The sequence below is a fragment of the Paenalcaligenes sp. Me52 genome, assembly GCF_050487965.1.
Classification (GTDB): Bacteria; Pseudomonadota; Gammaproteobacteria; order Burkholderiales; family Burkholderiaceae_B; genus Paenalcaligenes.
Genome location: NZ_JBKQFO010000001.1, coordinates 57,672 through 288,357, shown reverse-complemented (window position 1 = coordinate 288,357; position 230,686 = coordinate 57,672). Strand labels below are relative to the sequence as shown.

Annotated in this window: 216 protein-coding genes, 1 tRNA gene and 1 riboswitch (2 of these 218 only partly in view); of the genes, 82 read left to right on the top strand and 135 right to left on the bottom strand. The window is 50.9% G+C overall.

Annotation, left to right across the window (positions count from 1 at the left end):
- The 5 genes in view from ACLO87_RS01345 to ACLO87_RS01325 are tightly spaced (at most 26 nt apart) and all read left to right on the top strand, a layout consistent with a single transcriptional unit that may run on beyond the window.
- Positions 1–998, top strand: partial view of an ABC transporter substrate-binding protein gene (locus ACLO87_RS01345; protein ID WP_430222576.1) — the 3' portion only. 226 nt of this gene lie to the left of the window's left edge; only the last 998 of its 1,224 coding nucleotides appear in the window; its start codon lies off the left edge, out of view; the stop codon is at positions 996–998.
- Positions 999–1,024: 26 nt separating this feature from the next.
- Positions 1,025–1,900: a branched-chain amino acid ABC transporter permease gene (locus ACLO87_RS01340; protein ID WP_135866276.1), complete on the top strand. Its 876-nt coding sequence runs from the start codon at positions 1,025–1,027 to the stop codon at positions 1,898–1,900.
- Positions 1,901–1,909: 9 nt separating this feature from the next.
- A complete protein-coding gene (locus ACLO87_RS01335) occupies positions 1,910–2,788 on the top strand; it encodes a branched-chain amino acid ABC transporter permease (RefSeq protein WP_135866278.1) in 879 nt (292 codons plus the stop codon).
- Between the two features lie 9 nt (positions 2,789–2,797).
- Positions 2,798–3,553 carry an ABC transporter ATP-binding protein gene (locus ACLO87_RS01330; RefSeq protein ID WP_430222575.1) on the top strand — a complete coding sequence of 252 codons (756 nt, stop codon included), beginning with the start codon at positions 2,798–2,800 and terminating at the stop codon, positions 3,551–3,553.
- Complete coding sequence (locus ACLO87_RS01325; protein WP_135866281.1) at positions 3,550–4,260, top strand: ABC transporter ATP-binding protein; 711 nt, start codon at positions 3,550–3,552, stop codon at positions 4,258–4,260. The genes ACLO87_RS01330 and ACLO87_RS01325 overlap by 4 nt, the downstream gene beginning before the upstream one ends.
- 209 nt (positions 4,261–4,469) lie before the next feature.
- Here ACLO87_RS01325 and thiC read toward each other — a convergent pair whose 3' ends face one another.
- From thiC to ACLO87_RS01280, 9 genes are all read right to left on the bottom strand, one after another.
- Positions 4,470–6,383 carry a phosphomethylpyrimidine synthase ThiC gene (gene thiC, locus ACLO87_RS01320; protein ID WP_135864527.1) on the bottom strand — a complete coding sequence of 638 codons (1,914 nt, stop codon included), beginning with the start codon at positions 6,381–6,383 and terminating at the stop codon, positions 4,470–4,472.
- Positions 6,384–6,803: 420 nt separating this feature from the next.
- On the bottom strand, positions 6,804–7,523 hold the full coding sequence (locus ACLO87_RS01315; RefSeq protein WP_430222574.1) for an SDR family NAD(P)-dependent oxidoreductase: 720 nt from the start codon (positions 7,521–7,523) through the stop codon (positions 6,804–6,806).
- A gap of 25 nt (positions 7,524–7,548) precedes the next feature.
- Positions 7,549–9,069 (bottom strand): tripartite tricarboxylate transporter permease, encoded by a 1,521-nt coding sequence (locus ACLO87_RS01310; RefSeq protein ID WP_430222573.1) that lies wholly within the window; start codon positions 9,067–9,069, stop codon positions 7,549–7,551.
- Positions 9,070–9,090: 21 nt separating this feature from the next.
- On the bottom strand, positions 9,091–9,549 hold the full coding sequence (locus tag ACLO87_RS01305) for a tripartite tricarboxylate transporter TctB family protein (RefSeq protein ID WP_135864531.1): 459 nt from the start codon (positions 9,547–9,549) through the stop codon (positions 9,091–9,093).
- A gap of 16 nt (positions 9,550–9,565) precedes the next feature.
- A complete protein-coding gene (locus ACLO87_RS01300; RefSeq protein ID WP_135864533.1) occupies positions 9,566–10,543 on the bottom strand; it encodes a tripartite tricarboxylate transporter substrate binding protein in 978 nt (325 codons plus the stop codon).
- 54 nt (positions 10,544–10,597) lie between these two features.
- Positions 10,598–11,329, bottom strand: a complete 732-nt coding sequence (locus ACLO87_RS01295; protein ID WP_430223707.1) for an SDR family NAD(P)-dependent oxidoreductase — start codon at positions 11,327–11,329, stop codon at positions 10,598–10,600.
- Positions 11,329–11,856: a 2,4'-dihydroxyacetophenone dioxygenase family protein gene (locus tag ACLO87_RS01290; protein WP_135864537.1), complete on the bottom strand. Its 528-nt coding sequence runs from the start codon at positions 11,854–11,856 to the stop codon at positions 11,329–11,331. The genes ACLO87_RS01295 and ACLO87_RS01290 overlap by 1 nt, the downstream gene beginning before the upstream one ends.
- A gap of 230 nt (positions 11,857–12,086) precedes the next feature.
- On the bottom strand, positions 12,087–12,902 hold the full coding sequence (locus ACLO87_RS01285) for an IclR family transcriptional regulator (RefSeq protein WP_135864539.1): 816 nt from the start codon (positions 12,900–12,902) through the stop codon (positions 12,087–12,089).
- A 154-nt stretch (positions 12,903–13,056) separates the two neighbouring features.
- Positions 13,057–15,177: an alpha/beta hydrolase domain-containing protein gene (locus ACLO87_RS01280; protein WP_430222572.1), complete on the bottom strand. Its 2,121-nt coding sequence runs from the start codon at positions 15,175–15,177 to the stop codon at positions 13,057–13,059.
- 301 nt (positions 15,178–15,478) lie between these two features.
- Between ACLO87_RS01280 and ACLO87_RS01275 the strand changes: the two genes are divergently transcribed.
- Entirely contained in the window at positions 15,479–16,021 is a 543-nt protein-coding gene (locus tag ACLO87_RS01275; protein WP_430222571.1) for an AAA family ATPase, read from the top strand.
- 15 nt (positions 16,022–16,036) lie between these two features.
- On the opposite strand, the gene ACLO87_RS01270 is transcribed toward ACLO87_RS01275, so the two are convergent.
- The 3 genes from ACLO87_RS01270 to ACLO87_RS01260 form a co-directional block, all read right to left on the bottom strand.
- Positions 16,037–16,918 carry a DMT family transporter gene (locus ACLO87_RS01270; RefSeq protein ID WP_135864545.1) on the bottom strand — a complete coding sequence of 294 codons (882 nt, stop codon included), beginning with the start codon at positions 16,916–16,918 and terminating at the stop codon, positions 16,037–16,039.
- Positions 16,919–16,950: 32 nt separating this feature from the next.
- Entirely contained in the window at positions 16,951–17,919 is a 969-nt protein-coding gene (locus ACLO87_RS01265; RefSeq protein WP_430222570.1) for a threo-3-hydroxy-L-aspartate ammonia-lyase, read from the bottom strand.
- A gap of 121 nt (positions 17,920–18,040) precedes the next feature.
- Positions 18,041–19,543, bottom strand: coding sequence for an MFS transporter (locus ACLO87_RS01260; RefSeq protein WP_430222569.1), 1,503 nt, complete (start codon positions 19,541–19,543; stop codon positions 18,041–18,043).
- 146 nt (positions 19,544–19,689) lie between these two features.
- On the opposite strand from ACLO87_RS01260, the gene ACLO87_RS01255 reads away from it, so the two are divergent.
- Both ACLO87_RS01255 and ACLO87_RS01250 read left to right on the top strand, forming a co-directional pair.
- Positions 19,690–20,313, top strand: a complete 624-nt coding sequence (locus ACLO87_RS01255) for a TetR/AcrR family transcriptional regulator (protein WP_430222568.1) — start codon at positions 19,690–19,692, stop codon at positions 20,311–20,313.
- Between the two features lie 130 nt (positions 20,314–20,443).
- Positions 20,444–21,814: an MmgE/PrpD family protein gene (locus ACLO87_RS01250; RefSeq protein ID WP_430222567.1), complete on the top strand. Its 1,371-nt coding sequence runs from the start codon at positions 20,444–20,446 to the stop codon at positions 21,812–21,814.
- Between the two features lie 10 nt (positions 21,815–21,824).
- On the opposite strand, the gene ACLO87_RS01245 is transcribed toward ACLO87_RS01250, so the two are convergent.
- The 6 genes from ACLO87_RS01245 to ACLO87_RS01220 all read right to left on the bottom strand — a co-directional run bounded on the left by ACLO87_RS01245 (position 21,825) and on the right by ACLO87_RS01220 (position 28,056).
- Positions 21,825–22,757 (bottom strand): LysR family transcriptional regulator, encoded by a 933-nt coding sequence (locus ACLO87_RS01245; protein WP_430222566.1) that lies wholly within the window; start codon positions 22,755–22,757, stop codon positions 21,825–21,827.
- A gap of 78 nt (positions 22,758–22,835) precedes the next feature.
- A complete protein-coding gene (gene lhpI / locus ACLO87_RS01240; protein WP_430222565.1) occupies positions 22,836–23,774 on the bottom strand; it encodes a bifunctional Delta(1)-pyrroline-2-carboxylate/Delta(1)-piperideine-2-carboxylate reductase in 939 nt (312 codons plus the stop codon).
- Between the two features lie 178 nt (positions 23,775–23,952).
- Entirely contained in the window at positions 23,953–24,795 is an 843-nt protein-coding gene (locus ACLO87_RS01235) for an HpcH/HpaI aldolase/citrate lyase family protein (protein ID WP_430222564.1), read from the bottom strand.
- Between the two features lie 39 nt (positions 24,796–24,834).
- Positions 24,835–26,016 (bottom strand): CaiB/BaiF CoA transferase family protein, encoded by a 1,182-nt coding sequence (locus ACLO87_RS01230; protein ID WP_430222563.1) that lies wholly within the window; start codon positions 26,014–26,016, stop codon positions 24,835–24,837.
- Positions 26,017–26,028: 12 nt separating this feature from the next.
- Positions 26,029–27,189, bottom strand: a complete 1,161-nt coding sequence (locus tag ACLO87_RS01225; protein ID WP_135865254.1) for an acyl-CoA dehydrogenase family protein — start codon at positions 27,187–27,189, stop codon at positions 26,029–26,031.
- A gap of 15 nt (positions 27,190–27,204) precedes the next feature.
- On the bottom strand, positions 27,205–28,056 hold the full coding sequence (locus tag ACLO87_RS01220; protein WP_430222562.1) for an HTD2 family dehydratase: 852 nt from the start codon (positions 28,054–28,056) through the stop codon (positions 27,205–27,207).
- A 121-nt stretch (positions 28,057–28,177) separates the two neighbouring features.
- On the opposite strand from ACLO87_RS01220, the gene ACLO87_RS01215 reads away from it, so the two are divergent.
- The 8 genes from ACLO87_RS01215 to ACLO87_RS01180 all read left to right on the top strand — a co-directional run bounded on the left by ACLO87_RS01215 (position 28,178) and on the right by ACLO87_RS01180 (position 35,661).
- A complete protein-coding gene (locus tag ACLO87_RS01215; protein WP_430222561.1) occupies positions 28,178–29,107 on the top strand; it encodes a LysR family transcriptional regulator in 930 nt (309 codons plus the stop codon).
- A gap of 171 nt (positions 29,108–29,278) precedes the next feature.
- Complete coding sequence (locus tag ACLO87_RS01210; RefSeq protein ID WP_430222560.1) at positions 29,279–30,175, top strand: ABC transporter substrate-binding protein; 897 nt, start codon at positions 29,279–29,281, stop codon at positions 30,173–30,175.
- Between the two features lie 18 nt (positions 30,176–30,193).
- On the top strand, positions 30,194–31,711 hold the full coding sequence (locus ACLO87_RS01205) for an amino acid ABC transporter permease/ATP-binding protein (RefSeq protein WP_430222559.1): 1,518 nt from the start codon (positions 30,194–30,196) through the stop codon (positions 31,709–31,711).
- Between the two features lie 7 nt (positions 31,712–31,718).
- Complete coding sequence (locus tag ACLO87_RS01200) at positions 31,719–32,996, top strand: amidase (RefSeq protein ID WP_430222558.1); 1,278 nt, start codon at positions 31,719–31,721, stop codon at positions 32,994–32,996.
- Positions 32,983–33,369, top strand: coding sequence for an ectoine synthase (locus tag ACLO87_RS01195; protein WP_430221139.1), 387 nt, complete (start codon positions 32,983–32,985; stop codon positions 33,367–33,369). Before ACLO87_RS01200 ends, ACLO87_RS01195 begins: the two co-directional genes overlap by 14 nt.
- 51 nt (positions 33,370–33,420) lie before the next feature.
- Positions 33,421–34,266: an urea carboxylase-associated family protein gene (locus ACLO87_RS01190; protein ID WP_430222557.1), complete on the top strand. Its 846-nt coding sequence runs from the start codon at positions 33,421–33,423 to the stop codon at positions 34,264–34,266.
- Between the two features lie 4 nt (positions 34,267–34,270).
- On the top strand, positions 34,271–34,951 hold the full coding sequence (locus ACLO87_RS01185) for a GntR family transcriptional regulator (protein ID WP_430222556.1): 681 nt from the start codon (positions 34,271–34,273) through the stop codon (positions 34,949–34,951).
- A gap of 269 nt (positions 34,952–35,220) precedes the next feature.
- On the top strand, positions 35,221–35,661 hold the full coding sequence (locus ACLO87_RS01180; protein ID WP_135862776.1) for a universal stress protein: 441 nt from the start codon (positions 35,221–35,223) through the stop codon (positions 35,659–35,661).
- A 65-nt stretch (positions 35,662–35,726) separates the two neighbouring features.
- Here ACLO87_RS01180 and ACLO87_RS01175 read toward each other — a convergent pair whose 3' ends face one another.
- The 3 genes from ACLO87_RS01175 to nadE are packed head-to-tail and all read right to left on the bottom strand — an operon-like array spanning position 35,727 to position 38,208.
- Positions 35,727–36,248 carry a cytochrome b gene (locus tag ACLO87_RS01175; protein ID WP_430222555.1) on the bottom strand — a complete coding sequence of 174 codons (522 nt, stop codon included), beginning with the start codon at positions 36,246–36,248 and terminating at the stop codon, positions 35,727–35,729.
- 22 nt (positions 36,249–36,270) lie between these two features.
- Positions 36,271–37,335: an AI-2E family transporter gene (locus tag ACLO87_RS01170; protein ID WP_430222554.1), complete on the bottom strand. Its 1,065-nt coding sequence runs from the start codon at positions 37,333–37,335 to the stop codon at positions 36,271–36,273.
- 24 nt (positions 37,336–37,359) lie between these two features.
- Positions 37,360–38,208, bottom strand: coding sequence for an ammonia-dependent NAD(+) synthetase (gene nadE, locus ACLO87_RS01165; protein WP_135862770.1), 849 nt, complete (start codon positions 38,206–38,208; stop codon positions 37,360–37,362).
- A 170-nt stretch (positions 38,209–38,378) separates the two neighbouring features.
- Here nadE and ACLO87_RS01160 point away from each other — a divergent pair, with 170 nt between their 5' ends.
- The gene (locus ACLO87_RS01160; protein ID WP_430222553.1) at positions 38,379–39,500 is read left to right on the top strand and encodes a GGDEF domain-containing protein; all 1,122 of its coding nucleotides are present in this window, start codon (positions 38,379–38,381) and stop codon (positions 39,498–39,500) included.
- Between the two features lie 509 nt (positions 39,501–40,009).
- On the opposite strand, the gene ilvD is transcribed toward ACLO87_RS01160, so the two are convergent.
- On the bottom strand, positions 40,010–41,875 hold the full coding sequence (gene ilvD, locus ACLO87_RS01155) for a dihydroxy-acid dehydratase (protein WP_135862766.1): 1,866 nt from the start codon (positions 41,873–41,875) through the stop codon (positions 40,010–40,012).
- Between the two features lie 148 nt (positions 41,876–42,023).
- Between ilvD and ppc the strand changes: the two genes are divergently transcribed.
- The 3 genes from ppc to ACLO87_RS01140 are packed head-to-tail and all read left to right on the top strand — an operon-like array spanning position 42,024 to position 46,332.
- Positions 42,024–44,846: a phosphoenolpyruvate carboxylase gene (gene ppc / locus ACLO87_RS01150; protein ID WP_430222552.1), complete on the top strand. Its 2,823-nt coding sequence runs from the start codon at positions 42,024–42,026 to the stop codon at positions 44,844–44,846.
- A 45-nt stretch (positions 44,847–44,891) separates the two neighbouring features.
- Complete coding sequence (locus ACLO87_RS01145; RefSeq protein ID WP_135862762.1) at positions 44,892–45,110, top strand: hypothetical protein; 219 nt, start codon at positions 44,892–44,894, stop codon at positions 45,108–45,110.
- A gap of 4 nt (positions 45,111–45,114) precedes the next feature.
- Positions 45,115–46,332, top strand: coding sequence for a class I SAM-dependent methyltransferase (locus ACLO87_RS01140; RefSeq protein WP_135862760.1), 1,218 nt, complete (start codon positions 45,115–45,117; stop codon positions 46,330–46,332).
- On the opposite strand, the gene ACLO87_RS01135 is transcribed toward ACLO87_RS01140, so the two are convergent.
- The gene (locus ACLO87_RS01135; RefSeq protein ID WP_430222551.1) at positions 46,329–47,477 is read right to left on the bottom strand and encodes a hypothetical protein; all 1,149 of its coding nucleotides are present in this window, start codon (positions 47,475–47,477) and stop codon (positions 46,329–46,331) included. The genes ACLO87_RS01140 and ACLO87_RS01135 overlap by 4 nt on opposite strands.
- A complete protein-coding gene (locus ACLO87_RS01130; protein ID WP_430222550.1) occupies positions 47,477–49,507 on the bottom strand; it encodes a lytic transglycosylase domain-containing protein in 2,031 nt (676 codons plus the stop codon). Before ACLO87_RS01130 ends, ACLO87_RS01135 begins: the two co-directional genes overlap by 1 nt.
- A 134-nt stretch (positions 49,508–49,641) precedes the next feature.
- Between ACLO87_RS01130 and ACLO87_RS01125 the strand changes: the two genes are divergently transcribed.
- The gene (locus ACLO87_RS01125; RefSeq protein WP_430222549.1) at positions 49,642–50,241 is read left to right on the top strand and encodes a 5-formyltetrahydrofolate cyclo-ligase; all 600 of its coding nucleotides are present in this window, start codon (positions 49,642–49,644) and stop codon (positions 50,239–50,241) included.
- A gap of 53 nt (positions 50,242–50,294) precedes the next feature.
- Here ACLO87_RS01125 and metF read toward each other — a convergent pair whose 3' ends face one another.
- The 4 genes from metF to metK all read right to left on the bottom strand — a co-directional run bounded on the left by metF (position 50,295) and on the right by metK (position 54,401).
- Entirely contained in the window at positions 50,295–51,134 is an 840-nt protein-coding gene (gene metF / locus ACLO87_RS01120) for a methylenetetrahydrofolate reductase [NAD(P)H] (RefSeq protein WP_430222548.1), read from the bottom strand.
- Positions 51,112–51,468: a phage holin family protein gene (locus tag ACLO87_RS01115; RefSeq protein WP_430223706.1), complete on the bottom strand. Its 357-nt coding sequence runs from the start codon at positions 51,466–51,468 to the stop codon at positions 51,112–51,114. The genes metF and ACLO87_RS01115 overlap by 23 nt, the downstream gene beginning before the upstream one ends.
- A gap of 56 nt (positions 51,469–51,524) precedes the next feature.
- Positions 51,525–52,928: an adenosylhomocysteinase gene (gene ahcY, locus ACLO87_RS01110; RefSeq protein WP_430222547.1), complete on the bottom strand. Its 1,404-nt coding sequence runs from the start codon at positions 52,926–52,928 to the stop codon at positions 51,525–51,527.
- A gap of 73 nt (positions 52,929–53,001) precedes the next feature.
- Positions 53,002–53,087, bottom strand: a riboswitch (S-adenosyl-L-homocysteine riboswitch).
- A gap of 141 nt (positions 53,088–53,228) precedes the next feature.
- The gene (gene metK, locus ACLO87_RS01105; protein WP_135865812.1) at positions 53,229–54,401 is read right to left on the bottom strand and encodes a methionine adenosyltransferase; all 1,173 of its coding nucleotides are present in this window, start codon (positions 54,399–54,401) and stop codon (positions 53,229–53,231) included.
- 214 nt (positions 54,402–54,615) lie between these two features.
- Between metK and ACLO87_RS01100 the strand changes: the two genes are divergently transcribed.
- The 3 genes from ACLO87_RS01100 to ACLO87_RS01090 are packed head-to-tail and all read left to right on the top strand — an operon-like array spanning position 54,616 to position 57,121.
- Entirely contained in the window at positions 54,616–55,476 is an 861-nt protein-coding gene (locus ACLO87_RS01100; RefSeq protein WP_430223705.1) for a lysophospholipid acyltransferase family protein, read from the top strand.
- Positions 55,477–55,514: 38 nt separating this feature from the next.
- Positions 55,515–56,156, top strand: a complete 642-nt coding sequence (locus ACLO87_RS01095) for a DUF484 family protein (protein ID WP_430222546.1) — start codon at positions 55,515–55,517, stop codon at positions 56,154–56,156.
- Between the two features lie 2 nt (positions 56,157–56,158).
- Positions 56,159–57,121 (top strand): tyrosine recombinase XerC, encoded by a 963-nt coding sequence (locus tag ACLO87_RS01090; RefSeq protein ID WP_135865818.1) that lies wholly within the window; start codon positions 56,159–56,161, stop codon positions 57,119–57,121.
- Here the strand turns inward: ACLO87_RS01090 and ACLO87_RS01085 are convergent, their stop codons facing one another.
- Genes ACLO87_RS01085 through ACLO87_RS01075 form a run of 3 tightly spaced genes read right to left on the bottom strand, consistent with a single transcriptional unit; the run spans position 57,122 to position 59,768 of the window.
- On the bottom strand, positions 57,122–58,162 hold the full coding sequence (locus tag ACLO87_RS01085) for a metal ABC transporter solute-binding protein, Zn/Mn family (RefSeq protein ID WP_430222545.1): 1,041 nt from the start codon (positions 58,160–58,162) through the stop codon (positions 57,122–57,124). It abuts the gene before it with no gap.
- A 38-nt stretch (positions 58,163–58,200) separates the two neighbouring features.
- Positions 58,201–59,052, bottom strand: a complete 852-nt coding sequence (locus ACLO87_RS01080; RefSeq protein ID WP_135865824.1) for a metal ABC transporter permease — start codon at positions 59,050–59,052, stop codon at positions 58,201–58,203.
- Positions 59,052–59,768: a metal ABC transporter ATP-binding protein gene (locus ACLO87_RS01075; protein ID WP_430222544.1), complete on the bottom strand. Its 717-nt coding sequence runs from the start codon at positions 59,766–59,768 to the stop codon at positions 59,052–59,054. The genes ACLO87_RS01080 and ACLO87_RS01075 overlap by 1 nt, the downstream gene beginning before the upstream one ends.
- A gap of 250 nt (positions 59,769–60,018) precedes the next feature.
- Between ACLO87_RS01075 and ACLO87_RS01070 the strand changes: the two genes are divergently transcribed.
- From ACLO87_RS01070 to hslU, 5 genes are all read left to right on the top strand, one after another.
- Entirely contained in the window at positions 60,019–60,489 is a 471-nt protein-coding gene (locus ACLO87_RS01070; RefSeq protein WP_135867083.1) for a Fur family transcriptional regulator, read from the top strand.
- 166 nt (positions 60,490–60,655) lie between these two features.
- On the top strand, positions 60,656–61,732 hold the full coding sequence (locus tag ACLO87_RS01065) for a CobW family GTP-binding protein (RefSeq protein ID WP_135867081.1): 1,077 nt from the start codon (positions 60,656–60,658) through the stop codon (positions 61,730–61,732).
- 46 nt (positions 61,733–61,778) lie between these two features.
- On the top strand, positions 61,779–62,222 hold the full coding sequence (gene dksA / locus ACLO87_RS01060; RefSeq protein ID WP_430221162.1) for an RNA polymerase-binding protein DksA: 444 nt from the start codon (positions 61,779–61,781) through the stop codon (positions 62,220–62,222).
- 154 nt (positions 62,223–62,376) lie between these two features.
- On the top strand, positions 62,377–62,910 hold the full coding sequence (gene hslV / locus ACLO87_RS01055) for an ATP-dependent protease subunit HslV (protein ID WP_430222543.1): 534 nt from the start codon (positions 62,377–62,379) through the stop codon (positions 62,908–62,910).
- Positions 62,911–62,930: 20 nt separating this feature from the next.
- Positions 62,931–64,265 carry an ATP-dependent protease ATPase subunit HslU gene (gene hslU / locus ACLO87_RS01050; protein WP_135866721.1) on the top strand — a complete coding sequence of 445 codons (1,335 nt, stop codon included), beginning with the start codon at positions 62,931–62,933 and terminating at the stop codon, positions 64,263–64,265.
- Between the two features lie 226 nt (positions 64,266–64,491).
- Here the strand turns inward: hslU and ACLO87_RS01045 are convergent, their stop codons facing one another.
- Positions 64,492–64,788 (bottom strand): copper-binding protein, encoded by a 297-nt coding sequence (locus ACLO87_RS01045; protein WP_135866718.1) that lies wholly within the window; start codon positions 64,786–64,788, stop codon positions 64,492–64,494.
- A gap of 95 nt (positions 64,789–64,883) precedes the next feature.
- On the opposite strand from ACLO87_RS01045, the gene ACLO87_RS01040 reads away from it, so the two are divergent.
- Complete coding sequence (locus tag ACLO87_RS01040) at positions 64,884–65,393, top strand: GNAT family N-acetyltransferase (protein WP_135866716.1); 510 nt, start codon at positions 64,884–64,886, stop codon at positions 65,391–65,393.
- Positions 65,394–65,398: 5 nt separating this feature from the next.
- Complete coding sequence (locus ACLO87_RS01035; protein WP_430222542.1) at positions 65,399–65,950, top strand: cob(I)yrinic acid a,c-diamide adenosyltransferase; 552 nt, start codon at positions 65,399–65,401, stop codon at positions 65,948–65,950.
- Here ACLO87_RS01035 and ACLO87_RS01030 read toward each other — a convergent pair.
- From ACLO87_RS01030 to ACLO87_RS01020, 3 genes are all read right to left on the bottom strand, one after another.
- Entirely contained in the window at positions 65,945–66,802 is an 858-nt protein-coding gene (locus ACLO87_RS01030; protein ID WP_430222541.1) for an N-formylglutamate amidohydrolase, read from the bottom strand. The genes ACLO87_RS01035 and ACLO87_RS01030 overlap by 6 nt on opposite strands.
- A gap of 138 nt (positions 66,803–66,940) precedes the next feature.
- Positions 66,941–67,066, bottom strand: a complete 126-nt coding sequence (locus ACLO87_RS01025) for a putative transporter small subunit (RefSeq protein ID WP_430221168.1) — start codon at positions 67,064–67,066, stop codon at positions 66,941–66,943.
- 16 nt (positions 67,067–67,082) lie between these two features.
- Positions 67,083–68,777, bottom strand: a complete 1,695-nt coding sequence (locus ACLO87_RS01020) for a sodium:solute symporter family protein (RefSeq protein WP_430222540.1) — start codon at positions 68,775–68,777, stop codon at positions 67,083–67,085.
- 671 nt (positions 68,778–69,448) lie between these two features.
- On the opposite strand from ACLO87_RS01020, the gene ACLO87_RS01015 reads away from it, so the two are divergent.
- From ACLO87_RS01015 to ACLO87_RS00995, 5 genes are all read left to right on the top strand, one after another.
- Positions 69,449–70,675 (top strand): O-antigen ligase family protein, encoded by a 1,227-nt coding sequence (locus tag ACLO87_RS01015; RefSeq protein ID WP_430222539.1) that lies wholly within the window; start codon positions 69,449–69,451, stop codon positions 70,673–70,675.
- A gap of 69 nt (positions 70,676–70,744) precedes the next feature.
- On the top strand, positions 70,745–73,300 hold the full coding sequence (locus tag ACLO87_RS01010) for a diguanylate cyclase domain-containing protein (protein ID WP_430222538.1): 2,556 nt from the start codon (positions 70,745–70,747) through the stop codon (positions 73,298–73,300).
- Between the two features lie 66 nt (positions 73,301–73,366).
- The gene (eco, locus tag ACLO87_RS01005; RefSeq protein ID WP_430222537.1) at positions 73,367–74,068 is read left to right on the top strand and encodes a serine protease inhibitor ecotin; all 702 of its coding nucleotides are present in this window, start codon (positions 73,367–73,369) and stop codon (positions 74,066–74,068) included.
- Between the two features lie 33 nt (positions 74,069–74,101).
- Entirely contained in the window at positions 74,102–74,458 is a 357-nt protein-coding gene (locus tag ACLO87_RS01000) for a CidA/LrgA family protein (protein WP_135864153.1), read from the top strand.
- Positions 74,455–75,189 carry an LrgB family protein gene (locus ACLO87_RS00995; RefSeq protein WP_430222536.1) on the top strand — a complete coding sequence of 245 codons (735 nt, stop codon included), beginning with the start codon at positions 74,455–74,457 and terminating at the stop codon, positions 75,187–75,189. Before ACLO87_RS01000 ends, ACLO87_RS00995 begins: the two co-directional genes overlap by 4 nt.
- Here ACLO87_RS00995 and ACLO87_RS00990 read toward each other — a convergent pair whose 3' ends face one another.
- Genes ACLO87_RS00990 through metX form a run of 3 tightly spaced genes read right to left on the bottom strand, consistent with a single transcriptional unit; the run spans position 75,190 to position 78,291 of the window.
- Entirely contained in the window at positions 75,190–76,422 is a 1,233-nt protein-coding gene (locus ACLO87_RS00990; RefSeq protein WP_430222535.1) for a muropeptide transporter, read from the bottom strand.
- Between the two features lie 16 nt (positions 76,423–76,438).
- Entirely contained in the window at positions 76,439–77,059 is a 621-nt protein-coding gene (metW, locus tag ACLO87_RS00985) for a methionine biosynthesis protein MetW (RefSeq protein ID WP_135864147.1), read from the bottom strand.
- Positions 77,056–78,291 carry a homoserine O-succinyltransferase MetX gene (metX, locus tag ACLO87_RS00980; protein ID WP_430222534.1) on the bottom strand — a complete coding sequence of 412 codons (1,236 nt, stop codon included), beginning with the start codon at positions 78,289–78,291 and terminating at the stop codon, positions 77,056–77,058. The genes metW and metX overlap by 4 nt, the downstream gene beginning before the upstream one ends.
- Positions 78,292–78,511: 220 nt before the next feature.
- On the opposite strand from metX, the gene gshA reads away from it, so the two are divergent.
- Positions 78,512–80,077 (top strand): glutamate--cysteine ligase, encoded by a 1,566-nt coding sequence (gene gshA, locus ACLO87_RS00975; RefSeq protein ID WP_430222533.1) that lies wholly within the window; start codon positions 78,512–78,514, stop codon positions 80,075–80,077.
- 129 nt (positions 80,078–80,206) lie between these two features.
- Here gshA and ACLO87_RS00970 read toward each other — a convergent pair whose 3' ends face one another.
- Positions 80,207–80,764: a c-type cytochrome gene (locus ACLO87_RS00970; protein WP_135864142.1), complete on the bottom strand. Its 558-nt coding sequence runs from the start codon at positions 80,762–80,764 to the stop codon at positions 80,207–80,209.
- A gap of 241 nt (positions 80,765–81,005) precedes the next feature.
- Between ACLO87_RS00970 and ACLO87_RS00965 the strand changes: the two genes are divergently transcribed.
- The 3 genes from ACLO87_RS00965 (at position 81,006) to ACLO87_RS00955 (ending at position 82,952) form a co-directional block, all read left to right on the top strand.
- Positions 81,006–81,080: transfer RNA gene (locus ACLO87_RS00965), tRNA-Arg, on the top strand.
- 268 nt (positions 81,081–81,348) lie between these two features.
- Entirely contained in the window at positions 81,349–81,984 is a 636-nt protein-coding gene (locus ACLO87_RS00960; RefSeq protein WP_430222532.1) for a DUF1007 family protein, read from the top strand.
- The gene (locus ACLO87_RS00955; RefSeq protein ID WP_430222531.1) at positions 81,972–82,952 is read left to right on the top strand and encodes a nickel/cobalt transporter; all 981 of its coding nucleotides are present in this window, start codon (positions 81,972–81,974) and stop codon (positions 82,950–82,952) included. The genes ACLO87_RS00960 and ACLO87_RS00955 overlap by 13 nt, the downstream gene beginning before the upstream one ends.
- A gap of 25 nt (positions 82,953–82,977) precedes the next feature.
- Here ACLO87_RS00955 and ACLO87_RS00950 read toward each other — a convergent pair whose 3' ends face one another.
- The 3 genes from ACLO87_RS00950 to ACLO87_RS00940 form a co-directional block, all read right to left on the bottom strand.
- Positions 82,978–83,589, bottom strand: coding sequence for a DUF1007 family protein (locus ACLO87_RS00950; protein ID WP_430222530.1), 612 nt, complete (start codon positions 83,587–83,589; stop codon positions 82,978–82,980).
- Between the two features lie 127 nt (positions 83,590–83,716).
- Positions 83,717–84,466 carry a class I SAM-dependent methyltransferase gene (locus tag ACLO87_RS00945; protein ID WP_135864134.1) on the bottom strand — a complete coding sequence of 250 codons (750 nt, stop codon included), beginning with the start codon at positions 84,464–84,466 and terminating at the stop codon, positions 83,717–83,719.
- Between the two features lie 104 nt (positions 84,467–84,570).
- A complete protein-coding gene (locus ACLO87_RS00940; RefSeq protein ID WP_430222529.1) occupies positions 84,571–85,134 on the bottom strand; it encodes a hypothetical protein in 564 nt (187 codons plus the stop codon).
- 547 nt (positions 85,135–85,681) lie between these two features.
- On the opposite strand from ACLO87_RS00940, the gene ACLO87_RS00935 reads away from it, so the two are divergent.
- Positions 85,682–88,507: an autotransporter outer membrane beta-barrel domain-containing protein gene (locus ACLO87_RS00935; protein WP_430222528.1), complete on the top strand. Its 2,826-nt coding sequence runs from the start codon at positions 85,682–85,684 to the stop codon at positions 88,505–88,507.
- A gap of 295 nt (positions 88,508–88,802) precedes the next feature.
- On the opposite strand, the gene ACLO87_RS00930 is transcribed toward ACLO87_RS00935, so the two are convergent.
- The 3 genes from ACLO87_RS00930 to ACLO87_RS00920 all read right to left on the bottom strand — a co-directional run bounded on the left by ACLO87_RS00930 (position 88,803) and on the right by ACLO87_RS00920 (position 92,525).
- Complete coding sequence (locus ACLO87_RS00930) at positions 88,803–89,570, bottom strand: class I SAM-dependent methyltransferase (RefSeq protein WP_430222527.1); 768 nt, start codon at positions 89,568–89,570, stop codon at positions 88,803–88,805.
- 2 nt (positions 89,571–89,572) lie between these two features.
- Positions 89,573–91,666, bottom strand: coding sequence for a TonB-dependent receptor domain-containing protein (locus tag ACLO87_RS00925; protein WP_430222526.1), 2,094 nt, complete (start codon positions 91,664–91,666; stop codon positions 89,573–89,575).
- Between the two features lie 154 nt (positions 91,667–91,820).
- Complete coding sequence (locus tag ACLO87_RS00920; RefSeq protein ID WP_430222525.1) at positions 91,821–92,525, bottom strand: SDR family oxidoreductase; 705 nt, start codon at positions 92,523–92,525, stop codon at positions 91,821–91,823.
- Between the two features lie 103 nt (positions 92,526–92,628).
- Between ACLO87_RS00920 and ACLO87_RS00915 the strand changes: the two genes are divergently transcribed.
- Both ACLO87_RS00915 and ACLO87_RS00910 read left to right on the top strand, forming a co-directional pair.
- Positions 92,629–93,501: a LysR substrate-binding domain-containing protein gene (locus ACLO87_RS00915; protein WP_430222524.1), complete on the top strand. Its 873-nt coding sequence runs from the start codon at positions 92,629–92,631 to the stop codon at positions 93,499–93,501.
- 231 nt (positions 93,502–93,732) lie between these two features.
- Positions 93,733–94,623, top strand: coding sequence for an AAA family ATPase (locus ACLO87_RS00910; protein WP_135866969.1), 891 nt, complete (start codon positions 93,733–93,735; stop codon positions 94,621–94,623).
- 14 nt (positions 94,624–94,637) lie between these two features.
- Here ACLO87_RS00910 and ACLO87_RS00905 read toward each other — a convergent pair whose 3' ends face one another.
- Both ACLO87_RS00905 and ACLO87_RS00900 read right to left on the bottom strand, forming a co-directional pair.
- On the bottom strand, positions 94,638–95,351 hold the full coding sequence (locus ACLO87_RS00905) for a FadR/GntR family transcriptional regulator (RefSeq protein WP_135863289.1): 714 nt from the start codon (positions 95,349–95,351) through the stop codon (positions 94,638–94,640).
- Positions 95,352–95,425: 74 nt separating this feature from the next.
- Positions 95,426–96,163: an SDR family NAD(P)-dependent oxidoreductase gene (locus tag ACLO87_RS00900; RefSeq protein WP_430222523.1), complete on the bottom strand. Its 738-nt coding sequence runs from the start codon at positions 96,161–96,163 to the stop codon at positions 95,426–95,428.
- Between the two features lie 269 nt (positions 96,164–96,432).
- Between ACLO87_RS00900 and ACLO87_RS00895 the strand changes: the two genes are divergently transcribed.
- The 9 genes from ACLO87_RS00895 to lpdA all read left to right on the top strand — a co-directional run bounded on the left by ACLO87_RS00895 (position 96,433) and on the right by lpdA (position 106,918).
- Entirely contained in the window at positions 96,433–97,674 is a 1,242-nt protein-coding gene (locus ACLO87_RS00895) for a branched-chain amino acid ABC transporter substrate-binding protein (protein WP_430222522.1), read from the top strand.
- A gap of 131 nt (positions 97,675–97,805) precedes the next feature.
- Positions 97,806–98,747 (top strand): branched-chain amino acid ABC transporter permease, encoded by a 942-nt coding sequence (locus ACLO87_RS00890; RefSeq protein ID WP_135863293.1) that lies wholly within the window; start codon positions 97,806–97,808, stop codon positions 98,745–98,747.
- A gap of 4 nt (positions 98,748–98,751) precedes the next feature.
- Complete coding sequence (locus ACLO87_RS00885; protein WP_430222521.1) at positions 98,752–99,969, top strand: branched-chain amino acid ABC transporter permease; 1,218 nt, start codon at positions 98,752–98,754, stop codon at positions 99,967–99,969.
- A gap of 2 nt (positions 99,970–99,971) precedes the next feature.
- Positions 99,972–100,739 (top strand): ABC transporter ATP-binding protein, encoded by a 768-nt coding sequence (locus tag ACLO87_RS00880; protein WP_135863296.1) that lies wholly within the window; start codon positions 99,972–99,974, stop codon positions 100,737–100,739.
- Positions 100,736–101,458 (top strand): ABC transporter ATP-binding protein, encoded by a 723-nt coding sequence (locus ACLO87_RS00875; protein ID WP_135863298.1) that lies wholly within the window; start codon positions 100,736–100,738, stop codon positions 101,456–101,458. Before ACLO87_RS00880 ends, ACLO87_RS00875 begins: the two co-directional genes overlap by 4 nt.
- A 91-nt stretch (positions 101,459–101,549) precedes the next feature.
- Complete coding sequence (locus ACLO87_RS00870) at positions 101,550–103,739, top strand: alpha-ketoacid dehydrogenase subunit alpha/beta (RefSeq protein ID WP_430222520.1); 2,190 nt, start codon at positions 101,550–101,552, stop codon at positions 103,737–103,739.
- A 9-nt stretch (positions 103,740–103,748) separates the two neighbouring features.
- Entirely contained in the window at positions 103,749–104,234 is a 486-nt protein-coding gene (locus ACLO87_RS00865; protein WP_430222519.1) for a VOC family protein, read from the top strand.
- 3 nt (positions 104,235–104,237) lie between these two features.
- Positions 104,238–105,500, top strand: coding sequence for a pyruvate dehydrogenase complex dihydrolipoamide acetyltransferase (locus ACLO87_RS00860; RefSeq protein ID WP_430222518.1), 1,263 nt, complete (start codon positions 104,238–104,240; stop codon positions 105,498–105,500).
- Between the two features lie 8 nt (positions 105,501–105,508).
- The gene (gene lpdA, locus ACLO87_RS00855) at positions 105,509–106,918 is read left to right on the top strand and encodes a dihydrolipoyl dehydrogenase (RefSeq protein ID WP_430222517.1); all 1,410 of its coding nucleotides are present in this window, start codon (positions 105,509–105,511) and stop codon (positions 106,916–106,918) included.
- Here lpdA and ACLO87_RS00850 read toward each other — a convergent pair.
- Both ACLO87_RS00850 and ACLO87_RS00845 read right to left on the bottom strand, forming a co-directional pair.
- The gene (locus ACLO87_RS00850; RefSeq protein WP_430222516.1) at positions 106,915–108,636 is read right to left on the bottom strand and encodes an FUSC family protein; all 1,722 of its coding nucleotides are present in this window, start codon (positions 108,634–108,636) and stop codon (positions 106,915–106,917) included. The genes lpdA and ACLO87_RS00850 overlap by 4 nt on opposite strands.
- Positions 108,633–109,097 carry a MarR family winged helix-turn-helix transcriptional regulator gene (locus ACLO87_RS00845; protein ID WP_430222515.1) on the bottom strand — a complete coding sequence of 155 codons (465 nt, stop codon included), beginning with the start codon at positions 109,095–109,097 and terminating at the stop codon, positions 108,633–108,635. Before ACLO87_RS00845 ends, ACLO87_RS00850 begins: the two co-directional genes overlap by 4 nt.
- Before the next feature lie 123 nt (positions 109,098–109,220).
- On the opposite strand from ACLO87_RS00845, the gene ACLO87_RS00840 reads away from it, so the two are divergent.
- Positions 109,221–109,565 carry a DMT family protein gene (locus ACLO87_RS00840; protein ID WP_430222514.1) on the top strand — a complete coding sequence of 115 codons (345 nt, stop codon included), beginning with the start codon at positions 109,221–109,223 and terminating at the stop codon, positions 109,563–109,565.
- A gap of 6 nt (positions 109,566–109,571) precedes the next feature.
- Here the strand turns inward: ACLO87_RS00840 and ACLO87_RS00835 are convergent, their stop codons facing one another.
- The 5 genes from ACLO87_RS00835 to ACLO87_RS00815 form a co-directional block, all read right to left on the bottom strand.
- Positions 109,572–110,102, bottom strand: coding sequence for a chromate transporter (locus ACLO87_RS00835; protein WP_135863310.1), 531 nt, complete (start codon positions 110,100–110,102; stop codon positions 109,572–109,574).
- A gap of 2 nt (positions 110,103–110,104) precedes the next feature.
- Positions 110,105–110,671 (bottom strand): chromate transporter, encoded by a 567-nt coding sequence (locus ACLO87_RS00830; RefSeq protein ID WP_430222513.1) that lies wholly within the window; start codon positions 110,669–110,671, stop codon positions 110,105–110,107.
- Positions 110,655–111,884 (bottom strand): MFS transporter, encoded by a 1,230-nt coding sequence (locus ACLO87_RS00825; protein ID WP_430222512.1) that lies wholly within the window; start codon positions 111,882–111,884, stop codon positions 110,655–110,657. The genes ACLO87_RS00830 and ACLO87_RS00825 overlap by 17 nt, the downstream gene beginning before the upstream one ends.
- A 25-nt stretch (positions 111,885–111,909) precedes the next feature.
- Positions 111,910–113,136: a TIGR03862 family flavoprotein gene (locus tag ACLO87_RS00820; protein ID WP_430222511.1), complete on the bottom strand. Its 1,227-nt coding sequence runs from the start codon at positions 113,134–113,136 to the stop codon at positions 111,910–111,912.
- Positions 113,137–113,219: 83 nt separating this feature from the next.
- A complete protein-coding gene (locus ACLO87_RS00815; protein WP_135863318.1) occupies positions 113,220–114,296 on the bottom strand; it encodes a saccharopine dehydrogenase family protein in 1,077 nt (358 codons plus the stop codon).
- Positions 114,297–114,424: 128 nt separating this feature from the next.
- Here ACLO87_RS00815 and ACLO87_RS00810 point away from each other — a divergent pair, with 128 nt between their 5' ends.
- On the top strand, positions 114,425–114,889 hold the full coding sequence (locus tag ACLO87_RS00810) for an Lrp/AsnC family transcriptional regulator (protein WP_135865833.1): 465 nt from the start codon (positions 114,425–114,427) through the stop codon (positions 114,887–114,889).
- A gap of 3 nt (positions 114,890–114,892) precedes the next feature.
- On the opposite strand, the gene ACLO87_RS00805 is transcribed toward ACLO87_RS00810, so the two are convergent.
- The 5 genes from ACLO87_RS00805 to pap form a co-directional block, all read right to left on the bottom strand.
- The gene (locus tag ACLO87_RS00805; protein WP_430222510.1) at positions 114,893–117,088 is read right to left on the bottom strand and encodes a DUF5710 domain-containing protein; all 2,196 of its coding nucleotides are present in this window, start codon (positions 117,086–117,088) and stop codon (positions 114,893–114,895) included.
- Positions 117,089–117,093: 5 nt separating this feature from the next.
- Positions 117,094–117,819, bottom strand: coding sequence for a SapC family protein (locus ACLO87_RS00800; RefSeq protein ID WP_430222509.1), 726 nt, complete (start codon positions 117,817–117,819; stop codon positions 117,094–117,096).
- 134 nt (positions 117,820–117,953) lie between these two features.
- On the bottom strand, positions 117,954–119,210 hold the full coding sequence (locus ACLO87_RS00795) for a Wzz/FepE/Etk N-terminal domain-containing protein (RefSeq protein ID WP_430222508.1): 1,257 nt from the start codon (positions 119,208–119,210) through the stop codon (positions 117,954–117,956).
- Between the two features lie 344 nt (positions 119,211–119,554).
- Entirely contained in the window at positions 119,555–120,832 is a 1,278-nt protein-coding gene (locus ACLO87_RS00790) for a Wzz/FepE/Etk N-terminal domain-containing protein (RefSeq protein WP_430222507.1), read from the bottom strand.
- 108 nt (positions 120,833–120,940) lie between these two features.
- Positions 120,941–122,464 (bottom strand): polyphosphate:AMP phosphotransferase, encoded by a 1,524-nt coding sequence (gene pap, locus ACLO87_RS00785; protein WP_135865704.1) that lies wholly within the window; start codon positions 122,462–122,464, stop codon positions 120,941–120,943.
- Positions 122,465–122,526: 62 nt separating this feature from the next.
- Here pap and epsC point away from each other — a divergent pair, with 62 nt between their 5' ends.
- Both epsC and ubiM read left to right on the top strand, forming a co-directional pair.
- Positions 122,527–123,456 (top strand): serine O-acetyltransferase EpsC, encoded by a 930-nt coding sequence (epsC, locus tag ACLO87_RS00780; RefSeq protein ID WP_135865705.1) that lies wholly within the window; start codon positions 122,527–122,529, stop codon positions 123,454–123,456.
- 224 nt (positions 123,457–123,680) lie between these two features.
- Complete coding sequence (gene ubiM, locus ACLO87_RS00775; protein ID WP_430222506.1) at positions 123,681–124,847, top strand: 5-demethoxyubiquinol-8 5-hydroxylase UbiM; 1,167 nt, start codon at positions 123,681–123,683, stop codon at positions 124,845–124,847.
- A gap of 108 nt (positions 124,848–124,955) precedes the next feature.
- Here the strand turns inward: ubiM and ACLO87_RS00770 are convergent, their stop codons facing one another.
- From ACLO87_RS00770 to ACLO87_RS00735, 8 genes are all read right to left on the bottom strand, one after another.
- A complete protein-coding gene (locus ACLO87_RS00770) occupies positions 124,956–126,329 on the bottom strand; it encodes a nucleobase:cation symporter-2 family protein (protein ID WP_430222505.1) in 1,374 nt (457 codons plus the stop codon).
- Between the two features lie 90 nt (positions 126,330–126,419).
- Complete coding sequence (locus ACLO87_RS00765; RefSeq protein ID WP_430223704.1) at positions 126,420–127,460, bottom strand: linear amide C-N hydrolase; 1,041 nt, start codon at positions 127,458–127,460, stop codon at positions 126,420–126,422.
- A gap of 121 nt (positions 127,461–127,581) precedes the next feature.
- Positions 127,582–128,346, bottom strand: a complete 765-nt coding sequence (locus ACLO87_RS00760) for an SDR family oxidoreductase (RefSeq protein WP_135865713.1) — start codon at positions 128,344–128,346, stop codon at positions 127,582–127,584.
- 590 nt (positions 128,347–128,936) lie between these two features.
- The gene (lipA, locus tag ACLO87_RS00755; protein WP_430222504.1) at positions 128,937–129,944 is read right to left on the bottom strand and encodes a lipoyl synthase; all 1,008 of its coding nucleotides are present in this window, start codon (positions 129,942–129,944) and stop codon (positions 128,937–128,939) included.
- A gap of 95 nt (positions 129,945–130,039) precedes the next feature.
- A complete protein-coding gene (lipB, locus tag ACLO87_RS00750) occupies positions 130,040–130,735 on the bottom strand; it encodes a lipoyl(octanoyl) transferase LipB (protein WP_430222503.1) in 696 nt (231 codons plus the stop codon).
- A complete protein-coding gene (locus tag ACLO87_RS00745; protein WP_135866118.1) occupies positions 130,735–131,013 on the bottom strand; it encodes a DUF493 family protein in 279 nt (92 codons plus the stop codon). The genes lipB and ACLO87_RS00745 overlap by 1 nt, the downstream gene beginning before the upstream one ends.
- 5 nt (positions 131,014–131,018) lie before the next feature.
- Positions 131,019–132,200, bottom strand: a complete 1,182-nt coding sequence (locus tag ACLO87_RS00740) for a D-alanyl-D-alanine carboxypeptidase family protein (protein ID WP_135866127.1) — start codon at positions 132,198–132,200, stop codon at positions 131,019–131,021.
- Between the two features lie 198 nt (positions 132,201–132,398).
- Positions 132,399–133,043: an alpha/beta hydrolase gene (locus ACLO87_RS00735; protein WP_430222502.1), complete on the bottom strand. Its 645-nt coding sequence runs from the start codon at positions 133,041–133,043 to the stop codon at positions 132,399–132,401.
- A gap of 75 nt (positions 133,044–133,118) precedes the next feature.
- Here ACLO87_RS00735 and ACLO87_RS00730 point away from each other — a divergent pair, with 75 nt between their 5' ends.
- The 5 genes from ACLO87_RS00730 to ACLO87_RS00710 all read left to right on the top strand — a co-directional run bounded on the left by ACLO87_RS00730 (position 133,119) and on the right by ACLO87_RS00710 (position 136,339).
- On the top strand, positions 133,119–133,985 hold the full coding sequence (locus tag ACLO87_RS00730) for a biotin--[acetyl-CoA-carboxylase] ligase (RefSeq protein WP_430222501.1): 867 nt from the start codon (positions 133,119–133,121) through the stop codon (positions 133,983–133,985).
- 13 nt (positions 133,986–133,998) lie between these two features.
- Complete coding sequence (locus ACLO87_RS00725; RefSeq protein WP_430222500.1) at positions 133,999–134,799, top strand: type III pantothenate kinase; 801 nt, start codon at positions 133,999–134,001, stop codon at positions 134,797–134,799.
- A 68-nt stretch (positions 134,800–134,867) separates the two neighbouring features.
- A complete protein-coding gene (locus ACLO87_RS00720) occupies positions 134,868–135,032 on the top strand; it encodes a hypothetical protein (protein ID WP_430222499.1) in 165 nt (54 codons plus the stop codon).
- A gap of 29 nt (positions 135,033–135,061) precedes the next feature.
- Complete coding sequence (galU, locus tag ACLO87_RS00715; protein ID WP_430222498.1) at positions 135,062–135,892, top strand: UTP--glucose-1-phosphate uridylyltransferase GalU; 831 nt, start codon at positions 135,062–135,064, stop codon at positions 135,890–135,892.
- 237 nt (positions 135,893–136,129) lie between these two features.
- On the top strand, positions 136,130–136,339 hold the full coding sequence (locus ACLO87_RS00710) for a cold-shock protein (RefSeq protein WP_135867225.1): 210 nt from the start codon (positions 136,130–136,132) through the stop codon (positions 136,337–136,339).
- Between the two features lie 103 nt (positions 136,340–136,442).
- On the opposite strand, the gene ACLO87_RS00705 is transcribed toward ACLO87_RS00710, so the two are convergent.
- The 5 genes from ACLO87_RS00705 to ACLO87_RS00685 all read right to left on the bottom strand — a co-directional run bounded on the left by ACLO87_RS00705 (position 136,443) and on the right by ACLO87_RS00685 (position 145,347).
- Positions 136,443–138,788 carry a DUF3141 domain-containing protein gene (locus ACLO87_RS00705; protein ID WP_430222497.1) on the bottom strand — a complete coding sequence of 782 codons (2,346 nt, stop codon included), beginning with the start codon at positions 138,786–138,788 and terminating at the stop codon, positions 136,443–136,445.
- Between the two features lie 99 nt (positions 138,789–138,887).
- Positions 138,888–140,012 (bottom strand): ABC-2 transporter permease, encoded by a 1,125-nt coding sequence (locus ACLO87_RS00700; RefSeq protein ID WP_135863985.1) that lies wholly within the window; start codon positions 140,010–140,012, stop codon positions 138,888–138,890.
- Position 140,013: 1 nt separating this feature from the next.
- Positions 140,014–142,764, bottom strand: a complete 2,751-nt coding sequence (rbbA, locus tag ACLO87_RS00695; RefSeq protein ID WP_135863983.1) for a ribosome-associated ATPase/putative transporter RbbA — start codon at positions 142,762–142,764, stop codon at positions 140,014–140,016.
- 3 nt (positions 142,765–142,767) lie between these two features.
- Complete coding sequence (locus tag ACLO87_RS00690; protein ID WP_135863981.1) at positions 142,768–143,835, bottom strand: HlyD family secretion protein; 1,068 nt, start codon at positions 143,833–143,835, stop codon at positions 142,768–142,770.
- A gap of 6 nt (positions 143,836–143,841) precedes the next feature.
- Positions 143,842–145,347: an efflux transporter outer membrane subunit gene (locus tag ACLO87_RS00685; protein WP_135863979.1), complete on the bottom strand. Its 1,506-nt coding sequence runs from the start codon at positions 145,345–145,347 to the stop codon at positions 143,842–143,844.
- Between the two features lie 83 nt (positions 145,348–145,430).
- Here ACLO87_RS00685 and ACLO87_RS00680 point away from each other — a divergent pair, with 83 nt between their 5' ends.
- Positions 145,431–146,135, top strand: a complete 705-nt coding sequence (locus ACLO87_RS00680; protein WP_135863977.1) for a TetR/AcrR family transcriptional regulator — start codon at positions 145,431–145,433, stop codon at positions 146,133–146,135.
- Here ACLO87_RS00680 and ACLO87_RS00675 read toward each other — a convergent pair.
- Complete coding sequence (locus tag ACLO87_RS00675) at positions 146,132–147,466, bottom strand: 3-deoxy-D-manno-octulosonic acid transferase (protein ID WP_135863975.1); 1,335 nt, start codon at positions 147,464–147,466, stop codon at positions 146,132–146,134. The genes ACLO87_RS00680 and ACLO87_RS00675 overlap by 4 nt on opposite strands.
- Positions 147,467–147,480: 14 nt before the next feature.
- Positions 147,481–148,485 (bottom strand): lipopolysaccharide heptosyltransferase I, encoded by a 1,005-nt coding sequence (gene waaC, locus ACLO87_RS00670; RefSeq protein WP_135863972.1) that lies wholly within the window; start codon positions 148,483–148,485, stop codon positions 147,481–147,483.
- Between the two features lie 187 nt (positions 148,486–148,672).
- Here waaC and ACLO87_RS00665 point away from each other — a divergent pair, with 187 nt between their 5' ends.
- Complete coding sequence (locus tag ACLO87_RS00665; protein ID WP_135863971.1) at positions 148,673–149,563, top strand: DMT family transporter; 891 nt, start codon at positions 148,673–148,675, stop codon at positions 149,561–149,563.
- A gap of 16 nt (positions 149,564–149,579) precedes the next feature.
- Here ACLO87_RS00665 and ACLO87_RS00660 read toward each other — a convergent pair whose 3' ends face one another.
- Positions 149,580–150,206 (bottom strand): DMP19 family protein, encoded by a 627-nt coding sequence (locus tag ACLO87_RS00660; RefSeq protein WP_135863969.1) that lies wholly within the window; start codon positions 150,204–150,206, stop codon positions 149,580–149,582.
- A gap of 116 nt (positions 150,207–150,322) precedes the next feature.
- On the opposite strand from ACLO87_RS00660, the gene ACLO87_RS00655 reads away from it, so the two are divergent.
- Positions 150,323–150,475 carry a VOC family protein gene (locus tag ACLO87_RS00655; protein WP_430222496.1) on the top strand — a complete coding sequence of 51 codons (153 nt, stop codon included), beginning with the start codon at positions 150,323–150,325 and terminating at the stop codon, positions 150,473–150,475.
- 46 nt (positions 150,476–150,521) lie between these two features.
- On the opposite strand, the gene fmt is transcribed toward ACLO87_RS00655, so the two are convergent.
- Together fmt and def are read right to left on the bottom strand one after the other, a co-directional pair.
- Positions 150,522–151,469: a methionyl-tRNA formyltransferase gene (gene fmt, locus ACLO87_RS00650; RefSeq protein ID WP_135863967.1), complete on the bottom strand. Its 948-nt coding sequence runs from the start codon at positions 151,467–151,469 to the stop codon at positions 150,522–150,524.
- A 6-nt stretch (positions 151,470–151,475) separates the two neighbouring features.
- A complete protein-coding gene (gene def, locus ACLO87_RS00645) occupies positions 151,476–151,988 on the bottom strand; it encodes a peptide deformylase (RefSeq protein ID WP_135863966.1) in 513 nt (170 codons plus the stop codon).
- Positions 151,989–152,149: 161 nt separating this feature from the next.
- Here def and dprA point away from each other — a divergent pair, with 161 nt between their 5' ends.
- Positions 152,150–153,295 carry a DNA-processing protein DprA gene (gene dprA, locus ACLO87_RS00640; RefSeq protein WP_430222495.1) on the top strand — a complete coding sequence of 382 codons (1,146 nt, stop codon included), beginning with the start codon at positions 152,150–152,152 and terminating at the stop codon, positions 153,293–153,295.
- Positions 153,296–153,333: 38 nt separating this feature from the next.
- A complete protein-coding gene (locus ACLO87_RS00635) occupies positions 153,334–153,789 on the top strand; it encodes a hypothetical protein (protein WP_135864747.1) in 456 nt (151 codons plus the stop codon).
- Here the strand turns inward: ACLO87_RS00635 and ACLO87_RS00630 are convergent.
- Together ACLO87_RS00630 and ACLO87_RS00625 are read right to left on the bottom strand one after the other, a co-directional pair.
- The gene (locus ACLO87_RS00630; RefSeq protein ID WP_135864749.1) at positions 153,786–154,802 is read right to left on the bottom strand and encodes an amino acid ABC transporter substrate-binding protein; all 1,017 of its coding nucleotides are present in this window, start codon (positions 154,800–154,802) and stop codon (positions 153,786–153,788) included. The genes ACLO87_RS00635 and ACLO87_RS00630 overlap by 4 nt on opposite strands.
- A gap of 95 nt (positions 154,803–154,897) precedes the next feature.
- Entirely contained in the window at positions 154,898–155,581 is a 684-nt protein-coding gene (locus tag ACLO87_RS00625) for a YggS family pyridoxal phosphate-dependent enzyme (RefSeq protein WP_135864751.1), read from the bottom strand.
- Positions 155,582–155,760: 179 nt separating this feature from the next.
- On the opposite strand from ACLO87_RS00625, the gene ACLO87_RS00620 reads away from it, so the two are divergent.
- From ACLO87_RS00620 to ACLO87_RS00600, 5 genes are all read left to right on the top strand, one after another.
- On the top strand, positions 155,761–157,035 hold the full coding sequence (locus ACLO87_RS00620; RefSeq protein WP_430222494.1) for a Glu/Leu/Phe/Val family dehydrogenase: 1,275 nt from the start codon (positions 155,761–155,763) through the stop codon (positions 157,033–157,035).
- Positions 157,036–157,159: 124 nt separating this feature from the next.
- Positions 157,160–157,939 carry an ABC transporter ATP-binding protein gene (locus tag ACLO87_RS00615; protein WP_135864755.1) on the top strand — a complete coding sequence of 260 codons (780 nt, stop codon included), beginning with the start codon at positions 157,160–157,162 and terminating at the stop codon, positions 157,937–157,939.
- 83 nt (positions 157,940–158,022) lie between these two features.
- Positions 158,023–158,832: a transporter substrate-binding domain-containing protein gene (locus tag ACLO87_RS00610; RefSeq protein ID WP_135864757.1), complete on the top strand. Its 810-nt coding sequence runs from the start codon at positions 158,023–158,025 to the stop codon at positions 158,830–158,832.
- Positions 158,833–158,844: 12 nt separating this feature from the next.
- Positions 158,845–159,558, top strand: coding sequence for an ABC transporter permease (locus tag ACLO87_RS00605; protein ID WP_135864759.1), 714 nt, complete (start codon positions 158,845–158,847; stop codon positions 159,556–159,558).
- Positions 159,555–160,241, top strand: coding sequence for an ABC transporter permease (locus tag ACLO87_RS00600; RefSeq protein WP_135864761.1), 687 nt, complete (start codon positions 159,555–159,557; stop codon positions 160,239–160,241). Before ACLO87_RS00605 ends, ACLO87_RS00600 begins: the two co-directional genes overlap by 4 nt.
- Before the next feature lie 6 nt (positions 160,242–160,247).
- Here the strand turns inward: ACLO87_RS00600 and ACLO87_RS00595 are convergent, their stop codons facing one another.
- Genes ACLO87_RS00595 through ACLO87_RS00585 form a run of 3 tightly spaced genes read right to left on the bottom strand, consistent with a single transcriptional unit; the run spans position 160,248 to position 162,514 of the window.
- Positions 160,248–161,216, bottom strand: coding sequence for a pseudouridine synthase (locus tag ACLO87_RS00595; RefSeq protein ID WP_430222493.1), 969 nt, complete (start codon positions 161,214–161,216; stop codon positions 160,248–160,250).
- Positions 161,217–161,219: 3 nt separating this feature from the next.
- Positions 161,220–162,218: a TAXI family TRAP transporter solute-binding subunit gene (locus ACLO87_RS00590; protein WP_430222492.1), complete on the bottom strand. Its 999-nt coding sequence runs from the start codon at positions 162,216–162,218 to the stop codon at positions 161,220–161,222.
- Positions 162,219–162,223: 5 nt separating this feature from the next.
- Positions 162,224–162,514 (bottom strand): acylphosphatase, encoded by a 291-nt coding sequence (locus ACLO87_RS00585; protein WP_135864768.1) that lies wholly within the window; start codon positions 162,512–162,514, stop codon positions 162,224–162,226.
- 171 nt (positions 162,515–162,685) lie between these two features.
- Here ACLO87_RS00585 and ACLO87_RS00580 point away from each other — a divergent pair, with 171 nt between their 5' ends.
- Positions 162,686–164,431, top strand: coding sequence for a sensor domain-containing protein (locus ACLO87_RS00580; RefSeq protein WP_430222491.1), 1,746 nt, complete (start codon positions 162,686–162,688; stop codon positions 164,429–164,431).
- A gap of 11 nt (positions 164,432–164,442) precedes the next feature.
- Here the strand turns inward: ACLO87_RS00580 and rmuC are convergent, their stop codons facing one another.
- From rmuC to ACLO87_RS00520, 12 genes are all read right to left on the bottom strand, one after another.
- Positions 164,443–165,819, bottom strand: a complete 1,377-nt coding sequence (gene rmuC / locus ACLO87_RS00575; protein ID WP_135865464.1) for a DNA recombination protein RmuC — start codon at positions 165,817–165,819, stop codon at positions 164,443–164,445.
- 2 nt (positions 165,820–165,821) lie between these two features.
- A complete protein-coding gene (locus ACLO87_RS00570) occupies positions 165,822–166,796 on the bottom strand; it encodes a LysR family transcriptional regulator (RefSeq protein ID WP_135865462.1) in 975 nt (324 codons plus the stop codon).
- Positions 166,797–166,830: 34 nt separating this feature from the next.
- A complete protein-coding gene (panB, locus tag ACLO87_RS00565) occupies positions 166,831–167,661 on the bottom strand; it encodes a 3-methyl-2-oxobutanoate hydroxymethyltransferase (protein WP_135865460.1) in 831 nt (276 codons plus the stop codon).
- Between the two features lie 195 nt (positions 167,662–167,856).
- Entirely contained in the window at positions 167,857–170,541 is a 2,685-nt protein-coding gene (gene acnA / locus ACLO87_RS00560; RefSeq protein ID WP_135865458.1) for an aconitate hydratase AcnA, read from the bottom strand.
- A gap of 523 nt (positions 170,542–171,064) precedes the next feature.
- Complete coding sequence (locus ACLO87_RS00555; RefSeq protein WP_430222490.1) at positions 171,065–172,135, bottom strand: YncE family protein; 1,071 nt, start codon at positions 172,133–172,135, stop codon at positions 171,065–171,067.
- Positions 172,136–172,269: 134 nt separating this feature from the next.
- Positions 172,270–172,569 carry a DUF3325 domain-containing protein gene (locus tag ACLO87_RS00550; protein ID WP_135865468.1) on the bottom strand — a complete coding sequence of 100 codons (300 nt, stop codon included), beginning with the start codon at positions 172,567–172,569 and terminating at the stop codon, positions 172,270–172,272.
- Complete coding sequence (locus tag ACLO87_RS00545; RefSeq protein WP_430222489.1) at positions 172,569–174,194, bottom strand: PepSY-associated TM helix domain-containing protein; 1,626 nt, start codon at positions 174,192–174,194, stop codon at positions 172,569–172,571. Before ACLO87_RS00545 ends, ACLO87_RS00550 begins: the two co-directional genes overlap by 1 nt.
- Positions 174,191–174,472 (bottom strand): DUF3649 domain-containing protein, encoded by a 282-nt coding sequence (locus ACLO87_RS00540; protein WP_430222488.1) that lies wholly within the window; start codon positions 174,470–174,472, stop codon positions 174,191–174,193. Before ACLO87_RS00540 ends, ACLO87_RS00545 begins: the two co-directional genes overlap by 4 nt.
- Before the next feature lie 5 nt (positions 174,473–174,477).
- Positions 174,478–176,910: a TonB-dependent siderophore receptor gene (locus ACLO87_RS00535; protein WP_430222487.1), complete on the bottom strand. Its 2,433-nt coding sequence runs from the start codon at positions 176,908–176,910 to the stop codon at positions 174,478–174,480.
- A 147-nt stretch (positions 176,911–177,057) separates the two neighbouring features.
- Complete coding sequence (locus ACLO87_RS00530) at positions 177,058–178,062, bottom strand: FecR family protein (RefSeq protein ID WP_430222486.1); 1,005 nt, start codon at positions 178,060–178,062, stop codon at positions 177,058–177,060.
- A gap of 39 nt (positions 178,063–178,101) precedes the next feature.
- A complete protein-coding gene (locus tag ACLO87_RS00525; RefSeq protein WP_430222485.1) occupies positions 178,102–178,590 on the bottom strand; it encodes an RNA polymerase sigma factor in 489 nt (162 codons plus the stop codon).
- A gap of 163 nt (positions 178,591–178,753) precedes the next feature.
- Positions 178,754–179,467 (bottom strand): TerC family protein, encoded by a 714-nt coding sequence (locus tag ACLO87_RS00520; RefSeq protein ID WP_430222484.1) that lies wholly within the window; start codon positions 179,465–179,467, stop codon positions 178,754–178,756.
- A gap of 616 nt (positions 179,468–180,083) precedes the next feature.
- Here ACLO87_RS00520 and ACLO87_RS00515 point away from each other — a divergent pair.
- From ACLO87_RS00515 to ACLO87_RS00485, 7 genes are read left to right on the top strand one after another with little or no spacing between them, the layout of a single operon-like run.
- Entirely contained in the window at positions 180,084–181,178 is a 1,095-nt protein-coding gene (locus ACLO87_RS00515; RefSeq protein ID WP_430222483.1) for an ABC transporter substrate-binding protein, read from the top strand.
- Positions 181,175–182,026, top strand: coding sequence for an ABC transporter permease (locus ACLO87_RS00510; protein ID WP_430222482.1), 852 nt, complete (start codon positions 181,175–181,177; stop codon positions 182,024–182,026). The genes ACLO87_RS00515 and ACLO87_RS00510 overlap by 4 nt, the downstream gene beginning before the upstream one ends.
- On the top strand, positions 182,026–182,805 hold the full coding sequence (locus ACLO87_RS00505) for an ABC transporter permease (protein WP_430222481.1): 780 nt from the start codon (positions 182,026–182,028) through the stop codon (positions 182,803–182,805). The genes ACLO87_RS00510 and ACLO87_RS00505 overlap by 1 nt, the downstream gene beginning before the upstream one ends.
- Before the next feature lie 22 nt (positions 182,806–182,827).
- Entirely contained in the window at positions 182,828–183,673 is an 846-nt protein-coding gene (locus tag ACLO87_RS00500; RefSeq protein ID WP_430222480.1) for an ABC transporter ATP-binding protein, read from the top strand.
- 11 nt (positions 183,674–183,684) lie between these two features.
- Complete coding sequence (locus ACLO87_RS00495) at positions 183,685–185,046, top strand: LLM class flavin-dependent oxidoreductase (protein WP_430222479.1); 1,362 nt, start codon at positions 183,685–183,687, stop codon at positions 185,044–185,046.
- On the top strand, positions 185,043–185,636 hold the full coding sequence (gene ssuE / locus ACLO87_RS00490; protein ID WP_430222478.1) for an NADPH-dependent FMN reductase: 594 nt from the start codon (positions 185,043–185,045) through the stop codon (positions 185,634–185,636). Before ACLO87_RS00495 ends, ssuE begins: the two co-directional genes overlap by 4 nt.
- A gap of 17 nt (positions 185,637–185,653) precedes the next feature.
- Positions 185,654–185,872 carry a TOBE domain-containing protein gene (locus ACLO87_RS00485; RefSeq protein ID WP_135866710.1) on the top strand — a complete coding sequence of 73 codons (219 nt, stop codon included), beginning with the start codon at positions 185,654–185,656 and terminating at the stop codon, positions 185,870–185,872.
- A 60-nt stretch (positions 185,873–185,932) separates the two neighbouring features.
- Here the strand turns inward: ACLO87_RS00485 and glmS are convergent, their stop codons facing one another.
- The 7 genes from glmS to ACLO87_RS00450 all read right to left on the bottom strand — a co-directional run bounded on the left by glmS (position 185,933) and on the right by ACLO87_RS00450 (position 194,331).
- Positions 185,933–187,762, bottom strand: coding sequence for a glutamine--fructose-6-phosphate transaminase (isomerizing) (gene glmS / locus ACLO87_RS00480; RefSeq protein WP_135866711.1), 1,830 nt, complete (start codon positions 187,760–187,762; stop codon positions 185,933–185,935).
- A gap of 109 nt (positions 187,763–187,871) precedes the next feature.
- Positions 187,872–188,822, bottom strand: a complete 951-nt coding sequence (locus ACLO87_RS00475; RefSeq protein ID WP_430222477.1) for a glycosyltransferase family 9 protein — start codon at positions 188,820–188,822, stop codon at positions 187,872–187,874.
- Between the two features lie 60 nt (positions 188,823–188,882).
- Complete coding sequence (locus tag ACLO87_RS00470) at positions 188,883–189,941, bottom strand: glycosyltransferase family 4 protein (RefSeq protein WP_430222476.1); 1,059 nt, start codon at positions 189,939–189,941, stop codon at positions 188,883–188,885.
- Positions 189,942–189,953: 12 nt separating this feature from the next.
- Positions 189,954–191,372 (bottom strand): MFS transporter, encoded by a 1,419-nt coding sequence (locus ACLO87_RS00465; protein WP_430222475.1) that lies wholly within the window; start codon positions 191,370–191,372, stop codon positions 189,954–189,956.
- 5 nt (positions 191,373–191,377) lie between these two features.
- Positions 191,378–192,745, bottom strand: coding sequence for a bifunctional UDP-N-acetylglucosamine diphosphorylase/glucosamine-1-phosphate N-acetyltransferase GlmU (glmU, locus tag ACLO87_RS00460; RefSeq protein WP_430223703.1), 1,368 nt, complete (start codon positions 192,743–192,745; stop codon positions 191,378–191,380).
- A 28-nt stretch (positions 192,746–192,773) separates the two neighbouring features.
- A complete protein-coding gene (locus ACLO87_RS00455) occupies positions 192,774–193,415 on the bottom strand; it encodes a PhaM family polyhydroxyalkanoate granule multifunctional regulatory protein (protein ID WP_430222474.1) in 642 nt (213 codons plus the stop codon).
- 79 nt (positions 193,416–193,494) lie between these two features.
- The gene (locus ACLO87_RS00450) at positions 193,495–194,331 is read right to left on the bottom strand and encodes an NUDIX hydrolase (protein WP_135863355.1); all 837 of its coding nucleotides are present in this window, start codon (positions 194,329–194,331) and stop codon (positions 193,495–193,497) included.
- A gap of 145 nt (positions 194,332–194,476) precedes the next feature.
- Here ACLO87_RS00450 and ACLO87_RS00445 point away from each other — a divergent pair, with 145 nt between their 5' ends.
- Entirely contained in the window at positions 194,477–195,091 is a 615-nt protein-coding gene (locus ACLO87_RS00445; protein ID WP_430222473.1) for an SCO family protein, read from the top strand.
- Between the two features lie 190 nt (positions 195,092–195,281).
- Here the strand turns inward: ACLO87_RS00445 and rpoH are convergent, their stop codons facing one another.
- From rpoH to ACLO87_RS00335, 22 genes are all read right to left on the bottom strand, one after another.
- A complete protein-coding gene (rpoH, locus tag ACLO87_RS00440) occupies positions 195,282–196,181 on the bottom strand; it encodes an RNA polymerase sigma factor RpoH (protein WP_430222472.1) in 900 nt (299 codons plus the stop codon).
- Positions 196,182–196,338: 157 nt separating this feature from the next.
- The gene (locus ACLO87_RS00435) at positions 196,339–197,124 is read right to left on the bottom strand and encodes a glycosyltransferase family 2 protein (RefSeq protein WP_135863361.1); all 786 of its coding nucleotides are present in this window, start codon (positions 197,122–197,124) and stop codon (positions 196,339–196,341) included.
- Positions 197,125–197,979, bottom strand: coding sequence for an endonuclease/exonuclease/phosphatase family protein (locus ACLO87_RS00430; protein WP_135863362.1), 855 nt, complete (start codon positions 197,977–197,979; stop codon positions 197,125–197,127).
- A gap of 4 nt (positions 197,980–197,983) precedes the next feature.
- Entirely contained in the window at positions 197,984–199,780 is a 1,797-nt protein-coding gene (gene aspS / locus ACLO87_RS00425) for an aspartate--tRNA ligase (protein ID WP_430222471.1), read from the bottom strand.
- 26 nt (positions 199,781–199,806) lie between these two features.
- On the bottom strand, positions 199,807–200,409 hold the full coding sequence (locus ACLO87_RS00420) for a DUF502 domain-containing protein (protein ID WP_135863367.1): 603 nt from the start codon (positions 200,407–200,409) through the stop codon (positions 199,807–199,809).
- 5 nt (positions 200,410–200,414) lie between these two features.
- Positions 200,415–200,663: an FmdB family zinc ribbon protein gene (locus tag ACLO87_RS00415; protein ID WP_135863369.1), complete on the bottom strand. Its 249-nt coding sequence runs from the start codon at positions 200,661–200,663 to the stop codon at positions 200,415–200,417.
- A gap of 145 nt (positions 200,664–200,808) precedes the next feature.
- Positions 200,809–202,080 (bottom strand): putative Na+/H+ antiporter, encoded by a 1,272-nt coding sequence (locus ACLO87_RS00410; protein ID WP_135863371.1) that lies wholly within the window; start codon positions 202,078–202,080, stop codon positions 200,809–200,811.
- Between the two features lie 138 nt (positions 202,081–202,218).
- A complete protein-coding gene (ubiA, locus tag ACLO87_RS00405; protein WP_430222470.1) occupies positions 202,219–203,142 on the bottom strand; it encodes a 4-hydroxybenzoate octaprenyltransferase in 924 nt (307 codons plus the stop codon).
- Between the two features lie 79 nt (positions 203,143–203,221).
- Positions 203,222–204,427 carry an aminotransferase-like domain-containing protein gene (locus ACLO87_RS00400; RefSeq protein ID WP_430222469.1) on the bottom strand — a complete coding sequence of 402 codons (1,206 nt, stop codon included), beginning with the start codon at positions 204,425–204,427 and terminating at the stop codon, positions 203,222–203,224.
- A 112-nt stretch (positions 204,428–204,539) separates the two neighbouring features.
- A complete protein-coding gene (locus ACLO87_RS00395) occupies positions 204,540–205,505 on the bottom strand; it encodes an AraC-like ligand-binding domain-containing protein (RefSeq protein ID WP_430222468.1) in 966 nt (321 codons plus the stop codon).
- Positions 205,506–205,611: 106 nt separating this feature from the next.
- Positions 205,612–206,127, bottom strand: a complete 516-nt coding sequence (locus tag ACLO87_RS00390; protein ID WP_430222467.1) for a c-type cytochrome — start codon at positions 206,125–206,127, stop codon at positions 205,612–205,614.
- Between the two features lie 56 nt (positions 206,128–206,183).
- Positions 206,184–206,717: a methylamine dehydrogenase light chain gene (locus ACLO87_RS00385; protein WP_135863377.1), complete on the bottom strand. Its 534-nt coding sequence runs from the start codon at positions 206,715–206,717 to the stop codon at positions 206,184–206,186.
- On the bottom strand, positions 206,701–207,339 hold the full coding sequence (gene mauD, locus ACLO87_RS00380; protein WP_135863379.1) for a methylamine dehydrogenase accessory protein MauD: 639 nt from the start codon (positions 207,337–207,339) through the stop codon (positions 206,701–206,703). The genes ACLO87_RS00385 and mauD overlap by 17 nt, the downstream gene beginning before the upstream one ends.
- The gene (locus ACLO87_RS00375) at positions 207,340–207,882 is read right to left on the bottom strand and encodes a MauE/DoxX family redox-associated membrane protein (protein WP_430222466.1); all 543 of its coding nucleotides are present in this window, start codon (positions 207,880–207,882) and stop codon (positions 207,340–207,342) included.
- Between the two features lies 1 nt (position 207,883).
- Entirely contained in the window at positions 207,884–209,077 is a 1,194-nt protein-coding gene (locus tag ACLO87_RS00370) for an amine dehydrogenase large subunit (RefSeq protein WP_430222465.1), read from the bottom strand.
- Positions 209,078–209,099: 22 nt separating this feature from the next.
- Positions 209,100–209,966, bottom strand: coding sequence for a transporter (locus tag ACLO87_RS00365; RefSeq protein ID WP_430222464.1), 867 nt, complete (start codon positions 209,964–209,966; stop codon positions 209,100–209,102).
- A 46-nt stretch (positions 209,967–210,012) separates the two neighbouring features.
- Positions 210,013–211,488: an aldehyde dehydrogenase family protein gene (locus ACLO87_RS00360; protein ID WP_430222463.1), complete on the bottom strand. Its 1,476-nt coding sequence runs from the start codon at positions 211,486–211,488 to the stop codon at positions 210,013–210,015.
- 352 nt (positions 211,489–211,840) lie between these two features.
- Positions 211,841–212,971, bottom strand: a complete 1,131-nt coding sequence (locus ACLO87_RS00355) for a 2Fe-2S iron-sulfur cluster-binding protein (protein WP_430222462.1) — start codon at positions 212,969–212,971, stop codon at positions 211,841–211,843.
- A gap of 1 nt (position 212,972) precedes the next feature.
- A complete protein-coding gene (locus ACLO87_RS00350; RefSeq protein ID WP_135862535.1) occupies positions 212,973–214,001 on the bottom strand; it encodes an aromatic ring-hydroxylating dioxygenase subunit alpha in 1,029 nt (342 codons plus the stop codon).
- A gap of 60 nt (positions 214,002–214,061) precedes the next feature.
- Positions 214,062–215,444 carry an FAD-binding oxidoreductase gene (locus ACLO87_RS00345; protein ID WP_430222461.1) on the bottom strand — a complete coding sequence of 461 codons (1,383 nt, stop codon included), beginning with the start codon at positions 215,442–215,444 and terminating at the stop codon, positions 214,062–214,064.
- Between the two features lie 262 nt (positions 215,445–215,706).
- Positions 215,707–216,933: an MFS transporter gene (locus ACLO87_RS00340; RefSeq protein ID WP_430222460.1), complete on the bottom strand. Its 1,227-nt coding sequence runs from the start codon at positions 216,931–216,933 to the stop codon at positions 215,707–215,709.
- 25 nt (positions 216,934–216,958) lie between these two features.
- Positions 216,959–217,441, bottom strand: coding sequence for a DUF2938 domain-containing protein (locus ACLO87_RS00335; protein WP_430222459.1), 483 nt, complete (start codon positions 217,439–217,441; stop codon positions 216,959–216,961).
- Between the two features lie 84 nt (positions 217,442–217,525).
- Between ACLO87_RS00335 and ACLO87_RS00330 the strand changes: the two genes are divergently transcribed.
- Positions 217,526–217,945, top strand: coding sequence for a helix-turn-helix domain-containing protein (locus ACLO87_RS00330; RefSeq protein ID WP_430222458.1), 420 nt, complete (start codon positions 217,526–217,528; stop codon positions 217,943–217,945).
- A gap of 85 nt (positions 217,946–218,030) precedes the next feature.
- On the opposite strand, the gene ACLO87_RS00325 is transcribed toward ACLO87_RS00330, so the two are convergent.
- The 3 genes from ACLO87_RS00325 to ACLO87_RS00315 form a co-directional block, all read right to left on the bottom strand.
- Positions 218,031–219,446 (bottom strand): DEAD/DEAH box helicase, encoded by a 1,416-nt coding sequence (locus ACLO87_RS00325; RefSeq protein WP_135862528.1) that lies wholly within the window; start codon positions 219,444–219,446, stop codon positions 218,031–218,033.
- A 276-nt stretch (positions 219,447–219,722) separates the two neighbouring features.
- On the bottom strand, positions 219,723–220,697 hold the full coding sequence (gene rocF / locus ACLO87_RS00320; RefSeq protein WP_430222457.1) for an arginase: 975 nt from the start codon (positions 220,695–220,697) through the stop codon (positions 219,723–219,725).
- A 120-nt stretch (positions 220,698–220,817) separates the two neighbouring features.
- Positions 220,818–221,243 (bottom strand): Lrp/AsnC family transcriptional regulator, encoded by a 426-nt coding sequence (locus tag ACLO87_RS00315; protein ID WP_430222456.1) that lies wholly within the window; start codon positions 221,241–221,243, stop codon positions 220,818–220,820.
- 130 nt (positions 221,244–221,373) lie between these two features.
- On the opposite strand from ACLO87_RS00315, the gene ACLO87_RS00310 reads away from it, so the two are divergent.
- Positions 221,374–222,411 carry an ornithine cyclodeaminase gene (locus ACLO87_RS00310; protein ID WP_430222455.1) on the top strand — a complete coding sequence of 346 codons (1,038 nt, stop codon included), beginning with the start codon at positions 221,374–221,376 and terminating at the stop codon, positions 222,409–222,411.
- 65 nt (positions 222,412–222,476) lie between these two features.
- Here ACLO87_RS00310 and ACLO87_RS00305 read toward each other — a convergent pair whose 3' ends face one another.
- The 9 genes in view from ACLO87_RS00305 to ACLO87_RS00265 are tightly spaced (at most 28 nt apart) and all read right to left on the bottom strand, a layout consistent with a single transcriptional unit that may run on beyond the window.
- Complete coding sequence (locus ACLO87_RS00305) at positions 222,477–224,132, bottom strand: thiamine pyrophosphate-binding protein (protein ID WP_430222454.1); 1,656 nt, start codon at positions 224,130–224,132, stop codon at positions 222,477–222,479.
- Entirely contained in the window at positions 224,129–225,595 is a 1,467-nt protein-coding gene (locus ACLO87_RS00300) for an aldehyde dehydrogenase (RefSeq protein ID WP_430222453.1), read from the bottom strand. The genes ACLO87_RS00305 and ACLO87_RS00300 overlap by 4 nt, the downstream gene beginning before the upstream one ends.
- A 13-nt stretch (positions 225,596–225,608) precedes the next feature.
- Positions 225,609–226,400, bottom strand: coding sequence for an aspartate dehydrogenase (locus ACLO87_RS00295; protein WP_430222452.1), 792 nt, complete (start codon positions 226,398–226,400; stop codon positions 225,609–225,611).
- Positions 226,401–226,409: 9 nt separating this feature from the next.
- Positions 226,410–227,204, bottom strand: a complete 795-nt coding sequence (locus ACLO87_RS00290) for an SDR family oxidoreductase (RefSeq protein ID WP_430222451.1) — start codon at positions 227,202–227,204, stop codon at positions 226,410–226,412.
- Positions 227,201–228,019, bottom strand: coding sequence for an alpha/beta fold hydrolase (locus ACLO87_RS00285; protein WP_430222450.1), 819 nt, complete (start codon positions 228,017–228,019; stop codon positions 227,201–227,203). Before ACLO87_RS00285 ends, ACLO87_RS00290 begins: the two co-directional genes overlap by 4 nt.
- 28 nt (positions 228,020–228,047) lie before the next feature.
- A complete protein-coding gene (locus tag ACLO87_RS00280) occupies positions 228,048–228,812 on the bottom strand; it encodes an ABC transporter permease (protein ID WP_135862514.1) in 765 nt (254 codons plus the stop codon).
- Positions 228,813–229,598: an ABC transporter ATP-binding protein gene (locus tag ACLO87_RS00275; RefSeq protein ID WP_430222449.1), complete on the bottom strand. Its 786-nt coding sequence runs from the start codon at positions 229,596–229,598 to the stop codon at positions 228,813–228,815.
- Positions 229,591–230,601: an ABC transporter substrate-binding protein gene (locus ACLO87_RS00270; protein ID WP_135862511.1), complete on the bottom strand. Its 1,011-nt coding sequence runs from the start codon at positions 230,599–230,601 to the stop codon at positions 229,591–229,593. Before ACLO87_RS00270 ends, ACLO87_RS00275 begins: the two co-directional genes overlap by 8 nt.
- 23 nt (positions 230,602–230,624) lie before the next feature.
- Positions 230,625–230,686 carry the 3' portion of a cupin domain-containing protein gene (locus ACLO87_RS00265; protein WP_430223702.1) on the bottom strand. The gene runs 541 nt beyond the window's last position, so the window shows 62 of its 603 coding nt (coding positions 542–603); its start codon lies off the right edge, out of view — the gene reads right to left on this strand; its stop codon occupies positions 230,625–230,627.

The window sequence follows — 230,686 nt, the reverse complement described above, 5'->3', positions numbered from 1 at the left end:
TGATTTCCGAGGACTCACAAACACAGCCTCAAGCCGCCGTACTGGCCGCTAAAAAACTGATTGAAATTAATCACGTACAAGCCATCTTGGGTACGTGGGCTTCGGGTGTCACACTGGCCGTGCTGCCCTTAACAGATGCTGCCAACATTATTGAAATGAACGTATCCGGCGCACCAGCTATTTCTGAGTTGGATAAAAAAGATCTAGTGTGGCGCTATCAAGCTACCAACGACCGCTTTGGCCGTGCGTTTGCGGAGATCGCCGAGAAAAACGGCTACAAACGCCCTGCCACAATGGCATTTAATAATGCATCAGGTCGCGGCAACACCGATGGCTTCATCAAAGCCTGGAAAGAAAAAGGCGGTGAAGTCCTGGCCAACGTAGTCTACGAACCAAACCGTAGTAGCTACCGCTCTGAACTGCAACAAGTCCTTGCCACAAACCCCGATGTCATTGTCATGGGATCGTACCTACCCGACACCACCATCATCCTACGTGAATGGTTCCAATCTGGCGCCGAAAACGCCTGGATTATTCCCGGTTGGGCTGCCAACCCAGAACTGGTACAAGCGCTAGGGGAAGCCGCTACCGAAGGTATTATTTCCGTTGATACGGTTTCCAATACCAACGCTGACAGCTACAAAGACCTAAGCGAACGCTACCGTAAAGCCACCAACTCCGAGCTGGCCGATAACGTGTATGCCGCCATGACCTACGACATGGTGATCAGCTTGGCTCTAGCCGCCCAAAAAGCAGGCCCAGACGCCACGCCACAGCAAATCAGCGATCAGATCCGTGCCGTATCCAACCCCGAAGGCACCAAGGTGTACTCCTTTGCTGAAGGCAAGGCCTTACTAGACCAAGGCCAAGACATTGACTACGAAGGCGCATCCAGCCGACTGAACTTCGACGAGTACGGTGATTCCAACCCCGACTTTGGCGTATACGTCATCAAAAAGGGTCAGTTTGACCGTGTAGACACCGTATCCCTTGACTGATAGATCGCCTCGGAGCGCTGTTATACATGTCCAGTATTTTGTTAATTAATCTGGTCATCAACGGGTTGATTGAAGGCATGATCATTGCCTTGCCAGCACTAGCGTTAACGCTGGTGCTGGATATCTCTAAGTTCCCTAACGTTGCGGTGGGTGACACCATGACGGTAGGGGCTTATGCGGCTTTGGCCTTTCAATCCATTGGTGTGCCCTACTTCTTCTTGTCCGTTGGCGGCGCCATGCTGCTGTGCATGCTGATTAGCTTGGCCAGCTACCAACTGATCTTCCGTAAACTGACCCGCGCACCCATGGTGGTGAACCTGTTGGCTGCCGTAGGTTTAGCGTTTTTCATGCGCAGCATTTTGCAGCTTAGCGTGAGCAGCCAACCGCAGGTGTATGACTTCCCCTTAGTGCGTGCGTGGAACTTCAATGGCGTACGTATTTTGCCGTCCGACCTCTGGATAGTCTTTACCAGTGCCGTCACCTTGGCGATTGTGTTTGCTATTTTCCGCTACACCAACTTGGGTCGCCGTTTACGTGCCATCGCAGATAATCCAGAACTCGCACGTGCCAGTGCTATTCGCCCCAAATACCTAATCTGGTTCTTGTGGTGTTTGTTTGGCGTGCTGTCTGCCCTAGGTGGTGTGCTGATTGCCTCTAAGAGCGTGCTGCTGCCGGAGTTCGGCTGGGAATTCATTATTCCTGCGTTTTCAGCGGTGATTCTGGGTGGTATTGGTAACCCCGTAGGCGCGGTATTGGGCGCTGTCATCATGGGCGTAGTCCAAGAGCTGTCCGTTGCCTTTGTAGGCCCCAGCTACAAGATTGTTGCGGCTTTTTCCATCCTGATTCTGGTGCTCCTGATTCGCCCTGCTGGCTTATTAGGTTCCGCAGAAAAAACCCGCTAGAGGACTCGCATGGAAGCCTATTTATTATCCATTGGCATCATTGGTGCCATTTACGCCCTGCTTTCCATAGGTTTAAACATCCAATATGGTGAAACAGGCCTGATCAACTTTGGTCACGTTGCCTACTTCGCTATTGGTGCTTATGCCTCGGCAATTTTGTCGCTCGCTGGTATGTCGGTGGGTTTATCCATGGTGTTGGCTGGCTTGATTGCCGCCTTAGCCGCCATTCCCATTGGCTTTGCCGCCCTGCGTTTAAAAGAAGACTATTTCGCCATTGTCACGCTGGGTTTCGCCGAAACTGTACGCTTGGTGATTCAACAAGAAGACTGGCTCACTAACGGCGTGCAAGGCTTAGCCTCTATCCCGCCGTTGTTCTCGTTGTCATCCAGCTTGGCGCAAAACCGGCTGTTTGCCGTGGTGATTGCAGCAACCGTGCTGCTTGCGATGGTGGCCGTTTATCTGCTGCAACACAGTAGCTTTGGCCGTATTTTGCGTGCTATTCGCGACAACGAAGTGGCTGTTACTGCCCTAGGCAAAAAAACCTCTACCTTCAAAATCAAAGTGCTGATGTTTGGGTCGTTCTTAGCTGGCTTGGCAGGTGCGTTTTATGCGCATTTCATCAGCTACATTTCGCCCGAGCAATTCATCGCCCTGATTACTTTCTATGTCTGGATGTCCATTATTTTAGGTGGCGTAGGCAGCATGCGTGGTGCTTTATTCGGCAGCTTAGTGCTTGTGATGATCCTAGAAGGCTCGCGCTTTATAGGTGACTTCCTGCCCGGTGTGTCCGACGTACAAATTGCACACATACGTTTGGGTGCTATTGGTTTGATTCTGATGGGCTTTAGCCTGTTCCGCCCGCAAGGCCTATTTGGGCGTAAAGACTAGGAGAGCCTCATGCTAAAAGTAGAAAACGTCAGTGTGAGCTATGGCCCTTTTCTGGCGGTCAACAATGCCAGCATGCACGTTAATGCCGGTGAAACCATTGGTTTAGCAGGTACAAATGGCGCGGGCAAAACCACGCTGTTCGCCGCCATTGCCGGCCAGCTTACTGCCACCTCTGGCAGCATCAGTTTTAATGGGCAAGACATACTGCATCAGCCCACCTATAAACGTGCTGGCATAGGCTTATGCCGTACCTTCCAAATTCCGCGTGAATTTGGGAAGCTATCAGTACTAGAAAATCTGTTAGTGGCCGCGCAAGACCGCTCACAAGAAAATATGCTCACGGCGTGGCTACGTCGCGGCACCATGAAAGACACCACCACACAGCGTACCGCCCAAGCAGATCAAATTTTAGACACGCTGGGCATTACCCATGTGCGCGACCTACCTGCCTCACAGCTATCCGGTGGCCAGAAGAAACTGCTGGAATTGGCTCGCGTACTCATGCAGCAACCCACGCTAATCTTGCTGGACGAGCCCTTTGCGGGCGTGAACCCCGTTCGTATCGGTGAGATGATGGATATTTTTCGCCGCCTTAAAGAACAAGGCATTGCCCTACTCATCGTAGAGCATCACCTACAAGCCCTCAAAAGCTTATGTTCGCGTCTCTACGTGATGGACCAAGGTGTGGTGATTGCCGAAGGTGACCCAGACAATGTACTGAACTCTACAATTGTGCAGGAAGCCTACATGGGAGGTGTGATATGAACGAAGTTCTTACCATTGATGGGCTGGCTGGCGGCTACACCGATGTGGATATTATTCACGGCATAGATCTGTCGGTGAACCCTCAAGAAATCGTCACCATTGCAGGCACCAACGGTGCTGGTAAATCGACATTTCTAAAAGCACTGCTAGGGTTGCTACCCCGTACTAAAGGATCGGTAAAACTATACGGGCAAGACATCAGCCATTTAGGCACCGAAGCCCGCATAGAACAAGGCTTAGCCTACGTACCACAAGTGACCAACGTCTTTCGCACGCTTAGCGTCTACGAAAACCTGTTGGTGGCGGATAAACGGGTCACGCGCAGCCAAATCGATGAAATGTTGCAGGTATTCCCCGCTCTGAAGACACGCCTCTCTCAACAAGCAGGCACCTTATCTGGCGGGGAGCGCCAACAACTAGCCTTCGCTCGTGCTCTAATACGTTCACCCAAACTCATCATTCTGGATGAACCCACAGCCGCTTTGGCGCCTAAGCTCATTCAGTCTATTTTCGATGTGATTGTGCAGCTTAAGCAGTTAAATGTGGCGGTGTTAATGGTAGAACAACGTGCTCGCCAAGCGCTGGACATCAGTGACCGGGCTTACATTCTGGATCAGGGAAAAGTGGTACTGGCGGGGGCGGCGCATGAACTGCTGAATAATCCGGAGATGGTGGAGCTGTATTTAGGGACGCAGACGCATACCTAAATGGTGCAATTCTGACGTCAGTATTCATTGCAGACGCTGGGGGACTGCGGAAATACTTTTTGTGATTTGGTGTCTCAAATAAAAAAATACTTTCGCAGCCTAAGACTACGGCAGACAGTAGCTGCTAGGCGGGCTTTTAACCCCCTTACAGCAGCAACAAAAACACATCATGGCCAGCAAACCCTCGCTAGCCATGATGCCCCCATCACTTACTCCACGTGATACAGCAACGCACCTTTTTGCACAAACTCTATGGCTTTTTCTTCCATACCTTTTTGCAAAGCAGCTTCGTCTTCTACGCCTTTCTGAGCCGCATACTCCCGCACATCTTGGGTAATTTTCATGCTGCAGAAGTGTGGGCCGCACATGGAGCAGAAGTGCGCCACTTTCATGGAGTCTTTAGGCAAGGTTTCGTCGTGGAATTCACGCGCTGTGTCTGGGTCTAAACCTAGGTTGAACTGGTCTTCCCAACGGAATTCGAAACGTGCTTTAGACAAGGCATTGTCACGTACTGCCGCGCCGGGATGGCCTTTTGCCAAGTCTGCTGAGTGCGCCGCAATTTTGTAGGTGATGATGCCGTCTTTAACGTCTTTTTTGTTGGGTAATCCCAAGTGTTCTTTAGGGGTTACGTAGCACAACATGGCCGTGCCATACCACGCTATCAGGGCTGCTCCAATGCCTGAGGTAATGTGGTCGTAGCCCGGTGCAATGTCGGTTGCCAATGGTCCCAAGGTGTAGAACGGTGCTTCTTTGCAGTGTTCAAGCTGCAAGTCCATGTTCTCTTTGATCTTCTGCATGGGCACGTGACCAGGGCCTTCGATGATCACCTGCACGTCATGTTTCCACGCGATTTGTGTCAGTTCACCCAAGGTTTTTAGCTCTGCAAACTGGGCTTCATCGTTAGCATCGTAGGTTGAACCTGGGCGTAAGCCATCGCCTAGCGAGAAGCTCACGTCGTAGGCTTTCATGATTTCACAGATGTCTTCAAAGTGTTCGTAGATGAAGCTTTCTCGGTGATGCGCTAAGCACCATTTCGCCATGATGGAACCACCGCGCGACACGATACCTGTCATGCGGTTAGCCGTCATAGGCACAAAGGGCAAACGTACGCCAGCATGAATGGTGAAATAGTCCACACCCTGCTCGGCCTGCTCTATCAGGGTGTCGCGGAAGATTTCCCATGTCAGGTCTTCGGCTTTGCCATTCACTTTTTCCAGTGCTTGGTAAATAGGCACCGTACCTATAGGCACAGGCGAGTTACGAATAATCCATTCACGGGTTTCGTGGATGTGCTTGCCTGTGGACAAATCCATCACCGTATCACCACCCCAACGTATGGCCCACGTCATTTTCTCTACTTCTTCAGAGATTCCTGAGCTCACCGCCGAGTTACCAATATTGGCGTTAATTTTCACCAAGAAGTTACGCCCAATAATCATGGGTTCACATTCTGGGTGGTTAATGTTGGCAGGGATAATGGCTCTGCCACGTGCAATTTCATCGCGCACAAATTCTGGCGTAATGATGGACGGGATAGAGGCACCAAAGCTCTCGCCGGGATGCTGGAAGGTCATGCGTTGAGCCAGCTTTTCGCCCTCTGGGCCGCTGTTGCGCAAGGACTCCAAATACTCTTCACGGCGTAGGTTTTCGCGTATTGCCACAAACTCCATTTCTGGCGTGATAATGCCACGACGCGCATAGTGCATTTGCGTGACGTTAGCACCCTCTTTGGCTTTGCGAGGTTGGCGTGTCAGGTTAAAGCGCATGTCTGCCAAGCTAGGGTCGGCCTGACGTTGGCGACCATAATCACTGCTTACGCCGGGCAACACAATGGTATCGCCACGCTCTTCAATCCATGCATGGCGCACAGAAGGCAAACCATCACGCAGATCAATGCGCACGGATGGGTCGGTGTATGGCCCACTGGTGTCGTAAATGGTGAGTGGTGGGTTCTTCTCGCCGCCCAACATGGTGGGAGTATCGGCTTGGGTGATTTCCCTAAACGGTACGCGTATATCGGGGCGGGAACCCACTTGGTAGATTTTGCGTGAACACGGTAAAGGCTGAATGGCGGCTTCGTCTACTGTTGCCGTGTTAGCCAAGAAGGGGGTAGTGGTTTTCATTGAAGCTCCGTAAGTAAAAAACCGGAGCCGAGTGGAGGAGTTCTGCCTGAGTAAGGCATCAACAGGCACGAAACCGTACACCATGAGACCCTACATATTGCATGCTACTTCAGCAGAACGCGCTTCCAGCGTCGGCATTATCCGTACTGGTGCGAAGGGACTCTCTCAACCCAATAAAGCTAAAAAAGCTTATTGAGTACCCCTGCGTCTGTTGGCGAGTATAGCAACAGCTTTTGTGCAATGACCAGAGCAGTTTGCTACTACCTAGTACAAACCCTCATATTTTTCCGTTGTAGCGATCATGCCAGCATTTGACATTTTTCTGCCTATATTTGCCCACAAAAAACGCCTACAAACAAAGTCTGTAGGCGTCTTCTACTTTCTTACTACCCCTTCATAGAGGGCCGGAAATTTGGCACATTATGCAACCAAATAACCACCATCCACAGGCAAAATTACGCCTGTCATGAAAGCTGCCGCATCAGAGCACAAAAAGGCCACCGCTTTAGCCACATCCTCAGGCGTTCCCCAGCGGTTAAGCGGAGTACGACCCAAAATAGCCGAAGATCGAACAGGATCGTTCTGCAAATCTAGGGTTAACGGTGTTGCAATCCAACCAGGAGCCACCGCGTTCACACGAATGCCATCCACAGCATAAGCAATTGCCAATGATTTGGTTAATTGCGCTACACCTCCTTTACTGGCAGCATAAGCAGGCACCAAACCACCGCCAAAAAAGCTCAACATAGAGGCCATGTTCACAATAGAACCTTTGGTCTCACTCAGCTTGGCTCGAGCATCACTGCTGATGCGCATGGTGCCAGTCAGGTTCACATCCAACACTTGCTCAAACACATCCAGTTGATGCTCAGCTTGGCGTTTGATAATGCCGGCGCAGTTCACCACATGGTGCAGAGGCTCATTGTTGTCGAACAACGCGTGTACAGACGCCTCATCGCTCACGTTAACCAGCTTTACTTGAATATCGGGATGCAACACGTTTTCGGTACTACCCAAACCCGCCGCCGTTACCGTCGCACCCAAACTGTGCAGGTAGTTCGCAATACCCGCACCAATACCCTGTGTAGCACCAGTCACCAAGATATGCTGCCCTTGGAAGAGCTGTTCTTTGAAACTCATAATTACTATTTCTCGTAAAGTCGTTTTAGTGAGTGGCAGCGCCAGACATGGCTGGTTTTCTAAAGATCAACTTGCGCAAAACGCCACCAAAGATCAGGAAGAACCAGATCAACAACGTGATCCCACCCAGCCACATGGCCAATGGGCGGTCATAGAACATGGACAGATCACCTTCAGCTTTGATCAAGGACTTCATCAAGTTTTCTTCGATCAGCGGGCCCAAGATCAATGCCAAAATTAGTGGCGCAGTGGGGAAGTCATTTTCTTCTAAGAAATACGCCACCAGCCCCATCACCAGCATGATGCCCACATCAAAAATAGAGTTGTTTGCCGAGTACGCGCCCACAATACAGAACATCAAAATGATGGGGTACAAGATGCTGCTAGGCACGGACAACACGCGACCCGCACTACGAATGGCCAGCCAACCCAGAGGAATCATCAATAAACTGGCGACGATAAAGGTGATGTAAACGGAGTACACCAGTGGCGCTTCGGTGATGAACACCATAGGGCCGGGGGTGATGCCTTTCATCAGCAATACGCCAATCACAATAGCGGTGACTGTATCGCCCGGAATACCAAACACCAATGCAGGCACATACGTACCGGTTAAGGAGGTGTTATTCGCCGATGCCGCCGCGATCAAGCCTTCAGGGTGTCCGGTACCGAACTTCTCGGGTGTTTTAGAGAAGCGCTTGGAAATGGCGTAGGCCACCCAAGCAGCAATATCGGCCCCCGCACCAGGCAAGATGCCCACAATGGTGCCTACTGCCGTACCACCCGCCGCTTGCCCTTTGTACTTGTACAGTAGCTTGCCTGTGCCTTTGAACACCTGATCGGTTTTCAATGGTTTAGGTGCTTCTTGGGCAAAACGCATACTAGGCAATTTACGCAGCAACTCTGTCACCGCAAAAATACCAATCATGGTGGGCAGCACAGAAATACCCGCGCTAAGTTCAATACTGTCAAAGGTTAATCGCGGCATACCCACTACCGCATCAATACCAACGGTGGACAGCAACAAACCCAGACCCAAGGAGATACAGCCTTTCAGCGGTTGGCCCTGAGACACCAACACAGCACTGGACAAGCCCAGCAGTGCTAACCAGAAGTACTCGTAGCTAGTGAAATTCAGCGATACGCGAGCCAACGACGGCGCGAATTGCGAGATCACCATAATGGCCAGAATGCCCCCAATAGAGGAACACAGCAGCATTACACCCAGAACCTGACCGGGGCGGCCTTTCTGCCCCATCAAATAGGCATCATTGGTGTACGCGGCCGACGCTGGTGTACCCGGAATACGCAACAAAGCAGAGGGAATATCCCCCGCAAACAAGGTCATCACAGTAGCGGACACAATGGCCGCAATCGCCTGTATAGGACCCATAAAAAATGTCACAGGCACCAGCAGTGCCGTTGCCATGGTGGCCGTTAATCCGGGGATAGCCCCCATGAACAAACCAAAAATGGCCGAACCTACGATCGTCAAAAAGACGTGCAGGCTGAATACCTGATCTAAGGCTTCAAGAAATGCAGACACAATTATTCCTTTGTAGTGATATCAGAACGGCATGGTTGGCAAAGGAACCTGCAAGACTTCGGAAAACACCAGCCACATCACTACCGTGGTACTGAGTGCCACGAGTGCCGCCATTTTCCAGCGTTGTGTTAACCAGCCAATCATGGAAAACACAATCACAAAACACAGTGGCGCAAAGCCCAACCACGACTCAAACACCATGTACACCACAATGGCCGCTGGCACGCTCATGGCATAGAGAAAAGCCGCCAGCCGTGGCTGGCGTACTTTTTTAGCCTGCCCTTTAGTGGCCAGGTATTGGCGCAGACCTGAATACATCAGCCCCACACTACCCAGCAGCAGACCGCATGCGATCACTGATGGAAACGTGCCAAGCCCATACGGCAACCCTGATAATTTGGGCAATGTCTGTGCATACATCAGTAGCAACACACTGCCTACCGCCAAAATCAGTCCAGTTAATGCATCATTGATTCGCATGCTACGTTCCTAAGTATTACTGCTGTACCAACTCAAGATCTGCAATCAGCTGACCGCTCACTTCGTCGGATTGCTGCATGAATACGCCGAACTCTTCAGGGTTGCTCCACTTCACACCAAAACCAGCACGGTTCATGGCTTCCAGAAACTCGGGGGATTGCGCCACTTTTTCTGCGGCGGCAGCAATAGCTTGTACTGCTTCATCCGGCATACCGTTAGGGCCTACCAGACCACGCCATGTACCGGCTGCCAATGGGCGACCTGTAGCCTCACCTATAGTTGGGATATCGGCAAAAGAAGGCAAACGCTCGTCAGCCATCACAGCCAATGTGCGCACCAAACCCGCATCACGCATGGTTTTACCTTCAGGCAACGCAGACGCTACGATCTGCACACCACCTGCTGCCAACTCTTGGAAACCGGGTGCTGCACCTTGGCTAGGCACTACAGTGACTTTCTTAGGATCAATGTCGGCTTGTTTCAATGCTTGTGCCAACGCCAAGTGGTAGGCGGCACCAGCCGGAATACCGGACAATTTGTATTTGCCCACAGGCTCGGAACGGATGGCTTCAAACGCCGCATCCATGTTGTCCCATTCACTATCTACATTGACGCTAAATGCCGCCGCATCAAAGTTCATTTGCGAGATAGGCTGCACATCGCTGTACGCCAGCGGGGACGTTTTCATCCAACGGTATGTCACCAGTTCAGCGGTTGCCAAACCGATGGTGTAGCCATCAGATTTCGCGTTGCTAATCGCTGTGTGACCAATCACGCCACCTGCACCGGGACGGTTAATCACGTTGATTGGCTTACCCAATTCACGTTCCAAACCCGCCGCAACCAAACGCGCTACGGTATCGGTACCGCCGCCGGCTGACCAGGGCACAATCATCTGAATGGGGCGCTCTGGATACGCGGCTAAAGCTGGGCTTGCAGCCAAGCCGCTAAGAACCGTCAAAGAGAAAGCAGCAAAAATTTTGTGTTTGAACATACTTGTGTCTCGCATTTGTGGGGTAGTTATTGTTGGAAAAACGATGCGGGCTGATTAGTAGGTAGCCCGGCCTCCGGACAGATCAAACACTGCACCGGTACTGAACGAACACGCGGACGAACACAACCACGCTGTCAATTCAGCGACTTCGTCTACGGTTCCTAAACGTTGCATAGGGCTTTTGTTGATCATGGTCTGAACGTGTTCGGCAGACATTTGCGCCAACAACGTGGTATTCACGGCAGCAGGGGCAATCGCATTCACCAGTACGTTGCTGGTGGCCAGCTCTTTACCTAGTGATTTGGTCAACGCCAACACACCGGCTTTGGCGGCACTATAGGCAGACGCATTCGGCGTACCTTCTTTACCGGCTAGCGACGCGATGTTCACGATACGGCCAGACTGCTGTTGCAGCAGGTAGGGCACAATCGCTCTACAGGTGTTAAACACCCCTACCAGATTGATATCGATGATCTTTTGCCAGACGTCAGCCGGGTATTCCCACAAGGTGGTGGTTGGGCCTGCATAACCAGCATTGTTCACCAGCATATCAATGCGTCCGGCATCAGCATGCAGACGTGCAGCGGCTTGCTGCAACGTTTCTGCATTACTGATGTCAACGCGATAGTGCAAAGGCAAGGACTCATCCGCTTCCAAATCCCAGATGGAAACGGTGGCGCCAGCGCTGGCCAATTTGTCAGCGATGGCTTTACCTATGCCAGCCCGGCCACCGGTAACGATGGCAACTTGGCCGCTAAAATCGTATTGAACGGAATTTTGCATGATCAACGAATGAATTGATCAACGAAATCCTCACCCAGACCTACTTCGGTATAGTGCTTGCGGCACATATCGATTTTGGTGAATACGTCTTCAAAGCCTACGCCTTTGCCCCATGGATCGGTGTAGTACATCAAGCCGTTCACCGTGAAGTAGGTGATCATTTCTTCTACGTCTTCGGGCACGTACAGCGTGTGTGTCTCACCGGGTGGTTCGTACACGTAGCTGCCTTCTGTGGCTTCCCAATCGTGCTCTAGGTAGCGCCAGCGACCTTTCAACACAAAACCATGCACAGCTTGTGGGTGGCGGTGACGACTCAACACGCCAGATTTACGCACGCGCAGCAAGTTAGTCCAGTAGCCCTGGCTGGCGTTCAAACAGAGTGGGCGGAACCACACGTTTTCTGCCTGGGGCACCCAAACGCGCTCATCTTCAGGAATCGCGTGAGGAACCACGATTTCTGGCGAAGCTTCTTTAGGGTTGGGATATTGGTAAGGGGTCAGCTCACCGAACTCTTTTGTATCTGTAGTCATAGTCTTGTCCATATTGTGGGCAATTAGTCCATATAGTGGATAGAATTTTATTGACTAGCTCTCCATCACAACTATTAGGGATAACCCTAAAATGTTGAAACTTGAAGTATTTTTACGAGATTTGCACTACAAAGCGTCGCTGGGTAGACCACAAAAACGAAAAAATTAGCGCAGGTTCATCACCTGCGCCGATTTACCCAGGAAAGATAACGGCACAATGCCGCCCAGCATTACCAGATATGTGCGCTGTCCGCCAAAGCCGGGCTTTGCGCAATACGTTGAGAGATTTTTTTGCAGGTTTCCAGCAGCGGTTTCACATAGGCCTGCATAGGGTCTTCGGCCTGACGGAAACGCAGTGTACTCACACTAATGGCAGCAACAGGTTGCTGTTTAGCACCCAAGATCACAGCACCGAAACAGTAAATACCGGCTTCGTTTTCTTCGTCGTCTACCGACCAACCACGCTGCTGCACGGTATTCACCTGTTCAGCCAATTGCGTAGGATTAACCACGGTATTTTCGGTATAACGCTCGTAAGACAGGCTGTTAATCAGTGCCTGACGCTCAGGCTCACCCAACGCCGCCAGATACGCTTTGCCCACCGACGACGAATGCATAGAAACACTGGAACCTATGTAGGACGCCATACGCACCGCACTGGTGCTTTCCAATTTTTCTATGTACACCATGCGATCGCCACTGGGCACAGCCAAGTGCACCGTTTCATTGGTTTGATCACGCAGCGCTTGCAAGGCCTGCACCGAGACCAAACGCAATTCTGATCGGTCCCAACTGCGACTGGCCAACTGCACCAAACGAGGCCCCAACTGGTAGGCCTCGCCATTCAGTGACTCCACCAGCAAACCTTCGGACACCAGTCCACCCACGCTACGGTACACCGTGGAACGTGGGTATCCGCTCAACTGTGCCAGTTGCGGGATGGTTAAGGGCTCGGCACTATCTGCCACCAGTTGCAGCAGATGAATAAATTTGGAAAACGCGGCGGTTCCCGTCGCTTTGGCCGTACCAGAGTGAGGCTGAGTCATATGTCACTGTAAACCAATGTATGAGCCGACCTGCTGGTCATGGCCAGAGGTCGGCTTACGATGTCTCCTTGCTGGTTGAGGTACTACAACCCCAACCACATTGGTACGTAGTATATAACGCCACTGCAAGAGACTGCAGCGCTCTTTTATTCGCTTACGACTTCGCTGCTTGCTGGTACTCACACTGCAGGTTGTCCACAGGCTTAGCCACGACACGGTCATACAACCCTGCCGCTTGGTTGACGACGGCCTGCACATCTTGCTCTAACAGCACACGTTCTTGCACCTGTTCACGAGCCACTTTCTCTACCTGCTGAACATAGGCTTCACGCGATTCATAGCGCTGTGCCAATTGCTCGGCAGACCATGGCAAGAACGAACCATACAACCGCGCCAAGGCATCTGGTGCACCGGCTTCTGCATTACGCAAATTCCAGCCCAAATAAGCACCTACAGGTACAGCGACTTGAGGGGTTTGCAAACCCGCCAACTCATTACCTTCCGCATTCACCTGAGGCACCAAGGTGTTGTAGGCTTTGCCGAAAACAGGAGGTTGTACATCCGAAATACCTTGGGCATCGAAACGCTCACCCAACTGCAAACGTGGTGGCTGCAAATAACGGGTAGGTTGTCGCAAACCTTCAGGTACGTCGGTTAACGCCACCTTATAATCTGCCAACGACACCAAAGTACCGTCTTGGATGCTAGGAATCTTAGAGGCTGGCGGCGCTTTATCGTCTACCACCCACTCGTCTAAAGCCACCAACAGTGCACGCAGTTGCGGACGATAGTCGGTAGGCAACAAGCAGTTCTCGTAAATGCCGCGAGCTGGCGGCGTGGCAATCACGTGTTGAGCACCACTTAGCAAATAGGCTCTGGCGTGATCGTCTAGTGGTAGGTCGGTTTTGCCTTCGGTATCCGTGTGCAGCAACGATGCCGCACGTGCCCAGTAATCGGTAGAACTGGCGGTGTACACCAGCTTAGGCACTACGCCTACTTTCTTGGCCTCATCCAATACACTGGCCTCTTTACCCGATACCTCATCACGCTGGGTGACCGTAGCAAATGGGAAGTAGTCAGTAGGGTAAATGGATTCTTCGTGTGGGCTGAAATGACGCGTAGTTTGCGCAAAACGGTGATTAAAACTACCTTTACCGCCACCAGCTACGTGCAAGAAACCACCATCAAAGGTAGGACGCTGTTTCTCGTCCACATGCAAACCATCTAGCAACATGGTTTGCAGCACACGACCAGACTGCGAAATACCAAATGCTAAAACATGCTCAGGCAACGTACCCTGCTGATCTAGCAAGGGGTTAGTCTGGCCAGTTTTATCTTGCTCTTCATAACGGAAGAAAGACAACGCATCGCGTACCGCAGCCAAGCCTAGACCTGTCACCACAGGGTCTTGAGCGGTATAGCGCAATTCATAAATGCGGCCCGGCTCAAAGCCTGCAGGCAAGTACACGCTGGTGTCATCGGCCACCACTTTGCCATCGTCCAGTTTCGCCAACTGCCATTGGTCACGTGGAATAACAGTGCGCTCACCTTCAGGCGTATCGCGTACCGTCAGCTCGGCTTTTTCTTGGGCGCCCGGTGCGAACGGGTAACCTCTGGCCAAAATCCCCAAATGTGATGAGGCTTTGGTAGGAGCATTCACGACAATTTCATTCACCACAATGCCTTGAATGGCATCGCCATTGGCTTCACGTGCGATAGGCAACGTCAGTTGTTGACGCTGACCACCTTCTACTACATCCCAGTTCCAACCCGTCCACAACAAGCTATAACCTTGGTTGAGCAACCAGTTATCACCTTGTGCTTCGACGCTATTCAGATCATTACTGAACACACCGTTCTGGAACAGATTAAATAGCCAGTAGTTGCCTCGGTTATTCACTTCGTACAGCAATTTACCGTTAGCCGCTTTGCCATCCACGGGGCGAATCAGCGTGAAATCACCGCTGAATTCCACCAAACCCTGTGCATTACGTGGTGCCAGCCTCACATCCACAATAGGAGCATTGGCCGCATCTTCAGGGTCTACTGCATAGTGCAAACGCCCTTCTATGCGTTCAAATTTATTGTCGCCCTGCTGTGTCGCAAAGGGTGTGCGCGACACGATCTCTACACGCTCTACCGCCGCTTGTGCCAGCATAGGCATGCTCAACGCCCCCGCTACGGCTAACGAACGAGCCAAGACAGTGGGTGAGAAGAACGAAGCAGCTTTTTTTGCTGGTGCCTGATACAAGGGGAAAGACGTGTGATTCAACATGAGCCTACAACTTTTAAAAAGTAACAATATTCAACGTACTGCTAGTATCTCTCCCACTACATATAACCATCAAAGCCAATTTATTAATTTCCATATAACAAAAAGCTATTACTTATACCCCGCTTTATTCGTTATCCTTACCCAGTGCACCGCACTGCGGTCACCTTCTACGCTTCAGCCATTCCGGCACTTTTTCCCATACCTTTTCTCTACTAGGTCAGTGACCACGCGTTGCCGTGCTCATTTGCTGCGCCTAGTGGTTGTAGACACGACTGTACCTTCCCTTTATTTTGGAATTTTTATGCATAGATTCGTGGTGATTTCTGGCTGTTCTGGCGGTGGAAAATCCACCTTACTCACTGCCTTGCAGCAGCATGGCCATCGCGTTGTAGCGGAGCCTGGTTTGCGGGTAGTTCAACAGGCGCAAGAAAGCGGCAGCCTTGCTCTGCCGTGGGCTGACATGGGCTTGTTCATCGAGCACGCCATCGCCCTAGCAATGGCCGATCTCGTTGCCGCAAAAAAATCACCCTCTGGCATTATCTTCTTTGATAGAGGATTAATTGATGCGCTAGCCGCCCAGCAACGACTGCATCCAGAATCACAAAGCCTAAGCACTACGCAGCTATCAGATTGCTATGATCGCTGCGTATTTCTGACCCCACCGTGGCCCGAGATTTACGAGGAAAATGACGATCGCCAACACAGCCTAGAAGCGGCCACGGCAGAGTATGAGCACTTGCTACAGGTGTATGCACAACTGGGTTATCACATACACCTGCTACCCAAAACCAGCGTACATAAACGCGTGGATTTCGTGTTGCACCATCTAGCGCTTACGGCGTAGGCCTCGTGCCTGTACTTAGTTATAACTGCTTAACAGCAGCACCCCTACAATCAACACTCCACAGCCTACCAAGCGCCAGACGCCTACCGCTTCACGCAGCACCACCATACCTAGCAATGCCCCCACCATCATGGACATTTCTCTGGCGGGTGCAACGAAGCTCACTTCCGCCCCCATTTTCAACGCCAGCAACACCAGAATGTAGGACAGCGGCGATAGCATACCCACGGCAATCGCTAATACCCACTTGCCACGCATACGCTCTCGCACTTTATGGCGTGCGCCCCACTGCCATGGGGCCATAAATAACAAACGTGCCGAGTTAGAAAACCAATCTAGCACCACCGGGTGTATAAGCAGAGCTTTCACCCCAAAGGCATCCACCAACGTGTAACTAGCGATAATCATGCCGGTTAGCCCACCCCACTGCACCCCACGATACGCACCAGGCTCTTTAAAGCTCGCCAGATTGCCCTGCGTCGAAATCAAGGCAATACCCAACACCACGGCAATCAGGCCCATCACCCCGTATAGCGATGGCTGTTCACCCAACAAGATGAATGCCCCCACAGAAGACATCAGCGGCGCGCTCCCCCGCGCAACGGGATACACCACCGAGAAGTCCGCTACCTGATAGCCCCGCTGCAAGCAGAGGTTATAAATCAAATGCAGGAATCCACTCAGGGCAATACACAGTAGAGCCTCCCAGCCCCAGAAGCTCTCGCCATGAAACAGTAGCCACATCGTCCATGGCAAATACACCACCATCGCCACGAAGGTGAACACAAACACAAACGTAGGCCCGGCATCTGCCGCTCGTTTGGCCAATAAATTCCATGTTGCATGAATCAGCGCAGCCGATACCACCAACACCAACGGCAACCACGTAGCGCCCATTTGAGACGTCCTTAAACAGACAAAGTGGTTAACTACTGACCCAGCAATTTACAAAACTGCTGTATATCTACGTTGCCGCCACTCAGCACAATACCCACGCGTTTGCCACGCAACTGCTCTTTCATGTTGCTGGCTGCGGCAAAGCCCAAACACCCCGTGGGTTCTACCACCAGTTTCATGCGTTGCGCCATAAAACGCATGCACTCCACTAGCTCGGCATCGGTCGCCGTCAAAATCGCATTCACATCGCGCTGAATAATGGCAAAGGTCAATTTGCCTAAGGCTTGGGTTTGTGCACCGTCCGCAATGGTTTTAGGGGTAGGAATAGAGACTATTTTGCCTTGCTCAAACGATTGCTGGCCATCGTTGCCCGCTTCTGGTTCTACACCATACAAGGCACAGTTAGGTGATAGTGCACGCGTGGATAACGCCGTACCTGATAGCAAACCACCGCCACCCAATGGGGTAAACAAGGCATCCAGCTCACCTACTTCTTCAAACAGTTCTTTGGCTGCTGTACCTTGGCCGGTGATCACATCAGGGTGATCAAAAGGTGGAATCATGGTGTAGCCATAACGCTCTACCAAATCGCGACCAATTTGCTCACGGTCTTCAGAGTAACGGTCGTAGCGGACAATCTTGCCGCCATAGCCTTCCGTAGCATTTGCCTTAGCTTCTGGCGCATCATGCGGCATGATAATGGTGGCAGGTATACCCAAAATACGTGCCGACAAGGCAATCGCTTGGGCATGGTTACCCGATGAAAACGTTACTACACCGGCCTTACGCTGCTCAGGGCTAAATTTGGCCAACGCATTAAACCCACCTCTGAACTTAAAGGCCCCCATACGCTGCAAGTTTTCACATTTAAAAAAGACCTCAGCGCCCCATAAGTCGTTAAGGGTTCTAGAGGTCATTACTGGTGTGCGATGCGCGTAACCTTCTAAACGCTGTGCGGCAGCTTGAACATCATCATAAGTGGGTAAAGAAAGAGTAGTCATAGCGCCGCCTGATACGTATAAAGAAAGAGAAAAGCTAAAGAATCACCTTAACAAATCTGCCTCTGTTCTGACATCAAGCCCACATTGGCTATGTTCTATCGTTACACCTGAGCAACACTGTTTAGGCTTGTGCGGTTTGCAGCCCTACACTTTTCATCCAACGTCGGCTTAGCCACAGCAACAGAGCGCTGACGCCACTCAGTAAACCAGCCGCCAACATCGCCACCTGAAAGCCACTGGCCATGGATAGCGAATAACTAGATGCAATCTCTGGCACTGCCGTTACCCCCTCGTGATACAGCACTGCCTGTTGTGCCACCTGCGCAGCGTTGTCTACACCGTCTACCAACAAGCGCCGTGTGAGATCGGCTATAGCTTGGGCACTCAACATTACCCCTAACAATGAAATACCCATGGTCATCCCTGCTTGGCGCAACGCATTCATGGTGCCCGATACTGAACCTGTCAGCTCAGCCGGCGCCATACCCATGATGGTTAAGCTAGTTCCTGGCACGGCCAACCCTGCCCCCACCCCCATGATCAGCAGCAATGAGCCCATCACCCAATACGGTGTCTCTACCGAGCACCACACCATGGCCATCATAGACACCGCAATTAGCACATAGCCCGTGGTCATCAAGGTAGGTACCGAGCTTTTAGCACTTAAGCGTCCAAACAAGAGTGATACACAACCCGTAGCCATAAACAACGGCATCATGCGCCAACCTGCTTCAGCCGGAGACCAGTCCTGTACTTGCTGAAAATACAGCGAGAAGAAAAACAAACTGCTGTAGTACGAAAAGCCCAAAAAGAACGAGGCAATATTCGCCACCGCAAACACAGGCTGTTGAAACAGCGTTAGCGGCACTAATGGTCGTGCCACACGGCGCTCCACGACAATAAACATCAGCCCACCGACTAACGCAATCGCCCAGCACCACATGGGCACTGTGGCAGTCACACCATCTTTCCCTGCAGCGATCGTGCCGTACGCCAACGCCCCTAACACCACTAGGCTCAAAAACTGTCCTACAGGATCTTTAGCGGCCTGAGCGGTGTAGCGACGCTCTGGAATCGCCCAAGCCCCCAAGACGATAGCGCATGCACCTAATGGCAGGTTGATCAGGAAAATACTCTGCCAACCCCATTGCTCTAACAGCACACCACCCAACAGTGGCCCTACGATCAAAGCCAATGCCGTAAAAGCAGACCAACCACCTATGCAATGTGCTCGTTCAGTGGGGTCCGTGTATAAATGCGTCAAAATAGGCAGCGCCCCAATAATCAAAAAAGCTGCTGACAACCCTTGTAAAGCTCGCCCCCACAGCAACCACGACACATTAGGCGCTGTGCCACATAGCCACGACGCCAAGGTAAACACCAACGCACCTACCAGCCAGCACCGCTTATGGCCTACTTTATCGGCCACTGAACCGGCCGACAGCATGATGGCTGACAAGCCTATGGCATACACACTTACTACCCATTGCATACCGGCAATATCGGTTTGCAAGGCGATTTGCATGGAGGGTAATGCCACGTTCACGATACTGATGTCCAACGTAGCCAAGAACGTACCCAAATACGCCGCTAAGACGGCTGCTCTACGTTTAGATGCTTGCATAAATCAGGTTTTCCTTAGGTCATTGGTTTTTATACTAGCAATTGACTGACCGACGGTCAATGAAAAACTCAAAGAGCAAAGACTTTGTGGCTGGCTTGTTTTACACTGCCGGGAAATGGACCCTTTTGTTTTGGTAAGATTACCGTATGTCTACATCACAGCCTCCCTCTGCCCCTTCCGCATCACCCCGCACTAAACCCGCCGAAGTGCGTCTGGATGAGCTGATGACAGCCGCTGAAACCCTCTTTATGGAAAACGGCTTTGAAGCCACTACCATTGCCGACATCACCCGTGTCGCTAATGTGGCTAAAGGCACCTTCTACCATTACTTTGCGTCCAAGAATGAAATGCTGGCGGCCTTGGCTAACCGCTACACGCAGCAGTATTTAGCAGAACTGGAAAAAGCCGTGGCGTCCTGCCCTCAGCAAGACTGGCCTGCTCGCCTGCGTACATGGATAAAAGCCAGCGTACACACCTATGCCCGCACCTTCCGTACCCACGACATGGTATATGGCGGCCATCACCATCATGAGCGCGATAATGCCGAGAAAAGCGCCATCTTGGCGCAGCTAGAACACATACTGCTGCAGGGCCAGCAACAAAACGCGTGGTATTGCCCCAACCCGTCTATGGTGGCCTTGCTGCTGTACTCTGGCGTGCATGGTGCTACTGATGCGCTAATTGCCTCCCCTCAGTTAGATGCTGAGAGCTACGCTCACGAATTAGCTGACACCTGTTTGCGCCTACTGCCGCCCCCACCACGCAAATAAGGCTGGCTTTGTCAGCACTAAAGCCGGTCTTCACGAAACAGCAATAGCCAAAGCCAGAAACATACGGCACAGTTTGCCAGGTCAGCCGTCCGTTGTAGAGACGGCTTTATCCTGCTTTATGCCTATACCCATGACGACTATGCATTACTCACGTCAGTTGGCTGAATTTGCGGCCAACCTGCGTTATGAAGACATTCCTGCTGCGGTTATTGAGCGCACTCAAGCCCTGTTTTTAGATACCTTGGCATCCATCATTGCCGGTGCCTCTACGCGCCCTGTGCAGATCATTGATCGCGTATCTACACACATGCGCCCTGATCATGGGCCATCGGAAATTTTAGTTTCCGCTGCACACAGCTCGCCGTTCTTTGCCGCCATGATTAATGCAGCAGCAGCGCACGTGGTAGAGCAAGATGACTTGCACAACAGTTCTGTACTGCACCCTGCCGCCGTGGTGTTCCCCCCCGCATTAGCCGTTACCCAAGATCTAAAAAAATCCGGCAAGGACTTACTAACAGCCGCCGTCGCTGGTTACGAAGTAGGCATACGCGTGGGTGAATTCTTGGGGCGTTCGCACTATCAAATCTTCCACACCACAGCTACCGTTGGCACCTTAGCTGCCGCCGCTACTGCGGGCAATTTACTGCGTCTGGATCATGAGCAAATGCTGCATGCCTTTGGCTCAGCAGGTACCCAAGCTGCCGGCCTATGGGAGTTTCTGCGGGATGCTGCCGACTCCAAACAGCTACATACCGCCCATGCGGCCAGTAGCGGGTTGTGGTCAGCGTACCTAGCCCAAGCTGGGTTCACAGGTGCCTCGCAGATTCTGGAAGGCAAAAAAGGTATGGCAGCAGGCATGTCCAGCGACTCGGACGTCACCCGCTTGGTTGATGGCTTAGGCACACGGTGGGCGTTGAGCGAAACCTCGTTCAAATTCCACGCCTCTTGCCGTCACACGCACCCGTCTGCCGATGCTCTGCTGCAAGTAATGCGCGAGCATAATCTTGCTGTCAGCGATATTGAGCAAGTCACGACGCATGTGCATCAAGGTGCTATTGATGTGTTGGGCGCAGTCACCAACCCTCAAACCGTGCATCAGTCTAAATTCTCGATGGGAACTGTGTTGGCACTGGTCGCGTTGTTTGGCAAAGCGGATCTCACCACCTTTGATCAACAAGCCCTGCAAAACCCTGCTGTAGCCGATTTCCGCGACCGCGTACACATGGTGCTAGACGAGGAAGTAGACAGCGCTTACCCACGCCGCTGGATTGGTAAAGTCAGTGTGCGCACCACGGATGGCCGTACCCTACAGACGCGTGTAGATGAACCCAAAGGCGACCCAGGCAACACGCTGACTCGCGAAGAACTAGAAGACAAAGTACGTCGTCTGATTGAGTACGGTAACCCTACCCAGTCCACCGAAGGCAATATGGCCTTGGCTACCAAGTTGATTGATCTGGTATGGCGTTTACCTGAGTTGGATCAGGTCAGCCTGCTATAGCCCTATCCTTCTATTCCGGTGTGGGCTCAATAGCTGACACCGGAATAGCATCGGCATCCGCCAATAACAATTGGATTAGCTCGTGAGTGAATGAGGGCAAAGACTCTACATCGCGCACACAAATAAGCAGATCGCGTATCGCCCATTCGTTGGTCAGCCCCACGATGCGTATGGGCAGCACCGTGGCATGCCGTTTCGCGACAGATTCGGGAATTAACGAAATACCGGCATTTGCTGCCACCATTCTGCACGCTGCCTCAAAACTACCCACTTGAATGCGGGTTTGCAGCGGCCTGCTCATGCTGTCAGTCACCCGTTTTAAAAACGAATAGATGGCGGTGCCTTCGTGCAGCATGATGTACGAGCTGTCTATGGTGTCCTCAAAGGCCACCACGTCATGCTCTGCCAAGGGGTGCTCCGGTGCTACCACCAACACCAGTTTGTCTTGCCTATACGGCAGCACCTGCAAGCCTTCAGTGCTCACAGAGCCTGCCACAATGCCCACATCGGTAGCCCCTGACAACACAGCGCGCACGATGTCATCGCTGGGGCGCTCGCGTAAATCCACATTAATGTCGGGCCACTGCGCCAAATACTGACTGAGCACATGCGGCAGGAACTCCGTCATGGCGGTAGTGTTCGCTTGTAGGCTTACGCTGCCTTTGATGCCTTGCGCATACTCTTGCAAATCTGAACGTAGCAGCTCAACTTGCTGCAGTACTTGCCTTGCATGCGCCAAAAAGGTTTCCCCAGCTGGACGCAACGTAATACCTTGCGCACTACGGTTCAGCAACGGCACACCTATGGATTGCTCCAAATTTTTGATGCGCATGCTAGCGGCAGGCAAGGAGATAAAAACGCGCGCCGCAGCACGCGTTAGACTTTTCTCTTCGGCCACATAACTGAACAAGCGTAGATCAACAAAATCAAATTGCATGGCCATGTTCGTGCCTCCAAGAAGGGCTACTGCATTGCGGGTGACCGCGAAACACCGTCACCCTTTTCTATACATCACCACCTATTAGGCTTTCTGGCTACCTTCGTACACCAAAATGGCTGCAGTCAAATCTTCCAGCGCATTACCTACAGATTTGAATACAGTGATGTCATCGTCATTCGTTCTACCCGCGTGTTGCCCACGGCACAGGTCAAACAATGTTGCTTTGATATCTTCGGGTTTGAGGGTACCAGCTTCAAAGGCTTGCAACAAATCACCGGCTTTTTTCGCTGCTTCATCGGTATCCACAAACACCGAACCACGCGCAAAACACTGTGCATCGGTTTCAATCATGTGGCGCGCAAAGCTGCCTATTAAATCTAAGTGTTGGCCGGGTTTTAGCCAATCGCCATGCACCAATGGTGCTTCAGACAAGGTAGCGCAACTGATGATGTCCGCTTGTGCCACGCCCTCTTCTACCGTGCTGACTACATGGGCGTTATAGCCTTTTTCACGCAGTTCTTCTGCCAAGCGCTCTGCACCTTCAGGGCGGCGGTTCCAGATAAACACATCTTTAATAGGACGCACCACGCTGTAAGCATCTGGCAAGAAGCTGGCCACACGCCCTGTACCCAACACAAACAAACGGCTAGCGTCTTTCTTCGCCAAGTAACCACCGGCTAAAGCCGACGCCGCAGCGGTTCTGCGTGACGTCACGGCATCACCATCCACATGCGCCAACGGTTTACCCGTGCAACCGTCGTACAGCAAGTACGTGGAGTGCAAACCAGGTAGATCCAGCTCGTGGTTAGCCGAGAAAATATTCACGGTTTTTAGGCCAAAGTATTTCTTGTTATCCCATGCCGGCATAATCAAGGTAATACCTTTGCGACCATCACACTCAATAGTGTGGGTGTGTCGTAGCGGTACGGTGATATCCGCTTGAAAAGCCTGGCGTAGCGCAGGTACCAGTTTGTCAAAGCCCAACAACGCATTAGACACATCAGCATCAATCAGCTGCATAGTTTTTTCCCTTACTCGTATTCTTTCTTGTCTGTACACGACCAAACCGGTGTCGCCGCCCTACGCCACAACCCACATGCACAGAATCACACAACCCTACAGAGTATTTTGGTTGCACCTTTATTTTTATTATGGTTAACCCTTGATTATGAAAATAAATCAGGGGCAAATACGCTGTTTAGCGTGCTCGAGCCAGGAAACGTCGTGCTTGCAGCACCACAGGCTGGTCTACCATTTTGCCGTCCACTTGTACGGCAGAACCACCCGCTGACGCGTCAGCCGCCACCACACGCGTTGCCCAATCTAATTCCTCGGCAGACGGCAGCATCGCTTGATGCACACCTTCCACTTGCTTGGGATGAATACACAACTTGCCGCCAAAGCCAAAACGTAGCGCACGCTGCACATCTATACGCAATTGCTCGCCATCTTGTAGCGCGGTAGTCACCCCATCAATCGCTGGCGCTAAATTACCCAAACGCGTCGCCATGGCCATCGCAAAACGTACAGGGGATAGCTCTGGCTCACCTTCCGAACACTGTATGCCAGTATCTGCCATAAAATCCAAATGCCCCAACGCCAATCGGCATACACCGGGCGCTGCCGCCAACTGCTGCACCTCTACATAGCCACGCGCCGATTCAATAATGGGGATCAGTTGCACCTGCGGCAACTGCGCATGTACTTCCGCCAATGCGTCTGCTGACTCTGCTTTAGGCAACAACAGACTAAATTCGCCCGGCAGTGTTTTTGCCCATGCAATGTCTTGCTGCCCAAGTTCAGTGGTCACGCTATTGGTACGCACCACCAGAGGCACCCCATGCTGCTGCAAGGTAGGCCATGCCGTAGCAATTTCTACTCTAGCCTGTGCTTTATCCGCCAAACCCACGGCGTCTTCCAGGTCAAAGACCACCGCATCAGCCCCTGTTTGTAAGGCTTTCACAAACCGGTCTGGTCTATTACCCGGTACAAACAAAAACGTACGTGCTTGCGCAATGCTGGTTTGACTGATACTGCTCATGCTTTCCCCTGCTCTACAAAAAACGGTGGTCTGACGATGTTATACCGCACCCGCTGCACGCAGCGCCTCAATTTGTGCAGGTGTTTTGCCTAACTCCCGCAAAATAGCCTCCACATGTTCACCCAAGCCGGGCACCGCATCCATACGCGGCGTGTAGGCATTGGTGCGACCTGGTGGCAACAGCGCTGGAAGCTCACCCACCGGACTAGGCACTGACGTCCATCGCTGTCTGGCTTGCAACTGCGGATGCTGCCACACATCGGCCATGGTGTTGACCCGTGCATTCGCAATGTGGGCATTTTCCAAACGCTCCACCACCTGATCTGCCGTTAAGCTGGCAAAGCGCTCTAGTATCAATACTTGCAAGGCTGCACGGTTTTCAGAGCGCTTAGAGTTAGACACAAAGCGTTCATCCGTCGCCAATGCGGGTTGTTCCATGATCTGCTCACAAAACACTGTCCATTCACGCTCGTTTTGTAAACCCAACATCACCGTATTACCATCGCCTGCTTGGAAAGGGCCATAGGGGTAAATGGTGGCATGAGCGGCAGCAGAACGCCCGGGCGGTGGTGCGCCATCAAAGGCGTAATACAAGGGGTAGCCCATCCACTCCACCATGCTTTCCAGCATGGACACGTCAATGTTGCTGCCCTTTCCTGTTTTACCCCGCTGCAATAAGGCCGCCAGAATATTGGTGTAGGCGTACATGCCCGTCGCAATATCCGCGATAGAACAACCCGCTTTTGCAGGGTGTTCAGGCGTACCGGTGACCGACAAAAAGCCAGACTCACTTTGAATCAACAGGTCGTAGGCTTTTTTATCGCGGTAAGGACCGTCTTCACCATAGCCCGAGATATTGCAAACGATAAGCTGTGGAAAACGTTCGTGCAGCGCATCAAACGATAAGCCCAAACGCGCAGCAGCACCCGGTGCCAAGTTTTGCACCAACACATCGGCTTTGGCCAACAACTGCTCTAATACTGCTTGTGCTTCGGGCTGCTTCACATCCAACGTCAAGCTTTCTTTGGAACGGTTCGCCCACACAAAGTGCGAGGCCATTCCTTCTACGCGTTCATCATAAGCACGTGCAAAGTCACCCGTACCCGGGCGTTCCACTTTGATTACCCGTGCGCCTAAATCTGCCAATTGCCGCGTACAAAACGGGGCAGCAATCGCATGCTCTAACGTCACAACGGTCACACCATCAAGAGGACGGGACATCTTTACCTCGGCTTAGAAAGAACGTGGCAAGCCCAGCACATGCTCGGCCACGTAAGAGAAAATCAGGTTTGTAGAAATAGGCGCGACTTGGTACAAGCGCGTTTCACGGAATTTACGCTCAATGTCGTACTCTTTGGCAAAACCAAAACCACCGTAGGTTTGCAGGCAGACGTTGGCTGCTTCCCAACTGGCTTTAGCCGCTAAGTATTTGGCCATATTGGCCTGAGCACCACACGCTTGGCGAGCATCAAACCTACGCGCTGCGTCAAAGCGCATCAGGTTAGCCGCTTCAATTTCAATGAACGACTCGGCAATAGGAAACTGCACACCTTGGTTCTTGCCAATAGGTCTATCAAACACCACACGGTCATTAGCGTAGCGACACGCCCTATCTATAAACCAGTAGCCATCCCCAATACACTCGGCGGCAATTAAGGTACGCTCGGCATTTAAGCCTTCCAAAATGTACTTAAAGCCTTTGCCCTCTTCACCAATTAGGTTCTCTTCGGGGATTTCCAAATTATCGAAGAACAGCTCATTGGTTTCGTGATTCACCAAGTTAGGAATAGGCCGTACATCCAAGCCTTTACCGATGGCGTCACGCAAATCCACCATAAAAATGGACATCCCTTCCGACTTCTTACGGACTTCAGAAAGCGGTGTAGTACGCGCCAACAAAATCATCAAATCTGAATGCTGTACGCGTGAAATCCACACTTTCTGGCCATTCACTACCCAGCGACCGTCTTTCTTCACAGCGGTAGTTTTGATCTTGGTGGTGTCGGTGCCCGTGGTGGGTTCCGTTACCGCCATAGACTGTATGCGTAATTTGCCTGCGGCGATCTCTGGCAGGTATTTTTCTTTTTGTGCCGTACTGCCACTGCGCAGCAATGTACCCATGTTGTACATCTGGCCGTGCACCGCACCCGCATTACCGCCACAACGGTTGATCTCTTCCATAATCACCGATGCAGCCGTTAGCCCCAAACCTGTGCCACCGTACTCTTCGGGAATCATCGCGGCCAACCACCCCGCTTCAATCAACGCATCTACAAAGGTTTCTGGATAGGCTTCCTTGGCATCAATTTCACGGAAATACTCATCCGGAAACTGTTTACACAATTGGCGTATACCATCGCGGATTTCTTCAAATTCATCGTGTTCTATGTGCATGCTTATTCTCCGTTTTTAGTAGAGCTCTACCTGTGCCTGCATGGCCAGGTGCCCCGTTTCTGTGCAGGCCCACAAGGAAACCTGATGCGCGTTGTCTTGGCGTCCACATACCGTGAACGAATGAATATCAAAAATAGGGCTCACCGCTTTGAACGAGAAATTCCGTACGCGAGCATCTGGCAGCTCTCTACGCAATAAATCCAACAGCAGCGTAGCAATCAACGGGCCATGCACGATCAACCCTGGGTAGCCTTCTTCTTGTGTGACGTAACTGCGGTCATAGTGAATACGGTGGCCGTTAAACGTCAGTGCCGAATAGCGGAACAACAGCACTGGGTCAGGGGTAATACGGCGTGTCCATTGCGCGGATTCTGGCGCTGGAATAGGCGTGGGAGCAGGCGCATCCGCCGCAGGTAAATCACGGTACACAATGTCGTGATATTCCACGATGGCCAGTTTGTCATCCGCATAAATATCGTGCTTTACCTTCACAAACACCAATACACCACTGCGGCCTTCTTTTACTGTCAAATCAGCAATACGCGATACCCGCCTGATCTGTTGCCCTTCACGCAGAGGTGCCACAAACTCTAGTTGGCTACCTGCCCACATACGGCGTGGTAGCGGCACTGGCGGCAAGAAACCACCACGTTGCGCGTGTCCGTCATGACCCAACTCAGACTGTCTATGCACAGGCAAGAAATACAACCAGTGCCAGCACGGCGGCACATCCAGCATGGCCACATCGGGGTCATCTCTGTCCAACGTCGCGGTTAAGGCTTTCAATGGCGCAGCAGTAATGCTGTCCGTTACCGTTTCTGTACGCCCTATCCACTCGCGTAAATGTTCCATGTCTACCGCTGCCATCGCCCCATCCTTTGCTCTGTAAGTCTATGTTCTGCTATAGATTGATTTTAGGTATCACTCAAATATCTGTAAAATAGTTATTAAGTCTATTTGCTATACCTTTTTCATATACCAGAAAGCCATGGAATTACGTCAGTTACGCTACTTCATCAGTGTGTGCGAAACCGGCAGTCTGCTGCGTGCCTCTGCGCGTTTACACATTGCCCAACCAGCGTTGGGACAACAAATTTCAGCACTGGAAAATGAACTGGGGGTGAAACTATTTGAACGCTCTAATCGGGGCATGATTCAAACAGAGGCCGGACGCACCTTCCTTGAACATGCTCGTGTGGTACTGGCTGATGCCGAACGCGCCAAACAAGCCGTGCGTTTTTCCAGCACTACCCCTAGCGGTGAAGTCGCTATAGGCTTGCCCACCAGCATTGCCCTCAGCACCACGCTTCCCATACTCAGCGCGTGCCGCCAACAGTTTCCCAATGTGCGGCTCAAAATTGTGGAAGCGTATAGCGGTTTTATTCAAGAATGGCTGCATTCAGGTCGCTTAGATATTGCTCTACTTTTTGGCGCTGAACCCGAACCCGGACTCAACAAACGTGCCCTGCTGGACGACAGCCTAGTCTTTGTATCCAGCACTCAACAGCCTTTGGCGGACAACCTCAGTTTGGCCGATATCAGCAGCCTCCCGCTCGTATTGCCGGGCCAAGAGCATGGTTTGCGGCGCATTATTGACGACGCCTGCGCGACCCAAAAACTCACGCTAGATGTAGTGGCCGAAATCGAATCCTTGGGCAGCGTGAAACGTGCCACTCAAGCTGGGCTAGGCAGCACCATTTTGCCGCAAGTCTGTATTTTGGAAGAGGTTGCCAACGGCACCTTGCATAGCGCCCACATAGATGGGGGCAATTTATCCAGACGCGTGGTGTGTGCCACCAGTTTGACGCGTCCAGGTTCTACCGCCATTGCTGCCGTAGAAGCTTTAATTTTAGATGTCATCTCTCAGATGGTTAGCAGCGGCATCTGGCCCGCTCGCTGGATTGGCGAAGCGCTCTAAACCTAGCCTCCAGCCCTTTTTCTCCTTGTTTTTGTACTGTATCTGATCATGCGGCGGTGTACGCATGTTTCGTGATAACCCTTATTGCCGGGCAAAACATTGTTGAACAATAATTAAATTGTTCAACAATTATTAGCAGCACAAAAGCCACCAAACCCACAAGGAGACTCCATGAAAAAGCCACATCAGCGCACGCCTTTACGCGCACTCAAACACGCTCTAACCAACCCACTAACGTGGTTAGGTTGCAGCGCCATCTTGGCATTTAGCCCACTCGCCTCTGCCTCTGCCTCTGCCTCTACCGCCACACCTCCTACCGTGCAATCGGGTGTGCTGACTATTGCTTCTGATTTAACCTACCCACCCTACGCTTACTTCCAAGACAAAGTACCTTCCGGTTTTGATGCGGACTTCAGCCGCTTAATGGCCAAACACCTGAGCTTGGATGCCAACATCGTAGACACCCGTTTCGCTGATTTGGTGGTGGGGCTACGCGCTAACCGTGTTGATGTGGTGGCCTCGGCGTTGTACATGACACCCGAACGCGCCAAGCTAATCAGCTATGTGCCGTATCTGAAAACAGGTTCGTCACTCATCGCCTTGAGCAAAAGCACTCAGCGCCCCCAAAACCCTGAAATGCTATGCGGCCTCAAAGTCAGCACCATCAAAGCGGCATCGTGGACACCTAAGCTAGAGCGTGTATCGCAATCCTATTGCCAAGCACAAGGCAAGCCCGCCATCACCGTATTGGAATTCCCTACTTCGCCTGAAGCCTTGATGGCTCTGCGTTCCAGCGCGGCAGACGTGATGATGGAAGACTCCGCCGTGGCTCACCAGTTGGTGCAAACAATGAAAGGCGAGTTGGAAGTCACATCCCCCGAGCTGCTCTACACCATCGTGATTGCCCTAGGCGTTAACCAACGCAACCCTGAGCTTTCCGAAGCCTTAACACAAGCCCTACAACGCGCCACAGAAAGTGGTGAGTACGCCCAACTGCTGGAGCAATACGGTCTCGCCGCCCCCACACAGGCCGACATAGAAAGCTCTCTAGCTACACAGCCACAATAAGAATCGGAGTATCAGGTAATGGAATTTGATTGGTCGTATGCGTATAGCCTACTTTTTGATCATGACTTTTGGCTCGCCTGCTGGACAGTCGCCAAACTGGGATTTTTGTCCTGGTTACTGGCGGGCGGCTTAGGCTTCTTTCTGGCTCTGGCAAAACAGTCCAGCATTCGGCCCATCAATTGGCTATCTAGACTCTACATCTGGTTCTTCCGCAGTTTGCCGCTGTTGGTACTGCTGATGTTCATCTACAACCTGCCGCAGGTGTTCCCCGCCTCGGCCAGCGTGCTCACCGAGGCTTTTTATGCTGGTTTGATTTCGCTGGTGTTAAGTGAAGCCGCCTACATGGCCGAAATTCACCGAGGCGGCATTCTGGCGGTACCCCGTGGTCAATACGAGGCTGGTAAAGCCTTGGGACTACGTTATGCAGGTATTCAGCGCTTGATCATCATCCCTCAAGCTATTCGTATTGCCTTGCCTACGCTGAGCAACGAGTTCATCACCATCGTGAAACTGACCTCGCTGGTATCGGTGATTTCATTAACGGAAATCTTGTTGGTAGGCCAGCGCCTGTACACACACAACTTCCTAATCTTTGAAACCATGCTAGCCGTTGCCTTCTATTACGTGCTGATGGTGACGATTTTCGATAAAGCGTTGGGCTGGTTAGAACAATACTTGGACGTCAGCACACGCAAACCCACGGCCTACCGTTTGAGCAGTACCGAGCAAGCGGCTATTCAACAGGCTCCCGCTGCCACCGAGAAAACGGTTTCTACTACAGCTGATTCCGCACCTGCTCTGGAAGTTCGCCACCTGAACAAGTTCTATGGCGATCATCATGCGCTGAAAGACATCAATCTGAGTGTGCGTAGCGGTGATGTGATTTCTATCATCGGCCCGTCTGGCTCCGGTAAAACCTCGCTAATACGTACGTTAAATGGCTTAGAAGCTTTTTCAGACGGTAGCGTGTGGATTCACGGCCAGCACTTCTTAGGCACACAAAACGGCCAAAGCTTAACGGCACTCCATCCTGAGCTTATTCTGGATATAGGCATGGTGTTCCAAAGCTTTAACCTGTTCCCACACCGCACCGTGCTGGACAACGTCACGCTAGCCCTGAGCTATCACAACCGTGGCACCGCCTCGTCACGACGTATTGAAGCGCTCACCCAGCTGTCCCGCGTGGGCATGGTAGAACATGCCAACAAATACCCGCATCAGCTTTCCGGTGGACAACAACAGCGTGTCGCCATTGCCCGTGCCTTGGCCATGCACCCTTCCATCATGCTGTTTGATGAGCCTACTTCAGCGTTGGACCCTGAGTTGGTCAACGAAGTACTGCGTGTCTTGGAATCCTTAGCTGCCGAAGGCATGACCATGCTGATTGTGACCCACGAAATGCGCTTTGCCTTCAACGTCTCTAATCGCGTCGTTTTCATGGAAAACGGAGCCATCTTGCACGATGAATCCCCCACCGATTTGCGCCAATCCAGTGATACGCGCGTCAGTGAATTTCTGAGCCAACTGAATCACTAATCGCATCATGAGTACCGAAACCGTTTCTACCGCTTCGTGCTTGCATCGTATTGACGCTGCGTCTAGTGAGGCCGCTCTCGCCCTAACAGTCATAGACAGGCAAGCCAGCACCCGCACCGCTGGCCCGCTAGCAGGCTGGAACTTGAGCATCAAAGCCAATATAGATGTGGCGGGCTGGGTGAGTCATGCTGGTTCTGCCGCCTTCTTACAGCGCCCTGCTGCCACACACGATGCAGCCCTTGTGCAGCAGTTGCGGCAACAAGGCGCCACGATTCTGGCACAAAGTAACATGACGGAATTTGCCTATGGAGCATTGGGCTTAAACCACCACTTTGGCACACCACGTAATCCGCGTTACCCCCATGAAGAACGTGTGCCCGGCGGCTCCAGCTCAGGAGCTGCGGTGTCTGTGGCCTTAGGCTTTAGCGATGCCGCCTTGTGTACAGACACCAGTGGCTCGGCCCGTATCCCTGCTGCATTTTGTGGCGTGGTAGGGTTCATTCCCACCAAAGGCTTGCTGCCCGAAGACGGAATCTTCCCGCTTTCGCCCAGCTTTGATGTACCGGGCTTCATCGCTCCTAACGTCACACGCTGTGCTCAACTTTTCAATGCCTTACACCCCACCACGCAATCTGCCATCCCGTCCTCTCAGCCTTGGACGCTGTTAGTTCCCACTGAGTTAGATAGCTTGAATCTGGATGACGATGTAGTTCAGCAATTTCATGCTGCCTGCAATGCGTTAGAACAAGCCGGTGCCACGTTGGTGAAAGCAAGTTTTCCAGCATTGATCACGGCCGGTGCAACGGCGGCAGAAGGCGGCATGATTAGCGCCGAAGCCTACAGCATTCACCAGCGCTGGCTTGAAAACTATGGTGAGCAATACGACCCACTTATACGTCAGCGTATTACCGCTGGCGCCACGTTGCCTGCGTGGCGCTACGCGCACGCACGTCAACAACTACACGAGCAAACACGCGCAGCGCTACATCAGCTCGCACACGTAGATGCTGTGCTGACGCCTACCTGCCCCATGTTGGCTCCCGCACTCGCCCCACTACATGACAGCGAGCACTATCTGGCCACCAACCGTCGCTCGTTCTTGCTCACTGAATTTGCTAATCGCTTGAATCTACCCAGCCTTAGCCTGCCTTATACCCCCGTCAATACGCATAGCATTGGCTTATTACTGACTGCCAAACCCCACAACGAGCCTAGGCTTCTTGCTCTAGCCCAGTGGATAGAAACCCTTTTACTTGCCAAGGAGCAACACCATGATTGTGATTAATGCCAAACAACTGCGCGGTACCCCTAGAGACGCAAGCGGCCCAGGCTGGGAAAGCGTGCGCATGATTGTCAAAGACGATGGCATGGGCTATTCCGTACACGAAACGCGCATCACAGAAGGTGCCGAGCTAGAGCTGGAATACAAAAACCACTTCGAGACCAACTACTGCGTATCCGGCGAAGGTGAAGTCAAAGACCTGAACACCGGCAAAACCTACCCCATCAAAGCAGGCGATATTTATGCCCTAAACCTGAATGACCCGCACATTCTGCGCGCCATTAAAGGTGACCTGCATTTGCTGTGTGTGTTTAATCCACCGCTCAATGGTGATGAAACCCATAACGCTGATGGCAGCTACGACGTGCGCGACTAATCGCTCCCACGTTTTCTGCTGTTTTTTACACATCATCTTTAGAGGTATCACATGGGAAATTATCCTGCCGCCTACCAGTCTACTCAGGGCTCCGCCCTCTCCGTGGACAAAGCGTTCTACAGTCGTCTTATAGAACGCCCAGAAACGCGCACCTTAGTGGACAAATTTGTAGTGCCCATCCGCAGCGGTAAAGCATGGGAAGTACCAGCAGGCCACGTCTGCCGCATTGTCACCATTGAAGGCCCTCAAGTAGCCGATTTGAACATGTGGAATAGACACGACCCGCGTGAACGCATGTGGGCATCCCGTACACGTCAGCTACAAGCAGCGCACGTTAGCGTCCATGATCGTCTGTGGTCTACGCTGCCCTTCCTACGCCCTATGGCCACTATTACTGACGACACCCTTGCCGACTACGGTATTGATGGTGATGGTGGTCGCGTGCATGATTTACTGGGCACACGTTGCGATCCTTACGTCAATCATCTGCTCACAGGTGAAGATTTCCATTTCCACTGTCACTCTAATCTGACACGCGCAGTTGCTCCCTACGGCTTAACGGAATTCGACGTACACGACGTCTTAAATGTGTTTCAATGCACAGGCTTAAATGATGACGATCAGTATTTCATGAAGGCTTGCCCAGCTCAAAAAGGTGACTACTTCGAGTATTTTGCCGAAATAGACTTGCTGTGTGCATTGTCTACCTGCCCTGGCGGTGATTTATCCGTACCATTATGGGGGCCAGATGCTCGTGACCCTATTGATGTTTGTCGTCCATTAGGTGTAGAAGTATATGCGTTGGCACCCGAATTACTGGAAGGTTGGTCACAACCAGAACGCGCCCGTTACCACGGCCACCACGGCATGAACCCTGAACTCGTTCAATGGAGATGAGTCATTGAAAACCAAAATCGATGTGGAAAATCTATCTATTGTTGATGTCATTGGCCACAAGCTACGCAATGCCATTATCGAAGGTAAGTTAGCCCCCGGAGAGCAACTGATAGAAGTGGATCTCGCACAAACCTACGATGCTTCACGCAATAGCATCCGCGAGGTGCTGCATCTGCTAGTACGCGATGGCTTGGCCACATCGATTCGTCACCGTGGCGTCTTTGTACGCAAGTTTCACGTTGATGATCTGCAAGACTTATACACTGCACGCCGTACCTTGGAGCTGCACGCCGTGCACTCCTCTCCGCCACCTTCCCGCTCCTTGCTCAACAAGATGGCCAGAAACAATAAGCAAGCCGAACGCGCCTTGGCTAAAGAGCAATGGCAAGAAGTAGGATCGCTCAGTTTGATGTTTCACCAACTGGTGGTGTCTATGTTGGGCAGCAAACTACTAGATGAATTTTTTCTGACCCTCTGTGCGCAGTTGCGTTTGGTATTCTTTGCTGGTCCAGATGAAAAGATCGTTCAAGCCCCGCTGTGGATAGATTGGGAACGCCGTATACATCAACACTTATGCGACGGTGACATCGCCCAAGCCGAATACGAATTAGCACAGTACTTAGATGCCTCTGAAACAGCACTCAGCAAAGTCGTCAGTACATACCAAAACTCTGGTCTGAAATAAGTGTGGCATTTACCTGTTATTACAGCCTTTTGCCGTGTATGACAGACTTTACTGATATAGTTTTCAACAGGACTAACCCACGCAAATGTAAAACGAGGGGAAAACCATACGAAGCAGCTAATTTGGCCGCGATTTAACGAAAAAAACAGTCTATTTTCGTCTATATCCCCGTGCTAACTAGCCTGCTTGACCCGTATCAATCTCTTTTTTACCTATAGTGGCAAAATGTGTTTTAAGCCCATTGTTTTTTCATCAAGGTATTTCAACATATGAAAACTGTACTATTACCCTACGACGGTTCCGACACCGCCAAACGTGCTCTGCAATATCTGATTGATCTGTCCAAGGATTATTCTGGCTTCTCAGTGCATGTACTGAATGTGCAGTTTGATCCGCAAATTTATGGCCGCAGCTACACAGCCTTCATTGGCGACGCGCTGAAGCAACTGCGTGAAGACACACACAAATACGCTATTGATATGGCCGAGCAAGCCGCTGCACTGCTGCGCGAAGCTGGCATCAACACTACCGCTCACGCTTCTGTAGATACCGATATCGCATTTGCTGTGAACGAACTGATCAAATCCCAGAAATGTGACTCCATCGTCATGGGCACACGCGGTATGAGCGGCTTGGGTAATCTGTTCTTGGGCTCGGTAGCCACTCGCATCATTCATCAAGTAGACATCCCTGTCACTCTGATCAAGTAAGCGGGTACTCACCTAAAAAAACAGGCGCTTTACGCGCCTGTTTTTTATTGCCTATTACCTACGTATTACATACGCCCCATCACATCTGTTGCAGGGTTACGTTTGTGCCAGTAGGCCAAAAAGATATGCGCGAAGATCGCGATGAACAACACAATGCCCAGATTACCGTGCCAGTTGTTCCCTAGCGCCACCATCCACTCTACTTTTTGCTCGCTGGCTTGTGTGATAGGAATACCGAAGTAGTTGAAGGCACGTCCCGACCCATATTGGCGGAACAAAGCCATACAGGGTACTGCCAACATAAACACGTACAGCACTCGATGCCCCCACAAAGCGAAGGTGCTAATTGCTGCTGGCGATTCTTCACGCATCTTCCACGCCCAGATCACACGTATCCACCACAACAGGAACAGCGTAAAACCTATTAAACGATGCCAAGGCCATAAAGCATCTGACAACGGGGTTTCATCTGCAAATCGTCGTGTCAGAATCGTCACCAGCATGACACCAAAACCTATCGCCATTAACCAATGCAAAAACCGGCTTACTCCATCGTACCGTGCTTGCGAATTGGAAAAAGAACGCATGACCGCCTCCTTTATCTAAACGTCAGGGAACAGGATGAGTGGGAGCCTGATGCGTCCACTCTCGCCACATGGCTACCAACAATGCCATTAAAACCGGGCCTATAAACAACCCTACAAAGCCCATAGTCTGTACACCACCTACCAATCCGAAGAAAGTAGGCAAAAACGGAAGTTTCACCGGACCACCCACCAAACGTGGGCGCAGCGTTTTGTCTACGATGAAGAGCTCTATTGCTCCCCACAAAAACAACCCTACACCAGCACCTACGCTACCTGACCCTACTAGGTACAGCGAGATCAGCGTAAAGGACAAAGGTGCACCACCCGGTATCAATGCCATGAAGCCTGTTACCACCCCCAGCAATGCGGGAGACGGCACACCAGCTATCCAATAGGCAATACCCAGCACAATCCCCTCGCCCAGTGCGATTAAGCCCATACCGGTTACGGTGGAGTTCACCGTTGCTGGTACAACGCGAGAAAATCGCTGCCACCGCTCAGGTAAAATGCGCTCGCCGATGACATCCAGTTGAGACAATATATGATCACCGTCTTTATAGATGAAAAATAAGGTAATCAGCAGAAACAGCAGCGTTAGCATCAGGTGGAAAACGTTACCTGTTGCCGACAGCACCATACGGTAAATATTGCCTAAATGCTGGCCACTGACCATTTCCACCATGGCGCCTAAAGCATGTGGCTCGCCTAGGTACAAAGTCCAATACTCTGACAAGCGCTGGCCCACCATCGGCAATGCACGAATCCAATCGGGTACCGGCATCCCATCTCGGTTAGCCTCTAATACCCACGCAATAAAACTGCTGGCTTCTTTAATGGCAAAGGACAACGCCAGCGATATGGGTACAACCACCACCACAATCACGACTAATAGCGCCAAAGTGGCCGCCAAGGTATTGCGGTTATTACAGTACGCCAATAAGCGTCTATACAGAGGCCAACTTGCCAAGCCTATGATCAGCGCCGCCAATACGGGCACCAAAAAGCCATGCAAGAAATACAAACCGGCCAAGACAATAAGTAGCAATAACCAACGGGCAATCAGGTGAGCCGGTAAAACAGGTTGCATAGGAAGCGCTTCCGTTAGTAAGAATCAAGCAGTAAAGATAGGCGTAGCAGGCAACGCACGCTTATGCGCTGACGCCGCAAAGTAACGCAGCATGATTTGCGCTGCATCATCACTTACTGCCTTCCCTTCCAGAAAATCATCGATTTGCTCATAACTTACACCAAAAGCTTCCTCATCTGGACGCAACGGTGACAAATCTTCCAAATCGGCCGTAGGCACTTTATACACTAGTTGTTCAGGCGCACCCATCAACGCCCCCAAACCCCGTACTTGGCGTTTAGTCAGCCCAGCTAATGGCATAACGTCGGCAGCACCATCACCAAACTTGGTGAAAAAGCCCATCAATGCTTCAGCGGCGTGATCACTACCCAACACCAATCCTGAAGCGGCAGCCGCAGCAGCGTATTGCGCCACCATGCGCTGTCTGGCTTTGATATTACCTACGATGAAATCTTGTTGTGCTGCACTTTTGAAAGTTTGCCCAGCTTGCAGCATTTGTGCCAATAACGCGTCTGTTGCTGGCTTGATATCTACCGTTAGACGCTCATCGGGTTGAATCACCTCCATGCAGGCCTCGGCATCGGCCGCATCAGCTTGCTGACCGTAAGGCAAACGCATAGCGATAAAGCGCACGTTATCACCCTCTTTGCGTAGACGTTCTGCGGTGCGTTGTGCCAAACATGCAGCGACCAAGGAATCCACCCCGCCACTGATACCCAACACCATCGCCTGCACACGACTGCGCTTCACATACTGCATTAGAAAAACGATACGACGTTCTAGCTCGTGCTCTAGATTCAGCCCGGCTTTCACACCCAGTTCTTCAATAATTCTTTGTTGTGCTTCGCGCAATCTTGCATCCTGCATAGTCATTTCCTACTTGGGTTCCAACTACAGTGAAGCACTTATTGTAATGCCATGCTGTCAGAGCCACTGTTAAAAATCCGTGTCTATACCCCACACATCCTGACAGTCTGGCATAACATTACCCGCTATACTGATAAAACTTTACCAATTGCGTCATTTAGTTACTGTCCATCAGGATGAAAACCTCTTCCTTGCAAGACTTAAAAACACTGAGCATCGCGTCACTACAAGATACGTTTTCCACACGTTATCACTCCAAGGACTTCAGCTTCGCTCGCAGTGAATACTTACGCGTACGGATACAGATTATTGCGCTGCTTTTTGCCTTACTCACCCCACTGTGGGCGGTAATGGATAATCTAGCCCTACCGGAACACACGCTTAACCACGTGTTGCTCTTACGTGTGGTGATGTTTATTGGTTTAGTCGCCATTTTGCTGGCATCTAGGTTCAAACGCTCTAACCGTAGCAGCCTGCTATTAAGCACATCCATCTTCGTGCTGCCAGCTCTGTTCTATGCTGCTGTATTGGTTTATCTACCCAACGATGGTAACTATTCGTTAGTAGGCTATAGCTTCATCCCGTATTTGCTGACAGCTACCTTGGGGATATTCCCCTTCACATTGCTAGAATCGTTCGGCATAGGACTAGGCCTACTCCTGCTACAGTTTTGCTCTGGCTTTGTAGACGGGACAGCTTTTAGCCCGCGTGCCTTACAAGATTTATGGTTGCTGGCCGCACTCTTGGCCATTGCCATGACTACCAACCACTTTCAACTAGGCTTATTGCTGCGCTTGTACCGTCAAGCCACCCACGACCCGCTAACAGGCTTACTAAACCGCACCGCACTCACCCGTCATATAGAACACCAAACACCACAAGAGCTGATGCCGCCCGTGGCTGTGATGCTGCTGGATCTAGATTTCTTCAAACAGATTAATGACCAGCACGGACACTCGGTGGGCGATCAAGTGCTTAAACGCTTTGCACTGCTACTCAAGAAAGAGGCTAAACAGCAAGACGTTATTTGTAGATACGGTGGCGAAGAGTTCTTATTATTAAGCGGCCCCTGCACAGTAGAAACCGCCACAGCACAAGCTGAACGCATACGCGAAGCCTGCCATCAACTGCGACTGGCCAATATGGATGGTGACGCCGTGAGCCTAACCGTCAGCATAGGTATTAGCATGTTGCGTCATGGCGAGCACCTAAACGATGCCATACAGCGCGCGGATCAACGCCTATACCAAGCCAAACGCGCTGGCAGAAACTGCATCATGGCTGGTACAGCAACCTAAGCGTGTAATGAGCGTAAAGCCCACTTACTCACGACTGGGCTGCATGAGCCTAAGGCTGCGAAAGTATTTTTTAATTTGTAAACCAAATAAAAAAACACTTTCATCCGCCTTTCCTTCATCGCTTGCCACGAATGTTAAATAGGCCGTCGTTGAAGATAATGGGTATGTTGGTAGCAAATAAAAGATTGCTCTTCTCACAAGCTACCAAGCACTAAGCTGGGCGCGAGAAACCTGAAGCCGCTATTATTCAAGAAAGGACTGTCAACCTATCCTCATCAGAATCATCGAGGGACGGAGAGGAAACTTTTTTGATTTGGTGTCTCAAATCACAAAAAGTATTCCTGCAGTCCCTAGCGTGTGCGATGAACACTAGCCGCCAGACTTCAACAAGTTGCCCTACTGTGTAGCCCATAAACAGTAGCCGTAAACGAAACAAAGCTCTGGCAACACACCAGAGCTTTGTCAGTAATCTACAGGTAGCCTCAATACTACCTGCTCACGGCAACAGCCTACTTACGGTACAACTGACTTACGTCACGTACTGCACCACGGTCAGCCGAGGTCGCCAATGCAGCATAAGCACGCAGAGCCTGCGACACCACACGTTTACGATCTTCTACTGGCTGCCATGCATCTGCACCACGAGCTTCCATCGCTGCACGACGTGTTGCCAACTCTTCATCGCTAACAGCCAAGTGGATACGGCGGTTAGGAATGTCGATTTCAATCACATCGTTTTCTTCTACCAAGCCAATGGTGCCGCCCTCAGCTGCTTCTGGGGAAGCATGACCAATCACCAAGCCTGAAGAACCACCCGAGAAACGACCATCGGTAAACAACGCTGCTTTAGCACCCAAACCTTTGGATTTCAGGTAGGAAGTTGGGTACAGCATTTCTTGCATGCCAGGACCGCCTTTAGGCCCTTCGTAGCGAATGATGACCACATCGCCTTCGCCTACTTTGCCATTCAAAATGCCATCAACGGCACTTTCTTGGCTTTCGTAGATACGGGCACGACCAGTAAAGGTCAGAATGCTTTCATCCACACCCGCTGTTTTCACGATACAACCGTTCACGGCCAAGTTACCGTACAACACGGCCAAACCGCCGTCTTGCGAGTAGGCAAACTCTTTGCTGCGAATACAACCGCCTTCACGGTCTAAGTCTAGGTCTTCGTAGTAGCGATCTTGACTGAATGCTACTTGGGTAGGAATGCCGCCCGGCGCAGACAGGTAGAATTTTTCTACTGCTTTCAGGTTTTCACCCTTCACATCCCAACGACGAATAGCTTCGCCCAAGGTGCCACTGTGAACGTTATTCACATCTAGGTTCAGCAAATCAGCGCGCGCCAATTCAGCCAAAATACCCAGAATACCGCCAGCGCGGTGTACGTCTTCAATATGGTATTGCTGTGTAGCAGGTGCCACTTTGCTCAGGCACGGAACACGACGCGAAATACGGTCGATGTCGCTCATGGTGAAGTTCACTTCAGCCTCTTGAGCCGCTGCCAGCAAGTGCAATACGGTGTTAGTAGAACCGCCCATGGCCACGTCTAGTGTCATAGCGTTCTCAAAGGCTTCAAACGTCGCCACATTACGTGGCAATACGGAAGCGTCTTCTTGTTCGTAGTAACGTTTGCACAGTTCAACGATCAGGCCACCCGCCATTTCAAACAAGCCTTTACGGCGTGCGTGCGTAGCAACGATAGTACCGTTACCTGGCAAGGACAGACCCAGCGCTTCGGTCAGACAGTTCATGGAGTTAGCCGTGAACATACCGGAACAGGAACCGCATGTAGGACAGGCGCTGCGTTCAGTTTCGGCAACTTCTTCGTCAGATACGCCGTCTTCGGCTGCTTGAATCATGGCATCTACCAGATCCAGCTTGCGCACTACGGTTTTGCCATCTTTGGACATCACTTTACCGGCTTCCATTGGGCCGCCGGATACAAAGATGGTGGGAATGTTCAAGCGCAAAGACGCCATCAACATCCCGGGAGTAATTTTGTCGCAGTTAGAGATACACACCATGGCATCAGCACAGTGCGCGTTCACCATGTACTCGACGGAATCCGCAATCAGCTCACGCGAAGGCAGTGAATACAGCATGCCATCGTGACCCATGGCAATACCGTCATCCACCGCAATGGTGTTGAATTCTTTGGCTACGCCGCCTGCTGCCTCGATATGACGTGCCACTAGTTGGCCCATATCCTTGAGGTGCACGTGACCCGGCACGAACTGTGTGAACGAGTTCACAACGGCAATAATAGGTTTGCTGAAGTCGCCATCTTTCATGCCCGTCGCGCGCCACAATGCGCGCGCGCCGGCCATGTTGCGGCCATGAGTAGATGTACGTGAACGATAGTGTGGCATGTGTGCTGCTCTAGTCAAAAAGCATGGAAAAGAAGACTATGATAAACGTGCAGGCAACATAAAGCGACCAGACTGCTAAAAAAACACAGCTAAAGCCCGCACCGTGCTACAGGATTGCACCGACCACCCCACTTCTAGAGGAGACATCATGCCCCAACCGCAATCACTTCCTAACCAGCTTCCTTTATTACGCCAAGACATACGTTTGTTAGGCAAAGCACTGGGAGACGTGATTTACGATACCGATGGGGCTGATATTTTCAACATTATTGAGCGATTGCGACGCAGCGCCGTAGGCTACCGACGCACGGGTGATCAAAACGAATTACAAGCACTCACGGCTGACATTCCACAGCTCAGTTTGGTGGATGCACACACCGTATCACGGGCCTTTGCATACTTTCTGCACTTATCCAACATTGCCGAAGACCGCGAGCAAACCCGCCAACGCCGCCAGCATAGTCCAGATCAAACACCCGGTTCGCTGGAATACGCGTTGGCATTGTTTGCCAAGCAGCCTGAACCCGAGCAACTGCTGTCCTTTTTAGAACAAGCCTGCATTGTGCCTGTGCTGACTGCCCACCCTACTGAGGTACAACGTCAAAGTACGCTGGCACTACACCAAGCGATTGCTGCACTGCTACCGCTGCTGGATCAACAAGCTGCTGGCCACCAACCGCAGTTGCGTCATCGCTTAACAGCACTCATCACTACCATGTGGAAAACACGCATGCTGCGTCAGCACAAGCTGACGGTGATGGACGAAATCGATAACGCACTGGCCTATTATCCGCACACCTTCTTCCAGGCTATTCCGCAGCTGTATCACGACTTGGATCTGTTGCTGCACCCAGCCCTGTCCAACGCTCGTACCACGTTAAGCCAACCACCTCTGCGCCCCCTGCCTACTTTCTTACGTATGGGCAGTTGGATTGGTGGCGACCGTGATGGCAATCCCAACGTAGATGCCCACACACTGGAACAAGCCTTGCTGCACCAAAGCAGCACCGCTCTGCGTCACTATTTAAGTGAGATCAAAGCCCTAGGTACTGAGCTGTCACTGTCAGAATCCTTGGCTCCGGCTAGCGACGCCCTGATGGCGCTTTCTGCCGCCAGCCAAGACCAATCTCCACACCGTGTAGACGAACCTTACCGACGTGCCTGCATTCATCTTTATGCACGCGTCGCAGCTACTAGCCAACATCTCACAGGCAAAAGTTTGGCGATGCACCACACCTATGCCGCGCCAGCCTATGAATCACCTGCTGCCTTGTTGGCTGATCTGCAATGCATTGCTGACTCGCTACAAGCTAGCCACGCAGGTGCCGTAGCCGATCTGCGCTTACGCAATTTGATGCAAGCCGTCAGTATCTTTGGCTTCCACTTGGCCACGCTGGACTTGCGCCAAAGCTCTGACGTACACGAACGCGTGTTACACGAATTGTTCCAAGCGGCGGGCGTTCAATTCCAAGGCAAACCGGTGCAGTACAGTCAGTTGAGCGAAACAGAGCGCGTCAGCCTGCTGCGCCAAGAATTGGCAGAAACTCGTCCACTGGTATCGCCGTGGCTCACCTACACAGACGAAACAGAAAAAGAACTGGCTATATTGCGCTATGCCGCAACCGCGCGTAAACAATATGGCCACCGCGCTATTGAGCAAAGCATCGTGTCGCATACCGAAACGTTAAGCGACTTGCTGGAAGTACTAGTACTACAACAAGAAACCGGGCTGATCATTCCTGGCCTGCATGATCGTCAATCGTCAGGCTTGATGGTGGTTCCCCTGTTTGAAACCATTCCCGATTTGCAATGTGGTGCCGCCATCATGGCAGCCTACTTGGCCTTGCCTGAGGTCTCGGCTCGCATACGTCATGCACAAGATTCTGTGCAAGAAGTGATGCTGGGCTACTCCGACAGCAACAAAGATGGTGGTTACTTGTGCTCCAACTGGTCGCTGTATCAAACCGAACGCGAACTGGTAGAGGTTTTTGATCAGCACCATGTGCGACTGCGTCTTTTCCACGGTAGAGGCGGCTCGGTAGGCCGTGGCGGCGGCCCTAGCTTTGACGCTATCTTGGCCCAACCTGCCGGTACCGTTAATGGCTTAATCCGCCTAACTGAACAAGGCGAGATCATTCAAGGCCGTTATAAAAATGCGGACGTAGGCCGTTGGCACTTAGAAATGTTGGTAGCCGCAACGCTGCAAGCCAGCCTGAACAGCTCTACCGATGTAGAAAACCAGCATGTCAGCCAATACGGCGCAGCCATGCAGTTTATGTCCGATGCGGCACGCGATAGTTACCGTGCTTTGGTGTACGACACCCCCGGTTTTAACGACTACTTCTTCAGTGCTACCCCTATTCGTGAAATTGCGGGGTTGAACATAGGCTCACGCCCTTCATCACGCAAGGCCTCACAAACCATCGAGGACTTACGCGCTATTCCATGGGGCTTCTCATGGGCACAATGCCGATTACCTATCACTGGCTGGTACGGGGTAGGCAGTGCTATTCAACGTTATTTGGACGAGGGCATTGCTGGTGGCCCACGCACCCAAGAACTACGCTTGCAGCAACTGCGTGACATGGCTAAAGACTGGCCATTCTTCCGCACTTTGCTGTCCAACATGGAACAAGTGCTGGCTAAAACCGATCTGGATATTGGTGAAGCCTATGCCCAGCTTTGTCCCGATGCCGACCTAGCGCAGCGTATTTTCGGTGCGATACGCGACGAATACCAACGTTGCTGCACGCTGTTTACGCTACTAACTGAACACACCTTGCTAGAACACGACCCTGCACTGCAAGCTGCTCTGACCGAACGTTTCGCCTACATTGACCCGCTGAACCACTTGCAAGTAGAACTTCTACGCCGGTTGCGTCAACACCCGCAAGAGGTTGCCACCGAAGAGCAAGAAGCCATACACATCACCATCAACGGTATTGCTGCAGGCCTACGTAATTCGGGCTAAACCCTTGCCCTGCCTGCTGGTCTAGCTACCGGCAGGCAGGCTACAATGCCCTATCCGGTTATTGTTTATGCCATGAAAGCTTTCTTGCAACGCCCCATCTGGCGCGCCATTATCCTTTGCATACCGCTGTGGATAATCTTCAGCAATTTCTTGCTGGCAGTGATCAGTGCCACTGCTATCAGCTATCTTATTGGCATGCTCACTGAACTACGGCGTCTAGAAGCACGCCAACGCGACAAATCTGAACCGCCTTCCTCGTCTTGATCACATGAAACTGCTGCAAACTCCCCATATGCCTTCAGGCCTTCCTATGTTGGAGCCTGAGCTAACCGCCCTATTGGACCAACAGCACCATATATTAAGTGCTCGTATCCATGCCGAATCCGGCTTTATGCCGTTTGATCGCTGGATGCATGAGTGCTTATATGCGCCCGGTTATGGCTACTACACAGGCGGTAGCACAAAGTTTGGCAGCACCTCACCACAAGGTGACTTCACTACCGCCCCCGAACTCACCCCATTATTTGGCCAAACCGTTGCCCTGCAAATTCAGCAAGTGCTGCAGCAACTAGGTAGCGTCAATATTTTGGAGTTTGGTGCAGGTACTGGCGCTTGGGCTAAATCCATCATTCCCGCCTTGGCAGACCTAGGCATTGAGGCCAACTACGCCATCTTGGAGTTGTCGCCAGACCTACAACAGCGTCAGCAGCACACCTTGGCAGAGTTTGGTTCGCAGGTGCAATGGCTACAGCAATTACCACAAGACTTTGTAGGCTGTGTGATTGCCAACGAAGTGTTAGATGCCATGCCTGTGCATGTAGTGCAACGTGCTGACGACGGCAGCATTCTAGAAGTAGGTGTAACGCTTGTCGATCCAGCCACCGCGACTGGCCCCTTAGTTAGCCCCTTCCAATGGGCAGCCAAACCCGCTGCGCCTGAGCTCGCTGCCATTGCCGAAGAACGTTTACCCAACATCCCCGGCTACCGCACAGAAATTAACCTGCAAGCCGAAGCATGGGTAAAAGGTGCAGGACAATGGTTGCAACGTGGCGCTATCTTATTATTCGACTACGGCTTTCCTCGCCACGAGTACTACCACGGCCAACGTGCAGAAGGTACCTTGATGTGCCACTTCCGTCATTATGCACACGCTGAAGCGCTGCTGTATCCCGGCCTGCAAGACATCACGGCGCACGTAGACTTCACCGCAATGGCTGACGCCGCTTTAGAAGGTGGCTTAGATGTACTGGGCTACACCGCACAAGGGCGCTTCTTGCTCAATAGTGGTCTAGCACAACGCTTGGGCCATGCACCAGACAGTCAAGACCCTGAAGCCACAGCGCGCTGGGCCCACACCGTAGGCGCTGCACAAAAACTGCTATCTGAAGCAGAAATGGGTGAACTGTTTAAAGTACTGGCTTTGGGTAAAGACATAGATCCGCCACTGATAGGCTTTTTCAACGGCGACCGCCGCGATCGCCTTTAATCAGTCATCAAGCCAGATAGCACCGTCACGCGGGCAGCCTGCACAGCTGCCCGTATTTGTGGCCCCTGTCCGGCGTACTGACGGGCAATACCCGCCGCATCTACTTGCAATACAGCATTCAGTCGCTGCAACCATAGCGCTTCCTCTACATGGCGGTAGCACGCTAAGGCACCCAACAACAGAACGAACCTATCCGGTCTGCGTAACGCATCTACCTTTTCCAACCATTGCAGCTGTGTTTCTGCAGTAGCGCTCTGCTCCAAAGCAGCATGCGTCAGCGAGACCGACATTAATTGCGATAAGTCTCTACACTCAGCTGAAGCACGTATACGGCTAGCTAGATCCAATGGGGCATCACTCACAGCACACAGCACCGCATAGCGTTGCACGCTGTCTAGATTACGCTGTACAGCCAGCTGTAGCGCTTGCTCTACCCGGGCGTCGTACTGCAACCCTGGCATGACGCGCTGCGTAGCCTGCACAGACTCCAACACCTGCACAAAGCGCCAAGGTGCTTGGGTATGCAAGGCTTTACGTAATTCTTGCCAAATGCGCTCAGGTACTAATGCATCCACTTCGCCATCAGCTACCAACTGCTTGGCCAATTGCTCTGTTTCAGTGGCAATACTGAACGTACTAAAACGGGCAGCAAAACGCGCTAAACGCAGTAGACGTACAGGGTCTTCTACAAAAGCTTGCCCCACGTGGCGCAACAATTTCGCTTCTAAATCAACCTGCCCATGTAAGGGATCCACAATCCCACCGGTAGCACCTAATGCCATCGCATTGATGGTAAGGTCTCGACGACGCAGGTCATCTTCTAAGGTAACTTCCGTACCGGTATAAAAGGTAAAGCCTTGGTAGCCCCTGCCCGACTTACGCTCGGTGCGTGCCAGTGCGTATTCTTCTTTGGTACGTGGGTGCAAAAACACTGGGAAATCGCCCCCCACAGGAATAAAGCCACGCGCTTGCATGGCTTCAGGGGTCGTTCCCACTACTACCCAATCCTGATCACCAGCAGGTAGGCCTAGCAGTGCATCACGCACTGCCCCGCCCACCACGTACACCTGCAACCCCGCAATATAGCGATCGTTGGTTACAGGCCGTAACGCTGCTAGCTTTTGCTCTAGTGCCGTAGCCACCATTAAGGCAATGCCGCTACGCTGTTAGCAGTAGGCGAAATCACACCCAACCTGCGTTTCAACGATTGTGGCTCACCCGTAAACATCATGGAGTAATACGTCGCGTTGGACAGCACGTTCTTCACATACAAACGGGTTTCTGTGAATGGAATAGTTTCGGCAAAAATAGCACCTTCTACTGGCGCTTGTAAGCGCGAGCGCCACAAAATCGGGCGTTTGGGCCCAGCGTTATATCCGGCAGACGCCAATACCTCAGAACCATCTAACTGCTGCAGCACCATGTTCAAGTAGTTAGTACCCAAGATCGTGTTGGTATCGAAGTCGTTCACGCTAGAAGGCGTAAAGTTGCTCATGCCAATTTTGTTCGCTACCCATTTCGCTGTACCTGGCATCAACTGCATCAAACCTGACGCCCCAACACCAGAACGAGCATCGGTAATAAAGCGCGACTCTTGGCGAATCAACCCATACACCCATGCTGGGTCTAGGCTTACCAATTCTGCTTTTTCAGCCACACGGTCTTCAAACGGTGCAATAAAGCGCTGATCAAAGTCGATTTCATTACGTGTCAGCAGCGATGTATTCACCACACGGTCATAGATATGCTCTTGGCGAGCCAGCTCAGCTGCCGCGCGCAGTTGTCTGTCGCTCATGCCACGCAATGCAAACGACCACTCTGATACGGCCTCTGGACGCCAGCCCAGACGGAACAACTCCAACGAACGCATCAAACCAGGATGCAAACGCATGTCAGCAACTTCTTGAGCGCTCACACTGGCAGGACGTGCTGGCAATTGCGGCAATCTACCCAATTCTTCGTGCGCCAACTGACCATAGAAATTCAGGTCGCCAGTAATGGACTCAAACAACGCATTCGCTTCGGCAGTTTGGCCTTGAGCTTGCAGCGCACGGCCTTTCCAGTACACCCAGACTGGCTCAGCAGCTTGTCGCGGTGACATTTTCTCAACAGCTGCCTGCACTTTAGACCAATCAATCACTGGCTCACGCAGTTCAGCACGTACTTCCCAAGCATGGTTGTAATCTGTTTTACGCGTAGTACCAGATAATCTGTACCAACGCGCCGCATCAGGCTCAACACGCAATGCAGTCGTTAAGCCAAACTGCCCCCATACCCAATCCATGTTCTCGCGTGGAATACGGGTTTGCCAGTTTTGCTGTACGTACGCGGCTTGATCAGCACGGTTAGCATCACGCGCTAAACGCGATAATGCCAAGGTCACTAATTCTTGTTGTCCACGGTCTTTAATAGAGCCTTGAGCTTTCAACCATTGCTGTGGCGACTTCAACAAGGCCGCATAGTCTCTCATTTGCGCTGGCGTGAAGATAATCGCTGCCAAACGTTGTGCCTCGGCAGCTTTCCCTTGCTCTAACGCGTTGCGCATCAAACCGCGCACATCTTGCCAGCTGATCGCTTGATCAGCATACAACTGATCCAACATGGTCCAACACGTAGCACCAGGTTTAAACTGCGACAACACCGTTTCACTATCAATGCTTTGACCTGCCATATGACGCGCATAGTTTTGCGCACAGCGTGTTTGCGAGTTGCCCAAATCAGCAGCGTTCAATTCATTAATCAGTGCGTAATCACCACCACGTACAGCAATAATCGACCAATCACCTTTTAGACGTTCTGCTAAATAGTGATCAGGATAGGTGCGCAGGAAATGGCGTAGTGAGTCGGCTGGAGCAACGTTCTTAGGGTCCTGTAGTTGTTGGCGCAACGACCAATACTGTGGATAAGCACCTAGCACAGTGTCATCTTTAGCCTGGCTGGCCAGCGCTGGCAAGGCATTCCAACGTTTGGCGTCCAATGCATCTTTAGCTTGCAACACGGCTTGCCGCGCTTGTGGGGGTACAGTAGGTGCTACCGCCACGCGAGGCAATGTAGGTTCTGCTACCGCAACCTGTGCGGCGGGCGGTTCTGCAGCAATTGTTTTTTCTGCACGTTCACTGGATTGAGCCCCCGAACATGCTGCTAACCCCAACACTGACAAGGCTATTGTCAACATGGAAAGCGGTGAAGGTAACACGGGATGTGAAACCGCTTCGTTTTTCTGATACCTTAAGGGCTTTGCACTCATATTTTTACCTGCCTTGAGAACGTGCTGGGCGGAATCGCCTGACTGTAGGACACCAATTCATTATGTTACGACAAAGACTGCTAGAAAAACGTAAACAACAAGCAAAATCCGATACAAACCGCGGAGCCCTGCTGATGCGCGGTCGGTTGTACACATGGGTTGCAGGCGTCAACAAAACCCGTAAAGAGCAAAACAAAGCACCCATCACGCATATAGCTGGTTTTTGGTCCATGCCAGACGAGCCAGAACTACAACCTTTATTGTACAAATGGGCCGATGAAGGCATGCAAGTTTCACTGCCTGCCGTGCTGGGCCCTGACCAAGCGTTACAATTTAAATTGTGGGATCCCGAAGGCGAGATGAAAACGGGTGCTTTTGGCATACAAGAACCCGACTCCACAACAGAAGCCCCTGCCCCTGATTTAGTTCTGGTCCCCACATTAGGTTTTACCCGCCAAGGTGATAGATTAGGCTACGGTAAAGGCTATTACGACCGCACTTTGGCTGCCCTACGTGAACAAAACCATCACTTCCTAACCGTAGGTTTGGCATGGGCATGTGGCGACTTATCTGCTGAGGATTACACACCTCAAGCTCACGATTTCCAGTTAGATGCGGTGCTCACTGACAAGGGCTGGGCTAAACCCGCACCAACGGTCTAAGCAGCAACAAAAAAGGGGCTTTTATAAGCCCCTTTTTTAGGTACTGCCACGTCTTACTTGAACGTTAACTTAGGCAAGATAGCCATAGACGCATCTGCACCATTAAGCGTGTAGAAATGGATACCTGGTGCACCACCATCGAGCAAGTCTTGGCATAGGCGACCAATCACATCCACACCAAAAGCGCGAATAGACGCACGGTCATCGCCGAAGTCTGCCAAACGCAAACGCAACCAACGCGGAATCTCTGCACCACACATATTCGAGAAACGCAGTAATTGCGATGAGTTAGTAATAGGCATAATGCCTGGCACGATAGGAATATCTAGGCCTTTCTCACGCACACGCTGCACAAAGTCAAAATACGCATGAGGGCTAAAGAAATACTGCGTGATGGCACTGTTCGCACCTTGCTGCACCTTATGAATAAAGTGCTGCAAATCAGTTTCCATACTGATGGCTTGTGGGTGCATTTCAGGGTAGCCCGCTACCTCTATATTGAAATGATCGCCACTGTGCTCACGAATCAAACGTACCAAGTCGCTGGCATAACGCAGTTCACCCGCATCGCCCCCCATCCCGGAAGGCAAGTCGCCACGTAAGGCCACAATACGATTGATGCCACGCTCGCGGTAATCATCCAAGATTGCCAGCAACTCATCACGAGTAGAGCCCACACAGGACAAGTGAGGAGCCACATCAAAACCTAAGTTCTGAAGCAAATCCACGGCTCCCACTGTGCCTGAGCGGGTAGAACCACCCGCCCCAAAAGTCACGCTTACATAGGCTGGATTCAACCCCTGCAGAGTTTTGGCCGTACGTACTAATTTTTCCTGCGCAGCAATATCGCGCGGAGGAAAGAATTCCAGACTAAGCGACTGTTTCTGTGCCATTGACTAATAACCTTGATAAGAATCCTGAGACCACACTATAAATAATGGCCCCTATCACTGCCCACCAGAAACCATCCACCTGGAAGCCGTTCAGAATTGAGCCAGCCATCCAGAATACCAGCGCGTTAATGACTAGCAGAAATAAGCCCAATGTCACAATCGTAATGGGCAACGTCAACAGCGTTAACACCGGTTTTACTAAGGTATTGAGCAGGCCAAGCACAATAGCAGCAATCATGGCTGAGCCAAACGAGGCCACATGAATCCCCGGCAGCACATAGGCGACTACCAGTAGTGCCACAGCGTTCAGAATCCAGATCAGTAATAAGATCATCATGAAACTCCCTTAAAAAAAGGGCACTGCACAATGCAATGCCCTGCTCTACACGATTAGTAGCGGTAGTGGCCTGGTTTGTAAGGGCCATCTACAGGAACATTGATGTAGTCAGCTTGTTGCTGGCTCAGTTCTGTCAGGTTAACACCCAATTTTTTCAGATGTAAACGTGCCACTTTTTCGTCCAAGTGTTTAGGCAATACGTACACTTGACCGCTTTCGTAGGCTTCACCACGTGTGAACAGTTCGATCTGAGCAATAGTTTGGTTCGTGAACGAAGCAGACATCACAAAAGATGGGTGGCCTGTTGCACAACCCAAGTTCACCAAGCGGCCTTGTGCCAACAAGATGATGCGTTTGCCGTCTGGGAAAATCACGTGATCAACTTGAGGTTTGATCTCTTCCCATTGCAAATCTTCAATCGCTGCTACGTCGATTTCGTTGTCAAAGTGACCGATGTTGCAAACGATAGCTTGGTCTTTCATGCGCTCCATGTGATCGCGTGTGATCACGTGGTAGTTACCTGTAGCAGTCACGAAGATATCGGCTTTGTCAGCCGCTTCTTCCATGGTCACTACGCGGTAGCCTTCCATGCTGGCTTGCAAGGCGCAAATAGGATCGACTTCAGTCACCCACACTTGAGCACGCAGAGCGGCCAATGCTTGTGCACAACCTTTACCCACGTCACCGAAACCCACCACAACGGCGATCTTACCGGCAACCATCACGTCAGTAGCGCGTTTGATACCGTCAACCAGAGACTCGCGGCAACCGTACAGGTTGTCAAACTTGGACTTAGTCACGGAGTCGTTCACGTTGATGGCTGGGAATGCCAACTCACCACGTTTGGACATCTGGTACAGACGGTGTACGCCTGTTGTTGTTTCTTCAGTTACGCCTTGGATTTGCGCCAGACGTGTGGAATACCATGTACCGTCTTGCTGCAAACGAGCACGGATGCTGGCGTACAGTACGCGCTCTTCTTCGCTGGTAGGTTTGTCCAATACAGACAAATCTTTCTCAGCACGTGCACCCAAGTGCAGCAACAACGTTGCATCGCCACCGTCATCCAAAATCATGTTGGCTTGTTCACCAGGCCAGTTAAAGATGTCGTGGGCGTATTCCCAGTACTGTTCCAGTGTTTCGCCTTTTACCGCGAAAACAGGAATGCCCGCATCAGCAATAGCAGCTGCAGCGTGGTCTTGGGTAGAGAAAATATTGCAAGATGCCCAGCGTACTTCTGCACCCAACGCCACCAGCGTTTCAATCAGCACAGCAGTCTGGATAGTCATGTGCAAACTGCCAGCAATACGTGCGCCTTTCAGTGGCTGGGAAGCTGCGTACTCTTCACGAGTCGCCATCAAACCAGGCATTTCTGTTTCGGCAATAGCGATTTCCCGGCGGCCCCAGCCTGCCAGACTAATATCTGCAATCACGTAATCTTCAGTTTTAACAGTCATGTGTGCTCCGATAAATTGGTGCGAGAACCGACGGGGCACACTACTGGCATCACCACGGCTTCTCGGCACGAGAATCTGGTGAGCGTCGTTGAAGGGGATCAACGCTACTGTCTGAGCCTGGCAAACCGCACAGGGTTTGTCGCAACGCTCCTCAGACAGGAATCAAAACGTGTAAATTGTACCTGCTAATTGTCTTCGTGCTAAGACCTAATATCCTGATTTTAGCTAAGGCCTATGCCAATGAAAACGCACAGCAAGAACACAAAGAGGCGCCTAAGCGCCTCTTTGCTTCATGAGTAATTACGCCAAACCAGCCGCAGCACGCAATGCGGCCGCTTTATCAGTAGCTTCCCATGTGAACTCAGGCTCGTTACGACCAAAGTGACCGTAAGCCGCTGTTTTGCTGTAGATAGGACGCAGCAAGTTCAGCATGTTGATAATGCCTTTAGGACGTAGGTCAAAGTGCTCGCGTACCAACTCGGCAATGCGCTCATCAGACACTACGCCTGTACCTTCGGTGTACACAGTAATGTTGATAGGTTCTGCCACACCAATGGCGTAACTAACCTGCACTTGGCACTGACGCGCCAAACCCGCAGCCACCACGTTTTTCGCCACATAACGTGCAGCGTAAGCCGCCGAACGGTCTACTTTAGAAGGATCTTTACCGGAGAATGCACCGCCACCGTGTGGGCATGCACCACCGTAGGTATCCACAATGATCTTACGGCCTGTCAGACCGCAATCGCCTTGTGGACCACCAATCACAAACTTACCGGTAGGGTTCACCAAGAACTTGGTGTTTTCTGTCAGTAATTCAGCCGGGAAGCTAGGACGGATGATGTGTTCGATCACTGCATCGCGAATATCTTCCTGAGAGATTTCAGGCGCATGCTGCGTAGACAACACGACGGTGTCTACTTCTGCAGGACGACCATCCACATAGCGGAATGTCACCTGAGATTTCGCATCTGGGCGCAACCAAGGCAAACGGCCATCTTTACGCAGTTCACTTTGGCGCTGTACCAAACGGTGCGCATACCAAATAGGCGCTGGCATCAGGTCAGGCGTTTCATCGCACGCGTAACCAAACATCAGACCTTGGTCACCCGCACCTTGATTCAGAATTTCTTCTTCAGAGCGGTCTACGCCCTGTGCAATATCTGGTGACTGTTTGTCGTACGCCACCAAAACGGCGCAACCTTTATAATCGATACCGTAGTCGCTATTGTCGTAGCCAATGCGTTTGATGGTATCGCGTGCAACCTGAATGTAATCCACGTTGGCTGTGGTGGTAATTTCACCTGCCAAAATGACCAAACCGGTGTTGCACAGCGTTTCTGCTGCAACACGAGCGTTAGGGTCTTGTTCGAAAATGGCGTCTAGAATGGCGTCGGAAATTTGGTCAGCAACCTTATCTGGGTGACCTTCGGAGACAGATTCAGACGTAAATAAGAAGTCGTTATTTGCCACAGCTTTTGCGTCCTGTAGTGATGCGCATTAAAAGGAAACGAGCTGCGTTGCACCACACACACAAAGGCTTAATCGGGCGCGACGCTTTAGCGGGTTTAAGGGCCAGTAAACTGGCATATCGCTCCGCAAGTTGTCGGTTAACTCAGCGATAAATTGCATTTTAAGCGAAAATGACACATCTTTAAATGTATAAACAAATTTCTGGCGTTATGCCCTGGGATTTATGCTGTTGTTTTTATTACGTCTGATGTCTGCGTTGCCGCTGCGCGTGCTGCATGCACTGGGACGCTTTGCGGGTTCTATTGTCTATTTTGTGCCAGGCCGTTACCACAACAGACTGCGTGAAAATGCCGCACAAGCGGGATTTACAGAGGGTAAATTTGCCCGTCGCGCTGCTGCCGAAACCGGCGCCATGCTGATGGAACTGCCCAAAGTATGGCTGCAAACAGAGCAATGTTTGGCACTATGCCAAAACCCCGATTCCGACATTGTTACGCAAACGCTGGCTGAAAATCGTGGCGTGTTGTACCTCACCCCGCATTTGGGGTGTTTTGAGATTACTGCCCGACGTCTGGTGCAATATGGTCCCATAACGGTGATGTTCAGACCGCCGCGACAATCGTTTCTTGAGCCTGCTATGCGTGCCTCGCGCGACACGCCCGGGCTGCACTCCGTACCCGCTAATGTTCAAGGTATACGTGAATTTGTGCGTGCACTACGCCGTGGCGAAGCCGTAGGGATGTTGCCGGATCAAGTACCCAGTAGTGGTGATGGCTTATGGCTGCCCTTTTTCGACAAACGCGCCTACACCATGACCTTGGCCGCCAAACTGGCCTTGCAAACCAAAGTACCCGTGGTCTTAACCGCGGGTGAGCGTTTGCCCAAAGGCCAAGGCTGGAAAATTCATTACCTGCGTCTGCCAGAGCCTTTCCCTGACAACGTAGAAGACATGGCCTTGCTGATCAATCAAGGCATGGAAACGTTGATTCAACGCTTTCCTGAACAATATCTGTGGAGTTACAACCGCTATAAGGTGCCGCCCGAAGCGCCCCCTATTCCAGAACACCTACGCTAAACTTAACGCTGCCTACCGCTTTTGCCAAAGGATACTGCATGAGTCCCTCTGATCTGAACGCCCTTGCTATCGCCCAGTTCCTGAGTACCCACCCAGATTTTTTCCTGCAACATCGCGATCTCTTTTCAGAGTTACGTGTTCCGCACCCTCATGAAACCAGAGCCATCTCGCTAGGCGAGCGTCAAATACTGGGGCTGCGTGCAAAAAACAAAGAGTTGGAACGTAAGCTACACTCGCTGATAGAAAACGCTAGCGCCAATCAACGTATTGCCGATCAGCTACGCACATGGACCTGCACCATGTTGGCCGAGACCGATACCGCGCAATTGCCGTTGCACATACAAGAGTCCTTAACGGAAGTGTTTGATCTCGACGCCATCGCCCTGCACTGCTGGGAAGATTTCGTCACCACAGACGCGCCTGAGGAACTACACAAATACGCTCAGGCATTAACGTCCCCGCGTTGCGGCATCCCCCCTCAAGAAGTGCTGGCACTATTGCCTGACAGCATCCAATCGGTAGCCATTGTGCCCTTGCTACACCCCGTAACTCAGAAAAACTCTGGCGTGCTGATTTTGGGCGCGACACAAGCCGAACGGTTTGCCACAGACATGGGCACCGAGTTTCTGCTGAATATTGGCCAACTATGCTCGGCGGCACTGAGCCGAGGCACTGAATAACCATGCCTATCCCAGCCTCTGCGACCGTGCAGTCATGGTTGGACCATCTGCGCTACGAGCGACGGCTATCCGAGCATAGTCTGGCGGCATACGAGCACGATATACAGCATATTCTGCCGTTATCAGGTTCTGTCTCGCCTGACACACTCACACCCGCTCAACTGCGCCAAAAGCTGGCTGAACTACACGCTGGCGGGCTACACCCCCGTAGCCTGCAACGCACACTGGCGGCATGGCGTAATTTTTTCCATTGGTGGTGTGAGCAATACCCGGCTCACCCTAATCCCTGTGCTGAACTCAAAGCCCCCAAAAGCCCGCGCCCACTACCTAGCTCGCTCTCTGTAGACCAAGCGCAGCAATTACTGGATCACCAGCCCGCACAAAGCTTGGAGCATCTCAGCCCTGTACAGGCACGCGACCAAGCCATGTTTGAGCTGCTGTATTCCAGTGGCTTACGTTTAAGTGAGTTGGTGAGCCTAGACACCCATTACGTGAAACAGGCGGGCTATGAGTCGTCCAGTTGGCTAAGTCTTCAGGAAGCTGAACTGCATGTGCTAGGCAAAGGCAACAAAAGGCGCTCGCTGCCCATAGGTAGCAAAGCGCTGCATGCTGTGCAGTGTTGGCTTCAACTACGCGGCAGTGTACTGCGCAGTGCCGTAGACGATGCTGAACACTACCACGCGCTATTTTTGGGGGCTCAAGGCAAACGCATACACCCCCGTATGGTGCAAACACGCTTGCAGAAATTATGCCAAGAAGCGGGCTTGTCTTTAGACATCAGCCCTCATGCTTTACGACACAGTTTTGCCAGCCACATGCTGCAATCAGCTCAAGACTTGCGAGCTGTGCAAGAGCTGCTAGGACACAGTAACATCAGCACCACGCAAATCTATACACGCTTGGACTTTCAGCATTTGGCACAGGTGTATGACCAAGCACACCCCCGTGCCCGTCGCAAACCGTAATTACGGTTGTAACGCCGCTTCTACCGTACGCAGATTGCTCTGCATCATTCCCAAGTAGGTATCAGCCTCATGACCTGGCTCAGCCAAGGCATCGGTGTATAAAGTGCCGCCCATACGTGCGCCTGTTTCACGGGCCAACTGTTTGGCCAAGGCAGGGCTCACCGCATTTTCTAGGAAAATAGCCGTAATGTGCTCGGCTCGTGCTCGCTGCACTAAGTCTGCCACTTCGCGTGCAGAAGGTTCGGCTTGGCTAGACATCCCCAACAACGGCACAAATTCGATGTTGTAGGCTTTGCCCAAATACGCCAATGCATCGTGCGACACCATCGCTTTGCGGCGTTCCACTGGAATAGCCGCCAAACGTTCCTTAGCCTGGGCATCTAACCGCTGCAATTGCTCTATGTAGCGAGCTGCATTTTCTTGGAACACAGGGGCAGATTCCGGAGCCACTTCACTCAGCGCATCACGGATATTTTCCACATACATCACTGCATTGGTGAGGCTTTGCCATGCATGGGGATCTTGCGGGCCATGCTGATGATGCTCATGCCCGTGACTATGGTCGTGGTCGTGGTCGTGGTCGTGGTCGTGGTCGTGGTCGTGGTCGTGGTCGTGGTCGTGGTCGTGGTCGTCAGTATGATCGTCTACGTAATCATGATTATCCAGCGGTTGCACACCTTTGGTAGCTTCTATCTGCTTACCGTTATAGCCTGCCGATTGCACTAGTCCTGCCAACCACGGTTCAAACTGCAAACCATTTACAACCAACAATTTGGCATCGGCCAATTTACGCACATCACCCGGTCTGGGCTCAAACGCATGAGCATCGGCATTAGGGCCAATCAAGGTATTTACCTCAACAGCATCACCGCCCACCACGCTTACCATATCGCCTAAAATCGAAAAACTCGCCACCACAGGCACAGGTTTGGCTACCGCAACAGATGCCATCGCTACGCTCATAGACATGGCCGCTACCCCTTGCGCCATATAGCGTCCAATGGGGCGTAACCACCTACGTTGACTGTCTCTAGTATTCATGTGCTTTCCTCTGTGATGAATAGATGGTCCCTAGATGATTACCGCAACCGTTGCAGCAACCCACCCTGTGGACCACAGGCTAGTGATAGAAAATAGGTGATTCCCGCAACCAAAATAATGGCGGGTGATGCCGGCACGTTGGCGTAGTAGGAAAGCAATAATCCTATGAAACACTCGCCCATACCCAATAAGGCGGCCAACACCATCTGGCTACTGGCAGAGCGAGCCCAAAAGCGAGCAGCTGTTGCGGGCAACATCATGATCCCCACTACCATCAGCGTGCCCAGCACCTGAAAGCCTGCTACCAACACTACAACCAACAGCACCAAAAACAGCATGTGCACCCAAGAGCCTGATCGCCCTTCAGCACGTAAAAACAGCGGATCTAAACACTCCAGCACCAGCGGCCTATAAATAATGGCCAGCACCAACAGTGCAACGCTGGAGGTTCCTGTGACCAGCAACAACGCTTGGTCATCCAACCCCAACACGGTGCCAAACAGCACGTGTATTAAATCCATATTGGAGCCTTTTAGGGACACCAACAGCACCCCTAAGCCCAATGACACCAAATAAAACGCGGCAAAACTAGCGTCTTCTCGCAACGGCGTCAGCCTAGATACCAAGCCCGCCAGTAACGCCACCACCAAACCGGTAATCACGCCACCCAGCGCCATCGCACCCACAGATAAACCTGATAGCAAAAAGCCTGCTGCCACACCGGGCAAAATGGCGTGCGCCATGGCGTCGCCCATTAAGCTCATGCGGCGTAATACCAAAAACACACCTAACGGACCTGCGGCGGCAGCCAAGGCAAATGATCCTGCCAGCGCTCGGCGCATAAAACCAAATTCAACAAAGGGGTGGATCAACACATCGTACAGCCACATCACAGGTAGTCTCCCTCGCACAAGTGACGGGCCAAATGCAGATTTTCTGCAGTCAATACGGACTCAGTTTCTCCCCACGCGACCAATTGGCCAGCTAACAGTACGGTTTCGGGGAGGTTTTGTCGGATAGTATGCAAATCGTGCAGCACCACAATCACTGTGCGCCCTTGTTGATGCCAACGATGCAACAGCACCATCAGGTCATCCGTGGTGGCTTTATCCACGGCAGAAAAAGGTTCGTCCAGCAACAAGATAGGCGCATCGTGCATGATCAAGCGTGCAAACAAGGCACGCTGCATTTGACCGCCCGACAAGGTGCTGATGGCGCGTTCAGAGAACCCTTGCAACCCCACCTGGCATAATGCGTCTTGCACGCGCTTGTGTTCAGATTCACTTAAGCCACGCCATGCCCCTGTACGCCGCCATGACCCCATGGCCACCAAGTCATACACGCTAATAGGGAAACTTCGATCTAACTCACCAAACTGGGGCAGAAAAGCCAAACGCTGGGGCGAGTTGATCTGTATTTTGCCTTTCAGCGGGGTAAGCTGCCCAGCCAAGCCCTTGAGCAACGTCGATTTGCCGGCGCCATTGGGGCCAGCCAACGCATATAAGCCCCCTTTCATGAATTGGCCGCTGACATCACGTACAGCAACTTTATCGCGCCAACCCAACGACACCTGATCCAAACTAATTACTGCATTGCTGGTGGTCATTATTTGAACCACCCTAACGCCCATGCAGTCAGTAGCCATAAGACCACAACCACAGGCAATACACGCAAACAACGCTGCCAAGCTGAGCTCAGCAGCACCGTGCCCCTATAGATTCTTTTATCCACTTTAGGCGCGGAATGTGCGGTCGTTCTACTGTGATGCATGACTTACTGGTAAGATCAATAGATAGCATTATTTTTAGATACGTTATGTTATAACATATCCAACTTTTTGTGTCTGTATATTTACTATGCCTGTGCATGTTCTGACTCCCCAAGCCCTAGAGGCACAACTGCAAACAGCGGAAAAACTCTGTCAGCAGAGGGGTAAACGTTTGACCCCTATCAGAAAGCAGGTACTGGAATTGCTGCTCAAACAACAGCGCAGCCTTAAAGCCTACGAGCTACTTGATTTGTTCAGGCAGGATCAACCCGGTGCCGCACCTCCTACGGTCTATAGAGCGCTGGAATTTCTGACTGAAGAAGGTTTGATTCACCGTTTAGATGCCGTGAATGCATGGACCGCCTGTGTAGATGCCAACGGCCATCCTCACGATCTGCTTATCGTCTGCACCAAGTGCGGAGCCGTCGCCGAACTCTGCGCGCCACAGCTTACTGCCCAATTGGCAGAATGCGTGGCACAAGCCGGTTTTACGTTAGGTACACAGGAGACCGAGCTGCAAGCATTGTGCAAAAACTGTCAACAAAGCTTATGTAGCTAAATATTCCTACCTTTTACCGATGGCTTCTGACGCATAAAACGTATATATTGCTTTATTTCTCGCCGTGCGACTCGGGCATTTGCCCTGAACGCAAGGCTGTGCTGTAATCTGCAAGTTATTTTATTGCCTATGCAGCTTTTGCTTACACCAACCTGATTGCACAACCATGAATGCAACAAACGCTTCTATGATCCCAGTAACCATTCTGACCGGCTTTCTTGGCGCAGGTAAAACCACCCTGCTCAAGCGCATACTGTCTGAACAGCATGGCCAACGTATTGCCGTGATCGAGAATGAGTTTGGACCTGAAAACATCGATAACGAACTGCTGATTCAAGACGGCGAAGAAGAAATCGTTGAGCTCAGCAATGGCTGTGTGTGTTGTACGGTGCGTGGCGACCTAATGCGTGCATTGAACGACCTGTATCAGCGTCGTGCAGACGGCAACGTTAAATTTGATCGTGTCATTATCGAAACGACTGGTATGGCCAACCCTGGCCCAGTATGCCAAACGTTTTTCGTGGATGACCAGATCGCTGCTCACTATCGTCTAGATGCCATCATCACGATAGTAGATGCCAAACATGGTATGGAAACCTTAGATCAACAAGCCGAATCGCAACAACAAATTGGCTTTGCTGATCGCATCCTGATTTCCAAAAAAGATCTGGTATCCGACGAGGAATACCAAGCACTGCGTAACCGCATTGTGAAGATCAACCCCCGTGCCAGCATTTCTCCGGTGCACTTCGGTGAAGCCGATATCAATGAACTGCTGGATTTGGGTGGGTTTAATCTGGATGCCATTCTAGATATCAACCCAGATTTCCTCAAAGACGAGGACGAACACCATCACCATCATGAGCATCACCATGAACACGAGCACGAACATGGTGAGCACTGCGGGTCTGATTGTGGTCATCACCACCATCAAGCCCCGCACCAAGATGAAATTGGTGCATTTGTATTTCGTTCGCGCAAAGCTTTTGATCCGGAACGCCTGGAAGATTTTCTAGGCGGTATCACCCAAGTATTTGGTCCGGACTTACTGCGGTACAAGGGTATCCTCTACCTAAAAGGCGTGAATCGCCGCATGTTGTTCCAGGGGGTACACATGATGATGGGGGTTGAACCCGGGAAACCGTGGGCAGCCAAAGAAAAACCTGAAAGTAAAATCGTTTTCATCGGACGTAAACTGCCTCAGGAGATTTTTACGCAAGGGCTGGAAAACTGCTTGGTCTAAGGACCTTGCTCTCCCTTCTGCCCCACTACGTTAGAGAGAGAAAATCATGGCAAACAAATCGAATGTCAGCAATCACCCCACCAAGCTGCTAAGCGTTGAAGAGTTATTGGCCATGCCGGACAACAACTACATGAACGATGCACAACTGGCTTTTTTCAAAAACCGGTTGAGAGAGCTGGAGCAGGAAATTTTGGCCAACGCTGGTGCCACTACCGAAAACCTGCGTGAAACACAGTTCGTGCCTGACCCAGCAGACCGGGCCACTATCGAAGAAGAACATGCACTGGAACTGCGTACCCGCGACCGTGAGCGCAAGCTGCTGAAGAAAGTACAGCAATCCATTGCCCTGATTGATGCTGGCGAATACGGCTGGTGTGAGGAAACAGGCGAACCCATCGGGTTGCAGCGCCTGTTGGCTCGTCCTACCGCCACCTTGTCTCTGGAAGCACAAGAGCGCCGCGAAAAACGTCAGAAGCTGTACGGGGACTAATCAGCGGTTTTTATATCGCTTTGCAGACCGCCCAGTTCTGTACGCTGTGCCACGCTAGCCCCGGCTACCGTGGCACAGTTATTTTCTGCTGACCTGACTCTTGAATTTATGGCATCCATCCCCATTTGCTAGAGTAAGAACAGTAAGGAATGTTATGGAACAATTTCACGCCACTACCATCATTGCCGTACGTCGCGGCGAGAACGTTGCCATTGGTGGCGACGGTCAGGTCACGCTGGGCAACATTGTCATCAAAGCCACAGCACGCAAAATTCGTAAACTCTACAGGAACTCCGTACTGGCGGGTTTCGCTGGCGCTACCGCCGATGCGTTCACCCTGCTAGAACTGTTTGAAGCCAAATTGGAAAAATATCAGGGTCACCTGATGCGAGCTGCCGTTGAGCTGACTCGTGATTGGCGTACCGATCGCGCCTTGCGCCGCTTGGAAGCCATGCTAATTGTTGCCGACAAAGAGCACACCTTGGTATTGACCGGAAACGGTGACGTACTTGAGCCTGAACACGGTATTGCCGCTATTGGTTCCGGTGGTTCGTACGCTCACTCCGCAGGTTTGGCCTTGGTGCAAAACACCGATATGGCTCCTGCTGACATCGTCAAAAAATCCTTGGAAATCGCTGGCGATCTTTGCATCTACACCAACGGCAACCACGTTATAGAAACGCTCTGACTTTCAAAGGCTGTATCATCATGTCCGCTACATCCATGACACCCGGAGAAATTGTCTCCGAGCTAGACAAACACATTGTTGGCCAAAATCGTGCCAAACGCTCCGTGGCCGTAGCTCTGCGTAATCGCTGGCGTCGTCAGCAGGTTCCTGAGCCCCTCAACCACGAGATCACCCCTAAAAACATTCTGATGATTGGGCCCACAGGCGTCGGTAAAACCGAAATCGCCCGCCGTTTGGCCAAACTGGCTAACGCGCCTTTCATCAAAGTCGAAGCCACTAAATTCACTGAAGTGGGTTATGTAGGCCGTGACGTAGAAACCATCATCCGTGATTTGGTTGATGCGTCCGTCAAGCAAACTCGCGAATTGGAAATGCGTCGCGTACGCAGCAAAGCTGAAGAGTCAGCAGAAGATCGCATCTTGGATGCGTTGGTTCCTCCTGCTCGTGACAGCTACGGCCAACCCGAACGCGAAGAAACTGGCGCACGCCAAACCTTCCGCAAACGTCTGCGCGAAGGCAAACTGGATGACACCGAGATCGAAATTGATGTGGCGCAAGTTATGCCACAAATGGAAATCATGGCGCCTCCAGGAATGGAAGAAATGACCGAGCAACTGCGCGGCATGTTTGCCGGCATGGGTCGTGACAAAACCAAAAAGCGCAAACTGCGTGTGAAAGAAGCCTTCAAGCTACTGGTAGACGAAGAGGCTGCTAAACACATCAACGAAGAAGAACTGCGTGCAGCGGCGGTACAAAACGCCGAGCAAAACGGTATCGTATTCTTGGATGAGATCGATAAGATCACATCTCGCGAAGGCAATACCAGCGGTGAAGTTTCTCGTCAGGGTGTGCAACGTGACTTGCTGCCATTGGTAGAAGGTACTACCGTCAACACCAAATACGGTGTGGTGCGTACCGACCATATTCTGTTCATTGCCTCCGGTGCGTTCCACTTATCTCGCCCGTCTGACCTGATCCCCGAGCTACAGGGCCGTTTCCCCATCCGTGTGGAACTGGACTCCCTAACTGCCGATGATTTCGTCTGCATTTTGTCTGACACCGACGCTTCGCTGACTAAACAGTACACCGCATTGTTGGCAACAGAAAACGTGCATTTGGACTTCACACCAGAAGGTATTCGTCGCTTGGCAGAGTTGGCTTTCGAAGTGAACGAGCGCACCGAGAACATCGGTGCACGACGCCTGTACACCGTGATGGAAAAACTGCTGGATGATCTGTCCTACGAAGCTGGTTCCAAAGCCGAACAGATAACCGTAGTGATTGATGCCGCTTACGTTGATGCACAATTGCAAGAAGCTGTGACGCACCAAGACTTGGCACGCTACGTGTTGTAAGTCTCATTGCTTTCAGCATCAACGAAACAGCCACCCAAAGGGTGGCTGTTTTCATATCAGAACTGCCTTTTTATCTGTAGCAAACTATAGGTCGCTCTGTACGACTCCCCTACAGATGCTCTACAACATGGAGCACAAACTAAATAGCCCTCTCTGTTTTGCCCATTCCCTATTACTAGGAAACGTGGCCACAGCGAGGGCTTCTATCTTTTACTACCTACGTTACTTATTTCTGAATACTGATCACCACGTACTCGTCGTTCTCGCGAATCGCCACAAAACGTACTTTATCACCAGGTTTTAAATCAGCCAGCAAGGTAGGATCAATACGGTAAACCAGCGTCATCGCCGGCAACCGTAAAACGTCAATCTCACCGTGTTTCAGCGTAATTTTGCCTGCACCGGGATCCACCCTGCGCACTTCGCCAGAGGCTCTGGCCTCTTGGGCAACACTCACACTTGAGAACAACGTCATGAATACTATAGCTAGTAAAGCACTTAGCTTACGCAAAGTTCGCAGCATCGTTTACACTCCTTTACGGCATGATGCATTATTGTAGCAGCCCGTTTTGACTACGCCGTATACGCGTATTTTTTGAATTATCGCACACAGTCTGTATGTCATACCCTCTTTCCTCTGGCTATATTTTACGCGAAGCTACGCTTCAAGACATTCCCCAAATCCATCAATTAATGACGGAAATGGCGACATTTGAAAAGTTGCTGGACACTTTCCAAGCCACAGAGCAAACCTTGCATGACAATATCTTCACGCAGCCTGCTGCTGTGAATTGCTTGGTCATTTGCCATCAGGATGCACCAGAAACTCTGGTGTCCTACATCATGTGGTTTCATAACTACTCTTCTTTCAGAGCCAAACGTGGCCTGTATCTGGAAGACATTTATATTGCCCCTGAACACCGCCGTCTGGGTTTGGGGCAGCAAGTCTTGCAGTACTTGGCGCGCAAAGCGCTGGAGCTTGATTGTGCACGTTTTGAATGGGTAGTGTTGGACTGGAACCAAAGCGCGATTGAGTTCTACGAACACCTAGGTGCTTCAGTGTTGCCTGACTGGCGCATTGTGCGCATAGAAGGCTCAGCCCTAGAACATCTAGCACAAGCAGGCTAACACGTATGAGCGACAGGCTTTCCAGCATCACCACACGCACTGGCGACCAAGGCGAAACCAGCCTTGGGGATGGCCAACGCGTACCCAAGAACAGTTTGCGCATCCACGCCTTAGGCGAAGTGGATGAGTTAAACAGCATCATTGGGGTATGGCGCTGTGAGGCCTTACCGGAAGACGTTGATACCTTGCTCTCCCATATACAGCACCACCTATTCGATATGGGTGCTGAGTTGTGTATCCCTGGTCATGAAGCCATGCGCGACTCACAATTGGCTGAGCTGGATGACGCCATACTCGTGCTCAACGAACCGCTACCACCATTAAAAGAATTTATTCTGCCCGGAGGCAGTCGTGCTGCTGCACTGGCTCACCAAGCACGTACAGTAGCACGCAGAGCTGAGCGTAGCGTCGTGTCCTTACTGCAATTCGATGCTGTACGCCCAGTGGTGCAACAGTATCTAAACAGGCTCTCAGACCTGTGCTTTATTTTGGCACGATGCCTGAATAAACATGCAGACCGACCTGATGTACTGTGGCAACCACAAGCCAAATCATGATGTACAGCTATGCACGTAATTTGCCAGCTGTTGGCTTACTCTAGCCAAATCAGCTTGCAAGGCGGCAAACCCCAAACTTTTACGATGATGGCGCTCATCCATATATAAAGCCCTGTTCACCTCTATCTGTAAACTGTGCCGATTTTGTGCTGGCTTTCCTACCTGTGCCACGATTGCGGCCCCCGAATAAGGGTGATTGCGCACGACTCTGTAGCCCGCTGATTTCAACAGATGCTCTACCGTGGCGATGAAATCTGCACTACAACTGGTGCCCTGCCTGTCGCCCAACACAAAATCTGCCACAGGACCTGTGGTAAATACCGTTTTAACGCTAGAAGGCATGGAATGCAGATTCAAATGCCACACGCCGCCAAAACGTCTATGCAAATGCCGTACTTGTAACCCCAACCAATCGTGATACGGCCTATACACCAGCGCCAAGCGTGATTGCACTTCTGCGACGCTTAACTGACGGTCGTACAACTCAACAGATCCTAGATTCTTCCACAGTAGTCCATGCCCAAGCTGAGTCTTATCGGATGGCTCAAGCAAACCCGGCCACGGCGCATCCATCATGCTTGCATCCAAATCGGTTTCGTGGCGATTCAAATCCACATAGCTTCTGGCCACGCGTGCTGCCAACAAGCCTGCCCCTTGCGTCGGTAAAGCCGACCACAGCTGATCCACAAAAGCATCCTCGGCGCGACGCAATATTTGCATAGGTGCTCGGCTACGGAAATCCAAGGGATAGACATTGCCGCTATGCGGAGAGTCTGCCACCAATGGCACCTGCAAGGTGCCATCTGGCGCATGCCACTCAAATGGCAATAACTGATTGTGAACATCCTGCATAGTCTCTCCTCTACTTCTTTTTATGGCTGCACGATCTCACACCGCAGTACGGCTAGTTCTTTGTAACATAGCCCATTGCAAAACGGGCCATGTACCGCTTGAGTACATGGCCCGTAAAGGTTACGCGTTGCAACTGGCCTAGATCATTTCTTTACCATCACGTTTGGCGGCTCGCCAATCTCGTACTAATGCACCGATTAGTAGTGCCAATACGCCTGCAGATAATACTGGCCAGATCAATATATAAGTCACAATCCAATTCATGTTTGCTCCTTTCTTATTAAAGCTGTGGCTTAGGCGTAAGCGCAGGTTGTTTCTTGGAAGGCTTCACCATCTTTTCTTGCTCCTCATGGAAAGCACGTACGCGGTGTGACAACACAGAGAAATCAAAACGCTCAGAACTGCGTAAGCTCATCACTGTACACACGATCGCACTGGCACCATACGAGGTCAGCGAACCCAGCAATACGGTGTAATCGCGCCAGAAGCCTACGCCATAGTAGATCAACACAACGGTGACTACTGACCCAACCGCCAATGCAAGGTTGCGACCAAAGAACGCAAAGGTCATCAAACCTACCACCACGCCGCCACCCACCGACGCAACTAGCTCAAAAAATACCGCCACCATGCCGGTCATGGGTATAAGCTCGAACCGCACCAACAAGAACATGGTTACAGCACATGCAACAGAGGTAGTAAAAGCGGTATTAGTCACTCGGTTCCAGAAGAAGCTACTGATCACAGGGAAAACAATCGCCCCCCACAGTGCCCCAACGAACACCAACATGACCAAGATATCCAAACGCAAACTCGCAAAGACCACACCACACATGGTGGCCACAATCATGGTCATACGCCCCCACAACAACATACGACGTGGGTCTGGTTTACCTTTAGCGATGTTTTTGCCATAGATGTCCGTCATCACAATAGCCGACAACGCACACAAGTCAGCGTCTGCGGTAGAGGACAGCGAACCAATCACCAAGATAAAGAACAGCGCAATACCAAAGGGTGGCAAGTAGGCTGACGCCATTTGCGGGATGATATTGTTCATGTCCCCATCAATAGGCTGTAAACCAGTAAAAAGTGCCAACAAACCCAAAATACCCAACCCGATCACAACCACACCGTAGCCTACGGTTGCTGTTAAGAAAGTAGGTTTGATTAGGTCTTGGCGCACAGCAAAGAGCCGCTGTGCAATGGTCTGGTTACCGATGGCATAGGCCAACACAGCAATAAAATACGGTGCACCTTGCTCCAGAATCGCTGTAGTCGAGAAGAAATCTGCTTGTTCGCTACTTAGACGCCAGAAGTTATCGGCAATGAGATCCGGTCCGCCTGCATTGAAAAAGATCAGCGGAATAATAATCACTGCGGCCAGAATCATCGCTACTAACTGTGCGAAGTCAGTCAGCACTGAGGCCCTGAACCCTGACCACAAGGTATACGACAACACACCCAGACCCGCAATTAATACGCCTTGGATAAAGCTCAGCGGGCTTAGCATGGACACCAACGCACCAGCAGCCGTGAAGTTCACCATCAAACTGATACAGCTACCAATCAGGTTAGACACCGCCATGATCATCTGACTGGAGCGACCGTGACGGGCATACACCACTTCAGCCAGCGTATGCGCTTCAGGAGCCAATTCCCTAAAGCGCCTTCCAAAAGGGAAGATAAACAAAATCATCAATGCGCCCCAGAACCCATAATGTATTGGGCCAGATAACCCGTACTTATATCCTGAGGTGGCGCTTGCATAGAAAGACGCTGCCCAAATCCATGTAGCGATCATACTGGCGGCCGACAGCCCAAACCCTACAGCGCTGTTAGACACCATATAACCATCTACATTCTCCTCCTTTTTACTGATGAGTAATGACAATAAAAACGTCAGTAAATAGAAGCCCAGCAATAGCAAAATCGCTGAGGTTGCAGACAGCTGAAAAAACTCTGTTTCTTGCATGCTTTTTTAGTTTCCTTAATGTTATTTCAACAAAAAGGCTTTACTGGCAACAGACATCAGAAAGCCTACGCCAGTAAAACCAGCGCGCACCAACCGAAACACCAATAACCGGAAATAAACGCAACAAAGCATCCCAAAGAAATTTGAGATACGCAGACACAAAGGGTGCCTAAGGGGCGTGAGAGCCTTAATGAAGGCCACACAGGCCCCGACGCAGACTGCCTAAGCAGTTGATGGTTGCCACGACCTTTTCGGACGGGCATAGGTGTATCGGCTTACAAGCCGGGTCACTGTATAGCGACCTGAGACAAGGTCACCGATGGTCGAGCCTCCAACCTCTTGACCGGTAACATATACGTGCTGATTGCAGCCGCTCTGACTGAATCCCGGTCATTATAGCCACGATATCCATGAGCATCAAATTCGCATAAACCCGCAAAAGCACGACTATCTACAGATCGCTCTGGGCAGTAAAATTTGCCATGTACTAAAGGATAAGACGTACACCTTCCTCCAGGCATACAATACTCTCGCCGTCACGTTTCCTTTATCTATAATCATTTATTGCAAAAATAATATTTTGTTACACAGAAATTCCGGTGTATTTCCGTAATACTCCGTTAATAAAATAGTGAACATTTACTGCAGCTTCTTACGCTAATCGAACAACAATGCCAGCCACTTTCTTTTCGCCCTCGCTCTACAGTAGCGTTGCGGTCTTCTTGTTAGGCGCAATTGCACTAGTAGTCTCCTCTGGATACTCGGTAGGTGCTGCCCTACTTTTCTTAGGTGGGCTCTATGTTCTGTTTAGCCGTAACAAACCCACATTCACTAAACAAGATTGGTTTGTACTGGCCGCGTTAGTCATCTACGGTCTAATGGGCGTAACTGAAGCCCTGTTCTATCACTATTCTTCGCGTGCGTACGACTTACCCAGCCGCTTTCTTGCTGCAGCCATCGCCCTATTCTTTGTACTGAAATACCCTCCTCGCCTCACTTGGTTATGGGCAGGTTTAGCGACAGGAGGCCTATTGGCGGGTAGTTGGGCTGGATACCAAAAAATATTTTTGCATGTAGATCGTGCAAAAGGCTTCACTCACGTTATCCAATTTGGCAATATTTCCATGCTAACTGGCTTATTTTGTTTGGCTGGTTTGGCGTGGGCCTGTACCCATCCTAATAAACGGGGCTGGATTCTATTTTTAGGCCTAGGTGCCATAGGTGGTATTGCTGGCTCATTATTCTCAGGCAGTCGCGGTGGTTGGATAGGTTTACCGTTGATCGCTCTGATCTTTTTTCGTGTTTACCACCAGTATTTTTCACTACGTCTGAAAACACTACTCATTAGCGCTGTTGTCGCGCTAGCAGTAGGGATTTATAGCGTTCCACAGTTTGGCGTACAACAACGAGTACATGAAGCCATCAATAACGTCACCCTTTACAGCCAAGGCTCTAGTGATACGTCGGTAGGCGCCAGGTTTGAAATGTGGAAAGGTGCTAGCCAACTATTCATGGCCAAACCCATTTTTGGCTGGGGTAAAGCACAGTACAAACAAGCCATGACTGAACTTGCTAAACAAGGCAAAGCCCATCCTGTTATAAAAAACTTTGACCACCCGCACAACGAAATACTAAATAACGCAGCAAAACAGGGCATAGTAGGGATTCTGGCCCTATTGTTTCTATATGTAGTGCCACTACGCCTCTTTGCTCCAGGATTACGCGCTGAATCATTAACACAGCGCTCATTAGCAACAGCTGGCTTTCTTTTACCTATCGCCTATATAGATTTCGGTTTATCACAAGCATTTCTCACTCATAATAGCGGGGTGATGGTGTACGCTTTCTGGCTCATTGTGCTGTGGGGCAGCTATAGGGCGTACACCCTTCAGAAATAAACTGTTAAGAAATATCAAATGATGAATAGAAAAGTACACATTTGCTAACAATACAATTATGCTTGGCCGATGAGTGCTCCCCTCCCTCCCCCCCTCGTTGCAGGCGATCCTCAAGGCAGACATAGGCTGCCCTTTGGGGTGTGGGCAGTATTCATCGCCTTAGTACAGATAGTATTGGGCATAATGTGGGGGCAATTTATTGACTTCAACCCCACGCTCAACGCACTCCCAGGATTACTTATCCCCTCTGGAGTCGTTTTGGCACTGGCATTGGCGCGCGACCCACGATTTTGGGTGAGCGCAGCAGCCGCACAATTCATCTATGCGCTAGCTGGCAACACATCAATTGAATACAGCTTCTTACTGGCCACCATTGCTGCCTTAGAAATAGTGCTCACCTGCTGGATCATGCGTAAACTGCGCTTTGATGCCGCATTAGAGTCACCACGTCACTTCATTACGTTACTGCTGGTGCTCGCTCTGGGCACACAAAATCTGAGCGCGCTTGGCTATAGCGTGGTTCTGCACCTTAGTCATCCTTTGCTACAGGTCAGCCTAAGAGACTGCTACCTCAATCTCTGGGCCGTAAGCTTAATAGAAAAACTCTTATTCATCCCCCTGATACTGGCATGGGTGAAGGGCTGTACACTCCAGCGCACCCGACTCACGGAGTTTTTGTTCAGTACCGTACTGCTCTGTCTGACTTCGTACTACGCCTACCGCTATGGCCCTAATGGGCTGTTTTTACTCTTACCTGTACTAGCATGGTTATCTACCAGACAGAATCTACTGCTCTTTAGCATCAGTCTGTTATGCATGACCTTCACCATGTTGGTGACTCAGTTATATGTGTACTCAGGCAACGAAGCCCCTGAACTACTGTGGTTCTTGCTGGGCAGTTTGCCCTTGGCGCTCACTTGTAACATCAGCTACCGTACTCAGCAGATCAAACAAGCGCAGAACCTGCATACCTCTGATCAGTACGACAAACTGTTCAACCAGGCACCAGTGCTGATCAATAGCTTTGATATGGACGGTCGCTGTGTGGTGTGGAATAAAGAGTGCGAGCGCGTATTTGGTTGGAAACGCGAAGAGTTGTTCAACTCACCTGATCCACTGGCACTGCTATACCCCGATGCGATCCAACGCTCGGCAGCACGCCACAGCATCTTTACTCGTGAAGTCTCATTCCAAACCTGGCACCCACGCACTAAACAAGGTCATAGACTCAGCACACTGTGGGGCAATATACAGATTGATGAGAACCAAGCCATAGGCATAGGGATTAATCTCAGCGATCATGCCAGAGCCGAACAAGAACTACTGCTGGCTAAAGAGCGTTATGAAAATCTAGTACAGCGCATTCCAGTGGGCGTGTTCACGCTACGCCAATCACTAGACGGTGCCATCATGTATGAGTACGTCAGCCCACGCCTGTGTGAGATATATAGCCTATCGGATAAAGCAATTTATGCTGACCCCAAAGTCATCAGCGACTGTTGGCACGAAGAAGACCGCGCAGAAACCATACGCTTAACGGCCGAGGCTCGTGCATGGCTGCGCCCCATGCGCTTAGATACCCGTGCCATCATTAACGGCCAAGAGCGCTGGATACGCATAGAAAGTAACTCCACACGCCTACCTAACGGCGATATTCTGTGTGACGGTGTACAAACCGACATCACCGAAACCCGTCGCAATGAGTTTGAGCAACGGATCGCCGCCAGCGTATTTAAGCGCAGTTATGACAGCATTCTGATTCTAGATGATGAGCATCGCATCATTAATGCCAACCCGTCGGCCATACGCTTAAGCGGTTATACCCTAAGCGAATTGCGTGGTCATACTGTAGATCTATTGCTGCCACCCTCATCGCAAGCCGTGGACTACCAGCGCGCTATTTGGCAAGAAGTAATGACTACAGGCGCGTGGCAAGGCGAAGTCACCATGCATTCGCATAATCAGACCGAGCGCCCCTTACAGGTCTCTATTGTGCCGGTGCGCAATAACAAGGGAGCCATTCTTCGTTATATCGTGGTGGGCACGGATGTCAGCCTACTCAAAGCTCGCGAGGCACGTTTGGAGCGCCTGGCACACTTTGACTCGCTCACCCAACTACCTAACCGCTACCTGCTCACTGATCGCTTACGACAAGCACTGTCACATGCTGACCGTAATCAGAATCTGCTAGCCACTTGCTATGTAGACCTAGACGGCTTTAAAGCGGTCAACGACCAGTATGGGCACAGTATTGGTGACATGCTACTCAAAGAAGTGGCATTACGACTGACCAGCAAACTACGCAAAACCGATACCGTTGCCCGCTTAGGCGGTGATGAAATGGTGTTATTGCTGGGTGACTTTAAGTCCCCCGAAGACAGTTGCGGCTTGCTGCAAGAGCTATTGAACTTGCTGGCTCAACCGTATCAAATACACGGTTTACAACCCATCACCGTATCTGCCAGTATTGGGGTGAGCTTCTATCCTAGCGATGCCACCGACCCAGAGCGCCTGCTACAACTGGCTGATCAAGCCATGTATTTGGCCAAGCAGTCTGGAAAAAACACTTACTATTTTCACAATCAAGCCACAAAAGAATCGCCCCTCACCGATGTCACGCTCTAAGCGCTGACAGTACAATGTGGCGTTCATTCAGGCCGTCCATACCCTATGTTTTCTTGGGAGAACTCCATGTCTCACGCGTTTCGCAACCGCCATACCCCAGCGGTGGCACTGTGTGCTGCTTTACTGTCCGCAGGCTTACTGAGCTACAGCCCACTTACCTTGGCGCAAGCCGCTGCGCCAGCCAGTAACAGTTCAACTGCCCCTACACAGGAAACGCCAACGCTAGCAGCTACTCCAGAAACACAACAAGCTCCAGCAACCGCTACAGACGCAGAAGCTGCTCCAGCCCAAGAGCCTGCCGCCGCTACAAACGTTACTGAAGCGGCACCTAAAGCACCACCCGCTAACGTCATTACCGTCAACGACCCGGTGGATGCTTTCCCTGCACCCGAGCCTGGTTTTGTACGTCATGTGATCCACTTGCCTGTGGGTAACTACGAAAACGATCTGAAAGTAGAGCTGCTGCCTGGCAAAGTCATAGAGACCGACTGCAATACACGTCAGTTCATTGGTCAGCTAGAAGAAAAAACGCTAGAAGGCTGGGGTTATACCTACTATGTGCTTCCTAGTATAGAAGGCCCTATCTCCACGATGATGGCGTGTCCAGAAGACAGCAAAAAGATGCAGTTTGTACCTGTCACCGGCAGTGCTGGCTCATTGTTGTACTACAATAGCCGATTGCCCGTTGTAGTCTATCTACCCGAAGAAGTAGAACTACGGTGGCGCACGTGGGTAGCGACTCCTGTGGTCAGCGCCGACAGTCAATAATAACTATCTTTCAGCAGCCGGCGGAGAGGCTCCATGATTGTTGCTATTACAGCCTTATTCGTCTTTCAATTGCTAGGGGAAATCGTAGTCCAATACTTGGGCATACCATTACCCGGCCCCTTAGCCGGCATGCTGCTACTGCTCGCTGTATTCATCATACGCGGGGGTATTCCTACCGAGCTTGATAAAGCCGGTACGGCACTATTGCAGCATTTAATGCTGTTGTTCATTCCTACGGTCACGGGGATCATGCTGTTCTTTGATCAGATCGCTGAAGAATGGCTGCCCTTTATTGTAGGTAACTTACTAGCGGTAGCACTGACCATCTTCTGCACCGCCTTTGTGCTCAAAAAACTGATGGCTAGACAAGCAGATAAGGAAGAACAATGAACGACGATTTCTTCCGTATCTGGGTCTTCCTGACCGAGTCCCCCTTGCTGTGGTTAACACTCACACTCTGTGTGTATTTGTTCACCCTGACTATCTACAAGCGCGCTAACTCCAACTCGTTCCTGTTGCCCGTGCTGACTTCGGTAGTGATCTTAGTACCCATTTTGCAATGGACAGACACTCCGTATGAGCACTACTTCGAAGGCGCACAGTTTATTCAATTATTGATTGGCCCAGCTACTGTAGCGTTGGCCATCCCACTGTATAAACAGCTGAAACTGCTACGCCAACATTGGAAGCCCATTATTGCAGCACTATTTGTGGGCACTAACGTGGCCATGTTTAGTACAGTGTTTATTGCGTGGGCATTGGGCGGCTCATCAGCTATCATCATTGCCATGATGCCTAAATCAGCCACTATGCCTATAGCCATGGCATTGGTGGATTATTTTGGTAGTGAACCATCTCTGGCGGCCGTGTCGGTCGCCATTACCGGCATTGGCGGCACTATTATTGCTGTGCCTCTGCTGCGCATGATGAAGGTCACAGACCCCATTACTGAAGGCTTTACGTTAGGCTTGACTGCACACGCTATCGGTACCGCACGTTCTATGCAGCTCAATCAAACCACAGGTGCTTTTGCTGCCTTGGGCATGAGCCTTACCGGTATTGCTACCGCGTTACTCATGCCTGCCGCCGTTGCTATAGGCCGCTCATTGGGTATGTTGTAATTACTCAGTACGATCCAGCGCGAGTATTTGTTGTTTGCGCCAGCGCAGCAAAAACAGCCCTGGCAAGGCGATTGCTATAGTCACCAAAAAGAAGGTAGGCCAGCCTAAGTTTTCCACTAAGAATGGGGTTAGCGGGCCTGCCAAATAGGTACGGCCCACCGCCGCCAAAGCTGATAGCAGCGCAAATTGTGTGGCCGAGAACTGTCTATTGCACAGCGCCATCAATAACGCTACAGACGCTACCGTACCCAAGCCGCCGCAGAGATTTTCTAGCCCCACTACCACAGCCATTAACCACAGTTCAGACGGGTTCACCGCCAAAACCCAGTACCCTAGGTTAGACACGGCCTGCAAAATACCAAATAGCATTAACGCACGGTACAGACCCAATCTGGCCATCATGCTGCCGCCTAACAGCGCTCCAGCAATGGTGCTCGCTAAGCCGAATATTTTATTGATATAGCCTATTTCGCTTACGCTAAACCCTGCGCCACGAATCAAAAACGTAGTGGATAACGCTCCAGCAAATGCATCACCTAGCTTATACAGCACGATCAGCAGCAATAAGCCCAGCGCCCCTTCACGAGAGAAGAACTCTTTAAACGGTTCTACTACCGCATCACGTAAATTACGCGGCGGCTTCACTTTAAGCTCGGGCTCAGGGGCCATCAATGTCGCCACCATACACCCAGCCATCAACAACCCCATCAGCATGTAGGTGTACTGCCACCCTAACCATTTATCGGCCAGGATTAAGGCCAATCCACTGGATACCAACATGGCTATACGATAGCCCAACACGCGCAAAGCGGCCCCCGCCGCGCGCTCGTCTTGGTGCAAGACGTCGGTACTGTAAGCATCGAAAGCAATATCTTGCGTGGCCGACATAAAGGCCACAAACACCGCCAACAAGGCCAGCGGCATGAGCTGTGTGCCGGGCGATAACAACCCCATGCCCACAATGGACAGTGCCAGCAACAATTGAGAAATAAGAATCCAACCGCGTCTACGCCCTAGAATAGGGAAAGCAAAGCGATCTATCAGTGGTGCCCACAGAAATTTCAGTGTGTAGGCTGACCCCACTAGCGTCAAAAAGCCAATTTGCGTCAGGCTAACATCTTCTACCGTAGCCCATGCCTGCAAGGTTCCACTCGTTAAAGCCAGCGGCAAGCCACTCGCAAACCCCAACGCCAGCAATGACAATACTCGTGGACTGGCATAGGGAGACGCCATGATGCTAAACCTTTATCTAAGCTGCCGCATGCGGCGATTCAAAACGATATACAGCCAAACGACTACGCAGGCTAGGTAGCACACGCACCTCAGCACTGTGGTCAAAGGCTGCACGATGCGTAATACGTAAGTTCAGTGAACGCGCCAGATCTTCAAAATCTTTGAACGTACACAAGTGAATATTGGGCGTGTCATACCATTGATACGGCATTTCACCCGATACTGGCATACGTCCAGCCAAAATAGACAAACCGTGTGACCAGTGCCCAAAGTTCGGAAAAGACACAACGCCGAACCGCGCCACACGTGCCATTTCGCGCAAAATATGCTCGGTATTCAACATAGACTGCAAGGTTTTAGATAATACCACCGTGTCAAAAGACTGGTCTGTAAACAATGCCAAACCCTGTTCCAAGTCTTGCTGAATCACAGGTACGCCACGGCGTACACAGCTAATCATAGACTGTGGATGACGCTCTACCCCTATGCCATCTACCTGCAATGAATCGCGCAAGTGTGCTAACAATTTACCATCGGCACAACCCAAATCTAGCACGCTAGAGGAAGGCTCAATCCACGATGCAATGCGCTGTAAGTCAGGGCGCTGCGCTAAAGACGCTGTGTGTATGTTGCTCATGCCAATACCCCCGTTACTCGTGCACGGGCTCCCAACCCCATAGTCTCTGCAATATGGTCATAATACCCCTGCACCACCCCGTGATAACGCTCGTCATCTAACAAGAACGCATCATGCCCATGCGGTGCATCAACTTCAGCATACGTAACCGACAACCGGTTTTTCAACAGAGCTTGTACGATTTCCCGTGAGCACTCTGGCGAGAAGCGCCAGTCTGTGGTGAAAGACACCAACAAGAACTTTGCTTTCACATGTGCCAAGGCCTTGGCCAAGTCTCCATTATGCTGACGCGAAGGGTCAAAATAATCCAGCGCACGCGTAATCAGCAAATAGGTATTCGCATCAAAATAGGTAGAGAATTTTTCGCCTTGATAACGCAGGTAGGATTCCACTTCGAACTCTACGTCGTAACCATAGCGGTACGCTTGGCCATCCAAAGGATTACGCTGACTACGGCCAAATTTCTCGGCCATGACGGTATCGGACAAATAGGTAATATGACCCAACATACGCGCTACACCCAGTCCGCTACGTGGCACAGTGTTATGCGAATAGTAATCCCCAGCATGAAACTCGGGATCCGAAATAATGGCCCGTCGTGCCACTTCGTTAAACGCAATGTTCTGCGCACTTAGTCGGGGTGTACTGGCGATAACAATACAGTTTTCCAGACGATCTGGTTGGCTAATCGCCCACTCCAGCGCCTGCATGCCACCCAACGAGCCGCCCATGACAGCTGCGAATTTTTGGATACCAAAGTAGTCTGCCAGACGAGCCTGAGCATTCACCCAGTCTTCCACTGTCAAAATAGGGAAATCAGCACCCCACGGCTTATCCGTAGCAGGATTCGTAGAAGCCGGGCCCGTTGAACCAAAGCATGAACCTATGTTGTTCACACCTATGACAAAGAAACGATCGGTATCCAGCGGCTTGCCAGGGCCAACCATGTTGTCCCACCAGCCTATGTTTTTAGGATTGGCAGCGTCTATACCGGCCACATGATGCGAAGCGTTTAACGCGTGACACACCAGCACCGCATTGCTGCGATCGTCGTTCAATGTGCCATAGCTTTCCACACACAGTTCATACTGCGGCAGCACTTGGCCACTTTTCAGTAGCAGCGGCTCGGAAAAACCAATGATTTCTGGTTTGACTATACCCACCGAACCTTCAGGAACGATGGCATCAGACAAGCCTGCAGGAGCAGGAATAGAATTAGCAGTAGTACCCATAGGGACCTCTTTAGCTGGATTTATGGAGCGCCCGCAAGCGGATCAGGCAAATCGGCGCAAACAAATGAATTGATCGATAAAAGTGTATCACTTGGCGCCCGCTTGCACAGCCCCACTACCGCTTTTTTTGGGCAAAGCCTACCTGATCGGCATATACTGCTTTAATTCCTATCAAACTAGTACTATTTAATAGCGTTATCCAACCCCCGTGGTGGCCTCAATGAATACTCGCTCCAGACTACTCCACGTCCTTCAGAATCAGCCCGACATCCTGCGCACGTTACGACGCGGTATAGAGAAAGAAGGACTGCGAGTTGATACGTCTGCACATCTGTCTCAACGCCCGCACCCTGTCGCGCTGGGCTCTGCTCTGACCAACGAGCACATTACTACAGACTATTCAGAAGCATTGCTGGAGCTGATCACGGGTACGCATCACGACGTGGCTAGCCTGTTGGATGAGCTAGAAGCCATACACATTTTCACCGCCCAAGGCATAGACACTGAAACCATGTGGAATCAGTCCATGCCCGCCATACTACCTAGCGAGAAAGACATTCCTATCGCGTGGTACGGTAAGTCCAATGTGGGCATGATGAAGCACATTTACCGACGTGGCTTAGCCGAGCGTTACGGTAAACGTATGCAGTGTATTGCTGGCATACATTACAACTTCTCGTTGCCCGACACCCTATGGCCATTGATGGGCTTTGAGGGCTTGGACTTACAAGAACAACGCTCAACGGGCTATTTGGCACTAATCCGTAACTTCACTCGTTACTCGTGGCTACTGATGTACCTGTTTGGTGCATCGCCAGTGGTGTCTAGCGGTTTCTTGAAAGGCCATTCGCTGGCTTTAGAGCAAGTCGCCCCCGACAGCTACACATTGCCATGGGCGACCAGCTTACGCATGAGTGATCTGGGCTATCAAAATAAAGAAGCTCAGGCTGAACTACAACTGTGCTACAACGATCTGGACACCTTCTTGATGCGCATGCTGCATGCAACGCGTACACCGTGGCCTGATTACGAGCGCCTAGGCACACACCGTGACGGCGAGTGGATACAGCTCAACACCAATATTCTGCAGATAGAAAACGAGTACTACTCCAACATACGCCCCAAACGCACCACGCAATCTGGCGAGCGCCCTTCAGCCGCTTTAGCACAGCGCGGAGTGGAGTACGTGGAAGTACGTTGTCTGGATATAGACCCCTATGCCCCATTAGGCATTAGCGAACAAAGCTGTCACTTCTTAGACACCTTCTTATTGTTCTGTACCTTAGAGTCCAGCGACGAGTTTCCTAACAACGGCTTCTGTCAGCACAGTAAAAACAACTTTGCCCAGGTCGTACGTGAAGGTCGTAAACCTGGCCTGATTCTGAACACACCAGAACATGGCAGCATCAGTTTGCAAGATTGGGGTAACCAACTGCTGGAAGCGATGGCACCGTATGCCGATCTACTGGATCAGCATTTACAAAGCGGTCACGCCCACCGTGATGCTCTGCATGCGCAGATTCATAAGCTACGCGATCCAGACAACACACCCTCAGCACGTTTGCTGCGTGATCTCAGTGCGTCTGGCTTGAGCTTTGTAGACTTCTCTCTGAAACAAAGCCAAGCTCATCGTCAGCACTTGTTGGATACAGCCCTGTGCCCTAAACGCCAAGCCGCTTACGAACAAGCAGCAACAGACTCTCTAACCTTGCAAGCAAACATTGAGTCAGCTCAAGCAAATCAAAGCTTTGAGGATTACTTAAGCTCTTTTGAAACCAATAGCTAATCTCGCTATTTGGCCATAAAAAAAGCAGAACCTACTTACAGGTTCTGCTTTTTTATGTGTGATCAGCATGGCAGCCGCTAGGCTTTTATACTGACCCACCAAGCAAAGGTGCTGTATGCGCCCTCGCTTTTATTCAGAAGCAACTTCGTCTTCCGCGGGTGCTGCTGGCTCGTCAAAGCCTGCCCCAGCTTCGTTAGCCATGAACACCATTGCACGCTCAACTTCTATATCTTCCAGACCGGCGTTACCACCACGGGCTGGCATAGCACCTTTACCGTTTAACGCGACTTTCAGCATCGCATCGTAACCTTCTTGGAAGTAAGGCGCCCATGCCTCTGCACTACCAAATAGCGGAGCTCCTGCGAGCCCCGCGGAGTGACAGGTCGCACAGGTGGAGTCATACACCTCTTTACCTGTTTTCAGTACTTTAGGGCCTTCAGCTACGATTTCCGCTGGGCCTAGTACAAAACCTGCTACAGGTTGAATACGGGCAGCAATAGCTTCATGTGCTTGGTCGTTATAGCTAGCACCGGCTTTCAAACCCACTGAAAACAAGTTCACCAGCATCACCACCAGTGCGATAGGCACAACCACTGCCAAGATCACAACCAGCACGATTTGCTGTAAAGAGAATTTTGGGCCTTGCTGGCCACTTTGATTATTATGGAGTTGTTCCGCATTGCTCATAATCGGATCCCGCAAATTTGAACAGTAACAGGCGACAACTCGTTACGAGCCACGCCAACATTAAAGACGCATACACGCACTGCCAGACCTACGCTTCCCTTCTAGGCAATCCGTACATAGTGACCAACATGGCATTATAGCGGACTGCACCCAACTTGTACGCACACCATCCCCTAACCTGCCGTCTACGCCCCATAGCTTCCAGCATTTTTTCCAAAAACAAGGTAAAATGCTTAGTTCTGCGACCATAGTTCAATGGATAGAATTAGAGTTTCCGAAGCTCTCGATACAGGTTCGATTCCTGTTGGTCGCGCCACTATATAAAGCAGACTTCACACAATATTGTGTGTGCATTCTCGGCTCTACCGCCTTTTATCGTTGAAGGCGCGTCATTAGTTACCCTGTTCCCCCATAATCCCAACACATGCTGCACAGTAAACTGTGCGGATTTTTTGTGGCTGTGACTCGCACCTACGAATCTAAAGCAATACACTATATGCCGTACTGTATGGCGCCTAACCTGCTGCCGTATCTGTTATTCATCCAACTTGCCCCACTGCTTCACATCAAGAGGCTACCTACGCGTGAAAAAACTCCTTACCCCATTAGGATGTGGACTGATTGTTTTCTCTTTTCAGGTACACGCACACCCGCATGCTTGGATAGACGTGCAAAGTAACATCGTGCTCTCGGAGGATGGTCAGATACAGGCCATAGAACAAGCGTGGTTGTTTGATGACTTATACAGCGCCGCCATACTGGATGGCATTGCAGAAGACTATGAAAACACCGAACAAGCCCTGCAGCAGTACGCCACGGATGTCATCCACAACCTTGAGCCCTACAGCTACTTCATTCGCCTTGTTATCAATGATCAGCGCGCGGTATTCGGCACCATTACGCAGTTTTCTATAGATAAACGCGGCACACAGTTGCTGCTGTCCTTTTCGGCACCGTTAGCACAACCTGTAGACCCACGACAGAACACTGTCTCTTTCTCGGTCTACGACCCCACCTACTATATACACATGACTCACCCCGCTGAGTCGCCCCCTACGTTGATCCCAAACCAGGGCTTGCCGTGCCGTGCCTATATCACCCAGCCTACTCCCTCTGCTGAGGACTTCAGCCGCGCCTTTGCTCTAGATAAAAGTGACACCGTTGACGACGATCTAGGTCACTTATTTGCAGAAAAAGTACATATACAATGCCCGAACTAAACCCGTCATCCACACGTCGGTGGACACGCTCTATAGTCATCGCAGCACTCATTCTGGTCGTCATAGGGCTCTTATACCGCTATGTACCTTGGAACCAGTTTTTGGTGTGGGTATTAAAAACCCAAGCACAACTGCATAGGCAACTGGCGACCACACTACGCGTGGTGTCTCAGGGTGGTTGGTCTGCTGCATGGCCTCTGATTGGTATTAGTTTGCTATATGGTGTTTTCCATGCAGCGGGACCAGGGCATGGTAAGGCCGTCATCACCACCTATTTAGGCACCAGTAGAACCCTATTGCGCCGAGGGATCATGCTTTCCATTGCCTCGTCACTCATGCAAGGAGCTGTTGCGATTCTTTTGGTAGAGCTGTTGGCTAAATTGCTGGGTTACTCATTACGTCATACCCAACAAGCCGCTACCCAACTGGAAAATATTAGTTTTGCATTGGTGATAGCCTTAGGTGCCATTCTGGCCCTACGTAGTGCACGCAAGCTCTATCAACACTGGAAACGTCCCAAACCCGTAAGCCAAGGGCTATTTACCACTGGCCGAAAAATGCAGCCGTATTGTGCTGAGTGCGGTGGTGCTCATCAACTAAACCAAGCACACCTTAGCCAACCACTGACATGGCGCACTGCTATCCCCATCATCATGGCTATAGGCCTGCGACCATGTACCGGCGCTATCCTAGTTTTGCTAGGCGCTTACTCTTTGGACTTGCGTTGGGTGGGTATTGCTGCTGTCGTAGCCATGTCTATAGGCACAGCCCTCACGGTGAGCACATTAGCCATTATCACCGTGTCGTTTAAGCAATTAGCCTTGCGATTTTTTCAACGTCAATCCGGTTCAGCTCCCCACCACTTTTACTTTGACTTACTAGGCTTGCTGGGAGGCATGGTGATTTTGCTGCTGGGTATAGGCCTGTTGCAGCAAGGGCTACGTAGCACCCCAAACCCACTGTTCTAGAACACGGCACCCACAGGTGCTTTCATTATTCACAGTGTACGTGAACGGTCTCGGCAAATAGCGCACCAAATTGAGGCCCTACCTCAAGCCCACTATCAATAGCAGCTGCTTTTAAAAAGTCTTCCGTGCTGGGCTCTGGATATTGCAGCCGAACCGCACACTCAAGTGCCGAGTCGCCTTGAATACGCGGAGGGGTTTCTGGGTGCTGCTGGATTTCAATATAAAAAGACGGATCAAAAACAGCTAACTGAAGATCTGAGGTAGCCATCTTAATAGGTTGCTGCAACAGCACTGTGAAGCGTAAATGCAGCTCATCATCACGAAGATCGCCTGAAAACTGCACCACATCCCCTAAGGCTAAGATAGTCTCACCGGATTGGACGCGTAAAAAATAATTCAGCGGCTCCAGTTTATTCAGTGTCTCTTGAGCCCACGCCTCTAAGTCTAAGGCCTCGCCTGACGCCTCTCGCATTAAGTCGTCTAGCAGCACATCTGTGAGTAAGTTGTCGTAATTCCAGTGCTGCTCTATCGCCGTGACATACCCATCCGCAGACATCAAAAACGAGGTTTCTACGTAAATCCACGCATGCGGGTGTGACTGTACAGTGAAAGGCAACATACTCAATACTACGCACATCAGCCCTTTTCTACGTAGGCAGGTGCTCAGCCACTTGCACCCGCTCTGTACCCTCTGCAAAACACCCTGCATTACGCTATATACCCCTGTGTTCTTACCTATGCACCATGGTGGTGGGTGTAATCAACTACACGCTTTCAAACACAGACTCTATCTCACCATCCGCAAAAATTAGCGTGACTATATGTGAAGTGTTGTCTGCTTCTTGTATGTGTAGTTCTAAGCTATCGCCCTGCAATATCGCATGGCTAAGCTCCACTTCATGATCACCTATCCATGCTGTACCGGTGACCTCTTGGAATGTTTGCTGCAATTCTACGTAATAGGTATTGCCGTCTAAACCTTCCCACTCCCATGCTCCCTCTACCTGAGCAGGCACTATCCATTTGTAGATACTAATGCCGCTAAGCTCTAGCTCTTCGTCCGCCTTCCAATCCCCCATGCTAAACGCATGAGAAATAATACGAGCACCGGGACGCAACTCACTAAGCAAACGGGGCCGTAAATCTAGATTAACGGACTCTAGCAGGTATAAAGTCACCACTGTGGCATCGCTGATGTCAGCCGTAAAAATGCTCTCTTCTAGGAAATCCACCAGATGTTCTACTCGGGCGTGTGCTGCATTTTCCATAGCATCCGCAACACGCAATGGGTCCATTTCTATGCCTATGCCTTGCGTGCCATAGGCTCTGGCCGCAGCAATCACAATACGACCATCGCCACAACCTAAGTCGTACAGCACATCTTTGGCATTAACCCGTGCCAAGCCCAACATTTTCTTGATGACGCTGTCATCGGTAGGCACGAATGGCACATCTAGCAGGATCTCTGGCCCTGCAGACACGTCATCCAAGTCATCAATCAAGTCTCTAAACATTGGCAACACCCTATAACAACAGTGAGGCTCTTAAGACAAAAAGCATATGTACATACTAACCCCGTTCGCCGCAGAGGTTGTGCATCGTGCTGTAGTGCACTGCTTTAACGATTATAGGGACCGCTTAAGGTAAAAGTATCACTGTAGTAGCTATGATCAATTAGCAGCCAACCATCGAAGTAGCTCAGGGGCGTTAACTTAAATCCTCCGCCAAACCGAGTAGAGAGCTTAGAGGACAAAAACTCAAATGTGGCGGTAGTGTTATCTTCATAAAAGAGTTTCACACTAAACGCTGAAACCGGTTTGGTACGTAACACTAAGCTCGTTCTCTCGTCACTGTGCATCACCATATGGGGCGTCTGAAATGCAATGCCCGTAATCTTTCCTCGGTAAGCATATTTGTACCCAATCACAGGCTTATTTTCGATGTTATAGCGGGCATAGTCTTTTTCTGAATTTAAGCCCAACTGATACAGATGCGTGCTATAGCCCGCCATCAAAAAGGTCTCGTCTTCCTCCCTCGCTACCAGCCTTATACCGCGCGTTTCCTTGGTAGGCGGATTATCCATAATTTGGTCAAACTCTTCTTGCGTGGCAGGTTCTTCTGTCTTGGCTGTGTAGTCTTTTTCGTACTTAATGCCGTAAATATCATTGGCAACGTCTTTCACGAGCTCAGACGAGGGCGCGGGATGACTCCATCTCACATTGGCACAGCCCGAGACCAACAGCACAACACATACCGCAACTGCATATCTCAAAAATTTATGGTGCATCTAAGCCTCAAATTAGTCAGAAGCGTCTTGCTGGTTTCCTGCCTTTACCACCAAACACACTACACGCTGCAAGCTTCTGACAGGTACAGAGGATCTAACGATGATGTTTTGACACACCAACCGGCAAGCTCTCTAAGATTTTTTGGATGCTAAATACCGTAGCAGCATTTCCTTGCCAGTCTACAGGCGTTAACACACTTCGAAAGACATCATTATGCTTTACCAAAGAGCACCTCACCAAATATGCACGTTCTACAAAACCAATACTTACCAAGGTTAGTCCTAGTCCTTTCTTTTTATTTTCATTTATTTACTTTTCATTTTAACAAATAGTCAACTTTTGTTAAATACATTACATTATTTTTGACAAAATGAAACAAAAGATATTAAATAAATAAAACAATAATAATTCTATAGAAATGAAAAAAAGGGAACTAGTAGCATGAAATATAAACATCTATTATTTTTACCTGCGCTATCAATTTCATTATTCAATGCTGCGTTCGCAAATGAAATAGGTATTGTTAACCAAGGCCATGGTAACCACACAATACCAGAAAATAGCACCATCACCTCAAACACCAACAACTCCATAACAGGAATTACAGCTGGAAAAAATGACAAATACTCAATTTATAATAATGGTTCAATAATCGTAGATATAAAAACCACTGGAGGAATTGCTAGGGGTGTAGAAGCTGATTATGGTGGCTACATAAACTTAGGGGAAAACACAAATCTTTCCATAGTAAATTCCAGCCCAGGGCCCACTACTGGAATAGATGTATACGGCAGTAGTAACGTAGAAGCAAAAAACATAAATATCTATGTAAAATCCGAATACGAGAGCATAGGTTTATCTCTTTCCGATGATGCTTTTGTAGATATATCTGGAAACCAAAATCTTATAGAATCCTATGATGATGCCAATCATGCATTTGGTATATATGTTATAGGAGATAAAGGAAAAAAATCAGTACTTAATACTGAAAACATCATCATAAAAACAAATGGCACTGGAATAAATTCAGAAGGTGAAAGCGAACTGAATCTCCGAAAAAAAACCGTTATTAATTCCGTAGCTGGTGGCATTGAATCCTTAGGTGGAAACAACTCAAACTCAGAAAAAGGATCAATAATTAATGCAGATTCAGTAGATATCAAAACCACAGAAACCAGATCCTTTATTGGAAGCTCTACAGGAGGATTGTTTTCACTTTTAGGTGGAAAAATAACAGTAGGCGATTCCAGTAAAATAGAAACAGAAAACATGCATGGTTTGTATGCCACTACATACATAGGGTTTGAAACCCCAACCAAACCCACTGAAATTAACTACATGGGTAGTGCATCTAACAGAAATACAGTTCATGTTAATGGACAAACCGGCGCGACAGCATTTGGCAATGAGTCCGTCATCAACATACACAATACTGACGTACACGCCCATGCTAAAAATGGAAACATCGCTGGAATAAGAGCAGTAAATGGTGGTGCTGTTAATCTAGAAAACACATCTATCACTGTTTCAGATAAAGACACAGACTACTCTAGTATTGCTGCCGTACTATCCAGCAATAGCAACTCGACGATACAGATCTCTGGCAATACCTACATTGATGCCGAAGAAACCAAAAATAAACTAGCATTAAGATCTGACGGGGAAAATTCCAAAATATCTGTAGAAGGAAAAGCCAAAATAATTGGTAATATGCTTTCAAAAGGGGATAACTCATCTATAGATATAAACCTAAGAGACCAGTCCACCATAATTGGAGCTTCCTCTATAGATAGATCCTATCAAGATGGAAAAATAAGAGTATCGCTAGATAATAGCTCTTGGCTTATGACAGGAGACTCAGAAGTAACCTCCTTAACCCTAGCGCAAAACTCTGTCCTTAACCTTAGTAACTCTTTTGATAATGGTAATAATTTACTTGTACAAGAAGATTACAAAGGAAATGGCGGCACAATCATCTTTAATGGCGCTCTAGCCGGAGATAACTCTCCTATAGACCATCTTACAGTGAATGGTAATACATCCGGAGAAACCTATGTAAAAGTGAACGAGCTAGGTGGAAAAGGAGCTCAAACAGTTGAAGGTATTGAAATCATTCAAATCCATGGTGATTCAAATGGAATTTTTCACCAAGATGGCCGAATCGTAGCAGGCCTATACGATTACCACTTGGTAAAAGGCAATGAAACAAATACTGCCAACTGGTATCTCACATCATCACCTACACCTATTACACCAGAGGAGCCCACTCTTCCACCAAGTACATCTCCTACATTACGCCCCGAGGTAGGCAGTTATATCAACAACCTGTATCAAGCCAGCACATTATTTGATTTGCGTCTGCATGATCGATACGCACATACCCCGTATATTGACCCTTTCACTGGTGAGGAAAAAGTAACAAGTCTATGGATACGTAATCTTGCAGGTCACACCAACTCCAAAGCAGGACGTAGTCAGCTGAAAACTAAGAGCGATCGTTATGCAGTCCAAATTGGTGGTGATGTTGCACAATGGTCTAGTGCACAAGGCCGTTATCATATAGGTGTTATGGCGGGCTACGGTAGCGTTAGCAACTCAACACGAAACCAGAATAATGGGCATCGATCAAAAGCCAACGTTGATGGTCACAGCATCGGTGTGTATGGAACATACTATGCAAACAATGATAGTCAAAATGGTTTATACATAGACACATGGGCCCAATACAACTGGTTTAAAAACCGCGTTAAAGGCGATAATCTTGGTCGTGAGAAATATGATTCTAAGGGCTTAAATGTGTCGGTAGAAACAGGTTACACGCTACCAATCACAAATCCTCAACACAGCAGCAATGAAAGTACATGGCACCTACAACCAAAAGCACAGATAACGTACTTTGGTGTAAAAATGGACAATCACACTGAAGAAAATGGAACAAAAGTATATGGAAAAGGGCAAAACAATATAAGAACTCGATTAGGAATAAGGTTCTTTATTGGAGAAAGCTCATCCCCATATGAACAGTTACAGTCTAAGGTGTATCCATTTATCGAAGCGAACTGGATTAATAACAGCAAACGATATGGTGTCTCAATGGATAACGAAACCATCTATAGTGATGGAAGTAGAAATATTGGTGAAATAAAAGTTGGATTCGATAGCCAAATAACGAAAAGCACGAAGGTCCTGTTTAATGTTTCTCAGCAATTTGGCAGTAATGGATTTAGAGATACACAAGGAATACTAGGTATAAACTATCTTTTCTAATCCCTCACTTTATAGATAGAGAATTTTTTTAATCTTGTAGAAAATCCGAATCCCTTCTAAATACTAGCACCACGATGTATGCTGATCTACTCAGACATCGTGGTGCTAAAACGTACTGAAATCCCTAACAGGGTTTCTTATCTCTTACTGCCACCTACAAGACTGAAGAATAATTATTTATTGCTGCAGTGCCGTCAGCAAAGTATCACCTGCCTCTAAGTCAAACACAGCTTGTATGCAATCTATTACAAACGATAAGCTAGCCTGACTAAAAGCGATATATATTCCCCTTATATCAAGCAGCAGCGGCCTGAATCACATAATCAAAACCATGCCGTAACCCGCCTTCTTGCGCCACGAAGCGAAGCGCACGCTGACGTAGATCAGCGATGTGTTCGGTCATTGCTAAGGCTAAGCCCCGGTCTTTAAATCGCTGGGTACGTGCCGCGCACATATCCAACTGACCATTCACGAAGTTAGCCCCATAGCGTATGGCAAACTGCTGTACTTCTACAGGCTTGAAATTAGCCTGACGCAACTGACGCAACACCCATTCCAACGGATATTCGCGGTAAGGTCGCTCATCTGCCAGCAATAAGCATGCATCGCGTAAGCGCCCTATTTCGGTGACTAACTTTCCGGCCTCATCATCCGCTTCGTACGGCACGTAAGGGTTAAGACCAATCACGTACAGCGTTCCACGCGTTAACTGCCGTAAGCGTGGGAACAGCTGATCTTGCCAGTAGGGAGCAAAGCCCTCTATCGCCCCCAGCAAGTAGTCTGCTAACACCGTGTCAAATTGCTCGTTGGCCAACAGCTCTGCATTCATCCAGTTATCCACCAACAAGCGATCTTGCTCTCTGGTGTGATAAATGGGGGACTGCCGAATCTGACGTGCCATGCTTTCTGCGCCGGTAATCGCTGTCCAACTGCTGCTATCTATGGACTGCAACCACCGCATAGAGCCTAGCCCTGTACCAGCATCCAGCACATTTCCCCATGGGGTTTGGGCCTGCAATTCAGTGACTTTTCGGTAGAGTAAACCAATGCTGGGGGTAGTCATGTTTAGAACTCCATCCGTACGCCAGCGACCACATTACGCCCCGCCAAAGGAGCGGCTCTGGAAATGAAGGAGGTATGGTTGTAGCCCAGTCTGTTGAACAAGTTATGACCTTTTATATAGAACTCGTAGGTGTTACCCGCCAATTTGGTTTTGTAGCTTACACCCGCACCAAACATAGCGTAACCAGCGGTGCGACTTTCATAGTCAGCAATACGATTCTGGCTGAAATGCTGGGTGTAGTTCAAGTAAGCCTGCCAATTATTCCATGTGAAATCGGTGCGTACCCCCACTCTAGCTGCCGGAATACGTGCTAACGAGCCACCATGATGACGTAAGCTACCACGCACATAATCCCCGTATAAAGTAGCCTTCACAATAGGATTGAACTGGTAAGAAGCCTCGGCCTCTAGCCCCGTGAAACGCGCGTCGTTTTGGGTGTACTGAATCAGTCGGAAGTCTTCATACTGATCCAGTGTTTTAGCGTAGATGTAGTTTTTGATATCGCTGTGGAAAAGGTTCACTGCAAACTGTGCTGCACCTTCTGTTTTGCGTAAGCCCAAATCAATGCTGTGACTGGTTTCCTTTTTAAGGTCCTGATTACCCAACTCATAGGTCAACGTCGCAAAGTGCACCCCTCTTGCATAGAGCTCTTGAGCATTAGGCATACGTTGTGAACGCGAGAGCGATAGTGACGCTACATAGTCTGGCGCAAAGGCCCATGACACACCCGCCGAGAACGACGCTGCCTGATCGCTATAGCGATTCAGTGGGCGTCTGACTGACTGTGTCTCTGGCTTAATCGTCTGCCACTCATAGCGCCCGCCCAACTCAAACCGCAGAGCATCCCATTCATAGCTTTCCAGCATAAACACCCCTGTACTGTGTGTTTTGCTAGGGGGAATAAAGTTCTCGCTGCCACCTACTGACTTGAAATTAGACTTAGATGCCTGTACACCCACTACGCCCGTTAATCCCATCCACGGCTTATGTTGCAGCTCGATACGGCCATCGTAACCACGGTTAGTAAAGCGTGTACCCGTTACACCATCATCACGTTCATCGTGTCGGTAGTCGGTATAACCTGCTCTGAAACGCACGCTCTCAAAACCAGGTAAGGGGTTATCTAACTCGCCGCGCAGATCAAAACGGTCGCTACGCAATACGGCATTCGTTTGATGATCGTGCTCATGATCATGGTCGTGATCGTGTCCGCCGTGGTCATGCCCATGTCCGTGATCATGGCCGTGTCCTCCACAATGCAGCGATGAACCATGCGGGTGGCAATCCTCGTATTCATGCGTATGACCTGGCAAACCGTACTTGTCATAGCGATAAGAATAGGCTGCACCGATGTAACCCCTATCACCGATGAACGACACCCCTAAACTCATGTTGTCGCTTAAGGTATTGGAGTTCTCAACGCGCTTGTCTTTCCAATGCGGGACACGGTAATCCTTGCCCTCGCTGTGGTTGGCATTCAACTGCACCACCACAGAACCCGTACTGCCGGTTAGCGATATGGCTTCAGCATTACCTTTATCGACGGTACTACCTTGCAGCTGAATACGTCCAGAAAAGGCTTTTTCAGGAATCGCTGTGGGAATCTTGTTATCCACGATATTCACCACACCACCAATCGCCCCACCACCGTACAACAGAGCTGATGGGCCACGCAGTACTTCTATGCGTTCTGCAGAAAAGATATCTGCAGGAATGGCATGGTCTGGTGATACCGCTGACGCATCCATGAACTCTACCCCGTCACTCAATACTTTGACGCGCGGTGCTGTTTGTCCACGAATCACAGGGCGGCCCGCTCCAGCACCAAAGGTATCGCTGTGAATACCAGGCGACTGTGCCAGCACGTTGCCCAAAGTATCTGCTGCGTTAACCGACAACAGGTCATGCGTCTCTACGACGGTGATCGCGCCAACCGCCTGATTAAGCTCTGTGTTCAGGGGCAACGCAGAAATACGTATGGTACTTAACGTCGGGACGCCGCCATGCGCTGCATCGTCATCATGAGCCAAGGCTAACTGGGCACTGCCCACACTCAGCATTAAGCTGAGGCTAAGAGGTTTGAGAGGGAATTTCATAAGCCACATGTAAAGGTAAGGTCTGAAATGAAATGTTATGTTATAACATAACAACCAATAACCATTACTATTCCAATACACGCCGTACTGATTTGTAGGTGCTAAAAACAAACAAGGCACCATTTGGTGCCTTGTTTGTTCATGCTGTCATCACTCAAATAGATCGGGTGATCCCGCCGTCTACCCTAATATTTTGACCCGTGATGTAGCCCGCATCATCCGATAACAAGAATGAAATGGTGCCCGCGATTTCTTCTGCTTTGCCATAGCGCTGCATGGGTACGCTGTCACGTCTGGCATCGGTAGCAGGCAAGCTGTCTATCCACCCTGGCAACACGTTATTCATACGTATATTCTGCGCCGCATAGGTATCGGTAAAGATCTTGGTAAAGCTGGCTAAACCTGCGCGCATCACCGCAGAAGTAGGGAACATGTCTGAAGGCTCAAAAGCCCAGGCAGTAGAAATATTCACAATCGCCCCTTTACCCTGCTTTTGCATGATAGGCACCACTAAACGCGTGGCACGCACAGCATTCAGAAAATAGACGTCCATGCCTTTGTGCCAATCTTCGTCACTCAGATCCAAAATGGGTGCACGCGGGCCATGGCCTGCTGAGTTTACCAACGCATCAATACGCCCCCAACGCTGCATGGCTAACTCTACCAAACGGTGTAAATCATCCTGCGACTGGTTAGAACCCGTTACCCCAATTCCGCCCAGTTCCTTGGCTAGCGCCTCACCTTTTCCTGAGGAAGACAAAATCGCTACGGCATACCCATCACTGGCTAAACGTCTAGCAGTGGCTGCGCCCATACCTGAACCACCGGCAGTAATCAGTGCTACTTTTTCTACAGACATGATCTACTCCTAAAAACAGTTTATGGGTTTATTATCAATCGGTAGCGACTAATTTTCTAACGATAAATACACGCACTATCCTGTAGAAAAACTACTGCCTTATATGTCTACCAACCGACGCAAACTCCCCCCACTAAATGCGCTACGTGCGTTTGAAGTTGCAGGCCGACGCCTAAACTTTAGAGCGGCCGCTGATGAGTTGGGCGTGACACAAGGCGCCGTCGCGCAACAAGTGCGTGCCTTAGAAGCTCATGTAGGCGCAAGTCTGTTTCAACGCTTGCCACGAGGCTTAGCCTTAACCTCGGCAGGAGCCAATTATTTAAGCGACATTAGCCATGCGTTTGACACGCTCGCGCAGGCTACAGAAAGGCTCACTCATCGCCCAGACAGAGTCACCATCAGCGTGACTCCTACCATTGCGGCCAAACTATTGATCCCCCGCTTGGCGCATCTCTATACAGCTTTACCGCAGGTAGAGCTGCAAACCATTGCCACCGATGCCCTCTCGGATTTTGATAGAGACCAAGTGGACATTGCCATACGCTTAACGCCACGAGCTATTCCCGCCGCACTAGAGGCTGAGCTGTTATTTCATCAAGAGCTAATTGCTGTTGCTAGCCCGCAGTTAGCACTGCCGCAACCACCACCGTTATCTGCCGAACAATTAGCGAGCTTGCCCTTATTGCATGACGCACACGATCGCTGGCCTACCTTTCTGAACAGGAACGGCCGTCTACCAGGCACCGTCTTCAACCAAACGGCTTTAGCCATCGACGCTGCATTAGGCGGCCAAGGCGTAGCCCTCACCAGCAAAGCTTTTGTCGCTGACGATTTAAAAACAGGCCGATTAATCCCCTTAAGCGAACACCACATCACCCTGCCTGCTTCGTACTACTTACTGCGTAAACGTTCATCAGCACGCCCTAAAGCAGTAGAAGCCGTTTGGAACTGGTGCCTACAACAATTCCAGCAGTAAACGTCTAAGTACGTGAACTCATGTACCAGCGTGCAAACCACTTTGCACAACCCTCAGAAGCTGCTTATACTAAATTTCATGACACTGACTACCCGCTCCTTCATTTACATCCAGACTATTCGCCCCAAAACGGCGGGTTAGCGGGTGGGCACCACTATTGCACAAAACCCGCCCAACTAGGCGGGTTTTTTTATCCCTACAGGGATTGGTTTTTCATCAAGGAACAGCACTATGACTTCTGCTAACACAACATCCGCCCCCTCCCGCGCGATGCTGCATTTCATTTGCGGAAAAATCGGCTCTGGCAAGTCTACGCTTGCCGCACAACTGGCTGCTGCTCCCCACACCATTTTGCTGAATGAAGACCAATGGCTTTCGACGCTTTACCCCGACAGCATCAAAACCATTACTGACTATGCTCGCTGCGCAGGGCTGTTGCGCACTGCAATCACCCCGCACATTCAACAGCTACTTGCTGCAGGTATTTCCGTGGTCCTGGACTTCCCTGCCAACACGCTGGCTAGCCGTGCATGGATGAAATCGTTGTGTGACACCACTTCTACTCCACACCTACTGCACTTTTTGGACCTGCCAGACGACGTTTGCAAAGCACGGCTACACCAACGTAATGCCTCTGGCACACACCCGTACCAAACCTCAGAAGCAGAGTTTGATGCCATCAGCAGCTATTTCGTAGCACCTACCGAAGAAGAAGGTTTTTTGGTACAGCGTTACAACGCTAACAACACACCAGAGGTTCCACGAGTACACCGTGTAGTTGCAAGTCATCACAGCGAATTCCCAGACCCCATCTCTTTTACTAAAGGCACAACACTGACGGTAGGGGCGAAATACGCTGGCCCCGAAGGATGGGATAACTGGTTTTTCTGCACACTGCCCACACACAGTGGTGGTTGGGTACCTAGTCAAATTATCGACAGAAACGAAGAGTCTCCGTCTCAAGGCATAGCACTAGAAGACTACACAGCCCAAGAGTTGAACGTCAAAATCGGCGAAATTATCACCGTAATCAAAGAGCTGAATGGGTGGATGTGGTGCAAAAGTCTGCACAGTCAGCAAAGCGGCTGGGTGCCTGCCGCTTCGCTTGCGCCCATTATGTAAGAGAACAGAAAGCCTTAGGCTTTGATGTACGTACGTAACCGCTCTGCTGCATTGCGTAGATGACGCTCTGCAGCGGCAGCGGCAGCTTCTGGGTCGCGCTGCTCTATGGCCTGAATAATGGCCTGATGCTCAGCCTGCACATCTTCAATCAAATCTTGATGGTATTGCGCTGTATGACTACGCGCTTGGCGTATTAATCGTCGCACATGCTGCTCTAAATACTCATTGAGCGTGATGAAGTGCGGATTATGCGTAGCATCCACAATTGCTTGGTGAAACGCGTAGTCTTCCTCGTCGCCCAACTGATCACACGCAATGGCATATTCCATGCCTATTAAGGCTTTGCGTATCTTTTTTAGGTCAGCGGCAGTATGTCGCTCTGCCGCATGCTTAGCAGCTGCCACCTCAATCGCCACCAATAGTTCTATGACATGCTCAAGACTAGTCAGGTCACCCAGAGTAGCGCCTGACATGTCCAAACTGAACATACGACGTTCACCGCGTGCATTCACAAATACACCCTTACCTTGCTGTGAATGCACTAAGCCTTCCGACTTTAACTGTGACAATGCCTCACGCACGACGGAACGGCTTACCCCGAAGCGCTCTTGCAACTGCGCTTCACTGGGCAATTTTTGATCGGCAACAAAATGGCCAGCTTCTATTTCCTGCCGTATCCACGTCACGATGGGCGTGGAGTATGCAATGCTTTGTTTATGCCCTGCCATAGTGGTCAAACAATCCTGATCTGTGTAGGTAATGTATGAAACTCCGCCAGTATAACGAGACTGGCGGCCCAGCGTTACACCATGTACAACCCACCGTTCACATGGATGGTTTCACCCGTCACAAACGACGCCAAATCAGAACACAAAAATAGAATTACATCGGCCACTTCTTGCGCTGTACCAAAGCGTTTCAAGGGCGTAGAAGCTAATAAGGCTTGGCCTTTTTCTTGCAGTAAATCACGCGTCATTGCGGTTTCGATAATACCGGGGGCGACGCAATTCACACGTGTGCGTGGTGCCAACTCTAAGGCCAAGCTTTTACTAAAGCTGGTCACCGCGCCTTTAGAGGCGGAGTAATGCGCGTGTGCATAACTGCCACGATGACCCGCCATAGACGACAAGTTCACAATATTGCTGCGCTCTGACAAGTACGGCATCACGGCCTGACACATATAGAAGGTGCCATCCAGATTAATCTGCATCAATTGACGCCATTGCTCTGCACTCATCTCGGCGACTTTAGATTCGGGATAAATACCCGCTGAATGCACCAAGGAATCAATGCAGCCAAATTGCGCCGCCACAGCTTTTGCCAACGCTTGGCATGACTGCTGCGAACTCACATCTGCTGCATAACGCGCCGCCATACCACCTTGTTCGCGTATCTCTTGTTCCAGTTTTTCCAGTGCATCGGCATCGCGATCACACAGCGCAATTTGCGCGCCAGCTTGTGCCAGACGCAAGGCTAAAGCACGCCCAATTCCACCGGCCGCACCAGTAATTAACACCGTTTTTTTCTCTAGCCCCAGCATAGATCCTCCTCGTATTCGGGTTTATACCTATAAGAGCAACCTATTGATTTAAAACGAACTAATCGCGATTACTGCGTTTCTTGATCAATGCTCGTTGACACTCTTTTTGTTGCTGATATAGTATTTTTCAATCGTCTGACAAGCATATCAAACTTATCAGACAAGTTACATAAAAATTATCCTTTGTGACGGATATTCCTAAACCAATATCTTTCCCACACGAAGGCCGCGCCACATGCGAATTCTTTTCGGAGAATGGAGAGCAAACGATGAAACTGAAACACCTGACACTAACGCTAGCCGTTACTGGGTTGAGTAGCTTGGCTACTGCACAAGCCGCACCACTCAAAATTGCTTTAGTGGAAACACTGTCTGGCCCTCAAGCGTCTACCGGTCTGCTGTACCGTACCGCTGTGAAATACGAGTTGGACAAAATCAACCAAGCTGGTGGCTGGAACGGTGAAGCCATCGAGATCATGGAATACGACAACCAAGGCGGTCCTGCTGGTGCGTCGGACAAAGTGAAAGCCGCAATTGCTGATGGCGCTGACATCATCATCCAAGGCTCTTCCTCCGCGGTTTCTGGTCAAATCACCGAAGACATCCGCAAACACAACATCCGTAATCGTGGCAAAGAAGTGCTGTACCTGAACATGGGCGGCGAAGCACTAGAGCTGACAGCAGACAAGTGTCACTTCTATCATTTCCGCTTCACGACCAACGCCCCTATTCGTGTGAAAACACTGGTTAACGCCATGCAAGAAGACGGCGTTCTGGGCTCCAAAGTCTATGCCATGAACCAGAACTACTCATGGGGTGGCGACATGGAATACGCGACCGAGCAACAAGCGGCCGCTAACAACTACACCGTGGTAGAAAAAACGCTGCACGATGTAAACCGTATTCAAGACTTCGCACCGTACGCTAACCGCATCAAAAACAGCGGCGCTGAGACTGTGATTACTGGTAACTGGTCTAACGACTTGCTGTTGCTGATGAAAGCCACACGCGACGCTGGCTTGAAAATCCGCTTTGGTACCGTGTTCTTGGATCAGCCCGGCAACATCGCCAACGCCGGGGATTTGGCTCTGGGTCACTACATTTCCCACGCGTTCAACGTGGAAGCCAATGACGCCACTAAAGCTTTTGCCGAGGACTACAAAGCAGTCACTGGTCACTACCCTACTTACGTAGAGCCACAAACCGTATTTGGCATCCAAATGTTGGGCGAAGCACTGCGCAACACATCACCCAATGCCGACGGCAAAATGGATGCCACTCAGTTGGCACTGAATTTGGAAAACGTCACACTGACGGGCCCACTGGGTGAGATCGCTATTCGCGCTGACGATCACCAAGTCATGCTGCCTATCGTGGTATCCCAAGTGTCACGTGATGCTGAATACAAAGTAGACGGCACCGACATGGGCTTTAGCGTGGTCAAACTCTTTACGGGTGCAGAAGCAGTTAACCCCGTAGAGCAAACCTGCTCCATGAAGCGTCCTTCCTAATCGCTGTTCCTATACGCCAGCCACGCAGTAATGGCTGGCGTCTTCACCTCTATAGTCTCTAGCCCCTGATAGCTCTACCTATTGCGCTTGGCAGAGTCTATACATACAACCTAGGCAAAAAAGGCATACGCATGGAGTTTTTTGTTGTGTCCCTGCTGAACGGTAGCATCTACGGATTGCTATTGTTCATGGTCTCCGCCGGCCTGACCCTTATTTTCGGCATGATGGGCGTTCTGAACTTCGCCCATACCTCTTTCTACATGGTTGGCGCCTATTTGGCCTACACCTTGCAGAAGTACATAGGCTACTGGCCTGCAATCGTAATCGCCCCCATTTTGGTTGGGCTGATCGGTGCATTTGTGGAGCGCTACATGCTGCGCCGCGTGCACCAATACGGACATGGTCACCAGTTGCTGCTGACTTTCGGTGTGTCATTCATCATCACCGAAATCATCAAACTGTTTTACGGTAACTACCCTGTGGATTACCGCGTACCCGAAGCGTTGAACTTCTCAGCGTTCAGCATTTTCGGTACGAACTACCCCTTCTACCGCCTGTTAATCGGTGCAACATCCTTGCTGATGTTTGCTCTGATCTATCTGCTGTTGACCCGCACCCGCGTTGGGATTGTGGTGCGTTCCGCCATCTACAAACCTCGCATGGGTGAGGCTCTGGGCCACAACGTACCTATGGTATTCATGGGCGTATTCGCTGTGGGTGCTGGTTTGGCTGGCCTGGCTGGTGCCGTGGCCGGTGCGTTCTACACCACTAACCCAAACATGGCGCTGGAACTAGGCGTACTGGTGTTTGTGGTGGTGGTTGTAGGGGGGCTGGGTTCCCTGGGCGGCGCCATGCTGTCTTCCCTCATCATCGGTTTGGTGTCGTCTTTTGCCGTGGGCATAGATTGGAGCCTTGCCGACCTGTTCAATCTGGTTGGTCTGGGTGAATGGGCTCGCGCTACCGGTGGTCTACTCACACTGAAAGTTTCTTCCATGGCAGCCACGATTCCCTTCTTGCTCATGCTACTGGTGTTATTGATCCGTCCGTCGGGCCTGATGGGAAATAGGGAGTAATACGGTGAAACGCGTTTTTCTGTTTGTCGTGCTGATCGTCGCGCTTGCGCTAGCACCTTCTTACCTCACTCCTGCCCTGTTAAATGCTGCCATTCAGATGCTGATCGCTGTGTTGTTTGCGACGGCCTTTAATGTGCTGGCAGGCCAAGGCGGCATGCTGTCATTTGGTCACGCTGCCTACTTCGCCATCGGTACTTTTGCCACCATTCACGCCATGAATGCAGTGGACGGTATGGGCTTGCTGCCTACTCCTTTGCTGCCATTACTGGGCGCATTGGCCGGCTGTTTGCTAGGCATTGTGGCGGGTTGGTTCTCTACCCAGCGCAGCGGTGTGTACTTCTCTATGATCACCTTAGCGCTGGCTGAACTGTTGCACGCTCTGGCTCCACACCTTAAAGGGGTGTTTGGTGGTGAAGGTGGTGTATCCGCTATGCGTATGCCTGCATGGGGCTTTGACTTCGGTACCTCTACCGAGGTGTATTACCTAACTCTGGTCTGGGCGCTGATTGCTATCGCTCTGCTGTTCTACTTCACTCGCACCCCCTTAGGTCGCTTGTGTAACGGCTTGCGCGAAAACACCAATCGCCTGCGCTTCTTGGGCTACAACGTGCACCGTCTGCGTGTGATGGTATTCACTATCTCTGCCACCTTTGCAGGTCTGGCCGGTGGTTTGCAGGCCATGCACAACGAAGCAGCCAACTACGTGCTGTTCGACATGACACTGTCTACCCAAGCTGTACTGTTCTCGTACATCGGTGGTATTGCTAGTTTCTTTGGCCCCGCCCTAGGCGCTGCCGTCATGAGCTTCTTCGGTTATGCCGTCTCTGACCTGACTCGCTCATGGTTACTGTACCAAGGCATCATCTTCGTGTTGGTCATGATGTTCTTGCCTGCGGGTCTGTTCAGCATTCTGCAATGGTGGCAACGCAGCAGTCTGCGTCACAACATGCTCGTACTCATCGGTGCGCTACTGGTGTGGACACTGGGTGTAGTAGCTGGTGGTGCCGGGATTGTGATCATCGTTGAGCTACTAGGCCGCATTCTCAGCCCCGACTACCACGTCGCAGCCAATATGGATTGGCCTGCTATCCAGTTGTTTGGACAAGCGTGGGTACCTAATGCCGTCATGACATGGGTATGGCCTGTATTGCTGGTCATCCTTGGCGTCATCATTACTACGACCATGACACGTAAATGGCAAGCCATGAACGAGGAACAATAGCCATGACGTCTACTGCTCATTCCCCTATCCTGACTATCAAGGATTTGCATAAATCCTTTGGTGAGTCACATATCATGCGCGGCGTTAACCTGACGCTGGAAAAAGGCGAACGCCACGCGATTATTGGTCCTAACGGTGCAGGCAAGTCCACACTGTTTCACCTGATCTCAGGGTTGTTGCGCCCTAGTAGCGGCACCATCCAATTGGATTCCCGCCCTATTCAGGGCATGGATCCACAACGTATTAACCGCCTAGGGTTAGCGCGCTCTTTTCAGATCACTAACGTGTTTCCTGGCCTCAGCGTATTTGAAAACCTGCGCTTAGGTGTGATGCGCCGTCACAAGTTGGACTACAACTTCTGGCGTCCTGCCTCACGTGCTAAAGCAGTGACTGCTGAAGTCGATGTATTACTTGAAAACGTGCGTCTAAGCGCCCACCGCGACACACTGGCTGGCGAGTTGAGCTATTCCGAACAACGTTCGTTGGAAATCGGTATTGCCCTAACGTCTGACCCTAGCGTGCTGCTGTTGGATGAGCCCATGGCCGGTATGTCCCGCGAGGAAACCGACTACACCACAGGCCTCATTAAAGAGCTTAGCCAAGGTCGTAGCCTCATGATCGTAGAACACGATATGGATGTGGTGTTCTCGTTAAGCGACCGCATCAGTGTGCTGGTGTACGGGCAAATTATTGCCACTGGCACACCCGAAGAAATCCGCAACAACAAACTCGTACAAGAAGCCTATTTGGGTACGGAGGTACAGGCATGAGTACAGCCCAATCCCCTCTATTGCGTGTGCAAGACTTGCACGCCCACTACGGCAAAAGCCACATCCTTCATGGCGTGAGCTTTGAAGTGCAACAAGGTGAAGTGCTGAGCCTGCTAGGTCGTAACGGTACAGGTCGTTCCACCACACTCAAAGCCATCATGGGCATGTTGACGCCCACCTCTGGCAACGTGGTGTTGGATGGCCAAGAGCTGGCAGGCAAACCCGCCTACCAAATCGCTCGTGCAGGTATCGCTTATGTACCTGAAGAGCGCGACATTTTTGCCAACCTTACCGTAGACGAAAACTTGCTAATGGGCATACAACCCAAGCGTGCCAACGCACCGGTGTGGAATGTAGAGCAAATGTTCGACTACTTCCCTCGTCTTAAAGAGCGTCGCAACACTCTGGCCGGCAACTTATCCGGCGGTGAACAGCAAATGCTCACCATTTGTAGATCATTGTTGGGCAACCCTCGCCTGATCTTGGTGGATGAGCCTACTGAAGGCCTGGCGCCCAAGATTGTAGAAGTGGTGGGCGAAGCACTTGCCGACATTAACAAACGTGGCGTCTCCATTATTTTGGTAGAGCAAAAGCTCACCATCGCGATGAAGATTTCATCCAGCGTCTGCGTGTTGGGTCACGGTGCTGTGGTGTTCCGTGGCACACCAGATGCTTTGCTAGGCGATGCCCAGCTCTTGAAAAACTGGTTGGCCGTATGAGCGATCTACAGGCCACCCGTTGTAACGCATTCACTTCCCAGCGTGTGCTGGATGCTAGTTCCGAACCTAATTTTCCCATGTGAGTTTCACTATGCCAGACATTACCCCTTTGCAGTCCCAGGCTCCCTGGGTTGAATTCCAAATTACCGACAGTGATTGGAAAAACGCAGACCCAGCGGTACTGGGTACGCTACTCACGCATGTACACCTGATTCGTGCTTTTGAAGAAACCGTCGTTGGCCTTGCCATGGAAGGCTTGGTGCACGGCCCGGCGCACTCCAGCGTAGGTCAGGAAGGCGGCGCAGCAGGCTCGCTAGCGTTCCTGCGTACGACTGATCAAATCAACGGTTCACACCGTGGTCACCACCAATTTCTGAGTAAAGCACTGGCGCATATTCACCCTAACGGCATGTCTCCTACTGCCGATTTGGGCGCTAACACCACTGCACTGTTGCAACGTACTTTGGCGGAAATTCTGGGCTTGTCACAAGGTTTCTGCCAAGGTCGTGGCGGTTCCATGCACTTGCGTTGGGACGAAGCTGGCGTACTGGGTACTAACGCGATTGTGGGCGGTGGTATTCCATTGGCAGCCGGTGCAGCATGGGCACACAAACACGCTGGCACTAGCGATGTAGCCATCACCTACTTTGGTGACGGTGCGGTAAACATTGGTTCTGCGCTAGAAACCATGAACTTGGCTGCCGCATGGAAACTACCCCTGTGCTTCTTCATTGAAAACAACCGCTACGCAGTGTCTACCTCAGTAGAAGAAGCCACTGCCGAGCCTCGTTTGTCTGCGCGTGGCCAAGCCTTCAACATTCCTAGCTGGAAAGTAGATGGCATGAACCCACTGGCCGTTCACTTGGCGATGGAACAGGCGTTGGCGCACATGCGCACAGGCCGCGGCCCAACCATTATTGAAGCTGACCTATACCGCTTCTACCACCAGAACGGTGGCTTTGCCGGTAGCGCCTTTGGTTACCGCAGCAAAGAAGAAGAACAGCAATGGCGCGAACGTGATCCAGTCACTCTGATGAACACCAAAATGGTGGAATTGGGGCTGATCACTGCCGAAGACATAGAACAATTGCAGAGCCGCATCCAGCAAGCCATGAAAAATGCGGCTGAAGCGCTGGTAGAGGCTGATCCTGATGGCAAAGCAGGCAAACGTCGTATTCGTCCTGAACTGTGGCCTGCTCCACACTTCCGTGACGTAGGGTTACGTGGCGACCTGAGCGAAATGAATGGCGTCGCAACGGTAGAGCAAAACAACTTCACCTCATCCCTAGAAAATCGCAAATTCATCGATGTGGTCGCTGATGTGATGGGCCGACGCATGGAAACTGACCCCGGCGTGGTCATCATGGGTGAAGACGTACACCGTCTGAAAGGCGGCACCAACGGTGCGACTCGTGGTTTGTCTGATCGTTTCCCTGATCGCGTTTTGGGCACACCTATTAGCGAAAACGCTTTCGCTGGTTTGGGTGGTGGTCTGGCGATGGATGGCCGCTACAGACCTGTAGTGGAATTCATGTACCCCGACTTCATGTGGGTAGCTGCTGACCAAATCTTCAACCAGATTGGCAAAGTGCGTCACATGTTTGGTGGCGACATCAATGTGCCACTGGTACTGCGCAGCAAAGTGGCAATGGGTAGCGGCTATGGTTCGCAGCACTCTATGGACCCAGCCGGTATTTTTGCGACTAGCCCAGGTTGGCGCATTGTGGCCCCATCTACGCCTTTCGACTACGTGGGCTTGATGAATACTGCGCTGAAACTGAACGACCCCGTTCTGGTCATCGAACACATTGACCTGTACGCATCCAGCGGTTTGGCCCCCACCGACGACTTGGATTACTGCTTGCCAGTAGGTAAAGCCGCCGTACGCCGTGAAGGTAAAGCCCTCACTATCCTGACCTACTTGTCCATGGTTCAGCATAGCTTGGAAGCCGTAGAACAAACGGGCGTTGATGCTGAAGTGATCGATTTGCGTTGGCTGGATCAAGCTAGCTTGGATTGGGACACTATTGGTGAAAGTATCCGCAAAACCAACAACGTGCTGATCGTAGAACAAGGTGCTAGAGGCACATCCTACGGTGGCTGGTTGGCCGATGAAATCCAACGCCGTTACTTCGACTGGCTGGATCAGCCTATTCAGCGTGTCACCGGCGGTGAGGCGTCACCTAGTATTTCTAAAGTACTGGAACGTGCTGCCCATGCCCGCACTGAAGAAGTGGTAGAAGGCTTGCAACGTGTACAACACGGCCAAGGCCTGAACTAGGAGCATCACATGAGCACTACGATGGTCTCCCCTCTGGAAGTAGGTATTTGCTGCCGCGACCTTCCTGCCCTGCAACGCTTCTACGAAGAAGGGCTGGGTTACACGGCTAAGAGTCTCATTCACGTGCCTGCTGACAAAGCCATGCACGCTGCCATGTCAGCCCATGGCTACAGCGTCGTGCGACTGCAAACCACCTACGGTGAACGCATCAAGTTAATACAACCTGATGCGGCACCCGTGGATGCAGAAGCCGACCTGCCCTTTTTGTTGGACCGTGCAGGCAGCTTCTACCTCACTTTTATCGTGGCTGATATTGATGCCGCAATACAGCGCTTACAACAGGCAGGCGCGCAATTCTTAACAGGCGATCGTCGCGTCGAAGTGCGTGATGGCGTCTACCTTGCCTTCTGCAAAGACCCTGAAGGCAACGTATTGGAATTGGTCACTTACGCTGACCTGCACGCCTACCGTAATGATTTGGAAAACAGGAATTAAGCCATGGCTACCCTTATAACCATGCCCGGCGTTGCTGCCGGCAATGACGCCGCTCAAATCTTGAGCTGGTTGAAAAAAGAAGGTGAAGCCGTCAACCTGAATGACGAGCTTTTGGAAGTAGAAACCGACAAAGCGGTTGTTGAAGTCGCGTCCGAAGCCTCGGGCACCTTGGCACGTATTTTGGTGCCTGCGGGTCAGTCTGCGGAAGTGGGCGCGCCCATCGCCGTTATCTTGGCCGCTGGTGAAGGTGATGCTGAACTGCAAGCGGCCTTGGCTGATATTCCACAAGCCGCCGCGGCGGCACCCGCTGTAGTCGAGCCTACCGCTACCACTACAACCTCTGCTACACCTGCTGCTGCGCCCGTCGCCCCCGTGAGCAACGTCGCTGCCGCAGCCCATACAGGCCGCATCTTTGCTAGCCCCTTGGCTCGCCGACTGGCGCTGGAAGCTGGTCTGAATTTGGCCACTATCAACGGCAGTGGCCCACATGGTCGCATCATTAAAAATGATGTACTGAAAGCACAAGCTCAACCTGCACCTGCAGTAGCTAGCGCAGCAACTGCTGCTCCGACTGCCGCCAGCAATGCCGCTTACACCGCGCAACCGCACAGCGCAATGCGCCGTACTATCGCTAGACGTCTAACAGAAAGCAAATCCACCGTACCGCACTTCTATTTGCAAGCAGAATGCCGTGTAGATGCCCTGTTGGCGCTACGTGCACAAATTAACCAAACCGCTAGCCAGAAAGTCTCGGTCAATGACCTGATCGTCAAAGCCGTAGCCGTCACCTTGCAAGCCATGCCAGAGATGAACGTCAGCTGGACAGACGAGGCCTTGCTGCAGTATCACGATGTGGATATCTCAGTGGCTGTGTCCACAGACTCTGGTTTGATTACCCCTGTGGTACGTAACGCCAACAATCTGTCGTTGTCCGCCTTGAGCCAAAACGTACGTCAATTGGCAGAGCGCGCACGCGATGGTAAGTTGCAGCCTCACGAATACCAAGGCGGCAGCTTCACCATCAGCAACTTGGGCATGTACGGTGTGCAAAACTTTGCTGCCATCATCAACCCACCACAAGCCGCCATTCTGGCTGTGGGTGCTGCAGAGCGCCGCGTGATTGCTGAAGGTGATGACATGGTGATTGCACAAATGCTCAGCATGACGCTATCTGTTGACCACCGTGCTATCGATGGTGCCTTGGCTGCGCGTTGGTTGGCCCGCTTCAAAGAAACACTGGAAGCACCGCTTTCCATTCTGATTTAAGGCCTGCCATGACTACCTCAACTTTTGACGTCACCATCATTGGTGGTGGCCCTGGTGGTTACGTTGCTGCCATCCGCGCAGCACAACTGGGCTTGCGCACCGCGTTGGTGGAAAAAGAGCATCTGGGCGGCATCTGCTTGAACTGGGGATGCATCCCCACCAAAGCCTTGCTTCGCTCTGCCGATGTGTTGCGTCTGATCCGTGACTCTGCCAGCTTTGGTATTCAGTGTGCCGCCCCCACCGTGGATTTGGCCGCCGTCGTCAAACGCTCACGTGATATTTCCGCCCAATTGCAACGCGGCGTGAAACACTTGATGCAGAAAAATGGCGTGCAGGTGTTTAACGGCCACGGCAAATTAGGCGCACCCGCTGCATCGGGGCTAAACGTCATCGTGGAACAAGCAGACGGCAGCAGCCAGTCGTTACAGACAAAAGACCTCATCCTCGCTACTGGCGCTCGCGCCCGTAGCTTGCCTATGTTCCCCGTTGATGGACAATCGGTGTGGAGCTACAAAGAAGCGTTAGTGCCTACTTCCGTACCAAAATCGCTCACCATTATTGGCGCGGGCGTGATCGGCATTGAGTTTGCGAGTTTCTACCGTGCACTAGGTTCTGAAGTACACGTAGTAGAAATGGGCGATAAAATTTTGGCGTCTGAGGATGTCGAAGTCTCCCAGCATGTAGCCAAAGCCTTACAACGTGATGGCATACACTTGCATCTGGGTTGCCGTATTCAAGAAGCCAAGAAACAAGGCCAAGGCTGGACACTACAGTTAGAAGGCGCTGATGGTGCCAAAACCCTGCAAGCCGATGTAGTGTTAGTCGCCGCGGGCATTGTGGGCAACACCGAAAAGCTGGGCTTAGAAAGCTATGCAGTAAAAGTGGAAAACACCCACATCATTACGCAAGATTTCAGTGCCACTGGACACCCACATATCTACGCCATTGGTGATGTAGCCGGTGCACCGTGGTTGGCGCACAAAGCCTCGCACGAAGCCGTTATTTGTGTGGAGCATATTGCTGGCCTGAAACCACACCCACTGTGTGCTGAACGCATTCCAGCGTGCATTTACAGCCACCCTCAAGTGGCTCATGTAGGCCTGACTGAAGAACAAGCCAACGCCAGCGGTCGCACCCTGCGCATAGGTAAGTTCCCGCTGGCCGCCAACGGCAAAGCTTTAGCAATGGGCTCCACCGACGGTTTCGTAAAAGTCATTTTTGATGACCAAAGCGGTGAACTACTGGGTGCTCACATGGTGGGCGATGAAGTCACCGAACTCATCCAAGGCTATGGTGTTGCGATGCAGTTAGAAACTACCGAAGCGGAGTTGATGCAAACCGTGTTTGCTCACCCCACGCTGTCGGAGTCTATGCATGAGGCTGTGCTAGACGCTTACCAACGCGCCTTGCATTACTAACGCGCAGTAGGTGCAGCCAACACTGCTAACGCTTGTTCCACCTTAGCGTTATCCAGTGCTGCGCTGCCCTGCCAACTGGCTTGCAACTGCTGTAATGCTGCTACCAACTCGGTAGCGCTAGCTTTACCAGAGAGCAACAACGCCCCAACTGCTGTCACACTATTTCGCTGTTCTGCTGTGGCTGACGCCTCCTGCTTTAGCAGCGTCAAATGCTGCTGCAATACACCCATGGCCTTTACACCATGTCCCCACGCCAAGGCATTTTCGGTTTGGGTAGTCGCTGTACCTGCCGTGTGATAGCGCGCCAATTTCAACACCCCCAGACTTAACTGTGCATACCATTGCGCCTTACGTTCTGCATCCATGGGCTGCGCTGCCTGCGTTAACAAGGTACGTCGTACTTTGGTACGCACATTCGCAATCTGTGTGGCGCTATTAGCAGGAAAGATCAGCCAGAACGCGACCATCGCCATAACCGGCCCTAACACCACGGCAATACCAGCCTGCCATGCATGCGTCCAATCGCCTAGCAATGGCCAACCCGGCTGCACAAGTAACAAGAGCACCATATTGAAGTCAAAACCACGTGGACCAGCACCAATACGATGACCAAAAAACAAACCGCCCATCAATATAAAGGGCATTAAGCTCACGATCTGTGCCGTTTCACTACCCATATACGGCCACACTAACCACCTACATACCCATGCGGCTAACACCCCTAGAGCCTGCCCTATCACCACTTGCTTCAAAATAGGCAAGGGTTGGGTGACTGTAGAAAACACCGACACCATGATAGCGGTACCCACTAGCATGAATGCGCCCATTTCTATGCCGCTTAACAGCCAGGCTGCGCCTGCCAAGGCCATCATTAAAAAGGATCTCAACGAGGCTCGCATCGCCTCGCGGGTATCGTAATAAGCGGCCACTTCTCGCGGTAAGCTCTGGCTACTCATCATCGACAAATCGCTGTTAAGTAGCGCTTGTACTAGCGCCACCATTTGTCCACGCCAGCGGCGTACCCGTTGACGTAAGTTCCAGGAACCTGCCACCTGCGTTTCTAGGCTTTCTTCCATCAGGGCAAGTTGACGCAAGATATGCTGCTTTTGCGCCTCTAGCTCCACAGTTCCTTGTCCTGCTACCTGTTCGGCACGCAACAACTGCTCTGTATCCCGTACTAATGCTTTTAAGCGTTTAGGAATATTTACTGCGTTGGCAACAGGAGCAAAACGCCAGCCCACCAACAAAGCGACTAACACCCCTAGCGATACAGTAAAAATGCGGTCTATACCAATAGCAAAGATGGAAGTGAAGTGATGACTTTTAAGCAGCGTCACCATGACAGCGGTATAGCCTGACAGCATCGCCCCATACGAGATAAAGCCGCGTATGCGATTGCCGGCCCAGGTGCACAACCCTATCCACACGGCTAAACCAAAGGTGAGCCACACTAGGTTGCCATCAGTCAGCAGTAACAGCAGCATGCCAAACACACCGCCCACTAAGGTACCTAGCAATCGGAATACACTTTTTTCCGCCAACTGACCACGCCATGGTTGGGAACCCGCCCATACGGTCATGCCAGACCATTGCGGATGCTCTAAACCCAATAACCACGCTATCACTACCGCCGCACATGCTGCTAATGCCGTGCGGCCTGCAAAGGCCATACGTGGCTCATCAAAGCCCCATTTGCTTAAGCCTCGCGTCCAACTCATACCTTATCTGCCCCGCCTTCTTGTAAGGTACGGATATTGGCATCTATGTGTTCCAGCATGGCGCTGAACTTCTCTATTTGTTCGTCACTTAAGCCTGCCAACATTTCGCTTTCTGCCACGAATAAGCGTTTTTGTAAGGGAGCCAAAGCCGTTTTCCCCTGCTCTGTTAGATACAGCAGTTTGCTGCGTCTATCGCTTTCATCAGCACGCCGCTCTACCAGTGACTTGCTTACCAACACATCAATCAAACGCACCAAGGTGGACGCATCCAGGTCTAATCTGGCCGCTAAGTCTTTCTGCGAAATACCGCCGCCACTGCGCTCAATGTGCACCAACGGACGCCACGTTGCATCCGTCAGCCCAGCTTGCGCCAAACTGCTGTCCACACCCGCTCGCCACCGACGAGAAACGCCTACAAACATCATGCCAAAACGTTCTCTAGCGCTAGATTTCGTGCTCATAAAATAGATGATATTAAAATGATTTGAATACCAAGTATATACAATCATCAGCAAACAACGCTAGTCCACATCGCCTATACAGTTCGTGTATGCTGCCTTTTCTTCTACTAATTCTTAAACGCCATGATGCAGAAATTCCTGCCCATATTGCTGCTGGTTTGTTCTAACGTGTTCATGACCATCGCGTGGTATGGGCATTTGAAATTCCCACATAGCCCCATCGTGAAGGTGATTCTGATTAGTTGGGCGATTGCCTTGGTAGAGTATTGTTTAGCCGTGCCTGCCAACCGTTTAGGGCATACGGTGTATTCCGCCGCTGAGCTTAAAACCATGCAAGAGGTTATTACCTTAGTCGTGTTTGCCGTGTTCTCGGTGCTGTACCTAAAGGAAAGCCTGACCATCAATCATGCGGTAGGCTTTGCCCTTATTTGTGCTGGTGCATTTTTTGTATTCAAAGGTCCGCTGTAAGCACTGTCACAACAACGGTACAACAGCAACAAACACCAGCCCACCTGCTCCTAGCAAGACAAAAGGGTTCACTCGTCCAGACAGCAGCAACGCGGTACTGCCTAACGCTACCGCCCACGCTAATTCTTTATGACTGCTGGCATCCAAAATCGTACCGGCGGCGGCAAACACCATACCTGCTGCAATGGGTACTAAGCCTTTTTCCATTGCTCGTATCCAGCGCTTGCCTGCGTGGCGTTGCCACACTCGCACAATGGCATACATCAATAGCGCAGACGGCAAGAAGATCGCAATGGCAGCCACCCAAGCGCCCCAAAACCCACTGACTTCCCACCCAATTAAGGCGACTAATAAGGTTTTGGGCCCGGGTGCTAAACGGGACAACGCGAACAGATCTAAAAACTGCTGATCGCTTAACCAACCCTGCTGGGTTACTACTTGCTCGTGAATGGCGGGAATAATACTTTGCCCACCACCTATGGTCAGCAAAGACAAGGGGATAAAAACACGCAGCAATGCCAGCAGTAACAACCACATGGTTAGTCCTCCAGCGTGTAATAGGCGTACCACACTGACAACGGTGCAGCGATCACAATCACCACAATCAGGTTGATCTGCCACACATAAATGGCAGCAAACACCATCGCCATCAATAGCAACCCTACTTTGTCTGGCATCACTCGTTTGGCCGCATGCACGCCCATCTCTAACGATAGGCCCGTAGCAGCAGCGGCAATACCCGCCATCAACACAGGTACCCAGCTAATCGCTTGCACCGTGCTGTATAGCTGCGCCAATACTAAGATTAATAGCAGCGCTGGCACAACCATGCCCAGTGCGCTCCAGAAAGCACCTGCTCCGCCCCGCAAGCGATAACCCACCCAAATGGCCAGATTCACCACATTTAAACCGGGTAAAGCCTGCGAGAGCGCCACCCCGCTCAAGAACTCATCACGCGTTAACCATGCACGTTTTAGTACAAAGTCACGCATCATCCAGCCACTAACGCCGCCCCCAAAACTGGTCAACGCAATGCGCGTAAAGATCCAGAACAATAGCCATAATGACGGGCTATCAGGGGTATTTTCGTTAGGCTGCAGCGGCATCAGCAGCCCTCCGGCGTTGCCACGCTTTTTCTTGACGCCAAGCCAGTAACAATACAATCAAACCACTGAACGACAGCGCTGCCCCCGCCCAAGCAGTAGATTGCAGGCCAAAGCCCGCATCAATCACCACACCACCTAACCATGCACCCAACGCATTAGCGAAATTAAAGGCAGAATGGTTGAGTGATGCAGCCAAGGTTTGCGCGTTCGCCGCCACATCCATCAAGCGCACTTGCAGTATCGTGCCTAGTGCACCAATGGTGCCAACGGTAAAAATACCGATAAACAGCGTCACGTTATTACGCATCATCAATGGGAACATCAGCAATAAGCACAGCCCCCATAACAGGATGACTCCCGCGCCCCGGAATAACCAACGATCAGCCGCCCAACCGCCTATGTAATTCGCCACAATCATGCCTGCCCCAAACACCGACAGTGCTAAAGGCACGACGTGGGTGGGTAAACCAGCACCCTCCGTCACAATGGGGGCAATATAGCTCATCACCGCAAACATACCGCCACACCCAATGCCGCCTATAGCTAAGGTCATCCACACACGCGGATTACGTAACGCGCTGAGTTCTTGGCGTGCAGAGCTGTGTATTTCAGGTAAGTCACGGGGTACAAAACGACCGATCAAGTAAATGGTCAACACAGCAATCGCGCCCACCAAGGCGAACGGCCAACGCCAACCTGCCCACTGTCCTAACCAAATCGCGATGGGATTCCCCACCAACGCCGCGACCGTTAACCCCATCATCACCCGCCCCACGGCATAGCCGCGTCGGTAGGGTTCCACCATAGACGCTGCAATCAATGCCGCCACACCAAAGTACGCACCGTGCGGTAAGCCGCTCAAAAACCTGAACAGCATTAACCAATTAAACGTGGGGGCCAACGCACTGGCAAAGTTCGTGATGGCATACATCACCATCAAGCTGATGGCTAACCACAGACGAGGCAGCCTAGCTCCCCAGACCGACAATATGGGTGCACCAATTACCACCCCTAACGCATAGGCGCTGATTAACCTACCAGCTTGTGGTTCGGTCATCTGGTGATACTGCGCCACCTCGGGCAAGATACCCATGATGGCAAATTCACCCGTACCAATACCAAAGCCACCTGCGGCCAAGGCGATTAACGCCAGCCACAGCGTAACCCCCGTAACGGGTCTGTACTGTACGGTTTCTAAGGGTTTTGCTGACATAAAACTTCTACTCCTGCGTTGTTGTTTATGCTGGCTGCGACGCCAGCCAACGCATTACACCTTCTGCTGCCACCTTGCCACTGGCAAAACTGGCTGTGAGTAAATAACCACCTGTGGGGGCATCCCAATCCAACATTTCACCGGCACAAAATACACTGGGTAGATGGCGCAGCATCAAGTTGTCATCCAGATTGATAGCCGCTACGCCACCAGCGGTACTAATGGCTTCGTCCATCGCTTGCAGCCCTGTTGCTCGCAACGGCAAACTTTTGATGGTACGCGCCAAACGCTGCGGATTCTCAAACTCGTCTCTGGGTAGCACTTCGTACAACAAGCCCAGCTTCACGCCTTTGAGCCCCAACTGACGTTGTAAGAAGGTAGACCACGAACGACCTGAACGCGTAGCGCTCACCGCTTTTTCCACCGCAGACAAGTCACGATCTGGCGTTAAGTCCAAGGCAAAATCGGCATGGCCTTGGTTACGCAACAAAGCACGTAAATTCGCTGATAAGGCATACACCAAGCCGCCCTCAACGCCAGTCTCGGTAATCATGATTTCGCCACGTCGCCAGCTTGTTTGCCCCGCTACCTGCATGGCAACCGTTTTCACCGCCTGCCCGGCAAAACGTTCTGCAAAATGCTTGCTCCACGGCACAACTACACCACCGTTAGACGGCTCTAATGCCGTCATCTGCACACCCCGAGCACCTAACCACTGCATCCACGCAGCATCACTGCCCAAGCGCGACCAACTGCCACCACCTAGAGCCAAAATCACAGCTGGCGCCTGTAATGTCACCTCACCTTTAGGGGTGTCAAAACACAACTGACCATCATCATTCCACCCTGTGCAGCGATGGCGGGTATGCAATTGCAAGCCTTGACTGCGCAAGCGGTGCAACCAGGCGCGCAGCAACGGGGCAGCTTTCATTTCCTTGGGGAACACACGGCCAGACGACCCTACAAAGGTTTCTGCTCCCAACACGTCTGCCCACTGCCGTAAGGCTGTCGCATCTAAGCGTTCCAGCCACGGTGCTACCTGAGTGGCAGACTCACCATATCGAGAAAGAAAAAGGGGTGCGGCTTCGCTGTGTGTCAGGTTCAACCCGCCCTTACCTGCCAGTAAGAACTTGCGTCCTACCGACGGCATAGCGTCATATAACGAGACCTGTACACCTGCTTGAAGCAAGGTTTCAGCTGCCATCAGACCGGCGGGGCCTGCTCCAATGATGCTGACCGAATGCGTGACCATACTTGCACTACATAAAAAATGCCGCGACCTGCGACTACATCGCATTATATCGCGGCACGTGGTCTCGCTGTGGCGTGAGTCGTTTACTGTTGGTAAGGACGCGCAAAGTCGTTAGCGAGGAAATCTTTCAGTGCAATGGCCTCTTGGCCCACAAAACCAGACTGTGGCAACTTACCCTGACGGAACAAATCCACCGCCACACATAGGCCAGAAGTGGTGGTTTGCTGAATCGCACTTTCATAGCCAAACGAGGTTTGTGCCGAGTGCACACAACGCATCAGCTTCTGCTCCTGCAGTACACCATGCTTACGCCCAGATGCCGACACCACCACCAACACCATGTCGTCATAGGTACGTGGAATAGCTTTCATCAACAACGCTTTCAGCGCATCGGGTTGTGTACGTAGTTGCAAGTCATCAAGCAAGAACTGCATATAGTTGTGATGCCCCGGGTAACGTATGGACTTGTAATCCAGATTCTGGGCTTTGCCTTTTAGCGTACTGCACAACGTACCCAACCCACCTGAAGTATTAAAAGCTTCGTACAACACGCCATCGGCATGTAAATTTTCCAGCCCTTCCATAGGCATTACCGATACAGACTCACCATCGCGCAATGCCTCGCAGGGGTGACGATATTCGTTAATCAGCCCATCAATGCTCCACGTCAGGTTGTACATCAGCTTATTGTCTGGATTACGCGGCAATGCCCCCACACGTAGCTTCAGATGATGCACCTCGTCAAACTCAGCCGCTAACGAGTGAGCTGCCACCCCAACAAAGCCCGGTGCCAAGCCGCACTGTGGCATCAACACGGTACGAGCACTCTTGCCCAAGGCCATCATGTGCTGCGTCGCCTGTACGTCTTCGGTCAAATCAAAATAGTGGCGGCCATGCTTCACTGCTGCTGCAGATACCTGTTTAGCCATGTGAAAAGGCAGAGCATTAATCACCGTCTGCGCATCGGTGTCGCGTAACAGCGCATCCAACGCTTGCGCATCACCCAGATTCACAACCTGCGTTGCTATCCCTTGCTTGGCGACCTGTTGTAAGGCCTCTGCCTGCTGATCCACTACCGTTAATTGATAGTGCCCAGAATGCGTAAGATGATGAGCAATAGATTGGCCAATATGGCCGGCACCCAGCAACAATATTTTCATACACTGCCTCCTATGTGAATAGAAATAGTCTACGAATTTTGCTCTGTTAGCCCAAGATCACTTTTATCGTCTTTTTGACTAGATTACGTCATAATGACGAAAAAACTCGTCATTATGGCCAAACCCTCATGAACGCTTTTCGTTACCCCGAATTAGACAGTTTAGATAGGCAACTGATCGCTGCCTTACAAATCAATGCGCGCGAGTCTGTCGCTAGTTTGGCGCGTACCTTAGGAGTAGCACGCACCACCATTTTGTCGCGTATTCAGCGTCTGGAAAAACAAGGCGTAATCCACGGCTATACCGTGCAATTGGCCGCTCCCTTCCATGAGCAAGGTTTGCAAGCCTATGCCGGTATTATTGTGAAACCCAAGTTGGGGAATCAGGTACTACGACAGCTCAGCCAAATCCCTGAAGTGGAATCTGCCGCTACTGTGAGTGGTGAGTTTGATTTGATGATCTGGCTACGCGCCCGTAGCACCGAAGAGCTAGACCTCTTGCTAGATACCATCGGTGCATTAGAAGGGGTAGTGCGCACTCACAGTGCGATCGTGCTGGCACGAAAGTTCGACCGCCGTCACCAGCATCGCTAAGTATTAGTTAGGCAACCAGCGCTCAAACAGACGGTGATCTTTACCTGCTGGCACATACCAAACTTTGCCTGCTGGGTCCCACATGGCTCCCAACGCTTTAGCCTCGTCTTTCTCGGCATAGGGCACCGCCAAGACCAACCTGCCATCTTTAGTAGGCTGTGGCTCTCTAAAGCTAGGCGCTGCTTGGCGAGTAACCGCTTGATAGGGTCGTGCCTGTTGGCGCTGCTGGTTCTGACGTAAGGCCTCGTTAGCTCGTTGATCTACTTGCGTTAAACCTAGTCTGGCAACAAACGGACTTTGACTGGCCACCTCTTGCGGCACAATCAAACTCAACTGTTGCTGCGTTCGTGTGATGGCCACATAGAATAGGTTTTCTTCTTCCTGCGTCACCGCACCTTCAGCCGGGAACTCGCCCTGCTCCAACCATGGCAACAGCACATGCGGGTACTCTTTACCTTTGGATTGCGCCACGCACTCCAACACCACCGCTTGGTCACCACGTCGCTCAGGGGCAGAACCCGCCGTTCCTAACCAATCGTATAGAGTCTTTAGTGACCAGTTTTGCTGTTCAGCAATAGCAATCAAGCCCTGTATGGATTTCTGTATCACACGGGCCTGTTCTTCATGCACAAACAACCGTCTGGCCACCATCTGCAAATCTAAAGCCTCGCACACCTGGTGTAATACGCTAGTAGCATTGGCGTCAGCACCTTCGTTAGTGAGCAACTCTATGGCCATGCGCATACGCTGTGCCGACATCTCAGGAGCAGTACGCTCAATCTGGCCATGAAAAAACGAATGCAATAGTTCGGGATATTCAGCGATCTCGGCTTGTGCTTGTGCTAGCGTGTGGTCATCCATGCTCAATTCAGCAAAAAATGCCAGAGCCGCCACAATATCGCCGCGTCTAGTGGTGTTTGGCACCGTTTCCAATGCACCAATGGATAAGGCCAACAGCCCTTGAATAAACAGTATTTCTCGACGTTGCAAATACGAGGTAAAGCCCTGAATACGATACGGCACACCGGCTTGCAACAAAGCGTTTTCCAGCACTACCGACTGGTGCGTGTCTCGCAATAAGATGGCGCAACTATTTAGGCCATGCCCCAACCCCACCCACTTTCGCACCGCCCGTAGTGTTGCTTGTGCGGCAGCCTGCGGCTCGTGATGGTTATAGAGGCTTAGCTCTACGCCTGTGTGTTCAGGCAATGCTGAACTCACCACTTTGTTTTTAAAATGCTCTACCGCAAAGGCCAAATGCGGGCCATGCCTATACGTTTGCGTCAGCGGCAACGAACGCGTTGCAGGGTATCTATCCCTAAACCGTTCCAATAGGAAGGCCTCATCGGCACCTGCCGCACGGTGAATCACCTGATCCTTATCGCCAGCACCCACAAAGAACACATCGCCCTTGTCCAACAATGCGCACAACACCTGAAACGCCGACTCATTCATGTCGTGCAATTCGTCGGCAACAATCAATCTGCATGTGGGTAGATAGTCGTGCCAGAACTCCTCTTCTTGCAGGTTCTTAGCCAAGTCATAGGTCGCATCTTGCGCACTACGGAACATCACACCGTCATAGCGGCTATTACGTAAGGCTTCAAACTCGTGCGCGCACAAATAATCCGTCAACGTCGTTTGTGCATGTATCGCACGGTCTTCTGCATCCAGACTGGCATCATCGCTTTCCAGTAGCATGCTGGCTTTTAAGCGTTGCTGACATTCTAGAAACTGACTGACCGCCACATGGTGCGTACGTATATCCAGATACTCATAGCGCTGCGCGTATCTATTGCTCACCTGCTCCAATGCTTGCAACACATAAGGGCGCAAGGCTGCGGCATCTTCAATACGAGGTACCGAGACCTGTTCGCCTTTAAGCAAAATTTGCTCAGCAAACTGCTCAAAGGTTTGTACGGGAATCTGTCTGGCACGGGCAGGCGCTACACCTATTTCCAGCAGACGCTGTCGCAACACTTGGCGCGCTTCCTCAGTAAACACCAACGCCAGCAAACTGGACGGTGCAGCACCCCACGCCAATGCTTCCGCTAACCGCAACGCCAACGTCGTGGTTTTGGCAGCACCCGCATTCGCATGCACCAAGCACACCCGCCACCGCGCTGCCTGAATAGCGCGCTGCTCGGCGGTAGGCTCAATACTGAGCGGATGAAAACGTGGGCTGCCCTCTGTACGCATAACGTTTAGTGCTGCAAACGTCGTTCTGCGCGACGCGCCAACGTTTGAATACGGTTCAACGACAATTTATGCTGCTCAATCAACCGCAAGAAACCATTGTGGAACATCTCAACAATGCGCTGATCATCCAGGTCGTTATAGCCTTTGTCATCAATTACCCAGAAACCACCCAGGGTTTTATCTGGGCCCAACTCATCGCTCACGGTAATTTGTTGTGGCACCAATAAACCCAACTGATGCAGTCGGTTTACAAACTGTTGAGTCGCAGCCATTTCGTTTTGGTAAGCGCGCAAGAAGCTCATGACTTGCTGCAGGTACTCAGTCGCTTCGCCATCCTCAAAACACGCTACGCCTTCGGCATGACGCAAACCAGCGTAATCAGCATCTACCTGCACCGCCAACGCTTGACCGTCATCTGACGTGCCCAACATAAAGGGGTAACGGCGTACGAATGCCGGTACATAGGTTTCTGCTTCCCAGCGACCCGCGTTATCCACAAACAAGTTACTGTCAGGTTCCAAACCCGTCAATGCCATGGCATAAAACAGCTGATCAGCGCCTTGTACAAACACGATAGGATAATGCCCCGCCGCTGCACCAAACTCACTAATGCTCAGCGGCATCACGTGCATGGATCGCGCAAATGCAAAATGGTCGTCTAGGGTTTTGATCTTCAGATCGGGGTGCTGATCCACATTCAGTGTCAGCAAATTGGAATATAAAGCGCTCATTCAGTCGTCTCTGGCACACCCTGCGTCTCGCAAGGCTATCGCTAATCGTCAAACCTCTAGTGTAGCGATTTTTGGCGCATAAAAAACCCCGGATCCGCATCATACGGTTCCGGGGTTTTTATCATTTACTACGCTTAGACTTTTTGGGTAGAGAGCACCAAACTACGTACCAGTGCCACCATCACACCTAGAATCAAACCACCCATCAAAGCCAAAAGCACAATGAGTTTTCGTTGTGGTTTCACAGGTCTCAGCGGTTCTACTGCAGACTGGTCCAGTCTTACCAAACGTATATCACTCAAATCTACACGCATACTTTCCAAGCCCGCAATTTCAGAACGTATCTCTGCTTGGGATTTCAAGAACACCTGCTCGTTCTCACGAGACTCCAGCATTTCGATATGACGGTTGTTCTTTAGCAGCTCTAGTTCTTTGAAGATCTCAGCAATACGTGGGGCCTCAAAGTCGTCAGTCTCACGCGCCAACAACGTTTCACGCTCTGCACGCAAAGCGCGAGTCCCTAAGAAATACAGCGGTTCTTCTTGCCCTGCTACACCAGTGCTGATAACGCTGGTCCCTACGCGTGACGGCGACATCACCTGCGATATGCCTAGTAAGGTAGTTGGATTTTCTATGCCCAGTTTCTGTGCAATCTCGATAGCCTCATTCAATGCTGCCAAACGGTTTTGACGTTGTATTTTCAGCTCTAAACGCAACGCGACCAGCTCGTCTTCCAACTGGTGACGCTTCAGCGTATCCAGTTCTTTCAGGTTTTCAACCTGCGACTCAATAGACGCCTCATAGGCCACTTTTGCTGCACGCAACTTACGCTGTAGCAGCTCTATACGGTTAGTGATAAGCACATCAATGTTTTGTTTGACGCGGTCTTGCCCTTTTTGCAGTACGAAACGCACTAATTCATTCAGAATTTTTGCTCCGTCCAAACCTGCCGGGTATGTCATTTCCAACCCCACAAACACGTTGGTTTGTGTTGCGCCATTGGGAGGAATAGGTGGCCACAAGACTTTAAAGGCCTCATTATTGAATTGTGCGAAAGCTTGCTCGACTGTCAGATCGCCCTTCTGCAACTTGGCAAAAAGATCAGGGTGCTCTTCAAAGAACTCTTGGCGCAAACTATAAGACTCTAGCTCTTGCCCTACCATTTCTAGGGCCGCTGTGCCATCCAGCTTCATCAACCCCAATGAGTTCAACCTATCTAGGTCTTTGAGCTGCGCAATTCGCAGGACACTCTTCACTTGATACTGTGGAGTTACAAGAAAGGCATACAGCGCTGCACACGCTGTCACAACAAGAGTTATTACCAAGATTAATAAGCGCTGTTTCCATATCGCGCCAAATAACCCCAGCAAATCGATTTCATCTGTAGCCATGCCGTTATTCGGCTGCTTTGTGCTGTGCTCACTCACTGTGCGTATATACCTGAAACTTGTTATATGGAATGTAACCTACTGTATTGTTCTTTTTATAATACATCGCTGAAGTATAAACGAATATATTTAACAAGGTTACGAATCATCTCGTTACCTTATAGACAATCATATTTTATGGACTGTAACGAACATTGCAATTTTAAACCACTAATAAATAGACAAAATTATCCCTTTTTATCTTTCTTAATCGCAAATAACAACCATTCTCATATTCAGCGAAATAAAAAACCCTTTACTCCATCGAAGTAAAGGGCCGCCTAACGAAACGCTATAAACCCATGTTCTTATCGCTGCCGCAGTAGGCTACGCCCTAGTGCAACGCTCACACCAAGTATCCCACCCAACACCACACTCAACAATAAAATCAGAAGACGTTTAGGGCGTACAGGTGCTACAGGCTCTACCGCCAATTGATCTAAACGTACCAAACGCAAATTACCAAAATCAGATTTTAGTTCTTGCAAACGTGCAATATCTGAACGAATTTGAGAATTAGATTCCAAGAAAAGTTTTTCGTTATCACGCGCCAATAACATTTCAACTCGTCTGTTATTTTTCAATAACTCTAACTCTTTATATATTTTGGCAATGCGCGGCTCCATAAAATCATCAGATTCACGCACACTTAATATCTCTTTTTCGGCCAACAACGCTCTCGTTCCCATAAAATATAATGGGTCTTTATTTTTAGCATTGATTTCCGCACGAATAACATTAGTACTTAATCTTTGCTGCTGTTCTTGAGAAAGGCTTATTAAAGTAGTTGGGTTCTTAATCCCCAACTCTGTGGCAATATAAATAGCCTCATTGAGTTTTTCTAATCTATTCAAGCGCTGATTTTTTAACTCTAGTCGCAGCGCACTCAGCTCATCCTCGAGCTCATTTTGCTTAAGTATGTCTTGCTCACGCAGTTGTGCGACTTCCATCTCTACCGCCGCCTGATAGCCCACTAAGGCAATATTCAACTGTCGCTCTAGGCGTTCAATACGATTATCAGCGAGCGCCAAGACGTCAGACTTCACACGCTCTTGCTCTTGCGTATGCACATAAGACACTAAGTTATTAAGGATTACCGGCCCATCCAACCCTTCCGAGTACTCCATCACAATCTCTACGTAGCGGCTACGTCGCTGCCCATCCTTCCGCTCAGACTCAGAGCGCGTCACTTTAAAAGCATCTACGTTAAATGCGTCAAATGACTGTTCTAACGAGCGCATAGGACTTTCCAGGGCTTTGAATAGCTCAGGATTCTCACGGAAGAAATCCAGTCGTGTACTGTACGACTCTAACTCGTTCCCTATCTGCTGTAATGCTACTTCCCTATCTAAAGAATACAGATCCAACAAATTTAAACGGTCTAAATCTCGTAACTCAGCTACGCGCAGAACACTTTTTGCTTGGTATACCGGATTCGCAACAATCACATATACCACTGCCAGGGAAAATACGGCTGCCATAACTCCGGCAATCAATTTCCACTGTTGTCCCAAAGACCGTATTAATTCTGACAAGTCTATTTCTGTAGTGCTCTCTTCTTGATTTAAATGTTTTTTAGTATTCACAACACACTGATCATTTGGGATAAATGGGTAAAAAGTAAATTATACCCATTTATAGTGACTCATTCTGTAAGGCCATTACAATATTCACACTAATTGCTTACTAATCCCTTACAGTATCTCACTACTCTGTTGTGGAACCGGCGGCTCACTATACAAAACCTCTTGCTTATCCAAGCCTTCTAGCGTTAACACAATGTGTTTCAGTACCTCTACACGCGCGTAACGTTTGTCGTCTGCAGGAATCACATACCACGGTGCCAGCATGGTATTGGTGTGTTTCAGCATATCTTCAGTAGCAGTATGGTAAGCCAACCACTTTTTGCGATTGCGCCAGTCTTCCTCGGTAATCTTGAATTGCTTAAAAGGAGACTCTTCGCGCTCTTGGAAGCGACGCAACTGCTCCCCTTTGGATACGGCCAGCCAGAACTTAATCACTACCGTGCCATTGGCCACCATTTGCGACTCAAAGCTATTAATTTCGTCATATGCCTGACGCCAGCGTGTAGGACTGGTCAACTTTTCTACCCGCTCTACCAACACTCGCCCATACCAAGAACGGTCAAAAATGGCTGCATGCCCATGACGAGGCAACGAGCGCCAGAATCGCCATAAATACGGACGAGCCAACTCCTCAGTTGAAGGTGCTGCAATAGGATGCACTGCATAAGCACGCACATCTAAGGCCTCCGTGACACGACGTATCGCGCCCCCTTTACCCGCAGCATCTTGGCCCTCAAACGCCAATACTAAAGAGCGCTTTTTAAAGCTATCACTACGTACCACTTGGGCTAATCGCCCTTGCCAGTGGCTGAGTTGCTCCGCATAGTTATCTTTTTTCAGTTGCGTGCGGTAATCCACCCCGCGCAAGCTGGCTTTGTGCGCTGCCATCGGCAACGCGGGTGCCTCATCCAAATGGATAGCTTGCCCCAGTGGCTGCTGTAATGCATGCAACACGACCTCAGCGGTGCGCACTGCACGTAAATTGTCATCAGCGCTGGGCACAATTACCCACGGTGCGTAGCTACGCGTGGTGAGTTCTAGCGTGGTTTGTGCGGCATGGCGTAAACGTTCAAACTTCTTCTGCACCTTCAGATCAGCTTTGGTTACCCGCCAGGCCGTAGCAGGGTCTGCTAATAAACGCTGGGTACGCTCATGTTGTGCCTGCTTGGACAAGTGATACCACAGCTTCACCACCTGTACATTTTCTGCTGCCAACATGGCTTCAAAACGGTTGATCAATGTGGCGTACAACATAATTTTGTCGTGATCTGGGCGCTTACGTACAGCCTCACTCAGCAATGAGGCGTACCATGAGCCAAACACCAGTCCTATACTGCCCTTGGCAGGTAAATCACGCCAATACCGCCACATAGCCGGACGCATTGCCTCTCCGGACGTCAGCTTACCGTAGGCTAAGGTATGCACATACCTAGGATCTAGCCAAGTATTTAACTGGTTAATGGCACTACCCTTACCGGCCCCATCTATACCTGCCACCACGATCAGCAAGCTTTGTTGTTGTTCATGCAGACGGCGATACTGCTGATGCTGCAAGGCGGTACGTAATTCAGCAATGCGCTGCTGCGCCTCTTCTTTGCTTAAACAAGGATCGGTTTCTGCATCTTCGAACATGGGGGGCTTCCTGAATGAGTGCACAAGACACATAATATACACATGTCATTTTAGGTATGTATATGAACTCCAGATCCAACCCCGCTCAGCGTGCCAGCCTTGCCCACTCTCATTGGGGAGTTGAGAACATTGTGGCGGCATTGCGTGAGTCTAGAGAAGTCACCCATAAGATTCGTTATTTGGGTCGTGTCCGCGAGCTTCCCTCCCGTGAAGCCGTGCAAGGCATCATCAAAGGTTTATCGGCCGCGATGTTTCCTACACACTACGGTCACGCCGATCTTACGGCTGAAACCATCGATTACTACGTAGGCACTACCCTCAGCTCCACGCTGGCCATCTTGGTAGAACAAGTGCGACGCGCACTCTGTTTTGTGCCAGGCCGTGAGAACTGTGATGACGACAGCATAGAACAAGAGGCCATTGCCATTACACGCGAATTCGCTGCCGAGTTGCCTGCCGTACGCGCATTGTTAGTCAGTGACATTCGTGCCGCCTATCAGGGTGACCCCGCAGCAGGCAGCACCTCCGAAGTGCTGTTGTGCTACCCCGGTGTGACCGCTATTATTGCCCACCGCATAGCACACCCACTGTACAAACGCGGTGTGCCGTTGCTGGCACGGTTAATTACTGAGATTGCTCACTCGCAAACCGGTATAGATATACACCCCGGTGCGCAAATTGCAGAAAGCTTCTTTATTGATCACGGTACAGGTGTGGTCATTGGTGAAACCGCCATTATTGGCCGTAATGTACGTCTGTATCAGCAGGTCACGCTAGGTGCTAAACGCTTCCCAGTGTCCGACGATGGGTCCTTAGTCAAAGGCAATCCACGTCACCCTATAGTAGAAGACGATGTGGTGATTTACGCCGGAGCTACCATTCTGGGTCGCGTCACCATTGGTCGCGGTTCCGTCATTGGCGGTAACGTCTGGCTGACACGCGACGTACCACCCGAAAGCCAAGTTTCACAGGTGCAGTGCGCACAGGTGTAACAGGCATCGCTCCTTTACCCAAAGGCTCAACACAAGGCGTTATCAAGGATTATCTTGGTAACGCCTTTGTTTCTTGTCGTCCATCATCACCAACACGGCATGGCCGTAGCACTCCCTGCTGTCCCAATCTCCGTTCCCACATCTCTTAGCGCAGATCAAAGCCACGACACGCCCTACCCCCTAGAATGGCTGAGACTGACTTCACACTATAAAGGTATGGTGACATGAACGTAGACGTAACCATTGTCGGGGCAGGGCCGACAGGATTGTGCTTGGCCTACACACTGGCTCGCGCAGGCATGAACGTGGTAGTACTGGAACGACAGCCGCGCAAAGCGCTGGCTGAACCCGCATTTGACGGCCGTGAAATTGCACTAACCCACGAATCTCAACGCTTGTTGCAAGACTGGGGACTATGGGAGCATTTTCCTGCTGAAGAAGTATCCGATTTACGTCATGCGAAAGTCTTGGATGGGCATGCACTCAAAGGTATGAACATAGGGCCTGACCTGGGCAAGCAATCACAGTTGGGCTGGCTCATCCCTAATCACTTGATTCGCCAGGCCGCATTCACACAATGCGCTACACAAGAACGTGTACACATTTTTGATAGCATACAAATACGTCATACACGCACGCACTCACACGGTGCTGAGGTAGAGCTAGAGGATGGCCGTACGATTAGCAGCCGTTTACTCGTCGCCGCCGACAGCCGTTTCTCTGAAACCCGTAGAGCCCAAGGCATTCCCGCCCAAATGCACGACTACGGTAAGAGCATGATGGTGTTCAGGGTCAAACATGAAGTCCCACACGATCATGTGGCTTGGGAATGGTTTGGCTATGGTCAAACACGAGCCTTACTACCGTTAAACGGTCAACAAGCCTCTGTGGTACTCACCCTACCCCACCATGCGATGCAGGCATTGCAGCGTCTGGATGATGAGGCCTTTGATCAAGACATTAGCCAACGCTATGAGTATCAATTGGGCTCCATGCAACGCATCAGCGAACGCAATGTGTACCCACTAGTGGGCGCTTATGCCTTCCGTTTCCATAACCCTCGTTTCGCCCTGATTGGTGATGCCGCTGTTGGTATGCACCCTGTTACCGCTCATGGCTTCAACCTAGGCGCACTCAGCGTCAAGCACCTTAGCGAACGCGTGATCACGGCCTTCCAACAAGGTAAAGACATTGCCTCTGCTGAGCTGCTACAAAGCTACACACATGCCCACAGGCGCAGTAGCTTACCTTTGTACGCCGCTACAAACATGGTGATTGCGCTATACACCAACGATCTGGCACCGGCTCGTTTCTTGCGCAAAACAGTGCTTAAAGCCGCTGATGCGCTACAACCATTTAAGCGATTGGTTGCCTCTCAACTCACAGGCTAATCAGCACCATACGCATACTCTGACTAGCACATACAAAAAACACCCCAAACGGATCATCTCGTTTGGGGTGTTTTTGTCATTAACAACCGTTATAGCTACGCTATAGGTTTACGCCTCTTTCTGAGTGCGATCTGGCAAGAACCAATTCATCAACAGCGCACAAATACCGCCTGTGGCCACACCAGAACCCAATACATTACGTACGCCTTCTGGCACATTTGCCAACAATTCCGGTACTTCCGATACACCCAAGCCCAGACCTAGAGATACCGCAATAATCAACAAAGATCGACGATCCAAGGTGGTACCAGCCAGAATGTTGATCCCTGAAGCCGCTACAGCACCAAACATCACCATCACCGCACCACCCAACACAGGCTCCGGTACGGCTTGCAGCACACCCGACACCACAGGGAACAAGCCCAGAATCATCAACATACCGGCAATCCAAATACCTACGTGACGGCTGGCCACGCCAGTTAGCTGAATCACGCCGTTATTCTGTGCAAACACAGAGCTTGGGAATGTGTTGAAAATGCCAGCCAACAGCGAGTTCACACCGTTCACCAATACACCACCCTTAATGCGCTGCATCCATACAGGGCCTTCTACAGGCTCTTGGGAGATCTTACTGGTCGCTGTCACATCACCAATGGCTTCCAAGGAAGTCACCAGATAAATCACAATCATGGGAATGAACAATCCCCATGAAAAATCCAAACCAAAGTGCAGTGGCACAGGAACTTGGAAAGTAGCTGCTTTTTCTAAACCACTGAAATCTAAACGGCCCAAGTAGGCGGCCATGGCATAACCAACAGCCAACGCAATCACAATGGCTGCACTACGTACCCACACCACCGGAATACGGTTCAACACAATGATGATCACCAGCACTGAGCACGACAGTAGCAAGTTTTCGCCACTCGCAAAGCTACCATTACCCATCGCACTGTAACCGCCGCCCATGCTGATAATACCCACTTTAATCAGCGTCAAGCCAATCAGCAGCACTACCGTACCCGTTACCAATGGGGTAATGAGCTTACGAATCACTGGCAGTATGCGCGATACACCAATCTCAATAAACGAGCCGGCAATCACTACACCAAAGATGGTCGCCATCACGGTTTCCACAGGTGTGCCCTGCTTCACCATCAACGCTCCACCTGCAATCAACGGGCCTACAAAGTTGAAACTTGTACCCTGCACAATCAGTAAACCTGCACCAAAAGGGCCAAAACGTTTGCTTTGCACATAGGTCGCAATCCCGGAAATCACCAAGGACATGGACAAGATCAAGTTAGTATCGTGTGCCGACACACCCAATGCCTGACAAATCAGCAGACCGGGCGTCACAATGGGCACAATAATGGCTAATAAGTGTTGGAGTGCAGCGAAAAAACTGATCCAAGGACGGGGCTTGTCGTACGGGCCGTACACAAGCTGCGTATCGTCAACCTGAGTAGATGTAGTGGGTTGCATGGCGATAGGGGCGCAAAAGCCATGATTCTACACCACCCCATAGGGGTATTGAACGGCCCCACGCACGCATGGGGCCTAACCACAACAAGCTTATACGCCTAAAAATTGAAACGGCTTACTTTCTTTGAACTCAGCATTCACCATGCCAGAGTAAATTGTAGTCTGGTCTGGACCCAGTTCCAGCTTCAATACTTTGCCGGTTTTTTCAGACAAATCGAACTTACTCAGGTCTACCCAGAAAGTATTGGGAGTAAGGGCCGATTCAAAGAAATAATGCAGACGTTTTTGGTCTGCCACAGTACGCCAACGCGTAGACGAGATGTTAGGTTGATCCGGTGTAGTAATGCCATAAGGCACCGACACGTTACGAATCACGCTAAACACACTCGCGATAGTTTCACGCTGATTAGTGGTTTTAGGGATAGCATTCACGTAAAACGAGGCGCGAGCAAAACGATCTGCTGACCGATTGGTACCCGGCAACATTACTGTGCCACTAATTTGCTCCCAGTACTCATTCATCGCCAACTGCTTGTCATAGGTAGGCGAGTTAGTCATCACTTGGTATTCAGGGCTGTGATGGATATGCTGTTTGCCATCAATGTATTCCACAATAGCGCTATCACCACTGGCATCAGAGATAGCCAAGTGTAATGTCGCCAATCGTTGCTCCCCTGGCACGTTATCGGTAATCAGGGTGAAAGGCTCTTTTTCTAGCTCTGCCACCGCTTCAGACACTGTCGCAAAGTTATCCAGTACATACTGCGCCCATGCAGCAATAGTCAGACCCGGTTTGCCTTCATCACGCACAGGGTATTCAGACTCTACCAACCACAACACGCTGGCTGACAGACCTGCTTCATTCAAACCGTCAGTCGTAGAAATATCGTAGCCCGATGCAATCACACTACCGTACTTAGATGTCCATTCCAACGAGTTCTCACCTGCCTCGCCAGAACGCTTCATACCTTGAGGAAAAATCCACAAGTTAGTATCAATGGATGTTTTCCAATCCATAGAGCGCGCGGTCACAATCTGATTGTCTGCACCGTGATACACCAAACGGGTACACGCATGCGCTGCTTCAGAAAAGACAACAGGACCAGCAACTAGCGCTGCTGTACACAGCATGGCCGATAAAGGTTTGCGTATCATGATGAAAACTCCTTAAGAAAGGTGGGATTGCGACAAATCATGCCACAATCCCCCTGCACACACATCAGAAAGTTACAGAGCGTTAAGCTTTACTCGATTATTGCGCGGTATAGCCGCCATCAATCACCAGCTCTGAACCGGTCATAAATTTGGACTCATCTGAGGCCAAATACAAAATCCCGTACGCAATATCATCAGCCTCGCCCAAATGCCCAATAGGGTGCAAACTGACCAACCGTTGGTATTTCTCGGTTTGCTCACTTTCAGCTAACCCTTCCACCATCGGTGTCCAGATATAACCAGGGTGTACCGAGTTAATGCGGATGCCATAACCCGCTTGTGCGCAATGCAGAGCTGCTGATTTGGTGAAGATACGTACGCCGCCCTTACTCGCGTTATACGCTGCCAAACCAGGATCCCCCACCAAGCCTTCAATAGAGGACAAATTCACAATAGATCCGCCGCCACTTTTGCGTAGCGCCTCAATACCGTATTTAGTACCTAGAAACACGCCATCTAAGTTAATTTCCTGTACTTTGCGCCACTCAGCCAAGGTGGTGTCTTCCACTGTTTTACCCAACGCAATACCCGCGTTATTGACCACAATATTCAACTTACCAAAGGCTTTGAAAGAGGCATCAATTGCCGCTTTCCACTGATCTTCGCTGGACGCATCGTGCTGCACAAAAATGGCCTCGCCTCCTTGCGCCTTAATACGTGCGACCACTTCCTCGCCTTCTTTTTGCTTCACATCCGTGACCACGACCTTCGCACCTTCACGAGCCAGCAGTTCGGCCGTTGCACGACCAATGCCTAAAGCGCCCCCAGTTACCAATGCTACTTTTTCTGCTACGCGTCCCATAAGACTCTCCTAGAAAGGGTATTGGATAGTGACTGTCATCATGCCCCACATTCATGACAACATCTAGCGCCAGCTCAATAACGAGCTTCTACTTACACTGTAGACCATTTGAAGTTTGTAATACTTGCTTACTATCAAGGCGGTGAGCTTCTGGGGAATTCCCATGTTAGCGACTCTTCGCCTAAATGGATTATCAATAGTGAGGATAAGAAGCCCGCTAATCAAAGACTGACAGCTGTAGCCTTAGGCTGCGAAAGTATTTTTTAATTTGTACACCAAATAAAAAAACACTTCCCTCCGCCTTCCCTTCATCGCTTGCCACGGCCTTTGCTTGGGTAGCTGCTGATAGGTAGCATGTTTATGCTGCAGGATTCACAAGAACCAAGGCTCATCCACAGCGTGCGATGAATACAGCCTTTCTACTACAACGTTCACGGCCTAAATAAGTTATCAGCATTGACCGTAAAGGCTCACTGATCAACGACTGTCTACATGAGCCTTAGGCCACAAACTCTGTATAACTTGCCCAAAAGAAAACCCCCAGTCACAGACTAGGGATTTTGCATAAAGCCGTAGCAAATCAGAACAACTTAACCAGCCGCGTAAGCACCCGCTTGTTCTGCCTGCTGATCAGCATGGTAAGACGAGCGCACCATCGCACCTACTGCCGCATGTGTGAAGCCCATTTCATAAGCAGCGTCTTCAAAAGCCTTAAATTGCTCAGGTGTCACGTAACGCATGACTGGCAAGTGGTGTTCAGACGGTTGCAAGTACTGCCCAATGGTCAACATATCAATATTGTGGGCACGCATATCGCGCATCACTTCCAGAATTTCCTCGTCAGTCTCGCCCAAGCCAACCATCAAACCAGATTTAGTAGGCACTGTTGGACAACGATCTTTAAACTCTTTTAGCAGTTTCAACGAGTGCAGGTAGTCTGCACCAGGTCGGGCTTGTTTGTACAAACGAGGCACTGTTTCCAAGTTGTGATTCATCACATCAGGAGGTGTCTCTTGCATGATATCCAATGCCTTGTCCAAACGGCCACGGAAGTCTGGCACCAATACTTCAATGGAAGTTTTGGGGGACTGCGTACGAATCTCGGTAATACACTCAGCAAAGTGAGCTGCACCACCATCACGCAAGTCATCACGGTCTACCGATGTGATCACCACATACGACAAACGCATTTTGCCGATGGCACTCGCCAAGTTGCGTGGCTCGTCTTGATCCAAGGGGTCTGGTCTGCCGTGCCCCACATCACAAAACGGGCAACGACGGGTACATTTCTCGCCCATGATCATGAACGTCGCTGTACCTTTACCGAAGCACTCGCCAATATTCGGACAGGTAGCTTCTTCACACACGCTAAATAGATTACTTTCGCGCAGAATTTTTTTAATATCGTGGAAACGTGAGTTGGGAGCAGCCGCTTTCACCCGAATCCACTCTGGTTTCTTCAAGCGCTCAACAGGCACGATTTTGATAGGGATACGTGATGTCTTGGCCTGTGCTGTCTGTTTAGCCGTAGGGTCGTACTGCTCATCACGAGCACGCACCGTAGGTTTACGTTCAGCAGTGGTATCTAGGGTAGTCATAAAGCAAGCACCGCAAGGTATACAAAAGCAAAATTATGGGCTCTGCACACGCGTGCAAAACCAACTAAAAATCTAGGGTATCATGTTCGCCGCCCTCAGGCAGAGCAATACTCATGCTGCTTTGCGGCATCGGACAAGGCTTGTTGTAAAGTCGAAACGAGCAGTTCACCCACTGTTACCGTACTCAATTGCAAGCCACAGTGCTGTAGATCACTGGTTTGTAGTCCTTGATATCCACACGGATTAATCCCCAAAAAGGGATTCAAATCCATATTCACATTTAAGGCTAAGCCGTGGTAACTACAGCCATTGCGGATCTTCACGCCTAAAGCCGCTACTTTCACTAGCTCATCTGGCGGAGCCACCACAGGGCTGACACAACTACCCGGCACGTACACGCCAGGGGCACCCACTTTTCTACATGCTTGGTCCAAGCCTACCGACGTTAACACATCGATAATAGCTTGCTCCAGCATTGCTACATACGCTTTTACGTATAAGCCTATTCTGCGTAAATCTATAAGGCAGTACACCACGACTTGCCCAGGTCCGTGGTACGTCACCTGACCACCTCGGTCTGAACGCACCAACGGGATACCTGCCGCATTTAAGACGTGGCTTTCCATACCCGCCTGCCCCAGCGTATAGACTGGAGCATGCTCTAGCACCCACAGCTCATCCGGTGTTTCTGCCGTACGTTGCTCAGTGAAACGTCGCATGGCCTGCCATGTTTCGTCGTAACTGATATTCGTACCTAAATGGCGTATTACCGGCGTGATCATATAGGCCATTACAACACCATGGAAACCAATGGATGACCGTGCAAGGCACGGTATAGGTTATCCAATTGCTCACGCGATGTGGCCGTGATACGGAAGGTCAGGCCTACGTAATTGCCGTTCTTGCTAGGACGAGACTCAATGGTTGTGATATCAAACACAGGGTCATGCTCTAGTACCAGTGCTGTCAAAACCTCTGCAAACTCCGGCACGGATTTGCCCATCACTTTGATGGGAAATTCGCTGGGGTATTCAATCAGCGATTCTTCAGGAGGAATGATTCCAGTCATAATATTTACTCAAACCACATGCGGACTTTATCCGCCATACGACCAAAAAAGCCTGCTTGCGGCACAGCTTCCAAGGCCACCAAATCATCCTGACGCAAGACGGTATCGCCCAGCATCAACTTCACCTGACCCACTTTAGCGTTGTCGGCAACTGGTGCAATCAAAGGCTGCGCATATTCAGCTATAGGTTGCAGCTCAGCAGCACGGCCGCGAGGTACAGTAATCATCACGGGCTTGGATACCCCCAAGCCTACTGACTCAGCTTCACCTTCCCACACACGAGCACTGACTACAGGTTGTCTGGCACCGTACAACTCTACTGTTTCAAAGTTCTGGAAGCTCCAGTTCAGTAATTTCAGACTGTTTTCTGTACGTGCTGCATCGTTCGCTGTACCTACCACTACCGAAATAATGCGGCGGCCATCGCGTACAGCCGTCGACACCAAGCAGTAACCAGCAGAATTAGTGTGACCTGTTTTCAGGCCATCAACCGTATTGTCCAACCACAGTAGACGGTTGCGGTTAGGCTGTTTGATCTTGTTGTACTCAAACTCTTTTTGGCCGTAGTAGTGCAGGTGCTGTGGAAAACGTTGCACCAAATTTTGTGCCAATGTACCTAGATCACGCACAGAAGTCAGGTGCGTCGCACCAGGCAAACCACTGGCATTCTCAAAATGCGTTTGGGTCAGCCCTTGTCTGGCGGCTTCCTCATTCATCAGCGTTACAAAAGCCTCTTCGCTACCGGCAACTGCTTCTGCCAAGGCGACAGTTGCATCGTTACCAGATTGCACGATCACGCCTTGCAGCAGATCATTCACGCTCACTTGAGTATTAGGCTCCACAAACATGCGGGAACCTTCAGTACGCCATGCATACTCAGAGATAGGCACCAACTGATCTAGGCTCAATCGCCCTTTTTCCAAGGCATCAAATACCAAGAAAGCTGTCATGAGTTTGGTCAGTGAAGCAGGCTCTACCTGATCATCCAAACCTTGTGCGGCAATGACTTGGCCGCTGTTAGCGTCCAAGCTCAACCACGCGGTAGCACCCAAGGTAGGGGCAGGAATAGTAGAAAGCTGGCCTACGGTCTGCACTACACCTGGCTCAATCGCAAAAACGGGCGCAACAGCAGCAGGCAAAGAAAAGCTCAGCACACCAATCACAGCGGCTGCAACTTTTTTGCGCATAAATAAAGGAGTAATAGGCTGAGTGCGTACACTCAGCTTGGAACGAATTCGGGACAAAAATTTCATGAGACTGGCGTAATTTCCGGATTGATTTCTGAATGGCCACGCCGGGCGGCTGCATCCCATTATAAGCAGATGACAGGAGCACAGCACGCTTACAGCCTGTCACGCATACAATTTTTTACACCCGGCTTTTTCTCAAGCAAATAATTGCAATTGCTGAGCGACCAACTCACGTAGCTGTACCAGCTTGCCATGGAAAAAATGCGATGAATCAGGCAGCACAGTCAAAGCCAAATCTTGAGCTCTGGCAAAATCCATGGCTTCAGATAAAGGCACTACCTCATCCACTTCGCCATGAAGTAAATAGGTATGAGCAGGAATCATCAATTCTCGGAAACGGAAACGCTCCACAGCAGGCCCCGTTAGAATCAATGCGTCCGGCACACGCTGCTGCTCTTCAGCCAAACAAGAGTACAACTGAGCGGCTACCGAAGTACCAAAGGAAAATCCCGCCAATGCCCATTTGCCTGCAGCTAATTCTGGATAGGCAGCCTGGAATTGCTGCACCAACAAACGCATGTCAGCCGTTTCACCCTTAGCATGATCAAAGCTGCCTGCCGATGTTCCGACTCCGCGGAAGTCGGGCCGCACTACCACCAAGCCATGCTGAGTACAGGCTTTGGCAATGGTAGTCACCACTTTGTTATTCCGTGCCCCACCATGCAAAGGATGCGGGTGTAACACCAATGCCCAACCACGAGGCGTGCCTTCTGGCCAATCCACGGCACAATCAATAGCGCCCGCCTCTCCATTAAAAACCACGTTCCTAATCTGTGTCATAGCTCACAAAATGCCATAATAGCGATACATGTATTCTGCATTCTAACGGAACTTCTACTTCTCGCTGTCATTACCATGTCTGAACATGCGCCTTCCTTAACTTCTCCCAGTCGCATGGTGTCCCAGCTACGCCAAGCCCTGCCTCAATTCCGACGTATTGAATGGGTAGACCGTACTGACTCCACCAACGCCGATTTGCTGCAATGGGCCAGGGAAGATAATCCCTCGCTACGCCCATGGCTACGTGGCGCACATTTGCAAGATCGCGGTAGAGGGCGTGCAGGCCGTACATGGAAGAACCGTGAAGGTGCACACCTGATGTTCTCCTGTGCTTTTGACATTTTTGTGCCGCCACAAGCCCTAGCCACCTTATCGCCGTTATGCGGAGTGGCCACGTGTGAGGCCTTACGTAGCTTGCTACCAGAGCGCCACCGCGTAGCACTGAAACTTAAATGGCCTAATGATCTGCTGTGGTATGACGCGAAACTCGCGGGTATTCTGACGGAAGTCACCAGAGCCAGCACCGCTCCTGAAAGCAAAGATCATCATGTAGTCGTCATTGGCATAGGGCTGAACTTGAATGATGCGCAGTCCCTAAGTGAATCCTTACAGCGCCCTGTCGCCGACTGGGAGAGCATTAGCAATGAATGTGTAGAGATGCTTGCTCATCGCCCCGCAGACTTAGTCGCCGCCATGGCAGCAGGCTTGTACACCGCCATGAATGAAGCCACGGCTTACGGCTTTGCCTCGCTACCAGAACGTTTTTCGCAGGTAGACGCTTTATTAGGCCAAAACATCAATATCGTGCACAACGATAAAATTCTACAAACTGGTATAGCTCAAGGCATAAACGCCCAAGGGCAATTAATGATGCGTAATGCGCTGGGTACACAGGTAGTGTCTGTGGGCGAGGTGTCAGTCAGACCTTCTGCACCACGGTAATGGAAATAACACCATGTACGTATTGATAGACATTGGCAACACACGCGTCAAACTGGGGCTGCTGGATACCGGTAGCCGCTCACGGTTGCCGTTAACTTTGGCTTGTCCACATACTGATCTTAGCCCTATCGCTACATGGTTAACCCAGCACCTGAGCTCCCCACCAACAGCCTCCATCGGTGTTAATGTGGCCAGTGAAGCCTTAGCAGCACAAGTACAAGCACTACTGCATGCGCATCAAGTGCCTACTATTCAGTGGCAAACTGGTGATACCCCCTGCCAAAGCTTGCTCAATCGCTATCAGCACCCTGAGCGCTTAGGCGCAGACAGATGGGTATCCGCCATAGGGTTACAGCCACACGCACCGCACTCTGCTTTCTTACACGTCAGTTTTGGAACAGCCACTACGGTTGACGCTATTGTGCCCCACCCCTGTGGACACGAATTCAAAGGCGGCCTGATTCTGCCCGGGCCGCAACTTATGCAACATGCGCTAAGCCAAAATACAGCCCGACTGGATGCTATACCGGGCATGCTGCAAGACTTTCCCGATCACACCACTGCTGCTATTAGTTCTGGGATTGCTGCCGCACAAGCCGGTGCAGTGATGCGCCAATGGCTCATTACTCAGGAAGCCGTAGGGCATGCTCCATTGCTATTCTGCAGCGGCGGGGGTAGATCTTTAGTAGAAGCCGAACTAGAACAGGCACTCGCCCGTATGCGTCATGTAACGGCCTTATCGCTGCCCGATCCTATATGGTGTGACACACCCACCCTAGACGGCTTAGCGATTCTTGCCAATCGTCTCGCATAGATTCGTGCGATTATACGCGCTACAATTCCTGACATTATTCATAGTCATCACTACTCTCTGATCGCCATATGAAATACCTCGCCCTGCTCTGCCTGATTGCAAACATGGCGCTGCTGGCTTACGGTCAGGGCTTTTTTGGTGTTCAGCCTAGTGAATACGGTCGCAGCATAAGCCCCGCTCCCTTTGTGAACGAGAACGCGGTGACTGTTGGTTCGGCCTTACCTCTGTCTTAACACCACATACTCTGGACGCTGTTACCGTTATGAAACCTGTACGCAAAGCTGTTTTTCCTGTCGCGGGACTTGGTACCCGTTTTCTGCCGGCCACCAAAGCGATGCCCAAAGAAATGCTTCCCGTTGTGGATAAACCGTTAATTCAATATGCGGTAGAAGAAGCGATTGCAGCTGGTGTCACAGAACTGATTTTTATTACAGGACGTAACAAACGTGCCATTGAAGATCACTTCGACAGCATGCCCGAGTTAGAGTCCGAATTAACCAGCAAAAATAAAATCGAACTGCTGGAGCGTGTAAAGAACATTATTCCTCCGTACGTGAGCTGTATTTACACACGTCAGCCTGCTCCGTTGGGGTTAGGACACGCTGTATTGTGTGCTGCACCTATCGTGGGTGATGAACCTTTCTTGGTGTTGTTGGCGGATGACTTAATCGACGCCCAAACACCGGTTGCACGCCAACTGGTAGAAGCTGCCCATCAGTACAACGGCAGCATTGTGGCTACACAACAAGTAGACCGCCAAGACACTAGTAAGTACGGCATTGTGTCTGGTACTAGCGTGGACACCAACACCACTCGCTTGCACGGTATTGTAGAAAAGCCACGCCCAGAAGATGCGCCATCTACACAAGCGGTAGTAGGTCGTTACGTGCTAGAACCCGAGATTTTTGAGCATTTGCGTAAAACTCAACCTGGCGCTGGCGGTGAGATTCAACTTACCGATGGTATCGCTAGTTTATTGAAATCTCGTAATGTATTTGCATGCCAATACGAAGGCACTCGCTATGACTGCGGAAGTAAAGATGGCTTTTTTAAAGCTACCGTAGAAATTGGTCGTAAATATCACAACCTTTAAACGCTCCTAGTATTAATACCAGTAGCCTCTATTAACAATTTCATGCGTTAATAATTGTATTCGTATACGGGTTCTGCTTGACGTCAAACAATGCCCGTAATACGATTCGATTCGTAGGTTATCAAGTTAGTTGTAAGCTCGTTCAATGCGGTATCTATATACCAGTTGCCTGATTTTTACACCTTGACAATCTTTTTTTAGAGCACAAGCTCGTCATTTTTAGGGATTGCAACAATCATGCAAACAGAAACTGGTATTGTTAAATGGTTCAACAACGAAAAAGGCTTCGGCTTCATCACTCCTGAGAGCGGTGGCAAAGATTTGTTCGTACACCACTCCGATATCATCGGTACAGGCTTCAAATCTCTGCAAGAAAACCAACGCGTTTCTTACGAGCCAGCTGAAGGCCAAAAAGGCCCACAAGCCAAATCCGTGCAAGCTCTGTAATTGAGTCTGACACGATATTCGTAAAGAATATTAAAAAAGCCCTGAATTTAATTCAGGGCTTTTTTTATTTCTTATTAATCTATATCAATAGATTATTATTTTATTATTTCTTTTCATTTTCCTGTTTGATATTAGCAACTGTTTTCTTTGCTGCTCGCGTAGATACTTTACGCGCCTTAACAGTTTTAACAGGAATAGAAGCAGGTATCGATTTAGTTTCTTCTGTAACAGTTGATGTCAATTTGGCAGCTTGTTCCTGCTTATCCAATACTGCCCCCAATATCACAATGATACGCTCCAGAGCTTTAGCTTCTGCTTTGGACAACTGGTTCTCGCTACTACGCGCCAAGCCCAGCAAAAACTCTGCCAGCTTACGGATAGCTTCGGGAGTAGCATCTTTCAGTAAAGTAGGAATCGCTTCAATCGCTGCGTTTTCGTCCATATGCAGCAACAAGGCCTGTTCACGCAATAGCTGACGGAAAGCAGCTCTTTCACTGCCCTTCAGCCATCCAGCCTGATCCATCTGCTCGGCATAGTGGAAATGTCTGTCATCCGCTTCCCCGCGCTCTTTCAATACATAGAACATGGCACGTATGGCAGCCTCTGCCAGACCACCTTCATCCATACGCTCGGACAAATGTCGTAAGGTAGCTTCTACATACGCTTTATGTTCTGGCCAGTCGCCTGGGTGTGGCCGTACATCTGACTTATCTTCTAGTGCTCGTCCAGCCAACGCCTGCATCAACGGCGAACCATATACCGAATCAAAGAAAGCGGCATAGCCTTGGTCACGGTTATCCCTATAGTGATTTAGGAATCTAGTAATCGCATCAGACACCTGCTCTTGCCACAACAAGAAAGGATTATCAGCACGCGCAGGGGCTCGGTTCTCGCGTACCTGCTCTGCCTGTTCACCCAACCATGCTGCAAAAGGATGATTGCTACTCCACCACTCATAGGACGTGCGTAACGGGTGTAATGTCTGCATCCAGTAGGCAGTATAGGGGGTTGCAAATGCGCGCACCCACGGCTGCAATAAATTGCGATACAAGGCCAAGTTAATCTCTGACACCTTAGCCGCCGCTGCGAAGCGTTTTTCAGACTCCTGATCTGGCTGCACAATGTCACGTACTTCGGCCACACTGCTACGACGCAGTTTCAGCATATAGGGGTCATCCACAGGGCATGCTGCACGCACCTCATCACAATCTTCTACCGATGCGTGATAAATACCCGCAGGTAGTAAATCGATGGTGTCTATATGGCTGGTAAATTCTCGGTATTCTTTACTGCCTACTCGTGACGATACAAAAATTCCCAAGTGGCCAATACTGTCGTGAGTAGCGTAAACAATTGTTTGATCGTGACTCAGTACTTCATCGTCATTTCTGTATAAGTCCGTAATCCAACCTAAGGCCTGACCCGGAGGCGTAATATTGTCGCCATATGAGCAGAAAACCAGTATAGGTGAGCGGATATTACGCAAATCAATACGCAGACCATCGGAGGTCATTAAACGCGCTGTGGACAACTTATTACCAATGAACAGTTCATCAACGATGTACTGCATTTCCACATCATTTAAAAACACATAGCCGCCCCAATATTTCTCGAAATCCAAATATCGAGGGCCTTCAGTATCTACGTTTGCAAATAAGTTATATTGCTTATTCCACAGCGTATTGGCAGGATCTAAATTCTCAAAGTTTTCTACCAGCCACGCACCATCAAAGCGGCCATCACCCAAATCGCTGGTCATGGCAGTGAGCCAACTACCGCCTAACAAGCCCCCTGTATAACGCATGGGGTTATCGCCTGCCCAGTAAGAAAGCGGCGCACCTGCCACAATAATGGGGCCAAACAGCTCGGGCCATAACGCGGCGGTCATCAGTATCTGCCAACCCGCTTGGCAATTCCCAATCACGGCGGGTTTACCTGCCTCGCTGTGTTCATGCAGCTTACCCACATGGCGCACAAACTCGGCTTCAGCACGAATCACATCTTCTACGGTCTGACCAGGCACAGGATCGGGCAAGAACCCCACAAAGTAGCATGGGTGGCCTGCACTGAGCGCTGCGCCCATTTCGCTTTCCGCCTTAAAACCACCAATACCCGGACCATGCCCCGCTCTGGGATCGATAATAATGAATGGTCGCTTGTTCTCATCCACCTTTACACCAGCAGGCGGAATAATACGCATCAAAGAGTAGTTAACTGGGCGCGCCAAATCTTGGCCACACAACAGTTGCTCATACTCAAACTTCAACACAGTAGGTGCGTCTTCTTCTAAGTGCTCGCGGTACTGATCACCACGCTGACGTCGCACATCGGCGTACAAGACACTACGCTGCCAGAAATCCTTGGCGTACTCCGCTCCCGCTTCGGCGGCATTCCATGCCCAGGAAAAAGGCGTGTTTTCGGAAGGTGGAGTGGGTTTACGACTAGCCATTTTTGCTCTCCCAAAGAGTAGTAAAGCAATCTGAAAAATGCCGCTGCACGACGCCAAGGCCCTACGTTAACAACCCGCTACACCTTGCTCCCAACGGCCTTAAGCCATCTGATTAATCGTGCTTCTGAAACGTCGTAACGACAGCAGAAACAGAACAATCCCAATTGCTAACAGGGCTAAGAATGCAGGCCACACCACGGCAAGCCCGGCGCCGCGAAAAAGAATAGCCTGTCCAATTTCTACAAAGTGCGTGGTGGGGGCCACCAACATGATTTTCTGCACCAATAAAGGCATACTTTCACGCGGTGTCATACCACCCGACAACATTTGCAGCGGTAACAATATCAACACCAGCAACAAGCCGAACTGCGGCATACTGCGCGCCAATGTCGCCAAGTAAATACCTAACGAGGTCATGGCAAACACACATAAGGCAGCCCCGCACAGGAATAAACCTATGGACCCTTCGATAGGCACCTTCAACAGCCCCTGCACCACTAGCATCAATGAAGTAAAGGTTGCCAGCACCACCACCAGACCCATGGACCAAATCTTGGACACCATGATCTCTCCTGGTGTGACTGGCATGACCAGCAAATGTTCAATGGTGCCGTGTTCACGCTCACGAATCAGCGCTGCGCCCGTTAATATGATGGACAGCATCGTGACCGAGTTAATCACCTCTACAATACTGCCAAACCAGCTACGCTCAAGCGTTGGGTTAAAACGCTGGCGAATTTCTAGGTTAATAGGCAGTGCTTGTGTTTTGCGGTAACGCTGCAGGAATTCCTGCACTTCGCCATTCACAATCTGCTGGATGTAGTTATTGCCCGTAAATGCTTGGCTCATACGCGTCGCATCCACGTTCAACTGCACATCTGGACTACGCCCTGCCAGCACATCGCGCTGGAAACCTGGAGGAATATTCAGCACAAAGGTGTAATCCCCCCTATCCATACCCGCATCCATATCACTTAGCGTAATACGTTGTGGGGTGGTGAACTGCGGTGGATAAAATGCCGAACTAATACGTGTGGATAACGGTGACTCATCTTCATCCACAATAGCAATCACGGCATTGTGTAAGGTTTCAGGCATGGCTGTGGCACTGGTGTACACCGACACGCTGAAGATATACACAATCAACAGCAACAGCATGGGGTCACGCCATAAGCTCCACAGCTCTTTACGTCCCAGCAGAAAGATATTGCGTAACTGTCGCATCTCAATGCTCCTGCTTACGTAGTAACAGCACCGACAACCCGATAATCACCGGCACCGAAATCAACAACGGCACAAATGTAGTCGCCAAATCGTGCAGGTTTAGCCCTTTACCAAATACCCCTCGGCTAATGATGAACATATAGGTAGCCGGGTAAATATCCCCCACCAAACGCCCTACCCCTTCTAACGACGACACGGGGTTCAACATACCGGCAAACTGCACAGCAGGAATCAAGGTACCGATCAACGCCAAGAACAAAGCTGCAATCTGACTACGCGTGATAGCGGAGGCTAACAACCCCATCCCTGTGGAAATAATAGTGAACAGCAAGGCCGCTAAGAACAGTGTCACAAAGCTACCTTTCATCGGCACACCGAACACCGTCACAGCCAACAAGCACATGCACAAAAAGTTCATCAACGCCAACAATACGTAAGGAATCTGCTTACCTAGCAAGAACTCCAAGCGTGTCACGGGCGTCACGTACAGGTTAATGATGGCACCTAATTCTTTCTCGCGTACTACCGCTAACGCGGTCAACATTGCCGGGAACATCAACAACAGCAACGGAATCACGACTGGCACCATGGCAGGCAAACTGCGTACATCGGGGTTATAGCGATAGCGCGACTCGATGCCTGCTGGGAGTGTGAAGTTCATCCCTGCCTGCTGAGCCTGATCCAACAACCAGTGCTGATGTATACCTTGCACATAACCTTGAATAGTTTCTGCACGCGTAGGCATAGCACCATCTACCCACACCCCTATTTCTGCATTCTGACCACGTTTAACGCTCTGCCCAAAACCTGGTGGGATTTCAATGGCCAACGACAACTCGCCACTACGCATACGCTGATCTAGCTCGTCGTAATCTTGTATGGGCGGTTGCTCAATAAAATAGCGCGAACCCGCCAAGCTAAGGGTGTAGTTCTGGCTGATAGAGGTTTGATCTCTATCCAACACCGCGTAGCGTAAATCCTCTACGTCTAGGCTAATCCCATAACCCATGATGAACATCATGATGAGCGAACCCGCCAACGCCAAGGTGGCCCGTATTGGGTCTCGCTGCAACTCCAGCGCTTCACGCCATGTGTAGCTCAACAAGCGCTGCAGGCTGAAGCGTTTCTGCTTATGCGGCGTAGCCTCTTCTGGCTCAGCTACTGCTTCGTGCAATGCCTCTGCCTCACTAGGCTTGCTGCCCATGGTTTCACCACTGGCTTCTAGCAAATAGCCAATAAACGCTTCTTCCAATGTCGCTGCACCGCGTTTTTCCACCAGTTTAGCGGGTGCATCACTGTCCAGAACCTTACCTGCGTGCATCATGGACATACGGTCGCAACGTGCCGCTTCGTTCATGAAGTGCGTGGAAATAAAAATCGTGACTTTATCTCTACGCGACAGTTCTACCAACAACCGCCAGAAACCATCCCTTGCTACGGGATCCACACCGGAAGTAGGCTCATCCAGAATCAAGAGCTCTGGCTTATGCACCATTGCAACGGCCAATGAAAGCCGTTGACGTATGCCCAGCGGTAAACTGGACGGCAAGCTATGCCGCACTTGGCTTAAGTCAAAACGCTGCACCATCTCATCAATGCGCTCATCCAGTTCTGCTTCAGGAACGTGGAACAACTGCGCATGCAGCACCAGATTTTGCTCTACTGTTAGCTCGCTATACAGAGAGAACGCTTGGGACATATAGCCCACACGACGACGCGTATCCAAATCATGAGGATCCACCTCGTGACCAAACAACCATGCTTTACCACGTGTTGCCGGCAACAAACCCGTCAACATTTTCATGGTGGTGGACTTTCCGCAGCCGTTAGACCCCAAGAAACCAAAAATCTCGCCTCGGCGTATACGGAAAGACACACTATCTACCGCAACAAAATCACCAAAACACATGGTGAGATCTTCAGCTTCAATAGCGATATCGTCATCATCTACGTCTAACGGTGGAATCACCACCGGAGCATGACCTTGTTTCTTGGACTCTGGCAGCAACTCAATAAAGGCTTCTTCCAGATTATTTCTGCCAGTGCGCTCAAAAAACTCTTCGGGTGTGCCCGTCGCCAGCACCTGGCCATCATCCATCGCGACCAACCAGTCGAAGCGCTGTGCTTCGTCCATGTAGGCAGTCGCCACAATCACACTCATGCTAGGGCGATCTACACGAATACTGTCGATCAGGTCCCAGAACTGCGCACGCGCTAATGGGTCTACACCAGTGGTGGGTTCGTCTAGGATCAGGAAATCAGGGTCGTGAATTAACGCACAACACAGGCCCAGTTTTTGCTTCATCCCGCCTGACAACTTGCCCGCAGGACGTGACAAAAATGGCTGTAAACCCGTGGCTGCTGTCAGTTCATCAATACGACGTCTACGCTCGGCAGCATCATGACCGAATAACCGACCAAAAAACTGCAGGTTTTCTTCTACTGACAGCGTGAAGTACAGGTTCTTACCTAAGCCCTGAGGCATGTAGGCAATATTCGGGCACACGTTATCGCGGTGTTCTTTGCTGGCCATATCACCACCCAGCACATCGATACGCCCTTTTTGGATCGCCCGCGCACCCGCCAACAACGACAGTAAGCTCGACTTACCCACCCCGTCAGGACCCAGCAACCCTACCATGCACCCGGCAGGAATATCCAGATTCAATCCCTGCAGGGCTACCGTTTCACCGTAGTGTTGCCATACATCCCGAACCTGGGCAACCACTGCAGGGCTACCTTGTTCAGCCATGGCTTACTCCGTTACTGAAACGACATTGGATAGTGAAGCAGGCCAAGACGCATCCGCATCCAGCTTGATCCACGCTACACCTGGCAAGCCCACTTTGACTTGCTCCATGTATTTACGCAGCAGCTCTGGAGAGATGTGCGCACGCACGCGGAACATCAATTTCTGACGTTCATTCGCGGTTTCTACTGTTTTAGGCGTGAACTGTGCATTGCTAGCTACAAACGATACTTTGGCAGGAATCACCATATTCGGTGCGGCATCCAACACAATACGTACGTCGGTGCCAATGGCCACACGACCAGCTACCGACTCTGGCAGGAAGAAGGTCATGTACACATCTTCCAAATCCAGCAAGTTCAGCACTTTACCGCCTGCGCCTAGCACTTCACCTGGCTGCGCAATACGGAACTGCACACGACCTGCGCGCGGTGCTTTCAATTCGCTATCGCGTAAATCGGCATCAATACGAGCAATGGTCGCTTCTGCTGCTTTCACTGTAGACTGCGCACCAATCAACTGTGCTTTGGCCGCTTCCACCGCCGCATCTGACGAGGCTGCTTGTGCTTTGGTCGCAGCCAATACAGCTTCTGCGCCACGTACTCGTGCACGGTCATCGTCCAGTTCCTGTACGGAGGCAGCACCTTCTCTGGATAATGTGCGCGAACGTGCCAATCGGCGTTGTGCAGCGTCTAGCTCCGCTTCACGCTGTGCAATCAAAGCTCGAGCAGCCAACACATCGCTTTCACGCAGACGTACTTGCGCTTGTGCAGCAGCAACGCCGTGCTCAGCCTGCTGATAACTGGCTACGGCTTCGTCACGCTGCGCCAATAACACATCCACTTGCATGGATGCCAACGGTTGGTCTTTGGTCACGAAATCACCTTCGCGTACCGCAATGCTTTCAATACGACCGCCCAACTTGGCAGCCACATCGACCTCCGTAGCCTCAATACGCCCGTTTCCCTTTACGAACGCATCACCTAATCCATCATCGTTGTACCATTCCCAGCCCTTCCAGAGCAGGCCCAGGGCAATCAAAACACCGGCTACCACCACAATTTGCTTCTTCATTGTGCATTACTCTCTTTGACTCGCAACATTCTCTGAGGCAGGCACTGCCTTAGCCTCTTCCTTGGACTGCTGTGTGCCACCACCTAAGGCGGCATATAACCCTACCTGACTGGCTAACAGCTCATAACGCACTTGCACCAATTGCTGACCGGCGGCCAACAAATCGCGCTCTGCATCCAGAACCTCTAGGTACGCTGCCGAACCATTGTCGTAACGTAACTGCGCCAATCGTGCTCGCTCTGCTTGAGCTTGTTCGGCTTTGCGCTGAATAATCAGTTGCTCGCTTAGCCAATACTGTGCAGACAACGCATCAGACACTTCTCTAAAGGCGGTCTGAATTGTTTTCTCGTATTCTGCCACTTGCATGGAATGTCGTACCTCGGCTATATCAAGGTTTGCTTGTCTACGCCCGGTATCGAAAATAGGTAATGAAATAACTGGCACAAATGTCCATGCTCTACTACCTGATGAAAACAAATCATCTAACTCTGCACTTGCGGTACCCAAACTGGACGTCAGCGCAATGCGAGGCAAGAAAGCGGCACGTGCGGCACCAATATCAGCATTGGCAGCGCGTAACTGATGTTCTGCCGCCATAACATCAGGACGATTCAGCAATAAATCTGATGGTAGACCAGGCGTCAGAGCCACCATGGCATTTTTCGTGTCTAAAGGTGGCAACGACTCAGGCAAGCTAATATCTGTACCCACCAACTGGTACAGAGCATGCCATTGTGCTGCACGCGCTTGTTGCAAACTCACATGCAAGGCCTGAGCTTGATGCAACAAGGTTTCCACTTGCGTCAGATCTAGCCGTGAGGTTGCGCCCTCTTCATAGCGACGCTTAAAAATTCGATACGATTTTTCGCGGGTTTCTACAGTGCGTTGCGCTAACGCTTCGCGCTCGTCCAACCCTCGCAATTGGAAATAACCATCAGCCACTTGCGAGATTAGCGCCACACGAACGGCTTGTTGCGCGGCTTCTGTAGCTAACCAGCGTTGTAATGCTGCATCTTTTAGGTTGCGTACACGACCCCAAAGATCGATTTCCCAGCTATTAAAACCAACCTCAGCTCGGTACTCGCTACCTACACGTGAGCGCCCTGTTGGTGATAGATCAGCAGGCACTCGCCCACGAGCACCTTGTCCACCGACGTTTACTGTTGGTAATTGGTCTGCACGTTGTATGCGAAAAGCAGCTTGTGCTTCTTCCATACGCAGGATAGCCAAACGTAAATCACGGTTATTTTCTAATGCAACCTGAATGAGCTGTTGCAGTTGAGGGTCCGTAAAGTAGCTTTGCCAAGGTAAACTAGCGGCTACCGAGGCGTTTAGATTCTGATCAGACTTCGTGTCTACAGGCCACTGAGCGGGTATAGGAGACGGTGGGGCTTCATAGTTAGGAGCCAGTGACATGCAACCACTGAGAGCCAAAACTGCCAACAACACTGTTGGTCGTTGCAGCCATTTAGCAGTGCCCGTACTCAACACAGGCTTTATTGTGTAAACCATGCTCTGTTTCACAGTATGAAAAGATTTGATAGAATAAAACGTCCGGTCGGTTGTTTTGTATTATACAGAAGTTCAGCATTATTATGATTACCAGCCACCATCCTTGTACGCCCAACCCTGATTCCTGTGCTACTTCGCCTACAGAAGAGGCTGAAACCACAGAGAAAAAGCCGCGTCGGCGTTATCTACCTGCTGCCAAGCGCAAGCAGGAAATTCTGGATGCTGCCCTCACTGAGTTCGCCAGCAATGGGTACTCTAGTACCACCATGGAAAGCATTGCGGCCACGGCCAAAATATCCAAGGCGGGTATTTACGCCCATTACCGCAGCAAGGAAGAAATCTTCCAAGCGCTGATGATGACGGTGCTTACGCCCGTTAAGCCTGTGGATTCCTCATGGATGCCAGAAACCGAAAATCCATCGGTTGAAGAAATTGTGGATGCTTTTCTGGCACAGCAATACGACAAACTGGAAGACCCAGCCGTACTGACTACCTTTAGATTGCTGATCTCTGAAAGTGTGCGTGTGCCTGAGTTGATTCAACACTGGCATTCTCACGTCATTGATAGACGTGTTCAGCGTGATCAAGAGATTGTGGATGAATGTGTACGTCGTGGCTTGCTACGTAAAAGCCCTATTACCGACAACTTCTTCTTGGCTGCAGCACCGTCCCTACAATGGGTAATTCTGGCTGTGCTGTTTAATGACACAGATACCGACAGACTACATAACCTGCGTCACGCTCACCGTGAACTGCTGTTAGAACTGTTGCGCCCTTTAGCGGTTTAAGGCTGTTGGCGCTGTAGGATCTCGTTAATCCCGCCAATCACACGCTGTACTGATCCCTTATGCTGCTGCACCCAGTGCAGCCCAGCATCGGACATGCTTTCTAGCTTGTGTCGGTCTTCTAGCAGCTCCATTGCCTGTTTGACCGCTGTTGCTGCATTTGCTGCACGCAACGCCGCACCTTCCAAGATGGCATCGGTCACAGCTTGTTCGAAATTTCGCGTATGGGAACCCACAATCACCGGCACACCCAACGCGCATGCTTCAATGAAGTTTTGCCCACCCAAGGGAGCAAAGCTGCCCGCCACAATAGCTACTTGTGCTTGTGCGTAATACCAAGGCATTTCGCCTAGGCTATCACCCAAGACCACATCAGCCTCTTTACACATGGTGATGGCAGAACTGCAACCATCGCCCGCTTTCAGCAAATCAGTACGACGACACACATTCAAGCCTTGTGCAGTCAACAAACCAAAGGCTGACTCAAAACGCTGTGGATGACGGGGAATTAAATAGAACAACGTGCGCTGAGCGGGATCCAAGTCCATCTGCTGCTCTTTGCGTATTTGGCGAGTAAGCTCAGGGATAAACATCTCATCTTCACCCTCACGTGTACTAGCCACCAGCACCACACGTCTACCCACACTGCTCGCAAAGCTGCGACCTCGTTTGACTTGCTCTTCTGACAACTGCACGTCAAATTTGAAGTTGCCTGATACCCGTACCGCATGACCGCCCGCTTGCTCTAAACGCTGGGCATCGTGCAAAGTTTGCGCATAAATCTCGGTAAAACGTGAATACGCAACGCGCATCATGCTGCCTATACGCAGGCTTTGACGCAAAGACTGGTCTGAAAAGCGTGCACTAGCCAGTACCACAGGCAAACGCGCTTTACTCGCGGCATACATCAGGTTCGGCCATACTTCACGCTCAATCATGACAGCAATAGCTGGCTGATAATGACGTATAAACCGCTTGCATGCCCCAGGGAAATCGTAAGGTAGCCACTGTTGGAACAGCCTGCCCTCTTCGATTTCTTGAGCAAACATACGCTCACCTTCGGCCCTACCGGTGTAGGTCAAATGCGTGAGCAAAATAATGTGGCCCTGCTTTAGCAATGCAGCAACCAACGGCTGAGCCGCACGGATCTCTCCTAGGCTAACCGCATGAATCCAAATAGGCTTGGATTGCCAGTTCGGTCCACGGTAATAACCGAAACGTTTGGCACCCAGAATATCCCAACGACCACCTACTCGCCGCGCTCTCAATCCCATCCACGCTAACAACAGTGGAGAAAACAGACGCAGTAGAAGGGTGTAAAAGAAGCGATTCACGTTTAGCCGTCGTCTTAGAGCATGGCTTGCAACAAGCCATCGGCGCCGGTCAGCGAGTCGTGTCTGGGGGAGCTCAATGCTTGATTAATGGCACTTAACACAGTTTCTGCAGAAGGCTCTCTGCCACGTTCGCCCAAACTGGCGGTGTATGCCGCACCTTCTAAAGGTGTACGCACCGGAGTAGAAGCTTTGTAAATACCAATAGTAGGTCTACCTAAGCCAGCCGACAAGTGCGTCAATCCGCTGTCTAAACCTACCATCAGCGTCGCACCGGCCAGTTGATCAGCCACCTCAGACAACGCCATACGCGGCATTACTTGCGCATCAGATCTGCCTTTAATCAGTGCTTCAGCACGTGCCGTTTCCGCTGGGCTACCTGCCAATAAGCGCAACGATAAACCTCGGTTTTGCAGATCATCAAACACACGCAACCAATTAGCGGGAGCCCACAGTTTGTCGTCTCTACTGGCTGACGGCATGATGATAGCGTAGGGTTGTACGGGTACGCGATCACTGATGGCTTGTAAACCAAAATCAGGAGCGCCGTCGTACTGATAACCAAAGGTCGCAGCAGCCAATGTACGCTGACGAATCACCGCTGGCTGCCAGAATTCAACGCGGTGCTTCACGTCGTAAAACAAGGAAGCTAAGGGTTCACGTGCAGATTTCCAATCTAACCCATGGCGTACACCTGTAGTTTGACGCACCAGCCAAATCGATTTCATCAGTGCCTGCATATCCAGCACGATGTCATACTTTTTGCTGGCCAATTGTTGCTTCAACTGCTGACGCTCGGCACGTACTTGAGCTGACCACCACCCTTTACGCCAGCGGCGATGTGCCACTGTAATGACGTTACGCACAGCCGGATGCCAAGCAGGGATTTCGGCAAACGCCTCTTCCGCTACCCAGTCAATACGGGCGTCTGGCACATGCCTTGCTATGTCAGAGATAGCAGGCAGCATATGCACTAAGTCGCCCAGCGAAGAAGTGCGTACGATTAGAATTTCACAGGTCATCTTTGCATTATAGCGTAGGGTAAATGCGGCGATTCAACGTCCATGCATTTCTTTTTCTCAACGTTTTTTCATCTTTTACAACATTCCCCACTCTTTTTGCTAGGACCTCAGACAAGGTGTAGCAAACAAGGGATAATCATTTACATAAATAATAATTTCCACGACGAGACACCGCAGGAATCGCTTCATGGCTGCACCCAATCCCATCTTTGGCATTTTGCTTTTGATTCTTTCCTCTTGGTCGCTTTCTGGCCTTGATGCCAGCGGAAAGTGGATCATGGGGGCCGGCGCCTCGCTAGTCCTGCTGTGCTGGGTACGCTATACCGTGCACTTGGGGTTAATTTTGATGATCACCCTGCCTTCTAAAGGCTTGTCCGTCTTGCGTATACGCTACCCAGGCTTACAGATGCTACGCGGCACAGTAGCGCTGGTGGGTACCTTTACCTTTTTCACTGCCTTACATTACCTTCCCCAAGCGGAGGCCACAGCCATTAACTTTCTGTCGCCATTGCTGATGTTGGCGGTAGCGCCGTGGGTATTAAAAGAGCCCATGCGCATTTCCCGCTGGGTTGCGGCAGCAACGGGTTTTGCTGGTGTGCTGATCATTATCAGACCCAGCTCTGGCTTAGATATGGTGGGTGTGGCGTGGGGCCTAACCACCGCCTGTTTGTTCGCTGTGCAGCATATAGTGACGCGCAAACTCGCCTTGGATGATGCCTTTAGCACCTTAATCTGGGGGGGAATCACCGGCTCTGTACTCAGTGCAGTGTTGGTGCCCTTTCACTGGCAAGAAATCAGCGGCATTTTGGCGGGATTTGACCTCACACAATGGCTGATTTTGCTCTCTACCGGTTTCTGGGGTGGGCTAGGCCACTTGTTGCAAATACAGGCCTATCAGCGCGCACCTGCCTCAATGTTGGCACCGTTCTTATACCTACAGATTGTGAGTGCCGCCACCTTAGGCTGGCTGGTCTGGGGCCACTTCCCTGACGCACTCACCTGGTTGGGTATCGCCATTATTTGTAGCAGTGGTATTGTGATTGGCATTATTGAGTGGCGTCGCCAAGCACAACACTAAGGCACCACGCTCACACTTATAGATAATGCCGCACTACGAGTTCAGGTAATGGCTCTGGGTAATCCCAAAACGCCTGATCTAACTCATACATGCGGTCGTTATCTTCCTCGGTGATCAACACTGGTAAATCACTAAGCGATACATTGGCGTCGGCCTGTCCATATGGCACCACTAGCGCATACATCTGCTGCACGATGTGCAACATATCGCTAGAGCCAATTGCTTCTAACGCACGAATGGCTGTCAGACAGTTTTCTTCGCCCCAATTACAAAAGAACTGCAAAAAACCGCCATTATTCACATCAGCCTCTAAACGCCACAACGCGACCAGTTCCTGATCGCGTGGGGAAAGTCGGCTGATCTCCCATTCGTTATCGGCCATTTTCTTCATGGCCGCATCGTACAGCGGGTCTTGTAATAAATCCCACACCGACACCATACCCGTAGGAAAAGGCTTCCACAGTTGCGGCCAATTCACACCATAACCGTCTTCGGTCAGCTCCCATTCTAGGCGCTCTGCTGGCGATGCTTTCTCTACCCGTATATAACGTTGTATAGGCGTACTGAGCGTACTCCCATTGTGTAGGCTCAACACAATATCGCTATCTGTAATCTGAACCTCTGAAATGCCGTACGCGTCCATACTTAGTCCTATTGCGGTATCCATACGCTGTTGGGTAGTGCCCTGATTATAAAGCGCTGTAATACGGATGCCGATCAAACAGTTTTTCGTAGAATGCACTGCTACGTACTGGTAGCATGGTGCAAGCAAAAATACAGCAAACCATAGAACACGCCCTCTCTGTAGGCAGTACATTGCTGTACCCCATTACGCCTGTAGGTGAGTTTGGCAGCGTCGCGGAAATCACAGACTCTGAAGGTAACTGCATAGGCCTACACGCTGCACCATAAAAAATAGCCCGTTAAACGGGCTATTTTCTTCTGCATGTCTATACGCTTACGCTCTGGACCAGCCTTGTACAAAGCTGCTCACTGGCTGACGCTTGCTACCAGGGCGCTGTAGTTCGGTAATACGCAAAGTCCCTTCTGCGGTGGCTACATCAATGCCATCTGCTGTCACTGCAAGGATTTGACCTGGTTCAGCACCGTTAGTAGCAGCAGGCAATGCTTGAGCACGCCACACTTTCACTAAGCCCTCTATGCCATCCAAGGCCATGGTAGAACCCAACATAGGATCAAAAGCCCGTATACGACGCTCCAATGCCACGGCAGTTTGCGTGAAATCCAAAGGGGCTTCGGTTTTAAGCAGTTTTTCGGCGTAAGTCACACCTGCTTCGGGCTGCTTCACCGCTGTAGGTGCTGTGCCATCAGCCAGTTGCTGCAGTATTTCTACGATGCATTCTGCACCCATATGGGTGAGTTCGTCTTGCAAGCTCGCACCCGAATGATCAGGGCGTATATCCATAGCGCGCACCAGCAACATATCGCCTGTATCTAGCCCGGCATCCATTTGCATGATGGTGATACCCGTTTGCGCATCACCCACTTCAATCGCACGCTGAATAGGTGCAGCACCACGCCACCGGGGCAGCAAGCTAGCATGAATGTTTAAACACCCATACTTAGGTAAATCCAACACCCATTGCGGCAAGATCAGCCCATAGGCAGCCACAACCATGACGTCAGGTTGAACAGCTTGCAACGTACGCAAGGCAGCTTCGGCATCTTCAGGATACTTACCATCCAAACGCAAGCTTTGCGGCTGAGCCACTTCGATGCCATGCGCCAATGCCGCTTCTTTCACAGGGCTTGGGCGCAGTTTCATGCCGCGCCCAGACGGGCGATCGGGCTGCGTCATCACCAGAGGAACCTCGTGGCCTGCAGCCAAAATAGCCTCTAGCGCCTGACGCGCAAACTCGGGGGTGCCCGCAAATACAACGCGCATACTGATTTATACCTTCTCTGCTTCGCGTTTCTGCTTGCGTAGACGGGTACGAATGCGGTCTTGCTTCAGGTTAGACAAATATTCTACGAACACCTTGCCCAGCAAGTGATCCAGTTCGTGCTGCACACACACAGCCAGCAAACCATCGGCCTCGAACTCGTAGCTTTCGCCTTTTTCGTTCAGAGCACGTACACGCACTTGCGCAGCACGCTCTACTTTGTCGTACACACCAGGCACAGACAAGCACCCTTCTTCGTACACACGACCTTCGTCGCTGCTCCAGATAATTTCAGGGTTGATCAGTACGTGTAAGTCATTACCCTCTTCGGATACGTCAATGACTACCACGCGCTCGTGCACGTCTACTTGGGTCGCAGCCAAGCCCACGCCGGGAGCATCGTACATGGTTTCAGCCATGTCCTTCACCAATTGGCGAATGCGATCATCCACTTGCGCAACAGGTTTTGCCACGGTATGCAAACGAGCATCAGGATATTGGAGTATAGGAAGTAAAGCCATTTAGTCGGTACACAAAACGATACTTAAAAAGGTATTTTAAGCCATCATGCGTTATGTAGACAGTCATTGCGTAGGTAACAGGCGCTGCATCCTTACAAATACATGGATAATGGCAACACTTATGGCCGTTTCTGTGCTGATTTCATGGCACACTTCGCTACATGATGTCCACCACCGAACTTTCAAACTCCGAACTGTATTACTGGCTACGGCTCAGTTTTGAGCCATCTATAGGCCCGGCACAAGCACGTGCATTGCTGGCCCATTTTGGACTGCCGCCCGATATCTACAGTCAGCCAGTAGGTATGCTAAGCAAGCTACTGCCCAGCAATCTGGCCGCACAATTGAAAGCATCAGCCAGCGCTGAAATAGAAGATCAAATTCAACACGCCTTGGAATGGTCTACCACCGCGCCTAATCACATCATCACCTTGGCCGACCCAGACTACCCACAAGCGTTGTTGGAAAGTCATGACCCACCGCTATTGATTTACGCCAAGGGCAACAAGCAACTGTTGAACGTGCCTAGCTTGGCCATTGTGGGGGCTCGCAGCGCCACACAAGCAGGTAATGAAAACGCCTATGCCTTTGCTAAACATCTGACTGAACTGGGCTGGAGTATCGTCAGCGGGTTGGCCAGTGGCATTGATGCTGCTGCGCACACTGGTAGCTTGGATGCCGCTAACCCACATGCCTGCACCATCGCTGTATTAGGCACTGGGCTAGATATTATTTACCCAGCACGCAACCGTGATCTGGCGCATCGTATTGCCCAACACGGCGTGCTACTCAGTGAGTTTCCACTAGGTACGCGTGCACTTCCCTACCATTTTCCGCAACGTAATCGCATTGTGGCGGGGCTAGCTGCTGGCGTGTTGGTGGTAGAGGCAGCCTTAAAAAGCGGCTCACTAATCACTGCCAGACAAGCACTAGAACTAGGCCGCGAAGTCTTTGCTATCCCGGGTTCTATACATTCCCCCTTAGCCAGAGGCTGCCACCAGTTGATACGCCAAGGAGCAAAGCTGGTGGAATCTGCCGAACACATACAAGAAGAAATCGCGCATAAGAACCCCAGCCTTTCCCAATACGCTATGCCGGTTAGACCTCGCACGCCAACTCCTGCTCTGCCCTCGGCACAACAGCAAATTTTGGATGTAATGGGCTTTGATCCCATCAGCCCTGAAGCTATCCAACAACGTACCAGTATGGACTTGGCCACGCTCGCCGCCCATTTACTGGAACTAGAGCTGGCAGGTAATATTGCCCTGTCGCAAAGTGGTCATTACCAACGTATCACCGCTGATTAACCACCCACCTCTTTTTAGCTTTTTGCCTGAGCAGCCTCATGACCACTTCTATTCCCGCTACCTTACTCGCTGAACTGGGCCCATTACCCATACAAGGCAGAGCCTGGCCAAAAGCCATCGCTTGGTTGGCGTGTTTAGTTGTTATCGGGATTGGAGTACGGTTGGTGCTGACAGCATCGGGCCCACACGGCCAAGGCGTTAGCCCTATGATCATCGCAGCAATTGTGATGGCATATGTGGGGATTATTGTGATGGCCTGGTACATGTACCATGGTCAGACACGCATCACTGAAGAAGGAATTAGCCAAAGCTGGCTATTCAAACGCCACATTGCATGGCAAGACATTCGACACGCCAAATTCGTGCCTATGTTGTTCTCTAAACGGTTGATCTGCTTTCCTGTACGCGGCAGACCCGTCACATTTCAAGGCAGCGACCAGGACGTGCAAGTTGCTTTTGCTCGCATCGCCCTGGCCTACCGACATAAGGCTTAGCGCACTGGTAAGCCGTACATCAAACCACCGTCCGTCCACAACGCATTCAAACCACGTTTGATCTGCAATGGGCTACCTTCACCTACAGTGCGGTCAAAGCTTTCGCCGTAGTTACCCACCTGTTTGATGATGTTGTATGCCCACGCTTCGTCCAGACCCAAGTTTTTACCCGAACCTGCTGTCACGCCCAACAAACGTTGAATATTTGGGTTTTTACTGTCCAAATGTGCGTCTACGTTAGCGGAAGTTAGGCCCAGCTCTTCAGCATTCAGCATAGCTTGCAGTGACCATTTCACAATGTTCAGCCATGGATCGTCGCCTTGACGCACGAAAGGCCCCAGAGGTTCTTTAGAAATAATTTCTGGCAGTACTACGTACTCTGCTGGGTTAGCTGTGCGTGAAATACGAATAGATGCTAAGCCAGATGCATCAGTTGTGAACACATCACAACGGCCAGAGACGAACGCGTTAACCACTTCATTGAACTGATCGTACACCACCGGGGTGTACTCTACGTTGTGAGCACGTGCCCAGTCAGCCATGGTGTTTTCGTTGGACGTACCAGTTTGCATACATACTGTGGCACCGTTCAAATCTTTGGCGCTCTCTACACCTAAAGACACTGGCACCAAGAAGCCTTGGCCGTCATAGAAGTTGATACCAGCGCTGATCGCACCTACTGACGTATCGCGTTGTTGTGTCACGGTTGTATTACGCGCCAACACATCAATTTCACCAGACTGCAATGCTGTAAAGCGCTGTTGCGCATTCAATGGCACTGCTTTGAATTTTTCCGCATCACCCAAGGTTGCTGCAGCCACTGCACGACATACATCGATGTCTAGACCTTCCCACTCACCCTTGTCGTTAGGAGCAGAAAACCCGGCAAAACCTGTGGTTACACCGCATGCTACATAGCCGCGTGCTTTCACCACATCCAGTGTTCCTGCCTGTGCCGCTGACATCCCCACCACTGCTGTGGCTACTGCTGCCACAATATGTTTTAAACGCATCTCTGATCTCCTTTCTTACCATAATGGTGTGCAAGCAAAATAGTACCGCAGCCTATGCGTCATTGCGGAAGTATTAGTTTATGGCTAACGGGTATTTATGCGTAGTCACGATGCCCGAATAACGCCGATCCAATACGTAGTTCAGTACTGCCTTCCTCTATAGCCAACACGTAATCTTGGCTCATCCCCATAGACAGCCTGTGCACGGCGTACCCTGCATCTAGTGCCTGCTGCTGAGCCAATCTAGCGGCTCTAAAACAACGGCGCACTTCCGCTTCATCATCGGTTTGCGTCGCCATGGTCATCAGACCTTTCACCTGCAAACACGGATAGTCTGTTTTCAGTTTCTGCAAAAAGGCGATCAACTCTGCGGGCTCCAACCCTGTCTTGCTCGCTTCGGCAGCCGTTTTAAGTTGCACCAGCACATCCAAGGTGCGCCCCTCTTGCTCCAAACGCTTATCTAGCGCTTCAGCTAAAGACTCTCTGTCCAACGACTGCAATTCACTGACATAGCGTGCCACATCACGGGCTTTGTTACTTTGCGCGTGCCCAATCATTACCCATTCAAACGGCTGATCGGGCATGTTTTCACAGCGTTGACGTATATCCGGCAAACGATTTTCACCAAAGCGACGCAAGCCCAACGCGGCTGCCTCTAGTACTTTAGTGTCATCAAAGGTTTTGCTGACCGGCAATAGCGTCACTTCAGACGCATCACGACCAACGTTATGACAAGCTTGCTCAATATTGTGCCTAATGGCGGCAAGACGTTGCTGCATAGTGCTTTACCAAGAATATGTGTAATCAAATAACAGGACTGACCATGACTATTGAATCATAGGTCTGGGGTGTACGTATCTTGCACAGGGTTGCGACACACCACAAATGGCGTAAAAATGAAGTACTGCCCAAAGAGGCAGATCACAATCTTTACAACAACACTATTTATAGCACCGTAATGTCGCAACTTCCTTCTTACTTACCGCCAGATAACCCCGGCCCTTGGGCTGTGTATCTGGAACAGGTAGAGCGTGTCACGCCCTACCTAGGCAAACTATCCCGCTGGGTAGACACCCTAAAACACCCTAAACGCATTCTAACGGTAGATATTCCTGTCGAGCTGGACAATGGCACCATTGCCCACTTCGAAGGCTATCGTGTACAGCACAACATGGCACGCGGCCCTGGCAAAGGCGGTATACGCTTTCACCAAGACGTTACCTTGTCTGAAGTGATGGCGCTATCTGCATGGATGTCCGTGAAATGTGCGGCCGTTAACGTGCCGTTTGGTGGCGCTAAAGGTGGGATTCGCATCGACCCACGCAACTACTCCAAACGTGAACTGGAACGTGTCACACGCCGCTACACCAGCGAAATCAGTGACATTCTTGGCCCTAACCAAGACATTCCCGCCCCCGATGTAAACACCAATGCCCAAACCATGGCATGGATTCTGGACACGTACGCCCAAAAAACTGGCCATCTCAGCACTGGCGTCGTAACAGGTAAACCGCTGGCCTTGGGTGGCAGCTTAGGCCGCGTAGATGCAACAGGCCGTGGGGTATTCACCGTGGCTGCCGAAGCCGCACGCGATCTGGGTATCAGTCTAGAAGGCGCACGTATTGCTGTGCAAGGCATGGGTAACGTGGGTGGTACCGCCGCCAAACTGTTCGCCGAAGCCGGTGCTAAAGTGATTGCAGCACAAGATCACACGGGTACTATCTACAACGCTGCTGGCTTGAATGTCACCGCCGTTTTAGAACATGTACGTAGTACGGGTGGTGTGGCCAATGCGCCCGGTAGCGAAGCCTTAGCCAACGACGACTTCTGGACACTAGAAAGCGAAATCTTGATTCCTGCCGCTTTGGAAGGCCAAATCACCGCTAAAAATGCGGCCTCTATTCGCACACGTATTGTCGTGGAAGGCGCTAACGGCCCTACAACGCCTGAAGCTGATGACATACTCACCCAAAATGGTGTGTTTGTAATCCCTGACGTGCTGGCCAATGCGGGGGGCGTCACCGTGAGCTATTTTGAGTGGGTACAGAACTTCTCTAGCTTTTTCTGGGATGAAGAACTGATTAATCGCCGCTTAGAAAGCATGATGCGCAATGCCTACAAAGATATCTCAACTATTGCACGTCAACATGCCATCAATCTGCGTACAGCCTCATTCATTATGGCCTGTTCACGCATCTTGGAAGCCCAAGAATTACGTGGTCTATATCCCTAAATAGCCACTACAAAAGCGGTGCTTTCGCTGCATCTGAGCATGAAAGCACCGTAATTTCGGCAATAATGCCCCAGACTCTTTATAATTATCTGTTTGGCATTTATTTTCCGCCCGAGATTATCACGTGAGTACCCCTTCTAGCCCCTATGCCGTACAGGTTCATGATGTGCATAAAGCCTTTCAAGACAATGAAGTCCTGAAAGGAATTTCGTTTACTGCACAAAAAGGTGAAGTGGTTTCTATCATCGGCGCATCGGGTTCTGGAAAAAGTACGCTGCTACGTTGCATTAACCATTTGGTGGTCCCAGATCAAGGCGACATTCACATTGGGAATGACGTATTGCGCAGCAAACGTTTGCGCAACGGCACCATGGTGAGTGCAGACCCCAAACTGCTGGAGCAAGTACGCCGCCGCTTGGGGATGGTATTCCAAAACTTCAATCTGTGGTCACACCGTACCGTGCTGCAAAACGTGGTAGAAGGCCCCGTGCATGTCAAAAGCATGCCCAAAGCCCAAGCACAACGCTACGCCATGGAGCTGCTAGACAAAGTAGGCCTTGCCGATAAAGCAGCATCCTACCCTGCTCAGTTATCAGGTGGTCAACAGCAACGCGTAGCCATTGCTCGTGCGCTGGCAATGGACCCTGAAGTCATGCTGTTTGATGAACCCACTTCGGCCCTAGACCCAGAAATGGTGGGTGAAGTGCTGCGCGTCATCAACGACTTGGCCCGCGAAGGCCGCACCATGATTCTGGTCACACACGAAATGCAATTTGCGCGCAACGTGTCTGGCCACGTCATCTTTATGCACAACGGTCGTATTGAAGAATACGCGCCGCCAGAGGAACTGTTTGAGAACCCGAAATCCGAGCGTTTACGTCAGTTTCTAACACCATCGCACTAAACAGTGGGTGCGATGGCATTCACCCTTTACAATGCCTTTTCGCCGTGGACGTCCCACTGCGCCTTTCAAGGGAGACTACACTCATGAAAATTCTGAAAAAAGCGGCAGTTTGTGCCAGCTTTGCCCTTTTGGGTCTGGGCAGCGTCAACGCCGCCACCATGAAAATTGGTACAGAAGGTGGTTACCCACCATGGAGCATGGTTGATGCTACCGGTACCGTAACGGGTTTTGATGCAGACGTGGGCGCTGCCCTCTGCGCGCAGTTGGGTAATGACTGCCAATTTGTGGTTCAAGCTTTCGACAGTTTGATTCCATCCCTGAATGCTAACCGTTTTGACTTGATCATCTCGGGCATGTCTTACACCCCTGAGCGTGCAAAACGTGTGAACTTCAGTATCCCTTACGCTGTAGAAGACGCGATTTTCGTTTTGCCAGCTAACAGCGACCTGATCAAAGCCACTGACAGCGAAAGCATTTTCAAAGGCTTGGACGGTAAAACTATTGGCGTACAAGGCGGCACAACACACGGTGCATACCTGAACAAAGTGGCTCCTAACACCACTGTGCGCAACTACGAAACACTGGACCAGATGCAAATCGATTTGGACGCTGGCCGTCTGGATGGCACATTTGCTGACCTGACATCGCAATCTCGTTTCCTGCACAAAATGGAAAACAACGAGTACGCGCTGACTGAATACGTGATCAAAGGCTCTTCCGACCCTGAAACACTGGGCTACGGTATTGCAGTGGGTATTCACCCTGACAATGCAGAGCTGAAAGCTAAAGTCGACACCGCATTGTGCGAACTGATCAATAACGGCACCATGAAGACCGCAAGCGAAAAATGGTTCGATATTGATATCGCTAACTACGACGTCTGCAAAAAGTAGGTCTGAATTACCATGCTGGACACCATGCTGCGCATTTTGCAGGAAGGCTGGGGCACTATGCTAGTACGCGGTGCCATCATGACTGTATTCATTGCCTTTTTTGGCATGTTGTTGGGTACAGTGATAGGCATAGCGGGTGCCAGCATTAAAGTTCGAGGGCCACGGTGGCTAAGTTGGCTGATTAGCCTATACACCACCGTGGTACGCAGTATTCCTGAGCTGCTGATTATCTACCTGCTGTTCTTTGGTAGTATTCAAGCCGTTTCTGATTTGGCTGCTTTCCTACACTGGCAAGAAACCGTTAATAAGTGGTTCCCTGCGTTAGTAGGTATTTTGGCCATAGGCTTAATTGCCGGCTCCTATAGCGTCGAGGTCTTTAGGGGGGCGTTACAAGCCATTCCCGAAGGTCAACTCGAAGCGGCACGCGCCATAGGCATGTCAGCCCGCAAACGCCTATTTCGCATTACTTTGCCGCAAATGTTCTGGTATGCCCTGCCGGGTGCCAACAACGTGTGGCAAACCGCTCTCAAAGACACTGCGCTGATCTCCCTAGTGGGATTGATCGAGCTGATGCGTGCTGCCGTATTGGGTGCAGCCGCTACACGGGAACCCTTAGCGTTATACCTGATGGCCGCTGTACTGTATTTCTTCATTGGTGCAGCAAGCCAAGGCATGTTTGTCTGGGCTGAGCGCCATTTTGGCCGTGGTATGAGGACAGTCGCATGATAGACATGGAACTGTTTGACTACACTGTCACCAATCTGCTGAAAGGCTTTGGTACCACCCTGCAAATTGGGTTGCTTGGTATCGCCTTATCGCTGTTAGTTGGCATGGCACTGGCCTTGATGCGCGTGTCGGGTAACAAGCTTGCTGTGAGTTTTGCCTTTGGCTACAGCACCGTATTCCGTGGTACACCCTTGTTGGTGCAACTGTTTATTCTCTATTACGGTTTGGGCACGCTGGGCTTTATCCGCCACACCCCTGCCCTATGGTGGATATTCAGTGATGGCACTCGCTGTGCCATCTTAGCGATTGCGCTAAACAGTGGTGCCTATATTGGTGAGGTGTTTAGGGGAGGTTTTCAGTCCATCCCTAATGGTCAAATCGAAGCCGCCAAAGCCATAGGCATGCGCCCATTCAAACGCTTCTGTCGGGTAAGCTTTCCTTTAGCCATACGCCAAGCACTGCCTGCTTACAGTAACGAAATCATCCTGGTTATCAAGGGCACCAGCTTAGCGTCCACCATCGCCGTGATGGATTTAACCGGCCATGCCAAACGCTTGATGAATCAAAGCTACGCCATCATTGAAACCTTCATGATTGCGGGTTTGCTGTATCTGGCCATCAACTTCACGCTGCTCGCCATTGTGCATGTCATCGAGCGCTGGCTACACATTGCCAAACGTTAAACACGCTTAGCGCGTGGGTAACGCTTCTAGCTGTCGCAGACTACGGAATTCCCTGTACTCACCATCCACAGGGTCTACAAACGCGATGCGACGGGCCAATAACTGCAACGGCAAACTGAAATCATCTATAGGTCTGGATTGATCCCAGTACGGGTAGTAGCTGTCGTTCAAAATAGGGCTGCCCAGACTACTCATGTGCATACGCAATTGATGCTTACGCCCCGTAGTAGGCTGCAAACGGTAATGGCACCACCACGACTCATCATCCATCTGCCAGCGTGACAGTTCCTCTATGTAGGTCTCACTGTTTGCGTCCAAGTCATCGCGCTCACGCACTAGGAACACCCCTTTCAAGACCTCTATATGGCTGCAATAATGACTGGGCAAGCTGAGCTTTAGCCCTGCGGGTGCGATAGCCTCGTACTCTTTCTGTACGTCACGACTCTGGAATAAGCTTTGGTACAACCCGCGATACTGCGGCTGTACACAAAACAGTAGTACCCCCGCCGTATCCCTATCCAAACGGTGTAGCGGCGTAATATCAGGATTATTAAACTGTGCACGCAAACGCACCAAAGCCGTTTCTTTCAGATAGCTACCAGACGGCGTAGTCGCCAAAAAGTGCGGTTTATCGACAGCGATTAAGCGATCATCCGCATACAGTATAGGCATCTCGAAAGGCACAATCGCCTCATCTGCCACCTCGCGGTAGTACCACAGCCATTGGCCCGGCACATAAGGCGTATCTAATGCTTGTGGTTCGCCGCTATCGTTCACCACATCGCCACGCTCAATACGCTGCTGTAGGGCATCGGGATCCAAGTACTCAAAACGCTGTAGCAAAAACTCACCCAAGGTGAGCCATTCACCCTCAGGTAACCACACTCGACTTGGCGAGACGCCTTCTTTAGTGGGTAAGGGCGCAATAGGTGCGCGACGTCGAGATGCATCGCGCGTAGTGTTCAGGTCCTGCATCACTTAGTTTTTCATCCAGCCCTGTTCGCGGAAATAACGTAATGCGCCTGGATGCACGGGCATGGACAAACCATCTTTAGTCATACGTTGCTTATCCAAATACTCTAACGCGGGATGCAAGCGTTTGAAGTTATCCAAACCACCAAAGATCGCTTTGGTCATGTCATAGACATGCTGTTCGTCTACATCGGCTCGTGTGACTACCGTCGACAATACACCATATGTGGGCACGTTCGTGGGGTTGTTCGTATAGATACCGCCAGGAATATCTACCTTGGCGTAGTAGGGGAAAGTATCTACTAATGTGTCTACCACCTCGCCTGTCAGTGGCACCACTTGCGCTCCACACAACGCAGCCGGATCTTGCACCGAAGCTGAAGGGTGACCCACGCTCAGAATGAAAGCATCGATCCTGCCGCTACATAAGGATTCAGTCAGTTCGTCAGCACGCAGTTCGGTGGTTCTAGCAAAAAACTCATAGTCTGTGCCCATGGCATCCAGCAATTGATCTACCGCAGCACGAGCTACCGACCCAGGGTGACCTATGTTGACGCGCTTACCTTGTAAGTCTTCGAAGCCCTTCGCTTCTAGCTCTTTACGCGCCACAATGGTGACAGACTCGGGGTGCAGTGAAAACATGGCGCGCAATGGCTCATAGGGGCCAACAGCCGCAAACTGAGCATCACCCACATACGCGTGGTTCGCAATATCTGACTGCACCATCGCAAAGTCTAACTCACCAGTTTTCAGGGCATTCATGTTAAATACCGAACCGCCCGTCGCGTCCACTTTGCAGATGTATGGGATTTCGAGTATGGCCCGGCTCAACATCCTGCACATGGCTCCGCCCACAGCGTAATATACGCCCCCAACGCCACCCGCACCTATGCTCACCACTGCCGCTGGTGTGGGCTGTGGTGTGGCCTGCGAAATCGCTGCTGCGCCACTCAGAATTATGGCGAGTCCAAACCTTAAAAAACCGCTACTAAATCGTTGCACCATGATCTTTATCGTATTTGAAAATGCTGGTATCGTCTGTCATCGTATGAACGTATAACCTGTACATGCTCTACTCGCGCGTGCTCCGGGCCTTGGTACAGCCATGACAGTAACCTATCAATTTTGTCCGTCCCACCTTGTAACAGTAGTTCCACTGAACCGTCCGGAGCATTACGAACCCAGCCAGTCAACTTGTGCAAATGTGCATGTCGCGCAGTGGCGGCACGAAAGCCTACGCCTTGCACCTTGCCCGTTACCACTACCTCTACTGTTTCACTATCCAGATCCGACTCAGACATTATCTCTACCCTTTTACTGCGCTTACGGTGATCGCTATTCCTACCACCATTAAACTCATACTTTACAGCGTATTATTATGCTTTAGTAGCGCATCCTGGGCCACTGCAGACGATGCTGCACACTCACATGTCTGGTTCTGGGGAGCTTGCCTAGTTTTAGGCGCTCTCTTTATGCTCAGTACGTTTTTACTGCTGCTACAACACCGCACCTTACGCTGGGCCAAAGCCGAGTCCAATAGCAATCTACAGCTAAAAGGTATTCTGGATAATATCGACGCTCTGATCACCATCAAAGACGCCAACCTGCAATATCTGCATGTGAATAAAAAAGTCTGCGACTTTTTTAACATTAATGCGACACAAGCCCTAGGTAAACGCTTTGATGATATTTATGCTTCGGCGCAAGAGCAAACTAAAAACCGTAAAAGTGATCTACAGGTATTGCTGCACGGCGATCACCTGAGCATGGAAGAGCAGTTTATTAATGCGCACGATAAGCGTATCAGTACCTTCTTGTCGGTGAAGTTTCCGCTACGAGACAAGCACGAGCATATTACTGCTGTCTGCAGCATTTCAACGGATATTACCGCCTACAAAGCCATACGTGATATTAATCATCAGCTGATTTTTTATGATCTGCTGACAGAATTACCGAATAGACGCCTACTGTTGAACCGGTTGGAAAATCTCTTGCTTACTGCCCGCAGAGATCAACAAACCAGTGCTGTTTTGTTCATTGATTTAGACAATTTCAAACACATCAATGATGCCCGTGGTCACCATATAGGTGACGAGCTGCTGAAGAAAGTGGCGCGACGCTTGATGCGTATGATGCGCCAAGACGACTCCGTCGCCCGCATTGGCAGTGATGAGTTTGTGGTCGTGCTCACCCAACTTTCGGCAGACCCCGAGACCTATTACAGCACTACCGAAGAAGTGAGTGCCCGCATACGTCGTGCGCTGGAAGCCCCGTATTTTATTAATGGTCAAGCCTACCTACTCAGCGCTTCTATGGGGGTGGCATTTCTGACGGCTCACAGTATGGGTACGGAAGACGTATTGCGTGAGGCTAACGTTGCCATGCACCGCGCCAAAGATAACGGTAGAAATCAGGTCACCTTTTACGAACCCACCATGACGCAAGAAGCTGAAGACCGCGTCAGCATAGGCCGTGACCTCAGCTACGCCATTGGCTCTGATCAGCTAAAAGCCTATGTGCAGCCTCAATTCAATGCACAACAAGAAACCGTAGGTGTAGAGCTGCTGCTGCGGTGGCATCACCCTGAACGTGGCTGGATTACACCTGAGCGCTTTATTCCTTTGGCAGAAGAAAGTCAGTTGATCTCTAAATTGGGCGACTGGCTACTGGAACAAGCTTGTGCATTACTGTTGGCGTACCCCACACACCACTTCACCGTCTCGGTAAATATCAGCCCATCACAGTTTCGTGACCCCAGCTTATTACAACGCATAGAACGCACGTTGGATACGCACAAAGCCCCTGCCCATAGACTGATCTTTGAAATTACCGAAGGTATGCTGATGCAAGACCCCTACCAAACCACCGCCTTGATGAATAGGCTAGTGCAGCGTGGGATTCGTTTTGCTATCGATGACTTTGGCACTGGTTATTCCAACTTGGCCGCCCTAAAACGCCTGCCTCTGTACGAGTTGAAAATAGACCGCAGCCTCATTAATGATGTAGACACTGACCCTGATAGCGCCGCCATCGTTAGAGCTGTCTTGGCTCTTGGGCAGCAACTGCGTTTGCATATTGTGGCCGAAGGGGTAGAAACCCAAGCACAAGCTAATTTCTTAATTCAGCATCAGTGTTCTGCCTTACAAGGTCACTTGTACGCCGAAGCCATGCCACAAGAACAATGGCGTGAGTTCTTATTCAGTAAACCTCAGCACTAACTCCTGCACCCTTACGGCCTATCATCGCCTTCTGGTGCAGCAGGCTCTGGCTCAATACTGTCTAAACGGTAAAGCTCCACATCATGCTGTTGGCTATCTAAGGCGGGCAGCGTCTTCGTGCTACGCGCGGATAACTCTTTGAAGCGCTGTAACTTGCCATATACGCCTTGTTGTCCTGACAGCGCCGTCACCGTACTGTTGAAATGACCATTCATTTGACGCAAGCTTTCACCCATACGCTTGAACCTATCGGCCAACAACACCACTTGGTCGTGCAAATCGGCAGCGCGTAACCCTAGCTCATGCGCTTGCTCATTACTACGCACAATCATCCACAAATTCGCCACAGTACGCAGTACGGGCAGCAACGTGGCATGAGACACCAGCATCACATGACGTTTCATACCATATTCAAATAGCTCAGGCTGATGACGCATCGCCTCTATGTACGCCCCTTCTATGGGCACGAACATGAACACAAAATCAGGACTGCTCAAGCCAGGTAACTGGTCATAGCGCTTACCCGCCAAATCATCCATGTGATGACGCATCGCTCGCAGCAAGTTATCCATATGTTGGCCACGTTCTGCATCATCTTCTGCACGTACAGCACGCTCGTAGTCCACCAACGAGGTTTTGCTGTCCAACACCATATGACGATTTTCAGGCAGCTTGATTAGGAAGTCTGGGAAGCGCTTATGCCCATATTCTGTTTGCAACGCAGCCTGACTAAGAAAATGCTCACCACTCACCAAACCAGCGGCTTCTAAGGTGCGTTCTAACTGTAACTCGCCCCAAATACCGCTCAGCTTTTTATCCCCTTTCAAGGCCTTGGATAAATGCTTTGCTTCGGACGACATCTGCAAGCCTATATCCAGCACACGCCGAATTTCAGCTTCCAGATTGACCTGTCCTTTAAGCGACTGATCGTGCAATTGGTTAACCCGCTGCTGAAACGACGAAATCTGCTCTCTGAAAGGCTGCAGCAAGGCCTGCAATGCTTGTTGGTTGCTCTGCTGAAAACGTTGACCTTTTTCTTCCAGAATAGTATTCGCCAGATTCTGGAACTCGGTTTGCATCAGTTGCTTGGATTGCTCCAGGTTATGCTCTAACCGTTGATAGGCCTGCTCTTTTTCGTCATGTCTAACTTGCAGCTCAGTGAGCTGTTTGTCTAACTGTCGCGCATCCGACTGGCTTTGCTGCCACTGCGCTTCCAGATACGCTGCCCTATCTAGGCTTTCATCTAGCCTATCTTGTACATGCTGAGTTTGTTGTCTGGCCAAGCGCAAGGCTGTGTGTCGCCCATACAGTAGCAACAGTGCTATCACTAGCCCCACACCCAGTAATGGAGTCCAAAAAGGGGCTAATGTCGCCAACCAACTACTCACGCTTATTCACTCACTGATAATTCAGGAAACGGATCGTGTTCCTGCGGTAACCCACTATCATCACCAATAATGAAGCGAGGCACACTCTCTACTACAAACTGGCGTAGGGCCTCGATCAACACAGGCGCTTCCGCATGCAAAGGTCTATCAGTATGACTGATCACCCCTATCATGGCAGGAATGTAGTTTTGTATTTCTCGCACCACCACACCATCCATGGGGTAGCAGGCTGCCAAATAGGGGTCCAAGATGCCAACGCCCAACCCCACCCGTACCATACTCAATACGTTGACCGAGCTTGCGGTTTCAATACGGCGCAGTTCGTTAGGATTCGCATGAGCGCGCATCAATGCCGTAGCTTGTCGGTAACGCATACGATAGCGATGGAACACAGAGACCACCATTTGATCTTCAATGGTGGATAAATCAATCACTTCGTGGTCCGCTAGATCATGCCCCTCTGGCAATGCCAGCATATAAGGGGCTTGCCCCGACCAATGCAAACGGTTGGTGCCCAAATCTACCGGTAGACTAGTCAGCCCTATATCGACTTTGCCTTCGCTGACCTGTTTAATCACTTCATCAGGCAACAAACTATCTATAAATAGTTTTTGCTGAAAGAAAGGTTGTTGTTGCTCTAATAAGGCAATAACTTGAGGCAGCACACTCAGCGACAGGGACGGTGTAGCCGCCACCCGTAACGGACGGCTTAGCCCTTGTGCAATATCTCGTGCCCTAGCGTCTAACACTTCCAGACCTGCTAGGATTGGCCTTACTTCTTCATAGAACTCCCTGCCCTTTTCCGTCAGTTTGACGTGGGGACGGGTACGATGAAACAAGGTAAAACCCAGTCTTTGCTCTAAGTCTTGAATCTGACGGCTAACTACCGGCTGCGAACGCTCTAAGAGACGCCCCGCAGCCGTGACACTACCCGCCGTCAAAACCGCGGCAAAAGCCTCCAGTTGACGTATTTCCATGCGTTGATTGTCTCACCCTGACGGGTGATCATAGTTATTCAGCGTTACGTTTCACGCCAAAGCAATTTTCCAGCCCAGGGAAGCTGCCATTACGTACAGAATCTGCGTAGGCTGCTGCTGCGCCACGAATTACCGCACCCGCATCAGCGAATGTTTTGGCAAAACGCGGAATATGCCCATCACCTAAGCCCAGAATATCTTCCGTTACCAGAATCTGGCCATCACATGCTGGTGACGCGCCAATCCCAATAGTAGGAATGCGTAGATCTTCTGTCAGGCGACGCCCCAATGCTTCGGCCACCCCTTCCAACACTACCGCAAAAGCACCTGCTGATTGATGGGCCAACGCGTCGTTATAAATACGCTGCGCAGCGGTATCACTCATACCTTGAGCCTTGAAACCACCCATTGTATTGACGTATTGCGGCATCAAGCCCACGTGCGACAACACAGGAATGCCCCGCTCCACTAAAAAGCGAGTGGTTTCGGCCAATGCTTCTCCACCTTCCATTTTAACCGCGGATGCACCGCTATGTGCCAACATATATGCCGCGTTGCGGAATGCCTGTTCCGGCGACTCTTGGTACGAACCAAAAGGCATGTCTACCACCACACATGCATGTGAAGTGGAACGTACCACCGCACGTGCATGGGCAGTCATCTGCTCAACGGTAATGCTTAGGGTGTCATCCATGGCGTAGCCAACCATCGCTGTGGAATCCCCCACTAGGATCATATCCATGTAAGGGTCTAGCTGTCGGGCTATAGGCGCAATATAAGCTGTTAGTGAAACTAGCTTCTGGCCTCCTTTGCAAGCCATTAGTTCGGGAACTGTACGACGCTTAATTTGGCTGTGTACACTCATGAATAACTCCTGTTGACTACATGTTTCTTGTTAATAGTGCCGATGCAAACCAGCTTCTGGTTTCGGCAAACAGTGCCATATTTCCGAAGAAATATGGCACTGCACAATACAAACCATAGCACCAAATTTGCAATACGACACGCACTCTCTACATCATGGGTGCCATGGTTAATCTCAGTCGCTCATATCCAACATTCACAGCAGACTGCGCAATACAAACTGCATAATCCCACCGTGACGGTAGTAGTCTGCCTCGGTAGGCGTATCAATACGTACGACTGCTTCAAATTTCACGTTACCGGCTTCTACATGTACAGTTTTAGGAATACCCCCAGCATTCAAGGCTTTTACGCCTGTAATGCTGAACACTTCCTCGCCGGTTAACCCCAGTGATGTCGCTGTGAGACCCGCAGGGAACTGCAGTGGCAACACACCCATGCCAATCAGGTTAGAGCGGTGAATACGTTCGTAAGACTCGGCAATCACTGCACGCACACCTAGCAGCGCTGTGCCTTTAGCCGCCCAGTCACGAGAAGACCCTGAGCCATACTCTTTACCTGCCAAAATCACCAATGGGGTTTTAGCCGCCAAGTAGTGTTTAGAAGCTTCATAAATCGTGCAAACAGGGGCACCTGTTTGGGTGAAGTCACGGGTAAAGCCCCCCTCTGTACCGGGAGCAAGCTGGTTACGCAGACGCACGTTAGCAAACGTACCGCGAATCATCACTTCGTGGTTCCCCCTGCGTGAGCCATACGAGTTGAAGTCAGGCTGTGTCACACCATGCTCAAGCAAGTACTCACCTGCTGGCGTCGTTTTGCTGATATTACCAGCTGGACTAATGTGGTCAGTCGTAACAGAGTCACCCAACATCGCCAACACTCGAGCACCCTGAATATCCTGCACCGGTAGCGGTGTTTTAGGCATGTCCTCAAAGTACGGTGGGTTACGCACATACGTAGACTGTGGATTCCACTCAAACTGTTTAGTTTTAGGCGTAGGGAGATTGCGCCAGCGCTCGTCACCCGCAAAGACATCGGCATAGCCTTTACGGTACATATCGGTAGCAATCACCGCGCTGACTACCTCTTGAATTTCTGCCGTGCTTGGCCAGATATCTTTGAGGTAAACCGGATTACCCGCTTTATCTACTGCGAGTACATCGTTCATCAAGTCGATGTTCATCGTACCCGCAATCGCGTAAGCCACTACCAGAGGAGGCGACATCAGGTAGTTCATTTTCACATCGGGGTGAATACGGCCCTCGAAGTTACGATTACCTGACAATACCGACACGACGGTTAAATCTTGCTCGTTTACCGCCGCACTAACTTCAGGAATCAGCGGCCCCGAGTTACCAATACATGTAGTACAGCCGTAACCCACCAAGTTAAAGCCCAAGGCATCTAGGGGGTCTGTCAGTTTGGCTTTATCGAGGTAATCCGTCACCACCCTAGAGCCAGGGGCCAAACTGGTTTTCACCCATGGTTTACGTGTAATGCCCAACGCATGCGCTTTCTTGGCGACCAAACCGGCGGCCACCATCACACTGGGGTTAGACGTGTTGGTACATGACGTGATTGCGGCAATAACCACCGCACCATCATCCAACGTAAACGACTGACCATCGGCTAGCTTGACGTTGGCATGGCGTGGTTCTACGGCCTGATTTCTGGACTCATACAGTGCCGTCAAATCTTTGTGGAAGGCTGGTTTTACGTTACTGAGAACAATACGGTCTTGCGGACGTTTAGGGCCAGCAATGGATGGTACCACTGTGGACAAGTCTAGCTCTAGGCGTTCTGAGTAACGGGGTTCGTGCTGTGGATCGTGCCACAAACCTTGTGCCTGTGCATAGGCTTTTACCAGTTCAATCTGCTCAGCCGAACGACCTGTTAACGCCATGTATTGCAGTGTGACGTCATCAATAGGGAACATAGAAACGGTAGAGCCGTATTCGGGGCTCATGTTCCCAATCGTGGCACGGTTAGCCAACGGCACAGCCCCGACGCCAGAGCCGTAAAACTCTACAAACTTACCCACCACGCCATGCTTACGCAACATATCGGTAATAGTCAGCACCAAGTCGGTGGCGGTCACGCCATCTTTTAATTGACCCGTTAGTTTAAAGCCCACCACACGCGGAATCAGCATGGAAATAGGCTGGCCCAACATGGCGGCCTCGGCCTCAATACCACCCACACCCCATGCCAACACACCCAGACCGTTCACCATTGGGGTGTGCGAGTCCGTGCCCACACAGGTGTCGGGATACGCTTCATTCACGCCATCTTCGGTACGGCTAAACACCACGCGCGATAAGTGCTCCAAGTTAACTTGGTGCACAATACCGGTGCCTGGAGGCACTACCCTGAAATTATCAAAGGCGCTTTGTCCCCAACGCAGGAACTCGTAGCGCTCAAGGTTACGGTGGTATTCAATTTCTACGTTGCGTCGGAAAGAATCATTGTGAGCAAAGTCGTCCACAATCACCGAGTGGTCAATCACCAGTTCTACGGGCACCAACGGATTAATACGTGTGGCACTACCGCCTAAGGCCGACATCGCTTCGCGCATCGCAGCCAAATCCACCACAGCAGGCACACCGGTAAAGTCTTGCAGCACGACGCGAGCAGGGCTAAATGCAATCTCTTTATCAGGCTCGGCACTGGGATCCCAACCCGCTAACGCCAGAATGTCTTCTGCTCGTACATTCACACCATCTTCGGTACGCAACAGGTTTTCCAACAAAACCTTTAGACCATAAGGTAAGGTCTTGACGTCAAGATCCTCACCCTGCACGGCATCAAGTCGGTATATACGATAGTCCTGATCATTTACACGCAACGAGGCTTGCGCGCCAAAGCTGTTCACGTTACTCATACCGCATCTCCAATTCCTGGTTACACACTATTGGAAACCCTGAAATGTTCTGCTGCATAACACCACAACCGTAGTCGTTCAGGGTATGGTGATACCCAGAACCTGCAGGGCCAGCATATGGCCACTGTTACTGCCGTGAGAACAACTGCATACTGCACGCACGTAATGCCACATCATGCTTGTTCAGACATAACAGAATCATCGCCACACGCTACAAAATCTAGCTTGGACTACATCCCAACACGGTTGTTACCCTACAGCCGTTTATGGATGCATAACACCAAGCTCTTCCTACATAGTTTATAGAAAAAACCGTAGTCTGCCCAAATGCCGTACGCAAATATATGGGTTCTGACGGATAGATGACGTGGAAACTATTATTTTTTAATACAACACGTTAGCGATCACACCCCGCCTAAAAAATAAGCGCTACACCCCTTGCCACTATCAGGGTATAGCGCTTGCTCTGCCATTTCCTACTCAAGTGCCGTCACACTGAGCAAGACATGCAAAGTCTATAAAGTTACTCAAATGTCAGCTTAGCTACGCTTTCATTGCTGCCTTTGCCTGCTTGCTCACCGTTTTTAATACTGACGTATACCGCACCAGTTTGAGGATCCAAACGTGGGGTGTTCGGGAAGTCAGGTACAGCCACACTGTACAACTCACGGTCATTGTCGTTACGGTCGTAAACCGTCACCGTGCCAGACACGCGGTTAGTCACGTACAAACGACCACGCTCTTCATCCAGCACCAAGTTTACTGGGCCAGTACCGGTAGGAATGCTCTTCTCTACTTCACCTGTAGCTGGGTTAATCACCACGACGCGATTACCCGTACCACGAGGTTTGTAATCCAGCTTAGCCAGATTCGCACGCACGCCATCTACGTTGGCACCACCTTGGTCAATCGCCAAAATACGGCCTGCCTTGTTATCAAAAACCATGTTCAACAACTGGTCAGCCTGCACTTCCATCACACGATCCAGCTCTAAGGTTTTGGCATCCACCACAAACACTTGACCTTGCATGTTGGCGACATAAACTTTGCCCAGTTTAGGGTCCATCGTCACGCCCGCTGCACCAAAGCCAAAGCCTGGCATTACTTTTTCTACTGCCAAAGTTTTGAGGTTCACCACGTACAACGAACTGTCATCAATCCAAATACCTGGTGCGAACAAACGACCTGTGGTGTTATCTACCAGCAGTTCACGCAGGTTGTGTGGATAACGTACGGTAGGTTTGCCATCAAAGCCCAAGGCATTCACTTTTTCAGCCAGCTTGGCCACACCCACTACATGGTTGGTGCGAGTATCAATTACCGTTACAGCAGCATCAAAAGCATTGCCTACGTATAAGCGGTTATTGTCATCATCAAGGGTGACGCCCAAACCGGGGAAATCCAACGCAATTTCAGCCTCAACCGCCAACGTATCCGGATTCAGACGGAAAATCTTTGGAGTAGCTGTACCTTCGCCCTGACTACCCACCGATGCTACAAACACCGCGCGCTGTTTAGGGGAATAGGCCAATTCATATAACGCTGGTGCAATGGCTGCACGCACCACTTTAGGGGCTGCTACTTCTGCCGTCATGGCACTTCCTTGTACTGAGGTCGCGCGAAGGTCTTTGGACCCTGCGCATCCTGCTATTAATGCTGCTACCACTACTGTAGATATCATTGCTACTTTCATATGTACCTCGTTGTGTTGTTATGTCATCTCACTGATCAACGCCGCTTCCAACGCGCAATCAGTACAAAAAAATACAGAACCAGACCGGCGGCAATGCTGGTGTGTCCGCTATACGCCGCTAAGCCTTTACCCCATCCCAACTGCTGTACAGCCACTACCGCTGCTACACCTAGTAGCAGCCAGCCTAGCACCCGCATGGTGTAGGTAAAACGTGGCGCCATTTCCCGATCAAACACATCTTCCTGATGCCGGATCATTGCCAACGCCAAACCCATGAATCCACACCATGACAACAACAGCACTGCAATGTGCGTACCCCACCATGCCTGACTCATCATGACTCCTGCGTGGTTAATGCTGGCGCGGCCACAGGCGGCCGTTTTTTCACAGCAGGACGCGGGCGGGGTGGTTGATGCTTGGCTACCCGCCATGCCATCGCCGCATGCACAATCGCCAATAACCACAGGCTTAAGTCAAAGCTCAAAAACAACCAACCTGCTTGCGCTAAGCTAGATTGCATGCCCTGCCCCAGCCCCAACATATTCGCGATAGGAAGCAAAAAGCACAGCCCTGCGGCCATCGCCAGCAACTCAACCCAAGCACGCTTAGCTGGCCGCACTAAAGCCCAGACCAAGGTTGCCAGCCATACCAAGAAGAACCCATGTATTTCCCACTGCGCTCGTTCTAGCATCTCTACAGGCAACCAACGGTTAAGCCAGAAAAAAGCCACCATGGCAACCGATAACCCAGCAATAGAGGCAATATTGAGCCGTTCTACCAACCTAAAGCCAAAATATGGTTTTTCTGGATCAGGCAATTTGCTGCGACGTTTTACTGTCCACAACACGAGTCCGGACCCCACCATTGCTGTACCCACCAAGCCAACAATGAAATACAACCATCGCGTTTCGATGTCAGCAAACCGCCCTAAGTGCAGGCCATAAAGCACGCCCTGCGTTGTCGCCACAGCACCGGAGCCATCTTTGGTATGCAACAGCTCACCCGTCACGCCATCAAAGACCACATACTTAGGTGTGGTAGACACTTGTGCTGTCTGACTTTGCACCATAGACACGCGAGCATTGGCATCATTAATGTTGCTCACTTGCACGCTACCTACGGTGGATTGCCCCCATCGTTGCTCGGCTTGCTCAACCAATGGTGCTAATGCCACTAAGGTTGCGGGTACACCAGCAGGCTTCGGTGCAGTTGGTTGCATAAAACGCATCTCACTGGTAACCGCTGCTTTATCGGCTGGAGTGGGTAAGCTTTGCAGCCCCCACGGCATATACAGCACCATCAGAGTGACTAAGCCACTCCACGTAATCATGAAGTGAAATGGCAGCCCAAATACCGATAAAGCTGCATGCGCATCCAACCACGAACGCTGGCCTTTTCTGCGTCTAAAGGTGAAGAAATCTGTGAAGATTTTCTTGTGTGTAATCACTCCACTAATGATGGCCACCAGCATGAACATGGCACAAAAACCAATAATCCATCTGGCCCATAAGCCCGACATATAGTGGAAGTTGAAGTGAAAGGCGTAGAAGAAATCCCCGCCACGCGTTGCTCTAGCGCTGACTTCTTGCCCACTTATAGGGTCCAACGTGACGCTTTTGAACCCGCGCCCACCGGCTTGTGGATCCCGCCACGATGCTGTGATCGTAGGCTTACGCTCTGTGGGCAGCTGAATGCTGACTTGAGTGAGCTCAGGTTGTTGTTCACGTATGCGATCTACCGTGCGCTGCACTAATGCAGGCACATCGCCGGCTTGGTGCTGTACAGCTAATTCAGGCCGCATGTATTGCGAAATTTCTTCACGGAAAAATGAAGCTGTACCGGTTAGAAATACGGCATAGAGCACCCATCCCACCAATAACCCTGTCCAAATATGCAAATCAGACATGGTTTGGCGAATACCACGCGGTTTGGGCAGTACTTTTTTGATGACATCGCTCATAGCATTGCCTTCAAATCAGGCCAATTTGCCATAGGCCACAGCACTGCCGCCGGAACAATCACTCCCAACCATGCGCGTTTTGCTGAACGTACGGCAAACACCCAAATCACTACTGCCGCATACACTAAAAAGCTATACAACATGCCAAACATAGCCGCCTCGGCAGGCTCTTGTGGCAAACGCAGCATGGCAATAGAAAACAAAGCAGCCACCACATATCCTCCTATGATGGCTGCCACACACCGCGACATCAGCGGCAAATAACGCAATGCTTGCATGCCGCTTAGAAGTCCACGCTAGCCGAGAACATAATGGTACGAGGTGCGCCTAAACCGCTACTTAATGAGCCAGCCCAATACGCCTTATTCCCTACGTTTAATACTTGCGCGCGCAGAGTCACATTTCTACCCGCGACCACGGTGTTATAGCGTGCCCCAACGTCAAAAATAGTACGACCCGCTACAGACAACGAGTTATCCACATTAATGTATTGTTTAGATGTTGCTACCGCATTCGCCGTTAAGGTCAGACCGTTCAAGTATGGGAAATCCCATTCCACACCGGCTTTAGCTTGCCAACGCGGTGTGGAGGTAGCAAAGCGCCCCTGATTTACCCCCCCTGCCGTACGCGTCATTTTGGCTTGGGTATAGGCCACACCGCCTAGCACACGCAAGCCGGTGCTAGGCTCGCCCATAAACCCGAACTCCAACCCACGATTTCGCTGCTCACCATCAAACGAAAAAACATTCGTGACGGGGTCGGTGTAGCTGCTGGGGCGTTTAATTTCAAAGGCACTCAGTGTCGTAATCAAGCTGCCACTGTCCCACTTCACACCCACTTCGTGCTGTTTGGTTTTGTACGGTGCAAAAACCTCGCCTGCGTTGGCTGCATTCACGGGTGCTGTCGCCCCTTGGCTCAAACCTTGAATGTAATTACCGTATAGCGACACTTGATCGGTGACTTTGTACAACACAGCAACAGTTGGGGTGTATGCACCCTCGTCATAGCGTGCGGAACGTGCCCCAGTCACCGTGTTATAGGTATCGCTGACAATATTCTGATGACGTATACCCACAGTTAGCTGCAGTCGTTCATCAAAAAAAGACAGCATGTCAGCCACGCCAAAACTGGTGATCGTTACCTCACCACTTTTAGGCAAGCTGGCATATCTAAAACTGGTATCTACTTTTGGCCCCCACTTTGGATCATAGATATTCGTGATCCAATCAGTAGGCATCATATTGCGCTGAAAACCAAAGTAGTAATCATGATGATAATAGGATGCATTAAAAGCTAGTTCATGACCTATAGAACCCGTATTGAACTGCGTACGTATACCCGCATCGGCGGAATCTTTCTTATAGATCATGCGCTGGAAAGAGACATTATTTTTATAATCCCCTTCCTCATTAAAAACCGTATACACAGAACTCGCTAAGGAGTTGAATTTAGTTTTGCTACGACCATAATTGGCATACGCCATGGTGCGATCAGTAATATCCACTTCCGCATGCAGCAAGGCAGCTTTATCTTCAGTAGTGGAAAACGTCCAGTCCGGCGCCAAGAGCGTATCAGGCTTAGGAGGCTCGGGAACGTCCATACCTTTGTCAAGAGAAATACCGCGATTCAACCCACGAACATGATCTTTATTGGTATACAAATCTGCGGAAATACGTACGCGATCGGTGCGCCAATCCAACCCTAAAGACGCCAAATCTGCACGCTTAGACTGTCCATTGACCGCACCGTCACCATCTCGGTACATAGCATTAAATCGCACACCAAACTGCTTATCTTCCCCAAAACGTCTACCCAAATCTATGTGAGTACCGAACTGGGACTCCTCGGCATACGTACCTGTTAGGCGCGCCAAAGGCTCATCGCCTGCACGCTTAGGCACCAAGTTAATGCTACCGCCTACCGACCCACCGGGAGGCATGCCATTTAGCATCGCTGCTGGGCCCTTTTGTACTTCTACCCGCTCAACGAACTCAGGTGTGATGCGCCAGTAAGGCACCATCCCATACAGCCCACCCAAAGCTATATCGCTGTTGCTGACCGAAAAGCCGCGCAAGCTGAAGCTGTCCATAATCATGCCTGATGCACCATTATTGAACACGCCGGGGTCAGTGGCCGCAATGATGCTAGATAGCTCTTGGGCCTGCTTGTCTTGTATGTAGCGGTCGGTATAGCTGACTACGTTAAAAGGCGTATCCATGACGTCTTTATTACCCAGCAACCCCATACGTCCACCCGTAGCCACTTGTCCACCGGCATACGCTGGCTCTATATCTGTGGCGGCCTTACCGGCTACCCGTATCGCGCTTAATTGCGTAGTTTCACCGGCTGCTGATGCAGAGTCGCGTGACAAGGTCACGTTTCTACCTTGCCTACGATATTGCACAGGTGTACCTGCCAACATACGCTGCAAGGCTTGTTCTGGAGTCATGACCCCTTTAACAGGTGTCACTTGAATACCACCCACCACATCGGGGGTATAAAAAAACTGTAGCGACGTTTGACGACCCAGCTCTATTAAGGAGTCATCCAGCGAGCGAGCAGAAATATCAATGGATACTGCAGCATCTTGCGCTTGTACCGAAGCTGCCACCCCCATCATCCCTACCGACATTACGGCAGCAGTAACTAACCTCAAACTTAAGACAGAACCACATGCCAAGCGGCGCGAGGCAATATTAGCAGTATGACGACTCACGATTCTACGCATCCTTAATGCTGCATGAATGCATGACTGCTATCGCAGCATGCACAATAAACAGATACGAGGTCTACACAACCTCTTCATGCATACAGACGCTTTAGCCTTCTCAAAACCTGAATGAGATTTATTCTTATTTTGTTACTAATTGTAAATTCGACGTAATGGGAAGATTTCAAACACCCGCTGTTGGGTATTTTCTTTCACACCAACTGGCACAATGTGAGGCAGCGCCTCTAAGAAAGCATAGGGGTCATCCACTCTGAACACACCCGATACTTTCAACTGCCCCAGTTGAGCAGTAGTCAGTCGTACAGACACATCGCTATACCGTTTGAGCTCTTGTATGGCATCGCGTAGCGGCGTGCCCCTGAACACGACTTTGCCCTCGCTCCATGCCACCGCTTTATGTGCATCGGCCGGTACGGCTGTTAGCATTCCTTCTGTAACGCGCAATGCACTACCAGCAGCTAACGCTTGTTGCGCACGATGCCAACGCGGCCCTGTTTGTACCTGCACGGAGCCTTCCAGCACCGTCACAGTGAAGCCTTGGTCCGCTTGATAAATATTGAACTGTGTACCCGTCACCTGCACAGAACCCATCGCCATCTGCACTACAAATGGCGCATTTTCTACGGTTTGCACATCAAATAAAGCCTCGCCCTGCCGCAACTGCACCAGACGTTTGTTTTTACTGAACTGCACTTCGGCCACCGTATTGGTATTCAGCATCATGCTGGAACTATCGGGCAAAATGACATTACGCTGCTCACCTTGTGCTGTGGTAAAGGCCTCTCGGTATGTAATAGCGCCGCCCCACTGCCATGGGCCTACCACTACGGCCACACCAGTTGCTCCCGCCAGTGCCACGCCATAGCCTAAAAATGCTCTGCGAGACCGTGGTTGCTTCACCGGTTTCTGTGCGTTGCTAGCACGAGGTATCGCACAGGGCTGCAGTGCCTGCTCAGTAGCCATCCACAACGCCTGAATACGGTCATACTGAGTCCTATGCTGTGGATCTAGCCTCAACCATGCCTCAAACTGTTGCTGTTCTTCAGGCGTTACCGTACCCGAGCGGAAACGCTCATACCAATACGCCGCAATATCGCGCGCATCTGTCAGGGTATTGGGGTCTAGACGGTCACTCATGGGCTCTGCCACCTCTATCAATACAAGACATCAAAACACTCATAGATGATCTTGTAAATGTCGGATGGTACGCATCATATAACGCTCTACCATATTGAGTGACACACCCATTTTCTGGGCAATCTCGATATTGCTTAGCCCTTCTATCTGACGCAACCGGAAAGCTTCTTGGCAAGACTCCGGTAACAACGCCAAAGCACGCTGCATGGTACGCATCAATTCGCCTGCCTCAAAGTGTTCCTGCGCGCTGGCAGAAGTAGGTACGGCCTCTTCAGCCAAATCATCCACACTCTGCGCTTGTCGCACTTGCTCAGATCTATAGATGCTCACCGACTGATTCATGACGATGCGGTGAAAGTAGTGCGTGGAATTTCTGGGTGTGACTGACCCCATTTCCAACATTTTGAGTGCTGCATCTTGTACAGCGTCTTCAGCATCCTGCTGAATGTTGGCGCGCTTAACCCATCCTCCTAATAATTCAGCATAACGAAGAAGCCAGTTTCTCTCTGGCACCACAGGCTGGGTCATGGCCGCACACAATCACACTCAAAATACATAACGATAATAATTATCATTTATTAATGAGAAAAAACCAAGAACAACCCATTTTCGTCTCACTAGGCAAACAAAAAACAGCCATGGCAACGGGCACCATGGCTGTTTGATACAACAATAATAGAATGCGTGGCTATTACTCGGCTGGCGTAATTGCCTTTTTAGCTTGGCGACTTGCCATCCATTTACCTATCGCCACGATCAACACAGCACCCGCGATGTGTGCACCGTAGAAGACCATGTTGCTTGGCTCACCAAAACGCTCGGTGTAGGCAATATCGGTCACCATCAAACCACCGGCAATCCAGCCCAGCAACGCGGCACCCAAGGTCACAATGATGGGGAATCGGTCAATCATCTTCAGAACGATAGTGCTACCCCAAACAATGATAGGAATGCTCACTAACAGACCAAAAATCACAAGACCCAACTGATGGCTAGGGTCAGCCATTTGTGCCGCACCTGCAATCGCGATCACGTTATCCAAGCTCATCACAAAGTCAGCAATGATGATGGTTTTAATGGCGCTCATGATAGACACACCACTTTTAATATTGCCGTGCTCGCCTTCCTCGGGAATCAACAGGCGAATTGCCACCCAGGCCAACAGCAAGGCACCCACAATTTTCAGATACGGGATAGCCAACAAGGTCAACGCAAAGGCAATCAGTATCACTCGCAGGATAATCGCACCTGCCGTACCCCATAGCACCCCTTGCATACGCTGTTTAGCGGGCAAGTTACGGCACGCTAACGCAATCACTACTGCGTTATCCCCGCCCAGCAAGATGTCGATCATGATGATCTGAAAGACAGCCGCCCAACTAAGCGTTTGCAGAAATTCCAACATAAGCACTCCAAAAACAAAAAAAGCCTGGTCCAAAAGGACAGGCTTACTCGAATTGGAGTCGTACCTTGCCCTTTAACGGCAAGGTCTTGCTTGTAACGATACAGCCCAAAGCCTGTGTGTTACCCGTGCACCGGGAGTACTCATGGTACTACCGTGATGACGATGCAGCGGAAATTAAGCTACTCCCCTTGATGGAGCGATTATAGCGAAGATTATTAGAAATAGTCATTTCCAATGTAGCAACACACGAATAAAGACGTATGCCACTTGGTAAGACTACAACATATACCGTCAAACCGCCTGTATCAGTACCTGCTGTGAGAGATGAAACGCCATGAAATCAACCACATGGCCTAGAAAACAGATCAACCCGTGTAGCGACATAACCATCAGGTATAGCTTGATGCGTTTCTGTTTCACAAACACACTCCTTATTCCAATTACATTTATTAAGTAATTCATTATTTTTATTAAATAAATTTTTATTTAATAATTAACCATTCAATTAATTTACTTATTATTTAATTCTACATTTTTAAATATAGATTACTTCTTATCTGAAATAATTTTATTCACCTAATATAAAAAATCAATTTTCCACACCATGGAGTTTTTTATGTTGGGTACGTTCTTAGTTCGAGGAATACTACGCACATTCCCCTTGCTTATCAGTCTAGGGCTAGTGACCGTCGCGCCTAGCTTCGCTGCCGAAACCCCTAAAGCCATACGCATAGGCGTTGCTACCGCTGGTGGCGGCGACCCCATCACATGGGGCGGATCACCTGGCAGTGTGGTGCGCGAAAATAAATGGTTGGAATCCGCCTTTGGTGATACTGAAGTGCAATGGTTTTTCTTTAAAGGTGCTGGCCCAGCTGTTAATGAAGCACTTTCTAATAAACAAATTGATTTTGCTTATTTAGGGGATCTACCCACTATTATTGGTGTTTCCAATGGTTTAAATACCAAAGTCTTACTTGCTAGTGGGCAACGAACAAATTTGTATTTGGCCACGCCCAAAAATTCAGACATTACCAATATTCAAGATCTTAAAGATCGCAAAGTCGCCATTTTCAAAGGCACCAATGGACACTTAGTCGCTAATAATCTTTTGCTAGATAACGGCATCACAGAAAGTGACCTGCGCAGCATCAACCTCGATACAGGCAGCGCCCAAGCTGCGCTGGTGTCCGGCAGCATCGATGCCGCCTTTGGTGGGTTTGAATACATACGTTTACTGAACGACGGCTTAATCGCCGTGCCCTACTCCACCCACGGCAAAGATCCAAAATTTACGAGACAAACCTCACTGGTAGGACGTGCAGACTTCATCACCGATCATCCGGACCTCACCCAAAAAGTAGTGAATGAGTTTGTACGTGCTTCGCACTGGGCATCGCAAGAAGAAAACCGTGATGCCTTGCTACGTATCTGGGCCAAAAGCGGAACGCCCTATGAGTCCTTTGTCGTAGAGTTCGAAGGTACTCCTCTCGCACAACGTAATAGTCCTCTTTTGGACGAGTTTTTCCGCACCCGCTATCAAGTCGTCGCTGATAACGCTAAAGACCTGCAATTCATTCGCCGCCCCGTCAATGTAGAGCAAATCTTTGACGACCGCTTCTTGCAACAAGCACTGCAAGAGCAGAAGCTCACCGACTTTTGGGTAGCCTATGACGCCGATGGTGTAACTCCTAGTGCTAAGAGCACGCCATGAGCCTACTCCCACAAGAAAAACTGGCGCAACAGGTGGGCGGTTATCGTGCTAACCGTTATCCCTTGGCTTCCCAACTGAGCCGTGCTGCTACGGTGTACGCCCAAGCGTTGTTAGTCCCTGTGCTGCTCTTTGCCGTTTGGGTGATCAGTACAGAGCAAGGCTGGGTGTCGCCCCAAGTACTGCCTCCACCTGTATATGTACTGGAGGCCTTACTGGATTTACTACATAGCGGTGCGCTCTGGCTACATGTAGAAGCCAGTATGCGGCGTGTAGTGGTGGGTTACCTAGCCGGTTCTGTCATTGGAATAGCCATAGGCATCGTGGTAGGGGTATCCAAACACGCTGAACGCCTACTCATGCCCACCCTCAATGCACTGGTGCAAATCCCGGTCTTGGCTTGGCTGCCCTTTGTGATGCTGCTAGTGGGTATAGGCGAAGCGCTCAAATACATCTTGATCGCCAAAGCAGCTTTGGTGCCTACGCTCATGAGCACGTTCCAGTTACTGCGCCAGCAACCGCAACGCTTGTTAGAGGTTGCGCTGGTGCATGGCTACAGCCCACCGCAGCGTTTTCTACACCTGAGCTTACCCGCTGGCATTCCCATCCTCTTTACCGGTTTGCGCCTGGGCTTCACCAAGGCATGGCTCTCATTAGTGGTCGTCGAACTAGTGGCCTCTAGCGAAGGACTGGGGTATCTGATTGTGTACGGACGCCAGCTGTTCCAACTGGATTTGGTCATGGCAACCGTCTTCATTGTGGGGCTAATTGGTCTGCTCATAGACCGCCTACTTGATGCCGTAGAACGCCGAGTATTGACATCCTCTACCCCGAAAACAAGGATTGTGTAATGCGTCATCCTACAACGTGGTTACAGCACACTCTGTATCGCCTTGAGCCGTGGATACTACCGCTAACTCTACTGCTGCTGTGGCAATGGGCATCCACCCAACAACTGTGGCACTCATCCCTGTTGGTCTCACCCGCTAGCGTCTGGCAACAACTGGTGGATCTGTTTCGCACCGGCCAACTACAACGTGCCATCATAGCTAGCCTTACGCGCGAACTGAGTGGGTTCTTCATTGGTTCGTTGTTGGGTTTAGCCCTGGGTATCACGCTGGGCTTATCCACACGCTCTAGGCAACTGCTAGGCCCTAGCTTCAACACCTTCAAACAGATCTCGTTGTTCGCGTGGATTCCACTGATTTCTGTCTGGTTTGGGTTGGGCGACACCGCCAAAGTCGTTTTTTTATCATTGGCAGCCCTCGTTCCCGTCACGGTGTACACCGCCGATGGTATTCAAGCCGTACCGCTACGTTTGCTAGAGGTGGCTCGTGTGTACCAATACAGCACGCTACAAACCATCGCCCGCGTCATTCTGCCTGCTGCGTTACCCGCCATTTTCACGGGTGTGTATCTCGCGCTGATTTATTCCTGGCTCGCCACTATTGGGGCGGAGTACCTGCTGGTTTCCGGGCCGGGACTAGGCACCATCTTGATTGAGGGCAGCGAGTTGTTTCGCATGGATTTAGTGCTGATAGGCATGACCGTCATAGGGTTGATTGGCGCCGGCTTGAACTGGTCCGCCCGTCTCATAGAACGACGCTTGCGTCTGTACTTCCCGCAGTAGCGCATTCATTCAAGGATCTGTTATGACACTTCAGCAAAGTCCTGCGCTCACGCTGCAGCATATTTCTAAGCATTTTCACCAGCCAGATAGCCAAAGCACCTTACAAGTTCTGAACGATATCAACCTAGCGATACGCCCAGGTGAGTTCATCAGCATTGTGGGGAGCAGTGGCTGCGGTAAGTCTACGCTACTGCGTCTCATACTGGGTTTAGACACCGACTTCACAGGCAGCATCACCTTGAGCGATGCGCCTATACGCGGCCCCGGTCTGGATCGCGGCATTGTGTTTCAAGATCACCGTTTGCTTCCTTGGTTATCAGTGAGTAAGAACATTCAGTTCGCTCTGCGCAACAGTAAATTATCTACCCAAGAACAGCTAGATCGGGTGCAGCAGCACATTGACTTGGTGGGTTTACAGGGGTTTGAAAACCACTTACCTAGCGCCATTTCCGGCGGCATGGCACAGCGCGTTGCCATCGCTCGTGGACTGGTGAATCGCCCCTCTATCCTGTTATTGGACGAACCATTAGGTGCGCTGGATGCACTAACTCGCACGCGTCTGCAGCACGAAATACAAAACATCTGGCAACAAGAGCAGATCACTATGATTTTGGTCACCCACGATGTGGATGAAGCCGTTTTTCTGGGCGACCGGGTGGTCATCATGCAACCTAATCCTGGCCAGATACAACGCATTGTGGATATCAATTTGGACCGCCCCCGCAATCGCAGCGACCCGCGCTTTATCGCGTATCGCGATGACATCCTACGCAGTTTTGTAAGCACTACTCCTTCCCAGCCACCATCCCCTCCCACACCACAAGCCCCGCTGTGGACCACTTTAAATGGTCTCAACGTAGCGTGGTAACTCGATAAGGAATGATCATGAGCAAAGCACAGAACAAACAAATAAAGCTAGGTGCCTTTTTAATGCAAACGGGCCACCATATCGCTGGCTGGCGTCACCCAGATGCCGATGCTGAAGCTAGCTTCAGCTTCCAACATTATGCGGATTTAGCAAAACGTGCTGAAGCCGCCAAGTTCGACGCCGTGTTTCTAGCCGATTCCGTAGGGGTACGCCAATCGGATAATGCCGCACTCTTTCGCAGTGCGCGATCCTTTCATTTTGAGCCGCTCACGTTACTGTCAGGACTAGCTGCTGTCACAGAAAAAATTGGTGTTATTGGCACCGCCTCCACCTCATTCAATGAGCCATACACCCTAGCCCGCCAATTTGCCTCGTTAGATCAGCTTAGTAACGGGCGTGCTGGCTGGAATCTGGTGACCTCCAGCAGTGGTGAGGAAGCAAAAAATTATGGGTTAGAAACACATTACGCCCATCAAACACGCTACCAACGCGCACAGGAGTTTCACGATGTTGTGACCAACCTATGGAACTCCTGGGACGACGATGCTTATGTAGGTGACAAAGAAGCAGGTATCTACACCAAACCCAACTCACTACGCTCCTTGCACCATCGCGGCGAGTTTTTCTCAGTAGCAGGCCCCTTAAATGTGGCCCGCTCCTCGCAAGGCCATCCAGTTGTGGTGCAGGCTGGTGCCTCTGAGGCTGGCCGCAGTCTTGCTGCGGCTACAGCTGAAGTTATCTTTGTGGCTCATCAAACGCTGGAAGAAGGCCAACGCTTCTACAAAGACATTAAAAATCGCGTTGCGGCTTTTGGACGTAACCCCGATCACACCTTAATCATGCCTGGTGCCTTTCCGGTGATTGGTGAGTCCCGTGCTCATGCTCAAGAAAAGTTTGAGCAACTACAAAATTTAATACATCCTGAGGTAGGACTCGCCTTGGTGTCCAGCCTATTGGGTATAGACCTAACAGGCGTAGATGTAGACAGCCCATTACCCGCTATTCCTGAAACCGAAGGCGCTAAAAGCCGTCGCCAACTGCTGGTAGATTTGGCTGGTCGCGAACAACTCAGCATACGTGATCTATACCTAAAAATTGCTGGCGCACGCGGCCATTGGCAACTGGTAGGCACTGCCAACGATATTGCCGACCAACTACAGCACTGGTTTGAAAGTAATGCGGCGGACGGTTTCAACATCATGGCACCGTGGCTACCCGGTGGCTTAATTGAATTCATCGAGCATGTTTTGCCTGAACTGCGTCGTCGCGGTCTGTTCCGCACGGAGTACAGCGGGAGCACCCTACGCGAGCACTTAGGTTTGCCCATTCCCGCTGTGCATTCGTCCAGAAAGCTGCAAGGAGCAGTGGCATGAGCCAAGCTTATGACGTTGTTGCCATCTCTGGCAGCCCTAGCAAAAAATCCCGCTCTACCAGTTTACTGAACTACTACTCGGCCGCTTTGGAACAGTTAGGCCTGCATGTGAAACACATACGCCTAGGTGATTTGCCCGCAGAAGACCTGATCTTTGGGCGTTACGATGCACCGGCCATTACCGAGCTACACCAGCATATTGCTGGTGCTAAAGCCATTATTCTGGCTAGCCCTGTGTATAAAGCCACCATTTCTGGTGGCCTCAAAGCCCTGTTGGATGTACTGCCTGAAAACGCTTTTGCCCAAAAAACCGTAGTCGCTCTGGCATCGGCCGGTAGCTCACTGCACCTGTTGGCGTTGGACTATAGCTTGGGGCCCATTCTAGCTGCCCTAGGCACCCCAAAAGTGCTGAAAGGCGTGTATGCCGCCCAAAGCCAGCTTACTGCTGTGAACAACAGTTTCGAGCCCGCTGCTGATGTACGCATTCGCTTAGATCAAAGCATCAAAGAACTACACCACGCGCTATCCCCTGTAGAGCCTGCTCTACCCAACCAAGACTCGTGGATCAACCGTCATTTCATCGCTGTTTAATCTAAAAGGAACTCATCATGACCACCCCTATCATTAACGCCAGAAACCAATTCAAAGGCACTATTTCTGCCATTAACCGAGGCCAAGTGGTATCTGAGGTTGAAGTAACAACATTGTCCGGTTTGGTGACATCTGTCATCACCACCCGCTCTATTGATGAACTACAACTCACCATAGGTAGTGAAGTGCTAGCTTTTGTAAAAGCAACGGAAGTGGCTGTGGCTAAGTTAGCCTAATAGAAAAAGCCCGGGTAGAAATACTCGGGCTTTTTCATCATCATTATGTTGGGTGCGGCATTACTCCACCGTCACACTCTTCGCCAGATTACGCGGTTTGTCCACGTCAGTACCACGCGCACACGCTACGTGATACGCCAACAACTGTAGTGTCACAGCATGCAATACAGGTGACAACAACCCGTAGTGCTCAGGCATGTGGATCACATGAATGGTGTCGCTGCTGTTGATTTGAGTATTGGCATCGGCAAACACATACAGCTCACCACCACGGGCATGCACTTCTTGCATGTTAGATTTCAGTTTCTCTAACAACGCGTCATGCGGTGCAATGGTGATCACTGGCATGGCTTGCGTGACCAAGGCCAATGGACCATGCTTCAATTCGCCAGCAGGGTAGCCTTCAGCGTGGATGTAGCTGATTTCTTTTAGTTTCAGCGCACCTTCCAAGGCGATGGGGTAATGCATACCGCGGCCCAAGAATAACGCGTGTTCTTTGTTCGCGAAGCGGCTTGCCCAGGCAATTACTTGCGGCTCTAATGCCAACACAGCAGAAATCGCCACAGGCATATGACGCAATTTACGCAACAGATCGGCTTCTTGCTCTGCCGACAGTTGGCCTTTCACTTGCGCCACTACCATTGCCAACAAGAATAAGGCTGTTAGCTGTGTAGTAAAGGCTTTAGTGGATGCCACCCCTACTTCCACACCCGCACGGGTGATGTAAGCCAGTTTGCTTTCACGTACCATCGCGCTAGAAGCCACGTTACAGATGGTCAGTGTGTTTTCCATACCTAATTTGCGGGCATGCTTTAATGCCGCCAAGGTGTCGGCGGTTTCACCAGACTGAGAAATGGTCAGTACCAGAGTACGTGGATTAGGTACGCTGTCACGGTAGCGGTATTCGCTAGCGATCTCTACACTCACAGGCACTTTTGCCAAGGACTCTATCCAGTATTTAGCTGTCAGACCGGCGTAGAAGCTAGTGCCACATGCCAAGATCAGTACTTGATCGATGTTCTGGAAAACTTCTTTAGCGCCCTCACCGAACAATGCGGGGCTTACTGTTTCCACGCCTTGTAACGTGTCGCCTACCGCGCGCGGCTGCTCAAAAATCTCTTTTTGCATGTAATGGCGGTAAGGGCCCAAATCGGCCTCGCCAGCATGCAGATGCACCGTGTGTACTTCGCGTTCGCAAGGTACACCCTGCACATCGTAAACTTGTATGCTATCCAAATGCAGATCCACTACATCGCCGTCTTCCAGATAAATAATCTGGCTAGTTTCACCGGCCAATGCCAGCGCATCTGACGCCAAGAAGTTCTCGCCTTCGCCCAAACCAGCTACCAATGGTGAGCCATTACGCGCGCCCACTAAACGGTGCGGCTCATCTTTAGCAATCACTGCCAGTGCATAAGCACCATGCAACTGTACGCAGGCTTCTTTAACCGCTTGCAGCACATCACCTTGGTACAAGGAGTCGATTAAGTGGGCAACCACTTCCGTATCAGTTTGGCTCTCGAACACATAACCAGCTTTGGTCAGTCGCTCACGCAGCGCTTCGTGGTTCTCGATAATACCGTTGTGCACCAAGGCAATACGGGTTTGACCAGTGTGGCCCGAGAAATGTGGGTGTGCATTGTGTGTGGCTGGCGCGCCGTGTGTGGCCCAACGTGTGTGTGCAATACCAGTCACGGCCTCTAACTGCTGAGACTGTACTTGCTCCGCCAACACTGCCACCCGTTCTGTACTACGCACGCGTTGCAATTCATCGCCATGAAAAACAGCGATACCGCACGAGTCATAGCCACGGTACTCTAGTCGCTTCAAGCCTTCTAGCAATACTGGGATAACATTTCGTTGTGCTACTGCACCTACAATTCCACACATAATACTTGCCCACCTAAGGTGTAAGATAATCCGGAAATTTTAATTTTCCTGAAGCCTGTTGTGTATCTTTTTTTGGGTTACATCATCAAATAACCGTACCGCACTTGCGTCACTTTGCCAACAAGCTGCAACAGGCGTTCACAACTGTGTCTACGGGAACGGTATTTATGGGTTGGCCAGACTCGGGCACTATACACACAGCATTAGGCCTATCCCAAAACCACTCTGGCTTATTTTCGTCAAAAACCGCCACTACAGGCACTTCACACCCTTGCGCAATGTGTGAGGGCCCACAATCATTCGTAAGCACCAACGCTGAAGCCTGCACTAATGCACATAAATCGGGTAAAGATGGTTTATCCCAAATCTCAGCTTTATCTGCCAAATGCCAATGTGCTAGACGCTCACGCTCTTTATGCTCATCAGGCCCCAGCACAAAACATACTTTATCTACTAGACCGCGTTGTAGACAGGACTCTGCAGCAGCTAAGAACCGCTCAATGCCCCATTTTTTAAACTCGCCCTCGCCAGCGCCTGGCATGATGGTCAAGCGACGCAGTGACCTCAACGTTGTCCGCAACTCTGCATTGGCTAATGACTCCAAACAGGCACAAGATACCGCATAAGCATCCGCGGGCAGCAGAAGGTCTACAAGAGCCAAATGCCCCTCAGTACGGTACACACTCAAGTTTGGTTTACAGCGCTGCGTCCACACCCAATCTAAGCCAAATCGGCCACTATAACTTAATCGCCTAGCTGGTCTGCGTAGCAATGCCAATAAACAATGTTTCAAGCTGGTAGCACGAAAAGAAATCATTAGCCCACAGGTCGAATCAATGGCGGCAAGCTCATCCTTGAATGAGTCAGCTTGTATCACCTTATCTACCCACGGTAGCTGCTTCAAGAAAGCGAAAGCCCCTGCTCGCGCAACAATTTTCAATGTGGCGGAGGGATATAACTGTTTCAATTGCCACAACGTGGCAAACATGGTGACCTGCGCGCCAAAAAATGGACGATTACGGGCAAACACCACTATGGTTTGTGGCTCTGTGGTTGCCATATATTCTCTTGATATAAAGGATCTTATGCAAGGTAGCGTATGCTGCCCAAAACTCTACCGCTATGATTGGCGCTCATGTTCATACAAATCACAATAACGGTCAACCATCAACGGAATAGCATGTTGCTCTACTACCCACGCTTCCGCCTTAGCCACCATCTCTCTGCATAGTGATTCGTCTTCCAATAACTGATTGCAGGCTGTAGCAATCGCTTCAGCATCGCCTACATCACACAAGATACCGCGCCCATCATCGAGCAACTCGGGGATACCACCGGCTCGGGTTGCCACAACGGCGGCTTCATATAAGAACGCATCCAGAATACTGGAACCCAAGGCCTCTTGCTTAGAGGTCAAAACAAAAACATGCATCAACCTATACATGTTCTCTATGTCACGTCTAAAACCAACGATGTTATAGACCTGCTCCAATCCCAGTTCTTGTATTAGCTGTTGAGCGGCAGCTAGTTCACTACCACCCGCACCAAAATGCAGGAACACAAAGTCTTGTCGCTGCTGCCACAACTCATGCACAGCACGTATAGTGGTAAGCGGGTCTTTTTCTGCCGTGAAAGCAGCACAGGTAGCAATCACAAATTTACCTGCCAGATGTTGTTCTTCTGAGAACGCGATAATCTGGTCTGGATCGGGAGGTACAAACTCTACGGCACTGGGGATAATGCTCACCTCTAACCCCATTGAGATAGGAGCTTGTGCCGCAGCATGGCTAATCGCCACAAACTTATCCACACGCTTCCACTTCGCCAAGGTGCGTGCTGCTTTGGCTGCTTTAACCTCAAAGCTGGTGCGACGGGTATAGACAAGACGAGCTTGCAACCACGATTTCATGGCTGCTACGACTGTTAATGCCCCGGCGGTCTGCACATGCACCACATCGAAGGCTTTACGATGACACAACAAGAAGAAAAACAAGCCGCCGTTACCGCCTACGCCCTTCACTCGCAAGCCAGCTTCTGCCGCGCGTTTGAATAGGGCTTCGCCTTTTCTGGCCAATACGGTCACGTGATAACCACGCTGTTGTAACTCTGTAGCGGTCAACAACGTCTGGCGCTCCCCGCCGCGCCATCCCCGCTCAAGGTTTACCATCAAAATCTGCATGGGTATGTTCTACTATAAAAAATCTGGATCTGTTTCTGGGTTGCGCTGGCGTACGATATTAATTCCCAACGCCACAAGAGCACACACCACTGCGGCCCCTATACCCCATACGGCACCTTGCTCTGGGCTAGCACCAAACACCAACGCCACCAACGCCGTACCAAAACTTTGGCCAAACACACGAGTGGTTGCCTGCAAGCCACCAGCCACGCCACTGCGGCGTCTCGGTACACCTGCCAACATCGCTTTATTATTGGGTGTTTGGAAGAACCCGAAGCCTACGCCACATAACATCATGGACGTCATAATTTGCCAATCGGCGGCGCCTGCACCCCACCACAACAAGCTGGACAAACCTATGGCCGTCACAATCATCCCCACCATACACAATACAGCTACTGGGAAGCGCCCTGATAAGTAGGCCGACAATGGCGCCATGACCACTACGCCCAAAGGCCACATACCCATGTACAAACCTATGTCGGCATAGCTGGCTTCAATCACTTGTACAAAATAGAAAGGCAGGCTCACCATTGCGGACATTTGTGTAGCAAAGGCAAACAACGACGCCAAGACGGCATAACCTACCGAAGTGATACGCAAAATATCGACGGGCACCACTGGGGCTTCTTGCTGCAAGGAGCGGGCTAGCAGTATGCGTGCGCTAAAGGCAGCAACGATCAAGCAGCCTAACGACCATATAGGGTGCGACGTGAGTAAATCTAAGCCCAAAATTGCCAAGCCAAATACTGTTGCGCTCAGCAAGCACGCCAACCAATCAAACTCACGGGATACACGTGGGCTTTCAGGGAGATATCGCACCCCTAGCCAAGTCAGCGCACAAATAGGTACGGTGATAAAAAATATCCAACGCCATGATGCTACATCTAGCACAAACGCACCAATAGACGGTGCCAACACGGCTGCGGTAGATACCACCACCACGTTCAAACTAATGCCTACAGCCAGTTTTTCCAGTGGATAAATCATCCGCACTAAACTGCCAAATAAGCACATCAGCATCGAGGCGCCCAAGCCTTGCATAATGCGCGACATCAGCAACATGGCAAAGGATTGCGAGAACGCCGCACTACATGACGCCACCAAGAAAATAACCGTGCCTGCGACAAACAACCGCCGCAACCCTATACGCTCCGCTACTGCCGACAGCGGCAGCAGCGTCATCACAATCGTAAGGCTGTAGGCGATGGGAATCCACACCACTCTGGACGCATTGATGTGCAGCTCTTCGGCAATAACCGGCAACGCCACATTGGACATGGCCGCATCCAACACCGAAATTGCAATCGCCAACAACAACGTGATAACCGCAGGAATGCGCTCACGCAATGGCAAACCATCAGGCCCTTCACTATTATTAGCAGGGCTGATGACCTCGTCTTCAAGAGGAGAGTATTTTTCGCTTGGCACGTTGGTTATTTTTTGACCGGCCTTTTCCAGTTGCTAATGGTAGTTTGTGGCGTACGCGAAATGGTGAGTTCTTCTTCAGGTGCATCACGCGTTAAGGTTGTACCTGCCCCTACAGTTGCCCCTCGGCCTACACGTACGGGAGCGATCAACTGCGTGTCTGAACCTATAAACGCATCATCTTCAATAATGGTGCGGTACTTGTTCACACCATCGTAGTTGCATGTGATGGTACCAGCACCAATATTGACGCGTTCACCTACCTGCGCATCGCCTAGATAAGACAAATGGCTGGCTTTGGTGTCAGCGCCTAAGGTGCTGTTTTTCACTTCCACGAAGTTGCCCACAGCCGCACCTCGTTCCAGCACAGCACCAGGACGCAAACGTGCGTACGGGCCAATGCTGGTCTGTTCTGCCGCGCGGCTTTGATCCAAATGGCTAAACGCATGTACGACTGTACCTGCGCCTAGCTCTACATTCTTCAGTACACAATGTGGGCCTACGCGCACACCATCGCCCAACACTACTGTGCCTTCAAACACGCAACCCACATCAATGTAAACATCGCGACCACACTGCAAACTGCCGCGTACATCAAAGCGGGAAGGATCCATAATGCTCACGCCTTGCTCAAGCAGTCTACGGGCTTGTTCAGCCTGCCATGCGCGCTCTAGCTGGGCCTGTTGCACGCGGCTATTCACGCCTAAAGTTTCCCAAGGGAAAGAAGGGTGTGCAGCGTTCACTGCCACACCATCAGCCACAGCCAACCCTACGATGTCGGTCAGGTAGTACTCACCTTGCGCATTCTTGTTATCAATACGTGATAACCAGTCGCGCAGACGCACTGTAGGCGCAGCCATAATGCCGGTGTTTACCTCTCGGATTTGGTGCTCGGCTTCTGAGGCGTCTTTGTGTTCCACAATACGGCTAATGGTGCCCTGCTCGTTACGAACAATACGGCCATAGCCAGTAGGATCATCCAGAAACTCAGTCAGAATGGCCAAGCCATCCTGACGAGCTTCTAGCAGTGCTTTTAAGGTATCGCTCTGCACCAGCGGTACATCGCCATACAGCACTAAGGTTGTGTCATCAGGATGCTCTCCCAGCAATACAGGCTCTGCCTGCATGACGGCATGACCGGTTCCCTGCTGGGGCTGTTGTAACACCACGTGTATGTCGGTTTGGCCTGCCAAATACTGCTGCAACTGCTCGGCACCATGACCAGCAACTACTACGATACGGCTAGGCTCCAATTGACGTGCCGCTTCCACGACATGCATCAACATAGGTTTACCCGCGATGGGGTGCAACACCTTAGGCAAAGCTGACTGCATGCGTTTGCCCATACCCGCTGCCAGTATTACTACATTCAGCATCATGTTTCTGTATTCCTCAACCTAGTTATTACTTGCTACTTTTGCGTGCGCTTTTTCGCGCCGTGGTACTACTAGCAGGTGCTGTAGCAGCCTTCTTCACGACTTTCTTTACTGCCTTTTTAGCGGCTTTCTTTGCTGTAGCCGGACGTGCAGTACTGGTAGGTTTAGCGGCTCGGCGCATGGTGGAATCACCAGACACTGGCTGCACTACGCCGGCCATGCCATCCACCATACTCTGTGCACTTTGCATGGAGGCTGCGGTGGCCGATGCCACGGCATTGAACTGCTTTTGCAGCAAGTCCCATACAGCCTGACCGGCATCTTGCATGCCTTGCTCGGTTGCTTTTTTTAGACCTTCGTCCGTACCACTGGCCATACGCTCACCCGCCATTTGTGTGGCTTGCTGAGCAAAATTCTGTACGGTGCGTAGTGTGGCTTTCTGGATTTCCAAGCCTTGAATCGTGCCTTCTAACATGGACAGATTCAACTTCAGCCAATTTTCTACAGCGCGTAGATCGCGTAGACGCTTTTCCAGCTCTTCGGGTGACAGCATGGCAGCAGACGCATCGGCAAAACTGCCAAAGCCAGCACCTCCACCCATAGACTCCCAAGCAGTGCGCATCATGTCTAGTGACGCAAACAATGGATTCTGAGCAGAATCCGTATTCATACCACTTCCCATCATTCCGGGTATATCAAAAGGATTACGCATGGTTTTACCCCTTTTTACAAGCCGCTGTTAATGACTACTACGCTATGGTATCCGGTATTGAGGCACGGTGACAGATACTGTCTAAACTCACCAGCTCTGCTTCCAACGTAAACTCACCCGCCACCGACATTTCCCAATACTCTTCTACGCTGATATGACGTATCTCACTGACTTCACCGTCTTGATTTTGCGGTTGTACATCGTGATCCAACACACAGTCGTTCACCCATGCATTTTCCACCTGATAGCCTTCAGGCAAACGGCGATGCATGCGTGTAATCAAACGCATAGGTTCTAGTGCATGTAAGTCTTTGGCATATAAACCTGCCTCTTCTTCACTTTCACGCAGCAACGACACATCTAAGTCTTCTTGTGCACTCACCAAACCACCTACCAAGGTGTCCCACATATTAGGATTGGTGGATTTGTGCGCGGCGCGTTTCTGCACCCACAAGCGGCCTTCTGGCGTCCAAGCATTTAAATGCACGGCCTGGGTCAGTACACCTAACGGACGTACCGCTCCGCGCTCTATCGCACCTAAGCAGCGCCCTTCTGCAAATACATCCAACAGTTCACCACGCCAAGCTTTCACAAAGCCTGCTTCGTTCAACTTGTTGGCAATGCGTTCCAACAATCGGTTAGCTTGTGCCGTGGGCAGTCGCATTTCACCTATGTGTACGGCATCGCCGTCGCAACTCACCCCTTCTATGGTTAATAGTTCAGGGATAGCTTCTTTTAAAACCCAACCGCAAACACGGCCACAAAAGGTCAGAGGACGACTACCTACCGGAGGCAACTCTTGTGCCTGAGCCAGCAATAGCTTGAAACGCTGCCGCATGGGCTTGTGCAATGAAGAAGAGATTTGAATTTTCATGTAAGAATTGTAGTGCATGCACTCTCGTCGCTGCACTACGCTATGCAGTTTTTTACATTAGGCACGAGTCCGCCACCTATCCGAGAATGTATAGCAGTACAGACACGGTACACTACCTTAATACTGATCCGCTTACCTGCCTATCATGTCACCCAACTTTGCTTCCCTCCCCCGTCTGTTATCAATACTGTTACTCAGCGTAGGACTTGCTGCATGCTCACCTGAGCCCGAGCCGCTTCCCTTTACTGGCAATGACATATCCACCGCCAATATAGGCCGTACGTTAGAGTTAATAGATGGCAACGGTGAAACTCGCACCCTGAAAGACTTCAGGGGGAAAGTCGTTGTGGTGTTCTTCGGCTTTACGCAATGCCCAGACATCTGCCCTACCGCCATGGTGCAATTAGCCAGTGCTGTAGAAATGCTGGGAGACGCAGCCAAAGACGTGCAAGTACTGCTGATTACGGTTGACCCGGATCGTGACACACCAGAGGTTATGAAGGCCTATGTAGAGGCTTTTGATCCTACGTTCATCGGCCTCACCGGCACGCCGGATCAAGTACGTAAAACAGCGCAATCCTTTAAAGCCTTTTACGTGAAAGTCCCCTCGCCACAGGTTGGGCAATACACCATGGATCATTCCTCATCGTTTTATCTCATCGATAAGGAAGGCAAAACCAGGGTGTTGATGCGTGGCGATGCGAGCGCTGAGGATATTAAACACGACCTGTGGCTGTTGCTAGGCTCTACCCCTAACTAACGCGCATAAAAAAAGGACACCTGGGCAGGTGTCCTTAAAGCATCTACTTCTATCAGAGAGGGGGAAGAGGAGAAGCCGAAGCAGATGCACGCAGCGCCACACAGGGATATGAATAACGCTGCAGATACTACTTTGATGACCGTCCTTCCTATTAGTTCTCTCTCTGATGAAATTTTTATGTAAGCAATTGTTACGCCGCTACCTGCAGGTAGGTACGCATTTTTTTCATCGCCGCCACTTCAATTTGACGAATACGTTCTGCTGACACACCAAACTCGGCAGCCAGCTCATGCAGCGTAGAGGATTGGTCGTCTTGCAACCAACGTGCCTCGATAATGCGACGAGAACGTGGGTCTAATTTTTCTAGCGCGCCTTCCAATCCTTCACCTTGCAATGACTGAGCAGCACGCTCTGCCAGTACTTGGGTGGGTTCAAACGCACCTTCATCTGACAAGTAGCTAATAGGTGCGAAACCCTCGTCATCGTCGTCCATAGAGGACTCCAATGCCATTTCGCCGCCTGTCAGGCGTATTTCCATCTCGCTCACATCTTGCGGACGCACATTCAATTCACGTGCGATATCATCGATTTCCGCAGGATTCAGCGTTTGCCCATCTTCTGGGCGCATACGACGCAGGTTAAAAAACAGTTTGCGTTGCGCCTTGGTAGTGGCGATTTTTACCAAGCGCCAATTGCGCACCACATATTCGTGGATTTCAGCTTTGATCCAGTGCACAGCAAACGAAACCAGACGAACACCACGGTCTGGGTCAAAACGTTTGACCGCTTTCATCAGGCCAATATTGCCTTCTTGGATCAGGTCAGCCTGAGGCAGGCCATAACCTAAGTACTGGCGTGAAATAGACACCACCAGACGTAAATGGGACATGATCAATTGACGAGCAGCATCAAGATCACTTTCTTTTTGTAGACGCTGGCCGAGGGCCACTTCCTCTTCTTGAGTCAGCACAGGCTGAGCATTCACAGCGGAAATATAGGCCTCTAACGTACCCAACGCGCCGGGATTGGATACGGCAGCAGCCAACTGGGCAGCAGGCGCGAGAGCCAAAGATTGCGATGTGTGGGTCATGAATAATCCTGTATCGAGGTTATCAGTCCCGTGAAAGCCACGGAGTGATAACAAAGTTTCTGCATAAGCCTTTTATTATTCTAGCACTCTAGCACACTGAGTGCTAAATAAGGAAACACATAATAAGAGGCCAAAATACGCGGAAAGTTCCGTGTTTTTACGTGTTTTTATCAGATTTCTGTGTAAATTTCTTGCGCTGATACACTTTGCTGTAGCGAAAGAAAACACCAGTCGCTTCGCCCACGGCAATCATCATGCCGCGCGAGCCTGACAATATGCCCAACTGCAAAAAATACGATCTAAAAAACCGGAATGCAGCTTTGAACACCACTACAGGAAAAGCGTACAAACGTGCTCGTTCCGAATTGGCATACAGCTCTGAGTAATACTGCGTTTTGACCAAAAGCTGGCCTACATCAGTCACTGCCTCGTGCTCTAGCCCACCTTTTAATCGCACCACTTGGCTACGACCATCCAGCTTCACTTTTTCATGTACTTGGCTATCGGTGAAACGATGCTGGCGACGGTTATACAAACGGCATAACCAGTCTTTACCCCAACCGTTAGTACGTATGTGCTTGCCACAGAAGTAGTTATTGCGCAGCACTTCCCCTACTTTGCTTTCTTCTTCTAGGGGCCAATCAGCCAACGCATCCAGTAACTTCTGGTTCACCTGTTCATCAATATCCAACGACAGGATCCAATCGGTTTCCGCGTGTGACGCTGCCGCATTCTTCGTAGGACCAAAGCCCATAAAGCTGCCTTGCACCACTTTCACGTTGGGATATTCGCTCAACAGACTCAAGGTATCGTCTGTAGAACCATTGTCATACACCACCACTTGCCTAAACGGTTTCAACGCGCCAATGGTACGTCGCACATGCGCAGCCCCATTTTTTACGATGATGACTGGCGTAATGTGGGCGTAGATGTCCTCAGCCATTTAAGGAAGTTCCAATTCAGTCAATATAGGAGCGTGGTCTGAGATCTGTTTCCAAGGCAAGCCTTGCAGCACTTTCGCCGTACGCACAGCAAAACCACGCTGATAAATACGGTCTAGTCTCAAGAAAGGGAACGCTGCTGGGAAAGTGCGCGGAGGCAAGGTCAAACGGGCATTACCGCCCACGCCCAATTGCGGTGTGTGTATCTCGCTGCCTTCTTGTTTGGTCCAGCCACGCAACCAATTCATAGGCTGTCGCAACTTGAAGCTTTGCCCGGTACGTCCCTTCACCATAGAGGCAAACGAAAACACTTCGTACAAGCCTAATTGCTTCACGAAAATGGGCGCCAGCTTGTTGTTCCAATCGTTGAAGTCACCAGCAATAAGCAGGGGCTCATCATCGGGCACCAAGCGGTGAATTCTATCCACCAAGGCCTGCGTCTGACGCGCTCTACCACCACCAAACAGACCCAAATGCACGACAATACAGTGCACAGGTCTACCTTCAATCTCCACCACGGCATGAAGCAAACCACGCTGCTCTAAGCGGTGATCAGAGATATCTTCATTTTCGTGGTGCAAAATAGGATATCGGGAGAGCAGTGCATTACCGTGATCGGTAAATTCTCGCACTGCATTACACCCATACGCATTACGCATGCGTAACACGGCAGCTAATGATTCGTGCTGCGCGTCCAGCGTTGCTTGCTGGTCGTTGCGCCCCTGAACCTCCTGCAAGAACAGCAGGTCCGGGGACAATCCATACAGCCCTAGCTTCAACTCTTCTAGGGACTCACGACCACCAGTGGCCGTGCGCCCCTTATGAATGTTGTAGCTAACAACCCGTATGATTCCCATAGCCTTAGGCGGGCTTAGCTTCCTGTGGACGCAAGCGGATGTGCAACTCTTTCAACTGCTTCTCGTCTACACCGGAAGGGGCGTGAGTCAACAAACACTGAGCGCGCTGTGTTTTGGGGAATGCAATCACGTCACGGATGGAATCTGCACCAGCCATCATTGTGATCATGCGGTCCAAACCAAAAGCGATACCACCGTGTGGAGGCGCACCGTACTGCAGCGCATCCAGCAAGAAACCGAATTTCTCGCGAGCTTCTTCTGCGTTGATGTTCAGCGCAGAGAATACTTTACTTTGAACGTCAGCACGGTGAATACGTACGGAACCACCGCCCATTTCCCAACCGTTCAACACCATGTCGTAGGCTTTGGCCTGCACTTTGGCTGGATCGGTTTCCAAGAAGTTCTCGTGACCATCTTTGGGGCTAGTGAACGGGTGGTGAGCCGCGTAGTAACGCTTGGTTTCTTCATCGTACTCGAACATTGGGAAGTCCACAACCCACAGTGGTTTCCAGCCTGCTTCAACCAAGCCGTGCTTGCGGCCATGCTCGCTGTGACCAATCTTGATACGTAGCGCACCAATAGCATCGTTCACGACGGATGTTTTGTCTGCACCAAAGAAGATCAAGTCGCCGTTCTGAGCGCCTGTACGTTCCATCACAGCGCGCAGTGCGTCGTTGTCGATGTTCTTCACGATTGGGGACTGCAAACCTTCAGGAATGTTCGCCACATCGTTTACTTTGATGTACGCCAAGCCTTTAGCGCCGTAGATGCCAACAAACTTGGTGTATGCATCGATTTCGCTACGTGGCATTTCACCGCCAGCAGGTACACGCAATGCCACAACGCGGCAGCTTGGGTCGTTAGCTGGGCCGGAGAACACTTTAAATGACACGTCGCGCATCAAGTCAGCCACATCGGTGAACTCTAGTTTCACACGCATATCTGGCTTATCGGAACCGAAGCGCTGCATGGCTTCTGTCCAGCTCATCACAGGGAAAGGCTGAGGCAACTCAACTTTCTGTACTGTGGAGAACACGTGACGCACCATGTTTTCGAAAATATCGCGGATTTGGAACTCATCCATGAACGACATTTCGCAGTCGATCTGGGTGAATTCTGGCTGACGGTCAGCACGCAAGTCTTCGTCGCGGAAGCATTTGGTGATTTGGTAGTAGCGATCGAAACCAGCCACCATCAACATCTGTTTGAACAACTGTGGGGACTGCGGCAACGCAAAGAACTCACCTGGGTTCACACGGGATGGCACCAAGTAGTCACGCGCGCCTTCTGGAGTGCTCTTTGTCAGCATTGGGGTTTCGATATCGATAAAACCCATGCTATCCAAGTACTTACGCACTTCCATGGCCACACGGTAGCGCAACATCAAGTTGTTTTGCATTTGTGGGCGACGCAGATCCAGCACGCGGTGTGTCAGACGTGTGGTTTCAGACAGGTTGTCGTCATCCAACTGGAATGGAGGAGTCACCGACGCGTTCAGAATTTCCAGCTCTTGGCAAACCACTTCAATCGCACCAGACGCCAAATCTGGGTTTGCTGTGCCTTCTGGACGTGCTTGAACAACGCCTGTTACGCGCAAGCAGAACTCGTTACGAATACGCTCAGCAGTGGCAAAAACCTCAGCATTTTCCGGATTCACAACGATCTGTGCCAGACCAGCACGATCACGCAGGTCAATAAAAATGACACCACCATGATCGCGTCGGCGGTGCACCCAGCCGAACAACGTAACGGTTTGTCCCAAGTGTTGGGTATTGACCTCGCCGGTATAGCAGGTACGCATCTAGGATGACTCCCTCAGTAAACGAATCAGAGAGGCGGGCGCTCAGTAGGCACCACGACCCCCATAGAAACAATATATTTAAGCGCCGCATCCACGGTCATATCTAGCTTGACCACATCGGACCGCGGCAACATCAGAAAAAAACCCGAGGTAGGATTGGGTGTAGTGGGCACATACACACTCACACACTCGACGGGCAATTTACCCACCACCTCACCACCTGGAGCACCTGTTAAAAAGGCGATGGTCCACGCCCCTTTTCGGGGGTATTCAACCAATACCGCTTCACGGAAAGCCTGCCCATTTGGGGCTAGCACCGTATCGCTCACCTGCTTAACAGAATTATAAATGGAACGCACCAATGGGATGCGCCCCAATAGTTTCTCCCACTGCTCAAATAGCGTGCGGCCTATTAAATTAGCCGTCACCAAGCCTGTTAACAGCACCACAACCAGCACCAGTATGACACTGAAACCTGGCAGCGAAATGCCGAATAACGCCTCAGATGAGAGAAACGTAGGAACAAAGCTTTCAAGCGTATGAATCAACAACATAATGACCCAGACTGTGATCACCAACGGGATCCAGACCAATAAGCCAGTAATGAAGAATCGCTTGAAAAAACGCATAGCTGTTAGGAACCGCTACTATCGCTTGACGAACCACTGGAAGACGAGCTTCCAGAGTCAGAGGATTTCCCGCCATTGCGGAAATCAGTGACATACCAACCCGAACCTTTCAATTGAAAGCCCGCCGCAGTCACCTGCTTTTGATAGGTATGTTGACCACAGGAAGGACAAACTTCTAGCACTGGGTCAGACATCTTCTGCAGCACATCCTGCTCGTGATGGCAGTTACTGCACTTATACGCATAAATAGGCACGACGCAACTCTAAAACAGTAGGACGAAACACAATTAGCCCATTCTAACGTAAACGGGCTAAATTCAGATTCCTGATTTTAGCCCGTTTACTGCCATATCGCACTGTTTATGCGTAACAGCCTGCTTTACAGCGTCCTTTTTTGCCTTAAACAGGCAACAAGAACATACCTGCAGCGATCAAGGTAGGTATAGCCGCCGACAGCAACAAACGCAGTGGCGAAATCGCGCCATCGGGGAATGTACCTTTCAAGATAGAGAAACCAGCAGGGTTTGGTGCATTAGCAATCACGGTCAAACCACCACCGGTTACTGCGCCAGCCACCAACATGTAGCGCCAGAACTCGTTAGTACCTTCTACCAATGAACCCAAGTAGGTCAATGCGGCGTTATCGGTAATAGCAGTCAAGGCCGTAGCACCCCAGAACAGTACGAACGGAGGCAAGCCGCCTAGCAAGTCTTGCAACCACCATTTCTGCAAACCACCTAGCACCACTAAACCGGCCAAGAAGAAACCTACCATCAAGCCTTCACGGATCATCAATGGATTCTGGTGACGTGCGTAAGCGTGCGCATAGCCGATGAACATCATCAACAAGGCCATGAAAATCACAGGATGGTGAGCAAAAACTACTACACCCGCCAAGAACAGCATGTGAATCACCATCACCACGGGTGGCACCGGTGGGCGCTTAGCCTTAGTCACCACAGTACTTGGGTCAGGTTCAGGCATCACTAATGCCTCACGCGACAACCACGTCAAAAGGGCAGCGTTAATAATGACAGCGATAGCCGCACGCCAGCCAAAATGCGTAAACATGTACGCCGAGTCCCAATTGAAGGTTTGAGCTACCATCAATACGGGTGGCGCGGCGTAAGCAGTTAACACCCCACCAATGGAGATGTTCACGAACAGCACGCCCAAGGTCAGGTATTTGAAACCATCCAGATTGGACTTAGAGAAGTAACGATCCCTAATCATCAGAGCGGCCAGTGTCATAGCGGCAGGCTCAGTAATCAATGAGCCAGACAGCGGAACAAAAGCCATGATGATGAAGAACATGGCGTACTCTTGGCGCACAGGCACCAAACGTGACAACAAGCGCACGATAACCGACACCAACTCCAGAATCGGTCTGCTAGCCGCAATCACCATAATCACGAACACAAATGCTGGTTCAGTGAAATTACGCGAATCCATGTACTGCACAGCGGTATCCAAGCCAATGAATACGGCCACGTACACAAATAACACACAGGCCCACACACCGAAAACGGCTTCTACTTCAGACAGCAAATGCCATAAACCCGCATGTGACCCACCGCGATTAGCGAGGCGAGCAAAAACGGGGACGGAAAACGTATGGACAATGGCGATCGCAAACAATATGGTTGCGACAACTTCCATGGTACTGGGCATGATCAACCTACTAAAGACTCACCCGACTGCCTAAGCAATTGAGGTTCTGATATGGATATGAAAGCCACTGATTTTACACAGCGAATTTCGTAGGAACGATCTTTTTAGGAGTTTTTTTAGTGTTTATAAGGGTTTACCCTAAACCATTCCAGCCAGTGCTGCCACGATCATCAGCACCCCAACCGTCATGTTGGCACGGAACAGCCCCAGTCCAAATTCGGGACGTTTTGGGTCAAAACGGCTAACTTGCCACACAAAGTGCACAGCAATCACCGCCATAACTACAAAGTAGCCTATGCCCATTCCCATGCTGTAACCCGCCCACAACCAGCACAACATGGCCAAGATATACAACCCGCCAATCCATTGCTTACCGTTATCACCAAAACGTATGGCGGCGGACTTCAAGCCCAATTTCAGGTCGTCGGCAATATCGATGTAACCGTAAATGGCGTCATACCCTATCTGCCACAGCACGGTGCCCCACCACATGGCAATCGCGGCCAAAGGCACAATATTTTGGGTATCTGACCACGCCATCAACATCCCCCAATTAAAGGCGATGCCCAGCACAGCTTGTGGCCAGTAGGTAAAACGTTTGCACAGCGGGTAGATCACCACTATAGGCACTAACGCCAACGCCAACCATCGGCTGTAGCTGTTAATCGCAAACAAGAACAGCGCCGCCACGACTAGCTGTGCGAACACAAACCACAAGGCTTTTTTGAGCGTCAGTTGCCCACTAGTAAGCGGTCGGAAACGCGTGCGCTCTACTTGATGGTCAAAATTTCTATCGAAAATATCGTTAAAGCAGCAACCCACGCCACGCATCAACAACGCACCTAGCGAGAAAATCAGCAGGCGCCACCAATCGGGCACGCCACCGGCGGCTTGAACCAATGCAGCAATAGTAGGCAGCAGAGTCAGCCATGTACCCACAGGACGATCTAGCCTACACAGCCTCGCATAAGGCCCCCACGCGGCGGGCAACCAACGCGCCACCCAATCGTTGTGGCGTATATCGTTTAAATCAATGCGTTCTGGCGTTTTTGAGGCAGACATGGCAAACAGTGGCAGTATAAAAAGTACAGCCGTGCAAAACACGGCTGTGTGATGATAACGCGAAAATCGCCTTGCAGCCTTATGCCTGCAACTCTTCGCGTATTACCTGGCCTAGAATTTCTATGCCCTTGCGGATTTTGTCTTCGGACACCGTCACAAAGCTCAAGCGTAACGTATTACGTGGTGGATTCTCGCTCGCGTAGAACGGGGCACCCGGCACGAATGCTACATTACGAGCGATAGCTTTTTCTAGCAAACGGGAAGCATCCATGTGCTCGGGCAATGTTACCCACAAGAACATACCGCCTTCAGGCTTAGTCCATTGCACGGACGCAGGAAAATGCTGCTCCAGCGCTTCTAGCATGAACGCGCATTGACGTTGATACAGCGCACGCACCACTGGCAAATGGCGACTCAAGAAACCATCTTGCACCGCGTTATACACCGCCATCTGCGTCACAATGGCCGTGTGTAAATCTGTCGCTTGTTTAATCTGCACTAATTTATTAATGACCTCTACAGGTGCCACGATGTAACCCAAGCGCAGCCCAGGCGCCAACACTTTAGAGAACGATCCTAAACGAATCACTGTCGCACCCGCTTTGCGGCCCAACGCCAACAAGCTAGGTTGTGGCGTACCCGCATAGCGCAGCTCGCCATAAGGATCATCTTCCACCACCGGAATACCTGCGGCTGCACAACGTTCCACCAACTCTTGGCGACGCTCTGCATTCAGTGTGACCCCCATAGGGTTCTGGAAATTCGGCAGTGTGTAAATGAAACGTGCGCCTTGCGCTTTAGCGGCAGACACTTCGGCAGGTAGTAAGCCCTGATCATCTGTCGCAATAGCCACATACTCAGGTTCAAACATAGAGAACGACTGCAGCGCCCCCAAGTACGTAGGCGATTCCACCAGCACTTTGCTACCGGGATCAATAAACAGCTTGCCCAGCATATCTAGTGCTTGCTGTGAACCCGACACAATCAATACTTCATCCGCAGAAACAGTCAGGCCGTCGCGGCTCAAATCGTTGGCTACCCACTCGCGCAGCGGCTGATACCCTTCGGTAGGACCGTACTGCAGCGCTTGCCTGCCTTGTTCGGACAAGACATTCTCATACGCCTTACGCAACTCTTCAATAGGAAAGCCATCAGCGGATGGCAGACCGCCCGCGAAAGAAATCACTTCGGAGCGTGTAGTGATTTTCAGAATTTCTCTAATCGCCGAGCCCGTCAATTTTTGGGCGCGTTTGGAAAAAACAAAAGGAGGCGTATGTGCAGTCATGGCGCAAGGAAAAAATCAGGGGGAATGCAGGTAATTCCTGCTAGATACAGTACAGATTATCGTATTCAACCAAATAGGCATAGAGCCTCACCGCAACACTAGTTGCCTGCTCTCAACACATGTTGCAATCTTTGGCGTCGTTTGGCGTTTGACGCCAGGCCGTTGGCGACAACCCGTAACGACGTCTAAAGGCATGGCTAAATGCCGTGGCATCTCTAAAGCCATACTGATAGGCCAGCTCTGTCACGGGGCGTTGATAATGCGGATTAGCCAGCAACTGCTTGCAGGCTTCTAAACGTTGACGTTGTATGTAATCAGCGGGCGATAAGTTCTGCAACGCAAACAACTTGTACAGATAGCGACGTGAGTAGCGGAAATGTGCGCAGAGCAGCTCTACGCCTAGCGCTGGGTCAGTGAGGTTTTCAGCAATGAAATGCTTAAGCTTCATCAACTGCACATGCTGTACAGAGTCTTGCTCTTGTTCCAACGTGAGCTCGGCGCATTCACTAAGCTGCGCGCCAATCAAATGTAGCAATGCGGTTGCCACCCCACCTGCTGCCACATCCGACAACTGTGGACGCTGATGCAAGGCGCTGAGCAACATCTGACGCATGATTTGCCCGCTGCCTTCTTGGGTTTCAAAGCGCCGCACCAATGCAGTTTGCAAATAAGGCAGCCACGTTTGCATGTGACTTAACCCCAATTGCAGCACCAGCAAATGCGCTTCGGCATCGACATTAATGGTGTAAGGACGAGTAGTGTCGTACAGCGCCCATTGCCCGGCTTGCAGCAGCACTTTGCGGTTTTGTTGATGGATTTCGCTCACACCAGAGAGTTGCAACGACACCTTATACAAGGCCGACTCGGTACGATCCGCCAAGGCATGGGTGCGATCTACCTGCAATGCTGTGCAACGCATTTCCGTCACCATCAACGAGCCCAATTGGTCGTTAATAGCAAGATTAGAGAACGGCTGATTACCTTGCGCTTTCACATCAAGTGGCACAAACGTCTGTGATAGAAACTCGCTTAATAACCCCACATCCTGAAAATGCAGTGGCGAAGCATGCAACAACATTTTCCTCTCCTCTTAGTGCTGCTTTATCTCATCCCCTACTTTTATTTATCGTTTTTTCTTTGTTTTGCCTAGACAGACAAACCCGCACTCGCAACTCGTGTTGCGCTTACCGGCCGGCTTGCCCAAACAAGTATGGAGCAGGTTCCCAGCCCTGTTCAGCCATTTGTTGCTCTAGCGCCTTGCGCGCTTCGGCCACATCATCAAACTTATAAGGACGCGATGCCCCTACTTCGGCTGCACTGAACAGTCTGAACTTTCCGTTCTCGTATTCCTCAGGACTAAATCGTGCCACCACGTAGTTCAGCACCATCGCCAGTTCATCATTATTGAGCTGCGATTGTGACGCGCCCGGCACCCGTATCATATACGCACGACCATCGGGAATACGGCTAAACAAACCAATGGAATCTACAAAGCTAGGAATGCCACGATTTTCTGCGCCACGACCATCAAAACGATGACAGCCAGCACATTGCAGCATGTAATCTTTGTACACCCCTTCGCTATTCAAAAAATAGGCCAATTGGGCATCGCCATCTGTAGGCAATGGTCGCTTTGCAAGCGCCGCATTCGCCCCCAACCCTGACACACAGCCCAAAAGAACCAGTATCAACGCTTTCATTCTTGTACCCCACACCAAGCAGGTCGATAACCCGTAGGCTACCGACCCTCTTTTTCTTAGTTTCTGGCTAAGCCTACCAACACGGATGTTGTGCAGTGGAAGGTGCTGTTGTCATTGGCCATGCACCAGTTCACGTCATTATGCAGGAAGAACTCATACCCAGGACGTTCACGTGTTTGGGTATTACATCCGCAACGGTTACACGCCGTTTTCCCACAACAATCGTTATAGCTGATGAGGTAATCTTTACCATCGTAAGGATTATGGCACGTACCCACCCATGAAATAGGCGAGGCTGTTGTGCCGGGCGGGCAAGACGAGGCGGTCCCACCACAACATGAACACAAGAAACCATCTACCGCGCAATGTCGCCAGTAGTCGCACGAGTTAAATTCTTCTTCAGGAATCTCGTTAGGATCCAAGCCCGTCAGCTTGGGCGTGTTGTTATTGGCGCGAGCCACAGGCAGCACGGGCAATATGGCGGCAGACGCCACCATCACTTTGCCCAAGCCGTTTAAGAAACCACGACGTGAAGAGCGGTGCGCCAAACGGCGAGACACCCGTTCACCCAAGTTATCCAACCAATGCATTTGTCTTCTCCTTACGTGAAACATTCACGTCTTTCATCTCTGTTGTACGCAGGTACTCCTGCATAGACGCTACACCCAGCTCTTTGGCTGTAAACAGACTTTCCAACTGTTCGCGGGAATTGATCAACCCTTTAGCGCGGATCACACCGTTTTCATCCATCAACACGGCGTACGGCAATTTGCTGATGTGAAAGCTCATGCCCAACGGTGTGGACAGTACGTAAGGGAATGGGTCTAGACCAGCTTGTTTGTAGAACGCCAAGTGTTCAGGCATTTCGCCATCGCTGGCCAACACCACACGCAGCCATTGTTTTTCCGCCTGCGCAATAGAACGCAAAATAGGCAGTAGCTTTTTACATACTGGACAAGTCGGTGACAGGAAAAACAGCAGTTGGCTGTACTGCCCTGGCACACCGATACTTTGTGCTCGGCCTACGATATCGGTCAGCTCAAACACAGGGGCTGCACTCCCTACTTCTGGCCCCTTGTCCATGGTCAATGCCCCCATCGGCGCGACGCGTTCATACAGCACGCCAATTTGTCTGGATAGCGCCAATACCAACACCACCAACATCAGCACTACTACCCACAACACAATATTTGAAATCACTAACGCACTCATTTAGATCTCCTTGAGTTTTTGTAATTTGCTATGCGATTCAATCAACAGATTCAACGCGTGATACATCCCTAACAGCGCTAACGTGGCCCCAAAGAAGGTCAAACCATCCACCCACCCCAATGCACGCTCGGGTTGAGACACCGGCACCACAACGGCGCTAAGCACCACCAGCAATAGCAGATTACGCAGCACCAACCACCATGACAGCCCTGCCGACTGGTCTTTTAAGCTACCGCAACCGCAGGACACATCGGTGTGACCTCGCAGCAAGTTAATGACCATCGCAGCTGTAGCCACCACCAACAACGCAACGGCTACCCATGCGCCCAACACGCGAGCACTAGGCCATAACAGCAGCAATGCGGCCGACAGCTCAGTCACGATGAATACGCCAGACACAGGCCGCACCAATACGTCAGGCACCAACCGGTAAGCAGAAACAGCCGCTTCAAACAAACTGAAATAGCGGATTTTTTCTAGGCCGCTGGCCAGCAACAAAATACATAAGCTGGCAGCCGCCACATAGCCCAAAATCGGGTCCATATTAGCCTCCGTTTTTCATCACCACGTGAGGCTCTACTTGCAGCGCTGCCTCACCGGCATTTTCAATGGTGCGAATCAACGTAGGTGTGTCACCACTGATATCGAAGATATGCACGTTGCCGCCATCAATACCCAGCAAGCGTTTGCCCGGCTCATCTACAGAGATAGACAAAATCCCCATACCTGGCACACGTGCGATGCGTTTTTTAGTGGGCAGATCATAGACCCAAATTTCTTCGGCTGGTGACTTGTGCGTACCTTCGGCACCACCTGAATGCATCAACACGTATAGACGCTCGTTACCTTCGTCAGCAGCCAGCAAGTTATAGCCACCCGGTGTCCAGCCTGCTGCTCTATCTTGTTCGTCTAGCAAGGACCAGCTAGGCTCAAAGCTCACTTTGTCCCCGTTGAAATCAGCGGTGTACATCGTGCCGTAGAAAGACACGTAATGTGCTTTGTTATTCACCATGGCTTGTGCAATGAAAACGGGATCATCCTGCACTGAAAACATGCGTTCACTGCGGTGCTGTGATGCAACTTTACCGTTTTCATCCAAGTCGATAGTTAATAGCGTGCCATCACCACACACAGTCATGAAACTGCGTGGACGGTTAGGCAGAGGGTTCACACTCCAGCAACCCGCTACAGCCGTAATTTCTTCTACGTGCTCGCCCTTCTCTACGTCTACCACCGCAACGGAAATCGCTGGGGTCGCATTTTGCAGAATGATGAACTTACCGTCTGTAGTCTGGCGGAACATATTGCGGTAGTTCAGACCTTGCACACGGTTGTTAGGCAGAATGATTTCTTTCTCGAAGGTCAGGCCGTCAGCATCCCAAATCTCAACCACATCGGTACGTTTCCCACGGGTGACGCGCTCGTGGTAAGTCGTCATGGTGTAGATTTTCTTACCGTCATTGGACAACTGCATGTGACCATTAAAGCTGGTGGGAATCATCCCCAAGAAACGGCCTGTTTTACCGTCAAACACGTGCACACGGCTTTCGGTCATGTGCATAAACACCGTGTCCATCACATAAATACGGTCTTGTGCGTCAGTCGTTAAGGCATGCCCATCGGTCAGAGTTTCCAGCGGTTTGAATTGCTGAGCCTGTGCGCCAAGGGCGACACCCCCCAACACCAAAGCCGCTACCCAACGAGCACTATTTCGCCTGATATTTCGGGCTAATCGCATTGTCTTCTCCTGAGTTAATGCGCTAGAACGCATAGGCATAACGCAGTTGCACCCCATTTAACCGTGGTCCATTACGAACCTCTAGGTCATGGATGTACTGCAACTGCAGTTGATGCTGATCATTAAGTTGATGAGTAATTTCAGCGGCCAACTGGTGGCTGTTTGCAGAGCCCACCACTTGGGTACCATTCACTTTCTCTTTACCGCCCGTTTCATAGCGGTAACGCATCCCCACATAGGTGGATTCAGTCAAATTGGTGGAGACCAATGCCATCAAACGCATGGATGGGTCTTTTTTCAGTGTGGCGCCATAATAATTAGTGTTCTTGCCGTAAAACTCGAACTCTGCCACACCTTCAAAGTAGCTGCTCTCACCAAAGCCTTGTGCAAACGCAAAGTCTTGTACGGTGGTCCAACGGTTAGCACCTGGAGACAAATCGGCACGTGAGCCGTGATAGCGCCCTGTAGGCACAGTCACAAAAGGCTCCCACGCGAAATAGGTACGGCTTTCTTCGTTATTCACGAACCATACTGCCGCACCCAAGCTCACATCCCCCACGCCCTGCATATGCTCACGGGGGTTACCCGCGTTTTTACGCAGCATGGGCACGATGATCTCGTACTGCACAGTTTTTCCTGCTAGCTCGCGGTAATGCATCTGCCTATAAATAGCCATTTGCATATCCATGCCGGGAGCACCCGACACACGATTACCGTTTTCGTAGATCCCGTGGGAGCTTAGGCTCGCCATATAACCCACCAACAAGTTGGTGCCCACTGGCGCAGGCAGCCAGTCCCGCGCACTGGGGTCTCCGGCCACACTGCTACCACTTGCCACCATCCCTGCAATACACAGCCATACCTTCACTGTTTTACTGGGAATACTCATGTCTCCTCCCTGTGTTTTTTTATGGATGCTGCGTTAGGGCGTTACCTCAAGAGGCATAGGCAACACATACCGATTTGGTGTCCAGATAGGACTCCACTGCCGCCTTGCCATGCTCACGCCCCAGCCCAGATTGTTTGAAACCGCCAAAGGGCATGTGTGGATCCAGCATGTTGTGCGTATTCACCCAAACCGTTCCCGCCTTGATGGCTGCCACCAAGCGATTCACACGGTTCAGATCATTACTCCACACGCTGGCGCCCAGCCCGTATTCCGTTTGATTGGCCAGACGGATCGCGTCAGCCTCTGTCTCAAAACGGTTCGTCACCAACACCGGCCCGAAGATTTCTTCTTGAGAAACACGCGCCATAATGTCCACATCAGCAAACACCGTAGGGCGCACAAAGAAACCTTGCTCAGGACGATCTTGTGCTTTGGTCAGCAGCCTCCCCTCTTTCTGACCAATTTCTATGTACTTCTGTACACGCGCTTGTTGGCGTGCAGAAATCAGCGGAGCAATCTGCGTACTCTCACTAAAGCCATCGCCTAGCACCATCTCATCGGCAATCTTGGCGATGCCTTGTACAACCTCTTCGTAAATACCGCTCTGAATGTACAAACGCGAACCTGCTGTACACACCTGACCTTGGTTAAAAAAGATGGCGTTCGCTGCACCTTGAATGGCCTGCTCTAGATTGCAGTCATCAAAAATCAACACAGGCGATTTACCGCCTAGTTCTAGTGCGACTTTCTTCATGTCTTGAGCGGCTTGGCGAGCAATGATATAGCCCACTTCGGTGGAACCTGTGAACGAAATCTTGTTCACCAATGGATGTGCGGTTAATGCAGCGCCCGTGCTATCACCACGGCCAGTAATCACGTTCACTACGCCCGCAGGAAAACCAGCTTCCAATACCAGTTCAGCCAAACGTATGGCGGTTAACGGAGTTTCTTCGGCAGGCTTCAGCACCACCGTGCAGCCTGCGGCCAATGCAGGGGCAATTTTCCATACCGCCATCAACAAGGGGAAATTCCACGGCACAATTGCTGCCACCACACCTACTGGTTCCAAGCGTGTGTACGCGTGATAGCCCGTGTTTGGAGGAAATGGAATAGATAAATTCAGTACATCGCCAGAGACCTTAGTGGCCCAACCCGCCATATAGCGCAGCCACTGCACTGCCGACGCCACTTCCATGCCCAATGAAAAGCGCAGCAACTTACCGTTATTCAATGTTTCCAAGCTAGCCAACTCATCAGCATGGGCTTCCACTACATCGGCCAACTTGAGCAATAAACGCTCACGTTGCGCTGGCAACATGGTGGTCCATGCGGAGTCAGTCAGTGCACGGTGCGCCGCTTGTACCGCCTGATCCACGCCTTCCACGCCAGCCTCAGGCTGCATTGCAATGACGTCTCCGGTCGCGGGGTTATATACGGGGATGCGATCTCCATGACTTTGCTCTACCGCCTTGCCCGCGATAATCATGTGCTCACGAATGCCCTTCACCTGTTGTACGGCCATGCCCAAGTCTCCTGTAGAGGGTAATTTTCACGGCCTGAGTATATCTACCCCTATTTAGGCTACTTGTGCCGTTGTGCATGAGCATTTGTGCTATTGGGCACACCGGCTGCAAAACAAGGGTATTCACCAAGAAAAAAGGTACATACTTAAAGCATGTACCTGATGGATGGTGATGGTGGGCGGGATTTTGAGGTGCAGGAAATGCATGCAGAAACAGTGCATTCATCGCACGCGCTGGGGGACTGCAGGAATACTTTTTGTGATTTGAGACACCAAATCAAAAAAGTTTCCTCTCCGTCCCCCAGGGTCTGGATGTTGGTAGGTTTACGGCCCTTTCTTATGCAAGAACCGTTTACTCCGCCAGTTCAATCACCACTGCACCACGCGGCTTGGAACAGCACAGCAGCACTTTGCCCTCGGGTGGCATGTCTAGTGGCTCTTCTACATAATCCACTTCGCCTGATACCAAGGTGCACATGCAGCTATTGCACAGACCCGATCGGCAGTTGAAGTACGGTTCTAGGCCTTGGGCTTCAGCAAAGTCCAGCAAGGAGGCTTGGGCAGGATCCCACGCCAATGCCGCCGTTTTCCCTACGAACTCTACGGTCTCGCCTGTAGCGGCTACAGGCTCTGTCGCCGGCACGATAGATGCTGCTGTGTCAGCCGCCTTCGGTGCTTCTACATCGTTACTGACGGGCTCTTTTTCCAGCACAGTGGCTGTACCAAAGAACTCGTAGTGGATGCGATCTTGCGCAATGCCTAGGCTACGCAACATCTGCCATACCGCCTGCATAAATGGTGTAGGGCCGCAGACGTAGCATTCGTAGTCGTCTAACGGCAGCCAGCTTTGCAGATGTTCTCGTGTGAGCAACCCTTCTACCTTGAATGCACCTTGCTGGCGGTCGGCATCGGTAGGGTTCAGGTAACAAAGATGGCTGTGCACATTGGCACGCTGTGCCACCAGTGCTTGAACTTCGTCAGAGAACGCGTGCAAGTCACCGTCTTGGCAGCCGTGTATGAAATCCACGCGCCTATCAGAGCACAACACCAACTGCTGCAGCATGGCCAATACAGGCGTTACGCCTACGCCACCGCTAAGCAGTAATACGGGGCGTTGGCTGCTCTGATCTAAAACGAAGTCACCCAATGGACCTGCTGCTACCAGCGTATCGCCTACGTGTACGGCATCGTGCATGTGCTGCGAAATTGCACCAGCCGGTACATCTACACCTTCAGGCGCACTTTCGCGTTTCACCGCAATGCGTAGCCCCGCCGATTGCCCCGGTGCGGCCGCAATACTGTAATGACGCAGGTACGATTGACCATCCAAATCAAATTTGAAGATCAAATACTGGCCGGGCTGCCACACAGGCAGCGCCGAGCCATCTTCAGGTTCCAGTACAAACGATGTGATACAGGCACTTTCAGTTGCTTTAGCAACTACCTTATACCGCTTGAACTGACGTGCATCACTTGCTGACATCTTAAGCACCAACCTCTGCCTGCTCAGCGTCTATGAGTTGCTGCAAACGACGACGGAAGCGCATCGGGCCGGAATCAATAGGTAAATCCAACGCTGCTGGGCGGGCATCCATGCCTACTTGCACCAGTTCCAAGATGGCTTTGTCTTCGCTGAATGCAAAGCGCACATCTTCGTTGAACTCACGCGATACTTCTTCGTCATCAGGACTGAAGTTACGCAGCTGGAACCAGAAATAACGGGTGTGTTTGTCGTCTACTGGCGTCAAGAAGTTATAGGAATCCATCAAGAACACGTCTGGATGGTTCACAGCCTCTTCGCCACCACTACCAGCCGGTACAAAGATGGCTTTGATCACGGCTAACGACGGGAAACGTACTTCGTATTGCTGTTTTCTATCGCAGTTGCCGTCGAATTTCACAAATTTTTTGTAGAAAGGCGCGACATCTACGTCTTCTAACCAGCGGGATACCGTCACACCGTTTTCGGCCATGTCCACTTTCAGTGGTTTGCCAATCATGGAAGCACTACCAAACGATGTTTGGTGCACCCACGATACGTGCGAAGGATCTAGCAAGTTATCGGTCACGTACAGGTAGTTGCAATCAATGGTCATGGCATCGCCACTGTTGACGCCCCAGCCTTCACGACCCCACTCAGGAATGTCGATGATTTTGCTTTCATCAGCCAACGCAGCATCGCCCATCCATACCCACACCATGCCGTAACGCTCCGCACAGGGGTACTGACGCACAACTGCTGCACGCGGAATTTGCGCAACGCCCGGTGCTTTAACGCATTGACCAGAACAGTCAAAGGTCAAACCGTGATAACCGCATTCCACTTCGTCGTTAATCAGACGGCCTTTGGACAACGGCAGACGACGGTGCGGACAGGAGTCTTCCAAGGCCACGGGGGTGCCGTCCTGCTTGCGGTACATCACAATGTTCTCATTCAGCATTTTCACCGCATGAAGCGCTTGCCCCAATTCCGATGACAACGCTCCTACATACCAGGTATTACGCAAAAACATGCTTAGCTCGTTTTCTATTCAGTCAGTGAGTAAATAGCCTGCCGCAGCAGGCCTTTTACGCTAGTTCGGGTACACACGCCCGGCGTTCAAGATATTTTGAGGATCCAGCAGCTCTTTAAGCTGACGCATCAGGGCCAGTTCTTCTTCATTACGGCTGAAGTGCAAGAATGGCTTTTTGATGCGGCCAATACCGTGCTCAGCCGAGATGCTACCACCTACAGCGGCCACTTCTTCGTAGACCAGCTCTTCTACAGCCAACAGGTCTTCTTCAGCGAATGGCCCTGTGGTTAAGTGCAAATTGCCATCGCCCAAGTGCCCAAAGAATAAATTATGCGCTTGTGGATAAGTTTGTTCCAGACGCTGAGTGACACGCTGCACAAAGGCCTCGCTGTGCTGCATGGGTAGACCCACGTCAAACGCCACGTATGGCGTCAGCTCTTTAAGGATTTCACCGCTGGCATCGCGCATGTGCCACAGTTGTGCGGCTTGCTCGCTGCTTTGCGGCAAGATCACGTCGCTGATCAGTTCTTTTTCCAGTTGCGCTTCTAACCACTCTTGCAGCGCTTCTTCGGCGCGCACATCCAAGTCGCCTTCGGTTTCCAGCAATACGTACAGTGGATAAGCTTGGTCAAAAGGCTCTGATCTACCAATGGTTTTGCAGGCCATACTCAAGTACTCGTGCCACATCAACTCGAAAGACGACAAGTTGGCAAAGGCAGCACGGGCAGCTTTCAAGAGTTGTGTGACGGCCGAGAAGGATGGTGCAGCCACCAACGCGCTGTAACGTGCTTGAGGTTTAGGGAACAAGCGCAGCACCAGTTTAGTGACCACACCCAATGTGCCTTCTGCACCAATAAACAGGTGTTTAAGGTCTAGGCCAGTATTGTTCTTCAAACCTTTGTTCAGCATAGACAGCACACGGCCATCGGCCAGTACCACTTCCATACCCAACACCAACATACGGGTGGTGCCGTAACGCAGTACGCGGTTACCACCGGCATTGGTAGAGACGTTGCCGCCTACTTGGCACGAACCACGTGCACCAAAATCCAATGGAAAATACCAGCCTGCTGCCTCTACGTGCTCACACAGTTTTTCCAGCACCATGCCGGGTTGTACGGTGATGGTGCCGCCAACTTCATCGAACTCCAGCACCTGGTTCATACGTTCCATGGAGATGGCTACATCAGCAGTATCTGGGGATGCGCCACCCGCCAAACCAGTCAACCCACCTTGTACGGTTACCTGACGCTGTTCAGCCGAACATGCACGCAAAATTGCAGCCACTTCATCTGTGGTTTGCGGTCTAAACACCATGTCTGGTCTGGCACTTTTCCAACCACTGAAATCCTGCTCATAACGTTGCAGCCCTTCGGGATCCCTAATTGCTGACAACTGTTGGGCCAGCAAATCCAAAGATTCCGTTTTACCCGACTGCATCATATGTTTCTCCATCATCTAAACACGGTACGGTGCGACAGCATTCTTGCTGGTACGCAACACATCCAGATCAATCCATTATTTTCTGCGAAGCGCACACGAATCACAAGCAAAGAAGCGCCCGTAAGGCTTATGCGCGGGTTCCTGAAGCTAAAAGAAGCAGCCTGCACACAAAAGCGTGGTAGATGTGCCCACCATATAAAAACGCCGCAAGCACCAAGGCATTGCGGCGTGTATGTTTACAGCATGTGAGCGGAACACGTCGTTAGGCGCTAGGTTCCGCTATATTCGTCGCTGGCGCAGCACTGGCCGACGTGTGGCTCAGTTGCCTATCTAACAGTGCCAAGCCCAATGACACCACGCCAATGGCTACCCCTACCCAGCCTACTGCTGGCAAACCCATCCCCAAACCAATAGGCAAACCAGCCAACAATGGCGCAATGGTTAAACCCGCTTGGAAGGCTGACGAATTTGTCGCCCCCGCCAACATAGGTGCATCGGGCGCAATCACGTACACCCGCCCCCAAACGGCAGGATTCAGCAGGAAGCCCGCTATACCTAGAACAAACACTAACAGCACCGTTGCCCACAAACTGCTCGCCAACAACGCGATAGCTGCAGAGATCACAATTAAACCTATGATCCCAACAACTAAGGTAGCAAACTGGTGCTTATCTGCCGTGCGACCACCAATGCTTAAGCCTATAAAAGCACCTACTCCAAACAAGGTCAGCACAGCGGGTAGCCACTCTACCGACAAGCCACTGACGTCTAACAACAGTGCCGCTACGTATCCGAAGATGCCCATATAGGCTGCTGTGGTGGTCATGGTGGTGGCATACGCTACCCATAACACCGGACGTTTCATAGCACGTAACTCGGTTTTCAGGTCTGGCTCCTCAACCCCTTCATTCGAGGTTTTAGGAATGGCTAACCAGCCTGCAATTGCCGATATAACCGTTACCGCCACAACCGCCCAGAATCCACCTCGCCAGCCTGTGACATCACTGATCAACGTACCCGCTGGGCCACCCAGCACCATGGCGGCGGTAAGCCCACTCACCACAATGGACAAGGCCTTGGCATGTTTGCCAGCCGGCGATACTTGCACCGCTGTTGCTGCCGCCACGGACCAAAAACAGGCATACGCCAAACCCATGGCAAAACGTGCAATCAAAATAGACCAATACCCCGCCGTCAACAAACTCACGGCCGTAGCCACAATAAAGGCCACTTGGCTTGCAAATAAGGTGGCGCGCTTAGGCCAACGCATCGCCAGAATGGCAAACGGTGGCCCACCTATCAACGCCCCTACGGCAAAGGCTGAAATCAAGGTGCCTGCGGTAGGCAAGCTGATGGTTAAGTCGGCCGCGATCATGGGGAGAATCCCCCCCATGAGAAACTCGGCACTGCCCATCGCAAACAAGCTTAGGGCTAATAAATAAACGGCGGTAGGCATAGTGCTACCAGTTGCTGCTGTGTGCGTTTTCATCGTATTTACTCCTGCCCATCACCTACTACAGCGACTGAAGCACTACCGCTGTCACATACATACCCACACCAAACACCGCGTGTGTCGCCACGCTTTGCAGGCGGCTTTTCCACGGAGCTGGTGTACGGGATGCAGCAATACCTGCACCAAATGCGGGCTGCATAATCAACCATGGCATGACCACGGTCACCAGACCCACTTTAACGGCCGGCCACACCGTAGGCTGCTGCACCCATGCTGTGCCGTACAGCAGTACTAAAGCTGCCGCAAACACAATACCTACGGCGTAGTGCACAAACCATCCCACCAACGTTTCACCGCGTACTGGGGCAGCTTTGCCTATGGGTGCGTGGAAAAAGGTACCGTTACCCCAGTGCCCTATCCATCTGCCTACAAAGGCGTAATTCAACGTAGGCATGCCAGCGGCTTTTAAGAGCATCGTCCAGACATCCATCACCAGCGTGGCGCCTATACCTATGCACAGAATCGTTACTAGGTTATTCATCATTTCCATATCCTTAGGTTCATTGAAGTAACCATCGTTTGTGGATATGATAGAAGTTGAAGTCAACTTCAAGTCAAGGGGTATGAAATGGATATATCCGAAGTCGCAAAACGTACTGGTGTACCCTCCTCTACCCTGCGTTTTTACGAAAAGAAAGGGCTGATTAGTGCCACCAGCCCCTCTGGGGCGCGACGTAGGTTTTCGCCGGATGTGATTGATCAACTTGCCTTAATTGCACTGGGGCAAGCAGGTGGGTTGTCGTTAGATGAAATACAAGCGATGTTGTCGCCAGACGGCACACCCCATGTGGATAAACAGGTGTTGCTCGCCAAAGCCGAAGAAATAGACGTCACCATTAAGCGCCTACAAGCCATGAGTGAGGGCTTACGCCATGCGGCCCACTGCCCAGCGCCTAACCATGCACAATGCCCAACATTTCAGCGCTTGCTCAAAGCCGCTGCCGCCAGCCGCTTAAAGCACAGTAGATCCACCACACTCAACAAGTAAACCATCTCAATAGCCCCTTCGCATTGTGTAGGGACGAAAAAAATCCCCCTGCTAGAGGGGGATTCTTCATTCACGCGAGGGTGAATTAACGCATGCCTGCGCCAGCGTGGTTAGCTGGACGTGGTTTGCGATCACCGCGAGCGCTTGGGCGTGATGGACGGCCATTTGCACCAGCTGGAGCGTGACGGTCACCACGATCGCTACGATCGCCACGTGCTGGGCGGTCGCCACCACGGGATGGACGGCTATCACCGCGACCTGCGGACGCACCTGCAGCACCGTTTGGCTTACGAGGTTTACCAGAGAAACCACCTGGACGGCGTGAGCTAGAGCCAGGACGTTTTTTCTTAGGAGACAGTTTTTTCACTGGTTCCAAACCAGCGATTTCTGCTACTTCGATAGTTTGCTCAGTAAAGCGCTCGATACGACGCACTTTGTGGTGTTCGGAGTGTGTAGCCAGTGTGAACGCTGCACCCTGTTGACCAGCACGGCCAGTACGACCGATACGGTGGGTGTAGTCTTCGGCTTGCATAGGCAAGTCGTAGTTAATCGCGTGGCTGATGCCTTTAACGTCAATACCACGAGCCGCTACGTCAGTAGCTACCAGTACACGAATACCGCCGCGTTGCAACAGACCCAGTGTGTGGTTACGTTGACGCTGGTTCATGTCGCCGTGCAAAGAACGAGCAGCAAAACCTTCGTCACGCAGATCGTCAGCCAACAGTTCAGCACCACGTTTGGTGGCTGTGAACACAATCGCTTGGTTCATATCGGCGTCGCGCAACAGGTGATCCAACAAACGACGTTTGTGGGAATCATCATCCGCGTACAACAAGGTTTGAGAAATGTTCTCGTGACGGCTCTTATGACCAGACACTTCGATACGCTTAGGTTCGTTCAGCATATCTTTGGCCAAACGACTTACTGTGTCTTCCAATGTCGCGGAGAACAACAGTGTTTGACGGGTACGAGGAGTTTTAGCAACGATGGCATGGATGTCATCAATGAAACCCATGTCCAACATACGGTCAGCTTCGTCCAACACCAGTGTTTGCACGGTGTTCAGCTTAACGCGACCAGATTGCAGGTGATCGATCAAACGACCAGGCGTTGCCACCAGCACGTCTACACGGCGGGACAAGGATTTGATCTGTGCGCCGTAAGGCATACCGCCTACAACAACAGCAACACGCAGATCACGCATGCCAGTACCCAGCAGTTTCACGTTTTGTGCAACTTGCAGAGCCAACTCACGTGTAGGAGTTAGAACCAGAATGGAAACGCCAGAATTTTTAGCAGGAGGGGTTTCTAGCAAACGGTGCATGGAAGGCAACATAAATGCTGCTGTTTTACCGCTACCTGTTTGTGCAGAAACCATCAAATCTGAACCTTCCAGAGCCGCAGGAATAGCCTGAAGCTGTACAGGAGTAGGCTCAGTAAAGCCGGCCTTGTTCACCGCCGACAACAATGCGGGATGCAAGGCTAAAGAATCAAAAGACATGAAAATCGTCGCTCTGAGGCGACCCACTATGCACCAGTCACTTACTAGGAGTGATGGCACGGGTTGATTGGAAACATCGTGCCGACCAATCAACCTGAAGAATTGCCTCTAGTGTGCAAGCTATAGGGCGTGGGGTCAGAAAGCGATGATAAGACGCCACTTACAAATGCGGCGAATCAATTAGTATAACCCCCTACTCGCCATACGCCTATTAAAACCTGCTATTTACCATTTATTAACACTGTGATGACGTGACAAGTACACACTACACCACACTTAAAGTGGTTTCGCACGGTGACGCAACAAGGTGCTCTTTCCAAAAAGACTTTGCAGTAAATCCACCACTAACTCTGCCGTTTGATTATGACTATCCAACGCAGGATTTAGCTCTACTACGTCCAAAGAACTCAATAAACCCGTGTCGGCAATCATCTCCATACACAACTGCGCTTCACGGTAATCTGGCCCGCCCCGTACTGTGGTGCCCGTACCCGGTGCAATACTGGGATCTAAAAAATCCACATCAAAGCTAACGTGCAAATGGATGGTTTCTGCATCTGGGCCATCTAAGCCCCGCAAGGCTCGTTGCATGACTTCGCGCATACCCAACTCATCTATCGCGCGCATGTCATAGGCTTCTATCTGCAGAGAATCCAAAATACGCTTTTCTTGGTCATCCACACTACGTAGCCCTATCAGGCACAGCTCATTAGGCTGTACGGCAGGTGTATGCCCGCCCAGCGAGGTGAACGCCTCTGGCCCCAGCCCGCATAAGCTCGCTACAGGAATGCCGTGCACATTACCGCTGGGCGAGCTTTCTGGCGTATTGCAGTCGGCATGTGCATCCAACCACAGCACCCGCAAGGTCTTGCCCGCTTGACGGCAGTGGCGTGCGACCGCACTGATAGAACCCAACGCAAAGGCATGATCGCCACCCATCATGATGGGTAACTGGCCAGCGTCTAAACTGTGAAACACAGCGTCGTGTACGCGCTGGTTCCACAGCAAATTGGTGTCAAAGTTACGCAGCCCTGCGTGGGCTGGATCGCGCTCGGTACGTAAGTTAGGTGGGCCTGCCAAATTGCCGCTATCCGATACTTGTAGCCCCATACTTTGCAACGCTGGCTGTAAGCCTGCCACGCGCAAGGCGTCTGGCCCCATAGAAGCGCCTAGTCTGCCTGCGCCGCTATCGGAAGGTACACCTATCAAGTGCACTGCATTTAGTAGGGATTGTTTCTCGTTATGACTCATGCACTCACCTCAACATTCAGTAGTACCAGTGTCGCCCGCCAAGCATTCAATGTAAATGCACAAAATTATGCACAAAACGCCATAAATTTAGCATTTTGAATAGCCATATCTATCACTATGCTAATTCAGCTTTAGCGTATTCAAATGAATGCTGGTTTCGGTGGCTGAAATCCCCCTAATCAGGCGTATACGACCCAACACGTCACCCAGCTCATTGAGGTCAGATACCGAGAGCTCTGCCAATAAGTCCCAACGGCCATTGGTGTCATGCAACGCCACGATGGCTGCCTCGCCGGTTAAGAGCTGAATGATGCGCGGTGTTTCATGCCCTTCCACTGCAATACTGATCCACGCCACGATGCATTCAGGCTGTGAATCAGCGCGTACGCGCACGGAATAACCCAAGATCACGCCATCACGTTCTAGCTTGGTGATGCGGTTGCTAATCGTGCCGCGCGACACATCCAATTTTTTCGCTAAGGTCGCCACAGAAAGCCTAGCGTCGGCACGCAGCAGTGCCAGAATTTTTCGGTCTAAATCGTCCATTTATTGTCTCTTTGCTAATTTTCTCTGCCATTTTGCTAGAAATATAGCGTTTTTTATAAAAAATTGTCGCTATGAATTGAGCGGTGGTTTTTCAATAATGAATAAAACAGCAATCACAACGGAGCCAAACATGACTATTCTCTTACGCCCACACGATATACGCCATATTGTTCAGCAAGTCGGCCTCGCTGCCGTGTTGGGCAAACTGGAATCTTGCCTACGCGATGATTTTCTACGCTGGGAAGAGTTTGATAAAACTGCCCGCGTGGCGACACATTCATCCGTGGGGGTCATTGAGTTGATGCCCGTTGCTGATGATTCGCTGTATGCCTTCAAGTATGTGAACGGTCACCCTGGCAACCCAAAACTGGGCTTGCCTACTGTCATGGCCTTTGGTGCGCTAGCTGAAGTATTAACTGGTAAACCCATTGTGCTCAGCGAACTTACCTTAACTACAGCTCTACGCACAGCAGCCACGTCCGTCTTAGCGGCTAGAACACTGGCCAGACCCAACTCGCGCACCATGGCACTCATCGGTAATGGCTCACAAAGCGAATTCCAAGCACTGGCGTTCCACTATCTTCTGGGCATTGATGAGTTGCGTTTATACGATGTAGACCCAGCTGCCACTCAAAAATTGGTGCGAAACTTGTCAGCTATCTCGGGGCTACACACTACGGTGTGTACTAGCACAGCCGAAGCGGTAAAAGGTGCTGACATTGTCACCACCGTTACCGCCGACAAAACCAACGCCATCATTCTAGAAAAACACATGCTGGAACCCGGCATGCACATTAACGCCGTTGGTGGCGACTGCCCGGGCAAAACAGAATTAGCCACCGATGTGTTACTCAGTGCCACTACCTTTGTGGAGTTTGAAGAGCAGTCACGTATAGAAGGCGAGATTCAGCATATGCCCGCCGACTACCCTGTGAAGCTACTGTGGAAAGTATTGGCAGGCGAGCAAACTGGCCGCCACAGCAATGAAGAAATTACGGTTTTTGATTCCGTAGGTTTCGCGCTAGAAGACTACACCGCTTTGCGCCTGATGCAGGAATACGCACAGCAACACGGTTTGGGCGAGACCATTGAATTGATGCCTGATCTACAGAACCCCAAAAATCTGTTTGGTGAACTGTTAGGTTGCATGGAAAAACAACCGATTTAACGTGGGCAGGCACGTAGCAAGGGAGGCACGGCATTGCGCGGCGTGCCTCCCTTTGAGGAACACGATTAGTACAGTTTTTTCTGCGGTGGGCCAGCAAAATTCAATGGCCCAATGCTGTGCATGTCCACTTCCACCACTGATGGGCCTTGATGCGCAATCGCCTGCTGCATCACCGTTTTAAACTCGTCTAATGACGACACCAAATAGCTTTGGCACCCCATGGCACTACCCACGTCGCGGTAGCTTGGAGTGTGCAATTCGTTGTAGTACTGTCGGTCATCAAAGTAGCGCTTCTGAATGCCACGCATCACCCCGTAACCGCCATCGTTCATCACCAGCAATACCAAGTTGCTTTGCTCTTGCACCATGGTGGCCATTTCGCCTATGCCCAACATCAAGCCACCGTCACCCACCAGCGCGACCACTTTTTTGTCGGGATTCGCTTTGGCAGTACCAATCGCATGAGCTAGCCCCAAACCAATAGCCCCTGCTAAGGAATGGATGTTGCGCAATGGTGCTTCTACCGGGAACAAACGGCTGCCCCACGTACTGCCTGACATGGTGATATCACGCACCAAAATACCGTCTTCTGGTAACGCAGCGCGTAAGGCAAAACACAATTCTGCGTAAGGGCCCAATTGCTCTGTTAACTGCGCAACCGCTGCTGTTCGTGCCTGTGCAATAGCGGCATCGTAGTCAGCATCCACAAAACTATGGCCTTGCAGGTCTGCCACCAACGCAGTTAATGCTTCGTTAGCATCGGCACACACAAATTGGCCTATGGCGTAGTTACGCTGTTGTGCCGCAGGGTTGGCATCAATCTGAATGGTGTTTTCTGGAAAACGGATGGAATAGGTTTTGGTTTCATTGCTACGCAAACGCGAACCCACCACCAATACCAAATCAGCCTCTGCCAACAGAGTTTCTACCTCTGCAGCATTATGAAAGGCCGCCAAACTACGTGGATGGCTGTCTGGCAGCACACCACGTGCATGCGTGGACGACACCACCGGGATACCCATATCGGCCAACTGACGTACCGCTTCCCCTGCTTGTAAGGTGCCACCACCTATCCACAACATCGGACGTTTAGCGGCCTTCAAGGCCAACGCCAAACGGGTTCTATCCTTCTCTTGCAATGCTGGTAACTGTAGCGGCGCAACAGGCTCTAAAGATACAGGCCATGCAATCTTGGCGGCTTGCACATCAATAGGAATTTCTACACTCACTGGCCCCATAGGCACCGTGGTGGCCACACGAATGGCTTCCTGAATCATGCCCACCGCATTCTCTGGGCAGCTAATGCGATACGCCGCTTTGCTAGACGCACGCAAGAAGCCCAATTGGTCTTTGGCTTCGTGGATGAAACTGGCGTCTCTGTCCAAATACTCGCGCTCTACCTGACCCGTTAAATGCAGCACGGGACTAGCGGCGTTGTAGGCTTCAATCAGCGACCCTACGGCATTACCTGCCCCTGCACCGGTGCTGGTTAAGGCCACACCTAAGCCAGTAAAACGGGATTCAGCATCGGCCATGGTGACGCTACCCGCTTCGCCTCGGGCACACACAAACTGCACCGTATTGCGGCGACCTAGTGCATCGGCAATAGGCAAGTTGTGGATGGAAATCACACCGTACACATTACGTACCTGATGGATTTCTAATACACGGGCAATTGCTTCACCCACGGTAATGGTTTCTGTCATCTCTGCTTCTCTCATCCTTCGCACCACGGATCAGGCTGTGAACTCAGCCCCATATAAATACTTTTCTGCTGCATGTAAGACAAAATGCTCAGTCGGCCTTTTTCCCTACCCACACCACTTTCTTTGAACCCACCAAATGGCGTAGAAATGGAGAACTTTTTGTAGGTGTTGATCCAGACTGTGCCTACCTCTAGCGCTCTGGCTAACTGCCATGCTTTGCGGTAGTTTTCCGTCCAAATACCAGCCGCTAACCCATACACGCTGTCATTGGCTTGTTGCAGTAAATCGTGTTCGTCTTCAAACGGCAGTACCACCAATACCGGGCCAAAGATTTCTTCTTGGCAGACGGTGGCGTGATTGTTCAACCCCGCAATAATGGTGGGTGCGTAATACGTACCCTGAGCCAACTCACCCTCTGTTAGCCTATGGCCACCTGCAAGAATCTGCCCGCCCTCTGCCTCGGCTTTGCGCACATAAGCGTCTACAGAATTCAGGTGTTTTTCGTCAATCAATGGGCCCACTTGAGTGCTTGCATCCTCAGGATGCCCCACGCGCAAGGCTTGTGTCTTAGCGACCAAACGCTGCATAAAGCTGTCGTAGACACTGGCGTGCACAAACAAACGCGCCCCCGCAATACAAGCTTGACCAGCAGAGCTAAAAATCCCGTAGATCACGCCATTTACCGCTAAATCCAGATCGGCATCCGCTAATACTATGGTGGGCGATTTACCGCCTAATTCCAGCGACGTACCTATTAAGCGTTCTGCGGCAATATGCGCCAACTGACGACCAGTACTGGTACCACCGGTGAAGGAAATTTTCTTCACCAAGGGATGCTGCACAATGGCATTGCCCACTACCGAACCTTTGCCTGGCAGTACGCTTAATAAACCTTTAGGTAAGCCAGCCTCTTCAAACAAGCGCGCCAACTCCAGCGCGATTAAGGACGTGGCTTCGGCCGGTTTCAAAATCACGGCATTACCTGCTGCTAATGCAGGTGCTAACTTTTGCATCTCAGACGCGATGGGCGAATTCCAAGGCGTAATGGCCGCTACCACACCCAAGGGTTCGTGCACACTCATGGTCAGCCATTCGCGTGAGCGAGCATTGGTCAGCTCGGTATCCAAGGTTTCCAAACAGGCGGCGGTGTAACGTGCGGTGGATGCAGCGCTCATTACCAAGCCACGTGTTTCCGCCAAGGGTTTGCCGTTATCGCGTGTTTGTAATGCCGCCAATTCGGCTGCATTTTTTTCTATTAGCTCCGCCACCTTGTACAGTACGCGAGCGCGCTCTACTGGCAGACTGTTACGCCACGACTCTGCTTGCCATGCCTGATGTGCGGCTTGAATAGCCTCGTCCACATCGTCCACACTGGCTGTGGAAAACTCAGCGTTCACGCTACCGTCTGCGGGGAAAATGCTGCGCGCAGCTGTCCCCCGGCCTTGCCGCCATTGGCCGGCCAAAAATAATGCTTTCATGTTTGTTCTCCGCCTAGATGACTAGGGCGTCACCCAATTGATAGCAAGCGCGCACCACACTCAGTGCCGCCAAGGTAGAAGTTTTAGGATTGCTGGCCAACGCCACACCCTGCATCTCTATTTGCATCTCGCCAAAAGCCCCTTCGGCGCGGATGCGATGCTGGTTGCGAGTCATGGCTGGGTCAGCAATAAGCTCCACTTCTGTCTTATCCATGCCCACACCCGCCAAAGCAATGGTTGCTGCAACGTTGGCATTGGCAGGAAACCGTTGCGCTGCTTCACGCGCCGATCCACGGAAAAACACCGTCGCCTCGGTGAGCGCATCCAAATCTACCAACTGTTCGGCATAACTACCCTTCCAGCTAGCAGGCTGTTTACGGCCCTGATACACCACTTTATCTAGTCCCATGGTGCGTGCTGCAGCAATACCATCTATGCCGGCAATCGCCCCCGGTAAAATCTGCAACTGTGCGCCTTGAGCACTGGCAAACGCCCGTATGTCTTGCTCAAACTCGCCATCTGCAAATGCCCCTACGGAAATTACCGCCAGTGGCAATTTACGCTGCAATACAGCTTTGGCATGGGCTTTCAAACCGGGCTGCCCTGCCATTTCCAACACTAAATCTGGCGTACCCGTAATGGCATCTATGCTGCTAACCACCTGTACATCAGCACCCAATTCTTGCTGAGTAGCCGCGATGCCAGCTTCGGTAACCACTACCCACGCTAACTGAATGGATTCAGGCAACAGGGCATGCACCGTTTTTGCCATGGCTCCATAGCCTATAAACGCAACTTTCTTCATTGTTCTGCCCTAAATTTCCTGACTAAACCCGCCAGATACATCAATGACCGACCCCGTTGTGTAAGAGGACAACGGCGAAGCCAAAAACACCAATGCACGCGCTGCCTCAATAGGCTTGCCCAAACGTGCCATAGGAATACCGCGCTTACGCGCAATACCAGCCAACCAGTCTTCCCAACTTTGATCAGGGTCTGAGCGATCTTGGTAACGGCGCTGCCACTGACCGGATTCCACCATGCCAATCAAAATCGAGTTCACGCGTATGCCTGCACCCACAAACTCTTTGGACAACCCTTTACTCAGATTCAGTAACCCTGCTCTGGCAGCCGAGGTCGCAATCATGTGCGGCTCAGGCTTGTATGCCAGTAGCGAATTAACGTTGGCAATAGAGGCAATAGACGACTGACGCAAATACGGCAGAGCCGCCCGTACGGGGTTTAAGACGCTGAAGTACTTCAGTTGCACTTCGGTCATCCACTCTTCATCAGTAGTGTCTTCAAAGTTAGCGACTTTGCCTTGGCCCGCATTGTTGATCAGCATGTCCAGACCGCCAAAGCGCTGTGCCACATCGTCGATGAAACTTTTCACCGCGGCGGCATCCAATACGTCGCAACACTGTATGTGCAAACGATCGGACCCAAACGCAGCCTCCATGGCGTGCCACGAATCTTGTAGCCTAGCGGAGTCTCTACCGCACCACGCTACGTTTGCCCCTTGCTCAAGTAATAGTCGTACTGTTTCCAGCCCAATACCTGAAGAGCCCCCAGTCACCACAGCGGCCTTGCCGCTTACCTGAAAACTCATGTGTTGTTCTCCTTTGTGCCCTGCTGCATTTGACCAAACACCACCTCATCAAATGCCTGAGGCTGATCCACGTACAGCAAATGCCCCGCTTGCGGCACGGCATGTAAGCGGATGCGCGCATAACGCTGTTGCAGCGCTTGCATACCTGCTGGCGGGGTAATGCCATCGTCTTCGCCATAAATAACGTCGATACTGTCGTGTATGGCAGGCAGGTAATAGTCAATACTGTCATAGGCCAACAAGTACGAGGCGGCGGTAAACCCTTCTAGGGTTAGCCGCTGCATGGCTTGCGTCACCAGCATCATGTTGGATGACGTAGGCTGCCCCAACAAAAACGGCCCACGTTCGCGTGCCATACCTTCTGGCCCCAACTTAGCCAACAGGCTAGGCCGCTTCTCGTACACTTGTTGCTGTTGCTCGGCTGTGGTTTGACCATAGCCTTGCGCCACACTTGCCAATACCAAACGCGACACATCCTCTGAGTACAACGAGGCATATGCACTCGCCATCAACGCCCCCAACGAATGCCCCACTAAGGTAAAAGAGCCTAGCTCGGCCTCTTCTACCAACGCTTTTAAGGCTCGAGCGTAATCGGCAGCCGTTGGGGTGGCCGAAGCTAAGGCAACACTGTCACCGTAGCCTGGCGCATCCCACGCTATCAGTCGGTGCTGGCCGGCTTGGCTAGCAAACTGCTTGGCCCATAAACCCGCACCCGAACTAATACCGTGCAGCAACACATAGGTATTGCCCTGCTGCTCTCCGTTGTCCCAGTAGGCTAAACCGCATGCGGTCTGGCGCATCGTACTGTGTGACATGTTGTGCCTCCTACGCTCGTGCTACGGCTTATTTCTTGGTGCTTTGTGCTGACTCGTGCCATGGAATCACGACTTTGCGTAATGAACCCACTGCGAAATACAGCACGAAACCAATCATGGCCAACAAGATCACTACCGCAAACAAGGTGTCTACTTCCAAATCTTGCAGTTTGATGGTGGCCAAATACCCTAGACCACGCGAACCCGCTACGAACTCCGACACCACAGCACCAATGATGGCCAACACAATCGCCATTTCCATCCCTGTCAGGATGTACGGCAACGAAGAGGGAATCACCAGCAGTTTGAAACGTTGCCAGGTGCTCGCTTTACCCACCTGAAACACTTCTACCATGCCTTTATCGACGGACTTCGCACCCAAGTAGCTATTGGAGAAAACCGGGAAGAAACCTAACAAAGCAGAAATAATAATTTTGGATTCAATACCAAAGCCAAACCACAAGATGAACAGCGGAATCAGCGCCACTTTAGGCGTCAATTGCAACGCAATCACGAAAGGTTTGAAAATGGTGTCCAGAATGGCAACTCTACCCAGCAACTGGCCGAGGATAGTACCCACGATTACAGCGATACAGAAACCACCCAAACACTCCACCAGCGTGGTGTAGATATGGTAGTAGGTGTCATCGCGCTGCATCAGTCGTACCAAAGCGTGCAACACATCTTCAGGTGGTGGCAACACCAACGGAGACACTTCGAAAGCAACGACATACCCTTTCCACAGCAGGAAAAACACCAGCACGGAAATCAATTGAATAAGAAAACGATTCACTTACAACTCCAGATGCTGACGCAGCTCATCACATAAACGGGCAAACTCTGGATCACCCAGGAAGTTCGTACGTGGACGCTCCAACGTAATAGGAATTTCTGCCACTACACGGCCAGGGCGTGCAGACATCACGATGACTCTATCGGCCAAATGCACAGCCTCACTGATAGAGTGCGTAATCAAGAACGCACCAAACTTTTGGTCCATCCAGATACGCTCTGCATCAGCGATGATTTTTTCTCGGGTCAACGCATCTAATGCCCCGAATGGCTCATCCAGCAATAACAAACTTGGCTGTGAAAACAGCGCCCGCGCAAACGAGGCACGCTGACGCATACCGCCAGACAGCTCGGCAGGACGTCTGCTTTCAAAGCCTTTTAAACCCACCATCTCGCACAGCAACAAGGCACGTTTTTCATCTTCAGCGCTGTAACTACCTTTTTGCATCAGTGTTGGCAGCAAGATGTTTTTCTGGATGTTCATCCATGGCAATAAACGGTGTTCTTGGAATGCCACCCCAATATCGGGCGTGCTTTTATCGGCGCTGGAAGGCCAGCTCACCTCTCCCGAGGTGGGCTGTTCCAAACCACACAACAAACGCAGCAACGTGGACTTACCGCAGCCTGAAGGACCAATCACCGCCACAAACTCACCAGCCATGATGTGCTGATTGATACTTTGCAACGCGATGGTGGTGCCTGTAGGTGTCTCGAAGTGCTTAGAGACATTATCAAAACGAACTATAGGCTGTGCGTCAGATGGCGAGGTTTTTACGAACTCAGACAACGGTAGACTCCCAGATTGCATTGGTGTAAAGCTGTCTGGAGGTTGCCTTCATCAGACCTGCTCCCTGTAACAGCTGAGTTGCTTCTTCCCACTGTTCAGGTACGTTACGCAGTACATTTTCTTTGCCATGCGCCAACCACAATTCGCGGTTCCCTTTTAGGTCACTTAGCGCAATGTCTTCTTTCTCAATACCTGGCACATCGTAGCGACGGGCAATGGTACGAATTACTTCCAGCAACTGTGCATCGTCCATATCGGCCATGGCCAAAATGGCATTACGTGCGCCTTGCAAGAAGGCAACGTGCTGCTCACGGTTAGCTGCCAAATCTTCTTCACGGGCTACGTACACCTGACCTGGCACGCCATCATCCACATGCATGGACACCAACGGCAAGTTTTCAGCACGCAGTCGGGATACGGTACTGGCATTACCAAAGAATGCAGCAATACGACCAGCTTCTACCATCGCAAATGACGCTGGGCCATCTGCTACACGTTCGCGACGCACGGATTCAGGATTCACCCCAGCTTTAGCCAGCATCAAATTCAGCGTAGCTTCCATAGAACCGCCGAACGACGCCACACCCACCACTTTTCCTTCCAGTTCTTTTACGTCACGGATGGGATGACTTTCGGATGAGATCACCACAAAAGGCGAAATCTGCGACACCGTAGCAAAGGCCAACACGTCAGAGTTGTCTTGAGCGCGAGTCGCCAAATAGTTAGCACCGCCTGTACGGCCTGCCTCTACTTGTTTAGCGGCCACCAATTGGATTGCTTGGCCTGCACCACGACCCACCTCAACTTTGACGTTCACGCCCAATTTGTCGTAATCGCCGGATGCACTGGCGTACAACACGGGGGCAAACGCCAACGACAGCGTGAAAGGTGTGAGATATGTGTAGGTACCCGTCGCCTTGGCAAATGCAACACTAGACGTCAGGGGTAAGCTCATCGCCCCTACTGCGCCGGCACTATAAACCAGAAATTTTCTGCGGTTCATATGGGATGTCTCCTGAATAGGATTTATTTGGACTGATTGTTTTGCGCGGCGGCCTTAGCTTGCATACGCAGCTTTTTGGCGGCAG

Coding starts and splice junctions, on each gene's coding strand:
- ACLO87_RS01340 (WP_135866276.1), top strand. CDS start 1,025: ATGTCCAGTATTTTGTTAATTAATCTGGTCATCAACGGGTTGATTGAA.
- ACLO87_RS01335 (WP_135866278.1), top strand. CDS start 1,910: ATGGAAGCCTATTTATTATCCATTGGCATCATTGGTGCCATTTACGCC.
- ACLO87_RS01330 (WP_430222575.1), top strand. CDS start 2,798: ATGCTAAAAGTAGAAAACGTCAGTGTGAGCTATGGCCCTTTTCTGGCG.
- ACLO87_RS01325 (WP_135866281.1), top strand. CDS start 3,550: ATGAACGAAGTTCTTACCATTGATGGGCTGGCTGGCGGCTACACCGAT.
- thiC (WP_135864527.1), bottom strand. CDS start 6,383: ATGAAAACCACTACCCCCTTCTTGGCTAACACGGCAACAGTAGACGAA.
- ACLO87_RS01315 (WP_430222574.1), bottom strand. CDS start 7,523: ATGAGTTTCAAAGAACAGCTCTTCCAAGGGCAGCATATCTTGGTGACT.
- ACLO87_RS01305 (WP_135864531.1), bottom strand. CDS start 9,549: ATGCGAATCAATGATGCATTAACTGGACTGATTTTGGCGGTAGGCAGT.
- ACLO87_RS01300 (WP_135864533.1), bottom strand. CDS start 10,543: ATGTTCAAACACAAAATTTTTGCTGCTTTCTCTTTGACGGTTCTTAGC.
- ACLO87_RS01290 (WP_135864537.1), bottom strand. CDS start 11,856: ATGACTACAGATACAAAAGAGTTCGGTGAGCTGACCCCTTACCAATAT.
- ACLO87_RS01285 (WP_135864539.1), bottom strand. CDS start 12,902: ATGACTCAGCCTCACTCTGGTACGGCCAAAGCGACGGGAACCGCCGCG.
- ACLO87_RS01280 (WP_430222572.1), bottom strand. CDS start 15,177: ATGTTGAATCACACGTCTTTCCCCTTGTATCAGGCACCAGCAAAAAAA.
- ACLO87_RS01275 (WP_430222571.1), top strand. CDS start 15,479: ATGCATAGATTCGTGGTGATTTCTGGCTGTTCTGGCGGTGGAAAATCC.
- ACLO87_RS01270 (WP_135864545.1), bottom strand. CDS start 16,918: ATGGGCGCTACGTGGTTGCCGTTGGTGTTGGTGGTATCGGCTGCGCTG.
- ACLO87_RS01265 (WP_430222570.1), bottom strand. CDS start 17,919: ATGACTACTCTTTCTTTACCCACTTATGATGATGTTCAAGCTGCCGCA.
- ACLO87_RS01260 (WP_430222569.1), bottom strand. CDS start 19,543: ATGCAAGCATCTAAACGTAGAGCAGCCGTCTTAGCGGCGTATTTGGGT.
- ACLO87_RS01255 (WP_430222568.1), top strand. CDS start 19,690: ATGTCTACATCACAGCCTCCCTCTGCCCCTTCCGCATCACCCCGCACT.
- ACLO87_RS01250 (WP_430222567.1), top strand. CDS start 20,444: ATGACGACTATGCATTACTCACGTCAGTTGGCTGAATTTGCGGCCAAC.
- ACLO87_RS01245 (WP_430222566.1), bottom strand. CDS start 22,757: ATGGCCATGCAATTTGATTTTGTTGATCTACGCTTGTTCAGTTATGTG.
- lhpI (WP_430222565.1), bottom strand. CDS start 23,774: ATGCAGCTGATTGATGCTGATGTGTCTAATGCGTTGTTGGGCTTTGAC.
- ACLO87_RS01235 (WP_430222564.1), bottom strand. CDS start 24,795: ATGAGCAGTATCAGTCAAACCAGCATTGCGCAAGCACGTACGTTTTTG.
- ACLO87_RS01230 (WP_430222563.1), bottom strand. CDS start 26,016: ATGTCCCGTCCTCTTGATGGTGTGACCGTTGTGACGTTAGAGCATGCG.
- ACLO87_RS01225 (WP_135865254.1), bottom strand. CDS start 27,189: ATGCACATAGAACACGATGAATTTGAAGAAATCCGCGATGGTATACGC.
- ACLO87_RS01220 (WP_430222562.1), bottom strand. CDS start 28,056: ATGGCAGCGGTAGACATGGAACATTTACGCGAGTGGATAGGGCGTACA.
- ACLO87_RS01215 (WP_430222561.1), top strand. CDS start 28,178: ATGGAATTACGTCAGTTACGCTACTTCATCAGTGTGTGCGAAACCGGC.
- ACLO87_RS01210 (WP_430222560.1), top strand. CDS start 29,279: ATGAAAAAGCCACATCAGCGCACGCCTTTACGCGCACTCAAACACGCT.
- ACLO87_RS01205 (WP_430222559.1), top strand. CDS start 30,194: ATGGAATTTGATTGGTCGTATGCGTATAGCCTACTTTTTGATCATGAC.
- ACLO87_RS01200 (WP_430222558.1), top strand. CDS start 31,719: ATGAGTACCGAAACCGTTTCTACCGCTTCGTGCTTGCATCGTATTGAC.
- ACLO87_RS01195 (WP_430221139.1), top strand. CDS start 32,983: ATGATTGTGATTAATGCCAAACAACTGCGCGGTACCCCTAGAGACGCA.
- ACLO87_RS01190 (WP_430222557.1), top strand. CDS start 33,421: ATGGGAAATTATCCTGCCGCCTACCAGTCTACTCAGGGCTCCGCCCTC.
- ACLO87_RS01180 (WP_135862776.1), top strand. CDS start 35,221: ATGAAAACTGTACTATTACCCTACGACGGTTCCGACACCGCCAAACGT.
- ACLO87_RS01175 (WP_430222555.1), bottom strand. CDS start 36,248: ATGCGTTCTTTTTCCAATTCGCAAGCACGGTACGATGGAGTAAGCCGG.
- ACLO87_RS01170 (WP_430222554.1), bottom strand. CDS start 37,335: ATGCAACCTGTTTTACCGGCTCACCTGATTGCCCGTTGGTTATTGCTA.
- nadE (WP_135862770.1), bottom strand. CDS start 38,208: ATGACTATGCAGGATGCAAGATTGCGCGAAGCACAACAAAGAATTATT.
- ACLO87_RS01160 (WP_430222553.1), top strand. CDS start 38,379: ATGAAAACCTCTTCCTTGCAAGACTTAAAAACACTGAGCATCGCGTCA.
- ilvD (WP_135862766.1), bottom strand. CDS start 41,875: ATGCCACACTATCGTTCACGTACATCTACTCATGGCCGCAACATGGCC.
- ppc (WP_430222552.1), top strand. CDS start 42,024: ATGCCCCAACCGCAATCACTTCCTAACCAGCTTCCTTTATTACGCCAA.
- ACLO87_RS01145 (WP_135862762.1), top strand. CDS start 44,892: ATGCCCTATCCGGTTATTGTTTATGCCATGAAAGCTTTCTTGCAACGC.
- ACLO87_RS01140 (WP_135862760.1), top strand. CDS start 45,115: ATGAAACTGCTGCAAACTCCCCATATGCCTTCAGGCCTTCCTATGTTG.
- ACLO87_RS01135 (WP_430222551.1), bottom strand. CDS start 47,477: ATGGTGGCTACGGCACTAGAGCAAAAGCTAGCAGCGTTACGGCCTGTA.
- ACLO87_RS01130 (WP_430222550.1), bottom strand. CDS start 49,507: ATGTTGACAATAGCCTTGTCAGTGTTGGGGTTAGCAGCATGTTCGGGG.
- ACLO87_RS01125 (WP_430222549.1), top strand. CDS start 49,642: ATGTTACGACAAAGACTGCTAGAAAAACGTAAACAACAAGCAAAATCC.
- metF (WP_430222548.1), bottom strand. CDS start 51,134: ATGGCACAGAAACAGTCGCTTAGTCTGGAATTCTTTCCTCCGCGCGAT.
- ACLO87_RS01115 (WP_430223706.1), bottom strand. CDS start 51,468: ATGATCTTATTACTGATCTGGATTCTGAACGCTGTGGCACTACTGGTA.
- ahcY (WP_430222547.1), bottom strand. CDS start 52,928: ATGACTGTTAAAACTGAAGATTACGTGATTGCAGATATTAGTCTGGCA.
- ACLO87_RS01095 (WP_430222546.1), top strand. CDS start 55,515: ATGAGTCCCTCTGATCTGAACGCCCTTGCTATCGCCCAGTTCCTGAGT.
- ACLO87_RS01090 (WP_135865818.1), top strand. CDS start 56,159: ATGCCTATCCCAGCCTCTGCGACCGTGCAGTCATGGTTGGACCATCTG.
- ACLO87_RS01085 (WP_430222545.1), bottom strand. CDS start 58,162: ATGAATACTAGAGACAGTCAACGTAGGTGGTTACGCCCCATTGGACGC.
- ACLO87_RS01080 (WP_135865824.1), bottom strand. CDS start 59,052: ATGTGGCTGTACGATGTGTTGATCCACCCCTTTGTTGAATTTGGTTTT.
- ACLO87_RS01075 (WP_430222544.1), bottom strand. CDS start 59,768: ATGACCACCAGCAATGCAGTAATTAGTTTGGATCAGGTGTCGTTGGGT.
- ACLO87_RS01070 (WP_135867083.1), top strand. CDS start 60,019: ATGCCTGTGCATGTTCTGACTCCCCAAGCCCTAGAGGCACAACTGCAA.
- ACLO87_RS01065 (WP_135867081.1), top strand. CDS start 60,656: ATGAATGCAACAAACGCTTCTATGATCCCAGTAACCATTCTGACCGGC.
- dksA (WP_430221162.1), top strand. CDS start 61,779: ATGGCAAACAAATCGAATGTCAGCAATCACCCCACCAAGCTGCTAAGC.
- hslV (WP_430222543.1), top strand. CDS start 62,377: ATGGAACAATTTCACGCCACTACCATCATTGCCGTACGTCGCGGCGAG.
- hslU (WP_135866721.1), top strand. CDS start 62,931: ATGTCCGCTACATCCATGACACCCGGAGAAATTGTCTCCGAGCTAGAC.
- ACLO87_RS01045 (WP_135866718.1), bottom strand. CDS start 64,788: ATGCTGCGAACTTTGCGTAAGCTAAGTGCTTTACTAGCTATAGTATTC.
- ACLO87_RS01040 (WP_135866716.1), top strand. CDS start 64,884: ATGTCATACCCTCTTTCCTCTGGCTATATTTTACGCGAAGCTACGCTT.
- ACLO87_RS01035 (WP_430222542.1), top strand. CDS start 65,399: ATGAGCGACAGGCTTTCCAGCATCACCACACGCACTGGCGACCAAGGC.
- ACLO87_RS01030 (WP_430222541.1), bottom strand. CDS start 66,802: ATGCAGGATGTTCACAATCAGTTATTGCCATTTGAGTGGCATGCGCCA.
- ACLO87_RS01025 (WP_430221168.1), bottom strand. CDS start 67,066: ATGAATTGGATTGTGACTTATATATTGATCTGGCCAGTATTATCTGCA.
- ACLO87_RS01020 (WP_430222540.1), bottom strand. CDS start 68,777: ATGCAAGAAACAGAGTTTTTTCAGCTGTCTGCAACCTCAGCGATTTTG.
- ACLO87_RS01015 (WP_430222539.1), top strand. CDS start 69,449: ATGCCAGCCACTTTCTTTTCGCCCTCGCTCTACAGTAGCGTTGCGGTC.
- ACLO87_RS01010 (WP_430222538.1), top strand. CDS start 70,745: ATGAGTGCTCCCCTCCCTCCCCCCCTCGTTGCAGGCGATCCTCAAGGC.
- eco (WP_430222537.1), top strand. CDS start 73,367: ATGTCTCACGCGTTTCGCAACCGCCATACCCCAGCGGTGGCACTGTGT.
- ACLO87_RS01000 (WP_135864153.1), top strand. CDS start 74,102: ATGATTGTTGCTATTACAGCCTTATTCGTCTTTCAATTGCTAGGGGAA.
- ACLO87_RS00995 (WP_430222536.1), top strand. CDS start 74,455: ATGAACGACGATTTCTTCCGTATCTGGGTCTTCCTGACCGAGTCCCCC.
- ACLO87_RS00990 (WP_430222535.1), bottom strand. CDS start 76,422: ATGGCGTCTCCCTATGCCAGTCCACGAGTATTGTCATTGCTGGCGTTG.
- metW (WP_135864147.1), bottom strand. CDS start 77,059: ATGAGCAACATACACACAGCGTCTTTAGCGCAGCGCCCTGACTTACAG.
- metX (WP_430222534.1), bottom strand. CDS start 78,291: ATGGGTACTACTGCTAATTCTATTCCTGCTCCTGCAGGCTTGTCTGAT.
- gshA (WP_430222533.1), top strand. CDS start 78,512: ATGAATACTCGCTCCAGACTACTCCACGTCCTTCAGAATCAGCCCGAC.
- ACLO87_RS00970 (WP_135864142.1), bottom strand. CDS start 80,764: ATGAGCAATGCGGAACAACTCCATAATAATCAAAGTGGCCAGCAAGGC.
- ACLO87_RS00955 (WP_430222531.1), top strand. CDS start 81,972: ATGCCCGAACTAAACCCGTCATCCACACGTCGGTGGACACGCTCTATA.
- ACLO87_RS00950 (WP_430222530.1), bottom strand. CDS start 83,589: ATGTGCGTAGTATTGAGTATGTTGCCTTTCACTGTACAGTCACACCCG.
- ACLO87_RS00945 (WP_135864134.1), bottom strand. CDS start 84,466: ATGTTTAGAGACTTGATTGATGACTTGGATGACGTGTCTGCAGGGCCA.
- ACLO87_RS00935 (WP_430222528.1), top strand. CDS start 85,682: ATGAAATATAAACATCTATTATTTTTACCTGCGCTATCAATTTCATTA.
- ACLO87_RS00930 (WP_430222527.1), bottom strand. CDS start 89,570: ATGACTACCCCCAGCATTGGTTTACTCTACCGAAAAGTCACTGAATTG.
- ACLO87_RS00925 (WP_430222526.1), bottom strand. CDS start 91,666: ATGAAATTCCCTCTCAAACCTCTTAGCCTCAGCTTAATGCTGAGTGTG.
- ACLO87_RS00920 (WP_430222525.1), bottom strand. CDS start 92,525: ATGTCTGTAGAAAAAGTAGCACTGATTACTGCCGGTGGTTCAGGTATG.
- ACLO87_RS00915 (WP_430222524.1), top strand. CDS start 92,629: ATGTCTACCAACCGACGCAAACTCCCCCCACTAAATGCGCTACGTGCG.
- ACLO87_RS00910 (WP_135866969.1), top strand. CDS start 93,733: ATGACTTCTGCTAACACAACATCCGCCCCCTCCCGCGCGATGCTGCAT.
- ACLO87_RS00905 (WP_135863289.1), bottom strand. CDS start 95,351: ATGGCAGGGCATAAACAAAGCATTGCATACTCCACGCCCATCGTGACG.
- ACLO87_RS00900 (WP_430222523.1), bottom strand. CDS start 96,163: ATGCTGGGGCTAGAGAAAAAAACGGTGTTAATTACTGGTGCGGCCGGT.
- ACLO87_RS00895 (WP_430222522.1), top strand. CDS start 96,433: ATGAAACTGAAACACCTGACACTAACGCTAGCCGTTACTGGGTTGAGT.
- ACLO87_RS00890 (WP_135863293.1), top strand. CDS start 97,806: ATGGAGTTTTTTGTTGTGTCCCTGCTGAACGGTAGCATCTACGGATTG.
- ACLO87_RS00880 (WP_135863296.1), top strand. CDS start 99,972: ATGACGTCTACTGCTCATTCCCCTATCCTGACTATCAAGGATTTGCAT.
- ACLO87_RS00875 (WP_135863298.1), top strand. CDS start 100,736: ATGAGTACAGCCCAATCCCCTCTATTGCGTGTGCAAGACTTGCACGCC.
- ACLO87_RS00870 (WP_430222520.1), top strand. CDS start 101,550: ATGCCAGACATTACCCCTTTGCAGTCCCAGGCTCCCTGGGTTGAATTC.
- ACLO87_RS00865 (WP_430222519.1), top strand. CDS start 103,749: ATGAGCACTACGATGGTCTCCCCTCTGGAAGTAGGTATTTGCTGCCGC.
- ACLO87_RS00860 (WP_430222518.1), top strand. CDS start 104,238: ATGGCTACCCTTATAACCATGCCCGGCGTTGCTGCCGGCAATGACGCC.
- lpdA (WP_430222517.1), top strand. CDS start 105,509: ATGACTACCTCAACTTTTGACGTCACCATCATTGGTGGTGGCCCTGGT.
- ACLO87_RS00850 (WP_430222516.1), bottom strand. CDS start 108,636: ATGAGTTGGACGCGAGGCTTAAGCAAATGGGGCTTTGATGAGCCACGT.
- ACLO87_RS00845 (WP_430222515.1), bottom strand. CDS start 109,097: ATGAGCACGAAATCTAGCGCTAGAGAACGTTTTGGCATGATGTTTGTA.
- ACLO87_RS00840 (WP_430222514.1), top strand. CDS start 109,221: ATGATGCAGAAATTCCTGCCCATATTGCTGCTGGTTTGTTCTAACGTG.
- ACLO87_RS00835 (WP_135863310.1), bottom strand. CDS start 110,102: ATGTGGTTGTTACTGCTGGCATTGCTGCGTGTTTTTATCCCCTTGTCT.
- ACLO87_RS00830 (WP_430222513.1), bottom strand. CDS start 110,671: ATGCCGCTGCAGCCTAACGAAAATACCCCTGATAGCCCGTCATTATGG.
- ACLO87_RS00825 (WP_430222512.1), bottom strand. CDS start 111,884: ATGTCAGCAAAACCCTTAGAAACCGTACAGTACAGACCCGTTACGGGG.
- ACLO87_RS00820 (WP_430222511.1), bottom strand. CDS start 113,136: ATGGTCACGCATTCGGTCAGCATCATTGGAGCAGGCCCCGCCGGTCTG.
- ACLO87_RS00815 (WP_135863318.1), bottom strand. CDS start 114,296: ATGAAAATATTGTTGCTGGGTGCCGGCCATATTGGCCAATCTATTGCT.
- ACLO87_RS00810 (WP_135865833.1), top strand. CDS start 114,425: ATGAACGCTTTTCGTTACCCCGAATTAGACAGTTTAGATAGGCAACTG.
- ACLO87_RS00805 (WP_430222510.1), bottom strand. CDS start 117,088: ATGCGTACAGAGGGCAGCCCACGTTTTCATCCGCTCAGTATTGAGCCT.
- ACLO87_RS00800 (WP_430222509.1), bottom strand. CDS start 117,819: ATGAGCGCTTTATATTCCAATTTGCTGACACTGAATGTGGATCAGCAC.
- ACLO87_RS00795 (WP_430222508.1), bottom strand. CDS start 119,210: ATGGCTACAGATGAAATCGATTTGCTGGGGTTATTTGGCGCGATATGG.
- pap (WP_135865704.1), bottom strand. CDS start 122,464: ATGTTCGAAGATGCAGAAACCGATCCTTGTTTAAGCAAAGAAGAGGCG.
- epsC (WP_135865705.1), top strand. CDS start 122,527: ATGAACTCCAGATCCAACCCCGCTCAGCGTGCCAGCCTTGCCCACTCT.
- ubiM (WP_430222506.1), top strand. CDS start 123,681: ATGAACGTAGACGTAACCATTGTCGGGGCAGGGCCGACAGGATTGTGC.
- ACLO87_RS00770 (WP_430222505.1), bottom strand. CDS start 126,329: ATGCAACCCACTACATCTACTCAGGTTGACGATACGCAGCTTGTGTAC.
- ACLO87_RS00765 (WP_430223704.1), bottom strand. CDS start 127,460: ATGCTGTGTACAGCAGCGCTAGTTGCTGGTCCTGTTGTCTTTTCTGAA.
- ACLO87_RS00760 (WP_135865713.1), bottom strand. CDS start 128,346: ATGGGACGCGTAGCAGAAAAAGTAGCATTGGTAACTGGGGGCGCTTTA.
- lipA (WP_430222504.1), bottom strand. CDS start 129,944: ATGACTACCCTAGATACCACTGCTGAACGTAAACCTACGGTGCGTGCT.
- lipB (WP_430222503.1), bottom strand. CDS start 130,735: ATGGCCTATATGATCACGCCGGTAATACGCCATTTAGGTACGAATATC.
- ACLO87_RS00745 (WP_135866118.1), bottom strand. CDS start 131,013: ATGACTGGAATCATTCCTCCTGAAGAATCGCTGATTGAATACCCCAGC.
- ACLO87_RS00740 (WP_135866127.1), bottom strand. CDS start 132,200: ATGCGCAAAAAAGTTGCAGCCGCTGTGATTGGTGTGCTGAGCTTTTCT.
- ACLO87_RS00735 (WP_430222502.1), bottom strand. CDS start 133,043: ATGACACAGATTAGGAACGTGGTTTTTAATGGAGAGGCGGGCGCTATT.
- ACLO87_RS00730 (WP_430222501.1), top strand. CDS start 133,119: ATGTCTGAACATGCGCCTTCCTTAACTTCTCCCAGTCGCATGGTGTCC.
- ACLO87_RS00725 (WP_430222500.1), top strand. CDS start 133,999: ATGTACGTATTGATAGACATTGGCAACACACGCGTCAAACTGGGGCTG.
- ACLO87_RS00720 (WP_430222499.1), top strand. CDS start 134,868: ATGAAATACCTCGCCCTGCTCTGCCTGATTGCAAACATGGCGCTGCTG.
- galU (WP_430222498.1), top strand. CDS start 135,062: ATGAAACCTGTACGCAAAGCTGTTTTTCCTGTCGCGGGACTTGGTACC.
- ACLO87_RS00710 (WP_135867225.1), top strand. CDS start 136,130: ATGCAAACAGAAACTGGTATTGTTAAATGGTTCAACAACGAAAAAGGC.
- ACLO87_RS00705 (WP_430222497.1), bottom strand. CDS start 138,788: ATGGCTAGTCGTAAACCCACTCCACCTTCCGAAAACACGCCTTTTTCC.
- ACLO87_RS00700 (WP_135863985.1), bottom strand. CDS start 140,012: ATGCGACAGTTACGCAATATCTTTCTGCTGGGACGTAAAGAGCTGTGG.
- rbbA (WP_135863983.1), bottom strand. CDS start 142,764: ATGGCTGAACAAGGTAGCCCTGCAGTGGTTGCCCAGGTTCGGGATGTA.
- ACLO87_RS00690 (WP_135863981.1), bottom strand. CDS start 143,835: ATGAAGAAGCAAATTGTGGTGGTAGCCGGTGTTTTGATTGCCCTGGGC.
- ACLO87_RS00685 (WP_135863979.1), bottom strand. CDS start 145,347: ATGGTTTACACAATAAAGCCTGTGTTGAGTACGGGCACTGCTAAATGG.
- ACLO87_RS00680 (WP_135863977.1), top strand. CDS start 145,431: ATGATTACCAGCCACCATCCTTGTACGCCCAACCCTGATTCCTGTGCT.
- waaC (WP_135863972.1), bottom strand. CDS start 148,485: ATGACCTGTGAAATTCTAATCGTACGCACTTCTTCGCTGGGCGACTTA.
- ACLO87_RS00665 (WP_135863971.1), top strand. CDS start 148,673: ATGGCTGCACCCAATCCCATCTTTGGCATTTTGCTTTTGATTCTTTCC.
- ACLO87_RS00660 (WP_135863969.1), bottom strand. CDS start 150,206: ATGGACGCGTACGGCATTTCAGAGGTTCAGATTACAGATAGCGATATT.
- ACLO87_RS00655 (WP_430222496.1), top strand. CDS start 150,323: ATGGTGCAAGCAAAAATACAGCAAACCATAGAACACGCCCTCTCTGTA.
- fmt (WP_135863967.1), bottom strand. CDS start 151,469: ATGCGCGTTGTATTTGCGGGCACCCCCGAGTTTGCGCGTCAGGCGCTA.
- def (WP_135863966.1), bottom strand. CDS start 151,988: ATGGCTTTACTTCCTATACTCCAATATCCTGATGCTCGTTTGCATACC.
- dprA (WP_430222495.1), top strand. CDS start 152,150: ATGATGTCCACCACCGAACTTTCAAACTCCGAACTGTATTACTGGCTA.
- ACLO87_RS00635 (WP_135864747.1), top strand. CDS start 153,334: ATGACCACTTCTATTCCCGCTACCTTACTCGCTGAACTGGGCCCATTA.
- ACLO87_RS00630 (WP_135864749.1), bottom strand. CDS start 154,802: ATGCGTTTAAAACATATTGTGGCAGCAGTAGCCACAGCAGTGGTGGGG.
- ACLO87_RS00625 (WP_135864751.1), bottom strand. CDS start 155,581: ATGCAGCAACGTCTTGCCGCCATTAGGCACAATATTGAGCAAGCTTGT.
- ACLO87_RS00620 (WP_430222494.1), top strand. CDS start 155,761: ATGTCGCAACTTCCTTCTTACTTACCGCCAGATAACCCCGGCCCTTGG.
- ACLO87_RS00610 (WP_135864757.1), top strand. CDS start 158,023: ATGAAAATTCTGAAAAAAGCGGCAGTTTGTGCCAGCTTTGCCCTTTTG.
- ACLO87_RS00605 (WP_135864759.1), top strand. CDS start 158,845: ATGCTGGACACCATGCTGCGCATTTTGCAGGAAGGCTGGGGCACTATG.
- ACLO87_RS00600 (WP_135864761.1), top strand. CDS start 159,555: ATGATAGACATGGAACTGTTTGACTACACTGTCACCAATCTGCTGAAA.
- ACLO87_RS00595 (WP_430222493.1), bottom strand. CDS start 161,216: ATGCAGGACCTGAACACTACGCGCGATGCATCTCGACGTCGCGCACCT.
- ACLO87_RS00590 (WP_430222492.1), bottom strand. CDS start 162,218: ATGGTGCAACGATTTAGTAGCGGTTTTTTAAGGTTTGGACTCGCCATA.
- ACLO87_RS00585 (WP_135864768.1), bottom strand. CDS start 162,514: ATGTCTGAGTCGGATCTGGATAGTGAAACAGTAGAGGTAGTGGTAACG.
- ACLO87_RS00580 (WP_430222491.1), top strand. CDS start 162,686: ATGCTCAGTACGTTTTTACTGCTGCTACAACACCGCACCTTACGCTGG.
- ACLO87_RS00570 (WP_135865462.1), bottom strand. CDS start 166,796: ATGGAAATACGTCAACTGGAGGCTTTTGCCGCGGTTTTGACGGCGGGT.
- panB (WP_135865460.1), bottom strand. CDS start 167,661: ATGAGTGTACACAGCCAAATTAAGCGTCGTACAGTTCCCGAACTAATG.
- acnA (WP_135865458.1), bottom strand. CDS start 170,541: ATGAGTAACGTGAACAGCTTTGGCGCGCAAGCCTCGTTGCGTGTAAAT.
- ACLO87_RS00555 (WP_430222490.1), bottom strand. CDS start 172,135: ATGACGGCAGAAGTAGCAGCCCCTAAAGTGGTGCGTGCAGCCATTGCA.
- ACLO87_RS00550 (WP_135865468.1), bottom strand. CDS start 172,569: ATGAGTCAGGCATGGTGGGGTACGCACATTGCAGTGCTGTTGTTGTCA.
- ACLO87_RS00545 (WP_430222489.1), bottom strand. CDS start 174,194: ATGAGCGATGTCATCAAAAAAGTACTGCCCAAACCGCGTGGTATTCGC.
- ACLO87_RS00540 (WP_430222488.1), bottom strand. CDS start 174,472: ATGCAAGCATTGCGTTATTTGCCGCTGATGTCGCGGTGTGTGGCAGCC.
- ACLO87_RS00530 (WP_430222486.1), bottom strand. CDS start 178,062: ATGAGTGACCGTCTAGACCCCAATACCCTGACAGATGCGCGCGATATT.
- ACLO87_RS00525 (WP_430222485.1), bottom strand. CDS start 178,590: ATGACCCAGCCTGTGGTGCCAGAGAGAAACTGGCTTCTTCGTTATGCT.
- ACLO87_RS00520 (WP_430222484.1), bottom strand. CDS start 179,467: ATGTTGGAATTTCTGCAAACGCTTAGTTGGGCGGCTGTCTTTCAGATC.
- ACLO87_RS00515 (WP_430222483.1), top strand. CDS start 180,084: ATGTTGGGTACGTTCTTAGTTCGAGGAATACTACGCACATTCCCCTTG.
- ACLO87_RS00510 (WP_430222482.1), top strand. CDS start 181,175: ATGAGCCTACTCCCACAAGAAAAACTGGCGCAACAGGTGGGCGGTTAT.
- ACLO87_RS00505 (WP_430222481.1), top strand. CDS start 182,026: ATGCGTCATCCTACAACGTGGTTACAGCACACTCTGTATCGCCTTGAG.
- ACLO87_RS00500 (WP_430222480.1), top strand. CDS start 182,828: ATGACACTTCAGCAAAGTCCTGCGCTCACGCTGCAGCATATTTCTAAG.
- ACLO87_RS00495 (WP_430222479.1), top strand. CDS start 183,685: ATGATCATGAGCAAAGCACAGAACAAACAAATAAAGCTAGGTGCCTTT.
- ssuE (WP_430222478.1), top strand. CDS start 185,043: ATGAGCCAAGCTTATGACGTTGTTGCCATCTCTGGCAGCCCTAGCAAA.
- ACLO87_RS00485 (WP_135866710.1), top strand. CDS start 185,654: ATGACCACCCCTATCATTAACGCCAGAAACCAATTCAAAGGCACTATT.
- glmS (WP_135866711.1), bottom strand. CDS start 187,762: ATGTGTGGAATTGTAGGTGCAGTAGCACAACGAAATGTTATCCCAGTA.
- ACLO87_RS00475 (WP_430222477.1), bottom strand. CDS start 188,822: ATGGCAACCACAGAGCCACAAACCATAGTGGTGTTTGCCCGTAATCGT.
- ACLO87_RS00470 (WP_430222476.1), bottom strand. CDS start 189,941: ATGCAGATTTTGATGGTAAACCTTGAGCGGGGATGGCGCGGCGGGGAG.
- glmU (WP_430223703.1), bottom strand. CDS start 192,745: ATGCTGAATGTAGTAATACTGGCAGCGGGTATGGGCAAACGCATGCAG.
- ACLO87_RS00455 (WP_430222474.1), bottom strand. CDS start 193,415: ATGAATACGGATTCTGCTCAGAATCCATTGTTTGCGTCACTAGACATG.
- ACLO87_RS00450 (WP_135863355.1), bottom strand. CDS start 194,331: ATGAAAATTCAAATCTCTTCTTCATTGCACAAGCCCATGCGGCAGCGT.
- ACLO87_RS00445 (WP_430222473.1), top strand. CDS start 194,477: ATGTCACCCAACTTTGCTTCCCTCCCCCGTCTGTTATCAATACTGTTA.
- rpoH (WP_430222472.1), bottom strand. CDS start 196,181: ATGACCCACACATCGCAATCTTTGGCTCTCGCGCCTGCTGCCCAGTTG.
- ACLO87_RS00435 (WP_135863361.1), bottom strand. CDS start 197,124: ATGGCTGAGGACATCTACGCCCACATTACGCCAGTCATCATCGTAAAA.
- ACLO87_RS00430 (WP_135863362.1), bottom strand. CDS start 197,979: ATGGGAATCATACGGGTTGTTAGCTACAACATTCATAAGGGGCGCACG.
- aspS (WP_430222471.1), bottom strand. CDS start 199,780: ATGCGTACCTGCTATACCGGCGAGGTCAATACCCAACACTTGGGACAA.
- ACLO87_RS00420 (WP_135863367.1), bottom strand. CDS start 200,409: ATGCGTTTTTTCAAGCGATTCTTCATTACTGGCTTATTGGTCTGGATC.
- ACLO87_RS00410 (WP_135863371.1), bottom strand. CDS start 202,080: ATGCCCAGTACCATGGAAGTTGTCGCAACCATATTGTTTGCGATCGCC.
- ubiA (WP_430222470.1), bottom strand. CDS start 203,142: ATGTCTGCCTCAAAAACGCCAGAACGCATTGATTTAAACGATATACGC.
- ACLO87_RS00400 (WP_430222469.1), bottom strand. CDS start 204,427: ATGACTGCACATACGCCTCCTTTTGTTTTTTCCAAACGCGCCCAAAAA.
- ACLO87_RS00395 (WP_430222468.1), bottom strand. CDS start 205,505: ATGTTGTTGCATGCTTCGCCACTGCATTTTCAGGATGTGGGGTTATTA.
- ACLO87_RS00390 (WP_430222467.1), bottom strand. CDS start 206,127: ATGAAAGCGTTGATACTGGTTCTTTTGGGCTGTGTGTCAGGGTTGGGG.
- ACLO87_RS00385 (WP_135863377.1), bottom strand. CDS start 206,717: ATGCATTGGTTGGATAACTTGGGTGAACGGGTGTCTCGCCGTTTGGCG.
- mauD (WP_135863379.1), bottom strand. CDS start 207,339: ATGAGTGCGTTAGTGATTTCAAATATTGTGTTGTGGGTAGTAGTGCTG.
- ACLO87_RS00375 (WP_430222466.1), bottom strand. CDS start 207,882: ATGGACCCGATTTTGGGCTATGTGGCGGCTGCCAGCTTATGTATTTTG.
- ACLO87_RS00370 (WP_430222465.1), bottom strand. CDS start 209,077: ATGCGATTAGCCCGAAATATCAGGCGAAATAGTGCTCGTTGGGTAGCG.
- ACLO87_RS00365 (WP_430222464.1), bottom strand. CDS start 209,966: ATGAGTATTCCCAGTAAAACAGTGAAGGTATGGCTGTGTATTGCAGGG.
- ACLO87_RS00360 (WP_430222463.1), bottom strand. CDS start 211,488: ATGGCCGTACAACAGGTGAAGGGCATTCGTGAGCACATGATTATCGCG.
- ACLO87_RS00355 (WP_430222462.1), bottom strand. CDS start 212,971: ATGTCAGCAAGTGATGCACGTCAGTTCAAGCGGTATAAGGTAGTTGCT.
- ACLO87_RS00350 (WP_135862535.1), bottom strand. CDS start 214,001: ATGTTTTTGCGTAATACCTGGTATGTAGGAGCGTTGTCATCGGAATTG.
- ACLO87_RS00345 (WP_430222461.1), bottom strand. CDS start 215,444: ATGATGCAGTCGGGTAAAACGGAATCTTTGGATTTGCTGGCCCAACAG.
- ACLO87_RS00340 (WP_430222460.1), bottom strand. CDS start 216,933: ATGAAAACGCACACAGCAGCAACTGGTAGCACTATGCCTACCGCCGTT.
- ACLO87_RS00335 (WP_430222459.1), bottom strand. CDS start 217,441: ATGATGAATAACCTAGTAACGATTCTGTGCATAGGTATAGGCGCCACG.
- ACLO87_RS00330 (WP_430222458.1), top strand. CDS start 217,526: ATGGATATATCCGAAGTCGCAAAACGTACTGGTGTACCCTCCTCTACC.
- ACLO87_RS00325 (WP_135862528.1), bottom strand. CDS start 219,446: ATGTCTTTTGATTCTTTAGCCTTGCATCCCGCATTGTTGTCGGCGGTG.
- rocF (WP_430222457.1), bottom strand. CDS start 220,697: ATGAGTCATAACGAGAAACAATCCCTACTAAATGCAGTGCACTTGATA.
- ACLO87_RS00315 (WP_430222456.1), bottom strand. CDS start 221,243: ATGGACGATTTAGACCGAAAAATTCTGGCACTGCTGCGTGCCGACGCT.
- ACLO87_RS00310 (WP_430222455.1), top strand. CDS start 221,374: ATGACTATTCTCTTACGCCCACACGATATACGCCATATTGTTCAGCAA.
- ACLO87_RS00305 (WP_430222454.1), bottom strand. CDS start 224,132: ATGAGAGAAGCAGAGATGACAGAAACCATTACCGTGGGTGAAGCAATT.
- ACLO87_RS00300 (WP_430222453.1), bottom strand. CDS start 225,595: ATGAAAGCATTATTTTTGGCCGGCCAATGGCGGCAAGGCCGGGGGACA.
- ACLO87_RS00295 (WP_430222452.1), bottom strand. CDS start 226,400: ATGAAGAAAGTTGCGTTTATAGGCTATGGAGCCATGGCAAAAACGGTG.
- ACLO87_RS00290 (WP_430222451.1), bottom strand. CDS start 227,204: ATGAGTTTTCAGGTAAGCGGCAAGGCCGCTGTGGTGACTGGGGGCTCT.
- ACLO87_RS00285 (WP_430222450.1), bottom strand. CDS start 228,019: ATGTCACACAGTACGATGCGCCAGACCGCATGCGGTTTAGCCTACTGG.
- ACLO87_RS00270 (WP_135862511.1), bottom strand. CDS start 230,601: ATGAACCGCAGAAAATTTCTGGTTTATAGTGCCGGCGCAGTAGGGGCG.